The organism is Pseudomonas sp. WP18 (assembly GCF_036689585.1).
GTDB lineage: Bacteria > Pseudomonadota > Gammaproteobacteria > Pseudomonadales > Pseudomonadaceae > Aquipseudomonas > Aquipseudomonas chlororaphis_E.
Map to the genome: position 1 here is coordinate 790,001 of NZ_CP144758.1, position 230,686 is coordinate 1,020,686.

The 230,686-nt window shown below is 60.9% G+C and carries 184 protein-coding genes, 3 tRNA genes, 2 rRNA genes, 1 other RNA gene and 3 pseudogenes (1 of these 193 only partly in view); 115 read left to right on the forward strand and 78 right to left on the reverse strand.

The annotated features are described in order from the left end of the window. Positions 1-220 precede the first annotated feature (220 nt). The 8 genes from V5F23_RS03390 to V5F23_RS03425 all read left to right on the forward strand — a co-directional run bounded on the left by V5F23_RS03390 (position 221) and on the right by V5F23_RS03425 (position 15,237). Positions 221-3,112: ribosomal RNA gene (locus V5F23_RS03390) — 23S ribosomal RNA — on the forward strand. 137 nt (positions 3,113-3,249) lie between these two features. Beyond that, positions 3,250-3,365: ribosomal RNA gene (gene rrf, locus V5F23_RS03395) — 5S ribosomal RNA — on the forward strand. A gap of 154 nt (positions 3,366-3,519) precedes the next feature. Then, complete coding sequence (gene recC / locus V5F23_RS03400) at positions 3,520-6,972, forward strand: exodeoxyribonuclease V subunit gamma (RefSeq protein WP_338497562.1); 3,453 nt, start codon at positions 3,520-3,522, stop codon at positions 6,970-6,972. Then, complete coding sequence (gene recB, locus V5F23_RS03405) at positions 6,969-10,658, forward strand: exodeoxyribonuclease V subunit beta (protein WP_338497564.1); 3,690 nt, start codon at positions 6,969-6,971, stop codon at positions 10,656-10,658. Before recC ends, recB begins: the two co-directional genes overlap by 4 nt. Continuing rightward, a complete protein-coding gene (recD, locus tag V5F23_RS03410) occupies positions 10,655-12,754 on the forward strand; it encodes an exodeoxyribonuclease V subunit alpha (protein WP_338497566.1) in 2,100 nt (699 codons plus the stop codon). The genes recB and recD overlap by 4 nt, the downstream gene beginning before the upstream one ends. A 135-nt stretch (positions 12,755-12,889) precedes the next feature. Then, positions 12,890-13,465, forward strand: coding sequence for a YfiR family protein (locus tag V5F23_RS03415; RefSeq protein WP_042732471.1), 576 nt, complete (start codon positions 12,890-12,892; stop codon positions 13,463-13,465). Beyond that, the gene (locus V5F23_RS03420; protein ID WP_338497568.1) at positions 13,462-14,730 is read left to right on the forward strand and encodes a diguanylate cyclase; all 1,269 of its coding nucleotides are present in this window, start codon (positions 13,462-13,464) and stop codon (positions 14,728-14,730) included. The genes V5F23_RS03415 and V5F23_RS03420 overlap by 4 nt, the downstream gene beginning before the upstream one ends. Before the next feature lie 3 nt (positions 14,731-14,733). Next, entirely contained in the window at positions 14,734-15,237 is a 504-nt protein-coding gene (locus tag V5F23_RS03425) for an OmpA family protein (RefSeq protein WP_042732469.1), read from the forward strand. On the opposite strand, the gene V5F23_RS03430 is transcribed toward V5F23_RS03425, so the two are convergent. Further along, a complete protein-coding gene (locus V5F23_RS03430) occupies positions 15,234-16,181 on the reverse strand; it encodes a LysR family transcriptional regulator (RefSeq protein WP_042732468.1) in 948 nt (315 codons plus the stop codon). The genes V5F23_RS03425 and V5F23_RS03430 overlap by 4 nt on opposite strands. Before the next feature lie 138 nt (positions 16,182-16,319). Here V5F23_RS03430 and V5F23_RS03435 point away from each other — a divergent pair, with 138 nt between their 5' ends. Together V5F23_RS03435 and mmsB are read left to right on the forward strand one after the other, a co-directional pair. Continuing rightward, positions 16,320-17,846, forward strand: a complete 1,527-nt coding sequence (locus V5F23_RS03435; protein ID WP_338497573.1) for a CoA-acylating methylmalonate-semialdehyde dehydrogenase — start codon at positions 16,320-16,322, stop codon at positions 17,844-17,846. A 10-nt stretch (positions 17,847-17,856) separates the two neighbouring features. Beyond that, positions 17,857-18,744 (forward strand): 3-hydroxyisobutyrate dehydrogenase, encoded by an 888-nt coding sequence (mmsB, locus tag V5F23_RS03440; protein ID WP_338497575.1) that lies wholly within the window; start codon positions 17,857-17,859, stop codon positions 18,742-18,744. Positions 18,745-18,959: 215 nt separating this feature from the next. Here mmsB and V5F23_RS03445 read toward each other — a convergent pair whose 3' ends face one another. Then, entirely contained in the window at positions 18,960-19,304 is a 345-nt protein-coding gene (locus V5F23_RS03445) for a cupin domain-containing protein (protein ID WP_338497577.1), read from the reverse strand. 98 nt (positions 19,305-19,402) lie between these two features. Next, the gene (locus V5F23_RS03450) at positions 19,403-20,284 is read right to left on the reverse strand and encodes a LysR substrate-binding domain-containing protein (protein WP_338497579.1); all 882 of its coding nucleotides are present in this window, start codon (positions 20,282-20,284) and stop codon (positions 19,403-19,405) included. 214 nt (positions 20,285-20,498) lie between these two features. Between V5F23_RS03450 and V5F23_RS03455 the strand changes: the two genes are divergently transcribed. Then, positions 20,499-21,263 (forward strand): sulfite exporter TauE/SafE family protein, encoded by a 765-nt coding sequence (locus V5F23_RS03455; protein ID WP_042732450.1) that lies wholly within the window; start codon positions 20,499-20,501, stop codon positions 21,261-21,263. On the opposite strand, the gene V5F23_RS03460 is transcribed toward V5F23_RS03455, so the two are convergent. Next, a complete protein-coding gene (locus tag V5F23_RS03460; RefSeq protein WP_042732451.1) occupies positions 21,253-21,567 on the reverse strand; it encodes a putative quinol monooxygenase in 315 nt (104 codons plus the stop codon). The genes V5F23_RS03455 and V5F23_RS03460 overlap by 11 nt on opposite strands. 199 nt (positions 21,568-21,766) lie before the next feature. Between V5F23_RS03460 and V5F23_RS03465 the strand changes: the two genes are divergently transcribed. The 3 genes from V5F23_RS03465 to V5F23_RS03475 all read left to right on the forward strand — a co-directional run bounded on the left by V5F23_RS03465 (position 21,767) and on the right by V5F23_RS03475 (position 24,386). Further along, on the forward strand, positions 21,767-22,357 hold the full coding sequence (locus V5F23_RS03465) for an NAD(P)H-dependent oxidoreductase (protein ID WP_042732452.1): 591 nt from the start codon (positions 21,767-21,769) through the stop codon (positions 22,355-22,357). Positions 22,358-22,478: 121 nt separating this feature from the next. Continuing rightward, positions 22,479-23,396, forward strand: coding sequence for a LysR family transcriptional regulator (locus tag V5F23_RS03470; RefSeq protein WP_042732453.1), 918 nt, complete (start codon positions 22,479-22,481; stop codon positions 23,394-23,396). Positions 23,397-23,492: 96 nt separating this feature from the next. Then, entirely contained in the window at positions 23,493-24,386 is an 894-nt protein-coding gene (locus tag V5F23_RS03475) for an NAD-dependent epimerase/dehydratase family protein (RefSeq protein ID WP_338497581.1), read from the forward strand. Between the two features lie 125 nt (positions 24,387-24,511). Here the strand turns inward: V5F23_RS03475 and V5F23_RS03480 are convergent, their stop codons facing one another. Next, positions 24,512-25,957 carry a SulP family inorganic anion transporter gene (locus tag V5F23_RS03480; protein ID WP_123578287.1) on the reverse strand — a complete coding sequence of 482 codons (1,446 nt, stop codon included), beginning with the start codon at positions 25,955-25,957 and terminating at the stop codon, positions 24,512-24,514. Positions 25,958-26,249: 292 nt separating this feature from the next. Here V5F23_RS03480 and V5F23_RS03485 point away from each other — a divergent pair, with 292 nt between their 5' ends. From V5F23_RS03485 to V5F23_RS03500, 4 genes are all read left to right on the forward strand, one after another. Continuing rightward, positions 26,250-27,599: a gluconate:H+ symporter gene (locus tag V5F23_RS03485; RefSeq protein WP_338497584.1), complete on the forward strand. Its 1,350-nt coding sequence runs from the start codon at positions 26,250-26,252 to the stop codon at positions 27,597-27,599. Between the two features lie 27 nt (positions 27,600-27,626). After that, complete coding sequence (locus tag V5F23_RS03490) at positions 27,627-28,487, forward strand: MurR/RpiR family transcriptional regulator (protein ID WP_123578286.1); 861 nt, start codon at positions 27,627-27,629, stop codon at positions 28,485-28,487. 1 nt (position 28,488) lies between these two features. Continuing rightward, positions 28,489-29,934 carry a D-aminoacylase gene (locus tag V5F23_RS03495; protein WP_042730891.1) on the forward strand — a complete coding sequence of 482 codons (1,446 nt, stop codon included), beginning with the start codon at positions 28,489-28,491 and terminating at the stop codon, positions 29,932-29,934. 250 nt (positions 29,935-30,184) lie between these two features. Next, complete coding sequence (locus V5F23_RS03500) at positions 30,185-30,553, forward strand: glyoxalase superfamily protein (RefSeq protein WP_042730888.1); 369 nt, start codon at positions 30,185-30,187, stop codon at positions 30,551-30,553. Between the two features lie 19 nt (positions 30,554-30,572). On the opposite strand, the gene V5F23_RS03505 is transcribed toward V5F23_RS03500, so the two are convergent. Genes V5F23_RS03505 through V5F23_RS03520 form a run of 4 tightly spaced genes read right to left on the reverse strand, consistent with a single transcriptional unit; the run spans position 30,573 to position 44,982 of the window. After that, on the reverse strand, positions 30,573-33,353 hold the full coding sequence (locus V5F23_RS03505) for an RHS repeat-associated core domain-containing protein (protein WP_338497586.1): 2,781 nt from the start codon (positions 33,351-33,353) through the stop codon (positions 30,573-30,575). After that, positions 33,350-37,822: a SpvB/TcaC N-terminal domain-containing protein gene (locus tag V5F23_RS03510; protein WP_338497587.1), complete on the reverse strand. Its 4,473-nt coding sequence runs from the start codon at positions 37,820-37,822 to the stop codon at positions 33,350-33,352. Before V5F23_RS03510 ends, V5F23_RS03505 begins: the two co-directional genes overlap by 4 nt. After that, positions 37,819-42,390, reverse strand: coding sequence for a neuraminidase-like domain-containing protein (locus V5F23_RS03515; protein WP_338497590.1), 4,572 nt, complete (start codon positions 42,388-42,390; stop codon positions 37,819-37,821). The genes V5F23_RS03510 and V5F23_RS03515 overlap by 4 nt, the downstream gene beginning before the upstream one ends. Positions 42,391-42,423: 33 nt before the next feature. Then, entirely contained in the window at positions 42,424-44,982 is a 2,559-nt protein-coding gene (locus V5F23_RS03520) for a Tc toxin subunit A (RefSeq protein WP_338497591.1), read from the reverse strand. 235 nt (positions 44,983-45,217) lie between these two features. Between V5F23_RS03520 and V5F23_RS03525 the strand changes: the two genes are divergently transcribed. Further along, positions 45,218-45,463: a plasmid stabilization protein gene (locus V5F23_RS03525; RefSeq protein WP_042728168.1), complete on the forward strand. Its 246-nt coding sequence runs from the start codon at positions 45,218-45,220 to the stop codon at positions 45,461-45,463. Beyond that, positions 45,460-45,879, forward strand: coding sequence for a type II toxin-antitoxin system VapC family toxin (locus V5F23_RS03530; RefSeq protein WP_338497593.1), 420 nt, complete (start codon positions 45,460-45,462; stop codon positions 45,877-45,879). Before V5F23_RS03525 ends, V5F23_RS03530 begins: the two co-directional genes overlap by 4 nt. Before the next feature lie 53 nt (positions 45,880-45,932). On the opposite strand, the gene V5F23_RS03535 is transcribed toward V5F23_RS03530, so the two are convergent. Next, a complete protein-coding gene (locus V5F23_RS03535; protein WP_338497594.1) occupies positions 45,933-47,852 on the reverse strand; it encodes a methyl-accepting chemotaxis protein in 1,920 nt (639 codons plus the stop codon). Between the two features lie 265 nt (positions 47,853-48,117). Between V5F23_RS03535 and V5F23_RS03540 the strand changes: the two genes are divergently transcribed. From V5F23_RS03540 to V5F23_RS03550, 3 genes are all read left to right on the forward strand, one after another. Continuing rightward, positions 48,118-48,789, forward strand: coding sequence for a histidine phosphatase family protein (locus tag V5F23_RS03540; protein WP_212803376.1), 672 nt, complete (start codon positions 48,118-48,120; stop codon positions 48,787-48,789). A gap of 24 nt (positions 48,790-48,813) precedes the next feature. Beyond that, the gene (locus V5F23_RS03545; protein WP_212803377.1) at positions 48,814-49,662 is read left to right on the forward strand and encodes a phosphatase PAP2 family protein; all 849 of its coding nucleotides are present in this window, start codon (positions 48,814-48,816) and stop codon (positions 49,660-49,662) included. A gap of 704 nt (positions 49,663-50,366) precedes the next feature. Beyond that, entirely contained in the window at positions 50,367-50,741 is a 375-nt protein-coding gene (locus tag V5F23_RS03550) for a DUF6124 family protein (RefSeq protein WP_212803378.1), read from the forward strand. A gap of 57 nt (positions 50,742-50,798) precedes the next feature. Here the strand turns inward: V5F23_RS03550 and V5F23_RS03555 are convergent. After that, a pseudogene (locus V5F23_RS03555) lies at positions 50,799-50,921 on the reverse strand (RNA--NAD 2'-phosphotransferase); the annotation flags it as partial. A gap of 189 nt (positions 50,922-51,110) precedes the next feature. Between V5F23_RS03555 and V5F23_RS03560 the strand changes: the two are divergent. Together V5F23_RS03560 and V5F23_RS03565 are read left to right on the forward strand one after the other, a co-directional pair. Next, entirely contained in the window at positions 51,111-52,883 is a 1,773-nt protein-coding gene (locus tag V5F23_RS03560) for an S-type pyocin domain-containing protein (RefSeq protein WP_338497598.1), read from the forward strand. Continuing rightward, entirely contained in the window at positions 52,883-53,155 is a 273-nt protein-coding gene (locus V5F23_RS03565; protein WP_042728199.1) for a hypothetical protein, read from the forward strand. The genes V5F23_RS03560 and V5F23_RS03565 overlap by 1 nt, the downstream gene beginning before the upstream one ends. Positions 53,156-53,290: 135 nt before the next feature. Here the strand turns inward: V5F23_RS03565 and V5F23_RS03570 are convergent. After that, positions 53,291-53,410, reverse strand: a pseudogene (locus tag V5F23_RS03570) (RNA 2'-phosphotransferase); the annotation flags it as partial. Between the two features lie 572 nt (positions 53,411-53,982). Here V5F23_RS03570 and V5F23_RS03575 point away from each other — a divergent pair. Continuing rightward, positions 53,983-54,324 carry a DUF6124 family protein gene (locus V5F23_RS03575; RefSeq protein ID WP_042728175.1) on the forward strand — a complete coding sequence of 114 codons (342 nt, stop codon included), beginning with the start codon at positions 53,983-53,985 and terminating at the stop codon, positions 54,322-54,324. Between the two features lie 57 nt (positions 54,325-54,381). Here the strand turns inward: V5F23_RS03575 and V5F23_RS03580 are convergent, their stop codons facing one another. Further along, complete coding sequence (locus V5F23_RS03580) at positions 54,382-54,927, reverse strand: RNA 2'-phosphotransferase (protein WP_212803379.1); 546 nt, start codon at positions 54,925-54,927, stop codon at positions 54,382-54,384. 220 nt (positions 54,928-55,147) lie between these two features. Between V5F23_RS03580 and V5F23_RS03585 the strand changes: the two genes are divergently transcribed. Further along, positions 55,148-56,629 carry a leucine-rich repeat domain-containing protein gene (locus V5F23_RS03585; protein WP_338497600.1) on the forward strand — a complete coding sequence of 494 codons (1,482 nt, stop codon included), beginning with the start codon at positions 55,148-55,150 and terminating at the stop codon, positions 56,627-56,629. 19 nt (positions 56,630-56,648) lie between these two features. Here the strand turns inward: V5F23_RS03585 and V5F23_RS03590 are convergent, their stop codons facing one another. The 6 genes from V5F23_RS03590 to V5F23_RS03615 form a co-directional block, all read right to left on the reverse strand. Further along, positions 56,649-56,954, reverse strand: coding sequence for a HigA family addiction module antitoxin (locus tag V5F23_RS03590; protein WP_042728178.1), 306 nt, complete (start codon positions 56,952-56,954; stop codon positions 56,649-56,651). Positions 56,955-56,962: 8 nt separating this feature from the next. Then, entirely contained in the window at positions 56,963-57,241 is a 279-nt protein-coding gene (locus tag V5F23_RS03595) for a type II toxin-antitoxin system RelE/ParE family toxin (protein ID WP_042728179.1), read from the reverse strand. Between the two features lie 173 nt (positions 57,242-57,414). Further along, on the reverse strand, positions 57,415-59,787 hold the full coding sequence (locus tag V5F23_RS03600) for a TonB-dependent siderophore receptor (RefSeq protein WP_042728180.1): 2,373 nt from the start codon (positions 59,785-59,787) through the stop codon (positions 57,415-57,417). A gap of 122 nt (positions 59,788-59,909) precedes the next feature. Continuing rightward, positions 59,910-60,890 (reverse strand): DUF4880 domain-containing protein, encoded by a 981-nt coding sequence (locus V5F23_RS03605; RefSeq protein WP_338497603.1) that lies wholly within the window; start codon positions 60,888-60,890, stop codon positions 59,910-59,912. Beyond that, positions 60,877-61,392, reverse strand: coding sequence for a sigma-70 family RNA polymerase sigma factor (locus V5F23_RS03610; RefSeq protein ID WP_042728200.1), 516 nt, complete (start codon positions 61,390-61,392; stop codon positions 60,877-60,879). The genes V5F23_RS03605 and V5F23_RS03610 overlap by 14 nt, the downstream gene beginning before the upstream one ends. Positions 61,393-61,518: 126 nt before the next feature. Then, positions 61,519-62,442 (reverse strand): LysR family transcriptional regulator, encoded by a 924-nt coding sequence (locus tag V5F23_RS03615; protein WP_047738397.1) that lies wholly within the window; start codon positions 62,440-62,442, stop codon positions 61,519-61,521. A 144-nt stretch (positions 62,443-62,586) separates the two neighbouring features. Here V5F23_RS03615 and V5F23_RS03620 point away from each other — a divergent pair, with 144 nt between their 5' ends. The 11 genes from V5F23_RS03620 (at position 62,587) to V5F23_RS03670 (ending at position 72,890) form a co-directional block, all read left to right on the forward strand. Beyond that, the gene (locus tag V5F23_RS03620; protein WP_042728183.1) at positions 62,587-64,140 is read left to right on the forward strand and encodes an MFS transporter; all 1,554 of its coding nucleotides are present in this window, start codon (positions 62,587-62,589) and stop codon (positions 64,138-64,140) included. Positions 64,141-64,163: 23 nt separating this feature from the next. Continuing rightward, positions 64,164-65,357, forward strand: coding sequence for an MFS transporter (locus tag V5F23_RS03625; RefSeq protein WP_042728184.1), 1,194 nt, complete (start codon positions 64,164-64,166; stop codon positions 65,355-65,357). Between the two features lie 371 nt (positions 65,358-65,728). Continuing rightward, on the forward strand, positions 65,729-66,484 hold the full coding sequence (locus V5F23_RS03630) for an alpha/beta fold hydrolase (protein ID WP_042728185.1): 756 nt from the start codon (positions 65,729-65,731) through the stop codon (positions 66,482-66,484). An 11-nt stretch (positions 66,485-66,495) separates the two neighbouring features. Further along, the gene (locus tag V5F23_RS03635) at positions 66,496-67,296 is read left to right on the forward strand and encodes an AfsA-related hotdog domain-containing protein (protein WP_080922005.1); all 801 of its coding nucleotides are present in this window, start codon (positions 66,496-66,498) and stop codon (positions 67,294-67,296) included. Positions 67,297-67,317: 21 nt separating this feature from the next. Further along, a complete protein-coding gene (locus tag V5F23_RS03640; RefSeq protein ID WP_042728187.1) occupies positions 67,318-67,623 on the forward strand; it encodes a hypothetical protein in 306 nt (101 codons plus the stop codon). Continuing rightward, positions 67,613-68,317 carry an SDR family oxidoreductase gene (locus V5F23_RS03645; RefSeq protein ID WP_042728188.1) on the forward strand — a complete coding sequence of 235 codons (705 nt, stop codon included), beginning with the start codon at positions 67,613-67,615 and terminating at the stop codon, positions 68,315-68,317. The genes V5F23_RS03640 and V5F23_RS03645 overlap by 11 nt, the downstream gene beginning before the upstream one ends. A 28-nt stretch (positions 68,318-68,345) precedes the next feature. Continuing rightward, the gene (locus V5F23_RS03650) at positions 68,346-68,600 is read left to right on the forward strand and encodes an acyl carrier protein (protein WP_042728189.1); all 255 of its coding nucleotides are present in this window, start codon (positions 68,346-68,348) and stop codon (positions 68,598-68,600) included. After that, complete coding sequence (locus V5F23_RS03655) at positions 68,597-69,616, forward strand: ketoacyl-ACP synthase III (RefSeq protein WP_047738392.1); 1,020 nt, start codon at positions 68,597-68,599, stop codon at positions 69,614-69,616. The genes V5F23_RS03650 and V5F23_RS03655 overlap by 4 nt, the downstream gene beginning before the upstream one ends. A gap of 23 nt (positions 69,617-69,639) precedes the next feature. After that, the gene (locus V5F23_RS03660; RefSeq protein WP_042728191.1) at positions 69,640-70,314 is read left to right on the forward strand and encodes an HAD family phosphatase; all 675 of its coding nucleotides are present in this window, start codon (positions 69,640-69,642) and stop codon (positions 70,312-70,314) included. After that, entirely contained in the window at positions 70,311-71,507 is a 1,197-nt protein-coding gene (locus V5F23_RS03665) for a cytochrome P450 (RefSeq protein ID WP_042728192.1), read from the forward strand. The genes V5F23_RS03660 and V5F23_RS03665 overlap by 4 nt, the downstream gene beginning before the upstream one ends. 27 nt (positions 71,508-71,534) lie before the next feature. Then, a complete protein-coding gene (locus V5F23_RS03670) occupies positions 71,535-72,890 on the forward strand; it encodes a fatty acid--CoA ligase family protein (RefSeq protein ID WP_123578274.1) in 1,356 nt (451 codons plus the stop codon). A gap of 24 nt (positions 72,891-72,914) precedes the next feature. Here V5F23_RS03670 and V5F23_RS03675 read toward each other — a convergent pair whose 3' ends face one another. Next, the gene (locus V5F23_RS03675; RefSeq protein ID WP_338497614.1) at positions 72,915-73,799 is read right to left on the reverse strand and encodes a LysR family transcriptional regulator; all 885 of its coding nucleotides are present in this window, start codon (positions 73,797-73,799) and stop codon (positions 72,915-72,917) included. A gap of 466 nt (positions 73,800-74,265) precedes the next feature. On the opposite strand from V5F23_RS03675, the gene V5F23_RS03680 reads away from it, so the two are divergent. The 4 genes from V5F23_RS03680 to V5F23_RS03695 all read left to right on the forward strand — a co-directional run bounded on the left by V5F23_RS03680 (position 74,266) and on the right by V5F23_RS03695 (position 78,175). Continuing rightward, positions 74,266-75,099, forward strand: coding sequence for an oxidoreductase (locus V5F23_RS03680; protein ID WP_338497616.1), 834 nt, complete (start codon positions 74,266-74,268; stop codon positions 75,097-75,099). A gap of 23 nt (positions 75,100-75,122) precedes the next feature. Then, on the forward strand, positions 75,123-76,061 hold the full coding sequence (locus V5F23_RS03685) for an AraC family transcriptional regulator (protein WP_123578273.1): 939 nt from the start codon (positions 75,123-75,125) through the stop codon (positions 76,059-76,061). 668 nt (positions 76,062-76,729) lie between these two features. Beyond that, positions 76,730-77,092, forward strand: coding sequence for a hypothetical protein (locus V5F23_RS03690; protein ID WP_053007398.1), 363 nt, complete (start codon positions 76,730-76,732; stop codon positions 77,090-77,092). Between the two features lie 255 nt (positions 77,093-77,347). Further along, positions 77,348-78,175, forward strand: coding sequence for a M24 family metallopeptidase (locus tag V5F23_RS03695; RefSeq protein ID WP_212803858.1), 828 nt, complete (start codon positions 77,348-77,350; stop codon positions 78,173-78,175). 527 nt (positions 78,176-78,702) lie between these two features. Here V5F23_RS03695 and V5F23_RS03700 read toward each other — a convergent pair. The 14 genes from V5F23_RS03700 to V5F23_RS03765 all read right to left on the reverse strand — a co-directional run bounded on the left by V5F23_RS03700 (position 78,703) and on the right by V5F23_RS03765 (position 97,698). After that, positions 78,703-81,432: a DEAD/DEAH box helicase family protein gene (locus tag V5F23_RS03700; RefSeq protein WP_338497621.1), complete on the reverse strand. Its 2,730-nt coding sequence runs from the start codon at positions 81,430-81,432 to the stop codon at positions 78,703-78,705. Between the two features lie 25 nt (positions 81,433-81,457). Next, entirely contained in the window at positions 81,458-83,236 is a 1,779-nt protein-coding gene (locus V5F23_RS03705) for a site-specific DNA-methyltransferase (protein WP_338497623.1), read from the reverse strand. Positions 83,237-83,796: 560 nt separating this feature from the next. Continuing rightward, positions 83,797-84,093, reverse strand: a complete 297-nt coding sequence (locus V5F23_RS03710; RefSeq protein WP_338497624.1) for a hypothetical protein — start codon at positions 84,091-84,093, stop codon at positions 83,797-83,799. Beyond that, complete coding sequence (locus V5F23_RS03715; protein ID WP_338497625.1) at positions 84,090-85,070, reverse strand: integrase domain-containing protein; 981 nt, start codon at positions 85,068-85,070, stop codon at positions 84,090-84,092. The genes V5F23_RS03710 and V5F23_RS03715 overlap by 4 nt, the downstream gene beginning before the upstream one ends. Next, positions 85,048-85,407 (reverse strand): hypothetical protein, encoded by a 360-nt coding sequence (locus V5F23_RS03720; RefSeq protein ID WP_338497629.1) that lies wholly within the window; start codon positions 85,405-85,407, stop codon positions 85,048-85,050. Before V5F23_RS03720 ends, V5F23_RS03715 begins: the two co-directional genes overlap by 23 nt. Next, positions 85,391-86,788 (reverse strand): YfjI family protein, encoded by a 1,398-nt coding sequence (locus V5F23_RS03725; protein ID WP_338497631.1) that lies wholly within the window; start codon positions 86,786-86,788, stop codon positions 85,391-85,393. The genes V5F23_RS03720 and V5F23_RS03725 overlap by 17 nt, the downstream gene beginning before the upstream one ends. A 964-nt stretch (positions 86,789-87,752) precedes the next feature. Next, a complete protein-coding gene (locus tag V5F23_RS03730) occupies positions 87,753-89,009 on the reverse strand; it encodes an integrase domain-containing protein (RefSeq protein WP_338497634.1) in 1,257 nt (418 codons plus the stop codon). A 187-nt stretch (positions 89,010-89,196) separates the two neighbouring features. Further along, positions 89,197-89,593: a transfer-messenger RNA gene (gene ssrA / locus V5F23_RS03735) on the reverse strand. Positions 89,594-89,690: 97 nt separating this feature from the next. Then, on the reverse strand, positions 89,691-89,972 hold the full coding sequence (locus tag V5F23_RS03740; protein ID WP_338497635.1) for a hypothetical protein: 282 nt from the start codon (positions 89,970-89,972) through the stop codon (positions 89,691-89,693). Positions 89,973-90,099: 127 nt separating this feature from the next. Then, positions 90,100-92,910, reverse strand: coding sequence for an FAD-binding and (Fe-S)-binding domain-containing protein (locus V5F23_RS03745; RefSeq protein ID WP_338497637.1), 2,811 nt, complete (start codon positions 92,908-92,910; stop codon positions 90,100-90,102). Then, positions 92,907-93,578, reverse strand: a complete 672-nt coding sequence (locus tag V5F23_RS03750; RefSeq protein WP_053145635.1) for a lactate utilization protein C — start codon at positions 93,576-93,578, stop codon at positions 92,907-92,909. Before V5F23_RS03750 ends, V5F23_RS03745 begins: the two co-directional genes overlap by 4 nt. Next, the gene (locus V5F23_RS03755; protein WP_042730884.1) at positions 93,575-95,032 is read right to left on the reverse strand and encodes a LutB/LldF family L-lactate oxidation iron-sulfur protein; all 1,458 of its coding nucleotides are present in this window, start codon (positions 95,030-95,032) and stop codon (positions 93,575-93,577) included. The genes V5F23_RS03750 and V5F23_RS03755 overlap by 4 nt, the downstream gene beginning before the upstream one ends. Then, positions 95,029-95,853: a (Fe-S)-binding protein gene (locus V5F23_RS03760; RefSeq protein WP_053145633.1), complete on the reverse strand. Its 825-nt coding sequence runs from the start codon at positions 95,851-95,853 to the stop codon at positions 95,029-95,031. Before V5F23_RS03760 ends, V5F23_RS03755 begins: the two co-directional genes overlap by 4 nt. Positions 95,854-96,003: 150 nt before the next feature. Continuing rightward, a complete protein-coding gene (locus V5F23_RS03765) occupies positions 96,004-97,698 on the reverse strand; it encodes a lactate permease LctP family transporter (RefSeq protein ID WP_047738373.1) in 1,695 nt (564 codons plus the stop codon). A gap of 263 nt (positions 97,699-97,961) precedes the next feature. Between V5F23_RS03765 and V5F23_RS03770 the strand changes: the two genes are divergently transcribed. Continuing rightward, positions 97,962-98,729 carry an FCD domain-containing protein gene (locus V5F23_RS03770; protein WP_042730881.1) on the forward strand — a complete coding sequence of 256 codons (768 nt, stop codon included), beginning with the start codon at positions 97,962-97,964 and terminating at the stop codon, positions 98,727-98,729. Positions 98,730-98,840: 111 nt separating this feature from the next. Here the strand turns inward: V5F23_RS03770 and smpB are convergent, their stop codons facing one another. Next, the gene (gene smpB / locus V5F23_RS03775) at positions 98,841-99,323 is read right to left on the reverse strand and encodes an SsrA-binding protein SmpB (RefSeq protein WP_042730880.1); all 483 of its coding nucleotides are present in this window, start codon (positions 99,321-99,323) and stop codon (positions 98,841-98,843) included. A gap of 118 nt (positions 99,324-99,441) precedes the next feature. Here smpB and V5F23_RS03780 point away from each other — a divergent pair, with 118 nt between their 5' ends. The 3 genes from V5F23_RS03780 to V5F23_RS03790 are packed head-to-tail and all read left to right on the forward strand — an operon-like array spanning position 99,442 to position 101,595. Beyond that, entirely contained in the window at positions 99,442-100,845 is a 1,404-nt protein-coding gene (locus V5F23_RS03780) for a sodium-dependent transporter (protein WP_042730887.1), read from the forward strand. Positions 100,846-100,852: 7 nt separating this feature from the next. Further along, entirely contained in the window at positions 100,853-101,296 is a 444-nt protein-coding gene (locus V5F23_RS03785; RefSeq protein WP_042730879.1) for a type II toxin-antitoxin system RatA family toxin, read from the forward strand. Next, a complete protein-coding gene (locus V5F23_RS03790; RefSeq protein ID WP_053145631.1) occupies positions 101,293-101,595 on the forward strand; it encodes an RnfH family protein in 303 nt (100 codons plus the stop codon). The genes V5F23_RS03785 and V5F23_RS03790 overlap by 4 nt, the downstream gene beginning before the upstream one ends. A gap of 56 nt (positions 101,596-101,651) precedes the next feature. On the opposite strand, the gene V5F23_RS03795 is transcribed toward V5F23_RS03790, so the two are convergent. Further along, positions 101,652-102,179, reverse strand: a complete 528-nt coding sequence (locus V5F23_RS03795; RefSeq protein ID WP_042730877.1) for an outer membrane protein assembly factor BamE — start codon at positions 102,177-102,179, stop codon at positions 101,652-101,654. A gap of 97 nt (positions 102,180-102,276) precedes the next feature. Between V5F23_RS03795 and fur the strand changes: the two genes are divergently transcribed. Beyond that, complete coding sequence (fur, locus tag V5F23_RS03800; protein WP_042730876.1) at positions 102,277-102,681, forward strand: ferric iron uptake transcriptional regulator; 405 nt, start codon at positions 102,277-102,279, stop codon at positions 102,679-102,681. An 86-nt stretch (positions 102,682-102,767) separates the two neighbouring features. Here fur and recN read toward each other — a convergent pair whose 3' ends face one another. After that, on the reverse strand, positions 102,768-104,441 hold the full coding sequence (gene recN, locus V5F23_RS03805) for a DNA repair protein RecN (RefSeq protein ID WP_042730875.1): 1,674 nt from the start codon (positions 104,439-104,441) through the stop codon (positions 102,768-102,770). 241 nt (positions 104,442-104,682) lie between these two features. Between recN and grpE the strand changes: the two genes are divergently transcribed. The 8 genes from grpE to V5F23_RS03845 all read left to right on the forward strand — a co-directional run bounded on the left by grpE (position 104,683) and on the right by V5F23_RS03845 (position 115,207). Next, on the forward strand, positions 104,683-105,249 hold the full coding sequence (gene grpE, locus V5F23_RS03810) for a nucleotide exchange factor GrpE (RefSeq protein ID WP_042730874.1): 567 nt from the start codon (positions 104,683-104,685) through the stop codon (positions 105,247-105,249). 101 nt (positions 105,250-105,350) lie between these two features. Further along, positions 105,351-107,267, forward strand: coding sequence for a molecular chaperone DnaK (gene dnaK, locus V5F23_RS03815; protein ID WP_047738367.1), 1,917 nt, complete (start codon positions 105,351-105,353; stop codon positions 107,265-107,267). A 368-nt stretch (positions 107,268-107,635) separates the two neighbouring features. Then, on the forward strand, positions 107,636-108,760 hold the full coding sequence (gene dnaJ / locus V5F23_RS03820) for a molecular chaperone DnaJ (protein ID WP_042728695.1): 1,125 nt from the start codon (positions 107,636-107,638) through the stop codon (positions 108,758-108,760). Between the two features lie 9 nt (positions 108,761-108,769). Further along, positions 108,770-109,576 carry a 4-hydroxy-tetrahydrodipicolinate reductase gene (dapB, locus tag V5F23_RS03825; protein ID WP_042728696.1) on the forward strand — a complete coding sequence of 269 codons (807 nt, stop codon included), beginning with the start codon at positions 108,770-108,772 and terminating at the stop codon, positions 109,574-109,576. A 255-nt stretch (positions 109,577-109,831) separates the two neighbouring features. After that, positions 109,832-110,968, forward strand: coding sequence for a glutamine-hydrolyzing carbamoyl-phosphate synthase small subunit (gene carA, locus V5F23_RS03830; protein WP_042728697.1), 1,137 nt, complete (start codon positions 109,832-109,834; stop codon positions 110,966-110,968). Between the two features lie 105 nt (positions 110,969-111,073). Further along, positions 111,074-114,295, forward strand: a complete 3,222-nt coding sequence (gene carB, locus V5F23_RS03835) for a carbamoyl-phosphate synthase large subunit (protein WP_042728698.1) — start codon at positions 111,074-111,076, stop codon at positions 114,293-114,295. A 2-nt stretch (positions 114,296-114,297) separates the two neighbouring features. After that, complete coding sequence (gene greA, locus V5F23_RS03840; protein ID WP_042728715.1) at positions 114,298-114,774, forward strand: transcription elongation factor GreA; 477 nt, start codon at positions 114,298-114,300, stop codon at positions 114,772-114,774. Between the two features lie 28 nt (positions 114,775-114,802). Then, entirely contained in the window at positions 114,803-115,207 is a 405-nt protein-coding gene (locus V5F23_RS03845) for a hypothetical protein (RefSeq protein WP_042728699.1), read from the forward strand. Between the two features lie 9 nt (positions 115,208-115,216). Here the strand turns inward: V5F23_RS03845 and V5F23_RS03850 are convergent, their stop codons facing one another. Continuing rightward, entirely contained in the window at positions 115,217-115,525 is a 309-nt protein-coding gene (locus V5F23_RS03850; protein ID WP_003177852.1) for a YhbY family RNA-binding protein, read from the reverse strand. A 107-nt stretch (positions 115,526-115,632) separates the two neighbouring features. Between V5F23_RS03850 and rlmE the strand changes: the two genes are divergently transcribed. The 16 genes from rlmE to V5F23_RS03930 all read left to right on the forward strand — a co-directional run bounded on the left by rlmE (position 115,633) and on the right by V5F23_RS03930 (position 131,151). Continuing rightward, the gene (rlmE, locus tag V5F23_RS03855) at positions 115,633-116,283 is read left to right on the forward strand and encodes a 23S rRNA (uridine(2552)-2'-O)-methyltransferase RlmE (RefSeq protein ID WP_039592319.1); all 651 of its coding nucleotides are present in this window, start codon (positions 115,633-115,635) and stop codon (positions 116,281-116,283) included. Between the two features lie 191 nt (positions 116,284-116,474). Further along, positions 116,475-118,385: an ATP-dependent zinc metalloprotease FtsH gene (ftsH, locus tag V5F23_RS03860; RefSeq protein ID WP_047738366.1), complete on the forward strand. Its 1,911-nt coding sequence runs from the start codon at positions 116,475-116,477 to the stop codon at positions 118,383-118,385. Positions 118,386-118,393: 8 nt separating this feature from the next. Then, complete coding sequence (folP, locus tag V5F23_RS03865; RefSeq protein WP_338497646.1) at positions 118,394-119,245, forward strand: dihydropteroate synthase; 852 nt, start codon at positions 118,394-118,396, stop codon at positions 119,243-119,245. 16 nt (positions 119,246-119,261) lie between these two features. Continuing rightward, positions 119,262-120,599, forward strand: coding sequence for a phosphoglucosamine mutase (glmM, locus tag V5F23_RS03870; protein ID WP_338497648.1), 1,338 nt, complete (start codon positions 119,262-119,264; stop codon positions 120,597-120,599). A 66-nt stretch (positions 120,600-120,665) separates the two neighbouring features. Beyond that, on the forward strand, positions 120,666-121,421 hold the full coding sequence (gene tpiA, locus V5F23_RS03875) for a triose-phosphate isomerase (RefSeq protein ID WP_042728703.1): 756 nt from the start codon (positions 120,666-120,668) through the stop codon (positions 121,419-121,421). A gap of 4 nt (positions 121,422-121,425) precedes the next feature. Next, complete coding sequence (gene secG / locus V5F23_RS03880) at positions 121,426-121,809, forward strand: preprotein translocase subunit SecG (protein ID WP_080964337.1); 384 nt, start codon at positions 121,426-121,428, stop codon at positions 121,807-121,809. Positions 121,810-121,830: 21 nt separating this feature from the next. Further along, positions 121,831-121,916: transfer RNA gene (locus V5F23_RS03885), tRNA-Leu, on the forward strand. Positions 121,917-122,013: 97 nt separating this feature from the next. Then, positions 122,014-122,090, forward strand: a tRNA-Met gene (locus tag V5F23_RS03890). A 140-nt stretch (positions 122,091-122,230) separates the two neighbouring features. Beyond that, positions 122,231-122,689 (forward strand): ribosome maturation factor RimP, encoded by a 459-nt coding sequence (rimP, locus tag V5F23_RS03895; RefSeq protein ID WP_042728716.1) that lies wholly within the window; start codon positions 122,231-122,233, stop codon positions 122,687-122,689. Positions 122,690-122,748: 59 nt separating this feature from the next. Beyond that, positions 122,749-124,230: a transcription termination factor NusA gene (gene nusA / locus V5F23_RS03900; protein ID WP_042728705.1), complete on the forward strand. Its 1,482-nt coding sequence runs from the start codon at positions 122,749-122,751 to the stop codon at positions 124,228-124,230. 26 nt (positions 124,231-124,256) lie between these two features. After that, a complete protein-coding gene (gene infB, locus V5F23_RS03905; protein ID WP_042728706.1) occupies positions 124,257-126,785 on the forward strand; it encodes a translation initiation factor IF-2 in 2,529 nt (842 codons plus the stop codon). Positions 126,786-126,943: 158 nt separating this feature from the next. Beyond that, the gene (gene rbfA / locus V5F23_RS03910; RefSeq protein ID WP_042728707.1) at positions 126,944-127,339 is read left to right on the forward strand and encodes a 30S ribosome-binding factor RbfA; all 396 of its coding nucleotides are present in this window, start codon (positions 126,944-126,946) and stop codon (positions 127,337-127,339) included. Positions 127,340-127,342: 3 nt separating this feature from the next. After that, on the forward strand, positions 127,343-128,260 hold the full coding sequence (gene truB / locus V5F23_RS03915; RefSeq protein WP_024779941.1) for a tRNA pseudouridine(55) synthase TruB: 918 nt from the start codon (positions 127,343-127,345) through the stop codon (positions 128,258-128,260). 142 nt (positions 128,261-128,402) lie between these two features. Then, the gene (rpsO, locus tag V5F23_RS03920) at positions 128,403-128,672 is read left to right on the forward strand and encodes a 30S ribosomal protein S15 (protein WP_039592311.1); all 270 of its coding nucleotides are present in this window, start codon (positions 128,403-128,405) and stop codon (positions 128,670-128,672) included. Between the two features lie 175 nt (positions 128,673-128,847). After that, a complete protein-coding gene (gene pnp, locus V5F23_RS03925; protein ID WP_042728708.1) occupies positions 128,848-130,953 on the forward strand; it encodes a polyribonucleotide nucleotidyltransferase in 2,106 nt (701 codons plus the stop codon). A gap of 125 nt (positions 130,954-131,078) precedes the next feature. Continuing rightward, positions 131,079-131,151 (forward strand) — tRNA-Thr (locus V5F23_RS03930). 12 nt (positions 131,152-131,163) lie between these two features. On the opposite strand, the gene V5F23_RS03935 is transcribed toward V5F23_RS03930, so the two are convergent. After that, positions 131,164-131,709: a hypothetical protein gene (locus tag V5F23_RS03935; protein WP_212803403.1), complete on the reverse strand. Its 546-nt coding sequence runs from the start codon at positions 131,707-131,709 to the stop codon at positions 131,164-131,166. A 299-nt stretch (positions 131,710-132,008) separates the two neighbouring features. Between V5F23_RS03935 and V5F23_RS03940 the strand changes: the two genes are divergently transcribed. Further along, the gene (locus tag V5F23_RS03940; protein ID WP_042728710.1) at positions 132,009-132,314 is read left to right on the forward strand and encodes a DUF6388 family protein; all 306 of its coding nucleotides are present in this window, start codon (positions 132,009-132,011) and stop codon (positions 132,312-132,314) included. Positions 132,315-132,382: 68 nt separating this feature from the next. Here V5F23_RS03940 and nadC read toward each other — a convergent pair whose 3' ends face one another. Continuing rightward, entirely contained in the window at positions 132,383-133,231 is an 849-nt protein-coding gene (gene nadC / locus V5F23_RS03945; protein WP_047738356.1) for a carboxylating nicotinate-nucleotide diphosphorylase, read from the reverse strand. A 269-nt stretch (positions 133,232-133,500) separates the two neighbouring features. On the opposite strand from nadC, the gene V5F23_RS03950 reads away from it, so the two are divergent. From V5F23_RS03950 to V5F23_RS03965, 4 genes are all read left to right on the forward strand, one after another. Next, on the forward strand, positions 133,501-135,708 hold the full coding sequence (locus V5F23_RS03950) for a DUF1631 domain-containing protein (RefSeq protein ID WP_338497651.1): 2,208 nt from the start codon (positions 133,501-133,503) through the stop codon (positions 135,706-135,708). Between the two features lie 64 nt (positions 135,709-135,772). Continuing rightward, positions 135,773-136,333 (forward strand): 1,6-anhydro-N-acetylmuramyl-L-alanine amidase AmpD, encoded by a 561-nt coding sequence (gene ampD / locus V5F23_RS03955; protein WP_212803405.1) that lies wholly within the window; start codon positions 135,773-135,775, stop codon positions 136,331-136,333. Then, positions 136,330-137,166, forward strand: coding sequence for a regulatory signaling modulator protein AmpE (ampE, locus tag V5F23_RS03960; RefSeq protein ID WP_047738352.1), 837 nt, complete (start codon positions 136,330-136,332; stop codon positions 137,164-137,166). The genes ampD and ampE overlap by 4 nt, the downstream gene beginning before the upstream one ends. A 274-nt stretch (positions 137,167-137,440) precedes the next feature. Next, entirely contained in the window at positions 137,441-139,471 is a 2,031-nt protein-coding gene (locus tag V5F23_RS03965; RefSeq protein WP_212803406.1) for a methyl-accepting chemotaxis protein, read from the forward strand. 484 nt (positions 139,472-139,955) lie between these two features. Here V5F23_RS03965 and V5F23_RS03970 read toward each other — a convergent pair whose 3' ends face one another. Both V5F23_RS03970 and cra read right to left on the reverse strand, forming a co-directional pair. Continuing rightward, positions 139,956-140,732 carry a TatD family hydrolase gene (locus V5F23_RS03970; protein WP_338497655.1) on the reverse strand — a complete coding sequence of 259 codons (777 nt, stop codon included), beginning with the start codon at positions 140,730-140,732 and terminating at the stop codon, positions 139,956-139,958. 3 nt (positions 140,733-140,735) lie between these two features. Further along, positions 140,736-141,731, reverse strand: a complete 996-nt coding sequence (cra, locus tag V5F23_RS03975) for a catabolite repressor/activator (RefSeq protein ID WP_042729974.1) — start codon at positions 141,729-141,731, stop codon at positions 140,736-140,738. A 288-nt stretch (positions 141,732-142,019) separates the two neighbouring features. On the opposite strand from cra, the gene ptsP reads away from it, so the two are divergent. Genes ptsP through V5F23_RS03990 form a run of 3 tightly spaced genes read left to right on the forward strand, consistent with a single transcriptional unit; the run spans position 142,020 to position 147,581 of the window. Then, positions 142,020-144,884 carry a phosphoenolpyruvate--protein phosphotransferase gene (gene ptsP / locus V5F23_RS03980; protein WP_338497656.1) on the forward strand — a complete coding sequence of 955 codons (2,865 nt, stop codon included), beginning with the start codon at positions 142,020-142,022 and terminating at the stop codon, positions 144,882-144,884. Then, a complete protein-coding gene (gene pfkB / locus V5F23_RS03985) occupies positions 144,884-145,825 on the forward strand; it encodes a 1-phosphofructokinase (RefSeq protein ID WP_123578248.1) in 942 nt (313 codons plus the stop codon). Before ptsP ends, pfkB begins: the two co-directional genes overlap by 1 nt. A 13-nt stretch (positions 145,826-145,838) precedes the next feature. Further along, positions 145,839-147,581 (forward strand): PTS fructose-like transporter subunit IIB, encoded by a 1,743-nt coding sequence (locus V5F23_RS03990; RefSeq protein ID WP_042729971.1) that lies wholly within the window; start codon positions 145,839-145,841, stop codon positions 147,579-147,581. A 26-nt stretch (positions 147,582-147,607) separates the two neighbouring features. On the opposite strand, the pseudogene V5F23_RS03995 reads toward V5F23_RS03990, so the two are convergent. After that, a pseudogene (locus V5F23_RS03995) lies at positions 147,608-147,697 on the reverse strand (metal ABC transporter ATP-binding protein); the annotation flags it as partial. Between the two features lie 84 nt (positions 147,698-147,781). Between V5F23_RS03995 and V5F23_RS04000 the strand changes: the two are divergent. Next, positions 147,782-149,323 carry an alkaline phosphatase D family protein gene (locus V5F23_RS04000; protein WP_123578247.1) on the forward strand — a complete coding sequence of 514 codons (1,542 nt, stop codon included), beginning with the start codon at positions 147,782-147,784 and terminating at the stop codon, positions 149,321-149,323. 134 nt (positions 149,324-149,457) lie between these two features. Here the strand turns inward: V5F23_RS04000 and V5F23_RS04005 are convergent, their stop codons facing one another. Next, positions 149,458-151,983 (reverse strand): sulfite reductase flavoprotein subunit alpha, encoded by a 2,526-nt coding sequence (locus V5F23_RS04005; protein ID WP_338498853.1) that lies wholly within the window; start codon positions 151,981-151,983, stop codon positions 149,458-149,460. Between the two features lie 269 nt (positions 151,984-152,252). Continuing rightward, complete coding sequence (locus V5F23_RS04010) at positions 152,253-154,571, reverse strand: TonB-dependent siderophore receptor (protein WP_212803409.1); 2,319 nt, start codon at positions 154,569-154,571, stop codon at positions 152,253-152,255. Between the two features lie 211 nt (positions 154,572-154,782). Between V5F23_RS04010 and V5F23_RS04015 the strand changes: the two genes are divergently transcribed. The 4 genes from V5F23_RS04015 (at position 154,783) to V5F23_RS04030 (ending at position 159,651) form a co-directional block, all read left to right on the forward strand. Beyond that, on the forward strand, positions 154,783-155,463 hold the full coding sequence (locus V5F23_RS04015) for a Fe2+-dependent dioxygenase (protein ID WP_042729968.1): 681 nt from the start codon (positions 154,783-154,785) through the stop codon (positions 155,461-155,463). A 57-nt stretch (positions 155,464-155,520) separates the two neighbouring features. Further along, entirely contained in the window at positions 155,521-156,231 is a 711-nt protein-coding gene (locus V5F23_RS04020) for a tetratricopeptide repeat protein (RefSeq protein ID WP_042729977.1), read from the forward strand. A gap of 216 nt (positions 156,232-156,447) precedes the next feature. Beyond that, on the forward strand, positions 156,448-158,718 hold the full coding sequence (locus V5F23_RS04025; RefSeq protein WP_212803410.1) for an alpha-xenorhabdolysin family binary toxin subunit A: 2,271 nt from the start codon (positions 156,448-156,450) through the stop codon (positions 158,716-158,718). Positions 158,719-158,739: 21 nt separating this feature from the next. Next, a complete protein-coding gene (locus tag V5F23_RS04030; protein ID WP_212803411.1) occupies positions 158,740-159,651 on the forward strand; it encodes a hypothetical protein in 912 nt (303 codons plus the stop codon). Between the two features lie 48 nt (positions 159,652-159,699). Here V5F23_RS04030 and V5F23_RS04035 read toward each other — a convergent pair whose 3' ends face one another. Continuing rightward, positions 159,700-160,863, reverse strand: coding sequence for a type III PLP-dependent enzyme (locus V5F23_RS04035; RefSeq protein ID WP_042732281.1), 1,164 nt, complete (start codon positions 160,861-160,863; stop codon positions 159,700-159,702). A 727-nt stretch (positions 160,864-161,590) separates the two neighbouring features. Here V5F23_RS04035 and V5F23_RS04040 point away from each other — a divergent pair. Both V5F23_RS04040 and V5F23_RS04045 read left to right on the forward strand, forming a co-directional pair. Continuing rightward, positions 161,591-163,030: a DUF2599 domain-containing protein gene (locus V5F23_RS04040; RefSeq protein WP_042732282.1), complete on the forward strand. Its 1,440-nt coding sequence runs from the start codon at positions 161,591-161,593 to the stop codon at positions 163,028-163,030. 138 nt (positions 163,031-163,168) lie between these two features. Further along, a complete protein-coding gene (locus V5F23_RS04045; RefSeq protein ID WP_212803413.1) occupies positions 163,169-164,686 on the forward strand; it encodes a hypothetical protein in 1,518 nt (505 codons plus the stop codon). A 3-nt stretch (positions 164,687-164,689) separates the two neighbouring features. On the opposite strand, the gene V5F23_RS04050 is transcribed toward V5F23_RS04045, so the two are convergent. From V5F23_RS04050 to V5F23_RS04065, 4 genes are read right to left on the reverse strand one after another with little or no spacing between them, the layout of a single operon-like run. Then, entirely contained in the window at positions 164,690-165,847 is a 1,158-nt protein-coding gene (locus tag V5F23_RS04050) for an ABC transporter ATP-binding protein (protein WP_042731842.1), read from the reverse strand. After that, on the reverse strand, positions 165,844-166,497 hold the full coding sequence (locus V5F23_RS04055) for an ABC transporter permease (protein ID WP_042731843.1): 654 nt from the start codon (positions 166,495-166,497) through the stop codon (positions 165,844-165,846). Before V5F23_RS04055 ends, V5F23_RS04050 begins: the two co-directional genes overlap by 4 nt. Before the next feature lie 12 nt (positions 166,498-166,509). Then, positions 166,510-167,403, reverse strand: coding sequence for a glycine betaine ABC transporter substrate-binding protein (locus tag V5F23_RS04060; protein WP_047738336.1), 894 nt, complete (start codon positions 167,401-167,403; stop codon positions 166,510-166,512). A 23-nt stretch (positions 167,404-167,426) separates the two neighbouring features. Continuing rightward, positions 167,427-168,116: an ABC transporter permease gene (locus V5F23_RS04065; RefSeq protein ID WP_185057636.1), complete on the reverse strand. Its 690-nt coding sequence runs from the start codon at positions 168,114-168,116 to the stop codon at positions 167,427-167,429. Positions 168,117-168,472: 356 nt separating this feature from the next. Between V5F23_RS04065 and V5F23_RS04070 the strand changes: the two genes are divergently transcribed. From V5F23_RS04070 to V5F23_RS04080, 3 genes are all read left to right on the forward strand, one after another. Continuing rightward, on the forward strand, positions 168,473-170,056 hold the full coding sequence (locus V5F23_RS04070; protein WP_042731846.1) for a peptide chain release factor 3: 1,584 nt from the start codon (positions 168,473-168,475) through the stop codon (positions 170,054-170,056). Between the two features lie 260 nt (positions 170,057-170,316). Continuing rightward, on the forward strand, positions 170,317-171,402 hold the full coding sequence (locus tag V5F23_RS04075; protein WP_237614181.1) for an RHS repeat-associated core domain-containing protein: 1,086 nt from the start codon (positions 170,317-170,319) through the stop codon (positions 171,400-171,402). Between the two features lie 406 nt (positions 171,403-171,808). Further along, positions 171,809-172,054, forward strand: coding sequence for a hypothetical protein (locus V5F23_RS04080; RefSeq protein ID WP_042731847.1), 246 nt, complete (start codon positions 171,809-171,811; stop codon positions 172,052-172,054). A 132-nt stretch (positions 172,055-172,186) separates the two neighbouring features. On the opposite strand, the gene V5F23_RS04085 is transcribed toward V5F23_RS04080, so the two are convergent. The 9 genes from V5F23_RS04085 to V5F23_RS04125 all read right to left on the reverse strand — a co-directional run bounded on the left by V5F23_RS04085 (position 172,187) and on the right by V5F23_RS04125 (position 184,873). After that, complete coding sequence (locus tag V5F23_RS04085; RefSeq protein WP_212803415.1) at positions 172,187-173,167, reverse strand: peptide ABC transporter ATP-binding protein; 981 nt, start codon at positions 173,165-173,167, stop codon at positions 172,187-172,189. Beyond that, entirely contained in the window at positions 173,167-174,135 is a 969-nt protein-coding gene (locus V5F23_RS04090) for an ABC transporter ATP-binding protein (RefSeq protein ID WP_042732219.1), read from the reverse strand. The genes V5F23_RS04085 and V5F23_RS04090 overlap by 1 nt, the downstream gene beginning before the upstream one ends. 10 nt (positions 174,136-174,145) lie before the next feature. Then, positions 174,146-175,057 (reverse strand): ABC transporter permease subunit, encoded by a 912-nt coding sequence (locus tag V5F23_RS04095; RefSeq protein ID WP_042732218.1) that lies wholly within the window; start codon positions 175,055-175,057, stop codon positions 174,146-174,148. A 10-nt stretch (positions 175,058-175,067) separates the two neighbouring features. Beyond that, on the reverse strand, positions 175,068-176,078 hold the full coding sequence (locus tag V5F23_RS04100; RefSeq protein ID WP_030139822.1) for an ABC transporter permease subunit: 1,011 nt from the start codon (positions 176,076-176,078) through the stop codon (positions 175,068-175,070). A 73-nt stretch (positions 176,079-176,151) separates the two neighbouring features. Beyond that, complete coding sequence (locus V5F23_RS04105; RefSeq protein ID WP_042732217.1) at positions 176,152-177,747, reverse strand: ABC transporter substrate-binding protein; 1,596 nt, start codon at positions 177,745-177,747, stop codon at positions 176,152-176,154. A 73-nt stretch (positions 177,748-177,820) separates the two neighbouring features. After that, positions 177,821-179,236 (reverse strand): OprD family porin, encoded by a 1,416-nt coding sequence (locus V5F23_RS04110; protein ID WP_047738316.1) that lies wholly within the window; start codon positions 179,234-179,236, stop codon positions 177,821-177,823. A 173-nt stretch (positions 179,237-179,409) separates the two neighbouring features. Beyond that, positions 179,410-180,996, reverse strand: a complete 1,587-nt coding sequence (locus tag V5F23_RS04115; RefSeq protein WP_053145583.1) for an ABC transporter substrate-binding protein — start codon at positions 180,994-180,996, stop codon at positions 179,410-179,412. Positions 180,997-181,390: 394 nt separating this feature from the next. Continuing rightward, positions 181,391-183,016: an ABC transporter substrate-binding protein gene (locus V5F23_RS04120; RefSeq protein ID WP_042732602.1), complete on the reverse strand. Its 1,626-nt coding sequence runs from the start codon at positions 183,014-183,016 to the stop codon at positions 181,391-181,393. A 255-nt stretch (positions 183,017-183,271) separates the two neighbouring features. Continuing rightward, complete coding sequence (locus tag V5F23_RS04125) at positions 183,272-184,873, reverse strand: ABC transporter substrate-binding protein (protein WP_123578236.1); 1,602 nt, start codon at positions 184,871-184,873, stop codon at positions 183,272-183,274. A 643-nt stretch (positions 184,874-185,516) separates the two neighbouring features. On the opposite strand from V5F23_RS04125, the gene V5F23_RS04130 reads away from it, so the two are divergent. After that, positions 185,517-185,906, forward strand: coding sequence for a DUF6124 family protein (locus V5F23_RS04130; RefSeq protein WP_047738311.1), 390 nt, complete (start codon positions 185,517-185,519; stop codon positions 185,904-185,906). 208 nt (positions 185,907-186,114) lie between these two features. Here the strand turns inward: V5F23_RS04130 and V5F23_RS04135 are convergent, their stop codons facing one another. Beyond that, entirely contained in the window at positions 186,115-186,831 is a 717-nt protein-coding gene (locus tag V5F23_RS04135; protein WP_042732382.1) for an SIMPL domain-containing protein, read from the reverse strand. Between the two features lie 349 nt (positions 186,832-187,180). On the opposite strand from V5F23_RS04135, the gene V5F23_RS04140 reads away from it, so the two are divergent. From V5F23_RS04140 to V5F23_RS04155, 4 genes are all read left to right on the forward strand, one after another. After that, positions 187,181-188,440, forward strand: coding sequence for an ATP-binding protein (locus tag V5F23_RS04140; protein ID WP_042732381.1), 1,260 nt, complete (start codon positions 187,181-187,183; stop codon positions 188,438-188,440). Then, positions 188,437-188,997, forward strand: coding sequence for a response regulator transcription factor (locus tag V5F23_RS04145; RefSeq protein WP_042732380.1), 561 nt, complete (start codon positions 188,437-188,439; stop codon positions 188,995-188,997). The genes V5F23_RS04140 and V5F23_RS04145 overlap by 4 nt, the downstream gene beginning before the upstream one ends. Before the next feature lie 98 nt (positions 188,998-189,095). Next, a complete protein-coding gene (locus tag V5F23_RS04150; protein WP_042732379.1) occupies positions 189,096-190,823 on the forward strand; it encodes an ABC transporter ATP-binding protein/permease in 1,728 nt (575 codons plus the stop codon). A 251-nt stretch (positions 190,824-191,074) separates the two neighbouring features. Continuing rightward, on the forward strand, positions 191,075-191,821 hold the full coding sequence (locus V5F23_RS04155; RefSeq protein ID WP_172679703.1) for a FadR/GntR family transcriptional regulator: 747 nt from the start codon (positions 191,075-191,077) through the stop codon (positions 191,819-191,821). Positions 191,822-191,996: 175 nt separating this feature from the next. On the opposite strand, the gene V5F23_RS04160 is transcribed toward V5F23_RS04155, so the two are convergent. After that, positions 191,997-192,395: a hypothetical protein gene (locus V5F23_RS04160; RefSeq protein WP_212803416.1), complete on the reverse strand. Its 399-nt coding sequence runs from the start codon at positions 192,393-192,395 to the stop codon at positions 191,997-191,999. A gap of 361 nt (positions 192,396-192,756) precedes the next feature. On the opposite strand from V5F23_RS04160, the gene kdgD reads away from it, so the two are divergent. From kdgD to V5F23_RS04185, 5 genes are all read left to right on the forward strand, one after another. Beyond that, positions 192,757-193,668, forward strand: a complete 912-nt coding sequence (kdgD, locus tag V5F23_RS04165; RefSeq protein WP_042731719.1) for a 5-dehydro-4-deoxyglucarate dehydratase — start codon at positions 192,757-192,759, stop codon at positions 193,666-193,668. A gap of 67 nt (positions 193,669-193,735) precedes the next feature. Continuing rightward, a complete protein-coding gene (locus V5F23_RS04170; protein WP_042731718.1) occupies positions 193,736-195,181 on the forward strand; it encodes an aldehyde dehydrogenase family protein in 1,446 nt (481 codons plus the stop codon). Between the two features lie 84 nt (positions 195,182-195,265). Beyond that, positions 195,266-196,630: an MFS transporter gene (locus tag V5F23_RS04175; RefSeq protein ID WP_042731717.1), complete on the forward strand. Its 1,365-nt coding sequence runs from the start codon at positions 195,266-195,268 to the stop codon at positions 196,628-196,630. A 13-nt stretch (positions 196,631-196,643) separates the two neighbouring features. Next, complete coding sequence (garD, locus tag V5F23_RS04180) at positions 196,644-198,197, forward strand: galactarate dehydratase (protein ID WP_042731716.1); 1,554 nt, start codon at positions 196,644-196,646, stop codon at positions 198,195-198,197. 314 nt (positions 198,198-198,511) lie between these two features. Further along, positions 198,512-199,453 (forward strand): AEC family transporter, encoded by a 942-nt coding sequence (locus tag V5F23_RS04185; protein WP_042731715.1) that lies wholly within the window; start codon positions 198,512-198,514, stop codon positions 199,451-199,453. Between the two features lie 144 nt (positions 199,454-199,597). On the opposite strand, the gene V5F23_RS04190 is transcribed toward V5F23_RS04185, so the two are convergent. The 6 genes from V5F23_RS04190 to gatC form a co-directional block, all read right to left on the reverse strand. Continuing rightward, on the reverse strand, positions 199,598-199,978 hold the full coding sequence (locus V5F23_RS04190; RefSeq protein ID WP_042731714.1) for a carboxymuconolactone decarboxylase family protein: 381 nt from the start codon (positions 199,976-199,978) through the stop codon (positions 199,598-199,600). Beyond that, positions 199,975-201,036, reverse strand: a complete 1,062-nt coding sequence (locus tag V5F23_RS04195; RefSeq protein ID WP_042731713.1) for a calcium/sodium antiporter — start codon at positions 201,034-201,036, stop codon at positions 199,975-199,977. The genes V5F23_RS04190 and V5F23_RS04195 overlap by 4 nt, the downstream gene beginning before the upstream one ends. Positions 201,037-201,085: 49 nt before the next feature. Beyond that, a complete protein-coding gene (locus V5F23_RS04200; RefSeq protein ID WP_042731712.1) occupies positions 201,086-201,463 on the reverse strand; it encodes a septal ring lytic transglycosylase RlpA family protein in 378 nt (125 codons plus the stop codon). 184 nt (positions 201,464-201,647) lie between these two features. Then, the gene (gatB, locus tag V5F23_RS04205; protein ID WP_042730614.1) at positions 201,648-203,093 is read right to left on the reverse strand and encodes an Asp-tRNA(Asn)/Glu-tRNA(Gln) amidotransferase subunit GatB; all 1,446 of its coding nucleotides are present in this window, start codon (positions 203,091-203,093) and stop codon (positions 201,648-201,650) included. 149 nt (positions 203,094-203,242) lie between these two features. Continuing rightward, complete coding sequence (gene gatA, locus V5F23_RS04210; RefSeq protein ID WP_042730613.1) at positions 203,243-204,694, reverse strand: Asp-tRNA(Asn)/Glu-tRNA(Gln) amidotransferase subunit GatA; 1,452 nt, start codon at positions 204,692-204,694, stop codon at positions 203,243-203,245. Between the two features lie 16 nt (positions 204,695-204,710). After that, positions 204,711-204,998, reverse strand: a complete 288-nt coding sequence (gene gatC / locus V5F23_RS04215) for an Asp-tRNA(Asn)/Glu-tRNA(Gln) amidotransferase subunit GatC (RefSeq protein WP_042730612.1) — start codon at positions 204,996-204,998, stop codon at positions 204,711-204,713. Positions 204,999-205,235: 237 nt separating this feature from the next. On the opposite strand from gatC, the gene mreB reads away from it, so the two are divergent. From mreB to tldD, 8 genes are all read left to right on the forward strand, one after another. Further along, positions 205,236-206,273, forward strand: coding sequence for a rod shape-determining protein MreB (gene mreB, locus V5F23_RS04220; protein WP_002555108.1), 1,038 nt, complete (start codon positions 205,236-205,238; stop codon positions 206,271-206,273). A gap of 169 nt (positions 206,274-206,442) precedes the next feature. Then, entirely contained in the window at positions 206,443-207,558 is a 1,116-nt protein-coding gene (gene mreC / locus V5F23_RS04225) for a rod shape-determining protein MreC (RefSeq protein ID WP_237614162.1), read from the forward strand. Then, on the forward strand, positions 207,555-208,040 hold the full coding sequence (mreD, locus tag V5F23_RS04230) for a rod shape-determining protein MreD (RefSeq protein WP_042730611.1): 486 nt from the start codon (positions 207,555-207,557) through the stop codon (positions 208,038-208,040). Before mreC ends, mreD begins: the two co-directional genes overlap by 4 nt. Before the next feature lie 120 nt (positions 208,041-208,160). Further along, on the forward strand, positions 208,161-208,760 hold the full coding sequence (locus V5F23_RS04235) for a Maf family protein (protein ID WP_042730610.1): 600 nt from the start codon (positions 208,161-208,163) through the stop codon (positions 208,758-208,760). Between the two features lie 45 nt (positions 208,761-208,805). After that, positions 208,806-210,263: a ribonuclease G gene (gene rng / locus V5F23_RS04240; protein WP_042730609.1), complete on the forward strand. Its 1,458-nt coding sequence runs from the start codon at positions 208,806-208,808 to the stop codon at positions 210,261-210,263. Between the two features lie 60 nt (positions 210,264-210,323). Next, positions 210,324-214,127, forward strand: coding sequence for a YhdP family protein (locus V5F23_RS04245; protein ID WP_042730608.1), 3,804 nt, complete (start codon positions 210,324-210,326; stop codon positions 214,125-214,127). Between the two features lie 140 nt (positions 214,128-214,267). Next, positions 214,268-215,131, forward strand: a complete 864-nt coding sequence (locus V5F23_RS04250) for a carbon-nitrogen hydrolase family protein (protein WP_042730607.1) — start codon at positions 214,268-214,270, stop codon at positions 215,129-215,131. A 5-nt stretch (positions 215,132-215,136) separates the two neighbouring features. Beyond that, the gene (gene tldD / locus V5F23_RS04255; protein ID WP_042730606.1) at positions 215,137-216,579 is read left to right on the forward strand and encodes a metalloprotease TldD; all 1,443 of its coding nucleotides are present in this window, start codon (positions 215,137-215,139) and stop codon (positions 216,577-216,579) included. A 167-nt stretch (positions 216,580-216,746) separates the two neighbouring features. Here tldD and yjgA read toward each other — a convergent pair whose 3' ends face one another. Continuing rightward, complete coding sequence (gene yjgA / locus V5F23_RS04260) at positions 216,747-217,271, reverse strand: ribosome biogenesis factor YjgA (RefSeq protein ID WP_042729892.1); 525 nt, start codon at positions 217,269-217,271, stop codon at positions 216,747-216,749. A gap of 107 nt (positions 217,272-217,378) precedes the next feature. Here yjgA and pmbA point away from each other — a divergent pair, with 107 nt between their 5' ends. The 5 genes from pmbA (at position 217,379) to V5F23_RS04285 (ending at position 221,722) form a co-directional block, all read left to right on the forward strand. Further along, the gene (gene pmbA, locus V5F23_RS04265; RefSeq protein ID WP_042729891.1) at positions 217,379-218,725 is read left to right on the forward strand and encodes a metalloprotease PmbA; all 1,347 of its coding nucleotides are present in this window, start codon (positions 217,379-217,381) and stop codon (positions 218,723-218,725) included. A gap of 130 nt (positions 218,726-218,855) precedes the next feature. Further along, positions 218,856-219,251 carry a hypothetical protein gene (locus V5F23_RS04270; protein WP_042729890.1) on the forward strand — a complete coding sequence of 132 codons (396 nt, stop codon included), beginning with the start codon at positions 218,856-218,858 and terminating at the stop codon, positions 219,249-219,251. Then, positions 219,244-220,620 (forward strand): class II fumarate hydratase, encoded by a 1,377-nt coding sequence (locus V5F23_RS04275; RefSeq protein ID WP_042729889.1) that lies wholly within the window; start codon positions 219,244-219,246, stop codon positions 220,618-220,620. Before V5F23_RS04270 ends, V5F23_RS04275 begins: the two co-directional genes overlap by 8 nt. Before the next feature lie 26 nt (positions 220,621-220,646). Then, on the forward strand, positions 220,647-221,087 hold the full coding sequence (locus V5F23_RS04280) for a tetratricopeptide repeat protein (protein WP_042729888.1): 441 nt from the start codon (positions 220,647-220,649) through the stop codon (positions 221,085-221,087). Positions 221,088-221,089: 2 nt separating this feature from the next. Further along, complete coding sequence (locus tag V5F23_RS04285; RefSeq protein ID WP_042729887.1) at positions 221,090-221,722, forward strand: superoxide dismutase; 633 nt, start codon at positions 221,090-221,092, stop codon at positions 221,720-221,722. On the opposite strand, the gene V5F23_RS04290 is transcribed toward V5F23_RS04285, so the two are convergent. From V5F23_RS04290 to V5F23_RS04335, 10 genes are all read right to left on the reverse strand, one after another. Continuing rightward, positions 221,701-221,976: an HPr family phosphocarrier protein gene (locus V5F23_RS04290; RefSeq protein ID WP_042729886.1), complete on the reverse strand. Its 276-nt coding sequence runs from the start codon at positions 221,974-221,976 to the stop codon at positions 221,701-221,703. The genes V5F23_RS04285 and V5F23_RS04290 overlap by 22 nt on opposite strands. A gap of 15 nt (positions 221,977-221,991) precedes the next feature. Continuing rightward, positions 221,992-222,849, reverse strand: coding sequence for an RNase adapter RapZ (gene rapZ, locus V5F23_RS04295; protein WP_042729885.1), 858 nt, complete (start codon positions 222,847-222,849; stop codon positions 221,992-221,994). A gap of 2 nt (positions 222,850-222,851) precedes the next feature. Next, positions 222,852-223,316 (reverse strand): PTS IIA-like nitrogen regulatory protein PtsN, encoded by a 465-nt coding sequence (ptsN, locus tag V5F23_RS04300; protein WP_042729884.1) that lies wholly within the window; start codon positions 223,314-223,316, stop codon positions 222,852-222,854. 12 nt (positions 223,317-223,328) lie between these two features. After that, positions 223,329-223,637 (reverse strand): ribosome-associated translation inhibitor RaiA, encoded by a 309-nt coding sequence (gene raiA / locus V5F23_RS04305; protein WP_003178005.1) that lies wholly within the window; start codon positions 223,635-223,637, stop codon positions 223,329-223,331. A 76-nt stretch (positions 223,638-223,713) separates the two neighbouring features. Further along, the gene (locus V5F23_RS04310) at positions 223,714-225,207 is read right to left on the reverse strand and encodes an RNA polymerase factor sigma-54 (protein ID WP_042729883.1); all 1,494 of its coding nucleotides are present in this window, start codon (positions 225,205-225,207) and stop codon (positions 223,714-223,716) included. 164 nt (positions 225,208-225,371) lie between these two features. Next, positions 225,372-226,097 (reverse strand): LPS export ABC transporter ATP-binding protein, encoded by a 726-nt coding sequence (gene lptB, locus V5F23_RS04315; RefSeq protein ID WP_018614004.1) that lies wholly within the window; start codon positions 226,095-226,097, stop codon positions 225,372-225,374. Beyond that, positions 226,097-226,642: a lipopolysaccharide transport periplasmic protein LptA gene (lptA, locus tag V5F23_RS04320; protein ID WP_042729882.1), complete on the reverse strand. Its 546-nt coding sequence runs from the start codon at positions 226,640-226,642 to the stop codon at positions 226,097-226,099. Before lptA ends, lptB begins: the two co-directional genes overlap by 1 nt. Then, a complete protein-coding gene (gene lptC, locus V5F23_RS04325) occupies positions 226,629-227,198 on the reverse strand; it encodes an LPS export ABC transporter periplasmic protein LptC (protein ID WP_042729881.1) in 570 nt (189 codons plus the stop codon). Before lptC ends, lptA begins: the two co-directional genes overlap by 14 nt. A 7-nt stretch (positions 227,199-227,205) precedes the next feature. After that, positions 227,206-227,730, reverse strand: coding sequence for an HAD family hydrolase (locus V5F23_RS04330; RefSeq protein WP_042729880.1), 525 nt, complete (start codon positions 227,728-227,730; stop codon positions 227,206-227,208). Beyond that, entirely contained in the window at positions 227,731-228,705 is a 975-nt protein-coding gene (locus tag V5F23_RS04335; RefSeq protein ID WP_042729879.1) for a KpsF/GutQ family sugar-phosphate isomerase, read from the reverse strand. A 277-nt stretch (positions 228,706-228,982) separates the two neighbouring features. On the opposite strand from V5F23_RS04335, the gene V5F23_RS04340 reads away from it, so the two are divergent. The 3 genes in view from V5F23_RS04340 to mlaD are tightly spaced (each overlapping or abutting the next) and all read left to right on the forward strand, a layout consistent with a single transcriptional unit that may run on beyond the window. Next, entirely contained in the window at positions 228,983-229,792 is an 810-nt protein-coding gene (locus V5F23_RS04340; RefSeq protein WP_042729878.1) for an ATP-binding cassette domain-containing protein, read from the forward strand. Next, positions 229,792-230,589 carry a lipid asymmetry maintenance ABC transporter permease subunit MlaE gene (gene mlaE, locus V5F23_RS04345; protein WP_042729877.1) on the forward strand — a complete coding sequence of 266 codons (798 nt, stop codon included), beginning with the start codon at positions 229,792-229,794 and terminating at the stop codon, positions 230,587-230,589. The genes V5F23_RS04340 and mlaE overlap by 1 nt, the downstream gene beginning before the upstream one ends. Beyond that, on the forward strand, positions 230,589-230,686 hold the 5' end (the start) of the coding sequence (mlaD, locus tag V5F23_RS04350) for an outer membrane lipid asymmetry maintenance protein MlaD (RefSeq protein WP_042729876.1). Its footprint extends 370 nt past the window's final position; 98 of the gene's 468 nt are visible here — the first part of the coding sequence; it begins with the start codon at positions 230,589-230,591; its stop codon lies beyond the right edge, outside the window. The genes mlaE and mlaD overlap by 1 nt, the downstream gene beginning before the upstream one ends.

The following is a 230,686-nucleotide window of genomic DNA, read 5'->3' on the forward strand; positions in this document are numbered from 1 at the left end:
GAAATGAGCATTCCATCGACGTGATGGTGAATGTTGATTTCTGGTCTTTTGACTGGATCGTTCTTTAAAAATTTGGGTATGTGATAGAAAGATAGACTGAACGTTACTTTCACTGGTAACGGATCAGGCTAAGGTAAAATTTGTGAGCGTTCTTAATTGAGCATGCAAATTTTCGGCGAATGTCGTCTTCACAGTATAACCAGATTGCTTGGGGTTATATGGTCAAGTGAAGAAGCGCATACGGTGGATGCCTTGGCAGTCAGAGGCGATGAAAGACGTGGTAGCCTGCGAAAAGCTTCGGGGAGTCGGCAAACAGACTGTGATCCGGAGATGTCTGAATGGGGGAACCCAGCCATCATAAGATGGTTATCTTGCACTGAATACATAGGTGCAAGAGGCGAACCAGGGGAACTGAAACATCTAAGTACCCTGAGGAAAAGAAATCAACCGAGATTCCCTTAGTAGTGGCGAGCGAACGGGGACTAGCCCTTAAGCTTCTTTGATTTTAGCGGAACGCTCTGGAAAGTGCGGCCATAGTGGGTGATAGCCCTGTACGCGAAAGGATCTTAGAAGTGAAATCGAGTAGGACGGAGCACGAGAAACTTTGTCTGAATATGGGGGGACCATCCTCCAAGGCTAAATACTACTGACTGACCGATAGTGAACTAGTACCGTGAGGGAAAGGCGAAAAGAACCCCGGAGAGGGGAGTGAAATAGATCCTGAAACCGTATGCGTACAAGCAGTGGGAGCAGACTTTGTTCTGTGACTGCGTACCTTTTGTATAATGGGTCAGCGACTTATTTTCAGTGGCGAGCTTAACCGAATAGGGGAGGCGTAGCGAAAGCGAGTCTTAATAGGGCGTCTAGTCGCTGGGAATAGACCCGAAACCGGGCGATCTATCCATGGGCAGGTTGAAGGTTAGGTAACACTGACTGGAGGACCGAACCGACTACCGTTGAAAAGTTAGCGGATGACCTGTGGATCGGAGTGAAAGGCTAATCAAGCTCGGAGATAGCTGGTTCTCCTCGAAAGCTATTTAGGTAGCGCCTCATGTATCACTGTAGGGGGTAGAGCACTGTTTCGGCTAGGGGGTCATCCCGACTTACCAAACCGATGCAAACTCCGAATACCTACAAGTGCCGAGCATGGGAGACACACGGCGGGTGCTAACGTCCGTCGTGAAAAGGGAAACAACCCAGACCGTCAGCTAAGGTCCCAAAGTTATGGTTAAGTGGGAAACGATGTGGGAAGGCTTAGACAGCTAGGAGGTTGGCTTAGAAGCAGCCACCCTTTAAAGAAAGCGTAATAGCTCACTAGTCGAGTCGGCCTGCGCGGAAGATGTAACGGGGCTCAAACCATACACCGAAGCTACGGGTATCACGTAAGTGATGCGGTAGAGGAGCGTTCTGTAAGCCTGTGAAGGTGAGTTGAGAAGCTTGCTGGAGGTATCAGAAGTGCGAATGCTGACATGAGTAACGACAATGGGTGTGAAAAACACCCACGCCGAAAGACCAAGGTTTCCTGCGCAACGTTAATCGACGCAGGGTTAGTCGGTCCCTAAGGCGAGGCTGAAAAGCGTAGTCGATGGAAAACAGGTTAATATTCCTGTACTTCTGGTTATTGCGATGGAGGGACGGAGAAGGCTAGGCCAGCTTGGCGTTGGTTGTCCAAGTTTAAGGTGGTAGGCTGAAATCTTAGGTAAATCCGGGGTTTCAAGGCCGAGAGCTGATGACGAGTTACCCTTTGGGTGACGAAGTGGTTGATGCCATGCTTCCAAGAAAAGCTTCTAAGCTTCAGGTAACCAGGAACCGTACCCCAAACCGACACAGGTGGTTGGGTAGAGAATACCAAGGCGCTTGAGAGAACTCGGGTGAAGGAACTAGGCAAAATGGCACCGTAACTTCGGGAGAAGGTGCGCCGGTGAGGGTGAAGCACTTGCTGCGTAAGCCCACGCCGGTCGAAGATACCAGGCCGCTGCGACTGTTTATTAAAAACACAGCACTCTGCAAACACGAAAGTGGACGTATAGGGTGTGACGCCTGCCCGGTGCCGGAAGGTTAATTGATGGGGTTAGCTAACGCGAAGCTCTTGATCGAAGCCCCGGTAAACGGCGGCCGTAACTATAACGGTCCTAAGGTAGCGAAATTCCTTGTCGGGTAAGTTCCGACCTGCACGAATGGCGTAACGATGGCGGCGCTGTCTCCACCCGAGACTCAGTGAAATTGAAATCGCTGTGAAGATGCAGTGTATCCGCGGCTAGACGGAAAGACCCCGTGAACCTTTACTATAGCTTTGCACTGGACTTTGAATTTGCTTGTGTAGGATAGGTGGGAGGCTTTGAAGCGTGGACGCCAGTCTGCGTGGAGCCATCCTTGAAATACCACCCTGGCAACTTTGAGGTTCTAACTCAGGTCCGTTATCCGGATCGAGGACAGTGTATGGTGGGTAGTTTGACTGGGGCGGTCTCCTCCTAAAGAGTAACGGAGGAGTACGAAGGTGCGCTCAGACCGGTCGGAAATCGGTCGTAGAGTATAAAGGCAAAAGCGCGCTTGACTGCGAGACAGACACGTCGAGCAGGTACGAAAGTAGGTCTTAGTGATCCGGTGGTTCTGTATGGAAGGGCCATCGCTCAACGGATAAAAGGTACTCCGGGGATAACAGGCTGATACCGCCCAAGAGTTCATATCGACGGCGGTGTTTGGCACCTCGATGTCGGCTCATCACATCCTGGGGCTGAAGCCGGTCCCAAGGGTATGGCTGTTCGCCATTTAAAGTGGTACGCGAGCTGGGTTTAGAACGTCGTGAGACAGTTCGGTCCCTATCTGCCGTGGACGTTTGAGATTTGAGAGGGGCTGCTCCTAGTACGAGAGGACCGGAGTGGACGAACCTCTGGTGTTCCGGTTGTCACGCCAGTGGCATTGCCGGGTAGCTATGTTCGGAAAAGATAACCGCTGAAAGCATCTAAGCGGGAAACTTGCCTCAAGATGAGATCTCACTGGAGCCTTGAGCTCCCTGAAGGGCCGTCGAAGACTACGACGTTGATAGGCAGGGTGTGTAAGCGCTGTGAGGCGTTGAGCTAACCTGTACTAATTGCCCGTGAGGCTTGACCATATAACACCCAAGCAATTTGCGCTTAGAAAGCCAGATTGCGGTGTGGTGAAGACGAAACAAACCGAAAGTTTGCGGCTCACACCCGATCACATACCCGATTTGCTGGAACGCTGAAAAGCGCGCTGGCTCAAGAATTTCTTGACGACCATAGAGCATTGGAACCACCTGATCCCATCCCGAACTCAGAAGTGAAACGATGCATCGCCGATGGTAGTGTGGGGTTTCCCCATGTGAGAGTAGGTCATCGTCAAGATTAAATTCCGAAACCCCAATTGCGAAAGCAGTTGGGGTTTTGTTTTGCCCGCAGGAAAACTCTGACAACAAGCTCGGAAAGCGGGCGGCTGTCACAGCCCCCCGACAGTGCTAAGGTTCTGCCCTAGCTTTTTGCATTTTCAAGGATGCCTTTCATGCCGGACGCAACGTCCCTCAGCCCAGCGTTCATGGTGGTTCACGGGAATCGCCTGGATGAATTGCGCAGCCTGGTGATCAGCCTGATGCGGCGTTATCCGTTGGCTCCTCTTGAAAATGAAATAGCCCTGGTACAGAGCAACGGCATTGCCCAATGGCTCAAGCTGGCCCTGGCTGAGGACCCGGAGGATGACGATACGGGTGGTTGCGGTATCGCCGCTGCCATTGATGTGCAACTGCCCGGCAGCTTCATGTGGCAGCTCTACCGAACCGTCCTGGGGCGTGACGAGATTCCGGCCAAATCCCTGCTCGACAAGTCACCGTTAACCTGGCGCCTGATGCGCTTGCTGCCGCAACTGATCGAGCAACCCCATTTCGAACCGTTGCGTCGTTTCCTTACCCACGACACCGATCTGCGTAAGCGCTATCAATTGTCCGAACGCCTTGCCGACCTGTTCGACCAATACCAGGTATACCGCGCCGACTGGCTGGAAGACTGGGCTGACGGTCGACACCAAACGCGAAACGTGCGAGGGGAAATCAAACCCCTTGCACCGGAAAATTGCTGGCAGGCCGAACTGTGGCGAGCCTTGTTGGTAGACGTGGGGGAGGCCGGTATGGCGCAGAGCCGGGCCGGCGTTCACCAGCGCTACATTGAACGCATCAACAGCCTGGAGACGGCGCCCCACGGTCTGCCGGCGCGGGTCATCGTCTTCGGCATTTCGTCGTTGCCCGCCCAGGCGCTCGAGGCGCTCGCCGGGCTTTCCCGGTTCAGTCAGGTCTTGCTGTGCGTCCACAACCCGTGCCGCCACCACTGGGCGGACATCGTGGCCGACAAGGACCTGTTGCGGCATCAATACAAGCGCCAGGCCCGCAAGAGCGGCATGCCCGTCGCCCTCGATCCGCAAACCCTGCATCAGCACGCCCACCCGCTCCTGGCTGCCTGGGGCAAGCAGGGGCGTGACTATATCAACCTGCTCGACAGCTACGATGATCCCAACAGCTATCGCTCGGTATTTCGCGACGGGCGTATCGACCTGTTCAGTGAAGCGAATCCCACGACGCTGCTTGGCCAGTTGCAGGATGACATCCTCGAACTGCGCCCCCTCAACGAAACCCGCGAACATTGGCCGGCTGTCGATACGGCGCAAGATGGTTCGATCCGCTTCCATGTTGCCCACAGTGCCCAGCGCGAAGTCGAGATTCTCCATGACCAGTTGCTGGCTCATTTCAGCGCGGATCCGACCCTGCGTCCCCGGGACATCATCGTCATGGTTCCTGACATCGACACCTACGCGCCGCACATTCGCGCGGTGTTCGGCCAACTGGATCGAACCGACCCTCGCTTCATTCCCTTTACGTTGACGGATCAGGGTCAGCGCGGACGCGATCCGCTGCTGATCGCCGTGGAACATTTGCTCAAGCTGCCTGACAGTCGTTTCCCCGTCAGCGAAATCCTCGATTTGCTCGACGTCCCGGCGTTGCGTGAACGGTTCGGTATCGATGAGGCCGACCTGCCGACGTTGCACCTTTGGATCGAAGGGGCTGGTATCCGCTGGGGCATGAACGCCGAGCATCGCGCCGGGTTGGGTTTACCGGCGGAGCTTGAGCAGAATAGCTGGCGATTCGGGCTGCGCCGGATGTTGCTGGGGTACGCTGTCGGTCGCTCGGATGCTTACGAAGGCATCGAGCCCTACGATGAGATTGGCGGCCTGGACGCAGCCTTGATCGGTCCGCTTGTGGCTTTACTGGACGCACTGGAGGTCGCTCATCAGGCACTCACCCAGCCGGCCTCTCCACAGGAATGGGGAGCGCGCCTGCACGACCTCCTACAGCTGTTTTTCCAAGCGAGCAACGAACACGACGACTACCTGCTGGCCCAACTCGAAGACCTGCGTGAGACCTGGCTGGAAACCTGTGAGTCGGTTGGCCTGCTGGACGAAATGCCGCTGACGGTCGTACGTGAAGCCTGGCTGGCCGGGCTGGATCAAGGCCGACTGTCCCAACGCTTTCTGGCCGGCGCGGTCAATTTCTGTACCTTGATGCCGATGCGGGCGATTCCCTTCAAGCTGGTGTGCCTGTTGGGCATGAACGATGGTGACTACCCGCGCGCCCAGCCACCCCTGGATTTCGACCTCATGGGCAGCGACTATCGTCCCGGTGATCGCTCCCGACGTGAGGATGATCGTTACCTGCTGCTGGAGGCGCTGCTTTCGGCTCGGGAAAAACTGTACATCAGTTGGGTGGGCCGCAGCATCCGTGACAACAGCGAGCGCCCCGCTTCGGTATTGATCGGCCAGTTGCGTGATCATCTGGCCAGCGGGTGGCGGTTGGTCGACGACCGCGAAACGCTGCTCGACGCACTGACCCAGGAACATCCGCTGCAACCATTCAGTGCGCGTTATTTTCATCGCGGTGATGCGCTGTTCAGCTATGCCAGCGAATGGCGAATGCTTCACGATGCCCCGGACCACACCGGCAAGCCCCAGGTGTTGGAGCCCTACATCCAGGACGAGCCCTTGGGCCTCGGCCAACTGCAGGATTTCCTGCGCAATCCGGTCCGGCATTTCTTCAGCCAGCGGCTGAAAGTATTCTTCGAGGCCATCGAAGCCCCCCTGGCCGACGACGAACCCTTCGTGCTCGACGCCCTGCAACGCTACAGCCTGAGCGACAGTTTGCTGGAGGCCGCGCTGATGCGCCTGGACCAACCGGATCTTGCCCTGAGCGCTCACGCCAGACGGCTTCAGAACAGCGGCCTGTTGCCGATGGCTGGCTTCGGTGAGTGCATGCAGCGCGAGTTGATCGAGCCCTTGCCGGACCTGCTCCAGCGTTACCAACAACTCCTGGCGCTATGGCCCACGCCGCTGACCAGCGCCGTGCAGGTCAGTGTGCAGTCGCAAGGTGTGAGCGTCGAAGGGTGGCTCAGCGGCCTGCATCAGCGAGGCGACGGCGCGGTCCTCGCGATCACGGCGATACCCAATGGCATTGGCGCCTCCAAGACGCGTAAATGGCATCGCCTGATACGTCCGTGGGTCAACCATCTTGTGGCCTGTGCCAATGGCCTGTCGCTGACGACAGCGTTGGTGGCCAGTGATGACAGCTTGTTGCTGGATCCTTTCGAGGCGCCTGTGGCGCAACGGCTGTTGGGCGACCTGTTGCAAGCCTGGCAGGCCGGTATGCGCCAGCCGCTGCCCATTGCAGTGAAGACGGCCTTTGCCTGGCTTGGCCAGAGCGAGGTGCCCAAGGCTGAAGCGGCTGCGCGAAAAGCCTATGAAGGCGACGGGCAGACCTCTGAAGGCGAGCGACGGGAAAGCCCAGCCCTGGCTCGCCAGTTCCCGGACTTCGATGCGCTGATGGCCGACGAAACCTTTCCCGATTGGTGCGACGCGCTTTACCGGCCATTGCTCCAGGCGCCATGGGTTTCATCGGCCGGCGAGCAGGTGCGTCCATGAGTCGGCAAACACCGCTGGCCCTGGTGTTTCCGCTACGTGGCAGCCAACTGATCGAAGCCAGCGCCGGTACCGGCAAGACCTTTACCATCTCGGCGCTGTACCTGCGCCTGGTGCTCGGGCACGGTGGCCCTGCCAGCGGGTTTGGCCGTGAATTGCTTCCACCGCAAATCCTGGTGGTGACCTTTACCGACGCCGCCACCAAGGAGTTGCGCGAACGGATCCGTACCCGTCTTGCCGAAGCGGCGCGTTTCTTTCGTGACGAAATTCCCGCCCCGGATGCATTGATCGCCGAACTGCGTGATGAGTTCGACACCGCGCAATGGCCGGCCTGCGCAAACCGTTTGGACATTGCCGCGCAGTGGATGGATGAAGCGGCCGTCTCCACCATCCATAGCTGGTGCCAGCGGATGTTGCGAGAGCATGCGTTCGACAGTGGCAGTCTATTTACCCAGACCCTGGAAACCGATCACAGCGAATTGCTCGGCGAGGTGCTGCGCGATTATTGGCGGTTGTTCTGCTACTCGATGCAGGGCGATGCATTGAATTGGGTGCGTAGCCACTGGGGAAGCCCGGCTGCGCTGCTGCCACGTGTGCGAGGGTTGTTTTCCAGCGAACGGGATAACGGTGACGGGACCGAACCGGCCGAACTCATCGCCGCGTCCTTGCAGGAGCGCAGTGCCGCCTTGCTTGATCTCAAGGCGCCCTGGCGTCAATGGGCCGTGGAGTTGCTACAGATCTGCCAGCAGGGCGTCGCCAGCAAGAGCGTCGATGGGCGCAAGATGCAGACGCGTTATTTCGAACCGTGGTTTCAGAAGATCACGGCCTGGGTCGAGGACGAAAGCCTCGAGCTGTTGGACATTGGCAGTGGCTTCACCCGGCTGACGCCCGAGGGGATGGCTGAAGCCTGGAAGGGCGAAGTGCCCAGCCACCCCGGACTGGATGCCATGACCGGCCTCAAAGCCAGCCTGGACGCATTGCCCACACCCGATGCTGCCGTGCTGCAACATGCCGCGCAATGGGTCGGTGCGCGCTTCGAGTCCGAGAAGCGTCGTCGGGCGGAGATGGGCTTCGACGACATGCTGCTGCGTCTCGATGCAGCGTTGCAGGCCGACGGCGGTGAGCGCCTGGCGAGTCTGATTCGCGAGCAGTTTCCGGTGGCGCTGATCGACGAATTCCAGGACACGGATCCGGTTCAGTACCGGATCTTCGAGAGTATCTATCGCATCGAAGAGAACAATCCTGAAACCGGGCTGTTCCTGATCGGCGATCCGAAACAGGCGATCTATGCCTTTCGCGGGGCCGACATCTACACCTACCTGCGTGCTCGCGAGGCCACCGCTGGCCGATTGCACACGTTGGGCACGAACTTCCGCTCGAGTCATGCCATGGTGGGCGCGGTCAACCACATTTTCCTGAATGCCGAAGCTCGGCGGGAGGGCCGCGGGGCTTTTCTGTTTCGTGAGCGCTCGGGCGAGAACCCGGTGCCATTCCTGGCCGTCGAGTCCCAGGGCCGCAAGGAATCCTTGCAGATCGCCGGGCACACTGTCGCCGCCCTGAACGTCTGGCAGTTGCCTTCGGATCAACCGGTTTCCGGTGCGGTGTACCGGCAGCACATGGCGGCTGCCTGCGCCAGCCAGATCACCGCGTTGCTCAACGGCGGCCAGGCGGGGCGCGACGGCTTCAGGGGCGATGACGAGACCCTCCGCGGATTGCGCCCGGCGGACATCGCCATCCTGGTGCGCGACGGCAAGGAAGCACAGGCCGTGCGAGATCAGTTGTCCGCCCGGGGTGTGCGCAGTGTCTATCTGTCGGACAAGGACTCGGTCTTCGCTTCGCAGGAAGCACGGGACCTGCTGACCTGGCTCAAGGCCTGCGCCGAGCCGGATGTGGAACGACCGTTGCGGGCAGCGCTGGCCAGCATCACGTTGAACCTGCCGTTGACCGAACTGGAGCGCCTCAACCAGGACGAGTTGGCCTGGGAAGCCCGGGTCATGCAATTCCGTGGCTATCGCACCGTCTGGCGTACCCAGGGCGTGCTGCCGATGTTGCGGCGCCTGCTGCATGATTTTGAGTTGCCCCAGGCACTGATGGCGCGCAGCGATGGGGAGCGGGTGCTGACGAACCTGTTGCATCTGAGCGAGCTGTTGCAGCAGGCGGCTGGCGAACTGGATGGCGAACAGGCCCTGATCCGGCATTTATCCGAACACCTGGCGTTGTCCGGGCAGGCCGGGGAAGAACAGATCCTGCGGCTGGAAAGCGATGAGCAACTGGTCAAGGTGGTCACGATCCACAAGTCCAAGGGCCTCGAATATCCGTTGGTCTTCCTGCCTTTCATCTGCTCGACGAAACCGGTGGATGGCAGTCGATTGCCGTTGCATTACCACGATGAAGCCGGCAGGGCGCAGATCAGTCTCCAGCCTACGACCGAGTTGATTGCCAAGGCCGATGACGAGCGGTTGGCCGAGGATCTGCGGCTTCTCTACGTGGCGCTCACGCGAGCGCAACATGCCTGCTGGCTGGGCGTCGCCGATCTCAAGCGGGGCAGCAATAGCCGCTCGATCCTGCACCTCTCTGCGCTGGGCTATCTGTTGGGCGGTGGCAGCCCGCTGGCCGAATCGGTCGGGTTGAGGCGCTGGCTGGAGGACCTGCAACAAGGCAGCGATGCAGTCAGTTGCCAGGAAATGCCCCAGGCCACCGACGAGCGCTATCACCCTCCCCGCAACGAGGCGGTGTTGCTCGAACCCCTGGTGCCCGTGCGCAAAGCCAGCGAGCATTGGTGGATCGCCTCCTACAGCGCGTTGCGCATTGGCGAAGTGATGAGCGAAGGCAGCGATGCCGCGCCAGAAAATCCGCAGGCCCAGAAACTGTTCGACGATGAGCGTCTGGACCCGCAAGCCCCCAGAGAGACCAACGCCGTGGGCGGCGATATTCACCGCTTTCCTCGGGGTCCCAACCCGGGCACTTTCCTTCACGGCCTGCTGGAGTGGGTGGCCGGAGAGGGCTTTTCTCCTGCGCCTAAGGTTATCGAGGATGCGGTGGCCCGACGCTGCAATCGTCGAGGCTGGAAGGGCTGGATCGCCACGCTGAGCGATTGGCTGCAGCACGTGGTCAAGACGCCTTTGCCTGTCGGCGATGGCCAGGCGCCGGTGGTGCTCGAACACCTGGCCCAGTTCCAGGTGGAGATGGAGTTCTGGTTCGCCAGTCACAAGGTCGATGTGCAAAAGCTCGACCAGTTGGTCTGCCGATTCACCCATGGCGGCGTCGCTCGTGTCGCGGCGGAGCCGGTGTTGCTCAACGGCATGTTCAAGGGCTTCATCGATTTGACGTTCGAGCACGGTGGTCGGTATTACGTGGCCGACTACAAGTCCAACTGGCTGGGTGTCGATGACACGGCCTACACCGCACAGGCCATGGAGCAATCGATCCTGGATAACCGCTATGACCTGCAATACGTGCTGTACCTGTTGGCCCTGCACCGACAGCTCAAGGCGCGGTTGCCCGACTATGACTATGACCGGCACGTCGGTGGCGCGCTGTACCTGTTCCTACGCGGGACCCGCTCGGCCAGCCGTGGCGTGTATTTCACCAGGCCGCCACGGGCCTTGATCGAACAGCTCGACCGCCTGTTCCAGGGCGCGCCCGAACCCAAGGCCGAGCCCGCGTGGGTACAGGGAGAATTGCTATGAGCCGTTCCTTTGCCGACCTGCTACCCACGCCGGCCGACGACGAGCGCCTGGTCGACCTGGCCCCTTTGAGCCGGGCAGATGACCTGCTTTTATTGTTGACGCGCTGGGTCGAGCGAGGTTGGTTGCGTGCCCTGGACAAGGCCTTCGTCGCGTTCCTCCATGAATTGGCGCCGGATGACGATCCGCTGGTCCTGCTCGCCGCGGCCCTCACCAGTCACCAATTGGGCCACGGGCACGTTTGCCTGGACCTGTTTGAAACCCTCAAGGAACCGGACTTCGCACTGTCGCTGCCTCCCGAGGGCGATGCGCAGGCCGGGGCCATGCTGCTGCCCTCGCAGATACTGCGCACACTGGACGGCGCCCATTGGTGCAAGGTGCTGGCGGCCAGCCGACTGGTGGCGCTGGCGGTCGATGAGCATGAAGAAGCCCGGCAACGGCCGTTGGTGTTGTCCGGCAAACGGCTTTACCTGCGCCGCTACTGGGGCTACGAGCGCCGTATCGACGAGGCATTGCGGCAACGGCTCGCTGAGCAGGAAGCCGCGCCCGAGGACCTGCGCGAGCGTCTGGACGGGCTGTTTGGGCCGGCCCATGCGGCGGGCCCGATCGATTGGCAGAAACTGGCCTGCGCCCTGGCGACCCGCGGCGCCTTCAGCATCGTGACGGGAGGGCCCGGCACGGGCAAGACCACCACTGTCGTGCGCTTGCTGGCCTTGTTGCAGGCACCGGCCGTCGAGGCGGGGAAGCCGCTGCGGATCCGCCTGGCCGCCCCGACCGGCAAGGCCGCGGCGCGCCTGACCGAGTCCATCAGCCAGCAGGTCCGCACCCTGGACGTGGCTGACGCGGTACGCGAGCGCATTCCCTGTGATGTGACCACGGTCCACCGTTTGCTGGGCAGCCGTCCCGGCACCCGGCATTTCCGTCACCATGGCGGTAACCGGCTGCCGCTGGACCTGCTGGTGGTCGATGAAGCGTCCATGATCGACCTGGAGATGATGGCCAACTTGCTGGATGCGCTGCCGCCCCATGCGCGATTGGTGTTGCTGGGGGACAAGGATCAGTTGGCCTCGGTTGAAGCAGGGGCCGTGCTGGGGGATTTGTGCCGGGACGCCGAGGACGGCTGGTACAGCCCCCGGACCCGCGCCTGGCTTGAGTCGGTCAGCGGCGAAAACCTTGCGGCCAGCGACTTGCAGCAGGACCTGGACGGTTCTCATCCCCTGGCGCAGCAAGTGGTCATGCTCAGGCATTCACGGCGTTTCGGCGAAGGCAGCGGGATCGGCCAGATGGCTCGCCAGGTCAATCAGCAGCAGCCTGAAAAAGCTCGTCAGTCATTGGTGGGCGGCCAGTATGCCGACCTGTTTTCCCTGGCGTTGACGGGGGAGCACGATGGCAAGCTCGAGCGTCTGGCGCTCGAAGGCCATGCCGGCGGGCCACAGGGCTACCGGCACTACCTGAACGTGTTGCGCGAGCGTCGCCCGGCCCCGGATCGCCCGCTGGCGGACAGTTGCTGGGCCGATTGGGCCCGGGACGTCCTGTCGGCGTTCGACGCCTTCCAGTTGCTCTGCGCCGTGCGCAAGGGCCCCTGGGGCGTCGACGGCTTGAACCAGCGGGTCACCACCGCGTTGCTCAAGGCTCGCCTGATCGAGAGCGATCACCAGTGGTATGAAGGACGCCCGGTGTTGATGACCCGCAATGACTATGGCTTGGGGTTGATGAACGGTGATATCGGAATCGCCCTCAAATTGCCCGAGCGTGCCGGGCCCGATGCCGGCAAGCAGGTCTTGCGGGTGGCCTTCCTGCGCAACGACGGCGAGGGGGGCGTGCGCTTCGTGTTGCCCAGTCGCCTGAACGATGTGGAAACCGTCTACGCCATGACCGTACACAAGTCACAGGGCTCGGAGTTCACCCACACCGCGCTGATCCTCCCGGATGCGCTGAACCCGGTATTGACCAAGGAACTGGTGTACACCGCCATTACCCGGGCCAAGCAGTGGTTCAGCCTGATCGAACCGCGTGCGGGGATATTCGAGGAGGCGGTGCGACGCAAGGTCAAGCGCTTGAGCGGTTTGATGCTGGAACTGGAGCGGGAGACGGACTGATCTGCTGTTAGTGCGAAAGGGGGCTGACGTTGTTTTGACGCTTTTCTGTCGCAAGTCACTGTAGAACGGCTTCTCGCTGGCTTTTTGGCACTGTGCTATCGTTCCGACATTTACTGTAACGGATAGAGACTCGCCATGGTTTTGGCTGTTCGGGAGGCAATGCGCTACGGAAGCTGGAGGCATTACGTGCTCGCCAGTCTCCTGTGCCTGTTGCCGCCTGTCGTGATGGCCGAGGAACAAGTGTCGCCGAGCAAGGCCGAGCTGCGGGCCGAATCCGTGACGCAGGTGGTCCTGGGCATCCTCAGCTACGCCCGTTGGCCTGTGGAGCCTACGCAATTGGCGTTGTGCATCGTCGGGCCGACCCAGTACACCGACGACCTGATCAACGGCACTACCCAGGCCACCGGCCGGCCAGTGATCGTGCAGCGCTTGCTGGCCGACAGCCCTCGCATCGCCACCGATTGCAACGCCCTCTACATTGGTCGGCTGACCGACGATGAGCGCTCGCGGCTGTTCGCCTCGTTGATCGATAAACCCGTGCTGAGCATCAGCGAAGGCGGTGACCAGTGCACGGTTGGTAGCCTGTTCTGCCTGAGGGTCGGCGATGATCAGGTCTCGTTCGAGGTCAACCTCGACTCGGTGGCGCGCAGCGGCGTGCGCATCCATCCGAGTGTCCTGCAGTTGTCCCGCCGCCGGCCGGCAAGCCCATGAGCCCGGCCCCGACACGGATCCGCCCGACCCTGGGCTCGGTCATCGGTCGAGGTCATTTGATCGTCGCGCTGGTGGCCGTGGCCATGGCCAGCGTCTCCTTGACCCTGCTTGGGGTGCTTGCGCTGCGGGTCTACGCCGATCACAACCTGCACCTGATCGCCCGCTCGATCAACTACACCGTGGAGGCGGCGGTGGTGTTCGATGACTCGGCCGCGGCCACCGAGGCGCTGGCGCTGATTGCGACCACCGAAGAAGTGGCCGAAGCCCAGGTCTTCAATGAGCACGGTCGCCTGCTGGCGCGCTGGCAACGACCGGACACCGGATTGTTGTCTGAACTGGAAATGCACATCGCCAAGGCGTTTCTTGAAAAACCCATCAGCCTGCCGATCGTCCACCAGGGGCAGAACATTGGCAGGATCCAATTGGCGGGGCACGGTGGCAGCCTGTTGCGTTTTTTGCTCAGCGGCCTGGCGGGAATTATCGTCTGTACAGCGGTGAGTGCCGGGGTGGCGCTGTACCTGGCGCGGCGCCAGTTGCGAGCGATCACCGGGCCCCTGCGCAGCCTCGCCGACGTGGCGCACGCGGCGCGTAGCGAGCGAGCCATGGACCGACGTGTGCCACTGGCCGCCATCGCCGAGCTGGACAACCTGGGCAACGACTTCAATGCGCTGCTCGACGAGCTTGAGTCCTGGCAGACCCATCTGCAAAGCGAGAACGAAACCCTGGCTCACCAGGCCAGCCACGACAGCCTGACCGGGTTGCCCAACCGGGCGTTCTTCGAAGGGCGGCTGATCCGCGCCTTGCGCAACGCCAGCAAACTCGACGAGCAGTTGGCGGTGCTGTACCTGGACAGCGACCGGTTCAAGGGCATCAATGACAATTTCGGCCACGCCGCCGGTGACGCGGTGCTGACGGCGGTGGCGACCCGCGTTCGGGCGCAGTTGCGTGAGGATGACCTGGTGGCGCGCCTGGGTGGCGACGAATTCGCCGTGTTGCTGGCTCCCCTGCACGATGCCGAGGACGCCGAGCGAATTGCCGAAAAGATCATCGCCTGCATGGAACTGCCGATTCAATTACCCGGAGATGCGTCGGTCCTGACCTCCCTCAGTGTCGGCATTGCCGTTTACCCCGATCATGGCGCCACCCCCGGCGCACTGCTTCATGCCGCCGATGCGGCGATGTACCAGGCCAAACGCCTCGCCCGAGGTGGGCAACACATGGCGGGGGCGGAGCACCCTGTCACTGACTTTCAAACCAGGAGCTGATTCGTGCGTGTACTTTTTCAACTTCCCTTGCGGCGGTTCGCCGCGTTCGTGTTGATCGCTGTCCTGGCCCTGACCGGCTGCCAGACCGCACCGCAGAAAGGCTTGAGCGCGGCCCAGGTTGCCGTCCTCCAGCAACAGGGGTTCGAACTGACTGACGAAGGCTGGGCCTTTGGCCTGTCGGGCAAGGTGCTGTTCGGCAGCGACGTGGAAAAGCTCAACCCGGCCAGCACCGAAATCGTCGAGCGCATCGGCAAGGCACTGTTGGGCGCCGGTATTGCGCGGGTACGGGTGGATGGCCATACCGATGCATCGGGCTCGCAAGCCTACAACGAACAACTGTCGAAACGTCGGGCCAGCAGCGTCGGCACGGTGCTGGCAAGTGTCGGCATGCGCGAGGAAAACATCCAACTGCGCGGCCTCGGCAGCAGCAAGCCGGTCGCCTCCAACGACACGGCCAGCGGGCGCACCGAGAATCGTCGCGTCGCCATCGTGGTCATCGCCGATTAATCGGCGAACACCATCTCCCGGTTCTCGCCCATCAACAACGCCTGATTGCGCTCCGTCACCTCGCGGATGTAATCCCACAACAACGTGATCCGCTTGAGCTTGCGCAGGTCCTCGCGGCAGTACATCCAGAACTGCCGCGTGACGGTGATCTCGTCCGGCAGCACCGGCAAAAGGCGCGGGTCCTGGGCGGCGAGGAAGCACGGCAGGATCGCCAGCGACCGGCCTTGTTGCGCGGCCACGAACTGGGCGATCACGCTGGTGCTGCGCAGGTGGGCGTTGGCGCCGGGGAGTACGTTGGCCAGGTAGAGCAGTTCGGAGCTGAAGGCCAGGTCATCCACGTAGCTGATGAACGAATGCCTGCTCAAGTCGGCCGGGCGCTGGATGGGCGGGTGGTTGTCGAGGTAGGGCTGGGTGGCATAGAGCTGGAGCCGGTAGTCGCAGAGTTTGCAGCACACATACGGGCCGTGTTCCGGGCGTTCGAGGGCGATGACGATGTCGGCTTCGCGCTTGGAGAGGCTGATGAAGTGCGGCAGCGGCAGGATGTCCACCGAGATGGCCGGGTAGGCGTCGACAAAATGGCTCAGTTGCGGGGTGATGAAGAAACTGCCGAAACCTTCGGTGCAGCCCATGCGCACGTGGCCGGACAGCGCGACGCCAGAGCCGGACACCTGCTCGCACGCCATGTGCAGGGTGCTTTCGATCGATTCGGCGTAACCCAGCAGGCGCTGGCCTTCGGCGGTCAGGACAAAACCGTTGGTCCGGGATTTCTCGAACAGCAGCGTGCCTAAAGATGCCTCCAGCGAACTGATGCGTCGCGACACCGTGGTGTAGTCGACGGCCAGGCGCTTGGCCGCGGTGCTGGCCTTGCGGGTGCGGGCCACTTCGAGGAAAAACTTGAGGTCGTCCCAGTTCAGCGAGCCCAGGGAGGTGAGGTTTTTTTGCATGATGGACCGGTTTTTATGTGCGTTCTTATTAGAAGTTTGCACATCTATACTCCAAAAACCGTCTTATCACCAAGGTGTCTGTACGCCCTGGTTCCTGCTGAAGCAGCGCTCTCTATAAGAACAATCCCGGAGGCCAGCATGAATGTTTCCCTTACCCCCAGCGATACCACCCTGCAAACCGTCAAACTGCTGATCGATGGCGAGTGGGTTGAATCCCAGTCCAGCGAATGGCACGACATCGTCAACCCGGCCACCCAGCAGGTGCTGGCGAAAGTCCCCTTTGCCACGGCGGCGGAAGTCGATGCCGCCATCGCCGCTGCCCAGCACGCGTTCCAGACCTGGAAGCTGACGCCCATCGGGGCGCGGATGCGCATCATGCTCAAGCTCCAGGCGTTGATCCGCGAACACTCCAAGCGTATCGCCGCCGTGCTCAGCGCCGAGCAGGGCAAGACCATCGCTGACGCCGAGGGTGACATTTTCCGTGGCCTGGAAGTGGTCGAACACGCCTGCTCCATCGGCACCCTGCAAATGGGCGAGTTCGCCGAGAACGTCGCCGGTGGCGTCGACACCTACACCCTGCGCCAACCGATCGGGGTGTGCGCGGGCATTACGCCGTTCAACTTCCCGGCGATGATCCCGCTGTGGATGTTTCCGATGGCCATCGCCTGCGGCAACACCTTCGTGCTCAAGCCCTCGGAACAGGATCCGCTGTCGACCATGCTGTTGGTGGAGCTGGCGATCGAGGCCGGTGTGCCGGCGGGCGTGCTCAATGTGGTGCACGGCGGCAAGGACGTGGTGGATGCGCTCTGCACCCACCGGGACATCAAGGCGGTGTCCTTCGTCGGCTCGACTGCGGTCGGCACCCATGTGTATGACCTGGCGGGCCGCCATGGCAAGCGCGTGCAATCGATGATGGGCGCCAAGAACCACGCGGTGGTGCTGCCGGATGCCAACCGCGAGCAAACCCTCAATGCCCTGGTCGGCGCCGGTTTCGGCGCGGCGGGCCAGCGCTGCATGGCCACCTCGGTGGTGGTGATGGTGGGCGCGGCCAGGCAGTGGTTGCCGGAGTTGAAGGCACTGGCGCAAAAACTCAAGGTCAACGCCGGCAGTGAGCCGGGCACGGACGTGGGGCCGGTGATTTCCAAGCGGGCCAAGGCACGGATCCTCGAGTTGATCGAGAGCGGCGTGCAGCAAGGGGCGAAGCTGGAACTCGACGGCCGTGACATTCGCGTGCCGGGGTTCGAGCAGGGCAATTTCGTCGGGCCGACCCTGTTTTCCGGGGTGACCACCGACATGCGCATCTACACCGAGGAAATCTTCGGGCCGGTGCTGGTGGTGCTGGAAGTCGACACCCTCGACCAGGCGATTGCCCTGGTCAACGCCAACCCGTTTGGCAACGGCACGGGCCTGTTCACCCAGAGCGGCGCGGCGGCCCGCAGGTTTCAGAGTGAGATCGACGTCGGCCAGGTGGGGATCAACATCCCGATCCCAGTGCCGGTGCCGTTCTTCAGCTTCACCGGTTCGCGGGGTTCGAAACTCGGCGACCTCGGCCCGTACGGCAAACAAGTGGTGCAGTTCTACACTCAGACCAAGACCGTTACCGCGCGCTGGTTCGATGATGACAGCGTCAATGACGGCGTGAACACCACCATCAACCTGCGTTAAGGAGCCGGACATGAACATCGCATTTATCGGCCTTGGCAACATGGGCGCCCCGATGGCGCGCAACCTGCTCAAGGCCGGCCATTCGTTGAACCTGTTCGACCTGAACCAGACGGTATTGGCCGAGCTGGCGGCGTTGGGCGGCACGATCAGCGCCTCGCCGCGCGATGCGGCCCAAGGGGCTGGACTGGTGATCACCATGTTGCCGGCCGCGGCTCATGTGCGCAGTGTCTGGCTGGGTGAAGACGGCGTACTGGCCGGGATCGCCGCCGGCACGCCCGCGGTGGATTGCAGCACCATCGATCCGCAGACCGCCCGCGAGGTCGCCGCCGCTGCCGCCAAGCAGGGCGTGGCGATGGCCGACGCACCGGTCTCGGGTGGCACCGGTGGCGCGGCGGCCGGCACGCTGACGTTCATGGTGGGCGCGAGCGCCGAACTGTTCGCGACCCTGCAACCGGTGCTGGCGCAGATGGGCCGCAACATCGTGCATTGCGGCGACGTCGGCACGGGACAGATCGCCAAGATCTGCAACAACCTGCTGCTGGGGATTTCCATGGTCGGCGTCAGCGAGGCCATGGCCTTGGGCGACGCCTTGGGCATCGACACCCAGGTGCTGGCCGGCATCATCAACAGTTCGACGGGCCGTTGCTGGAGCTCGGACACTTACAACCCATGGCCGGGCGTGATCGAAACCGCGCCGGCGTCCCGGGGTTACACCGGTGGCTTTGGCGCCGACCTGATGCTCAAGGACCTGGGCCTGGCCACCGAGGCCGCGCGACAAGCCCATCAGCCGGTGGTGCTGGGGGCGGTGGCGCAGCAGTTGTACCAGGCGATGAGCCAGCGCGGCGAAGGCGGCAAGGATTTTTCAGCGATCGTTAACAGCTATCGCAAGCCGCAGTAAACCTGCGGGGACAGGTTGCAGAAGGGCTTTTGTGGCGAGGGGATTTATCCCCGTTGGGTTGCACAGCAACCCCCCAAGCAACCCTGTTCAAGCTGACACACCGCACGCGGAGTTTGGGTTGCTTCGCAACCCAACGGGGATAAATCCCCTCGCCAAGGCCAATGCTGACTTCGTTTTGCGAGGGACCACGTCGGGTGGTCCCGCGCTTTTTTGCTTCAGGCAAAGACGAAGTATTTGCGCACGGTCTCGACCACTTCCCAGGTGCCTTTCATGCCGGGCTCGACCACAAAGATGTCGCCGGCACGCAGGTGGATCGGCGCCATGCCGTCAGGGGTGATGACGCAGTAGCCTTCCTGGAAATGGCAGTACTCCCACTTCACATAATCCACCCGCCATTTGCCGGGGGTGCAGATCCAGGTGCCCATGATCTTGCTGCCGTCTTCGCTGGTGTAGGCGTTGAGGTTGATGGTGTGCGGGTCGCCTTCGAGTTTTTCCCATTTGCAGGCGTCGAGTACGGGCAGCGGGTGGGTGTCGCGCAGGACGGTGATGGGTGCGGTCATGTGAGCTCCGAAAAGGGGCGGAAGAGAACCGGCACCCTAACGCGCGGGATGAATGCAAAGATGCCTGTGTTCGACACCGGGTTGTCCAGAACCGCGCTTCAACCGGCCAGATGCCGCGCCAGGGCCCTGGCATAGGCGGGCAAAGCGTCGAAGTCGCGGGCACACAGCAACAGCGCCCGGTGTGCCCAGGGCTCTTGCAGCGGGAGGCATTGATACGAAGGCTCGGGTGGGCGCCGGTCGATGGCCGCCTTCGGCACGATGGCAATGCCTGCACCGTGGGCCACCATACGAATCATCCCGTCGAAACCATCGACGCGAATGCGCACTTGCATGCGTGAGCCGATGTGCAGGGCCTGCTCTTCCAGGTGGATCGCCAGGGCGCTGGATGCGTTCAGGCCGACATAATCGTGGCTGAGTGTCTCGCTGAAACGTACGGCGCGACCGTCAGCCAGGGGGTGTCCGGTCGGTAGGATCAATACCAGCGGATCGTCCCGAAAAGGCCAGGTCTGAAGGCCATCGGTGTCCACTGCGTCGGAAACGATCCCGAGGTCTGCCGCGCCTTGGCGCAGCGCATGGGTGATCCGTGAGCTGGGCAATTCCTGCAGGTCAATGTCGAGGTTGAGATGGGCCTGGAGAAAATCGGCCAACAGCTCGGGCAGGTATTCGGTCATGGCGCTGGTGTTGCACAGCAACCGCACCCGGCCTTTGACGCCCTTGGCGTATTCGGCCAGGTCCTGTTGCAGGCGTTCAGCCTGTTGCAGCAAGCCTCGGGCATGCTGGGCCAGGGCTTTGCCTGCGGGAGTCGGCGTCACGCCGCGCCGGCCGCGTTCGAGCAGGTCGATGCCTAGGGACGCCTCCATGGCCCGGACGCGAGCACTGGCCGCCGCCAGCGACAAATGGCTACGAGCCGCACCGGCGGTGATGTTGCCGGTGTCGAGGGTGTTCAGGTAGAGGCGCAGGTCGGTGAGGTCGAAGTGCATGGAAGGGGTCCTGTCTCGAATTCTGCGGTGTTGGGTATGCCGCCTTCGCGGGCAAGCCCGCTCTCACCGTTTGAAATACGATCCACGGTGGGAGCGGGCTTGCCCGCGAAGGCGCCAGTGGCACCCCACAAGGTTTTCAGCCTCTTGCGGGAAGAGAGGCTGCCTCAGTATATGGCAGATTTAAAACCTGTCCTCCAGGGCTCACCATGGCCCCATGAACACACTCATCGCTTTCTATCAGAACCTTGGTCCGGCCCTTTCTTTATTGGTCATGGTCACCTTCTTGCTGGCTGGCACCCTCAAGGGCGTCATCGGCCTCGGCTTGCCGACCCTTTCCATGGGCTTGCTCGGGCTGGCTATGGCGCCGACGCAGGCTGCGGCGCTGCTGGTCATTCCGGCGACCCTGACCAACGTCTGGCAACTGGCGTTTGGTGGGCACCTGCGAGCGTTGATCCGGCGATTGTGGCCGTTGCTCCTGGCGATAGGCCTGGGCACCGGGCTCGGTACGCTGTGGATCGGCATGACGGGCGGGGCGTGGGTCGTGCGTGCCTTGGGCGGAGCCTTGTTGCTGTATGCACTGGCCGGGCTGTTGCTGCCGACGCTGCGGGTGGGGGCTGGTGTCGAGCCGTGGCTCGGCCCGCTGTGCGGAATGATCACCGGCGTCATCACCAGCGCCACCGGGGTGTTCGTGATTCCGGCGGTGCCTTATCTGCAAGCCTTGGGCTTGGACAAGGATGAGCTGGTGCAGGCCCTGGGCCTGTCGTTCACGGTCTCGACCCTGGCCCTGGCCGCCGGCCTGTTCTGGCGCGACGCCCTGGGCGTGGGTGAGATGAGCGCTTCATTGCTGGCGTTGTTGCCGGCGCTGCTGGGCATGTGGCTGGGGCAATGGTTGCGCCAGCGGATCAACGCCGTGTTGTTCAAGCGTGTGTTCTTCGTGGGCCTCGGGGTGCTCGGCGGCCATCTGCTGATCAGCGGCTAGCCGAGGATGGGCTGAGCATGTCGATGCGACGGATCTCGAAGTCGCGCTCCAGGTAATCCATGCGCTGCGCGAAGAATTGCTGCATGTGCGGCAGGTTCGAGTGCACGTCCAGGTGTGCCTGGGAGGCCCACACCTCGTAGAAGATAAACAGTGTGGGATCCTGCTGGTCCCGCAGCATGTGGTATTCGATGCAGCCGGGTTCGGCGCGGCTCGGTTCGACATAGGCGCGAAACAGTGCTTCGAAGGCGTCGGCTTTTTCCGGGCGGGTCTTGGCGTGAAGGATGAAAGCGTGTTGCTCGCTCATCGCGTGGCTCCTGGAATGAATTTCGGTGCAGGAGTCTAAGGCAACAATCTGTGGTTGATTCGTGCGTTTGCGTCAAATCAGTTTTGCCGGTGCGGGGCTTATTCCGCGCGAGGTGCCTCGGTAGTCTGCCGCCATCATTTTCAACCTTCTCCTTCGGCAGCCTTCGAGGCGGTGCCGTGGAACCCGAATGAGGCGCTCCATGAAAAAAGTCCTGTTGCTCAACGGCGGCAAACAATTCGCCCACTCCGATGGTCGCTACAACGCCACCCTTCACGACACGGCGCTCAGCGTGCTGGACCGTGGCGGCCTGGATGTGAAGACCACGTTCATCGACGGCGGCTACGACATCCAGGAAGAGGTGGCCAAGTTCCTCTGGGCCGACGTGATCATCTACCAGATGCCCGGCTGGTGGATGGGCGCGCCGTGGACCGTGAAAAAATACATCGACGAAGTCTTCACCGAGGGCCATGGCAGCCTTTATGCCAGCGACGGTCGAACCCGCTCCGACGCCTCTCAGAAGTACGGCAGCGGTGGCCTGATACAAGGCAAACAATACCTGTTGTCCCTGACCTGGAACGCCCCGCAACAGGCCTTCGACGACCCCACCGACTTCTTCGAGGCCAAAGGTGTGGACGCGGTGTATTTCCCCTTCCACAAGGCCAATCAGTTCCTCGGCATGACCGCGCTGCCGACGTTCCTGTGCGTGGACGTGATGAAGCGCCCGAACATCGAGGCGGATGTGGCGCGGTATGAGCAGCATCTGGTTGAGGTGTTCGGTCTGAAGGCTTGACCTTCCTTTCCCTACGCATCCCGTTACTATCCTGTGGCAATGGATTTGCCTGTGGCGAGGGGATAAATCCCCTCGCCACAGATAGATCCTTGCCACAACAGCTCAGTCGACAGGGGGATACGTGAAAGCCAGATCCGACGAACTGCAGATCTTCGTCTGCGTCATCGAGTGCGGGTCGATTTCCGCCGCCGCCGAGCAGGTCGGGCAAACGCCGTCGGCGGTCAGCCGCACGTTGTCGCGCCTGGAAGCCAAGCTGGAGACCACGCTGATCAACCGCACCACGCGGCGCATGGATCTGACGGAGGAGGGCAAGTATTTCTTCGAGCAGGCCAAGGGCATTCTCGACCAGATGGACGAACTGGAAGAGCGTCTGTCGTCGCGCCAGAAAAACCCCGCCGGGCGCTTGCGGATCAACGCCGCGTCGCCGTTCATGCTCCACGCCATCGTCCCTCACATCGAAGAGTTCCGCAGCCTTTACCCGGACATCCAGCTTGAACTCAACAGCAATGACTTGATCATCGATTTGCTGGAGCAAAGCACCGACGTCGCCATTCGCATCGGCACCCTCACCGATTCGACGCTGCACGCCCGCTCGCTGGGTTGCAGCCCGCTGCACATCCTGGCGAGCCCGGCTTACCTGAAGCGACACGGCACCCCTGCCAGCGTCGCCGAACTGGCGGAGCATGCGTTGCTGGGGTTTGCCCAGAACGAAGGGCTCAACCAGTGGCCGTTGCGCCATGTGCACGGCGACCGCTGGCCGATCCAGCCGCTCATCAGCGCTTCCAGTGGCGAGACGGTGCGGCACCTGGCGCTGGAAGGCCAGGGCATTGCCTGCCTGTCGGACTTCATGACCCGTGACGACATCCGTACCGGCCGGTTGAAGGTGCTGCTGGCGGAGGCCAACAGCGGCTACCGCCAGCCGATTCATGCGGTGTACTACCGCAACTCCCAACTGGCGTTGCGGATCCAGTGCTTTCTCGATTTCATCCAAGGCAAGCTTGCCGACTACGCCTCGCGGGAATTCAAGGGCGATTCGTGACTCCAGGACAAGAGTGATTTGGGCAAGGCGGTCTGTTTCCCCCGGCAGCCGTCCTCGATACTCGTCCCATCACTTATCTGGCCAAGGAGTTTGACCATGAACGTATTCATCACCGGCGCCGCCGGTTTCATCGGCGGTTCCATCGCCACCGGTTTGGTTCGCGCCGGGCATCGAGTCACCGGGTTGGTGCGTAACGCCGAGCAGGCGAGCGAACTGACTGCGCTGGGCATCGAGCCGGTGATCGGCACCCTTGACGACAGCGCGCTGCTGGCCGAGCAGGCCCGTGCCGCCGACGCGGTGATCAACGCCGCCAGCAGTGACCACCGCGGGGCGGTCGAAGCCTTGATCGACGGGCTCAAGGGCTCGAACAAGGTGCTGCTGCACACCAGCGGTTCGAGCATTGTCGGCGACGCTTCGGGCGGGCATCACAGCGATGAGATCTACCAGGAAAACCACTTGCCGCAGCCCACTGCCGACAAGGCCGCGCGTGTCGCGATCGATACGCTGGTGCTGGACGCCGCCAGGCAGGGCGTGAATTCGGCGGTGATCTGCAACACCCTGATCTACGGCCACAGCCTGGGCGTCAAGCGCGACAGCGTGCAATTGCCACGCTTGCTCAAGCAAGCGCGCAAGAGCGGGGTGGTGCGGCATGTCGGGCCGGGGCAGAACATCTGGTCCAACGTGCACATCGAAGACGTGGTCCAGTTGTACACACTGGCCCTGAGCCGCAATGTGCCGGGCACGTTTTACTTCGTCGAAAGCGGCGAGGCCTCGTTCATCGACATGACCACCGCCATGGCCCAGGCCCTTGGCCTCGGGCAGCCACAGGACTGGCCATTGGCCGAGGCCGAGGCCGAATGGGGCTACGAAATGGCCAACTACGGCCTGGGCTCCAACAGCCGCGTGCGTGGCCGCAATGCTCGTGAACTGCTGGGCTGGGTTCCGAAGCGGACGTCGGTGGTGGAGTGGATATGCAACGAGATGGTGTGAACGATCCCCTGCTTGTGGGAGCGAGCTTGCTCGCGAAGCGGTGTGCCGGTCGACATCGAGGTTGGCTGGGGCGGCGGCTTCGCGAGCAAGCTCGCTCCCACAAGGGGTTGTGGGAGGCTGGACGCTCAGTCGTGATGCGCATCCGCGCGCTTGAGCATCTGCTTGCATCGCTCGGAGAGGTGGAACACCCGCAGGTGCTTGCCGGCCTTGCTGTAGCGCTCGCGCAGGGTCATGAGCGCGGCGATGGCCGAGTAGTCGACGAAGCGCAGGTGGCGGCAGTCCAGGGTGACCTGGGCCGGGTCGTTGGCCGGGTCGAACTGGTTGAGGAACGGTGTGGTCGAGGCGAAGAACAAGGTGCCGTGCAGGCGGTAGAGCTTGCTGCCGTCGGCTTCCAGGTGCGTGTCGGCGTACAACTCCCGCGCCTGCTGCCAGGCAAAGTTCAGCGCGGCGATGATGATGCCGCAGAGCACGGCGACGGCCAGGTCGGTGAACACGGTGATGAGGGTCACCGCGACGATCACCAGCACATCGTTGACCGGCACCTTGTTGAGCACCCGCAGCGAGGCCCAGGCAAATGTCTGCTGCGACACCACGAACATCACGCCCACCAGCGCGGCGAGCGGGATGCGCTCGATCAGCGGTGACAGGAACAACACGAACAGCAACACCATCACCCCGGCCACCACGCCCGACAGCCGCCCGCGTCCGCCGGAGCTGAGGTTGATCACCGTCTGGCCGATCATCGCGCAACCGCCCATGCCGCCGAACAGGCCCGAGACGATGTTCGAGGCGCCCAGGGCCACGCATTCACGGTCCGGGTAACCGCGGCTCTCGGTGATTTCGTCGGTCAGGTTCAGCGTCAGCAGGGTTTCCAGCAGGCCCACCATGGCCATGATCACGGCGTAGGGGGCGATGATCTGTAGGGTTTGAAGGTTCCAGGGAATGTCCGGCCAGGCGAGGCTTGGCAAGCCGCCGGCGATGTGGGCCATGTCGCCCAGGGTGCGGGTGGGCAGGCCGAGCAGGTAGACCGCCAGGCCGACACCCAGGATCGCCACCAGGGCCGGTGGTACGCTGCGGGTCAGGCGCGGCAACAGGTAGACGATGGCCATGGTCAGTGCCACCAGGCCCGCCATCAGGTACAGCGCTGTGCCGCTCAGCCAGGTGCCGCCGCTCTTGAAATGTTCCAGCTGGGCCAGTGCGATCACGATCGCCAGGCCGTTGACGAAACCGAGCATCACCGGGTGCGGCACCATGCGCACCAGCTTGCCCAGCCGCAACAGCCCGAACGCCATCATGATCACCCCGCCCAATAGCACGGTGGCCAGCAGGTACTGCACGCCGTGCTGCACCACCAGCGCGACAATCACCACCGCCATCGACCCCGCCGCGCCGGACACCATGCCCGGACGCCCGCCGAACAGGGCGGTGAGGGTGCAGAGGATGAACGCGCCGTAGAGCCCCATCAATGGATTGAGGTGAGCAACCAGGGCGAAGGCGATGCATTCGGGAAGCAAGGCGAAAGACGTGGTGAGGCCGGCGAGGACGTCGGCGCGAAGGCGTGCTGGTTTCATGATTTACCTGACAGGGCACCGATTGAGGCTCGGCGGCCGGGGGACGTGGTGCAAAAACAGGGGCGGATGGTACGCAATTGCCGGGCGCAAGAACAGTGAACCTGAGGGCGCCGGCGCTGCTTGCACAGGAATGAAAGTTTCACAGCGGATTTTCATCAGGCCTGCCGGGCGATGTCCCTGGGCGACACTTCTTGTCTGTGCACGAAAATGACTTTCAGAATGTTTGAAGAATGCTCCTTGAAATGATTTATGAGTTTCACAACTCGACGTGACCCTGTTCAAGGAGTACCGCATGGCCCCTGCTTTCGGATACTGGCTGCTGGTCTACGCGGCCATCGCCATCATTGCGCTGATCGTGCTGATCGCCCGTTACCGGCTCAATCCGTTCATCGTGATCACGCTGGTGTCCATCGGCCTGGCGTTGATGGCGGGGATGCCGCCGTCGGGCGTGGTGGGGGCCTATGAGGCCGGAGTCGGCAAGACGCTGGGGCACATTGCGCTGGTGGTGGCCCTGGGCACGATGCTCGGCAAAATGATGGCCGAGTCCGGCGGGGCGGAGCGGCTGGCGCAGACGCTGATCGAACGCTTCGGCGAGCGCAACGCCCATGGGGCGATGGTGTGCATCGCCTTCCTGGTGGGGCTGCCGTTGTTCTTCGAAGTCGGTTTCGTGCTGCTGGTGCCCATTGCCTTCACCATCGCCCGGCGCGTGGGGGTGTCGATCCTGATGGTGGGGTTGCCGATGGTCGCCGGGCTCTCGGTGGTCCATGCCCTGGTGCCGCCGCATCCGGCGGCGATGCTGGCGGTGCAGGCGTTCCAGGCCTCCGTGGGACAGACCCTGTTGTATGCGATCCTGATTGGCATCCCCACCGCGATCATCGCCGGGCCGCTTTATGCGAAATTCATCGTGCCGCGGATCCCGCTGCCGGCGGAAAATCCGCTGGAACGGCAGTTTCTCGACCGCGAACCCCGCGCCCGGTTGCCGGGGTTCGGCATCACCCTGGGGACGATCCTGCTGCCGGTGTTCCTGATGCTGATCGGCGGTTGGGCCAACCTGATTTCCACGCCGGGCAGCGGTTTCAACCAGTTCCTGCTGTTCATTGGCAACTCGGTGATTGCCTTGCTGCTGGCGACCCTCCTCAGTTTCTGGACCCTCGGCCTGGCCCAGGGCTTCAACCGCGAATCGATCCTCAAGTTCACCAACGAATGCCTGGCACCGACGGCGAGCATCACCTTGCTGGTGGGCGCCGGCGGCGGCTTGAACCGGATTCTGGTGGACGCCGGGGTCACCCAGCAGATCGTCGGCCTGGCCCAGGCATTCCAGTTGTCGCCACTGGTCATGGGCTGGCTGTTCGCGGCCTTGATGCGCGTCGCCACGGGGTCGGCCACGGTGGCGATGACCACGGCTTCGGGTATCGTCGCGCCCGTGGCGATCAGCCTCGGATACCCGCACCCCGAGCTGCTGGTGCTGGCCACCGGGGCCGGGTCGGTTATCTTTTCCCACGTGAATGACGGCGGCTTCTGGCTGATCAAGGAATACTTCAATATGACCGTTGCCCAGACCTTCAAGACCTGGACGGTGCTCGAAACCCTGATTTCCCTGGTCGCCTTCGGCCTGACCCTCGGGCTTGCGCGTTTGCTCTGAGCGTTACGCACCCACACAGGAGCCCCCATGGACATCCTCTACCAGATCCGCGCTCGCCAGGATTCCTTCAGTGCCGGCGAAGGCCGAATCGCCCGGCTGATGCTCGACGACGTCGGCTTTGCCGCCTCCGCCAGCCTGGACGAACTGGCCCAGCGCGCCGACGTCAGCAGCGCCACGCTGTCACGGTTTGCCCGTAGCGTCGGTTGTCGCGACCTGCGGGACCTGCGCCTGCAACTGGCCCAGGCCAGCGGTGTCGGCAGTCGGTTTCTCGACCCGACGGGCGCGCCCGAGCAATCGGCGTTTTATGGACAGATTGTCGGTGACATCGAGTCCACGTTGCGCCAGCACCTGTCGGCATTCGAAGAAACACGATTCGCTGATGCCGTGCGGATGCTGGGCAAGGCGCGGATGATCCATGCGTTCGGGCTCGGCGGCTGGTCGGCGCTGTGTTGCGAAGAGTTGCAGGTGCGCCTGGTGCGTTTCGGCTACCCGATTGCCGCGTGCCGCGATCCGGTGATGATGCGCATCACCGCCACCTCGCTCAGCGAAGCCCATCTGGTCATCGCCTGTTCGCTCACCGGCATCACCCCGGAGCTGCTCGATGCCGTTGAACTGGCCCGCGGCTATGGCGCGCCGATCCTGGCCATTACCCGAGCCGACTCGCCGCTGGCCCAACTGGCCGATGGGGTGCTGCCCCTGCAAGGCGCCGAAACCTCGTTCATCTACAAACCCACGGCAGCGCGCTACGGCATGCTGCTGGCCATCGACGTGCTCGCCACCGAGCTTGCCCTGGCCCACCCCGAAGACAATCAAGAGCGCCTGCGGCGGGTCAAACTCGCGCTGGACGACTACCGTGGCGGCGACGACGACCTGCCGCTGGGAGACTGACATGCTGTACGACACGCTTATCCGCAACGCGCACGTCATCGATGGCCGCGACACCCCCGGCTACGACGCCGATGTTGCGATTCGAGCCGGGCGCATCGAGCGCATCGGTGACGTGGGCGCGGCGCGGGCGGTGGTCGACATCGACGCCGCTGGCCGCGTGCTGGCGCCGGGGTTCATCGACGTGCACACCCATGACGACACGGTGGTGATCCGCCAACCGCAGATGCTGCCCAAGCTCAGCCAGGGCGTGACCACGGTGATCGTCGGCAACTGCGGCATCAGCGCCTCGCCGGTGAGCCTGCGGGGCGATCCGCCCGACCCGATGAACCTGCTCGGCCCGGCCTCGGCGTTTACCTACCCGCGCTTCAGCGATTATCGCGACGCCGTGGAAGCGGCTGCACCGGCGGTCAACGTTGCCGCGTTGGTGGGCCACACGGCGTTGCGCAACAATCACATGGACGATCTGCTGCGCACCGCCAGCGCGCCGCAAATCGCCGCCATGCGCCGGCAACTGCGCGAAAGCCTGGAGAACGGCGCGCTGGGGTTGTCCACCGGACTGGCCTACGCCAACGCGTTTTGCGCGTCCACCGACGAAGTCATGCAACTGACCGAAGAGCTGCAGGCCTTCGGTGCGGTCTACACCACTCACCTGCGCAGCGAATTCGAGCCCGTGCTCGAGGCCATGGCCGAAGCGTTCCAGATCGGTCGTCATGCGCAGAGTCCAGTGATCATTTCCCACCTCAAATGCGCTGGCGCCGGTAATTGGGGGCGCAGTCCACAGGTGCTCGCGGCGCTGGAAAATGCCGCGCGACACCATCCCGTCGGCTGTGACTGCTACCCCTATGCGGCGAGTTCTTCAACGCTGGATCTCAAGCAAGTGACTGACGCCCATCGCATCACCATCACCTGGTCGACGCCGCATCCGTCGATGGGCGGCCGCGACCTGACCGATATTGCCGGCGAGTGGGGCGTGTCGCTGCTGGACGCGGCGCAACGCCTGCAACCGGCGGGTGCGGTGTACTACGGCATGGATGAAGGTGATGTAAGACGAATCCTCGCCCACCCGCTGTCCATGGTCGGTTCCGACGGATTGCCCGAAGACCCGTTTCCCCACCCGCGCCTGTGGGGCGCTTTCCCACGGGTGCTGGGACATTTCAGTCGTGACGTCGGGCTTTTTCCGCTGCATACCGCCGTGCATAAAATGACCGGCCTTTCTGCGGCGCGCTTCGGCTTGGAAGGGCGCGGGGACATCCGTGAAGGGCATTGGGCTGATCTGGTGCTGTTCAATCCACAGACCATTCGTGATGTCGCCGATTTCATCGAACCGCAACGGGCTGCCGAAGGCATTGATGGCGTGTGGGTCAATGGCGTCCTGAGTTATGACGAAGGCCAGGCGAATGGGCGCCGGGGAGGACGGTTCCTGGCGCGGGGAAGTCTCGCGGAGTGATGAGTCAGTGTGGCGAGGGCGCTTGCTCCCGCTGGGGTGCGAAGCAGCCCCTGTGTTGACATCATCACACGGCAGGGGACGCTGGCGCGTCCAGAGGGAGTAAGCTCCCTCGCCACGGGTTCGTTGGAGCCTTCGAATGTGCAGTGTTATCCAGGGGGGTGGCACTTCGACATTAAAGAACCCCGCGCCAAGGCCGAAGCACTGGGTTCAACCCAGCTAGACTGGGTCCTTTCAGCCAGGGAGCAAACCCATGAGCTTCGGTAAAACCACTCCGATCCTGCGGATCTTCGATGAAGCCAAGGCGATGGAGTTCTACGTCGACTTCCTGGGCTTTACCGTCGACTGGCAACACCGCTTTGGCGACAACTTCCCGCTCTACCTGCAAGTGTCCCGTGGCGAGTGCGTGTTGCACCTGTCCGAGCACCATGGCGATTGCACGCCGGGCTCGGCGCTGCGCATCGAGACGGATGAACTGCAAGCGTTCCAGCAGCAATTGCGGGCCACGCAGTACCGTTACGCTCACCCGGAGATCCAGGCGATGCCTTGGGGGACCCAGGAACTGACCGTCACCGACCCGTTCGGGAACCGGTTGGTGTTTACCGACGCGATCAGTGCCTGAGTCCTGAACTGCCAAGGCGCTAAGGTCGTGTGATTGCCTGGACGTGATCGTTGTACATCTCATAGCTCCTGGGGTGGCGCTGCGTGGGAATATGGACGTTTTCGGGAATGATCCCGCTGCAGTTGAAGCAGGCAATGAACGGTTCCGGTTGGGCCACGCCGGTGATTTTTTCGGTGAACAGGTACGTGTCCGAAAGCACTCGCTCGGCCTGGCCCGGATAGAGCGCAACGACATCGTTCAGTACCCGGACTTCCCCATGCGCCCCCGGCCCCCCGGCGCGCACGGGGAGGATGCCGTTGCAGCGCTCGATAAGCGTGGCGATGAGGTTCTGGGTGTTGGGCTGGAGCTCCGACAGGGCATCGACCGTCCTGCTCAGCGTGGGCTCGCGCTTGAGTAACTCGGGATCCACTTCGAGTCTGTGGATCGGGTCGTTCTTGGTGGCGCGGTAGCGTTCGGCCAGGTCGCTCAGGTACTCGCTGGTATTGCCGATCCTGTAGCTGCCGAAGTTCAGGTAGAAACTGTCGCTTTTAGCGCTGCCTTCGTAGTGGGCGTCCACGCCGCGATAACCCGTCGGGCCGGATTTGGGACCGGAGAGGTTGTGGTACTCGTAGAGCGCCACCGGCTTACTGTCCAGGGTATCGCCGGTCACGCCAAACGAGTGGACCACCAGGTCCTTGCGCTTTGTCTTGCTCAAGCCTGGGGTCGGACGCAGGGCCAGGTTGAGCGCGGCGTTTTCTCGGTCGTCACCGGCCGTTCGCCTGGGCGGCAGGGCCGAGGGAGGCTGCATCATCGCCAGGGACCGGGCGTGCCCATCAGCCTCCACCCCTTTGACGACGTCATCCTTCAGCCATCCCTGATGGTCGACGAACCTGAGCGGATTGTTGGCCACCATGGCGTACAGGTTCAATCCGTCGACCGCCCCCGCCGGGTCGGGGCTGATCCAGCGTTGCAACCAGGGCGCGTAGTAGCGTTGGCCGTAGTAATACAGGCCGCTGGCGTCGCGCTCCTTGCCGCAATAGCGAAGGGTGCGATAGCTGACTTCCAGCGCCGAGCGCGAGGCCAACCAGGCGGTCCCTCCGTAGGGCAGGTAGCCTTCCTGGCTGATCAACCCGCCTTGGGCGTCGAGCTCCAGTGAGCAGGAGCTCAGGTGGTCGCCAAGGCCGTAGCGCATTGGGTTGGCGGCGATGCCGGAGGGTCGGCCTGCGGTCCAGTGCAGGTAACGCACGCTGAAGCGGCCGGCTTGCAGGCTGATCATTTCCAGCCGTTCATTGGGACGGGTGTGGATTTCCAGGCCCGGCAGGTAGCGCACCTCCCGGGTATGGATGATGGCCTCGGTGTGGACCGTGCGGACCTTGCGCACCCGTTGGCCGCCGTTGTCGTAGAGATAGCGCTCAACGTCGTCGGGCGCGTCTGCACGCTGGACCAGCACCACGCTGTCGAGTTGATTGCGGTTGTTCCAGGCCAGCGCCTGCCCGGGCAGCAGCGCCTGCTGGTTGCCGTTGGCATCGAAGGCCATCGTGACGTCGGGCGCCGACTGGCCGGTGTTCCAGCTCAGCAGGCGGTTGCTGGTGGGGCTGACGTTGAACGTCCGGGTGTAGTGGTTGCGCTCGCGGACATGGCGCAGCTCGGTCAGGTTGCCGCCGATGTCGTAGGTGTAGTGCTCGGTGTAATTGAACAACTGACCGGCATCGATCGGAATGTTGAGGAGGGTCGGGGCCAGGCCTGCGGTTTCACGCCCTGTCGCACGGATCAATTGATACAGGCTGTCGTAGGTGAAGGTGCGCGTGGCTTCGACCCGCTGGTTACTGCCGTACTGCACCGGCTGGGCCTTGTCTTCGATGCGCAGCACGTTCCCCACCGGGTCGTAGGTGTAATGCAGGTCCTGCAAGGTTCGGGTGGACAGCGATGCGCTGAGAGCGGTCAGTCGCCCGGTGGCCGGGTCGAACACGGCGCGGCTGATGACACCGTTGCCGGCGGCCTGGGATTCGAGCTGGCCGGAGGCGTTGTAGGTGAGTTGGCTTGCGACGGTTGTTTCGACGGTGGCGTCCCGGGGCTTCAGGCTCACGGTACTGAGCTGGCCCGCGCGATCGAACGTGTACCGCTGTTGGTGCCGGGCCGCATCGGTTTGTTCGATGACCTGCCCGAGTGCGTCGTAGCGCCAATGTGTGGTGTGGCCGTCGCCCTGTTCCAGCAGCAGGTCTCGGTCTTTTTCGTTCCCTGGCCAGTCGCCGGGCGCGGTGTCGGCTGACAGGTGCCGGGTCTGACTCAGCGGGTTGGCGCAAAGCGCGTAGGCATGGGTGAGCAGGGTGCCGGCGCTGTCATCCTGACGGACCAGGGCACCACACAGGTTACGGGCGGCAGACGCTGGCGAACTGTCGCCGTAGCGCAGGCATTCGACTGTGCGTGGCGCCTGCCCTGGCGTTTGCTCGCGACGTATGACCGGCCGCCGTTGATCGTCGAAGGTGGTTTGCTCCTGATTTCCCCGTTGGTCCCAACGGCGCAGCACCTGCCCGGCGTCGCCCGGCAGGCTCAGGCGCCACCCGGCGTCGACACTGCTCACCCGCAGTGACTTGCCCGACAAGCTGTAGACGGTTTGCAGGTTGGCCTCGGGGGCGTTGGCGAACAGCCGGGCGTCCCACTGCGCCACCTGCCGCCCCGCCGCGTCGTAGTGATGCCGGATGATGCGCGCCTGGCTTGGCTCGTCTGCCTCGCGTCGGTGGTAAGCCACCTGCCGCACGGGCAGGCCACGGTTGTCGATGACGTTGATCGTGGGCGTCTTGTGGTGAAGGCGAGCGCTCATGCAGCACCCCCGCGGGTCGACATGACCTCCTGCAAGGTGTCGTTTTCGTCTTCGTCCACGCTGTACCAGGGGTGGCGCGTGTGGCGGCGCAAATAGCAAAGGTCATCCTGCCGGGCGAGCCACGTGTGGGTCAGGCGTCCGAGGGGGTCGTGGACATGCTGGTCGAAATGACCGCACTGGCGCAGGGACGCATCGTTGATGTGGCGATGATGATCGGCAAAGTAAGGCCGATAGACCCGCACCACCCACCCCTTGCCGTTGTATTCCACCCGTTCGCTGACACGCCAGCGCACCGCGGCGATCTGCGCCTTGGGCTTTCCATCTGCCAGGGTCAGTTCGCCTTTGGCGTCGACGACACAGGCCATGCCCGACTCGACCCGTTGTTTGTTTTGCAACGTTCGACCGAAGCCATCGAAATGGGTGATGGCAATGCGGATCTGTTGCTGCGGGTCATCGGGGTAGCGGTCGGCGACCAGGGTCGCGACATGCACGGGCTCTCGGCTCGAGGCCTCGAGTTCGTCTTTGAGCTTCAGGTCGTCGCCGGACAATGCTCGGCCAGACGACAACCGGGTTCGGGCTGACGCGCAGAGATGCCCGTCGGCAAGCAGGTCCCCTCTTGCTACGCAACGCGCCAGCCAGTCGGTGTCGGCCAATGCGGCCGTCGATACCCGCCCCATCCAGCTGAAGGGCGCGTAATAGTGGGCCGTGGCGGCGCCCTGCACGGCTTCCCTTTCCCGGCGGACGGCCTGCGCCGCAGGCTCGAACGAAGGGCGCTTGAACTGGGCAAGGGGCTTGAAGCCCGCGGGCGTGCCGTCTTCATCGCCATGAAAAGAGCTGGCCAGGACCTGCCCGAACCCATCGAACAAGCCTTCCTGGACGTTGCCGTTGGGGTCGGTGATGCGCACCGGTTGCAGCGAGCGGTAGTCGTGGACAGCCTGGGTGGTGCAGCCATCGGGCAGCGTGAAGGCGATGACCCGGCAGGCATACGGGTCGTAGCTGATCTGGGTCACGCCCTGGCTTTGGCTCGGCTGTACAGCGTTGACCTTGTAGAAACCTTCCAGCGGCGCGTAGCTCGCGAAATCGCTCTTGACTGACCATAGCCTTGCGGGCGCCGACGCGGGCAGGAAGTCGGTCATGTGGTGATAGCCGATTTGCTCCAGCAGTTTTCCTTGAGGGCGGGCGTCTTGTGACAGCGACTGGAAGGCTTCCAGGGCCTTTTCATCCAGCTCGGCGTGCTCCAGGTGATCGACCAGGGCCTGCAGGTCGGCGACGCCGTCGGGCCAGATGGCTCCGTTCGACGCCTGTTTATAGCGCTGCACGGACAGGCCGGTGAGCACGCCTTGGGTGTTCCAAGTGGTGGCTGTCACACGGTCATCGAGTGTTTCGAACGTGATGTCCCGTGGGGCCAGCCCTTCGTCTACAGGGGCCTTGGGGCGCTGCAACGTCTGGGTACGCTGGCGATAAGGCAGGCCGAGTCGCCATTGCTGGGCTGTTTGCAGGTGGATGAACTCGGCGCGGGTTTCGTTCAGGTGGTAGCGCTGCTGCGCCGGGTCGTGAGCGTCGCGCCACCACTGCTGTTGGTCGGCGTCGTTGAATGGCGGGGTGTCGCTGGCGGTTGTTCGTCGGGCGTAATGGACATCCACGCTGCGGGTCTGCGCACCGTACAGGTCGTGTTGCAGATTCAGGGTGTGCCGGCATTGCGGGTCATCGACAAAGCCGTCGTATTGATACGTGATCGACTCCAGCAGCAGCGGCAGCATCCGGGCCTGGCGGCGATGGTTGTCGGGGGCTTGTAGCAGGCGCAGCCCGTAACGGTGCTCCTGGACCGTATAGAGGCGGGTGGCGTTGCGGCGTTCATCGACGCCGAAGACCTCGCTGCGCAGCAAGCGGCCACACAAGGCGCGGGCCATTTCCAGGTCGGTGGTCGCGTCTGGCGAGGCGATGATCCGGTCGCGCTGCGTCTCGGGTTGGTATTGGCAAAGCAATGTCTTGCCCAGCGCCATGGCGTGCTTGTCTGCGCGGCTGTAGCCGTTTCGCGGAATATCTACCCTGCGCCCGGTGTGAAACCAGGTTTTCTTAAGGCACGTGGCGCTGAAGTCCTGGGGGGCGCCATCGCCGGGGCTGGCTTGGGTATCGGTTTGCAGCAGCAGGCCGAAACCGCGAAATTCCCGCTCGCTGCCGTCGTAGTAACCTTGGCGATAGGCGAACGCCTGGGTCAGCTGGTTGCCGATGGTTTCGTCCAGGCGGGTCTGACTGCTCACCAGATGCAGGGCCAAGGGCAGGCGGCAAGTGAGTGGCTTGCCGGCGGCGATTCTCTCCTGTTTCTCATCCAGCCATTCCTGCGCCGAGCTGCGGTAGTCGATGCGGTCGTCGGCGCCCATGTTGTTGTTGGTGCCGGTGAGCAGATACGGTTTGGCGCTGACGAAGTCGTAGTGCCAATGTTGCGAGTTCATGTGCGGTGAGCTCAGGATCAGGCTTGAACAGCCGAGCCCTTGCAGGTCGGCGACGCTCACTTGGCACAACGGATCGTAGCGCAGCTCTTCGGGCCAGGGCAGCGCCACTGCGGGGGCGAAGCCCTGGCCGCAGCGGTTCATGAAAATCAGTGCCTGATCCGCTTGCAGGTAGATCAGGTCGACGGCGCCGGAGCCATCCAGGTCCGCCAGGCGAATACGCGAGGCGTCGAAGCTTTCGTGGGCCAACCCGGGGAAATCCAGCACCCGGCCTTGGCCGAAGCGTCCGCGACCGAGGTTGGGCCAACACCTCACTTCGTTATGACGAATGCGCACCAGGTGCTGCTGGCCGCTGCCCAGTACGTCGCTGAAAGCCACCAGTTCGCCGGCAGAGCCGGTGAACACGGGCAGGGCGTCTTCATGCGCTTCTCGGGGGACCTCGAATGGCGGTGAAAAACCGTATTTTCGTTGGTTGGCGTACAGGCGAACGCTACGCGGGCCGATCAATGCCAGATCGCCGAGCCCGTCCCCCATCAGATCGGCCAACTGCCCTTGAGGACTGAAGAACTCTGGGGCAAATGCCTCGAACGTGGCGAAGTCCGACCAGCTTCGATCGGCTTCGAGGGAGAAGAAACCGCTCACTTGCGGCCGGGCGATGAGCCAGTCCAAACGACCGTCCCCCGTGAGATCGCTCAAGGCCTGGTGCACCGATGTTGCCGTGTCGGCTACCGGGAGGTTGGGGAGCGTTCGCCACGGCGCGTAGGCCACTTCGTTGCCGTTGGCCTTCTCGCGCATGGGTTCACGGTAATGCCAGCCTTTTTCGTTTCGATGGAGCACGCCCGGCAGGCCTTCGCCGTACAGGTCCACTAACTGATAGCTGTGGCCGTCGTTGAGCCCCGGCATGTCCGCAAAACGCTGCCAGGCGAGGGGGTCGAGCGTGAGCTTGAATGCGCTGTAGCTGAACTCGACGGGAGGGCGTCGCTCGACGGTTTCGTCTTCGGCGAACGCCTGTTCGTGGGCGGCGCTCAAGTGCTGGTAACCCAAGGGCGTCTGTCGATAGTCAAGCAGCAGGCGCCGCACCAGGATGGGGGCCGCGCCCAGCTCATCGGGAAAACGGTGAAACATCAGGACCTGGCGGCACAGGCGTTCGGTGCGTAATTCAAAACCGTAGGCGAAGCTGGAAAATGGATCGCTGCGGGTCGGCCACTGCCGGCCCTCATACGGCGGCTTTTCTGTATAGGCAGTGGTTCGTTCACCGTAGTCGAACACCAGTTCGAAGTGCCATTGCACGGCCGTGAGCCGCTGCGCAGTCCATGAATAGAGCTGCGTGTCGGCCTTGAAATTGCCATAGCTGACCTGACTCAAATAGCGTTGGGCCGTGGCGTCTGTCTGGTATTGGTAGAGGATGTGTTCGCCGTGGGCGTTCAGGCTTTCCTCCAGCAACCATTCGCCGACTCGACGCGTATCCTCGGGATCGACGCGCCGCGAGGCCAGGCTCTTTCCGAACACGTGGAGGCTGCCGTCGGCACCGTGCACCAGCCAGAAGCCCGGCTTATCGCCTGGCGAAGCCCAATGCTCGATCCGGTCGAAACGGCTTTCGGTCCTGGGAAAGTGTCGGGTGACGGTGTAGGTCGTTCCCAGTGCCAGCTCGTTGTAGTGGTCGACGCGGGTCGAGGCGACAGCCTCTTGCGCATCACGCTCGGGCAGCCACACCACCCCGGTGGGGCCGATGATTTCGTCGTCTTGCCCGTAGGCCGGCACACCCTGGCTGGTGCGTCGTGCCACGCTGGGCAATGACAGCCCCCAGCCGATGCCGAACACACCGTTGCCGAGCGTACTGGCGTAGTTCAAGGACAGGGGCGGCGCAAAGCCGCGCCCCGACGAAATGGGCAAGGCCATCTCATAGACAGCCGTACCGTGGGCGCCCACGGGGCTCCATCCTTTGCCAATGCTTTGAATGGCACCACCGCCCTTGGGCAGGGAGGGTGCGGTGACCGGCAACGCGGATGGCTCGTTCATTGCGCACCTCCGCCGACCCTGGCCGTGTAGCTCACGTGCACGATGATGTCGGTCAGCGATTCCAGCAGGTCTTTTTGCGCCTCGGGGTTCGGGAAGGTCAGCTGCCATTGGGAAATGGCGCCGGTGTACTCGAACGGCAGGTAACGTTCGTCGTTGAAGCTCAGGGTAAACAGACCGTTGTCGTCGACCCCTGTCGACAGGGCGATCTGCTGATTGGCGCGGCGGCTCTCCATGGCACGGCCTCGGTCACCTGGCGACAAGAACACCGTGCTGGCGGTCTGGGTCAGCGTGGCCCGAATGTTTTCGTAAGGACCAACGACGGCCGGCAAGGTCACGCTGATGGTCTTGAGGCGTCGCAGGTAATGTTGCTGCCCTTGGTAATCGTCTTCGAACAACTGATGAGGCAGTTCGAACTCACACGTGCCTTTCTTCAGGTTGTCCAGCATCTGCGGCCATGGTTTGTTCAGGTGGCTGGCCGGGGTCTTGTCCTTCAGGTGTCGCAGCGACACCGTCTTGCGGATCTCCAGCTCGCGCTCATGGCGTTGCAGGTAGCCGGCGTGCATGTTCATCAGGTTCAGCTTCAGCGACTCGCCGGCACCAAGCCCTCGATAGGTCGTGTGCCACGCCCCGGGTTGAATGAAGCGACTGTCGAAGTCGGCGGTCTCATATTGCCAACAGGCTTCGGCGGCCAGGCACAGGCTCAGGGTTGCGTCGTAGGCTTGGCGATAGACCACGGCCAACTGGCTGTTGAGCCATTGGTACAGTTGCGTCCTGGAGAAGCGCTTGCTCAGGAAATCGTAGTTGGCCTTGGCCTGGCCGAGGGTCGCTTCGACCAGGCGCAATTGCAGGCGGGTGGCGGTTTCCTGTTCGGCGAAGTGCGCCAGTTGGGCGTCGAGCTGGGCCAGTTCGAGTTGTGACTGATCGTAGGCGTGATGCCATTCATCCCGACGGCGATCGAATATGGCCTGACGGTCGAGTTGGGCCGCAATCGTACGGCTGATAATCGCGGCGCTATGGGCGGCGGCAGAGGATGCGAGCGCCGGCCCCTCCCAACGGCTGCCGCCAATGCAGACACCCGCAATGTTCGGCGCCATCATCAGCCCCGCCGCCACGATTTGGCAGGCCATTGCGCCGGCTTCCAAGGTGCCGCTGGTCACGTAGAAGTAACTGGCCTTTGTTTCGGTGTCACTCAGGTCATCGTCCAGCAGTTTTTTGTAATGGGTACTGCGGTTTTGCACAATAGCCTGGCTGGCCAGCAACGCCTGGCGGTTCTGACGGTCGATATTCAAGGCCTGGCGTTGCAAGTCCAGAGAGATTTTTGCCAGATCCCAGGCTTGCTGTTGTTGCAACTCCTGCAACTGGGCTTCTTCCTTGCGCTCGATCAGCGACAGCAGCAGGGAGCCGAACTGGCTGAGGCTGTCCACTGCGTTCTGGGCGTGGTTGTGCATGACGGTGAAGCGATAATGGGGAATGGCGATGCTCGGCAGGCTTGTCGACGCGCTGTCCGAGAGGCTAAGGGCATTGGTGCTGAGGAGGGCGCGAGGGTCCATCGGCGCCGCGATGACCGGCAGGTGCAGCGGCTTGCCGGCGATGTCGAGGTTGTGCCGCAGGTTGTGCAGCCGGCTCTCGGCCGTGTCCCAGCCTCTGAGCAACTGCGGGTTGAACGGCAGATGCAGATACGGGCTATCGATGGCCGGCAGGGTCGAGCGTGCGCTGCCTTCGCGAAGGACCAACGCGCGGTGGTCGTTCAGGCGGGTCAGCGAGTACTCGAAGGTGCGCAGGTCGTCGTCGGGTGTTTCGACCAACGTTTGCAGGCTGAGGGCCGTCCAGGGCGCCACTGTCCGAACGACCGGGCGCGGGCCCAGCAGGTCGAGCACACGCACGTACCACAGCTTCGCTTCGCTGAGGCCGTCTGGCGTCATGGCGCGGTATGCGGCATCGCCCCGGTTGATCAGGATGTCCAGGTACAGGAAGTACAGCGCCTTGCACAAGTGCACGGGATGACTGAGGGCGATCTGGTGCGGATCATGGGGCGCCTGATCGGCGTACGACGGCACGCCGCGATCGACCAGCGGCACGCTGCGCCAGCATTCATCCTTGTTGCGACCCGGATCAAAGGCGTAGCGCAGCCAGCGCTCGGCTTCCTCATACCGCTGCTCGGCGTTCAAGCGATGGGCGACCAGCCATGGCACATGGAGGAACAGCTCGGTGAAGTAACGGCCGTAGGCGCCATGAAAATCCATCGCGATGTTCGGGTCGTCGGGTATCGCGGGTTCCTGCAGGTGTTGGGTCGTCCAGTCGAACAGTTCATCCAGGCCGTCCTCGGTACGCCGGATCAGTTCGGCGGCGAACACGGTGTTCAAACGGATCGGCGAGCGCCGTCGACTGGAGGCGTCACTGGTTTTGATCGTGGACTTGGCGAAATCGATGAACTGGGTGGACCCCAAGCCGGGCGCCGAGACCTGGGTAATGTCGGGCGGTTGCTGGCGCTTCAAGGGGCGTTTGAGCGTGACAGCCCGGAGGACGGAGTAGAGCTTTCTTGTCGGATCGAGAGGGTGGACGAACGCCACCCCGAGAAGCAGGATGGTGCCGTCGCCGCCGGGATCGGTGCCGGGCCACTCGAAGTCAAAGGACGGCGGCAGATGCTCGGCCGGAACGGACTCGGCCACGACGCTCAGGTCTGCGTAGGTCAGCGGTCGGTCTAATGAGGCCGCGGGTTGCCGGAAGACGACGTATTGCTTGTCCAGCGGTTCATCGCAGAGCACGGCGACGTGTTCCACGTCAAAAGTTTTGGCATGCTCGGTCTGCAGGGTCATGGTTTGCGAACCGCTGGTGGAGGAGCTTCTGTTCTTACGCCGGCTGGCCTTGATCAGGTGTCTGACGGCATCCGTGGAGATGAATTTTCCCTCAAGGCTGGTCTGGCTGGAGAGCGTAATGTTGGGCGTGTGTTCGCTGTCTCTCAGAACGTCAGCCGTGTGCGAAAAGGACACCGTGAAGCTTCGATCGAGGGCGACGGGGAGCTTGCTGAGATTAAGGCTCGAACCGCCATGAAGCCGCATGTAGGGCGCCTGCGGCAGGCGTTGGGCAGGGAACAGCAGGTTCATTTGCAGGCGAGGCTCAAGACTGAAGGCGTTCTCCACCCTCAAGCGCATCACGTTGCGCGGCAGGTACCCCATGTTCCCTGCGCTGGTCATGTCGATGTTGGCCGCCATTTGCAACGTGAGCCTGGAGTCGTGCCGGGTGTAGGTGAGCGTGATGCGATCGCGGTAGGCGCTTTCGAAATCCGACAGGGTGGGGGGCAGGTTGCCGGGCAGGGCAACTTCTGTGATTTCGAGGTTGGTGGACGTTGTGGCTTGGATACGCTGTGCGGCGGCGCTCAGGAGTTGCTGTTCGTTGTCCGCGTCCGTTGAGCGACCCGGTTCATGATTGAGGTGCCTGTCGATGCAGACTGTCTGTCTGAAGGCGAGCTCCTTGCCGCTGGCCAGGCCTGACGCTGCCGGTGATCCATACCCCTGCAAGGCGAGAAACAGCGAGTCGCGCGAGCCTTGGCGATAATGCACGGCGACCGTGGCGAGCAACGTCTTGATCGCCGCAAGGCCTTTGTTGCCCAGGGAACTGTCTTCCCAATGGCCTTGCAGGGCCACGCGCGGCGTACTCCAGGTTCCATCGTGTTTTTTGAAGCAATAGCTCAGGCGCAACAGCGGATGGTGCTTGCTCCCTGCCGTTGTATCGTCCTGCGAAGAGGCGCTGGAGGCTGAAGGCTCCTGGTGAATGCATTCGGCCCAGATAACGAACAGCCGATTGTTGAACCAGACCGGTCGCACCGAATGCTCGGGCGCGTTCTCGGGGATGGGGACGTCGGCTTTTTCCCAGTCCGACCAGGCGTACGGGGCCGGCGGGTCCAGCTTGGGCGTGATGCCCGGTGGTTGTGTCGGCACACCCGCGAGGGGCCGCTGCGCCATGTTCAGTGAACGCCAGAAGTAGCTGTTTTCGCTGCGGGACTTGGCGATGAAGTAGTAGGTGCTGTTGGCGTAGTCCTCGCCATCGATGTAGCCGTTGAGGATGTTCAGGTTGGCCACTTCTTCGAATCGGGTCAGGTACGCCATGACCGCCGATTGAACGGCGTCGGGTTGGATCTGGTTCTGGTTGAGGGCGCTTTCCAGTTGTTCGAAGTTGGCGCTTTTGTCGGCTCTCAGGTTCGGGTCGAGGTACATCGCAGGGAAGTAAAGCAACTGCTGGTGGGCGGCCCACGTCGGGTACTGGTGCATTTCGTCGCGCCAGGTTTGCCGCAGATCGGTGGTGATGTCGGCGGGCTCATAGCCGGGCTCCAGGTTCATCAGGATGCGGTTGATGTATTGCTGCAAACTGGCAATGGCGCAGGCCACGGAGGTGGTGGGCACGTCCTGGCTGACCAGTACGTCCAGCAGCCAGAATTCGTAGAGCTCCCGGGCGGTCTTGATCTTGTAGGGTTTCATCCTGTCCCGATCGGGCGCGACCTTGTTCAGGTAAAGCGCCAACAGCGCATCGCGCAGGCTTTCATCGAGCTGCTTCTTAATGGCAACGGTCATATTCAATCCTTGAATGTTGAAGCGGGGCGCCGGTCAATGGCAGGCCGCGATGAGTGCTGCGCCGACGGTTTTCCAGTCCGATGCAGGACTTTGGGTTTTCAGTGCGGTTGCCTGGAGCAACAGGTCTGCCGACAGTCCTGTGCTGACGCAGCACGCCTGGCAGCGCATGATCCAGTCCACCGCTTCCATTGAGGTGGCCTGTCCTGGCTCCAACTGCGCCGTCAGACGACTCACTTGCTCAGTGTTCCAGTTCAAAAGGTTGGCCAGCAGGTTGTTGGTCTCTTTTTCCGAGGAGTGCCCATCCTGATTGGCCACTTGCAGGTAGTGCAGCAGGTTCTCTTGCGACTGCGCCTGATGGCGGGCGCAATGGCTGAAGCGTTCGAGCAGATACAGCGTGTGGGGTGTGAGGGTTACGGAGGTCTTCGAGGCCAGCCATGTCGGATTATCCATCAGGGTTTTCAGCGTGCTGCTGTCCAGGTGCAGACGCTGGCAAGCCTCGGCGATGCGAAGGACTGTTGCCAGCACAGGCGGCATCATGCCCGGGGTCGTGTTGATGGCCGTGACGATCGCCTTTGCGTCGGTGCCGGCCATTTGCGTCACGCAAGGGACGTATTCGGCCGGAAGGTCCGCAATGTCATGCAGCAGTGTTTCAATCAGACGCTGAGGATCCTGGTTGGCGTTGTTGTCCGCTCGCAGTCTCGCCAGTCGTTCCTCCAACTTCTGATTCAGCGGCAAGCTCGTTCCTGGTTCATCGAACAGACGACACCACTGCAGCACATCAAGCTCGTTTTGCCTGAGCCAGTCCACGGCCCATTCCAGTGCCATCAACACGTCGAGAATGTCCGCCTCTGTGGATTGCGAGGTGTGCAATCGCCCGGTCACCAGTGCCTTGCAGAAGTCGTCTCCTCCCAACAACCGGGCCAGCTCGGTGCATTCGAGAGGGGACAGGCCCAGCATCCTGGCGATACGGGCCTGGCGGTAGAGTGAGGAGACCGTCGGCAAGTCGTGTTTTGGCGAGCCCAGGTACTTCTCGCTCTGGCGCACAAGCAGTAGCAGCGAATCCTGGGTCATGGGGAGTCCGAGACCTGCGCTCAGATAGCTGAGGGTTTGCCGGCCGGCGGTCAGAGGGCTCTGGGGGAGTTCCCACACGGGGCTTTCAAGCAGTCGGGTGCGATTGAACACTTGATCGAACAATGGCATGCGGTCGCCGCAAGCATCCACCGGCATGTCGTGCAGCAAAGAGGCAAACTCTTCAGGGGCAATGCCATGGAGTTGATTCAGGTAGCGGTAGACGCCCAGTGTGCGCAACGTGTTGATGTTGAGTGTGTCAGTCCCTTCAGAGCGCTGGGCATTGACGATCAGCGTATCCAGTTCGGCAACGGGGATGCCGGTCCAGCGATGCAGGCGGATCATTCGCTGCGCACGGTCGAAACGCTCATGGGAGTGATGGGTGAAAACCTGCGTCTCCCCTTGGGTGGCAATACTCAGGACGGAAGTCTGTTCCGGCCCGTTGATGTAGCTGGCGCCATAGCCGCTCTGTCTGGCGTCTGGGCTATTGATTAAGGACCGAGGGGTGTAGCTGCCTTGCGCCAACAGTTGCTCCACCTGCTCCGTCGTCAGCCCGGTGCGCTCCTTGAAAAACTCCAGCTGACCCAGGTTCGTTATGTTTCGGGTTCCGTAGTTCTTCTTCAGTGGATCTGGCTTGGAGATCGACACAATGGGCGCGAGCAGCAGGTTCTGTTGTTCCGGACTGAGACCGGACAGCAGTATTTGCGCGTCGAGAGGGGACGTCGTTACGCTGCCGTAGGTTGAGTTGCCTGGTGAAAACGGCAACTGCAGGCTGGCCCGATAGTTCAGTTCGCCCAGTGCGGGCTTGCCTGCCCCCAGCCCGAGCAGACACTGATGATGGTACAGGTTGTAGGGCAGCGAAAAGGGATAGCGCTCGCTGGCCAGCGCCTGGGGCACTGTCCTGCCCTTGCCTTCAACTTCCAGGTAAGCCTCGATGTTGCTGCGCAGGGTGTCATTGATGAGGTCAAGCATCGGACGCGTGGCGAAGGCGCTCTGTCGATCGAGTGTCAGGTGCTTGAGGTCCGGGCGGCGTTCTTCCAGGGTGATCCTGGCGGATGAGGCGGACGCCGGGAGCTGCTCCAGTTGCCTGGCAAACAGATACAGGGCACGTAGATACGCCACGGGCGAGTCGATTGCCGCGATATCGCCTTCGTTGCAGAACTGATCCCAGTTTTCCTCGAAGAGGGCCTGGTAGCCGGCGGACGCGGGCGTCGAGTCCGATCCCAGGCTGCGCCGCACGCGCCCCGGGGCATCCTTCCCGGCCGACACACGATGCGCCTGGTACCGGCGAGCGATTTGCCCGGCGTAATTCGCTGCACGGTCATAGGCCAGCCCGGCATCCGCGTCGCTGTACTTGGCCAGCTCAAGGGCGAACGGTGCCTTGCCCATGCGCACGATATCGAAAACCGACGCCAGCCCCATCCGCTGCAGGGCGGTTGCAAAACGAGCCTTTGCGGTGTTGCTGTCGTTGTCGTCGGCAAAGGCGACGAGCCTGTGCAGCAGCGAGTCATTGCTTGCGTCCATGTAGGGTTCATCTCCTGTTCGCACAAAGGTGCTTGTCCAGGGGAAACCGTACAGCAGCGGTAAAAAAAAGGCGGTAGGACGAGAGTGGGGGATTTGTACGAAAGGGCGATGCGTGGGGAGGGTTTTGGTTAACCGGGAATCCAGGAGAGGGGCTGGTGAATGGAGGGTGGCTGGACAAATTGGCTATTCTTAAACTAGGCTGAAATCAATGATTTCATTGATTGCATGGAGCGCTATGGCCAGCATCACTATTCGAAACCTGGACGATCAGATAAAGGAACAATTGCGTATCGCGGCAGCCCATAACGGCCATTCCATGGAAGAGGAGGCTCGGCTGATTTTAGGGCGTGCACTGGCAAAAGTGAGTCCGGAAGGTGGATTGGGAAGTCGTATCCGAAAACGATTCAGTACTCTGGGCGATGTTGATCTGGATCTACCCTCGCGCGACGAAAAGGCCACTGCGGCGGATCTTTTCGAATGATAGTGCTCGATACCAATGTTATTTCAGAGTTTATGCGTGCAGAGCCAAACCCCAGTGTCTTGGCCTGGATTGATTCGCAGCCGGCAATGGATCTGGTCATTTGCGCTATTACCGTGGCGGAAATTCTTCATGGTGTCGCCCGGCTACCCTTTGGTAAGCGCAAGCAAAAGCTTGAAGCCCATGCAATGGCAATGTTCGAAGAGGATTTTGCCGGCAGGATCCTGCCTTTTGATGCCCATGCTGCCGTTGAGTATGCGACCCTCGTTGCGTCATGCGAGGCCAAGGGGAGGGCGCCAAGCTTGGCTGATGCTCAAATCGCCGCTATTTGCCGGACTCACGGTGCGTGGATTGCAACCCGCAATATCAGAGACTTTGAGTTCCCAGGCGTTGAGGTGATCAACCCCTGGAACGCCTGAAGGATGCTTGGCACAAACGCCCGTGTCCCACCGGACCCGGGCGTTGTGTCTGATCAAACGCGGAAGTGGCTCACCATCATCTGCAACTGATTGCCCAGCCGCGCCAGCTCGACACTGGAGGCGGCGGTTTCTTCGCTGGCGGCGGCGGTCTGTTCGGAGACGTCGCGCACGTTGATGATGCTGCGGCTGATCTCTTCGGCCACGGCGCTTTGTTGCTCGGCCGCGGCGGCAATCTGCTGGTTCATCGACTGGATGTTCGACACCGTGCGGGTGATGTTTTCCAGTGAGGCGCCGGCCTTGCGGGTCAGGGCCACGCTGCTGTCGGTGAGGCTGCGGCTGTTGTTCATCACCGCGGCCACTTGTTGCGTGCCGTTCTGCAGGCCGGCCACCAGGCCTTCGATTTCCTCGGTGGATTTCTGCGTGCGCTGGGCCAGGCCACGGACTTCGTCGGCCACCACGGCAAAGCCGCGACCGGCTTCACCAGCACGTGCCGCTTCGATCGCGGCGTTGAGGGCCAGCAGGTTAGTCTGCTCGGCCACGGCCTTGATCACGTCCATGACGCTGCCGATCTTGTCGCTTTCCTGTTGCAGCACGGTCATGGCGTCGGTGGAGCGCACCACTTCGCTGGCCAGGCGCTCGATCTGGGCGATGGCTTCGCTGACCACCTGGTCGCCGGCACGGGCTTCGCCGTCGGCTGCGGCGGCGGCTTGAGACGCTTCCTCGGCGTTACGCGCAACTTCCTGCACGGTGGCGGTCATCTCGTGCATGGCGGTCGCCACCTGGTCGGTCTCGACTTTCTGGCTGTTGACGCCGGCACTGGTCTGCTCGGTGACGGCGGACAGCTCTTCGGCGGCGCTGGCGATCTGGGTCACGCCATCGCGGATGCCGCTGATCAGGTCGCGCAGGGTCACGCCCATGCGAGCGATGCCTTGTTGCAGCACGCCGAGTTCGTCGCGGCGGGTGACGGTGACCGTGTGGGACAAATCGCCACTGGCGATGCGTTCGACCACGGCCAGGGTTTCGCGCAACGGCCCGGTGATCTGGCGCGTGATGACCACGGCGGCAATGATGCCCACCAGCAACGCCAGCAATGTGCTGACCAATTGCAGGGTACGCGCCTGGGCGCTTTCGGCGTCGCGACGGTCAAGCTGGATCTGGTACAGCTGCTCGCTCAGGTTCACGATGGCCGTGCCCTGGTCGGTCATTTCCTTGCGTGCCTGCACTGTATCGGCGGTGGCGACCTTGAAGGCCTGCAACGCGCTGCGGTACTGGACCAGGGCGTTCTCCAACTGGCGCATTTCGGCTTGGCGGGTGCTGGCGAAATGTTCATCCAGCGGCTTGAGCGAAGCGATGGCGGCGTCCAGTTGAGCGACGGCCTTGCGTTCGGTATCGGCGTTGCTGTTGGCGGTATAGCCGCGCACTTCATAGCGGGCCAGCATGAATTCCTGCTTGGCGCGGGTGATCGCCTGGAACTGCTCGAAGCGCTGGTCGCTCAGGGCCATTTGCTGCACGTCGGTGTTGATCGCCTCGATCAGCTTGTAGGCGGTCTCGGCGTTTGCGCCCATGGCATCGCGGGCGGTGTTGCCCGTGCGATAGGCACTGCGCATTTTGTTCAGGGAAACCTGGTAGGCGCTGATGGTCGCGCTCTGCTCCTTGAGCAGCCTGACGTTTTCAGGGCTCTTGAAGCTATTGAGCAGCGCGTTCTGTTGCGCCACGAAACCATCGAGGGTGGTCTGCACATTTTGTGCGGCGGTTTCGTCGCCGTTGGTCAACATGTATTGCAGGCGCGCGACCCGCAACTTGGTCAGGCCGGCATTGAGCTGGGTGATGTCGCTCATCCAGTTGCTGCGATCGATCAGCCCGCCCAGGCTGGTCCAGCCGGTCAGGGCCAGGATGCAAGTCAGGACCAGGACCAGGCCGAAGCCCAGGCCCAGCTTCATGTTGACGCTAATGTTGCCAAACCAGCTGTTCATCCAATTCCTCCAGGAAACGTTGTGCTGCTTGTCGTCGGTTGGCTGGAAGAGTTGTTGTTGTTAAGCACCAGCAGAAATGTGTAGCAGGCTTGTATCGGCCGCCGCCTCTGGATCTGAAAGATTTTTTTCCGGGGCTTCGGCTTTCGTTGAAAGATCGGGATCTACGCCAAGCTTTTTTTCACATCGGTTTCACCGCTTGCCTACGTGAGCCGCTCTACTGTCGCGCCATCGAATGTTTGGGTGGATGCCGTCGGGGCGGCTTGATGTGGAACTGAGACTGAGTCTTTTCGGCCAGACACGCTCGATTGACACGAGCCGGTTTGCCCGTTACCGAAACACCGCGGTCGTCCTGGCTTCGGCGCTGCTGGTGAGTGCGCTGAGCCTCTGGCTGCTGGGCCCGGCGACGCTGCCGGACCTGGCCCATGGCAACATCGCCGGTGCGCGGGCGCTGGCTGACGGCTGGGCGAAGGGGGAAATGATCGTGCTGGTACGCCACGTGGAGCGCTGCGACCACTCCAAGGCGGCGTGCCTGAACGATCGCGAAGGCATCACTGATCGCGCCCGTGCCGTGGCGGTGGGCCTGGGAGCGCAGTTCGAGCAATTGGGCCTGGACCACACCGACCTCTACAACAGCCCGTTGACCCGCACCGCCCAGACGGCGGGGTACATGTTCAACAAGGTCAGCGCCGGCGACGATTGGCTGGTCAATTGCCGGCACGACCTGCTGCGCAACGCCCTGGCCCACAAGGTGCCCGGGCGCAACCTGATCCTGGTGACCCACAGCGAATGCATGCAGGCCATGGAAACCGCGCTCAAGCAACCGACCTCGACGTTTGGCTATGGCGCGTCGCTGTTCGTTTCCACCGCCCAACCCCAAGCGCCCCGGCTGCTCGGCTTTATCGAAGCGTCTGACTGGCGCTCGGTGACCTTTCAGTAACCTTTCCCACGATCAGGACTGCCCATGCTGACGTCTGCTCGCTCCCGTTTCTACGGGCTCAATCTTGGAATTCCCCTGGTTTGCGCCGTTGTGGTGTTCCTGCTGTTCGACATGACCCGCATCGACATCGCCATCAGCGATTTTTTCTACGACCCGGTGCACCAGGTGTTCCCTTTGGAACATGTACGGCTGTTCGAGCAGATCACCCACAAGTGGGCCAGGATCATCCCGAACTGGACCGGCGAGGCGGCGATCATCGGTGCGCTGCTGTCGTTCATCTGGCCGCTGCTCAAGCCGCAGAATCGCCCTGGGTTGCTGCGCGTGCTGGACAAGGCCAGGCTGAGCAAGCCACTGCGTTTTGCCTACAGGCACCGTCGTGATTTCCTGTATGTGGTCTTCGCTTTCTCCCTCAGCACGGGGGTCATTCATTACCTCAAGGGACACACCAGCGTGTACTGCCCGGTGGAAACCACCCAGTACGCCGGCAAAATCGAGCACAAGGAGTGGTATCAGAATTTCGACCTGCTGAAGGTCGCCGGTGACGGCCGCTGCTGGCCCGGCGGCCATGCCTCCGGCGGCTTTACCATGCTCGCGCTGTACTTTGTCGCCCGTCGTTATCGCTGGCGTCATTCCAAAGCGTTGATGTACGGCGCACTGACCCTGGGGTTCGTCTACGGCACCACACGCGTCCTGCAGGGCTGGCACTACATGTCGCACACCTTCTGGGCGGGGATTTTCGTCTGGTTGAGCTGCTGGCTGATGGCGCTGGTGTTCTACGGCCGCCGGGTCCTGGAGCAACCTGTGCTGAACAAACCCCAGCCGATGGCGACCCGTGTCTTGCCGAACCTGGACGGGGCTCATCCTTCGGCCTGAAGGGCAGGCAAAAAAAAGCCCGCGGCAGAGCGGGCTAAAACCTTAGTTTCTTGAATGAGCGAGGGGACTGTACCGAATCAGGCAGGCGCATGGGGTGAAGAAAAGTTTATACGGGTAAAGGGGATTTCCTGATCCGCTTGCCGAACAATCGCTTTTTTGTGGGAGCGGGCTTGCTCGCGAAGACGGTGGGTCAGTCGATATCGATGCCGGATGCTAGAGCGCTTTCGCGGGCAAGCCCGCTCCCACAGGTGACTTGGGGTGCTCACAAAGGCTGTATTCACCCTAAAGCCCATGTGGGAGCGGGCTTGCTCGCGAAGACGGCGGCACAGTCAACACCACCACAAACTGACCCACCGCTTTCGCGAGCCTGCTCCCACCAGTGTGGGTGCAGGCTCGTGCTCTAAATTTTGAAATGCCTTGTGTAGGCACCTTTCCCATTGACTTGCAGGACATTTCCTAGAAAATTCCAACCCCTTGCGCCTGCGGATTTCGGTGCCTAGTCTCTGTTCGCCGCTGCCCATTCAGCGGTCGGGTTTAGCAGCTCGGAAATCACGTTAGGCGCATGGCAATCACCATGAACGCGGGCATCTTGATCGTCCGAACTTATGGCGGCTGTGCGCAGGGCATCTTCGGGTGCGCCGGTTTCCTAACGTGCCGGTCTGCTAACCTGCGCATGGCTGCCACCCAATCGTTTAGCAGCGAACGTGGCGGCTCCGACATACGTTAGGAGTACCCATGGAAAAAAACTCATCCCAGACCCGCCCGTCCCACCGCTGCACCTGGACATCGCCGCCGATCCCAACGCCGAACGTGTCATCGATTCCTACCTGAACGCCAACGCCGCCCAGCCCGCAGAGAACCCCTCGCCGGACCTGCTCTTCACCATCGTCGATGGCGTCGATGCGGAGAGTCTGTTGGCCAACCTCAGCGAAACCTTGGCCTCTGCCAACGTCATGGCCGGTGACCTGGCATTCGAACTGGAGGGCTCGCGACGGCACTTTGCGTTGGGGCTGCAACAGCTGATCGAACTGGGCCAGCTCTTGGCAAACCGGGCGTTGGATACGGTGGACCCGAGGTAGAAACTGAAAAAGGGTTTGATCGATGATCAAACCCTTTTTTGTGCCTCTTTGCTTGACTCACATTGACAGAAAGTTGGCCGGCACATGGTCCGTCAACCAGACCCCGTTATCGGCTTGAAAAAAACTGAAGCCCTGCTGATGCATTCGCAGCGCTTCAACTTCAAGCACTACAGGCTTGCCTGATGCGATCAGAACTCCGGTCAGAGATGGGATTTATTGTTGTAGGGTATTTCATAAGTATTAGCTTGAACCAAGCTTAACCACTCTCAAGTGATATATATCGTAAAAAATTAACGATTGATAACAACGCACTGCTGCGACATAACTGGGGGGGCACTCAAAACAATCGCATTGGTGCAAGGATGCCGCATGCAAGAATCGACCGCTCTTCTTCCCCCTTTGAAAACATCGAACACCATGAGCAATGCTCACGGAAAAAATGTCGGATTTCCGTCAAATTTTAAAGATGCCCTAAGCTGGAATGGCGTTCTTCCGTCAGTGACGCTGCCTTACAACCTTGAGACCATCATCAAAGAACGCGATGCATTTTCAAAGTTGATGGCCATAGCCCATTCGGTACAAGCCCAGATAGAAAGCCTTTTTCCAGATAACACAGAGGGAGTGCGCAATGAAATTGAGAATATTATCAGCTCAGACTTGGGTATCGACACCCTCAGTGCATTGGAAGGTAACTTAAAAAAGAAAGCGATCGCTGTCGAGCTTCTACAACGAATCGGAATGAGCACATGCTGGTATGAAGCTGATAGAGTCTTTGGCGTAGATGCATTGTCATTGGACAGCACGGAAAGCGCAGGGCTATTCGCGACATATGTGGAAACAGCCGAAAACAATCAGGAGCGCTTGTACTATTACGAAGGTTTTTTAAGTTCCCTAACAGCATCTCATTTCAAAAAAATCCTTATCAACGGGATTTCGATATTAGAGGGCCTAACTCTGGCTGTGGATGCTGCGATCCATTCCGCCTTAACAAGAGGTGAAACTGCCTACCGCTTCAATTTACCCCTCAGTCAATCTGCACATCTGGTAACCGTGGCGGGAACTGCCACTCTCCGAAGCGGAGACGGCTGGAATTTCGAGGCGGCGCTTCGCAAAAGCATTCTGTTATTAACAGGGCTGGGAGAAGTACTTCTCAGTCGTGCTACGGCGATTGGTATTGGTGCGTTATTCTATTCACCTGCTCTTGGTAACGGCGAGCGTTTCCCTCAAACGGTTCTTAAATTATCGGGTAGCACAGTCTTGCCAGACGCCCCGGCCAACCTGAATGAAATTGCCGCAGCAGCAGGAACCATTGATCTTCCCTATCGGATTTATGGTGACGTCAACCAATACACACTCGTTGCAACACCGACGGGCGGGAGCATTTCGTCAGCGGTGCCAGTTCGGGCGCTGGAGTTTGACCAAAAGACCAATAGCTACAGTTTCACCTCCTTCGACACACCGCCCATTACCCTCAGCTTTCCCATTATTCACTGGGAAAACGGTTCGACTACCTCACCTGCCAGACCAGTGGACGTACCGAGATACACTGGGGTTGAGCTGTTGCCGCTACATGTGCAACCCGTACCATTACCAGCTATCGGGCCACCCGACTTCAGGGACTGTATTTACTGCTTTCCAATCGACAGCGGCCTGCCGCCGATTTACATGGTTTTCAACAGTCCTTATGAAGGTGCCACCACAAGAGGAAAATACAGCGGTCGACTTTTCAACCCAGCGAAGGCTGGAGGTCCGATTCTTGATCTAGACTGGAAAAATGCTACGGTGACCCAATCGGGTATTGATCTGGTCAAATCACATCTGGGGCGCCTCGACCCTTCAGATGCCAATAACATCATGGTTGGCCGATTGGAAAAAATTTTGCTAGGTGAATTGATCATTACGTCTATCGACAAACGCTTCTACACTCATGAACTGAGAGAGCTTGAACGTTTTAGGGCATTGGGGGTCGCCGACGGAGTCAGCCCACAAGATGATGGCGCTATTTGGAATAATACTCACGCAGCATCACTGGAAGACTATAAGCTAAAAGACAACCCCGAATTACTCTACACCCCTGAAGCCCTAGAGGCAGATCAAGAACAAAGCAATAGAGAGTATAGGAAGTTAGGAGGAGCAAAATGATGAGCGTCATCGAAATCATTGTCTTGAATGAAAAGCCTGAAGAGGTAATCCTGTTCCTCACCAAGAATGAATCAGGAATTTCCTTTCCTCGACTTGATCGCCTTTATAATCGCGCCAATTGGGCGCACGTTTCGGACAACATGGGGCTATTGAATCTAGTTAAAAAAATGCGTGATGCAGATTTCATTGAATACGGTGGTCCCGGAATTATCCGAGGAAAGAACTGGAGAGAACCTGCATTCATGCTAGAGGGGAAATATAATTTTGATTGATCCCCTCAAACTCTTTCATTTTTTGGGGCTATAACCAATTTCTACTTATCAAGATGCATAAAATCCGATGCCTGTACAGGCTTCGGATTTTCATTTGTTGTGGCCAAAGAAAGCTCAACTGTTCGGCATTAGCCCTGGTGGCTCTTTATCTATGTATTGAATGCGGACGCTGGCGTTGGAGTGCCTCTGTACGGCGCGAATACGCAAGCCATCTTCGGAGAGGTTGAAGCGTTTTTTATCGCTGCTGTCGACGACGGCTGGATAAAGGGGACAAATTTATTTTTAAGGTTGCAGAGAAGGGCGGTTTTTTGATTCGTTTAGTTCCCCGGATAGAGGGGATTTCCTGATCCGCTCGCCGAGCAATCGTTTTTTGTGGGAGCGGGCTTGCTCGCGAAGACGGCGGCACAGTCAACGTCACATCAACCCCACCACAAACTGACCCACCGCTTTCCCGAGCCTGCTCCCACCATTGTGGTAGCAGACTCGTGCTCTAGATTTTTAAATGTCTTGTGTAGGCACCTTTCCCATTGACTTGCAGGACATTTCCTAGAAAATTCCAACCCCTTGCGCCTGCGGATTTCGGTGCCTAGTCTCTGTTCACCGCTGCCCATTCAGCGGTCGGGTTTAGTCGCTCGGTATGTCGTTAGGCGCAAGGTCTCCTTGAAGTCAGGCTACAGTGTTGTCGCTGATTTTTATGGTGGCTGTGCGCAGGGCACCTTCGGGTGCGCCGGTTTCCTAACGTCCCGGTCGACTAACCTGCGTACAGCCGCCACCCCACCTCGTTTAGTCGCGAACGGTGACAGCCTCAACTGACGTTAGGAGTACCCATGGAAAAACTCATCCCAGACCCACCCGTCCCACCGCTGCACCTGGACATCGCCGCCGATCCCGATGCCGAACGTGTTATCGATTCCTACCTGAACGCCAACGCCGCCCAGCCCGCAGAGAACCCCTCGCCGGACCTGCTCTTCACCATCGTCGATGGCGTCGATGCGGAGAGTCTGTTGGCCAACCTCAGCGAAACCCTGGCCTCTGCCAACGTCATGGCCGGTGACCTGGCATTCGAACTGGAGGGCTCGCGACGGCACTTCGCGTTGGGGCTGCAACAGCTGATCGAACTGGGCCAGCTCTTAGCAAACCGGGCGTTGGATACGGTGGACCCGAGGTAGAAACTGAAAAAGGGTTTGATCGATGATCAAACCCTTTTTTGTGCCTCTTTGCTTGACTCACATTGACAGAAAGTTGGCCGGCACATGGTCCGTCAACCAGACCCCGTTATCGGCTTGAAAAAAACTGAAGCCCTGCTGATGCATTCGCAGCGCTTCAACTTCAAGCACTACGGGCTTGCCGTAACGCTGTCCAACCGCGATCGCTGTTGGCATGTCCTGTGACAGGTGCACATGATGACGCGAGCCAGCGATCAGGCCTTTTTCTCTGATTGAGTCCAGAAAGCGTGTTGCAGTGCCGTGATAAAGAAGCGCTGGTGGCTCTTTCTCTATGTATTGAATGCGGACGCTGGCGTTGGAGTGCCCCTGTACGGCGCGAATACGCAAGCCATCTTCGGAGAGACTGAAGCGTTTTTTATCGCTGCTGTCGACGACGGCTTGGATCAGGGCGATATCCAGGGATCGGCCGTCACACGCAGCGCCGGCTATTAACGATCCAATGTCTGCCCAGCCTTCGCCGTCCAGTTGTAAACCGATCGCTTGTGGTTCATGCCTGAGAACATAGCTCAGGAACTTGCTGGTTTCGTTGAGTCGCTTGGTGTCCATACGGCTTGAGCCTCAATGTCATGCTTTGATTGGCCAGTCGCTGCCCGTGCCTGATTTTGTCGTCGCAAGCTTACAGCAGGGCCTTGATACGGTGCTGGTTTCCCAGCGTTGAGCGCTCACTGACGAAATCATTTCGGTGCAGGATTGCGCCGATAAAGGATTGCGCCTCTGCTAACCTGCGTGGGCTGCCACCTTAATACTCACTTCGGACCTCCAGCCCGTGCCAACCCCCAACCGCGACGCCCTGACCGCCCACCTCGCCCGCGCACCCGATGACGTGGCGGCGCGTGCCTCCCTTTATCGTGATCTGCTCGATGGCGCCGAGGTTTCCCTGGCGGGCGTGCGGGTGGCGGCCGGGTTGTGTGACCCGGCTGCGATGGCGGTGATTGCCGCGTTGAACGTCACGCCCCATTGCAATCGCCCCGGCCCTTTATTGCCGCAGTTGCGTGGCCTGCCGGTGGACCAGGTGGTGCTGGAGGAGGCCGAGTCGCAGTGGCTCGATGCCCTGGCTGGGTTGCCGTTGCGGACACTGGTGCTTAACGGCCCGAGGTTTTGTTGCGGGCCGGACATCTGGGGGCGTTTGCCGGGTGTCGCCCTCGAAAGCCTGGCCATCAGCGGCTTTGCCCGCAGCGATGACGCCACCAGCCTCCCGTCGCTCGAACGTCTGCGGCACTTGAAGCTGGACACCTACGGTGAGGACTTCGACGACGGTTTTCTTCGGCGATTGGCCGGCAGCCCGTTGCAGACGTTGTCGTTGAACCGCTGCGATGACATCACCGATGACGGCCTTCGCGCGTTGTCGTCTTTCTCGTTGCGCTCGCTCACCTTGGGCTGTGCAGGGGCGCTGACTTCTGCCGGTATGCGGCACCTGTGCGCGCAGCCACTGGAACAACTGAGCGTCGGCTCCAGCAGCGCCATCCTGCAAGATCCTGCGTGGCTCAGCGCGCTAACGGCGTTGCGGTCATTGAGCCTGAACGATTGCTACGCGAGCGATGCCGCGCTCCAAGCCATTCGCGATCTGCCCCTCGAGCGACTGTCACTTCACGCGGCGTATGTTTGCGAGGACGATTTCGAAGGGCTCGAAGGCATGCCGCTCGCCGACCTGGACCTCAAGGGCTCACGGCAAATGATCGAGCGACTCGATGTGCTGCACGGCTTTCCACTCAAGCGGCTTGGGCTCTGCGATGTGCAGGGGATCAGCGCGCAGACGTTGCGCGATCTTGAAGGGTTGGGGCTGGAGTCGCTCGACCTGTCTTTGAACGAGGTCACCTGGAAGGAACTGAAGCAACTGGCCGGCCTGCCGCTGAAGCGCTTGAGTCTGAGTTTCTGTCAGGGTGTGGATGGCAAGGTGTTGCGCAAGCTCACCGAATTGGGGTTGCCGTTGGAGCAACTGGAAATCAGCGGCCTGGACCTGCACGACAGCGACCTGGCGTGCTTGCGTAACCTGCCGTTGCAACGCCTGGGCTTGTACGAAAGCCCGTGGCTGACCGATGCCGGCGTCGCCCATCTGGCCGGGCTGCCGTTGCGGGACCTGACGCTCGAGGCGGGGCCGGGGGAGTCGCAGCTTACGTCGGCCATGGTGTCGGTGCTGGAAGGGTTGCCGCTGGAAAGGTTGTCGTTGCGCAATGGCTCGCAGATCAGCGCAGACGGGTGGGATCGCCTGGCCAGGCTGCCGGCCCGCGTCAGCGGCCCGGGTATTTGATGCGCCGCGGTACTTTTAGTTATGCGCAGTGAGGAACCTTCTCCACTTCCCGGTAGATCTGCTCACCTTTAGCAATCTCGGCTGTACGTAAATCATAGGCAATCTGCAGGTTCAGCCAAAATTGCGCTGACGTATCCAACGCGGCTGCCAAGCGCAAGGCAACATCTGCGCTGATGCTGCGACGCTTCAACACAATGTCATTTATCGTGGGGGCCGAAACGTGCAAAGCCCTTGCAAGCGCGGCTGCCGAAAGGCCAAGTGGTTCCAGGTATTCTTCTTTGAGAATTTCCCCGGGATGTACAGGCCTCATGCCGTTCTTAAACATGGCTCACCTCAGTGATAATCGACGATTTCTACCTGTTCGGGGCCATTGATGCCCCAGACAAAACAGATTCGGTACTGACCATTGATCCGAATGCTGTGCTGACCCTGTCTGTCGCCCTGCAGCGGCTCCAGCCTGTTTCCCGGTGGGGAGCGGAGGTCATTGAGTTCGACCGCTGCGTTGAGCATCCCCAGCTTTCGTTCCGCAACTGAAAGGATAGCGGCCCAGCGCCGGGCCTTGCCGGTTTCAAAAAGGGCTTGGGTGTCGGCGCATTTGAAGCTTCGGATCATAGCTTAATGCTTAACGTTATTCGTTAAGGCGAGTCTACATCGTTTGCAGGGATACTCAACGGGTTGCCGCATACCGGTTGTCGTGAGGCAGCAAGCCTTGATGCTGGTCGGGCCCATAGAACCCTGTTCGATAACTGACCGCATCAAGTCGAGCACCGCCATAAACAGCAGACTTACCAGTTGTAACTCAGCTTCGCGGTGATTTCGCGGCCGGGGTTGTAGTAGTTCGCGGTCCCTGAGCCGACCACGTGTTGCTCATCCAGCAGGTTGCTGACGTTGATCGCCAGGTCGGTGCCTTTGAAGAGTTTGTAGTTGAACGCCGCGTCGAACAGTGTCGTGCCATCGCTGGTGTCGGTGTTGGCCGCATCGAAGTAGTAAGCGCCCACATAGCGTGCACCCAGGCCAACGCTGACATCGGTGTCGGGTACGTTGTAGTAGGTCCACAGCGATGCGGAGTGTTTTGGTGCCGTGGCGAATTCATTGCCCTTGAGTGAGCTGCCGTCATACAACGTGCCGCGCAACACTTCGGACTCCATGTAGGAATAACCACCCACCAGGCTCAGGTTGGGGGTCAGCTCGGCCTTGGCTTCCAGGTCCAGCCCGCGGACCCGTGATTCACCAACGGTTTGTTGTTCGATGACACCGCTGGGCAATACGACGGCGATGCTGACATTTTCCTGGGTCAGGTCGTAGACGGCCGCCGAGAACAACGCGTCCATGCCGATGGGCGCATATTTCACCCCCACTTCGTATTGTTTGCCGGTTTTCGGAATGACCCCCACCGTTGGCGGCGAGACCGACTCGACCATGCTGATGTAGGTGGAAACTTCATCGTTGACGATGTAGGTCAGCGCGCCGCGATAGGACGTCTCGGAGAAGTTGTCCGACTCTTTTACGTGGTTGATGTCGGTGCTGGACAGGTCCATCGAGTCGTTGCGCACACCGGCGGTGACGATAAATCGCTCGTAGAAGGACAGGTTCTGTTGCAGGAAAACAGCCTTGGTCTTGGTATCGAGCTTGTCATTGCTATAGGGCGCTACGCCGCGTGGAACGCCGGTGAACACCGGGTTGGCCAGGTCGATGGAGCCGGTTGGGGCATAGACGGATCGTTCCTCGGTCGAGGAATCGCCATACTCCACGCCCACCAAGGTGCTGCTGTCGATGTTTTCGAAGCGGGCATCGTATTGCAGCATCAAGTTGCCGTTCAGTTGCTCGGCTTCGCTGTCCGTGCCAAAGATGTAGCGTGGCACGGTGGTTCCGGTGCGCGTGGTGGAGTCGCTGAGGAACACATAGCCGAAATCATCGGTCAGCTCGCTGTAGCGCAGGTTGCTGCGCAAGACGAAACCATTATCGAAGTCATGGCTGAAGGTGCCGCTGAGGTTGGTGCGTTCGACATCGTGGAAGTTGTAGCTGGGTTCGCCATAGAACTTCTTGCGGTCGTATTCCTTGTCCAGCGGGTAACCGCCACTGTTGGGCGAGCTTTGGGTTTTCAGGTAGTCCACGATCACCGAGGCCGAGGTGAAGTCGGTGGGTGACCAGGTCAGGCCGCCCATCACGAACTTGTTGTCGTCCTGGGAGTGGTCGTACTCGCGCTCACTGTCTTGCATTTTTGCCGTGAAGCGACCGGCCACGGTCTTGTCTTCATTCAGCGAGTCGCCGACGTCGATGCCGGTTTCGGCGTGGTCGAAAGAGCCGTAGGTGACATAGCCCTGGCCGAATTTTTCGAAGCGCGGCTTCTTGCTGACGAAGTTCACCGAGCCGCCCGGGTCGGCGGGGCCGAACAACGTGGAGTTGGCCCCGCGTATCACTTCAACGCGTTCATAGGCGAACGGTTCCTCGCGCACACCGCGCATCGAGCCCAGGGTCAGGCCATCCCGATAGGTGGTGGCCTGGAAGCCGCGGATCTGGAAGTAATCGTTGCGGTCGTCGGTGCCGTAATAGTCGGTGATCACCCCCGGCGTGTACTGCAGCAATTCTTCCGTGGTGCTGGCGCTGCGTTGCTGCATTTCCTTGTCGGTTACCACGGAAACCGAGGCGGGCGTGTTGAGAATGCTGGTGGCCACCTTGCCACCGACCCAGAGTTCCTGGGCGACCACCGACTGGGTGTCCTCGCTGCCATCGACCCGGGCCTTGGCGTTGACGAGGATGGGGGCGAGGCGATAGTCGTCCAGTTCGCCGTCCACCTTGGCTTGCGGCGTCAGCAGGTAAGCGTTCGGGCCTTGCTTTTGAATCTCCATGTCGCTTCCCTGTAACAGCGCCGACAGGGCTTGAGGGGTATCGAGTGCGCCGCTCACACCCGAGGTCGTGCGGTTCGCGACGCTTGGCGCATCGAAGGAAAGACTGATGCCGGCTTCACGCGCAAAGCGATCCAGCGCCGGTGCCAGTGGACCGGCAGGGATGTTCCAGTGGTGAACGGCGTGGGGCTGCTCGACGCTTGAGGTTTGCGCCAGGGACGGTAGCGCGTAGCTGCTGACGATGACGCCAAAGACCGCGCCGTGCAGGGCGCGATTCAGTCGAAGGCGCTGTGGAACCGGGGACGAACTCATTTACTCGCTCCGTGAAAGGGGATCGGCAGATCGGCCTGTATGTCGGCCTTTCTTACATGCCGAACGAGAATGAGAAATCACCTCATTTTTATTTGATAAGACTGTGCAACGAGAACATCACCTCAGCTGGCGGCGCTCAAGGTCACCCAATAGTGGGTTCGATAATCGATGCGCAACTGTAATGACTGCGCAACCAAGGCCAGTACCTGATCGGTATCGGCAAGTTGGAAGGTGCCGGAAACGCGCAGCCCCGAGACTTCTTTGGCGCAGCGCAACACGCCGGGGCGATAGCGCGACAAGGCCTCGATAAAATCATCGAGGCGCATGTGGCGGGCGCTGATCACGCCGTCGCTCCAACTCCATAGGTCCAGGCCGTTGTCCTGGAACTCAGCCACGCCCTTGGCAGTGAACAACCGTTGGTTGGCGGCTTGGACGGTGTCGCTGGCCAGGCTTCGACTGGACCCGGGAAACACCGTGACGGCGCCAGACTGCACCGCGAGGAGGGTGCCGTCGTCACGTTCGTGCGCCAGGAAGCGGGCATTGAGGGTGCGTATGAACCCGTCGCGGGTCTGCAGCCAGAACGGACGCGGTTGCGCCGCGCCGGCATCCGCACCGGTGTTCACGATGATTTCGCCGCGCCGCAGAATGACCAGGCGCCGCTCTGCGGTGAAGTCGCTGTCGACGGCACTGTCGCTGTTGAGCTGGATAAGACTGCCATCGTCGAGTTGGACGCGTTTGCGCTCGCCGGTTTTGCTGTGCTGTTGGGCGAGCAGGGCCGGCAGCGGCGTGTAGTCCCGGCCGAGCCAGGCCGCGCCCCCCACAGTTGCCAACATGCCCAGCAGCTTCAGGCTCTGGCGCCGATGCAGGCCTGAGCGCGTGCCCTTGAGGGTGTGCCGGGCCAGATCAGGCGGGATACCGGCGAAGTCATCGCCAAGCGCTTCGACACGTTGCCACGCCAACCGATGCTCCGGCCGCTGGGCCAGCCAGTGCTCGAAGGTGCGTTGGGTTTGCTCATCGGCCGGGTTGAAGCGCAGGCGCACCAGCCAGTGGATCGCCTGGTCGACCACGGCCGGGTCCAGCCCCCGGGCTTCACTGGTCGGCATAGCGCAAGCGATAGCAGTGTTGCAGGGCCTTGGCCAGGTCGCGTTCCACCGTAGAACGGGAAACACCCAATTTTTCGGCGATTTGCAGGCAGGTCAAACCGTCGAGCTGGGCGAGCAGAAACGCCTCGCGCACTCTCGGCTTGAGCAGGTCAAGCAGGCGGTCGATCCGTTCGAGGCTGTCGAGAATCAGCAGCCGTTCTTCTTCAGAGGGAGCCTCTTGGGCAGGCAGCAGCGCGAGGCTTTCAAAGTAGGCACGTTCGAGCTCGCGACGGCGGTACCGATCGATCATCAGCCCGCGGGCGATGCTGCTCAGATACGCGCGCGGTTCGCGCAAAGGGCTGGATTGACGGGACTTGAGCAGACGCACGAACGTGTCCTGCGCCAGGTCTGCTGCGCTTTCGCGACAACCGATGCGCCGGCTCAGCCAGCCATGCAACCACGAATGGTGGCTGCGGTAGAGCAGCGCGAGATCGGCATCACCCAGTGTGTCGTTGCTGCGCATCAGCATCCCGGAAACTACATAATTGATAATGAATCGCATTATATTCAGGCGGCAGACGCCAGAGCAAATTTGCCGGCTTTTGGCGTTCGCCACGGTGTTCTCGGGCTGCTAGGAGCAGGCAAGGCTTCACGAGCGAGCTGTGCCCGGGCCCTCCAGCGGTGGATTGGCAAACAGGTGCTCGGCGGCGAAGTCTACGAATACGCGGATTTTTGGCGAAAGATGACGACTGGACGGCCACAGTGCCCAGAATTGCCCCTGGTCTTCGCTGTGACCATCGAGCAGCGTTTCCAGGCGACCTTGGGCGATGGCTTCGCGCGCCAGGAAGTCCGGGACAAAGGCGATTCCGTGCCCATCCACCACGGCCATCAACATGGCCTCCATGTTGTTCAGCGTCAGGGCGGTGGGCAGGCGCAACTGCACGAACTCCGGGGCGGCAGACATGCTCCAGTCCATTATTTTGCCCGTCGTGACAAATCGATAACGCAAGCACTCGTGGTGTTCGAGGTCGCTGATCGCGGTGGGCCGTCCCTTGCGTTGCAAGTAATCGGGTGACGCGCACAGGACAAACTTGAAAGGCCCCAGCTTTCGCGCCATCAACTTCGAGTCGGCCTGGCCGCCGCTGCGAATCACCACGTCAAAGCCCTCATCGATCACATCCACCAATTGATCGTTGAAGTCCAGCTCCAGCTCGATGTCCGGATAGGTCTTGCGGAACCGCGTCATGTGCGGCAACAGAAAGCGATAGCCAATGGTGGGCAGGCTCACGCGCAGCTTTCCGCGGGGCTCCTGCGTGGCGTGGGACAGCATCGCCTGGGCGTCTTCAAGGTCGTCGAGGATCTTTCGGCAGCGTTCATAGAACAGCTGTCCTTCGGCTGTCAGGCTGACTTTGCGCGTGCTGCGGTGCAGCAGCCGCACATTCAACGAGGCCTCCAGTTTGGCCACGTTCTTGCCCACGGCGGAGGCGGAAATCCCCAACGCCCTGGCGGCACTGATAAAACTCAGCGCCTCGGCGGTTTTTACGAAAGAGGTCACGCCACTGAGACTGTCCACGAATCGATTACATCCTTTTAGTTCATTATAAGTGGAATAAAAGCCCGTTTATCTTCAATTGTATCCTAACTAGAGTGTACGAAACGATCGCGCGCCTTAGCCTGGACAGCACGGATACTTCAAAGACATGCAGGGAATGACGTCATGAACTCAGCTACCGAACCGCTGCCGACCCGGGGCCGGTATTCCATCCTGGCTGCCATTTGCCTGGCAGCCCTGGTATTGCCCATGAGCTTTACCGGCGGGGCAGTGGCCACGCCGTTCATTGGTCAGACCTTCGATGCCCATCCCACCGAACTGGCCTGGATCACCAACGCCTTCATGCTCAGTTTTGGCAGCCTGTTGATGGCGGCCGGCACGCTCGCCGACCTCTATGGGCGTAAGCTGGTGTTCATGTGCGGTATCGCGCTGTTTGCGTTGGTGTCGATCCTGTTGGCGGTGGTGCCCGACATGATCTGGCTGGACCTCTTGCGTGGCGTACAAGGCATCGCCGCGGCGGCTGCGTTGGCCAGCGGTTCGGCGGCCCTGGCCCAAGAGTTCGACGGACATGCCAGGACACGTGCGTTCAGCCTGCTGGGCACCACGTTTGGCGTTGGCCTGGCCTTCGGCCCGTTGGTATCGGGTTTGCTGATCGAATCCATGGGCTGGCGCAGCATTTTTCTTTGCACCGCCTTGCTCGCCATTCTTTCCTTGATCTTTGCCTTGCCCAAAATGCGCGAAAGCCGCGACCCACAGGCTCAGCGCTTGGATACGCCCGGCGTGCTGACGTTTTCCGGCCTGTTGGTGGCCTTCACCACGGCAGTGATCCTGGCGCCGGAGCAGGGCTGGGGTTCGCCGGTCATCCAGGCCCTGTTTGGCGCGGCGGCGGTCTTTTTGCTGCTGTTCATCATTGTTGAAAATCGGGCGAAGCATCCGATGCTGGAACTGGGCTTGTTCCTGTTTCCGCGTTTTGTCGGCGTACAGATCCTGCCGATCGGCACCTGCTATTGCTACATCGTCTTGATCGTACTGCTGCCGTTTCGGTTTATCGGTGTGGAGGGGGCCAGTGCCTTTGAAGCGGGGTTAATGATGTTGGCCCTGTCCGCCCCGATGCTGGTGATCCCCATGATCGCCGCGTCGCTGACCCGCTGGTTGTCCGCGGGCGTGCTGTGCGCCATTGGTTTCGTGATCGCCGCGGTGGGGCTCTACTGGCTCAGCGTGATCCCGGCCGGCGAACACGGGCAGATCCTCGCGGCCATGTTGCTGACCGGGATCGGCACAGGACTGCCCTGGGGCCTGATGGATGGCTTGTCGGTCAGCGTGATCCCCAAGGAACGAGCCGGGATGGCCGCCGGTATCTTCAACACGACACGAGTGGCCAGCGAAGGCGTCGCCCTGGCAATCACTGTCGCCGTGCTGACGGCGCTGGTCGCGCACCACCTGAGCCTCAATGCCTCGGTCAAGCTGCCTGTTGCTGATTATTCAACGATCGCGCAACGGCTGGTCATGGGCGATCTCCAGCACGCCAGCACTAGCGCCAGCCAGATCCCCTTGACGATGCTGCGCTCGGCCTACACCGCAGGCTTCAAGACCTTGCTGCAACTGCTGGCGATCTTCACCTTGCTCACTGCCACTGTGGTCTTTCTGTTTTTGGGACGCCAAAGCGAAGTCGGTACCGAGTCCACGACCGATGCCGTGCGATTTTCATCGGATAGCTGAAAACTGCTTTGGAGTTATGGGTAATGTCGTCCAACACACACTTTACGCCGCTGATTTTGGCGGGCATTGCCGCATTGTGCGGCTTGTCGGTGGCCAACGTTTACTTTAACCAAGCACTGCTGCCGGTGTTTGCCGGTGCGATGAGCATTGACGCGGGGCAGACCAGTTGGATCGCCACGGCATCGCAGATGGGCTATGCGCTGGGGATATTGCTGATCGTCCCGTTGGGCGACAGGGTGGCGCCCTTGCGACTGTGCCGCGTGCTGCTCGCGTGGACCGCGGCCATGCTATTGCTGGCCAGCCAAGCCACCCAACTTTCGTTCCTGGCGGGCGTCAGCTTCCTGATCTGCATGGGTACCTGCATTCCGCAGGTACTGCTCCCTTATCTGGCAGGTCTGGCCACTGCCGGCGAACGCAGTCGCGTCATTGCCTGGATACAAACGGGTTTGGTCATCGGAATCCTGCTGTCCAGGGCCATTGCTGGATGGTTGGCCGATCACCTTGGCTGGCACTCGGTGTATTGGGTGGCGGCTTGCGTCATGGCCCTGTGCGCGCTGGTTCTGCCGAGGATTTTGCCTCAGCGTCATGCGCCCGGAATACCGGTTGCCTATGGCCGACTCCTGAGTTCGATGCTGCACCTTTTCTGGCATGAACCGTTGCTGCGCCTGTCTTGCGCCTTGGGCGCCGCCGTGTTTGCCGCCTTCAGTGCGTTCTGGTCGGTCATCGCTTTCAAGCTAATGGGGCCACCCCACAACATGAATGCCACGGAGGTCGGCCTGTTCAGTCTGTGGGGCGCCCTCGCCACGTTGCTGACGCCGGCGGCTGGCAAACTGTGTGAACGGTTTGGCACGGTCGCTATCAGCCTCGCTTCTATTGCGCTGTGTTGCCTGAGCTTCGTCTTATCGATGGCCTGGGCCAATCTGTTCATTGTGCTGCTGGCGTGCGCCAACCTGCTCAGCTTTGCCTTGCAGCTGGGGCAGGTGGCCAACCAGACACGGATTTTTTCTCTGAGCCCGGAAAGCCGAAGCCGCTTGAACACCGTGTACATGGTCTGCAATTTTTGTGGTGGGGCATTTGGCAGTGCCTTGGGTGGGTATCTTTGGCTGCGATTCGGATGGACCGGATGCGCCACTCTGGGATTATTGTGCGCCGTATTGGCAATGGTCGCCTTGCTGGCGATCCTAAGGCCGCGCTCCAAACAACTTTCGGTCGTATAGCCATTGAGTGACCGGTCGTCCACGTTCGTAACTTGTTATTCCTTCCTTGTACTGATTAGTTGTATGGGTGCTCGCATCAATACAGCTATCTGCTGTTCTTCGTGATACCTCCCTCCCCTTAAAATTCCTGTCATGTTTTTACCCGTCCGTTCGCCATCTCCTGTAATGGCTTTTTAATATGCGCGGATATTGAACTTATAGTTCAGACAGTTGAGCCGAAAACGCTCAACCGCTTTGAAATACTCTGAAATACAATTGCTCGCAGTAAACGGTTTTTTCGGAAAACCAGGCAGACTCCAACTTGGCAGAACAGTCGGGGACGAACATTAGTTTCCTGAGCTTTTTTTGATCTCTCAAACAAGGAGTCTTCGATGATGCTCATCGACTCTGAAAAAGTGTGTGTGTTCATACCGTTCGCCGGGGGCAGCGGCTTGTCGTTTGAAGCGTTGCGACGTGCCGTGGGTACTGACATGCCGGTGACGGGTGTCACTTATAAACGTCGCTATCAAAAAGATGTCACGCAGGCACCCGGTACTGTCGAGGCCATGGCAAATGAAGTCATTGCGTTGATCGACAACCTGGCGGCGCGCGAGGTCATTGTTTTTGGTTACAGCCTGGGGGCCATTGTTGCGTATGAGGTTGCTCGTCGCCAGCATGAATTTGGCCCGCATTTGATCAAGTTAGTGGTAGCTGCCTGCCGTGCGCCGCACCTCTTTAACTGCGCACAGGTAACACTAGACGATTCAGAAGAGGTATTCCTTAAAACGGTTGCCAAGTTTGGAATTATTCCGGATTTCATGTTCAAGGATTCGGCAGCCAAGCACCGCATGCTGCCTTCCTTGATCAAGGATTTCCAGGCGGCAGCCTCATACCGGCACCTTCCGGGCGAGCCGTTGAGCCTTCCCATGACGGTTCTAGGCGGTAGCCAGGATCCCTTTGCACCGGTTCAGGATGTGATGGCCTGGAAGGAGCATAGTCAAGATTCTATTCGGCTGGAGTTCTTTGAGGGGAACCATTTTTTCCTCACCCAACATGTGCCTGCCATCACCCGAGTGATTACCGAGCCTGTCAGTCCGGTGACACGTCAGCCTGTTTCATCCCAATACCTGGATTCTGTAAGCCTATAAAGGTGAAAAAAATGGAAGAGCTCAGTGTCTCAAGCAGCGTTTCTTCGTGCCCGTTTTCTGGATTTTCCCCGCTTAGTTCACATCAGCAGGAACCGCCCAGGCATTACGTCGTAGTGGGAGATAGGATAAAAAGTCAGTGCAGCGACAATCTATTTATATCGGTGACAGCGGCCGAAGAAATGGTTGCTCAACTCGCTGAAAGCGAAAAGTTGACCTTACATGTTGGTCAGGGTGTTACCGATGAGCAACTAAACACGCTGTACGGATTCAAGGAGGCGTTGGCGCCGACATTGAATATCCTTCCGGTGGAGCATCCCCCGCGCGCCTCTTCAAGTGCTACGCACAAATTGAAGAGTCATAACATTGCCATCTCCGCGCCTTGGGAAAATGGTAATGGCACTTATTCTGCTTCGTTAATGATCGATGATGCCAATGCTGAACTAAGCGATCATCTGACCGGCCAGCATGTTTCTGGAATGATGGTCATCGAGGCTGCACGCCAAATGACCATCGCCGTTGCAGAGGCCTATTACGTAACCCCGGCGGCCAAAGGCAAAGTCAACTTTGTGACCAACAAAATGGACGTTACGTATCGGGACTTTCTGCTGCCGATACACACCGAAATCCTGTGTATTCCGGTGGAGCTGCGCCGCTCGGGCGCCTCGAATTTTCGTTTTGGCTGCCGCCTTGAGTTCAAACAACAAAACCAGTGCCTGGTGGTGCTTGGCTTTGAATTATCGGTGATCGACTCGCGCTACTTTCAACTCAAGGAAGCGCAACTTCTTCATCAATTCGTCAAGCGTCTCGCCTGATCCACTTTTGAGAGAGTCCCTATGAAAGAGCAAGTTCTCAGCATTATTTATAATGCGATTGAAAATGAAAACCACAGTCTCGCCCAGCCCATCAGCCTGGAACAAGGCGAAGACACCGCCCTCTACGGTGCCGGCGGTGTCCTCGATTCGATGAGCCTGGTGTCCATTGTGATTGACGTCGAGCAGATGCTTGAGGAACAGCTGGGGGTCAAGATGACGCTGGTCAACGACAGCGCCATGTCCCCCAAGCGCAGTCCGTTCCAGTCGGTAAGCACCTTCGCCAATTACATTCTTGAACTGAATGCTCAGGTGCCCCATGGACGATAAAAAGCCTGTCACGCTTATCACGGGGACACGCAAGGGGATCGGCAGGCATCTGGCCGAGTATTACCTTGCTCAGGGGCATCGCGTAATCGGCTGCAGCCGTTCATCCAGCGATCTTACCCATTCAAGCTACGACCACTTTATTGCGGACGTGGCCGATGAGCAGGCCATCGGCGAGCTGATGAAACACGTGCGTGGCACCTGCGGCCGGCTTGATCACCTGATCAACAATGCCGGCATCGCCAGCATGAATCACTCGCTGCTGACGCCCTACAAAACCGCGCAAAACATCATGCAAACCAATGTGCTGGGCACATTCCTGCTCAGCCGGGAAGCGGCAAAGCTCATGCGCGCCGGGCGTCAGGGACGCATTGTGAATTTTTCCACGGTGGCCAAGCCGCTGAAGCTGGAAGGAGAGGCGCTGTACGCCGCTTCCAAAGCCGCTGTGGAGACCCTGACCTGCGTAATGGCCAAGGAGCTGGCCAGTTTTGGCATCACCGTTAATGCGCTGGGCCCCACGCCGATCGATACCGATCTGACGCGGGTCATCCCCGCACAAAAAATGAAGGACCTGCTGGCGCAGCAGTCGCTGAAGCGCTTCGGCACGTTCGACGACGTGACCAATGTGACGGACTTTTTCCTGTCTTCGCGCAGCCATTTCATTACCGGCCAAGTCGTGTATCTCGGCGGCCTCTAACTCAGCTCTCCTGCAAAAGGACTTCACCATGAACCTGGACGCCATCAAGAAAGAACTCGCAGAACTCCTGGAACTGCGCGAATCGGAACTTCAAGCCGATGTATTGCTGCATCCCCTGAGCAATTGGGACTCGTTGACCAAGGTCACGCTGCTGGGGGTGTTGAATGACCAGTTTGGTTTTGCCTTGAGTCCGGCCCTGCTCGATGAGGTGGAAACCATTGGAGAGCTGTTCGACGCCATCCAGGCCGATGCGGCGCACGTTCGTGTCGGTGAGCCTTCGTGAACGCGGCCATCGATGGAGTGTCCATCCGCGCGCTATCGGCTGCCATCCCTGAAGACGTCATGACCCTGGACGATTTCGCCACGTTGTTTGGTGAAAAAGAGGTGCAGCGAATCGCCAAGAGCACCGGCATCCATCAAGTGAGGGTGGCTAACCGCTTGTCGACGGTGGACCTCTGCGCTGCGGCTGCCCAGGCGTTGTTCAATGCCGCGGACATCGACCCCGCCAGCATCGATGGCCTGGTGCTCGTCACGCAGACGCCCGATAGCCTGATGCCGGCCAGCAGTGCCTTGCTGGCGGATCGCTTGGGGTTGGGAAACGCGCTCGCGGCTTTCGACCTCAACTTCGGTTGTTCCGGCTACATCTATGGCCTCTTTCAGGCGGCCATGCTGATCAAGGCCGGCGGTTGCCGCAGGGTGCTGGTGTGTACCGGCGATGTGATCAGCAAACTGCTCAACCCTGAAGACCGGCACGTGCGGCTTGTCTTCGGCGATGCAGCGACGTGCACGCTGCTGGAGGACGGCGATCAGACGCTCGGATTTGCATTCACGACCGATGGCGCTGGCGCGCAATACCTCAACACGACTCTGGACTACACGCCCAGCGCCACCAGCCGGGTACAGGCCGCAGGGCTGCACATGGACGGTGGCCAAGTGATGAACTTTGCCCTGGAGAAAGTGCCGTCGGCGATCAACGCCTTCATTCGCGACCAAGGTATCGACCCTGAACGTGTGCCGTTCTTCCTGCTGCATCAGGCGAACAAGTTCATGCTCGATTATTTGGCCAAAAAACTGGGTGTCGCGTCCTCCAAGGTCCCCATCGAAGTGGCCGACGTGGGCAATACCGGTCCTTCGTCGATCCCGCTGATGATCTGCAAGCGGCACGGCCGCGAGGATTTACGGCAGGACAACCTGATTGCCTGTGGCTTTGGCGTCGGGTTGTCCATCGGAACGGCCCGTTTATCCCTGCGCGATGCCCACATTATCGCGCCCGTAACAGTACCCGCCTTCCCTAACTGAGCTGACAATCAAGGAAAGATCCCATGACTATCCAAGCAATCTGGTTCGACTTCGGTGGTGTGTTGTCGCCTTCCATCGACGAGTTGTACCGCGTCTATCAGCAAAATACCGGCATCAGCCGCATTCAGATGGAGGCCGCCATGCACGCCGTGGCCAAGCCGCTGAATGTGCAGTTCCAGGCGCCCATCGAGCTGGCCATGATGACCCAGGTCGAATGGGGGCAGGGCATGAGCAAGGCATTGTCCGAGCTGTATCCGGGAATCGATTTGAGCCGTTGCGATTTCGATAACCATGGCGAGCAGTGGTTTTCCCCGCACAGCGTCAACGAGCACATGTTTGAGCTTTTCCATGAAGTGAAAGCCGCTGGCCTCAAGGCGTGCATCCTTACCAACAACGTCGTGGAGTGGGAGACACCTTGGCGGCGCATGGTGGGCCTGGATGATGTCGCGGACAGCATCGTCGATTCCTGCAAGGTCAAACTGCGCAAGCCTGACCCGAAGATTTTTGCCCTGGCCGCCGATCGGATCGGTGTACCGGCCGCCGGCTGCGTGCTGATCGACGATGTCGAGGAAAACTGCGAAGCCGCGCGAGCCGCCGGCTGGCACGCCATTCTGTTTGTCGACAGCCACCAGACCCAGCAAGCCGTGCGTGCGCTCATCGACGAGGCACAACCCCGTGCACAGGCAGGTGCCCGATGAACATGCGCGTCCATCCCAGCGTGCTGGATATCCCCAACCTCGATGCCGCACCCTATTACCAGGCCGTGGGCTGGCAGGATCAATTGCCGCAGATCAAGTTGCCCAGCGGGCACGTCGCCATTCATCTGACCGGATACGCCGACTGCAAGGCATTTCTGGCTGACCCGAGCATCAGTCGAACCCTGTGCAACATCGAAGACGGCCCGACTTTTCTCCCTGGCCCAACTCAACCGGAACTGTTGCTCAACCTGGACAACCCGGCCCACATGCGTTCGCGCGCGACCGTCACGCGGGCTTTCAGCAAACGTGGCCTGGAGAGTGTGCGCCAGCATGTGACCACGGTAACCGTCGAGAGCATCGAGCAGATGCGCCAAGGGGGGACGCCGCCGGACCTTTTTGCTTCGGTGCTGGAGCGGCTGACGTCATCGACGGTGTGTCACATCCTGGGCATTCCCGAAGAAGACCGGCTGCTGTTCCGGCCTTGGAGCCAGATGATTCAATCGGCACCGCCGGACGATATCGTGGGCATCGAGGTGGCGGTCAAAGCCAGTTTCGATTACATGCTGGACTTTGTGCAGGGCCGCCGGGAGGCACATCCGGACGGATTTATACGCCAATATGTCGACCAGCGCCACACCTTGGAAGACCCGCTGAGCGATCGGGAATTTGTCGGGGTGCTGCTGGGGATTCTGTTGGGGGGCGACCATAACGCCTTGAGCGTCATGACTAAAAGTCTCTACACCTTGTTGTGCGCGCCGTCGCTTTGGCGGTACCTGCGCGAAAACCCCGATCGCGCACCGCAGTTGATCGAAGAGCTCATTCGATTGATTCCCATTGGCAAGCTATCGGCGTTCCCGCGGATGACCACCCAGGCTCTGCAAACCAGCCGCGGTGTGATTGCCGCGAATACGACGGTGTATGCCAACGTGTTCCTCGCCAACCGCGACCCCAGTGTGTTCAACGCTCCTTTGCTGATCAATCCCGAGCGTCAGGACAAGGCTGCGCATATGCAATTTGGCCATGGCATCCACAGCTGCATGGGGCCGGCCCTGGCACGCCTGGAAATAGCCACGGTGCTGTCGACCCTTGTACAGGCGTTACCCGACCTGGAACTGGCCTGTGACCCGACGTCGATCCGCTGGATCAACGGTACGGTGCTGCGCCGCCCCGACGAACTGCCCGTGCGTTTCTGATGCCATTTCAATCAAGGGAAAAAAGCCATGATCTTTAAACCGCTGATAAACGGATTTGCGCAGTTTTCGAATCAGATCTTTCTGAATGACCCTGAACAGTCCTACACATATGCCCAGTTGAACGACGAAATCGGTGTCCAATTGGAGTGGCTCGCCGGTCATGGCGTGGCCAGGCAAGCGGTGGTTTTCATGAATGGGGACTTTTCGTTCACAGGCATCGCGCTGTTCCTGGCGCTGTACCAGAACGGCAACATTATTGCCCTGAACACCGCTGAAAACCCGGCGGAAATTCAAAACAAGCAGGCGGCGGCAAACCCCGAGTTCGTGATTGATATCGAAGCCCGCCAGATCCGGGCTTGTACCGTTGCCCAAGCTCCGCAAAACCCCATGATCGGTGAGCTTAAAAAACAGGCGCATGCGGGCCTGATTCTGTTCAGCAGCGGCACCACTGGCAAACCCAAGGCGATGTTGCACGACCTCGACCGATTAGTGGGTGAGTTTGCCGATAAGCGATCGCGTCGTCTCGATATCTTTCTGTTCCTTTTGTTCGATCATATTGGTGGCATCAATACGCTGTTGAACATTCTTTCCATTGGCGGAACGGCCACGATCGCCGCCAGCAAAACGCCGGACACCGTTGCCAGCCTGATTGAAAAGCACCGCATTACCGTGCTGCCGACTTCACCCACTTTCTTGAACCTGATGCTGATCAACCAAGTGCTCGATACCTACAACCTCAGCAGTTTGCGCATGATCACCTATGGCACGGAGCCGATGCCGGAGAGCTTGTTGCTCAAACTGCGTGAGCGCCTGCCCAAGGTGAAGTTCTTGCAGACATTCGGTACCAGCGAAACAGGTATCATCAACACCAGTTCGTTGTCGTCCGATAGTCTGTACATGCGCTTTCAAGAAGGATCAAGTGAGCACAAGATCGTCGACGGCGAGCTCTGGCTGCGCAGTGCGACGCAAGTCATGGGCTATCTGAACCACTCGATGGACAGCTTCACCGAAGACGGCTGGTTCAAAACCGGCGACCTGGTGGAAGTCAATGCCGACGGTTACCTGAAAATCCTCGGTCGCAGTAAGGAAATCATTAACGTCGGAGGCGAGAAGGTCTATCCGGCGGAAGTCGAATCCGTGCTCCTTCGTCATCCACAGGTACGTGATTGCAAGGCGTACGGTGAGGCCAACGGCTTGACCGGCCAGTTCGTCGCCGCGCACATCGTCCTCGACAGCGACTACGGAGACTCGACGGCAACGGTGCTGCGCGATATCCGGCACTTTGCCCGGCGGCTGATGGACGCCTACAAGGTACCGGTACGCTTGAAGTCGGTGGACGCCATCCAATATTCGACGCGTTTCAAAAAGCTGCTGATCGATTGAGTGCGGCGTGCCCTGAAGGAGCGATCAGCCACCTTCAGGGCTGCTTATCAGCTGTGTTTCACCGAGAAAATCAATGAACGCGCGGGTCTTGGGGGACAGCAGGCGGCTTGGCGACCAGACGATCCAGAAGTCCCCCTCCAGGCTCAATTCGGGCAATACCCTGATCAGTTCATGGCTGGCCAGGTACTCCTGGATGACGAAGTCAGGCAGATAGGCCAGGCCCAAGCCATTACGGCAGGCTGCCAGGACCGCTTCCACACTGTTCATGACCACGGTGGTTTCCAGGCTGATCTTGATGGTGTCGCCATTGACCTTCAGCCACCACGGCTGAAGCTTGCCGTTGGAGGGGAATTTGTAGGCGATCCCCTTGTAATGCTGGAGATCCTCGACGTTCTTTGCCGTGCTGTAGCGTTGTAGGTAGTCGGGCGCTGCACACAAAACAAACCGGAAGGTGCAGATTCTTTTCGCCGCGAGGCTGGAATCGGGCAACTCGCCGCTTCGGATCACCGCATCAAAGGCTTCATCGACCACATCGACCAGTCGATCGCTGAAGTCCAGGTCCAGTTCGATTTCGGGATAGCGCTGGTAAAACTCGCGCAACATTCCTGAGATCAGCCGATAGCCCACGGCGGGCAAACTGATCCGCAGACGCCCCCTGGGACGGGTCTTGGAATGGGAAAGCGCAGCCTCGGCATCCTGCAATTGCTGAAGCAAGGTCCGGCAGCGACCAAAAAAGTCCAAGCCTTCGCTGGTCAGACTGATCTGTCGGGTACTGCGATGGAACAAGCGCACGCCAATCCGCTCTTCAAGACGGCTGACACTTTTGCCCACGGCAGAAGACGAGATGCCCAGTGCCCTGCCCGCCAGGGTAAAACTTTGATTTTCCGCTGCCCGCACAAAGGCAATCAACCCGCTCAGATTATCCATATTCCGTGTCCGCCCACTTTTTTTGGGGAGGGGTCGATCGCTACAGATCTATTGAGGCTTCAGATCCAACGGGTCAAAAAGGGGAAGCATCGGCGCTTTTCCCAGGAGTTAAACAGTATTTCTTCACCTGTTTATCGATTTGAAGTCTGCCGTGACGTCACTAAGAGAGCAACCATTTTGTCGGGAAGCGTGGATGTGGAGGTGGGTTGGGTGGCGGGGAGGGCTTCACCCCGTGTGTCGTTGCTGCGCATCAGCATCCGGAAACTACATAGTTGATATTGAATCGCATTGTTTTCGGGCATCAGACACCAAGGCAAATTTGCCGGCCATGGCATTCGCCACGGTGTTCTTTGCCTGATAGGAATAGGCAATGCTGCAAGGCAAATCGGCATAGGTGAGGCGCCTGCCGATGGCTACCATGGCGCACACCAACCGATGGGAGTTCGTCATGAATGGTATAAAAACCCTGTTCATCACCGGCGTCAGTAGCGGCTTCGGCAACGCCTTGGCCCAGGAAGCCCTGGCGGCCGGGCACCGGGTCATCGGCACCGTGCGCAGCGAGGCGGCCTTGCAGGCTTTCGAGCAACTGTCTGCCGAGCGGGCCCACGGCGTTCTTTTGGATGTCACCGACTTCGCCCGGATCGACAGCGTGGTCGCCGCCACAGAAGCCGCTCACGGCCCGGTCGATGTGCTGGTCAACAATGCCGGCTACGGCCACGAGGGTATTTTCGAAGAGTCGCCGCTGGAAGAGATGCGGCGTCAATTCGACGTCAATGTGTTCGGTGCCGTGGCGGTGACCAAGGCGTTCCTGCCCTATTTCCGCCAGCGCCGCGCCGGGCATATCCTCAACATCACGTCGATGGGGGGCACCATCACCATGCCAGGCATCGCCTACTACTGCGGGAGTAAGTTCGCCCTGGAGGGGATCTCCGATACCCTGAGCAAGGAGTTGCAACCGTTCAACATCTTCGTGACGGCCGTCGCGCCCGGTTCGTTTCGAACGGACTGGGCCGGTCGTTCGATGCAGCGCACCCCGCGCAGCATTGCCGACTACGATGCCAGTTTTGACCCGGTTCGCCAGGCGCGTCAGGAGAAGAGCGGCAGGCAACTCGGCGACCCGCACAAAGCGGCGCGGGCGATGTTGCAGGTGATCGCCAGCCCGACCCCGCCTGCCCACTTGCTGCTGGGCAGCGACGCCTTGAACCTGGTGCGCGACAAGCTCAGTCGTGCGGCCAGGGAGATTGATCAGTGGGAGGCGCTGACCCGTTCGACCGACGGCTGAGCGACCCGCGCAAGGAGAAGTGGATGACCGAGGCTGATCCGCGCACCGCGCGCATGGTGACGTTGATGGAGCGGCTGGCGCCGGTGGAAGGCTACAACCTCAGCGCCCTGGAGGACGTGCGTTTCCTGCGTTCGAACCGGCCATTGAGCCGCACGCCGGTCTTGTATGACCCCGGTATCGTGATCCTGTGCCAGGGCCGCAAGCGCGGTTACCTGGGGGATGACGTCTATGTCTACGATGCCCGGCATTATCTGGTGGTGTCCGTTCCCGTGCCGTTCACCATGGAGACCGACGCCAGCGAGGCGCAGCCCATGCTGGCGGTGTATATGCGCCTGGACCTGCAGCTGGCGAGCGAGTTGATGTTGCAGGTCGACGAAGCCCTCGGCCCGAGCGATGCCCCGCCCAAGGGCATGTACGCCTCGCCCATGGACGAGGGCTTGTGCGCCTCGACGCTGCGCTTTCTTGAAGCCATGAGCACACCGGGTGACGCGCACATTCTCGGCCCAGCGCTGGTGCGGGAAATCTACTACCGCATCCTCACCGGCGAGCAGGGCGGCTCGATGCGTGCGGCGCTGAGTCGCCAGGGCCACTTCGGCCAGATCACCCGCGCGATCCGCAAGATCCACAGCAGCTACCCAGAGCGCCTGGATGTGGAGACTCTCGCCCGCGAAGCCAACATGAGCGTGCCCAACTTCCACCTGCACTTTCGCAGCGTGACAGACGCCTCGCCCATGCAATACCTCAAGTCGACACGCCTGCACCAGGCGCGCCTGCTGATGCTGCGCAACGCCATGAACGCCAGGGCGGCGGCGTTCAGCGTGGGCTACGAAAGCGCCTCGCAATTCAGCCGTGAGTTCAAGCGCCTGTTTGGGCGAACGCCTCAGGCCGAGGTGCAGTGGATGAAGGCGACGTATGCGTTGCCGGCGCCGGTGGGGGCGTCGGTTTATGTGGCGTCGCATTAGGCATCGGGTGAGTTGGCCAGGGCTGTCGTCGCACGTCGACGAGGCGCGGTAGATTGCTTTGTTCAACACGGTTACCAGCTTGCAAGTGGCTGCTGGTGTGCAGGGATAAAGGACGCTAGTGCCGTATCAGGTACCTCACAAGTATTCCGTTTCGTTAGGTCGCAGTGATTTGTGCTCTCTCATGCCCGAGCTCACGGCTGATAATTTGTCGAGCAATACGGTCTTCAGAACGCTGCACTGGGGTCAATTCTCTGGAAGAGATTCCTCCTGCCGCCGGTGCCTACCACCCTGTCAAAGCTAAGTAACGGCTCTGTGCAAAATGATGACGTAGCCCATGCATAGGGCTTTGGCCTGCTTGCACTGATCATCGTAAATGTTTCTTTGCTGGATATACGTTTTCTGAGCTGGGATTAATGAGCCGGCTCCCGCTAGCTGATGTGCCGCCTTCGGCACCTCGCACTGTAGTGAAGTAGCGATGGGCAAAGCGCGATACGCGCACCGTCGTCCGTGAACCCTTGAGGAAAATTTGATCTCCTTGATCCGACTACAGAAGCTGGCTATCCACCTCGCTATAGGACATTAGGATTTCCTTCGGTAGAGCAGTTTAATCGCCTCACTGCCTTGTGATCGCTGCTCAACTAATCTGACGCACTACGATGGAGGTATGAATGCCCGACACTTACAGCGCGCATGATCATGCGAACCGCAATCAGGCAGAAATCCTCATTAGCAACGATTGCGCTTGCTTTGGTTGCTATGCGGTATTTCCTGCTTCTGATGTGACACGGTTTACTGAGACCACGGAATGGTGTCCAAAATGCGAGGCTTTCAGCACGGTCGTTGGCGATGCCTCCGAGCTGCCTTTGGATCGAGAGTTTCTGGAGGCAGTTCACGATCATTGGATCGGGCCTCAAGATTGGTTAGATGAGATGGCGGCGCAGACTCATGCGATCGCAACTGCTGTTTACAGGCAGGCAAGCACAACGATGGATGAGGAACGAGCTCGTCCTTGGTGGAAGTTTTGGCGATGAGTACAAGGTGATGACGGCGAGTTTTACTCTTCAGGACACTGAGAGCGACAGATCGCCAAAAAATCCAATCATAGTCCCGTGCAGGACCGTCCTGAAGGGCTGCTTTAGGTTACGGATTCAACCGGTCGACGCCACACAACGGTATTGCAGAGCGGGCGAGCCCTTACAATTGTCTCGGAAAATACATTTTTCAGAGCCGTCTAGCCAAGGAGCTAAGTGTTGAGAAGTATTGGGATACTGCTGTTGCTCTATTGCATGAATGTTTTCGCCATAGAGTCGTCGCTTGAGCACTACACCAACGCTAATAGCGCCCGTGCGATTGGCATCACTCAATTGGATAGCGCGACAATTCTTGCTGAGGAGGCGCGGCTCGCACCTTTGGCCAGTGACTTGTTACTCCAGGTCAAACCCATGATCCGAGAAGGCGGCAGCGGTGCGGCGATTCAAGATTATGTGTTGAAGCAATTCGAACGTTACGGTTGGCTGCCAATGCTGGTGGGCTACAAAGGCTATACGGCGGCGGTGCCGGTTTCGGTGAATAACCAAGTGGGTAACGCACTGCCTACTGATACGCCGTTCCCGACCGCAGCCTTAGTAAAAGTTGAGTTGATTGCCGCATCGGCCCAGGCCCATGTCGCCCAGGTATGGACATTCGCCACCCCCAACGCGACCGAACAGCAGCGTCAGTTATTGGCAACAGCCCGTAGCGCATTGCGCAGTGGCGTTGATCAGGTTCGTGCTGGCGAGCGGCTGTTCAATGTGGGCCAGGCCATTCAACAGGTGCTTGATGCCAACCAGGCGGTCGCGATTCATGAATTGGCGGGCTACGCCATGGGGCAGGCGCGGGTTCAGAAGCCTCAGGTGCTGGGTTACAAGGGCAACGTTAACGATGACACCCTCATGCAACCCGGGCAGGTGCTGAATGTTTATGTGATCGCGAAGGCTGGCGCCTTCGGGGTGCGGTACCAGCCGCCTGATTTTTGGACCGTCCTCACCCAAGACGGCGCGGACAGCGTCATGCTGTCGGCGATGGTGGAGGTGACGGTTGACGGGCACCGGCTGCTGAGTAGATTGGTCGACTAATCGCCGTTCGCCAAGTAGTAGAGGAGGTATCCGAAGTACGCCAACGAACCGGTCGAAATTCTATCTTGAGTACACTCTCATCCGAGGAGCCTGCCTGAGCAGCTTGATGACGTGAGGCGCATTGATTTCTGAGCCGGGGGAGTTTGAATCGAATAAGTAACTTATTGAATTACAGGATTAATTGTAACGAAGCGTATCTATTGGGATACCACATGGAATACCGTTCCCTTGCTTGTCGTCCACGTCGCGATTGGTCCGCACTCTTCGTAACCATGATTGCAGGCCAACGGTGGTGCCAGGTAGAGATCGGCACATGGCTGCATAACGCACTGGATAAATACGACCCTCGTAGGACAGCCTTAATCTGCTCTCAGCGACTCTTTGGCGATACCTTTGACTACTACTTAGCCAAAACGGGCCTGGTGGAAATTTATTGAATTTATCAGTATTGGAGTCAGGCCGTCGATCGGTATTGTTCTATAAGATCAACCATATCTCAACGGCATGATTCCACCTGGTTCAGGCACTTAAAGTCTGGCTATTAGTTTTAGCGCGTCGCCAGTTAAAAAAGCCTTATCTATCGGATTCTTTTCAAATAGCATCATGTAGTGATAGCGATATCCGGTCTCATGGGAGATCTGGTTTGCTTGAGCTTCCCATATTTTCCCAAGAGTCAACTTTTCTTTAGAGTCAGAGTTGTCTCGGTCGTCCCCCTTTGTTTCGATGACAATAATATTGTTATTGGCAGTGAGTACAATGAAGTCGGGGTAGTGATTCAGGAATCCATTCAAAACAAATCCCTTGCCACGTTCTAGGTTGCGGTGCCACCAAATTACATTTTCCAACTCGGCAACACTTTGAATTATTTTGGATTCCAGTGAGTTCATGCTTGCCTCGGTCACATAAAGGCTCTTGCTTATTGCGTGTGCATTATCACTTGGAACGATAGTTTTTGGCAGCGAGAAACTCGGCTGTAATCTTAGTTTCTGTGTGGTAAGCCACTTTTCGAATTCTTTAGCGGCAAATTCGTTTGCAAGCCCTTGGATTTTAGTCTTAATAGCTTTTATGTAAGCATAGTCTCGCTCGAGGCAGTCAGCGCGTTGATCAGCACTCATTGCTTCCACAATACGAGTAAGGTATCGCTTGATGTCAGTGTCTTCTATAGGGTAGAAGCTGTTTTTGCCGATAAGGCTGAATAAACGTCCGACAATCGACTTAATCTGTCCGGAGGACGATTGATTCTTGATTATCTGGTTAAGTTTCTCTTTCTCTGTCTTTTTTACCGCTTTGAAAGCCGGCGCGCTTTCGCCATTGCCGATTTCTTCCGCATCTACAGAGTAAATGTCCGACTCCACTGCAGCAAAGTTTACGTTCGAATCTAAGTTGGAAAGCAAGAAGTCAGAAAGTAAATTCTCTTTAGCTAATTTGTGCCATTCGTCACTAGTCTCAAAAAATCCTCCTTCTGATGCAAGTTTCAGAAAGAATTGAGGTAATTTGATGGCTTGCGCGGACGCCTCAAATATTGGCTTCATCTTATGTTCGTTCATATGCGACAACAGCTCATCTGGACATTGCTCTCCATCTGCTTTTTTTACCTGTTCCTCGAATTCTTGAGCTTGGCGCATAGCCTCTGATTTGATATGTTCTACAATATCAGTCTGAGCCGAGACAGAGGTTGAGTAACTTCCATCTTCGTTTAGCTTTTGGGCGTTAGTATCTGCGTTCTGAACTGCTTGGTCTTCCCAAGCGGGGTCCAGTTTCGTCCCGTCCAATCCGAAATCACTAGGAGCCTGATCTTTATAGGCTTCATTTGTGGAAATGGAATTAAATAAATCGTTAGGCTCTCCTAGTTGAGTGGGAGGAGACCCGCCGCTAATAAGAGGTAAGTTAGAAAGATCAGCCTCGCGATAGTCTCTTTTTGAGAAGCCGGCCTTGTTCAAGCCTAAAACTACTTGGTTCAAAGTGCTTTGAAAGTTGCTTGATGCTGTAAATACATAGCTTAAGTTAAGAAGTTCAATGCTATGTTTGCGAGTGTGCGGTAAGCGGAGGACACGCCCTAAGATTTGGGTTACATCAATGACAGATGATTTATTCGCAAGTGTGGCGAGGATATAGGCGAACGGACAATCCCAGCCCTCCTTCAAAGCATTTACCGTTATGATATATCTAACTGGGCAGTGACGGTCTAGTAAATCAATATTTTTCAGTTCGTTGATATTAGCAGTCTTGATCGCAATTTGCTCAGCTGGAATGCTCAGGTCAAGCAGAACCTGCTTGACCTTCTCAAAGGTCGTGGTGTCATCTTTGTTTTTGGGTTCCGCTTGGAATAGAACTATAGGTCGTATGTATTGGCCGCCACTGGCCTCGTTTTTTTTTGCAAATTGCTCTAGTTGTCTACGCATATTCAACGCAGCCATAATCACATCTTCTTGGCTGTGCTGATTTGCCACGATTACCGGCAATTTAACCATGTTTTGTTTTTTTAGACGTAGCGCATCCACGTAGCTTATGATATTGCTATTGTCTCGAGGTGTGGCTGTCAGATCGAAGATAAAGCATGGATTTAGGTCCCGAAGCATCTCGACAGATAAGTCGCTTTCTGCGTTATGACTTTCGTCAACTACTACGACCGGGTTGAGGTTGCGTATTACGTTAATCAAGGCTGATGGATCGGTTCCCTTTAACGGTTCTACCTGATGTTCGTCATGGCTGAGAAATGAAGCTAAATACCCATTTTCTTTAAAGACTTTACGGTTTTCTTTATTCGTTGCTTTTAGCGAGTCAAAAGACATGACTACTATCGATAATTGCTCTCGGACAGTATCCGAATTGAAATCGGCGCCTTGGAGGACCTCGGACTTTTCGTAGATCTGCACGCGCCCATTGAAGAGATCGTTTAGCCGATGTCGATAGGGGTGGTCAATATTGGTAAGGTTTTTTACTGTCTGCTCAAGTATGGATAGAGTGGGTACCAGCCAAACTACTAATTTCACTCTAGTAGGGTTATATTCCGAAAAGGCCGTAAATATTCGCTCAACAGCATTGACCGCAATAAAGGTTTTGCCCCCCGCTGTTGGGACTTTTACACAAACATGTGGTACTTCCTGGACGTTATTTTTATATGCTTGATTAAGTATTCCTCGATTTTTCCAATAGTTATGAAATGCGTTGCCCAGGTGGCCTTTATAGTCGAGTAGTGTTTGCAAATAGGTGCTTAAGTCGCTGAGCACATCGGCCTGATAGTCTTTTAGTTCCATTGTTTATTGTCTCGTGCCGATGTGGTCAGAAGCGCGTAATGTCACGCGGTATACGTTTAAATGTGATGCTGTGTTTGTGCAGGAAGTCTTTATCTAGCGCGCATTTGTCAGCGTAAATAATGAAGTGCTCTGGTCGTTTTGGAAGCGATCTTATATTAAGGGTGGTTAGAAAGTCCAAGTCAAGAGTTGTTACTTTTTGGCGCTCGTAAAAAAATAGCCAAAGTGCTGTGTCGCTAGCGCCTAGAGCATACTTGCTAACCGGATTGTCAATTCCGTGCCTGGCGTCGGATGGAATGCTTTCAGCATAAGAAACATAGTCGCGAATATGTTCCTCTCCTACCTCTTCGTTTAGTGTATTATCTTCTTTGAACAGGGGGAGCCCTAAAGTGTAATAGCTAAACCCGCCGCCGACGCCCTTAATTATTTTGGCATGCTTTTTAGTGGTATAGCCGTTGGCCGCGGTTTGGATTCGTTTTGACGTAATGTTTTCGGCGTAATCCAACATTTCTATACATATAAAACTTCTAAGTCCTCTGTCTTTTTGATTTAATCTTAGCACTGCCTCTCCAGTCGTGCCGCTTCCTGCAAATGAATCTAGAACTATGGAGTCTTCAGGTTCCGCACCGACCTCCAGAAGATACTGAATCAGTTCTACAGGTTTAGGGTAGTTGAAACTGATGGCAGCGTTTTTCAACACTGTTCGGGTTTTTTCCGTCGTCCCAAAACCCCTCAGTACAGAAAGAATATTACTTGGCTTGTTGTTTTCTTTTCTGTAGCGGACTGCACAATTTTTGTTTAAATAAAACTCTAGTTTTCCCCCGTCCTCATCAAGGACCGGATTTAAATTATTTTGGATAAAGGCGCGTAATTTTTTCTCGTTAGCAAAGCCGCCGTAAATTCTACATGGCTGGGTGAGTTTTCCATCTTTGACAACCATGTCGTCGAGTTTTACAGGCATTCCCGAAAGTGGCTCGATGTTGTATTGTAATTTAATTTCGTCAGATACAAATCCGTCAAGTTTTGTTTTTTCTAAGAAAAGTGAGTCAATAGCTTTGGCTGGATAAAAAAGTTCGTCTTCAATACATGGGAATCCGACCGGTAGCGTAAGCTGTGACGGCGGGTTTGACGGGTTATTTTTATTTATATTGTTATCAGCGATGCCTTGCCATAGATTGCTATCTTCTCTAGTGTTGGGGTCGATTGTTTTTCCTATTGCTTTCGACTTGTTTTGCATTTTTTTTAGAAAACACAAAATGTACTCGTGATTAACTTTCACTTCCAGCTGGTTGTCAGTATTTCCTTCGGAGTTCCAGATGAATTTTGTTAAAAAGTTTTGTGGCCCAAAAATCTCATCACATATAAGCTTCAGTGACGATTCTTCAATGTCATTGATGGAGATGAATATAACCCCGTCATCTGAGAGAAGGCGATGGAGTAACTTTAGGCGAGGATACATCATGCAAAGCCACTTATCATGACGGCTTAAGTCGTCGCCCTCCTTGCCTACAAGTTTTCCAAGCCAGTTTCTTATTTTTGGGTCGTTTACATTGTCATTGTATATCCAGCTTTCGTTGCCAGTATTATAAGGTGGGTCAATATAAATACACTTGACTTTTCCTTCCAGTTCTGGCAGGAGGCTTTTCAAGGCCTCAAGGTTATCGCCATGAATAATTCTGTTGTTAGTAGAGTTACTAGGATTACCTTCATTTGCGCTGAAGCTATATTTTTTTTCCAGTAGCCGGAAGGGGACTTCGTGGTGATGGTTTACTACTTTTTTCTTTCCAACCCAATTCAATACTGGCATAGCAAATTAGCTCTTTTCTGTTTAACTCGATTTAGTGTCTTCCACCCTCATTTTCGAGGCGTTAATGACTTCTTCTCGAGTGTCCGGTGCTTGTGAACATTTTCCGGAATGGAGGTGCGGGCTACTTGAGCCGCTGGTAGACCTTGATGGCGGCATGCGTTCATGGACCCTCCTCGCAGCTCTGGCACGGCGTGTATCCTCATCACAATGGCTTTCATAGAGATCCGTGGATACACAATGTGCCTCCATCCTAGCATAGGGCTCGTGCACCTATGGGCGGACCTTTGGGTGATTTCGGATCGAGAACCCTCTACGGTAGCGGTCAAGGCTGAGGATTCTGTAACGTTGGATGGTCTCCCACCTTGCCATCCTGATCACAATTTCACCGAGTAACCCAGCAGCCAGTTTGTGGGAGGCGGATGGGCATGAAGGCAGATCTCCATGGAATCTACTTCTCCATTTCAGCTATAGGAAGTATCCAGCCGTTGACGCGTGTACTTAGATGAGGTTGGTCAGCAAGGGGGTTAGCGCTGAGATAGATGAAGGCTGGCATGTGAGTCTCAATATTCGCGATTTGAGCGATCCATCAGGAGTTTTCCATCGTTACCTAAACGCTTCCAGACCAATAGAGCGGTGAGTCGATAGTAATACCGGGTGGCAGCGGAATGGTCTTTCAGGTACTGATACAGAAACCACCGCACATGCTTGTGTTGCCAGGTCCACGGATTGTCTCGCTGCCATCGCTGCTGAATGGCAGCTTGCATGATTCTGGCTTGGCGTAAGTGACGTTGCTGCGTGACCTTCGAGCCGGTCAGAACGCCGCTCAGGAACAGCGTCATATCGAAGGGTTTGCTCATGTTCTCCCGCCAATGTAGGCCGACACCACATCGATCCGGTTATGCCCGAGCTCGAGGCTAATTTGTTGGCGCGCCTCTTGATCAAGGTCACGGTCAATGCGATAGCAGTGGCCGCCATTGACCGGTGCGGCGTGGCCCGTGAGCTGCTCGTAACGTTCGCAGGCGTAGGCTGCGCGCAGTTCATGAAAACCCTTCAGCCCGTGTGCATGCAGCGTTTCGCGGGCGGGAAGCACGGTTTGGTGCAGAAATATGGCGTAGTTTTCGTCTTGGGCTATCAAGTTGCGGCTGCCGGTCGGCGATGCCTGACGAACCAACTGCAGGGCCGCTCTCACCGCTTCATTGGCCACGACCCATCGCGGCGCTGATGAGCCTGAACGGCCGCCTTTGGTGCCGTCCTGAATGTTGATGCGGCCTAAGCGTTCGGCTTCGCGGTGTAAGCGTGGTAGGTCAGCCAGGATCGCTTCACGCAGGCGCATGCCGGTTGCTCGAGCTAAAAGGACTATGGCGGCCACCCGATCGTGTTGCTGTTCGCCAAGCACCTCAGCCAGTCGCCGCACCTGTTGGTGATCTTGGCCATCCGGCGCGTGAGTGCGTACGCTCGAGCGCTGCTGTCCCAACGCCCGGCTCGGGCTGGCGATCCTCACATCCTGATCACCGCGCAGCGCAGCAAGGGTGCGGTTGACGCTGCTCAGGCGGTTCTGCGCGGTGGCGATGCAGAGTGCACCTTGCTGGATCTGATGGCGCAGATACTCGGTGTAGTCTTGTAGCGTCTGTCTATCGATCTGGCGCGCATCGTTGTAGCCGGGGCCGTTCTCTGAGCGGCACCAGCGCACGAAGGCTTGCCAGCGATCGCTGTGTGCTTTGACCGTGGCGAAGTGGCCGCCGGCAAACAGATCTGCCAATGCCTGCCGACCGGCATAGCTCAGTTGGCGGCCGTAGCCAAAGTTGCGACCGTCACGCCGACCGACCAGCGCCATTGTCTTCACCTTGACCGTTGGTTTGTAGGTGCAGCAGCAGGGCTTTCCAGTGGGCGCTGACGCTGTCCAACTGTCCCCAGTGTGCTGGGCGGATGAAAATGGCATTTTCGGTGTGTTGCAGCAGAGCCCCTTCTTCTTGCAACTGCTCGATGAGCTGAGCGAGGTCGATGAGCTCAGATGTTGTAGTGGCGACAGCGGCGACAGTGGCGACGACCCCCGTTGCATGTCGCTTGGCACGTGGCGACAAAGTGGTAACGGTGGCGGCGACAAGCCGCAATTCGGTCGACGAGCGATGTTGCGCCTGGTAGCGACGCACGGCGTCATTGAGACGGAACATGGCGCACCTCGAATATGTCTCCAACATTATTCAGCCAGTTATGGGCAACCAGTTGCAGCAATAACTCGAAGGTGTGCCGCGTGCTTTTACGGGCAAAGCGAGGTCCGTTGCGCGTGAGATCACGGAGGCGAAACGGTGGCCAGTTCTTCTTTATCAACCAGCGCAGCAGGCAATCGGCCTCTGCGCGAAGCTTATTCAGGGGCTCCTGTTCGGTCAGTCGTTGGTTCTCGGCCAGGTAGTAATCCATCAGCGTGGAGGCGCGCTGAATGTGCATTTCTTCTAAGACAGTCGATTCTTCAACCACCGCCATCACACCAGCCATGCGTAGAACGTTCGCGGCGGCTTTGCTCGCAGCAGCTTGCACGTTAACCAGCTCGCCGAATTCCCCTGATTCGCATTCAATGGTGTCGTGAATGGCTACCCAGGCCTCCCGGGCGCGGGGGCTTAACTCTAGGGTTACAGGGTTGAGGCCGCCATCTTTATGGCGTGACCAAGGCTTCTGCATCAGCGCGGCAATGCGCTGCTGGTACAGGTGCACGTTTGGATCTCGGGTCAGGTCGATGGCTTTGTACAGCCGTTGTCCAACCAGGCGCTCTGGCCAACTGATCAAGCAGCGTCCCAGGATGCCCTGGTCTTTGATATCAGCGTCCTGCAGCAAGCGGTCTGCCAGGCGGGGTTGAAGCATCAAGTGCATGCTGAGGCGGCGATCATAGGCACGCAGACTTTCTCCAGTCATCGCGCGCGACCGATCAATCGGGCTGCCGTCCCACAGCGTCGACAAGTGAGTGATCGCCTTGATCATGTTGTCCTTGCTCATGGTGCTGCCGCCCAAAAACTGCCCGCCCTCATCGCTGAATAGCCCCATGCTCGGCAAGCCATGGCACAGGCTTTTCACCAGGCCTTCAATGGTTGGCTCAGCAGTTAGCATTCTTGGTTGGACAGGCTCAGGTTGGGCGTCCAGCGCTGCCTGAGCTGACCTCTTCGAGGCCGGTGACGTCGTGGTTTGACTCATTGCAGCGCGGTGCGCCTTGAGCTGTTCGCCAAAGGCGATCCACTGCTGTCTCTCCCAGTCGCGGACGGCCTGCAGCGCAACATGGTCCACTGCGCTTTTGCGATCTCCCGAGCAAGCCACTGTCAGCAAGTACAGCGACAACGGATAGATTCGGCCGTCTAGGTGAACATTGGCGTGCGCCTGGCTCGCCAAAGCTGCCGTGGCTAGAATAGATTGCGCGGCCATGGCGCAAGGTACGCCAATCACATCGGCCATGCGTTCCACGGCAGGCCCCAATAGATCGCCCAGCGCGGCGACCGGGTAGGGTAGGGGCGTAATCTGCTGTTCCAACAAGGGGCGTGGTGGCCCTTGTACTTCGCGCAGTTGCATAGCCGTCCTCCATAAATTACCGATCTCTCCCTCACGTCATCCCGCCAAGAATGCTGAGTGTTATCAGGGATCAAGGCCCCTGCGACCTGTGAGGGTGCCCACTGACGCGGGACTGGCGGCTCCTTACGACCAGGAGCAAGGGCATCTCATGATCTGACCTCCTGAGCACCGTTACCGGTGGGCGGGCGGAGGCTGCATTGGCTGACGAGACCAGTGCCGCGAGATCCTGAGCCAGGCGCAAGCAGCATTGCGATGACCGGGGCATGCCTGATTGTCAGTCAGGTGCAGTCCATTCCCTGGTCTGCGGCACCATCATCTACAAGGCTGTTGCTGGTGACATCGGTGTTTGTCACGCCGATTGTCACGAGGGGAATTGCCGCAAAGCCATGTGCGATGAGGGCTGTAGCAGTAGTAGGAGCGCCCGTCTCTTTTCTGGAAAAAGAGACGGGCGAACGGTTGGCGCAAAACGTTGGCCGAGCAGGTTCGTTGCTGCAGGGCTAAAGGATTAGCGGGCAGCCGCACTAGGCGGATTGTTTAGAGGGCGTCCATCATTCTGGCGAATGACCGTGCGAGCCTCCGGGCGCGAATCGCACTTTAGGATGAGCCACCGGGTTAGCGGCATGACCTTGAAGGCTCTGGTCAACTGGGGTGCTGCCTAAGGCAGCGCTTTGAACCTTCGTTCTATCGGTCACCGCGGCTCGGGTCAATTGGTGAAGGGCACATGGAAATGCGCCAGATTCCACCTCCGGCGTGCTTTGGAAGTCGGTGGGTGTCAGTGGCAAAGTGGCCGTTTGTCGCTTTTCTAGTGTTAGCCCGTGAGCATGGGGATGCGAAGCCTCCCCATGCTCACGGGCTTAGCCGGAGAAGCCAAAGTCGAGGCGAGTTGGCGACTGTCGCCATCCGCTCAGACGGCAAGGATGTAGATGGCACGCGGTCTGTCGCCAGTGTCGCCGTTGCCGCCGCCCTATCGGATGGGTACTACGTTTCGATCCCTAGCCACATTCATCGCGCTGGCCGAGAGATTGCCCGTCGACGCCTTCAGAATGTACTCGCTCCACCAAGCCATCATCGGCCGCCGTCGCTCGATGTAGTCGGCTCGGTTGTAGGCACTGCGCACCTCATCCTTGTCGACGTGCGCCAACGCCACTTCGATGAGCTCCGGGTCCCACCCATGTTCGTTCAAGATGGTGCTGGCCATCGAGCGCATGCCATGGCTGACCAAGCGGTCCTGGAAGCCCATGCGTTTCAATGCCATGTTGGCGGTCTGGCTATTGGCATGAGTACGAGGGTTTCGGTCTGCCGGGAAGACGTATTCCCGATGACCACTGTGGGACTTCAGTATCTCTAGCAATGACATGGCTTGATCGCTCAACGGTATGCTGTGCGGGCGGCGCTTCTTCATCCGCTCCGGTGGGATGGTCCAGACACGCCGCTCAAAGTCGATGTCTGCCCAGCGAGTAGTTGCCGCCTCGGCGGGGCGAGTCATCGTGTGCAACTGCCACTCGATCAGGCAGCGGGTAGTGCGTTTGATGCTGGCGTTGGCGATCTCCAGCATGAGCTCGGGGAGCTCTTCTGGTGGAAGCGCCGCCATGTTTTCTTTTTTCGGTTTCTTGAACACCGCACGAATTCCGTTCAGCGGATTAGCGTGTATCAGGCCGGAGTTCACCCCATAGGTCATGATTTCGTTGAGCCGTTGGCTCAATCGCTTCACCGTTTCGAGGCTGCCTTTCGCCTCGATTGGGCGGAGGATTTTAATGACCATTGGAGCGGTGATATCCGAGAGTGGCGTTGTTTTCATGCTCGGGAAAACGTGCAAGGAGAGCGAGCGCCAAATGTCCTCGGCGTAGGCCGGGGTGACCGAGTCTTTCTTCAGCTCGAACCAGGCGGTGGCCACCTTTTCGAAGGTGTGTTCAGTCTCAGCAAGCTTGGCTTGCCTGACCTCATCACGTTGGACTTTGGGATCAATGCCTAGTGCGAGCTGCTCGCGCGCCTCGACGGCTTTTTTTCGAGCGTTGGCTAGCGAGAGGTCGGGGTATGGACCGAGGGCCATGTTGATACGGCTTCGGGTCAATGGTTCGCGGTAGTTGAAATTCCACATCATTGAGCCGCTGGCTCTGACGCGAAGCTGAAGGCCGTCACCGTCGCTGAGGACGAAATCCTTCCCGGTTGGCTTGACCGCTTTGAGCTGGCGGTCGGAGAGGCGGGTTGCTTGAGTAGGCATGAGAGCTACCTCCGGCACCGTTTTGGTATCCTAAAAATAGCACCCGGTGGCCTGGGATACCACCTGGGATACCAAACCGTCTGGAACTCAAAAAACCTCTATGGCCCTCAAAGGCGCTGTAAGTTATTGATTTTAGATAGTTACAGGCACAAAAAAAGACGTCCGTGGACGTCTTTGATTGATCATTTGGTGGAGCCGGGGGGATTTGAACCCCCGTCCGCCAGTACTCCGCTGTCGGTACTACATGCGTAGCCGGGTCTATTAAGTTAACCCTCAGCGACCCGACGGGCAGGGTGCTTTGGGCGAGTTGTGTAAGTTTTAGCCGCTTCGTCCACAACGTACTGCACGGCGATTCTGTTCTATATGACAATCACTTTGGGTTTACAGACATCCCCTAATGATTGCTGGACCCGAAGGTACCAGAAGCTCAGGATCTAAGGCTGCTTACGCAGCGATAGCGAATTCCTGGCCGTAGTTTTCGTCATTGGCAACTATAGAAGTTGCAACAGTGGATTTACGAGTTCTGTTACCAACTCGGCATGCACCTAAAGTTTCGCAACCGGCGTCGAATCCTAAACGGCCCCGAACCTGTCGCTTCGTGAAACTGCTGAAGCGACAGGCGTTTGCAGTGTACGCCAATCTGGGGCTGAGGCCAACCCGGAGGTTGGCCTTGCCCGCCGATCACTTGTTGGTGCCATCGGAGGCCTGTCTGATTTCCAGGATGGTTTGCTGGGTTTCAGCAACGCATTCGTCAATTTTGCCTTGCGCTTTGAGCTCTTGTGCCCTTGTTACGCTGCGTGTCACACGGTCATTGAGATCGGCCGAGGATTGGTACTGTGTCTTGGCATTGTTGATGGTTTGGATATTGGCTTCGCACAGGCTGTCCGGCTTTTCGGCGGCGAACGAAGCGGAGGCCATCATCGAGGCAGTAATGAATAGACCTAACAGCGCAGAACGTTTCATATGTATCTCCTTGAACTGAGGATCCAGACTTCGCTGGCCGTCAGACGGACAACCGAATGTAGGAAAAGCCCCAACGTTTGGGGCTTGTTCTGTGGACTACCGTCGCGCTGAAGGGTTCTATTTTTCTTCAGGTAGCCCTGGCTTGAGTCACCCGATCCACCAGGTAGACCAGTCCGTGGTAGTCGATGGTGCCGTGTTGTGTCAGGCCGATCTCGCAGGTGCGGCTGGTGGAGATGCCTTCGCTGCAATGCTGGACGGCGTCCTTGAGTGTGCGCAGTGAGTGGGCGTTGAGTTCCGGTGTGGTGAAGCCTTTGTCGCCGGCAAAGCCGCAACAATGAATGCCTTCGGGAACGACCACGTGTTTGCTGCATTTGCGCGCCAGGTCGATCAGTGCCTGGCTTTCGCCCAGGTGCTGGGTGCTGCAGGTAACGTGTACCGCGATGGGGGCTTCTTGTGGGGTGAAGTCCAGGCGATCCATCAAGTGCGTGCGGATGAAGCGCACCGGGTCGTACAGGTCCAGGCGTGTTTCGCCAAGGTCCTGGACCAATCGCAAGGTGCAGGGGCTGGTGTCGCAGTAGATGGGATCGAGCCCGCCGCGGCTGGCGTGCAGCAGGGCGGCGATCAGTTCCTGGCGCTTGTGGTCGGCTTGTTCGGCGTAGCCTTTGGAGGCAAAGGGTTGGCCGCAGCACAGGTTGTCCTGATTGTCGGGAATGACGACTTGATAGCCGGCTTTTTCCAGCAGGCTGCGGGTCTTGTCGTACAGCGAGGCCTGTTCTTTGTCCCCTGCCGCCGGGCCCATGACGCGTGACACGCAGGCCGCCAGGTAGACCACGCGCGGGCGTTCGTCCGCCACGGCAGGGCTGAAGCGGATGGCTTTTTCCGGCTGGGGCATGGCGTTGGTCCACTGCGGCACCTGGCCCTTGGACAGCCGTGACACCGTTGCCGAGAGTTTCGCCAGGCGCGGCGCCCCCAGCAGCATGCGTGCGCCGTTGGCGACGTGCAGGGTGAAGCGCAGGCCTTGCAGTGTGGTGGCGAAGTTTCCTTCGATCCAGTTGGCGGTTTTCGTGCGCGTGGCTTCTCGGCTGCGCAGCTTTTTCACCAGCTCACCGGTGTTGATGCCTACGGGGCAGCGTTGAGCACACAAGCCGGTGGCCGCGCAGGTGTCGATGCCCTGGTATTGATAGGCCTGTTCCAGCTCGGAGGTGTCGTTGCCGGCCCGTTGTTTGGCCTGGATGTCGCGCCAGATCACGATGCGTTGGCGCGGGCTCAAGGTCAGGTCTTTGGAGGGGCAGACCGGTTCGCAGAAGCCGCACTCGATGCACTTGTCCACGATCTCGTCGGCGGCGGGCAGCGGTTTGAGGTGCTTGAGATGGATCTGTGGGTCTTCGCTGAGCACCACGTCCGGGTTGAGAATCCCCTGGGGGTCGAGCAGGCGCTTGAGCTGCCACATCAGTTGATAGGCATCGCTGCCCCATTCCAGCTCGACGAAGGGCGCCATGTTGCGGCCGGTGCCGTGTTCGGCTTTCAGCGAACCGCCGAACTCCACGGCCACCAGTTGCGCGACGTCGTCCATGAACGCCTGGTAGCGTGCGATTTCGTCGGCGCTGTTGAAGCCTTGGGTGAAGACGAAGTGCAGATTGCCTTCCAGTGCATGTCCGAAAAGGATCGCTTCGTCGTAGTGATGTTTGTCGAACAGTTCGATCAGGCGGTTCACACCGATGGCGAGTTGCTCCACCGGGAAGGTCACGTCTTCGATGATCACCGTGGTGCCGGTCTTGCGGACTGCGCCCACCGCCGGGAAGGTGTCTTTGCGGATGGCCCAGAGCCGGGCGTTTTCCCGTGGGTCTCCGGTAAAGTCGACCTGTTTTTCCACCGGGAAGCCAGCCAACGAGGCCATGATCCGGGCGAGTTGCTCTTGCAGCAGGGATGAAGACGCCGCGCGGGATTCGATCAACAGGGCGCAGGCATTCGTCGACAGATACTGTACGAAATCCGGCATGCCCGGCTTGTCCTGCACCGAGCGCAAGCTGCGGCGGTCGAGCAGTTCCACGGCCGACACCGGCTGGCTTTTCAGCACGGTGACGGCGTTGCAGCAGGTTTCCACATCGGGGAACACAATCAGTGCCGACGCTTTGTACGGATGGTCGATCACGGTGTTGTAGGTCACCGCGCTGATGAAACCCAGGGTGCCTTCTGAGCCCACCAGCAGGTGGCTCAAGATATCCACAGGCTCGTCAAAATCCACCAGCGCGTTGAGCGACAGCCCAGTGGTATTTTTCAGACGGTACTTGTGGCGAATTCGGGCAGCCAATTCGGTGTTGTCGCGGGTCTCGCGGCCCAAGGTCGCCAGGCGCTCCAACAGGTCTGCGTGGCTGTTGCGAAACGCCGCGACGCTGGCGGCGTCCTCGGTGTCGAGGCGGGTGCCATCGGCCAGCACCAGGCGAATGCCGGCCAGGGTGTGATAGGTGTTTTGCGCCGTGCCGCAGCACATGCCGCTGGCGTTGTTGGCGACGATGCCGCCAATCTTGCAGGCGTTGATCGAGGCCGGATCGGGGCCGATCTTGCGCCCGAACGGTGCCAGCCAGGCGTTGGCCTGGGCGCCAATCACGCCCGGTTGCAAGCGGATCTGCGTGCCTTGCCCGCGAATCTCCCGGGCGTTCCAGTTATCCCCCAGCACGATCAGCACCGAGTCGCTGATGGCCTGGCCGGACAAGCTGGTGCCAGCCGCGCGGAAGGTGACCGGAACCTGGTCGCGCTGGGCCAGTTGCAGCAGGGCGACCACCTCATCTTCGGTTTCGACCCGCACCACCAGTTTCGGAATCAGCCGGTAGAAACTGGCGTCGGTGCCGAAGGCCAGGGTCGACAGCGGGTCGTCGAATCGGCGCTTGGCTGGGATCAGTTGGTGGACGTCGTGTAGGAAAGCAGCCGGAAGCGTCATTGGTCCTCCAGGATCAAGACCACCAGGTCCTTCGGACCGTGGGCGCCGTAGGCCAGCACCTGTTCGATGTCGGCGGTTTTCGATGGGCCCGACACCAGCAGGGCATTGGTGGGCATGCCTTGGGCCCATTCGAATGCCTGCTGCACTTCATAGAAGTTGTTGTGGATCTCGCTGGCCTTGAGCAAGGCGAAATGCACCGGTGGCACCAGGCTCATCAGGCGTGGCTCTTCCCGTGTTGGCCAAAGGATCAGGCTGCCGGTGGCGGCGATGGCGCCGAGGGTTCCGGTCAGGCTGGCGGGCGTCTCGTTGAACAGCTCGGCTTTCCATTCTTCTATCGGCCGGTCGTAGGCCTTGAGCGTCGGCAGGTCCGGATGATTCGCCCAGTACTGCGTGATTTTTTTCCCGTGGGGTGTCGTCGGGGCAATCAGCAGGCTTGGCAGTTGGCGGTCGCGCAGCAGTTGGGCGAGCAACGCCGGCCAGTCCTCGGCACGGGTCAGGTGGATTTCGGTGTGCACCGCTTCCATCAACTTGCGCAACTGCGGGATGCGTTCTTCGGACGCATAGCGGTAGGTCTGCGTCACCAGGTCGACATCGAAGTTGTCGGCCACGGACGTGGTGCCGGTCAGGCTTTTACGCAACTTGGCGAGGATGTTTTCCTTGGCGCTCATCGACGGTCTCCCGGGCGGTTCAGGTGTTCGCGGGCCAGGTCATGCAATGAGCGGGCGGCGGGTTGGGGGGCGCTGTGGTTTTGCGTCCAGGGGCCGACGTTGCGCGGCGTGAGGGCGCGCAGGCGCGTGGCGAGGAAACCGAACAGCCGATACAGGCGCGGCGAGCTGTTGAGCCACGCCCAGGCATTCCAGATGAAGCGTTCCTTGGGCGAGTATTTGCTGCCCTGGCCACGCATCACTTGATGCGGGCTGTCCGGTGCCTTGACGTTTTCTTCGCGCAGGCGCCGCAGCAGGGCCGGGATCGGAATCTTCACCGGGCACACTTCTCCACAGGCACCGCAGAGTGATGAGGCGCTGGGGTGATCGGGCACCTTGGCCAGGCCGACCATGTGTGGCGTGATGATTTTTCCGATAGGCCCCGGGTAAACCTCCCCATAGGCGTGGCCGCCGATTCGGGTGTACACCGGGCAATGATTCATACAGGCGCCGCAGCGGATGCAGTTCAGGGTCTGGCGCAATTCACTGTCGGCAAAGGCCTGGCTGCGACCGTTGTCCAGCAGCACCAGGTGAACTTCCTGGGGGCCGTCCAGTTCCTCGGCCTTGCGTGGGCCGGAGATCATGTTGACGTAGGTGGTGATCGGTTGGCCGAGGGCCGAGCGAGTCAGCAGCGAGAGCAATGGCACGACATCGCGCAGGTTCTCCACCACTTTTTCGATGCCGGTCACGGCGATGTGCACCGGTGGCACGGTGGTGGACATCCGTCCGTTTCCTTCGTTTTCCACCAGCAGCAGCGTGCCGGTTTCGGCGACGGCGAAGTTGACGCCCGACACGCCGATATCGGCTTCGAAGAATTTCTGCCGCAACACCTTGCGACCGATCTGAATGAGTTGGTCGACGTCCTTGGTGTACTCCACGCCGAGTTTGTCGTGGAACAAGGACGCGACCTGACCGGCATTCTTGTGGATCGCCGGCATAATGATGTGTGAAGGCTTCTCGTGATCGAGCTGGACGATGAACTCGCCCATGTCCGATTCCAGGCATTCAATGCCTTGAGCCGCGAGGACATGGTTCATTTCCATCTCTTCGCTGACCATCGATTTGCCCTTGATCACTTGCCGCGCCTCGTGAGCGCGGATGATCGAGAGGACGATGCCGTTGGCTTCGTCCACCGTTTCCGCCCAGTGCACGTTCACACCGTTGCGGGTCAGGTTGGTTTCAAGTTGTTCGAGCAGGTCGGGCAACTTGGATAACGCACGGGCGCGGACGGCATTGCCCAGCACCCGCAGGTGTTCTCTTTCGTGGGCATCGCTGAAGGACGTTGCCCGCTTGGTCATCAGTGAATCCATCGCGCTGCGAAAGTTGTTTCGCAGTTGCGTGTCGCCCAGCGCCTTGTGGGCTCGGGCGCGAAAATCTTCCTGCACCTCTACAGTGGGGATCAGCGTCGGCGTGCTCATGCGGCACCTCCGGTTCGCTGCCAGAGGAAACTCGCCAGATGCTGCCCGCGTAGCGCCTCCTGCTGCTTTTCCAACGCACCGTTGATGTTCATCAAGCAGCCGCAATCGGCACTGACGACCTTATGTGCGCCGGATTCCTTCAGCGCCCGGGTCTTGTCGGCCACCATCGCGCCGGAAATATCCGGCAGGCGCACGCTGAATGTCCCACCGAACCCGCAGCATTCACTTTCGTGACTGTGTTCCACGCGTTCCACGTTGTGCAGCTGCGCCAACAGGGCGCGGCCGTGCAGGTGGGTGTTCATTTCCCGCCGCGCCGAGCACGAAGTGTGCAGCGCCACCTTCACCGGCTCGCCGCCATCCTTCAACTGCACCTGACAGACGAACAACAGGAACTCGGCCAACTCGTAGGTCCGGGCGGCCAAGGCCCGGACTTGTTCAAGCGTGTCGGGTTCGTCCTTGAACAGGTCGCTGTAGTGCTCGCGCAACATGCCCGCGCAGGAGCCCGACGGCACGACCACCGGATAATCTTCGGCAAACAGCGCCAGTTGTGCCCGCGCCACGGTGCGTGCCTGCTCGGTGTAACCCGAGGTGTAGGCCGGTTGCCCGCAGCAACTCTGTCCTTGCGGGTATTCCACCCGGATCCCTTCGCGTTCCAGCAGGTGGATCGCATCCATCCCGGCTTCGGGGTAGAACAGGTCCACCACGCAGGTGCCGAACAGGTAGACCCGTTGCGGTTTCACGCTGGGGTATTGCCGCGGTTCAGGCAGTGGCGGGGCGACACGGGTCGCGTTCGGCACAGCGTTGTAAAAAAGCTCGCTCATCAGGCGTGTCTCCGGGTGGTCCCGGTTATCCGTCCGCTGAGGCTGCTGAATATAGAGAGCAAATCTTTCAGCAGCCTTGCAGACCCGGTGATCAATAGCGAACGCCGGCGGCTATTCCGGCGTCGGTTTTTTCTCTGCGGCGTGTGGTACTCAGTGCACCAGCATGCCGGTAAACCAATAGGCCTGGGCCAAGGTGATCAGGCCGACGATCGTTGCAAAGAATAGGCTGTGTTTGAGGGTGAACCGGAACAGATCCGATTCCTTGCCCACCAGCCCGGTCGCGGCACAGGCCACGGCGATCGATTGCGGCGAGATCATCTTGCCGGTCACGCCGCCGCTGGTGTTGGCGGCCACCAGCAAGGTGTCGTTGACGCCGAGTTGGTGCGCGGTGGTGGCTTGCAGAGAGCTGAACAGCGCGTTGGACGAGGTGTCGGAGCCGGTCAGGAACACCCCCAGCCATCCGAGGAACGGCGAGAAGAACGGGAACGCCGCGCCTGTGCCGGCCAGTACCAGGGCCATGGTCGACGACATGCCCGAATAGTTGGTGACGAAGGCAAACGCCAGGACCATACCGATGGACAGGATCGGCCAGCGCAGCTCGAAAAGGGTCTCTTTAAAAGTGGTAAGACCAGTTTTGAGGTTGATTTTCAACACCAGCATCGAGATCAGCGCGGAGAAGAAAATCGCCGTGCCGGTGGCGGAAATCGGGTCGAGTTTGAACACGGCCGGAATGGCGGTGGGGTTGATCACGATCGGCGCGACCTTGATCACCATCTGGTCCAGGTGCGGGATGGCAAAGTTGAACACCCAGCCGTACATCGAGCCGCCCGCGGCGAACATCGCCTTGAACGGTTTCAGGGTCCAGATCGTGACCAGCACGGTGAGGATCAGGAAGGGCGACCAGGCCTTGATGATTTCCCCCAGGCTGTAGGGCGAAGCCACGGTGCTGCGCGGTTGGCCGAAACCACCCACGCTGGCGGTGACCGTTGCGCCAGACGTGGCGCCGGCAATCTGGGCGCCCGCGGTGCGCTTGGGCTGCCAGACCTTCAGGAACAGGGTCAGGGCGATCAGGCTGGCGAGGGCCGAAGTGATGTCCGGCAGTTCCGGGCCAATGAAGTTGGAGGTGAAGTACTGGGTGACGGCAAAGCTCAGGCCGGCCACCAGTGCGGCTGGCCAGGTTTCCCGCACGCCGCGCAGGCCGTCCATCATGAACACCAGCCAGAACGGCACGAACAGCGACAACAACGGCAGTTGGCGACCGGTCATGGCGCCGATCTTGAAGGCGTCGATCCCGGTGACCTGGCCGGCCACGATGATCGGAATACCCAGCGCGCCAAACGCGACCGGGGCGGTGTTGGCGATCAAGCACAGGCCGGCGGCGTACAGCGGATTGAACCCCAGGCCGACCAGCAGCGCGGCGGTAATCGCGACGGGTGCGCCGAAACCGGCGGCGCCTTCCAGGAAGGCTCCGAAGCAGAAACCGATCAGCAGCACTTGCAGGCGTTGGTCGTCGGTAATCGACAGCACCGAGCTGCGGATGACCTCGAACTGACCGCTCTTGACCGTCAATTTGTACAGGAACACGGCGGCCACGATGATCCAGGCGATGGGCCACAGGCCGTAGGCAAAGCCATATCCGGCGGCGGCGAAGGCCATGTCGGCGGGCATGTTGAAGGCAAATATCGCCACGGCAATCGCCAGGGCCAGGGTGATGCTGCCGGCCACGTGCCCCTTGAGGCGAAACACCGCCAGGGCCAGGAAGAAAAACACGATGGGAATGACGGCCGCGAGTGCGGACAAGCCGAGGCTGCCGAGCGGGCTGTAGAGCTGTTGCCAGGTTTGCATAGTGGGTGGGCCCCTAATTGTTGTTGGTCAGGCACTGATCAGCGAAAGTGGATAATTGGTAATACCAATTTACAAGCGCTGTCGGCTAGGGTAAAAGCCTTGGTTGTCGTGTGTCAATTTGCCGCTTGGAAACTTTCGTCGAATAAGCAGTGCAGATCGCATCTGATCTGCGTGTGCAAATGGCGTCTGGTGGGTGTGGCCGTGGCCCGGATGGGCCAGAATAGAGAGCCCGGCGAGCGGTCGGGATCGTGGAGAGTGGAGTTATGGGGTTTGATCAGATTCGTCAGCGCCGTTTGTCTGACGATATTGTCGAGCGGCTTGAAGGCATGATCCTTGAGGGCACGTTGAAGTCTGGCGAGCGGCTGCCGGCCGAGCGGACCCTGGCCGAACAGTTCGGTGTGTCACGGCCTTCGTTGCGCGAGGCGATCCAGAAGCTGGCGGCCAAGGGCTTGCTGGTCAGTCGCCAGGGGGGCGGTAACTACGTCGTGGAGTCACTGGGCTCGACGTTCAGTGACCCGTTGTTGCAATTGTTGGAAAGCAACCCCGATGCGCAGCGGGACCTGCTGGAATTTCGTCACACCCTGGAAGCGTCCTGTGCCTATTACGCCGCACAGCGGGCCACGGATGTCGATCGCGAACGCCTGACGGCAGCCTTCGAAGAATTGCAGGATTGTTATTCGCGGCACGAAGAGGTGAGTCGGGCGGAGGAGGGGGCGGCGGATGCGCGCTTCCACCTGGCGATCGCCGAAGCCAGCCATAACGCGGTCTTGCTGCACACCATCCGTGGCTTGTTCGACCTGCTCAAGCGCAATGTGGTGACCAACATCGGCGGCATGTACAAGCAGCGCAGCGAAACCCGCGACATGCTGATCAGCCAGCACCGCGAGCTGTACCAGGCAATCATGGACGGGCACGCCGAGCAGGCGCGGGAAGTGTCCAGCCGGCATATTCTGTACGTGCAGGAAGTCTTGGAAGAGGTGCGCCAGGAAGTGCAGCGAGTGGCGCGGGCAGAGCGGCGCAAGGGGATTTAGATTCGATCCTGTGGGAGCGAGCTTGCTCGCGATGGCGTACTTTCAATCAACATCGATGTTGACTGACCCGCCGTTATCGCGAGCAAGCTCCCACATTCGATTTTCCGAGGGCTAGTCTTCCTTGCCCTTGTTGCGCACCGCACGCTGCAGTTCACGACCGGCGTCGCGCTCGCGTTCGGTATCGCGCTTGTCGTATTCCTTCTTGCCCTTGCCCAGCGCAATCTCGCACTTGATCAGGTGCTTGCTCCAGTACAGCGACGTACAGACGCAGGTGTAGCCTTTCTGCTGCACGGAGGCGAAGAGCTTTTCCAGCTCGCGCTTGTTGAGCAGCAGCTTGCGCGAGCGTACCGGGTCGGCGATCACGTGGGTGCTGGCCGTGGTCAGCGGGGTGATGTGACTGCCCAGCAGCCAGGCTTCGCCGTCCTTGAGCAGCACGTAGCTGTCCACCAACTGCGCCTTGCCGGCGCGCAGGCTCTTTACTTCCCAGCCGGCCAGGACCATGCCAGCCTCGAAACGTTGTTCGATGAAGTAGTCGTGTCGCGCCTTTTTATTTTGCGCGATGGTCCCTGTGGGGTGTTTCTTCTGTTTAGCCATAGGGGCGGCATTATAGGCAGTTGCGTGCGTGTCGGCTACGGTGAACCTGCATGCTTGAGCACCTTGAGTGAATCCCGGACAATGCGGCCTCTTTTTTGAACGCTTGGGCGTGATCACGATGTCGACAGACAAGGTTTCTGTCCACGGCAGTTGGGCTAGCCGCTGGGTCTTCATACTCGCTGCGACCGGTTCTGCGGTGGGGCTGGGTAGTATCTGGAAGTTTCCGTACATGGTCGGGGTCTACGGTGGCGGCGCCTTCGTATTGATGTTCCTGGCGTGCATCGCACTCATCGGCGCGCCGGTCATGCTCGCCGAGACCCTGATCGGTCGCCGCGCCCGGCAAAGTCCGGCCAATGCCTTGAAGGTGCTCGCGGTGGAAGCCGGGCACTCGACCAAGTGGTCGTGGGGCGCCTTCGCCGGAATGATCACGGCCTTGTTGATCCTGTCTTTCTATAGCGTGGTCGGCGGCTGGTCGCTGGACTACATCATCGACATGGGCCGCGGCGATTTCCAGGGCGTCGCGCCTGACCAGGTCGGAGCGTATTTCGGCAAGGTCATCGATGATCCCTGGCGGTTGACCCTCTGGCATACGATCTTCATGGTGCTGTCGGCGGTGGTGATCGCCAAAGGCGTGGTGGCCGGGCTTGAGCGCAGCTTGCGAATCATGATGCCGCTGCTGTTCGTGATGATCCTAGTGCTGCTGGGTTACAGCATGACCACCGGGCACTTCATGGAGGGCCTGCACTTCATGTTCGATTTCAAGCCGGAGAAAGTCCTGGATGGCTTGCTGCCGGCCATGGGGCACGCGTTCTTCTCGCTGAGCGTGGGGGTCGGCTCGATCATGATCTACGGCGCCTACATGCCCAAGAACGCTTCGCTTACCCGCACCGTCGTCGGTGTCGCGCTGCTGGACACCTTCGTGTCGCTGATGGCGGGTGTGGCTTTGTTTCCGATTGTGTTCGCCGCCGGGCTCAACCCCAGCGAAGGACCGGGGTTGATGTTCGTCAGCCTGCCCTTTGCCTTCGGTAGCATGGCGTTCGGCCAAGTCATGGGCGTGGTGTTTTTCGTGCTGGTGGCTATTGCGGCCTGGAGTTCGGCGATTTCCCTGCTGGAACCCATGGTGGCTTACCTCGTGGAACGGACCCGGATCGGTCGCGCCTGGGTCACGTTCTGGCTGGCTTTCACCTGCTGGTTCGTAGGCCTGGGCACGGTGTTTTCCTTCAATATATGGAAGCAGGCGAAGTTTTTCGTGAACGAAGACGGCTTGTTCCACCTCTACCAGTGGGGAGCAACCGGAGGCCTGGATTTCTTCGGCGTGATTGATTTCTTCACATCACGGATCATGCTGCCATTGGGCGGGTTGTGTTTCGTGGTGTTTGCAGGATGGGTCATGGGGCGTGAGGCGGTGCGTGATGAATTGTCGCTGCGCAGCCCTGTATTGTTTGCCTTGAGCCTGTTCTTGATGCGCTACGTGGCGCCCATCGGCATTCTCGTAGTGTTTGCCGCCCAGCTGTGGAAGTGACGCTTACATGACGACACATATTCAACGCTCGGCCTTGCTGCCTTACCCGGCGCAGGCGCTGTACGACCTGGTCAACGATGTGGCCAGTTATCCACAGTTCCTGCCGTGGTGCTCGTCCGCCGAGGTACTGGAAAGCTCCGACACCCACATGCGCGCCAGTCTCGATATTGCCAAGGGTGGGTTGAGCCAGCGCTTCGTTACGCGCAATACCCTGGTGCCGGGGCAGTCCATCGAGATGAACCTGGAGGAGGGGCCGTTCAACCAGCTCCACGGTGTCTGGGTGTTCAAGCCTCTGGGCGACAAGGCCTGCAAGATCAGCCTGGACTTGTCCTTCGATTACGCCGGTCCATTGGTGCGGGCGACGCTGGGGCCGCTGTTCAACCAGGCGGCCAACACCCTGGTCGATGCGTTCTGCCAGCGTGCCAAGCAGAACGCAGAGCTCAAGCGTTGATTGAAATCGAAGTGGTGTACGCGTGCGTGGAGCGCCAGTTCTTGCGCGCATTCGCGGTGCCGGAAGGGACGAGCGTGCGCGCGGCGTTGACGGCCTCCGGGGTTGCCGAAGCCTTCCCTGAACTCGATCTGGCGACCTGCCCGGTCGGGATCTTTGGCAAGGTGGTTGTCGATCCCGAGAACCAGCAGGTGCAAGCCGCCGATCGCCTGGAAATCTACCGGCCGCTGCTGGCGGATCCGAAGGAGATTCGTCGCCTGCGTGCCCTCAAGGCAGCGCAAGCGCGCCAGTCCGAGCAGTAGTCCGTCGAATCGAGGCAATAAAAAACCCGGCATGCCGGGTTTTTTCATGTCGCCGATTATTGCGGCGAGGTGTCCAGCGGTTCTGGCGTCGGGACGGGTACGGTCTCGACGTTGTCCACATCCTTCTGGATCTGGTCCAGCAGCGATCCTGGCTTGGCCGGTTTTTCCGGTTTCGGCTTTTCGGCGTTCTGGGTCGGATCGGTAACGGTCGTACCGCTGTCCTTGCCCATGATGGCCTCGTCGCGGCTCACACCGGGCATGAAGTCGCCCGACAGGCTGACGAGCTGGTCATTGCCATTGAAGATAACGCTGATGCGTTCCTGTTGGCGCTCACCGCCACCTGGCTGCAAGCTGTACAGATAATCCCAGCGATCGGCATGGAACGTGTCGGCGAGCAGGGGGTTGCCCATGATAAACCGTACTTGCCGGCGGGTCATTCCCGGGCGTAACTGGTCTATCATGTCCTGCGTGACGACATTGCCCTGCTGGATGTCGATTTTGTAAACCCCGGGGAATGAACAACCGGCGAGTGCGAGCAGTCCCACGAAGGTGAAACTGGTTAGCAAGAGCTTGGTGTTTTGCATCGGTGGGCGACTTCCACTATCTTGGCTGGGACAACGTAAACGCCGATCATACCCGCATTAAGAGAAGCTGCGAAGCAGCATCGCGAGAAAGCTGACCATGGTTGAAAATAGCGAACTACGCAAAGCCGGCCTCAAAGTGACCCTGCCACGGGTCAAGATTCTACAAATGCTCGATTCTGCCGAGCAACGCCACATGAGTGCCGAAGACGTCTACAAGGCGCTTATGGAAGCTGGCGAGGACGTTGGTCTGGCCACGGTTTACCGTGTCCTGACTCAATTCGAGGCAGCGGGTCTTGTGGCTCGTCACAATTTCGATGGCGGTCATGCGGTCTTCGAATTGGCTGACGGGGAGCATCACGATCACATGGTGAACGTGGAAACCCGTGAGGTCATCGAATTCGTCAGCCCGGAAATCGAAAAGCTGCAAAAGGCAATTGCTGAGGAGTATGGCTTCGAGTTGATCGACCACCATCTCGTCCTGCACGTGCGCAAAAAGAAGTAAGCACGTTGCGTGAGCCACGGCTCCCAAAACGATAGAAGGCGACCCCAGGGTCGCCTTCTTGCTTTGTGGCTTTTATCGGTCGTATGTCAGGTTTTTGCGGCGATGACCATTTTTTTCGCGTGGGCCAGGGATTCCTTGGTGAGGTCGATCCCTCCCAGCATTCGAGCCACTTCCTCCACGCGCTCGCTCTTGTTGAGCTTGGACACGGCCGTTCGGGTGGCATCCTCGCCGCGCACCTTATGCACAAATAGATGCTGGTGCCCTTGGGCGGCCACTTGGGGCAAGTGAGTGACGGTCAGCACCTGACCGCGCTCCCCCAGTCGGCGCAGCAACTGGCCGACAATCTCCGCCGTCGGGCCGCCGATGCCCACGTCCACTTCGTCGAAGACCAGTGTCGGCACGCGCGAGGTCTGCGCCGTGATGACCTGGATGGCCAGGCTGATCCGTGACAACTCACCGCCCGAGGCGACTTTTGCCAGGGCCTTGAGCGGTTGCCCGGGGTTGGCGCTGACCAGCAATTCCACTTGCTCCAATCCGTTGGGCTGGAGTTCATCGCTGGCGTTGGGTTTCAGCTCGATGGTGAAGCGGCCCCCGGGCATGCCCAGGCGCTGGATTTCCTGTTCCACGGCGCTGGCCAGCCCGGTGGCGGCCTGCTGCCGAAGTGCGCTCAGCTCCTTGGCCTTTTCCTGGTAATGACGGGCGTAGGATGCCAGTTCCTCCCCCAGGCGCTCGATGGACTCATCGTTGGCGTTCAGGGTTTCCAGTTCCTCCAGCAGGCGTTGCTGAAGTTCGACGACGTCGGTCGGCTGGACGCGATGCTTGCGTGCCAGGGTATAGATGGTATCCAGCCGCTCTTCCAGGTATTGCAGGCGTGCTGGGTCGGCATCGAAGTGGTCGAGGAAGCGGTTCAGTTCCCCGACGGCTTCCTCGACCTGGATTTGTGCACTCGTCAGCAGGTTGGTCGCTTCGTTCAGGGCTCCGACCGAGTTGTTCACGCTGGTGAGTCGATTCAGGCTGGCGGTCAGCGCATTGAGCACGTTTCCCGAATCGCTTTCGCTGCACTGCTCCACGACCTGGCGGCAGATGCCCAGCAGGGCTTCGGCGTTGGTCAGGTTCTTGTGTTCCTGCTCCAGCTCTTCCAGTTCATTTTCGCCCAGGGCCAGGTTTTCCAGCTCCTCGAGCTGATAGCTCAGCAGTTGGTGGCGCGCCCGTTGTTCGTCGCCGGAGTTGGACAGTCGGTCCAGTTCCTGGCGCGTTTGTCGCCAGCGCTGGGCCGCCAGTTGAACCTGGCGCGCCAGGTCGGTGGCACCGGCGTACTCGTCGAGCAGGCGTCGATGGGTGTCGGTCTTGAGCAGGGATTGGTGTTCGTGCTGGCTATGGATGTCGATCAGCAGTTCGCCCAGGGCCTTGAGGTCGCCCAGTGGGCAGGGCGTGCCGTTGATGTAGCCTCGCGAGCGGCCTTCCGCCGTGATGACCCGGCGCAAGATGCACAGGCCGTCGGTGTCCAGGTCGCGCTCGGCCAGCCAGGCACTGGCTTCGGGGATGTCTACCAGGTCGAAGGTCGCCAGGATGTCGGCCTTGTCCGCGCCGGGACGCACCACGCCGTTGTCGGCGCGATCGCCCAGTGTCAGGCCCAGGGCGTCGAGCATGATCGATTTGCCGGCACCGGTTTCACCGGTGATCACGCTCATGCCTCGATCGAGTTCGAGGTCGAGGTGTTCGACGATGGCGTAGTTGTGTACGGACAGGTGCACCAGCATAAGGCCGCTCCCAGGCTTTAGGTCTGGTTATTTATACAGTGTTTTGTTTTGGCCTGACAATGCCTTCGCTTAGCTCGATTTGCTTGAGCGGAAGCATTTCTTAGCGCTGGCTGGAATGGATATGCAGCTGTTTTTTGTAAGGTTAATTCGTCGGCAAGCCCTTGAAGCTGAAAAACCTGGCCCCATATACCGGGGCAGAAGCGCGAGTCGAGCTCGCGGACGAAATTGAAAGGAGAAATCTATGGCTGACGAACAGACGCAGGATACGCAAAATCTAGACGCCAATCAGGCTCCCCAGGATTCGGGTGATGATCTGGCAGCACGTGTACAAGTGCTCGAAGAGCAACTGGCCGGCGCGCAGGATCAGGCGTTGCGTGTGGCAGCCGACCTGCAGAATGTCCGCCGTCGCGCCGAGCAGGATGTGGAAAAAGCCCACAAATTCGCCCTGGAGCGTTTCGCCGGCGACCTGCTGCCGATCATCGACAGCCTGGAGCGCGGCCTGGAGCTGTCCAGCCCGGACGACGAAAACATCCGTCCGATGCGCGAAGGCATCGAGCTGACCCTGAAAATGTTCCAGGACACCCTCAAGCGTTATCAGCTGGAAGCCATCGACCCGCACGGCGAACCCTTCAACGCCGAGCATCACCAGGCCATGGCGATGCAGGAAAGTGCCGACGTCGAGCCAAACAGTGTCCTGAAGGTGTTCCAGAAGGGCTATCTGCTCAACGGTCGCCTGCTGCGCCCGGCCATGGTCGTGGTCAGCAAGGCGCCAGCTCCGGTTTCGCCTTCTATTGATGAGCAGGCTTGAAAACGGTCGTAACGGCCCCATCTATAAGTCAAGCGTTTAAGTGCTACCGCAGTTAGCCACCACTGCTGCGGCAACCAAATCCAAGTTCCGGGAGAGTTAACATGGGCAAGATTATCGGTATCGACCTGGGGACCACCAACTCGTGCGTCTCCGTGCTGGAAAACGGCAAGGCCAAGGTGATTGAGAACGCCGAAGGCGCGCGTACCACGCCGTCGATCATCGCGTACGCCAACGATGGCGAAATTCTGGTTGGCCAGTCGGCCAAGCGTCAGGCCGTGACCAATCCGCATAACACCCTGTACGCGGTGAAGCGTCTGATCGGTCGCAAGTTCGACGAAGAAGTTGTTCAGAAAGACATCAAGATGGTGCCTTACAAAATCGCCAAGGCTGACAATGGCGACGCCTGGGTCGAAGTGAACGGCCAGAAAATGGCACCGCCACAGATTTCGGCTGAAATCCTGAAGAAGATGAAGAAAACCGCCGAAGACTACCTCGGCGAAGCGGTGACCGAAGCCGTTATTACCGTGCCTGCCTACTTCAACGACAGCCAGCGTCAGGCCACCAAGGACGCCGGCCGCATCGCGGGCCTGGATGTAAAACGTATCATCAACGAACCGACCGCTGCGGCGCTGGCCTACGGCATGGACAAGGCCAAGGGCGACCACACCGTGATCGTCTATGACCTGGGTGGTGGTACTTTCGACGTTTCCGTGATCGAAATCGCCGAAGTCGATGGCGAGCACCAGTTCGAAGTACTGGCAACCAACGGTGACACGTTCCTGGGTGGTGAAGACTTCGACATCCGCCTGATCGACTACCTCGTCGACGAGTTCAAGAAAGAAAGCGGCATGAACCTCAAGGGTGACCCGCTGGCGATGCAGCGTCTGAAAGAAGCCGCTGAAAAAGCCAAGATCGAACTGTCCTCGAGCCAGTCGACCGACGTGAACCTGCCGTACATCACCGCAGATGCCACCGGTCCTAAGCACTTGAACGTGAAGATCTCCCGCGCCAAGCTCGAAGCGCTGGTGGAAGACCTGGTTCAACGCACCATCGAACCTTGCCGCATCGCCATGAAAGATGCCGGTATCGACGTCGGCTCGATCAACGACGTGATCCTGGTGGGCGGTCAGACCCGTATGCCACTGGTCCAGAAGCTGGTGACCGATTTCTTCGGCAAGGAAGCACGTAAAGACGTGAACCCGGACGAAGCCGTTGCCATGGGTGCTGCGATCCAGGGCGCCGTTCTGGCCGGTGACGTGAAGGACGTCCTGCTGCTCGACGTCAGCCCGCTGACCCTGGGTATCGAAACCATGGGTGGCGTGATGACTGCGCTGATCGAGAAGAACACCACGATTCCTACCAAGAAATCCCAGGTGTTCTCGACGGCCGACGACAACCAGAGCGCCGTGACCATTCACGTGCTGCAAGGTGAGCGCAAGCAAGCCGCCCAGAACAAGTCCCTGGGCAAGTTCGACCTGGCCGAGATTCCACCAGCACCACGTGGCGTGCCACAAATCGAAGTGACCTTCGACATCGACGCCAACGGCATCCTGCACGTCGGCGCGAAAGACAAGGCCACCGGCAAGACCCAGTCGATCGTGATCAAGGCCAACTCCGGCCTGTCCGAGGAAGAAATTCAGCAGATGGTTCGCGATGCTGAAGTCAACGCCGAGGAAGACCGCAAGTTCGAAGAGCTGGCCAGCGCCCGTAACCAGGGTGATGCCCTGGTGCACTCGACTCGCAAGATGATCGCTGACGCCGGTGACAAAGTGACTGCGGAAGAGAAGACTGCGATCGAAGCCGCCGTGGTTGCCCTGGAAGCCGCTGTGAAAGGCGACGACAAGGCGGCCATCGAAGCGAAGATCGAAGAGCTGTCCAAGGTCTCCGCGCCAGTGGCCCAGAAGATGTACGCCGAGCAGGCTCAACCTGCCGAAGGCGCGGCGGCACAGGGCGAATCGGCCGAAAAAGCCGACGACGTCGTGGACGCCGAGTTCGAAGAAGTGAAAGACCACAAGTAATCGCTTGTTGGTCGGCCGGTTGACTGCATTTGTGCGGTGGCTGGTAGGATGTCGCCGCGCGGGGGCTTGCTCCCGCGTTGGCGTGTCTGGAGCCAATGAATTTTTACAGCGTGCGACAGTGCTCGGACGCTGGCGGTGTGAACGGGAATGCTCCTGCTTTCCGGGCAAGTGACACCGCGTTTTGGCCGGTTCCCTGGCTGAAAGATGTGGGTTTGCATGAAGGGTTGCGCAGGCGCTTTTCATGCAGAGCCTGAGACCAGGATCGTTGAATCGACGTGGTTGGGCCTGGGCCTTTGCGGGGAGGGCTCAACGAGTTTGGCAAGGTTCAGGAGAGGTTTGCCGAACGTCCTATAAGAGTGCAAAGACTAATGGCAAAGCGTGACTATTACGAAGTATTGGGTGTTGAGCGGGGGGCCAGCGAGGCAGAGCTGAAAAAGGCCTATCGTCGTCTGGCGATGAAGCACCACCCGGATCGTAATCCCGATGACAAGGCGTCCGAGGAACTGTTCAAGGAAGCCAACGAGGCTTACGAAGTCCTGTCCGACTCCAGCAAGCGCGCGGCCTACGACCAGTATGGTCATGCTGGTGTCGACCCGAGCATGGGGGGTGGCGGTGCCGGGTTTGGCGGCCAGAACTTCTCCGACATTTTCGGTGACGTGTTCAGTGACTTCTTTGGTGGCGGTCGCGGCGGTGCCCGTGGCGGCGCCCAGCGTGGCAGCGATCTGCGCTACACCCTGGAGCTGAACCTGGAAGAAGCGGTGCGCGGTACCACCGTCAACATCCGCGTGCCGACGCTGGTCAATTGCAAGCCGTGCGACGGCTCGGGTGCCAAGAAGGGTTCCTCGCCCGTCACGTGCCCGACCTGCGGTGGCATCGGCCAGGTTCGCATGCAACAGGGCTTCTTCTCGGTGCAGCAGACCTGCCCGCGCTGCCATGGCCAGGGCAAGATCATTTCCGATCCGTGCGACTCCTGCCACGGCGAAGGGCGTGTCGAAGAGTACAAGACGCTGTCGGTCAAGGTGCCGGCCGGTGTCGATACCGGTGACCGCATTCGTCTGTCCGGCGAAGGCGAGGCGGGTGCCCAGGGCGGCCCGACCGGCGACCTGTACGTGGTGATCAATGTGCGCGAGCACGCGATCTTCCAGCGCGACGGCAAGCATCTGTTCTGCGAAGTGCCTATCAGCTTCGTCGATGCAGCCTTGGGTGGCGAGCTCGAGATCCCGACCCTCGACGGTCGCGTCAAGTTGAAGATTCCCGAGGGTACGCAAACCGGCAAGCAATTCCGGATCCGCGGCAAAGGTGTTGCGCCCGTGCGCGGCGGTGGCGCTGGCGACCTGATGTGCCGCGTCGCGGTGGAGACGCCGGTCAACCTGAGTCGGCGCCAGCGTGAGTTGCTGGAGGAGTTCCGCAGTTCGCTGGAGGGTGACAACAGCCACTCCCCGAAAACCACCGGTTGGTTCGAAGGCGTGAAGCGCTTCTTCGGCGATCTGTAAGGAGGTCGCATGCGACGTATAGCTGTGATGGGCGCTGCGGGGCGCATGGGCAAGGCGTTGGTCGAAGCGGTGCAGCAGCGCTCGCCGCTCTCCGGCCTGACGGCGGCCATCGTGCGGCCCGACAGCACGCTGGTGGGCGCGGACGCGGGTGAGTTGGCTTCGCTTGGGCGCATTGGCGTGCCGATGTCTGGCGGCCTGGAAAAGGTGCTCGACGAGTTCGATGTGCTGATCGACTTCACGCTGCCAGACGTGATGCTGAAGAACCTGGCCATCTGCCGTAAGCACGGCAAGGCCATGGTGATCGGCACCACCGGGCTGGACGCTGCGCAAAAGCAGTTGCTGGCCGAGGCGGGCAAGGACATTGCGATCGTGTTCGCGGCGAACTTCAGCGTGGGCGTGAACCTGTCGCTCAAGCTGCTGGACATGGCAGCCCGGGTCCTGGGTGACGATGCGGATATCGAAATCATCGAGGCGCATCACCGGCACAAGATCGACGCGCCTTCGGGAACGGCCTTGCGCATGGGTGAGGTGATTGCTGATGCGCTGGGGCGCGACCTGCAACAGGTGGCCGTGTACGGACGCGAGGGGCATACCGGCGCTCGCCAGCGCGACACCATCGGTTTTGCCACGGTGCGCGGTGGCGATGTGGTGGGTGATCACACGGTGCTGTTCGCCACCGAGGGCGAGCGCCTGGAAATCACCCACAAGGCTTCGAGCCGGATGACCTTTGCCAAGGGCGCCGTACGTGCCGCACTGTGGCTGGATGGCCGCGAGCCTGGTTTGTACGATATGCAGGACGTTCTCGACCTGCGTTGATGCCAAAGAAAGCGGGGTTCACGTTATACTGAGCCCCGTTTTGCACCGCTTCGCGACGGCCTGTCGCATTCCCCTGCCTTTAAGGCTCATTAGCGGTGGACCAAAAAAGCCTTTTTCTGTAAGCTACAGCTTTAGTGTGTCCACTAAAAGCGCGCAGAATAATTCAGTGAAGAAGCGGGGTGACGTGTCCATACGTCACTCCGCTTTTTTACAACCTGCGATCGCCCTTTCAGGCTTTATTTACGGGAGGTCTTCTTGACTAAGCCAGCCATACTCGCCCTTGCTGATGGCAGCATTTTTCGCGGCGAAGCCATTGGAGCCGACGGTCAGACCGTTGGTGAGGTGGTGTTTAACACCGCAATGACCGGCTATCAGGAAATTCTTACCGATCCTTCCTACGCCCAGCAAATCGTTACCCTGACTTACCCGCACATCGGCAACACCGGTACCACGCCGGAAGATGCCGAGTCCGATCGTGTCTGGTCCGCCGGCCTGGTCATCCGTGACCTGCCGCTGGTAGCGAGCAACTGGCGTAACACGATGTCCCTGTCCGATTACCTGAAAGCCAACAACGTCGTGGCGATCGCCGGTATCGACACTCGCCGTCTGACCCGTATCCTGCGGGAGAAGGGCGCGCAAAACGGCTGCATCATGGCCGGCGACAATATCTCCGAAGAAGCCGCCATCGCTGCCGCCCAAGGGTTCCCGGGCCTCAAGGGCATGGACCTGGCGAAAGTCGTCAGCACCAAGACGCAGTACGAGTGGCGTTCCTCGGTCTGGAGCCTGAAGACCGACAGCCACCCAACGATCGAAGCGTCCGAGCTGCCGTATCACGTGGTGGCCTACGACTACGGCGTCAAGCTGAACATCCTGCGCATGCTGGTCGAGCGCGGTTGCCGCGTGACCGTGGTGCCGGCACAAACCCCGGCCGCCGACGTCCTGGCCCTCAAGCCCGACGGCGTGTTCCTGTCCAACGGCCCGGGCGACCCCGAGCCTTGCGACTACGCGATCCAGGCGATCCGGCAAGTGCTGGAAACCGAAATCCCGGTATTCGGCATCTGCCTGGGCCATCAACTGCTGGCCCTCGCCTCGGGCGCCAAGACCGTGAAGATGGGTCATGGCCACCACGGTGCCAACCACCCGGTGCAGGACCTGGATACCGGTGTCGTCATGATCACCAGCCAGAACCACGGTTTCGCCGTGGACGAAGCGACCCTGCCGGCCAACGTGCGGGCGATTCACAAGTCGCTGTTCGACGGCACGCTGCAAGGTATCGAGCGTACCGACAAGAGCGCGTTCAGCTTCCAGGGCCACCCTGAAGCGAGCCCGGGCCCGAACGACGTGGCTCCGCTGTTCGATCGCTTCATCAACGAGATGGCCAAGCGACGCTGACCGCGCGAAGCCTGAGGGCGGCCCCGAGCGCGGCGGCCCCCTTGGGCGCTTCAAAGATTGTTCGACGGCCTAGCCGACTGACCTGCGGATTTGAGTGACAAACCCATGCCAAAACGTACAGACATAAAAAGCATCCTGATTCTCGGCGCTGGCCCGATCGTGATCGGCCAGGCCTGCGAGTTCGACTACTCCGGCGCCCAGGCCTGCAAGGCCCTGCGCGAAGAGGGCTACCGCGTCATCCTGGTGAACTCCAACCCGGCCACCATCATGACCGACCCGGCCATGGCCGACGCCACCTACATCGAGCCGATCAAATGGCAGACCGTTGCCAAGATCATCGAGAAAGAGCGTCCTGACGCCTTGTTGCCGACCATGGGTGGCCAGACCGCGCTGAACTGCGCCCTGGACCTGGAGCGCGAAGGCGTCCTGGAAAAATTCGGTGTGGAAATGATCGGTGCCAACGCCGACACCATCGACAAGGCCGAGGACCGTTCGCGCTTCGACAAGGCAATGAAGGCCATCGGCCTGGAATGCCCGCGTTCGGGCATCGCCCACAGCATGGAAGAGGCCAACGCGGTCCTCGAGAAGCTCGGCTTCCCTTGCATCATCCGTCCGTCCTTCACCATGGGCGGCACCGGTGGCGGTATCGCCTACAACCGCGAAGAGTTCGAAGAAATCTGCGCCCGTGGCCTGGACTTGTCGCCGACCAAGGAACTGCTGATCGACGAATCGCTGATCGGCTGGAAAGAGTACGAGATGGAAGTGGTCCGCGACAAAAAGGACAACTGCATCATCGTCTGCTCCATCGAGAACTTCGACCCGATGGGCGTGCACACCGGTGACTCGATCACCGTCGCGCCGGCCCAGACCCTGACGGACAAGGAATACCAGATCCTGCGTAACGCCTCCCTGGCGGTGCTGCGTGAGATCGGCGTGGAAACCGGCGGCTCCAACGTCCAGTTCGGTATCTGCCCGGACACCGGTCGCATGGTGGTCATCGAAATGAACCCGCGGGTATCCCGCTCGTCGGCCCTGGCCTCGAAAGCCACGGGTTTCCCGATCGCCAAGGTCGCGGCCAAGCTGGCCGTGGGCTACACCCTCGACGAACTGTCGAACGACATCACCGGCGGCAAGACCCCGGCGTCCTTCGAGCCGTCCATCGACTACGTCGTCACCAAGCTGCCGCGCTTTGCCTTCGAGAAGTTCGCCAAGGCCGATGCCCGCCTGACCACCCAGATGAAGTCGGTCGGTGAAGTCATGGCGATTGGCCGGACCTTCCAGGAGTCCCTGCAGAAAGCCCTTCGCGGCCTGGAAGTCGGTGTCTGCGGCCTCGATCCGAAGCTGGACCTGAGCCATCCGGACAGCATGAGCGAGCTCAAGCGCGAGCTGACCGTGCCAGGCGCCGAGCGCATCTGGTACGTGGCCGATGCCTTCCGTGCCGGCATGACCGTCGAGCAGATCTTCGGCATGAACATGATCGACCCTTGGTTCCTGGTGCAGATCGAAGACCTGATCAAGGACGAAGAAAAGGTCAAGACCCTGGGCATGTCCAGCATCGACCGCGACATGATGTTCCGCCTCAAGCGCAAGGGCTTCTCGGACCAGCGCCTGGCCAAGCTGCTCGGCGTGACCGAGAAGAGCCTGCGCGCCCATCGCCACAAGCTGGAAGTTTTCCCGGTCTACAAGCGCGTCGACACCTGCGCGGCCGAGTTCGCCACCGATACCGCGTACCTGTACTCCACGTACGAAGAAGAGTGCGAAGCCGCGCCTTCGACCCGCGACAAGATCATGATCCTGGGCGGTGGCCCTAACCGGATCGGCCAGGGCATCGAGTTCGACTACTGCTGCGTGCACGCTGCACTGGCCCTGCGCGATGACGGGTACGAGACCATCATGGTCAACTGCAACCCGGAAACCGTCTCCACCGACTACGACACCTCCGACCGCCTGTACTTCGAGCCAGTGACCCTGGAAGACGTGCTGGAAATCGTCCGCGTCGAGAAGCCCAAGGGCGTCATCGTCCAGTACGGCGGCCAGACCCCGCTGAAACTGGCGCGTGCCCTGGAAGCCGCCGGCGTACCGATCATCGGCACCAGCCCGGACGCGATCGACCGCGCCGAAGACCGTGAGCGCTTCCAGCAGATGGTCGAGCGCCTGAACCTGCGCCAGCCGCCAAACGCCACCGTGCGCAGCGAAGACGAAGCGATTCGTGCCGCCGCCAAGATCGGCTACCCGCTGGTGGTGCGTCCGTCCTACGTATTGGGCGGCCGTGCGATGGAAATCGTCTACCAGGAAGAAGAACTCAAGCGCTACCTGCGCGAAGCGGTCCAGGTGTCCAACGATAGCCCGGTGCTGCTGGACCACTTCCTCAACTGCGCCATCGAAATGGACGTGGATGCGGTCTGCGACGGCAAGGACGTGGTGATTGGCGCGATCATGCAGCACATCGAGCAGGCCGGTGTTCACTCCGGTGACTCCGCGTGCTCGCTGCCGCCTTACTCGCTGCCGGCCCACATCCAGGACGAGATGCGCGAGCAGGTCAAGAAAATGGCCCTGGAACTGGGTGTTGTCGGCTTGATGAACGTGCAGTTGGCGCTTCAGGGCGAAGACATCTACGTCATCGAGGTCAACCCGCGCGCTTCGCGTACCGTGCCGTTCGTCTCCAAGTGCATCGGTGTTTCCCTGGCCATGATCGCCGCGCGCGTCATGGCTGGCAAAACCCTGAAGGAACTGGGCTTCACCAAGGAAATCATCCCGAATTTCTACAGCGTGAAAGAGGCGGTGTTCCCGTTCGCCAAGTTCCCAGGTGTCGACCCGATCCTCGGCCCGGAAATGAAATCCACCGGTGAAGTGATGGGCGTCGGTGACACCTTCGGCGAAGCCTTCGCCAAGGCCCAGATGGGCGCCAGCGAAGTGCTGCCGACCGGTGGTACGGCGTTCATCAGCGTGCGTGATGACGACAAGCCACTGGTTGCAGGCGTGGCCCGTGATCTGATCAACTTGGGCTTCGAAGTGGTCGCCACTGCCGGTACTGCCAAGCTGATCGAGGCGGCAGGCCTGAAAGTGCGCCGCGTGAACAAGGTGACCGAGGGCCGTCCGCACGTGGTCGACATGATCAAGAATGACGAAGTCACGCTGATCATCAACACCACCGAGGGTCGCCAGTCGATCGCCGATTCCTACTCCATTCGTCGCAACGCCCTGCAGCACAAGATCTACTGCACCACGACCATTGCTGCGGGCGAAGCGATCTGCGAAGCGCTCAAGTTCGGTCCCGAGAAGACCGTGCGCCGCTTGCAGGATCTACATGCAGGATTGAAGGCATGAGCATAACCAAGTACCCGATGACCGTTCAGGGCGCCAAGGCCCTGGAAGAAGAACACGCTCACCTGACCAAGGTCGAGCGCCCGCGCTTGAGTCAGGCCATTGGTGAAGCGCGTGAGCTGGGGGATCTGAAGGAAAACGCCGAGTACCATGCCGCCCGTGAAGAGCAGGGCATGGTCGAGGCGCGGGTTCGCGATATCGAGGGTCGCCTGCAAAATGCGGTGATCATCGACGTCACGACCATTCCTCACACCGGCAAGGTGATCTTCGGCACCACCGTGGAAATCGCCAACGTCGAGACGGATGAAAGCGTTACCTACCAGATCGTGGGTGAGGATGAGGCTGACATCAAACTCGGCAAGATCTCTGTCGGTTCGCCTATTGCCCGCGCCTTGATTGCCAAGGAAGAGGGCGATGTGGTGGCGGTGAAGACACCTGGCGGTGTCATCGAGTATGAGATTGTCGAAGTCCGTCACGTCTGAGCGAAGGCGCCCGCTACGTGCCGGCGCCATGATCTGGCAGCTTGCCCAGATGTTGTGGGTGGGCGGCGTGTGGTTGTTGCACATCGGTTTGCTGCCGGTGCTGGGCCGAATCGGCCTGGCACCGCTGCTCATCGATGAAATCGCGAGTATGCTGACGGCACTGCTGGTGGGTTTTTGTGCAGTGTGCGTGACGGTTCAGGCTTTGGTGCTGGTTCAGGCCGAGGGCCTTGCCAGCCTATGGCGCGACATTCGTGGGCAATTGCTGCTCATGGCCTTGTACGCGTGCGGGATGTTCTTTGCCGTGCGGCTTGGCTGGCCGGATGCAAGCCAGTGGCAGGTCTTCAGTTACCTGGTGCTGGGGTTTTCCGGTTTGGTGCTGGTGCTGCAACCGGTTCCCGGGTGGAGCGGCAGGGTGCGCGAAGCACACCCTTGAGCCTTGGCATCACTTGAAGCGGTGAACGTTCGACAGTTGCTTGTTGACGCTGAAGTTCTTGCGATAAATCAGTGCCATCTTGCCGATGACCTGCACCAGGTCGGCCTTGCCGGTCTTGCACAGTTCAGCAACGGCAGCCAGGCGGGCTTCGCGGTCGAGGATATTGAGCTTGATCTTGATCAGCTCATGATCACCCAGTGCGCGTTCCAGCTCGGCGAGTACACCTTCAGTCAAACCGTTGTCAGCCACAGTCAAAACCGGTTTCAGATGGTGGCCAATGGATTTGTATTGTTTCTTCTGCTCTTGAGTGAGCGGCATAATCTGACCCCTGCGTCTGATCTTGTAAAAAAGCGGCGGCCAGTTTACCCGAGCGAGTCCGGGACCGCCCACTTAATCACGACCCGTTTTATTTTTAGAGGTGGCCCGTGGCCCGTTCCAAGACTAGCCAGAACTGGCTCAAAGAGCATTTCAACGATCCGTACGTCAAAATGGCGCAAAAGGACGGCTATCGCTCTCGTGCCAGCTATAAATTGCTGGAGATCCAGGAAAAGGATCGCCTGATCCGTCCCGGCATGACCGTGATCGACCTCGGCGCGGCGCCGGGCGGCTGGTCCCAGGTGACCAGTCGTCTGATTGGTGGCCAGGGGCGGTTGATCGCCTCCGACATCCTGGAAATGGACGGCATCCCTGACGTGACCTTCATTCAGGGCGATTTTACCGAAGACGCCGTATTGGCAAAAATCCTGGAGGCCGTCGGAAATACCGAGGTTGACCTTGTGATTTCCGATATGGCCCCCAATATGAGTGGATTGGCGGCTGTCGACATGCCTCGTGCAATGTTCCTCAGCGAGCTGGCCCTGGATCTTGCCGGGCGGGTTCTGCGTCCGGGTGGTGATTTTTTGATCAAGGTCTTCCAGGGTGAAGGCTTCGATGAATACCACAAGGGCATACGCAAGTTGTTCGACAAGGTGCAAATGCGCAAACCATTGTCGTCCCGTGACCGTTCGCGCGAGCAGTACCTGCTGGCGCGGGGGTTTCGCGGTATCGAAGGCGCTGCCAGCGATGAGCGTCTCTGACTGGGGCGATAGATTTTTTTGTCTCGCGTTGAAAACGCCGCGTAACGAAAATGATGCGGTCAAAGTTTCACAAAGGGTTACAGACGGCGCCTGCCAGAGTCGTAGGTAATGTAGTAAGTTAGGCCGGTGAATATCATGCGAAGCGCGCGCCAGTAGCGGAGCTTGCTTCAGAGGGTAGTTAATTGAACGATATGGCAAAGAATCTGATCCTGTGGTTGATCATCGCCGCTGTCCTTGTGACCGTGATGAACAACTTCTCCAGCCCTAACGAGCCGCAGACCCTCAACTATTCCGACTTCATCCAGCAGGTCAAGGATGGCAAGGTCGAGCGCGTAGCCGTTGATGGCTATGTGATTACCGGCAAGCGCACCGACGGCGACAGCTTCAAGACCATTCGTCCGGCGATCCAGGACAATGGCCTGATCGGCGACCTGGTGGACAACCATGTCGTGGTCGAAGGCAAGCAGCCTGAACAGCAAAGCATCTGGACCCAGCTGCTGGTCGCCAGCTTCCCGATCCTGGTGATCATCGCCGTGTTCATGTTCTTCATGCGCCAGATGCAGGGTGGTGGCGGTGGCAAGGGCGGGCCGATGAGCTTCGGCAAGAGCAAGGCCCGGCTGCTGTCCGAAGACCAGGTGAAAACCACCCTGGCCGACGTCGCCGGTTGCGATGAAGCCAAGGAAGAGGTTGGCGAGCTGGTCGAATTCCTGCGCGACCCGGGCAAGTTCCAACGCCTGGGCGGCCGTATCCCGCGTGGCGTGCTGATGGTGGGCCCGCCAGGTACCGGTAAGACCCTGCTCGCCAAGGCGATTGCCGGCGAGGCCAAGGTGCCGTTCTTCACGATTTCCGGTTCCGACTTCGTGGAAATGTTCGTGGGTGTCGGTGCAAGCCGTGTCCGTGACATGTTCGAGCAGGCCAAGAAGCATGCGCCGTGCATCATCTTCATCGACGAAATCGACGCGGTCGGTCGCCATCGTGGCGCCGGCATGGGCGGCGGTCACGACGAGCGCGAACAGACCCTCAACCAGTTGCTGGTGGAGATGGACGGTTTCGAAATGAACGATGGCATCATCGTGATTGCCGCCACCAACCGTCCCGACGTGCTGGACCCTGCGCTGTTGCGTCCAGGTCGCTTCGACCGTCAGGTCGTGGTGGGGTTGCCGGACATTCGTGGTCGTGAGCAGATTCTCAAGGTCCATATGCGCAAGGTGCCGATGGGTGACGATGTCGCTCCGGCCGTCATCGCCCGTGGTACGCCTGGCTTCTCCGGTGCCGACCTGGCCAACCTGGTCAACGAGGCCTCGCTGTTTGCCGCTCGTTCCGGCAAGCGCCTGGTGGAAATGAAGGAATTCGAACTGGCCAAGGACAAGATCATGATGGGCGCAGAGCGCAAATCCATGGTCATGTCCGAGAAGGAAAAGCAGAACACGGCCTACCACGAGGCGGGTCACGCCATCGTCGGTCGTGTGGTGCCCGAGCATGACCCGGTCTATAAGGTCTCGATCATTCCCCGTGGTCGTGCCCTGGGCGTGACCATGTTCCTGCCGGAAGAAGATCGTTACAGCCTGTCCAAGCGGGCGCTGATCAGCCAGATCTGTTCGCTGTACGGCGGTCGTATCGCCGAAGAGATGACATTGGGTTTTGACGGTGTGACCACTGGCGCCTCCAACGACATCATGCGTGCCAGCCAGATTGCCCGGAACATGGTGACCAAGTGGGGGCTTTCCGAGAAGCTGGGGCCGCTGATGTACGCTGAAGAAGAGGGCGAAGTGTTCCTCGGCCGTGGTGGCAGTGGCCAGCATGCAAGCTTTTCCGGCGAGACGGCCAAGCTGATCGACTCCGAAGTGCGCAGCATCATCGATCAGTGCTACGGCACCGCCAAGCAGATTCTCACGGACAACCGTGACAAGCTCGACGCCATGGCCGATGCACTGATGAAGTACGAAACCATCGATGCCGAGCAGATCGATGACATCATGGCGGGGCGCGTGCCTCGTGAGCCACGAGACTGGTCGGGAGGCACCGGTACTTCCGGTACGCCGCCGGCGGTCCAGGGCGAGCGTCCGGAAACACCGATTGGCGGTCCGGCTGCTGATGTATAAGGCGTGAAATGACTTCTGTTCAGTCCTCGACCCGGTTGCCTTGCGGCAACCGGGTTCTTGATTTGGCCCAGGCGCATGTCATGGGCATCCTCAATGTCACCCCTGATTCCTTTTCCGATGGTGGGCGATTCAGCCAGCTCGATGCTGCGTTGCGCCATGCCGAGGCAATGGTGCTTGCGGGCGCCACGCTGATCGATGTGGGCGGCGAATCGACCCGGCCGGGTGCGCGGGCTGTCTCGCCTACCGAGGAGCTGGAGCGAGTGGCGCCGATTGTCGAGCGCATCCACCGTGAGCTCGATGTCATTATCTCGGTCGATACGTCCACGCCGGCGGTCATGCGTGAGACGGCGCGGTTGGGCGCTGGCCTGATCAACGATGTGCGGTCGCTGCAGCGCGATGGCGCCCTGGATGCGGCGGCGGCCACCGGCCTGCCGGTTTGCCTGATGCATATGCTCGGCGAGCCCGGCACCATGCAGAACGACCCGCATTATGATGATGTGGCCCGCGAGGTGAGTGAGTTCCTGGCCCAGCGCATGAGCCAATGCGCCGCCGTGGGCATCCCTGCCGAGAAAATCATCCTTGATCCCGGGTTTGGCTTTGCCAAGACACTGGATCACAATCTGAGCCTGTTCAAGCATATGCAGGCATTGCACGCGCTCGGGCGGCCCCTGTTGGTTGGGGTTTCGCGAAAGAGCATGATAGGCAATGCATTGGGGCGTCCGGTGGGAGAGCGCCTGTATGGCGGTCTTGCACTGGCTGCCTTGGCCCTGACCAAGGGCGCGCGCATATTGCGCGTCCATGACGTGGCCGAAACGATGGATGTTGTACGGATGATCGCAGCTGTGGATTCAGCCGAATAAGAATGACGGAGCACTTATGAGCAAAAAATATTTTGGCACCGACGGTATTCGTGGTCGGGTCGGCGAATATCCGATTACTCCGGATTTCATGCTCAAGCTCGGCTGGGCTGCCGGCATGGCGTTCCGCAAGATGGGCGCCTGCAAGGTGTTGGTTGGCAAGGACACGCGTATTTCCGGCTACATGTTCGAATCGGCGCTCGAAGCTGGCCTGACCTCGGCGGGTGCCGATGTGATGCTGCTGGGGCCGATGCCGACGCCAGCCATCGCCTACCTGACGCGTACGTTCCAGGCGCAGGCCGGGATCGTGATCAGTGCTTCGCACAACCCGCATGACGATAACGGCATCAAGTTCTTCTCCGGCCAGGGCACCAAGTTGCCGGATGACATCGAGCTGATGATCGAAGAACTGTTGGACACACCGATGACGGTGGTTGAGTCGAGCAAGATCGGTAAGGTGTCGCGGATTAACGACGCATCGGGTCGCTACATCGAATTCTGTAAAGGCAGTGTGCCGACCGGCACCAGTTTTGCCGGCCTGAAAATCGTCGTCGACTGCGCTCACGGGGCCACCTATAAAGTCGCGCCGAGTGTATTCCGAGAGTTGGGTGCTGAAGTGGTGGTGCTTTCCGCCCAGCCCAATGGGCTGAACATCAACCGCAACTGTGGTTCCACCCATACCGAGGCGTTGCAGGCTGCGGTGCTGGCCGAGCAGGCTGATCTCGGTATCGCCTTCGACGGCGATGGTGACCGGGTACTGATGGTCGATCACACCGGTACGGTGGTCGATGGTGACGAGTTGTTGTTCATCATCGCCCGCGACCTGCACGGGCGCGGCAAGCTGCAGGGCGGCGTCGTCGGTACATTAATGAGCAATCTCGGCCTCGAACTGGCGCTGGCGGACCTGGATATCCCGTTCGTGCGGGCCAACGTGGGCGATCGTTATGTGATCTCGGAGCTGCTGGAACGCAACTGGGTGATCGGTGGCGAGAATTCCGGGCACATCGTGTGCTTCGACCACACCACCACCGGTGATGCGATCATCGCGGCCTTGCAGGTGCTGATGGCACTCAAGGCGCGGGATGAAGGGCTCGCACAGTCGCGCCAGGCGTTGCGCAAGTGTCCGCAGGTGCTGATCAACGTGCGTTTCGGTGGCGGCGCCAATCCGATCGAGCACGCGACGGTCAAGCAGGCCAGCGAGCGCGTGACACAGGCGATGGCGGGGCGTGGGCGGGTGTTGCTGCGCAAGTCCGGTACAGAGCCTTTGGTGCGTGTGATGGTCGAGGGCGAGGACGAAGCACAGGTTCGAGGCTATGCCGAAGAGCTGGCAAAACTGGTTACTGAAGTTTCTGCCTGAATTCGGCTTGCCAGCCATGAATCGGTTGGGTAACATCTGCGCCCACTTTGACCGACGAGGTACAGCATGCGTCGCCCTATGGTAGCTGGTAACTGGAAGATGCACGGTACCCGCGCCAGCGTCGCTGAGCTGATCAATGGCCTTCGTCATCTGGCCTTGCCAAGCGGTGTTGACGTCGCGGTATTCCCGCCTTGCTTGTATATCAATCAAGTGATTGATGGCTTGAAAGGCAAGTCGATTTCGGTCGGCGCGCAGAACTCTGCGGTGGAATCCATGCAAGGTGCGTTGACCGGTGAGGTTGCGCCGAGTCAGCTGGTGGATGCAGGTTGTACCCTGGTCCTGGTCGGACACTCCGAGCGTCGCCTGATCATGGGCGAGCAGGACAAGACCCTGATTCGCAAGTTTGCAGCGGCCCAGGCGTGTGGTCTGACTCCGGTGTTGTGTGTAGGGGAAACCCTCGAGCAGCGTGAAGCCGGCAAGACCCTTGAAGTTGTCGGGCGTCAGCTGGGCAGCATCATCGAAGACCTGGGTGTCGGCGCTTTTGCAAAGGCAGTCATCGCTTACGAGCCGGTCTGGGCCATTGGCACCGGACTGACGGCTTCGCCGCAACAGGCGCAGGATGTGCACGCAGCCATCCGCGCGCAGTTGGCGGCAGAGAATTCTGAAGTGGCGCGAGGTGCGCGACTTCTATACGGCGGCAGCGTGAAGGCGGCCAATGCGGTCGAACTGTTCGGCATGCCGGATATCGATGGGGGGCTCATTGGTGGAGCGTCCCTGAATGCAGATGAGTTCGGTGCGATCTGTCGCGCCGCGGGAAACTGAAAAAATGCTGGAAACAGTCGTAGTCGTTTTTCATCTGCTGGGTGCACTGGGTGTAGTAGCCCTCGTATTGCTGCAGCAGGGTAAAGGTGCGGATGCTGGCGCGTCTTTCGGTGCAGGTGCTTCAAATACTGTGTTCGGAAGCCAAGGTTCCTCTACCTTTCTTAGTAAGTTTACTGCTATACTTGCCGCCGGTTTCTTCATGACCAGCTTGGGGTTAGGTTACTTTGCTAAAGAGAAAGCTCATGAGCTGACTCAAGTAGGTTTGCCAAACCCAGCGGTACTGGAGACACCTAAGCAACAACCGGCTTCTGATGATGTCCCGGTGCTTCAAGAGCAAAAGTCGGCCAATCCGGCGACTGACGTGCCTCCAGCTCAAGAGCAGAAGTAAGAAGGTTTCAAACGCTGTATTGCCGAGGTGGTGGAATTGGTAGACACGCAACCTTGAGGTGGTTGTGCCCATAGGGTGTAGGGGTTCGAGTCCCCTTCTCGGTACCAATTATCAGGAGAGCCCGCAATTGCGGGCTTTCTTGTAGGTGGAAGGGTTACATTGACCCTGTAATGGATCGGTCGTATACTTCCGCCCCAGCTTTGTCGCGGGATGGAGCAGTCTGGTAGCTCGTCGGGCTCATAACCCGAAGGTCGTCGGTTCAAATCCGGCTCCCGCAACCAGTTTCAGAGGCCCCTTCCAAGGGGCTTTTTGTTAGCTGGACACTTTATAGCGCCGTTGCTTGACGGCGTTTCAGGGATGGGCGATTCGCCCATTTTTTTTTATTTGCACAGCATGCACAAACATGCACGAGGGGGTTCAGGTGTCGAGCAAGCTAGAACAGTTGCAGGCCTTGTTGGCCCCGGTGGTCGTGGCCCTTGGCTATGAATGCTGGGGTATTGAGTTTTCGGCTCAAGGTCGCCACTCACTGTTGCGCGTTTATATCGATAAGGAAGGCGGCGTGTTGGTGGACGATTGCGCCATCGTCAGCCGTCAGATCAGCGGTGTACTGGATGTTGAAGATCCAATCGCCTCCGAATATACCCTTGAAGTTTCCTCGCCTGGCATGGAACGCCCGCTGTTCACCCTTGAACAGTTTGCTTCGTTTGCCGGTGAACAAGTGAAGATCAGGCTGCGTTCGCCTTTCGAAGGTCGACGCAACTTCCAAGGCCTTCTGCGCGGTATAGAAGAACAGGATGTCGTGGTGCAGGTAGATGACCATGAGTTCCTGTTGCCGATCGATATGATCGACAAGGCCAACATTATTCCCAGTTTTGACTGATACGTGCCAGATACTGCGGATCCCGCGGATCCAATGGCTTGCGAAAGGCGAGGCGTACGATGAGCAAAGAAGTACTGCTGGTTGTTGAGTCGGTATCCAATGAAAAGGGCGTACCGGCTAACGTGATTTTTGAAGCGCTGGAGCTGGCCCTGGCCACTGCTACCAAGAAGCGGTTTGAAGACGAAGTTGATTTGCGTGTGGAGATCAATCGCCACACGGGTGCCTACGAGACATTCCGTCGCTGGACGGTCGTCGAGGAAGCCGACCTGGACGATCCCGCTATCGAAACCTGGCCGAGCAAGGTTGCGCAAACGCATCCGGGTGCCAAGGTCGGTGATGTCGTCGAAGAGAAGATCGAGTCCATCGAGTTCGGCCGCATTGCTGCACAGACCGCCAAGCAGGTCATCGTGCAAAAGGTTCGCGAGGCCGAGCGTGCACAGGTGGTCGACGCTTACCGCGAGCGCCTCGGGGAAATCATCTCCGGCACCGTGAAAAAAGTTACCCGCGACAACGTGATCGTCGACCTGGGCAACAACGCCGAAGCGTTGCTGGCCCGTGAAGACATTATTTCCCGCGAAACTTTCCGTGTCGGCGTGCGCCTGCGTGCGCTGCTCAAGGAAATCCGCACCGAGAACCGCGGCCCGCAGTTGATCCTGTCGCGTACAGCGCCGGAAATGCTGATCGAGTTGTTCCGCATCGAAGTGCCGGAAATTGCCGAAGGCCTGATCGAAGTCATGGCCGCCTCCCGTGATCCGGGTTCGCGCGCCAAGATCGCGGTCCGCTCCAAGGACAAGCGCATCGACCCGCAAGGCGCCTGCATCGGCATGCGCGGTTCGCGTGTCCAGGCCGTATCCGGCGAGTTGGGCGGCGAGCGTGTGGACATCGTCCTGTGGGACGATAACCCGGCTCAGTTCGTGATCAATGCCATGTCGCCTGCTGAAGTGGCGGCAATTATCGTCGACGAAGATGCCCATGCCATGGACATCGCCGTTGGCGCAGACAATCTGGCTCAGGCCATTGGTCGCGGCGGTCAGAACGTGCGTCTGGCGAGCCAGTTGACTGGCTGGACCCTGAACGTGATGACCGAATCGGACATCCAGGCTAAGCAGCAAGCTGAAACCGGCGACATCCTGCGCAACTTCATCGAAGAGCTTGAAGTCGATGAAGAGCTGGCACAGGTGCTGGTGGATGAAGGCTTTACCAGCCTGGAAGAGATTGCCTACGTACCGGTGGAGGAGATGCTCAACATCGACGGCTTTGACGAGGAAATCGTCAACGAGCTTCGCGCTCGGGCCAAGGATCGCTTGTTGACCAAAGCCATCGCTACTGAGGAAAAGCTGGCAGACGCCCATCCGGCCGAAGACCTGCTCTCGCTTGAGGGCATGGACAAGGATTTGGCGATGGAACTGGCGGTGCGCGGCGTAATTACCCGCGAAGACCTGGCCGAGCAGTCTATTGACGACCTGCTCGACATCGACGGCATTGACGATGATCGTGCCGGCAAGTTGATCATGGCCGCCCGAGCCCACTGGTTCGAGTAATAGGCGCGGCCTGAGGAGAGAAGTGCATGACGCAAGTCACGGTGAAACAACTGGCCGATGAGGTCAAAACACCGGTAGAGCGCCTGTTGCAGCAGATGCGTGAGGCAGGTCTGCCGCACACCGCCGCCGAGGAACATGTGACCGACAGTGAGAAGCAATCCCTGCTGACTCACTTGAAGAGCAGTCACAAGGCTAAAGTGGAAGAACCACGCAAGATCACTCTGCAGCGTAAGACCACCAGCACCCTGCGTGTTGCCGGTAGCAAAAGCATCAGTGTCGAAGTACGCAAGAAGAAAGTCTTCGTACAGCGTAGCCCGGAAGAAATCGAAGCCGAGCGCAAGCGCGAGCTGGAAGAACGTCGCGCAGTAGAAAATGCTGCCCGCCAGAAGGCTGAAGAAGAAGCCAAGCGTCGCGCCGAAGAAGAAGCGCGTCGCCAGCCTGCTGCTGCGCAACCGGAGCCGGTCGAAGCCGTTGCGGCACCTGCCCCGGCGGCCGAACCTGTGCGTGAAAGCGCGCCGGTCGTTGCGCCTGCTCCAGCACCTGCGGCCGATACCCGCAAGCGCGACGAACAGCGTCGTCCCGACAAACCACGTGCCGACGACAACCGTCGTGGCGGTGGCGGTGGTGATGGCGAGCGCAAGAACGCGCCTCACCGTGCCTCGGTCAAGGAAAAGGCGCCGGCACCTCGTGTTGCGCCACGTACCACCGACGAAGAAAGCGATGGCTTCCGTCGCGGCGGTCGCGGCAAGGCCAAGCTGAAGAAACGCAACGCCCACGGTTTCCAGAGCCCGACCGGCCCTGTCGTGCGTGAAGTGAAGATCGGCGAGACCATCACCGTGGGCGACCTGGCCCAGCAGATGTCGGTCAAGGCTGCTGAAATCATCAAGTTCATGTTCAAGCTGGGTACCCCGGCCACCATCAACCAGGTACTGGACCAGGAAACTGCCCAGCTGGTTGCTGAAGAACTGGGCCACAAAGTGACCCTGGTCAGCGACACCGCCCTGGAAGATTCCCTGGCCGAGTCCCTGAAGTTCGAAGGTGAAGCGGTTCCACGTGCGCCGGTCGTGACTGTCATGGGTCACGTTGACCACGGTAAGACCTCGCTGCTCGACTACATCCGTCGTGCCAAGGTAGCTGCGGGCGAAGCCGGCGGCATCACCCAGCACATCGGTGCGTACCACGTTGAAACCGAACGCGGCATGGTCACCTTCCTCGACACCCCGGGTCACGCCGCGTTTACCGCAATGCGTGCCCGTGGTGCCAAGGCGACCGACATCGTGATCCTGGTGGTCGCGGCGGACGACGGCGTGATGCCGCAAACCATCGAAGCCGTTCAGCATGCCCAGGCTGCTGGCGTACCGCTGGTGGTTGCGGTGAACAAGATCGACAAGCCGGGTGCTGACCTGGATCGCATCCGTAGCGAATTGTCGGCTCACGGCGTGACCTCCGAAGAGTGGGGCGGCGACACCCCGTTCGTACCGGTTTCGGCGAAGATGGGTACCGGCGTCGACGAATTGCTCGAAGCGGTATTGCTGCAGGCCGAAGTGCTCGAACTGACCGCCACTCCATCGGCCCCTGGCCGTGGTGTGGTAGTTGAATCGCGCCTGGACAAGGGCCGCGGTCCGGTGGCGACGGTCCTGGTTCAGGACGGTACGCTGCGTCAGGGCGACATGGTGCTGGTTGGTTCGAACTATGGCCGCGTGCGCGCCATGCTCGACGAGAACGGCAAGCCCATCAAGGAAGCCGGTCCGGCTATCCCGGTCGAGATCCTCGGCCTGGACGGCACCCCGGACGCTGGCGACGAGATGAGCGTTGTGGCTGACGAGAAGAAGGCCCGTGAAGTCGCGCTGTTCCGTCAAGGCAAGTTCCGCGAAGTCAAACTGGCTCGCGCACATGCCGGCAAGCTGGAAAACATCTTCGAGAACATGGGCCAGGAAGAGAAGAAGACGCTCAACATCGTCCTCAAATCCGACGTCCGTGGTTCCCTGGAAGCCTTGCAAGGCGCTCTCAACGGCCTGGGCAACGACGAAGTGCAAGTGCGCGTGGTCGGCGGCGGTGTCGGTGGTATCACCGAGTCCGATGCCAACCTGGCCCTGGCTTCCAACGCGGTACTGTTCGGCTTCAACGTGCGTGCCGATGCCGGCGCGCGCAAGATCGTCGAGCAGGAAGGTCTGGATATGCGTTACTACAACGTGATCTACGACATCATCGAAGACGTCAAGAAAGCCCTGACCGGTATGCTGGGCAGCGACGTGCGGGAGAACATCCTGGGCGTGGCCGAAGTTCGCGACGTGTTCCGTTCGCCGAAGTTTGGTGCCATCGCCGGTTGCATGGTGATCGAGGGTGTCGTTCACCGTAACCGTCCGATCCGTGTACTGCGTGAAGACATCGTGATCTTCGAAGGCGAGCTGGAATCGCTGCGTCGCTTCAAGGATGACGCTTCCGAAGTCCGTGCCGGCATGGAGTGCGGTATTGGCGTCAAGAGCTACAACGACGTCAAGGTCGGCGACAAGATCGAAGTCTTCGAGAAGGTCCAGGTTGCTCGCAGCCTCTGACTCGCGTACTTCAAGAGCCGCAACGGGCAGCCGCATGAACATGCGCTGCCGCGCTGGCGGACTCTAAACGCAACGCCCGGTCTGGCTTTCGCCAGGCCGGGCGTTTGCCGCTTTCAGACCTTGCGGGTTTCCCGTAGGGCAGTAACAGGTAACAAGACATGGCAAAAGAATACAGCCGTACCCAACGAATCGGCGATCAGATGCAGCGCGAGCTGGCCCAGTTGATCCGCCGCGAAGTCAAGGACCCGCGTGTCGGCCTGGTCACCATTACCGCAGTGGAAGTCAGCCGTGACGTCGGTCATGCGAAGATTTTCATTACCGTGATGGGCCAGGACGGTGCCGAGGAAATCGCCCAGAGCATCAAGGTGCTCAACTCCGCCGCTGGTTTCCTGCGCATGCAGTTGGCCCGTGAAATGAAGCTGCGCAGCGTTCCACAGTTGCACTTCCACTACGACGAAAGCGTCGTGCGGGGCGCGCACCTGTCGGCGCTGATCGAACGCGCGGTGGCTGAAGACAGCCAGCACGCGGCTGAACCCGAAGACTCCAAGGAGTAATCGGTGGCCCAGGTCAAACGTATCCGCCGCAACGTCAGCGGCATCATCCTGCTCGACAAGCCGCTGGGGTTTACCTCCAATGCGGCACTGCAGAAGGTTCGCTGGTTGCTCAACGCCGAGAAGGCCGGGCACACCGGCAGCCTCGACCCACTGGCCACCGGCGTGCTGCCGCTGTGCTTTGGCGAGGCGACCAAGTTCTCCCAGTACCTGCTCGATTCCGACAAGGGTTATGAAACTCTGGCGCAATTGGGCAAGACCACCACCACCGCGGATGCCGAAGGTGAGGTTCTGCGCGAGCGTCCGGTGACCGTTGGTCAGGCTGATATCGAAGCTGTGCTGCCAGGTTTTCGTGGGCAAATCAGTCAGATACCGCCGATGTACTCCGCCTTGAAGCGTGATGGGCAACCGTTGTACAAACTGGCCCGTGCAGGCGAAGTAGTGGAGCGCGAACCGCGTTCTGTTACTATTGCGCGCTTGGAATTGCTGGCCTTCGACGGTAATACTGCGCGGCTGGCCGTGGATTGCAGCAAAGGCACCTATATCCGCACGCTGGTCGAGGATATTGGCGAGCAATTGGGCTGTGGTGCGTACGTGGCAGAGCTTCGGCGGACCCAGGCCGGTCCTTTCACGCTGGCCCAGACGGTCACGCTGGAAGAGCTCGAGGCCGTGCATGCCGAAGGCGGCAACGAAGCGGTCGACCGCTTCCTGATGCCATCGGACAGCGGTCTGCTGGATTGGCCGCTGCTGCAGTTCTCGGAACACAGTGCGTTCTACTGGCTCAACGGCCAGCCAGTACGTGCCCCGGATGCGCCGAAGTTCGGCATGGTCCGGGTACAGGATCACAACGGTCGCTTCATCGGTATCGGTGAAGTGAGCGAAGACGGGCGCATTGCGCCGCGTCGATTGATTCGGTCGGAATGACCGGAACCCGCCTGGGTAACAGCAGGCGGGCGAGTGTGGCTGTTAACAGGCACGGTCACGACTCATTTATAGATACAGGGATTTGTCCCTGGCCTGTTGGTACGGTTTCCCTGGAAACGGTACCTCACAAGAGGAAAGCCACATGGCACTCAGCGTTGAAGAAAAAGCTCAGATCGTGACCGACTACCAGCAGGCTGTTGGTGATACTGGTTCGCCAGAAGTGCAAGTTGCACTGCTGACCGCCAACATCAACAAACTGCAAGGTCACTTCAAGGCCAACGGTAAAGACCACCACTCCCGTCGTGGTCTGATCCGCATGGTAAACCAGCGTCGTAAGCTGCTGGACTACCTCAAGGGCAAAGACGTTAATCGTTACAGCACCTTGATCGGCCGCCTGGGCCTGCGTCGCTAATCAGCGATTGCGCTATGAGGTTGGTTGTCTGTCGGTTGCCCGCGCCTTGCGTCGGCAATGGGCAGGCTTCCAGCCTCAAGTTTTATCTGGACAGTGGTTGGGCCGATTCCCCGCGCTGCCCAAGAATTTCGCAAGAAGACAAGTTCCCCAAGAGCCACAAAGAAGGTAGGACACCGTGAACCCGGTAATCAAGAAATTCCAGTTCGGTCAGTCGACCGTTACCCTCGAGACTGGCCGTATCGCCCGTCAGGCCTCCGGCGCAGTGCTGGTCACCGTTGACGACGACGTCAGCGTATTGGTGACCGTTGTCGGTGCCAAGCAAGCCGATCCAGGCAAGGGCTTCTTCCCTCTGTCTGTCCACTACCAGGAAAAGACTTACGCTGCCGGTAAGATCCCTGGCGGTTTCTTCAAGCGCGAAGGCCGTCCTTCCGAGAAAGAAACCCTGACTTCCCGACTGATCGACCGCCCGATCCGTCCGCTGTTCCCAGAAGGCTTCATGAACGAAGTGCAGGTTGTCTGCACCGTCGTGTCCACCAGCAAGAAGACCGATCCGGATATCGCTGCGATGATCGGTACCTCGGCTGCCCTGGCCATCTCCGGCATTCCTTTCGATGGCCCGATCGGCGCTGCCCGCGTGGCGTTCCACGAAAGCACCGGCTATCTGCTGAACCCAACCTACGAGCAACTGCAGGCTTCGAGCCTGGACATGGTCGTTGCCGGTACTTCCGAAGCCGTGCTGATGGTTGAATCCGAAGCCAAGGAACTGACCGAAGACCAGATGCTGGGCGCTGTCCTGTTCGCCCACGACGAGTTCCAGGTGGTGATCAACGCCGTCAAGGAACTGGCCGCCGAAGCCGCCAAGCCAACCTGGAGCTGGGCTCCGCAAGCCGAAGCCACCGAGCTGCTGGGCGCGATCCGTGCCGAATTCGGCGATGCGATCTCCCAGGCCTACACCATCACCGTCAAGGCTGACCGCTACGCGCGCCTGGGCGAGCTGAAGGACCAGGTCGTCGCCAAGCTGTCCGGTGAAGAAGGCCAGCCGTCCGCCGCTGAAGTCAAAGCCGCTTTCGGTGAGATCGAATACCGCACCGTTCGCGAAAACATCGTCAACGGCAAGCCGCGTATCGACGGTCGCGACACCCGCACCGTACGTCCGCTGAACATCGAAGTCGGCGTGCTGCCAAAGACCCACGGTTCGGCGCTGTTCACCCGTGGCGAAACCCAGGCCCTGGTCGTTGCAACACTGGGTACCGCCCGTGACGCGCAACTGCTGGACACCCTGGAAGGCGAAAAGAAAGACCCGTTCATGCTGCACTACAACTTCCCACCGTTCTCGGTCGGCGAGTGTGGTCGCATGGGTGGCGCCGGTCGCCGCGAAATCGGTCACGGTCGCCTGGCGCGTCGTTCGGTCCAGGCCATGCTGCCGGCTGCCGACGTGTTCCCGTACACCATTCGCGTGGTATCGGAAATCACCGAGTCCAACGGTTCGAGCTCGATGGCTTCGGTCTGCGGCGCTTCCCTGGCCCTGATGGACGCCGGTGTGCCGATGAAGGCACCGGTTGCCGGTATCGCCATGGGTCTGGTTAAAGAAGGCGAGAAGTTTGCCGTCCTGACCGACATCCTGGGTGACGAAGACCACCTGGGCGACATGGACTTCAAAGTGGCCGGTACCGCCAAAGGCGTCACCGCACTGCAGATGGACATCAAGATCAAGGGCATCACCGAAGAAATCATGGAGATCGCCCTGGGCCAGGCCCTGGAAGCTCGCCTGAACATCCTCGGTCAGATGAACCAGATCATCGGTCAGTCCCGTACCGAGCTGTCGGAAAACGCTCCGACCATGATCGCGATGAAGATCGACACCGACAAAATCCGTGATGTTATCGGTAAAGGCGGCGCGACCATTCGTGCGATCTGCGAAGAAACCAAGGCTTCGATCGACATCGAAGACGACGGTTCGATCAAGATCTTCGGCGAAACCAAGGAAGCGGCAGAAGCAGCTCGCCAGCGCGTCCTGGGCATTACCGCAGAAGCCGAGATCGGCAAGATCTACGTCGGCAAGGTCGAGCGCATCGTCGACTTCGGCGCCTTCGTCAACATCCTGCCGGGCAAGGACGGTCTGGTTCACATCTCCATGCTGAGCGATGCTCGCGTCGAGAAAGTGACCGACATCCTCAAGGAAGGCCAGGAAGTGGAAGTGCTGGTGCTGGACGTGGACAACCGCGGCCGTATCAAGCTGTCCATCAAGGACGTCGCAGCAGCCAAGGCATCGGGCGTTTAATCACCCCCACGCCTGACCGCTGAACAAGCAAACGCCCCGACTGGTTCGGGGCGTTTTGCTGTGGGTCGAAAAATCTTCCGGCGCCGGTTGCCTGGCTACAGGGGACGATGCTAGGTTTAGCCACCGCCCGTGTAGCTCAGTCGGTAGAGCAGCGCACTCGTAACGCGAAGGTCGCAGGTTCGATTCCTGTCTCGGGCACGATTACCCTCGCTACTTCACCTTCCTGCTCAGATCCTCGACCGTGCGTTTGAGCTGGTCCATTTCCCGATCCTGATCACTCAACTCCCGTTTAAGCGTCGAGATTTCACTGCTGTTCGAGTTCGAACTGGAACCGCTGTTGCGCTTGAGGTCTTCCACCTGCTTGCCAAGGTCGCGCAGGTCTTGCTCCTGTTCCTTGACGGTACGCTTGAGTTCTTCGATTTCCTTGTTGCTCGAACTGGAGCTCGAGCCACCGCTGCGCTTGAGTTCTTCAATCTGGCGGGCTTGCTCGGTGAGGGTGCGTTTCTGCTCCTCCAGTTCAGTGGTGTTGGCCTTTACATTTTTTGGCAGTTCTTCCAGAACGCCGACGCTGATATTGGTCTTGAAGAGCAAGTCCTTGTTGAATGAGCTGCGCAGGGCTGGAATGGTATCGGAGGGCAATGTGTAACCAGAGTCGGTTTCGACAGCTGCTTGGGCTGTGCCTGCCAGGATCATATTGCCGAGCAACAGGGTGGCAACGCCGACGTGAAATGAAGGCAAAATGCAAAAGCTGCGCATCACTGGGTTCCTTGTGAGGTGCCGACATGGCACATCGCTATGACTGGAAATTCTGATGGTTGTTCCCAGCTTATCTCCGCGTTTATGGCCTATGTTTTGTAGGGCAGATGTAAAGAGCCGTGTAAATCGTCGGCAAAACGTCCTATATTCGTCCCGGCACGAAGATCGCCCAGCAGTTTTCAGATGATCCCCGAATGGTTCTGAAGGCCAGGTAAACCGGGCTTCTAACGGTTTTCTGCGGCAGAGAGATCCTTGATGATCCAGATCCATCCTCCATTCCTCCGATCAACGAGAACGACATGACCGCTAAAGAACTGACGCAAGAAGCCAGACACGAAGAAGCACTGCGCAAATACGCCCTGGACACGCCTCAGTTACTGGAAGAAATCAAGAACCTGAGCGCTGACGAGCAGAAAGACCAGCTCCAATGGGCGTTCGAGGACGAGGCCGAAGCCCAGGGGCTGCAACCTTGGGAGTTGACGCTCAAGTACACCAGCACACCTGAAGAATTCGAGGCGCAGCGCCTTGCATTGCACAAGGAGGCGGCCGAGGTGTTGGGAGTGGAGTGGGATGAGTACTGCGAGATGAATAATCTAGTCGTTTAGCAACAAGCTACAAGCTACAAGCCAAGCACGGAACAGCTTGCAGCTTGTAGCTTGCGGCTTGAAGCTGCTCAGAGACTGAGCCGCATCGACAGGTCCACAGCCTTCACATCCTTGGTCATCGCTCCGATCGAGATGTAGTCCACCCCGGTCTCGGCAATCGGGCGCAATGTGCTTTCGTTGATCCCGCCGCTGGCCTCCAGCTTCGCCTTGCCGCCGTTCAGGCGCACGGCTTCACGCATGTCGTCCAGGCTCAGTTCGTCGAGCATAATGATGTCGGCATTGGCCGCCAGCGCTTCCTTCAATTCCGCCAGGCTTTCCACTTCGACCTCCACCGGTTTGCCCGGGGCGATCTTGTGGGCGGCCGCAATGGCCTGTGCGATCCCGCCGCAGGCGGCGATGTGGTTTTCCTTGATCAGGAAGGCGTCGTACAAGCCGATGCGGTGGTTGTGGCAGCCGCCGCAGGTGACTGCGTACTTCTGCGCCAGGCGCAGCCCGGGCAGGGTTTTGCGGGTGTCCAGCAGCTTGACCTGGGTGTCGGCGACAAAATCGGCCAGGTAGCGGGCCCGCGTGGCGACGCCCGAGAGCATCTGCAGGAAGTTCAGCGCGCTGCGCTCGCCGGTCAGCAGCGAGCGCGCCGGGCCTTCGAGGTGGAACAGCGCCTGGTCGGGGCTCACCCGGTCGCCGTCGCGCACCTGCCAATGCACCGCGACGCGCGGGTCCAGTTGCCGGAACACGGCATCGACCCAGGCCGTGCCGCTGATGACGGCGGCGTCGCGGGTGATGATGGTGGCCTTGGCCAGGCGTTCGGCGGGGATCAGTTGCGCGGTGATGTCGCCGCTGCCGATGTCTTCGAGCAACGCACGGCGCACATTGGCTTCGATTTCAACGGTCAGATCGGCGAGACGTAGATTCGGCATAACAGGCTCCACAAACAAAGTGGTCCGATTATAGGGCCAGGCCATGAACGAACCCAAGGCGCTGGCAGGCGACTGCGCCTAATCAAACCTGCATTTGGTCGCGTCTTCGCAACGTTTACGCATTTCTCGGGTCACTTGATGCGCGGTATTTCGAGCGGGATCACAGCACCCTCTGGTGCGACACCGTTCTTTTGGTCGATAATCCGCCTTTCGATTGACGTCATGTCTTTGACGTCGCCAGCCGAAGACCACCGTTCCAGGAGGCCAGGATGCACAATGACGGGAATGTAGTGCCTTTACACAAGGTATCTGCCGATCAGGCGAATCGTTCGCCGCTCCCGCGCCTGCCGGTGATTCTGCTTCAGGTTCGCGACAAGGCCGCGCAGCAGTTGCGCGTGGGCCTGCAAGGGCTGTTCGATAACGCCGACGACACCCTGTTTGAAATGGCCGACCGGGCACGCGACGACATCGAGCAGAACCTGTTCTTCGAAGCCATGCGCGACCTGCGCCTGAAGCGCAAAAGCATCGAACGTGAATTCATCGAGCAGTTCTTCGAGGCCTTCGTCAGCCTTGCCCAATACGACGTCACCCAGGCCACCCTCGCGCCCATCCAGGCTTGCAGCGCCTCGCCCCAGCTTTCTCAAGACGAATTGGAGCGACACCTGGCCGTCGAGGCCATGGTCACCCGGGTGCTCAAGCGTGATGGCCTGGCGCTCGAACAATTGACCGCCCGGCTCAGTGCGTTGCTGGCCCGGCCGCTGGGCAACCCGCAAAACCCCCTGAGCCCCGCGCTGCTGTGTGAGAACTTCCTGCAAGCCGGGCGCAACCTGGGCGTGGGGATCAAGGTCAAGCTGATCCTGCTCAAGCTTTTCGAACGCTATGTGCTCAGCGAGTGCGACCCGCTCTACGCCGAAGCCAACCAGTTGCTGGCGGCCACCGGTATCCTGCCGGAGCTCAAGGCCGCGCCGTCACGGCGCGCGTCGGATCGTCTCGACGAGCCCCCACGGCCCAAGGCCGATGCGATGGCCAAGCCCAGGTCGGCCGAGGTCGATGACAGTGTGCAGGAGGTGTTCGCGGCGTTGCAGAAGCTGTTGATGCAGGTGCGCGGCAGCGTGGCGCCGACCCTGGAAGCCAGCGCGCCGGCCCAGCCGATCTCCACTCGCGACCTGCTGCGACTGCTGTCCCATTTGCAGCAGTACGCGCCCACCGTCCAGGACGAATTCGACCTGCGCAGCCAGCTGGAGCAGTTGCTGACGCGGGTCAGTGTCCGCAGCGGCAAGTCCCGGGTGGTCGAAGAAGCGGATGAAGACGTCATCAACCTGATCTCGATGATGTTCGAGTTCATCCTCGACGACCACAACCTGCCGGATTCCTTCAAGGCCCTGATCGGCCGCCTGCAGATCCCGATGCTCAAGGTCGCGGTGCAGGACAAGAGCTTCTTCAGCCGCGGTAACCATCCCGCCCGGCGGTTGCTCAACGAAATTGCCGCCGCCGCCATGGGTTGGGGCGATTGCGACGACCATCAGCGCGACGCGCTCTACCTGCGTATTGAGCAGGTGGTGCAACGCCTGTTGAATGATTACGTCGACGACCCGGCGATCTTTTCCGAACTGCTCGCCGATTTCCTCGCCTTCACCAGCGACGAGCGTCGCCGCAGCGAGCTGCTCGAACAGCGCATCCGCGATGCCGAGGAAGGGCGTGCCAAGGCCGAGTTGGCGCGCTTGCGGGTCGAGGGCGCGTTGAACCAGGTGATGCTGGGCAAAGTCTTGCCCCAGGCCGTGGTGGAGTTCGTCCTGCAGGCCTGGAGCCAGGTGCTCCTGCTGACTTGTTTCAAGCATGGCAAGTATTCGGCCGAGTGGCAGGCCGACGTCCTGACCCTGGAGCGGTTGATCTGGAGTGTCCAACCCCACGACGAGCCCGATGCCGGCCTGCGTCTGCTGGCGATGGTACCGGAGTTGCTCAAGGCCTTGCGCGAGGGGCTGAGCCGCTCGGCGTTCGACCCGTTTGCCACCAGCGAGTTTTTCAGCGAACTGGAGGTCTTGCACGTCCAGGCCCTTGAGCGCATGGGGCAAGCGCAGACGCAGGCTTCGTCGGCGGATTCGCCGGTCATGGTCGAGGTGGCGGAGAAAATTGTCTTGCACACCGCCCATAAAGGCACGGGGGACAGCGCGGCGGTGCGCTTGCCAGCCGATGACGTGGGGCTGATCCAGGTCGATCAACTGCGCCTGGGCAGCTGGGTCGAGTTCCAGGAAGAGGATGACAACACCCTGCGCTGCAAGCTGGCGGCGATCATCGAGGCCACCGGCCAGTACATCTTCGTCAACCGCACCGGCCTCAAGGTGCTGGAGCACAGCCGCACCAGCCTGGCCCTGGAGTTTCGTCGGGGGGCGGCGCGCCTGTTGGACGACACGTTATTGTTCGACCGGGCGTTGGAATCGGTGCTGGGCAACCTGCGCCAGCTCAATCGCGGCAAGTGATCGCGCAGCGCGGGCCGATCACGGCATACTGACGGCATCCACCGTCGTCTTCGAAGGAACCTGTATGCAGTTGGACTCCGCGAGCGGTTGGTGCAAGGGCGTGCGTCATTGCCCTTCGCCCAACTTCAATGCGCGCCCCGAGGGCGAGATCTCCCTGTTGGTGATCCACAACATCAGCTTGCCACCGGCCCAATTCGCGACGGGCAAGGTGCAGCAATTCTTCCAGAATCGCCTGGATGTCACGGAGCACCCTTACTTTGCCGGTATCGCCGACCTGCGGGTTTCTGCACATTTTTTGATCGAACGTGACGGCGCCGTCACCCAGTTTGTCTCTTGCCTGGACCGGGCGTGGCATGCGGGCGTCTCGTGCTTCGAGGGGCGAGAGACCTGTAATGATTTTTCCCTGGGCATCGAGTTGGAGGGCACCGATGATCTGCCCTTTACCGACGCGCAGTACGCGGCCCTGGTGGCGTTGACCCGGCAGTTGCAAGCGGCTTTCAGTGCGATCACGGTGCAACGCATCTGCGGACATAGCGACATTGCCCCGGGACGCAAGACCGATCCGGGACCGGCATTTGACTGGGCGCGCTATCGTGCGGCCCTGACAGAAGGGGAAGGACAATGAGTTTTCTGGTGTTGCTGCTGGCGGTGTGGATCGAGAAGTTCTCGGCCCTGCGTCAGCGGGTCCAGCGCGATGGCGGTTGGCTGCAAGAGCTGAACAAGCTTGAGGCAAGGCCGCGCTGGGTCAATCGGCCGTGGTTGGTGTTGGTCGTGATGGTGCTGCTGCCGGTGGCGTTGCTGGCATTGCTGCTGTGGGTGCTGGAGCCGGTGGCCTATGGCTTGCTGGCGCTGCCGGTGCACTTGCTGGTGGTGATCTACAGCCTGGGGCGCGGCGATCTGCTGGCCGACCTCGGGCCGTTTCGCGATGCCTGGCGTCGCGAGGATCTGCAAGCGGCCACCCATGTGGCCAAGCGAGACCTGGACATTGAAGCCGACGACGGTGACCAACTGCTGGAGCGGGTCCAGGGGCATCTGCTGTGGCAGGCCTACCAGAGCTTTTTTGCGGTGATCTTCTGGTACTTCTTGCTGGGCCCGGTCGCGGCGCTCAGCTACCGCCTGCTGGCACTGGCCGCCGAACACAGTCACAACGCCGGCGTCGCCGAGCGTGCCGGGCAACTGCGCCACGCCTTCGATTGGGTGCCGGTGCGCCTGCTCGCGGCGAGCTTCGCCCTGGTGGGCAACTTCGTCGCGGTCAGCCGGGTGATGTTGCACGAACTGTTGAACTGGAACATCAGCGCCGCGGACCTGATCGACAAGGTCGGCCTGGTGGCCGGCGAGATCCCTAAGCCCATGGCCGGGCCGGACGGCATCAACAGCCTGGATCGGCTCTGGGAATTGCTGCTGCGCGCGGCAGTGCTCTGGTATGCCGGGTTCGCGTTGTGGACGGTGCTGGCCTGACCTGTGTAAATGATGTGGGGTGCATGATTTTCGCGGCGAGGAAGCTTGCTCCCGCTGAGGTGCGAAGCACCTCCCCAAAGACGGCGTCCGCCTGGCGCCCGAGCGGGAACAAGCGTCCTAGTCACAGTGCTCAGCGTCCCCTGTGACTCGTTAACCTTAAGTTACAAATCTCCCCGCCGATTTAGGCTATATAGGGACAGCGCCCCGAATGGTGGCTTTCTGCTGTCTCTGTGCGCCAGCCATAACAATAAGAACATTCCCGGGAGGCTTCCTTGTGAAGAGTTTGCTCTGGCCCGCTGTCGCGCTGATGAACCGCCTGAGCTTCGGCATGAAGTTCAGCCTGATCAGTGTGTTGTTCCTGGTGCCGATGCTGGTGACCAACTTTTTTCTGGTACGCGATTCCTATCGGGAGTTCCAGGGCACCCAGGTGGAGCTGCAAAGCCTCGACCTGTTGGCCAGCAGCCTGGCCCTGCGCCGAGACCTGGAAACCCTGAACAACCTGGTGCAGATCAACGCCAGCCTCGGGCAGTCCGGCAAGGCCGGCGACGTGGAGGCGAAGATCGGCACCCTCGAACAACAGGTCCTCGCGCGGCTGCAAGGCATGACCGCGATGGCGGTCGAGCCCGAGCAGGTCAACGCCTTCGATGCTAAGCGCGACGAAATGATTGCCGCATTCAAGGCCCAGCAGGCGGAAAGCTCCTTGCAGAGCAAGAGTGCGCTGATCGGCAAGCTGCTCAACAGTGCGCAGACGTTCAGCCAGATCATTGCCAGCCAGGCGGGGTTGAGCCGCGACAACCAGAGCGACATTCGCCAGCTCAGCGAATTGATCGTCGGCATGACCCCGAAAGTCACCCAGCTCCTCGGCGAAGGCCGGGCGCTGGGGGCTTCGTCGCTGGGATTGGGGTTTCTCAATTCGGCCTCCAGTACCCGCTTCGATGAATTGCTGGCGCAGATCGAAAAGCTCCAGGGCGAATACGAGGTGAAACTGCAGGACACCCTGGGCGCCAGCCAGGCGGCCGGGCAAGCTCTGGCCGAACAGGCCAACGGCAGCAAGGCCAGCCTCAAGAAGGCCAGTGAGCTGATCGAAGAACAGGTGGTCATGGCCGATACCCTCGATGCGCCGTGGCCGGCGTTCTACGAGCAGATCAGCGGCCTGATGGCGCAGACGTACCGGCTGAATGAGGCGACCCAGGACTTTCTCGGGGTCCAGTTGCAGCATCGCCTGGAGCAGAACCGCAGCCACATGGTGTTGCAAGCCGTGGCATTGGCCGCGGTGTTCCTGCTGATCTTCTACCTGTACGCCGGTTTCTACGCCTCGACCCGCACCACCCTTCAACACTTGGGCCTGATGATGGACAAGGTGGCTGCCGGGGACATGACGGTCAATTTCGTCGCCCGCAGCAAGGACGAGCTGGGCGAGTTGGGCGAGGTGTTCAACGGCACCGTGGCGAAAATCCATGACTTGATCGAACAGGTCGGGCGTACCGTCGCCGAAGTCGAGCGCCAGGCCGGGCAGGTGGAAACGGTGTCGGCCCAGAGCAACCAGGCTGTTGCCGGACAACGCAGCCAGATCGAACTGGTCGCGACGGCGATGAACCAGATGTCGGCCACGGCCCAGGAAGTGGCCCGCAGTGCCGCGGCGGCGGTCAGCAGCGCCCACAGCGTCAACGATGAAACCCTGAGCGGCCGCGGCCTGGTGGAGTCCCAGCAGGGCAGCATTGCCCGGTTGGCCAGCGAGATCGATCAGTCGGTGCAGGTGATCAATCAACTGGCGACCGACAGCCAGGCCATCAGCCGGGTGTTGGATGTCATCAAGAGCATTGCCGAGCAGACCAACCTGCTGGCGCTCAACGCCGCCATCGAGGCGGCCCGGGCCGGTGAACAGGGCCGGGGTTTTGCGGTGGTGGCCGATGAAGTGCGGACGCTGGCCAAGCGGACCCAGCAATCGACCGAGGAAATCGAAGCGATGATCACCCGCCTGCACGGTGGCGTGGGGGCGGCGGTGAAGGCGATGGGCACCAGCCATGAGATGGCCAACGGCACGGTCGGTCAGTCGGAAAAGGTCCAGCAGGCCTTGGAGAATATCCTCGGAGCGGTTGGCATGATCGTCGACCAGAACCAACAGATCGCCGCGGCCGTGGAGCAGCAGACGGCGGTGGCCCATGACATTGACCAGAACATTGTCGAGATCAACCGCGCGGGTGAGCGTACCGCTGAAGGGGCGCACCAGACGGAAGATGCCAGTCGTGAGTTGTCTGCGCAGGTGGTGCAGCTCAAGCAGTTGATTAATGCGTTTCGGGTGTAGGTGGTTGTGGGGGTGAGCCTGCTCGCGATGACGGTCTTGTGATTTGGGTTTTGTTGATTGAGTGCATATCCGTTGCTGCGGTAACGGCGGCTTAGGGTTCCGCCCTTACGGCGGCTTACTTTTTTTCAGACGCCAAAAAAAGTAAGCAAAAAAGGCTTGGCCCCAACACTGGGCACCTCGCCTAGGCTCGGTGTGCCCGAACGCAGGCATTGCTCCGTGGGCCCGCCGCGAAGGGCCCTCCATGGCCCAGCGCGGCTATCCCGGCCTCCATGCCGGGATGCCCACTACGCAATGCCTGCGTTCGGCCCTTGTGGTTAATGGGGCCCAAGATCAAAAGCAGGATCAAAAGCTGCGCGAGGCGGCCTAACTCTCGCGGCTATACCTCAATCCCCTGTGGGAGCGGGCTTGCCCGCGAAAGCGGCTTGGCAACCGACCAATCTCTCCCAGCAGCATCCAATTCCCCTATGGCAACGAGCCGCTCAGTTCACCAGCCGAACAATTGGCGGGCGTTGGCCGTGCTGGCCTCGGCCAGTTGTTCGGGGGGCACTGCCATGATTTCGGCCAGGGCTTGGCAGATGGCCGGCAGGTGTGCCGGGGTGTTGCGTTGGCCGGGGTACATGGCCGGCGGCATGTCGGGGGAGTCGGTTTCCAGTACGACCGCTTCCAGCGGCAGTTGGGCCAGTACCCGATGCATGCGCAGGGCCTGGGGCCAGGTTGCGGCGCCGCCCAGGCCGAGCTTGAAGCCGAGCTTGATGTATTCGCGGGCCTCTTCGAGGCTGCCGGCGAAGGCGTGGATGATCCCCGCCCGTGGGTTGGCCAGGCGCTTGAGCGTGGCGATCACGGCGGCGTGGCTGCGCCGTACGTGGATCAGCGCCGGCAGTTCGAAGGTTGCCGCCAGGTTCAGTTGCGCTTCGAACAGCGCCTGCTGGCGCTCGCGGTCCAGGTCCTGAAGGTAGTAGTCCAGGCCGATTTCGCCCACCGCACACAATTGTCGATGCCCGGCGAGGCGGGCCAGCCAATCGCGCAAGCGCAGGACATCCTCAGCCCCGTGCTGTTCGAGGTACACCGGGTGCAGGCCCAGTGCGGCGTGCAGGTCGGGGTCGCTCTGCACCAGGTCCCAGACCCGCTGCCAGTTGTCCCGATACACCCCCAGCACCACCATTTGCCGCACGCCCAGGGCGCGGCTTTCGGCGAGCAGTGCCGGGCGGTCGGCGTCGAAGTCGGGGAAGTCGAGGTGGGTGTGGGTGTCGATCAGCTGCATGCCTCAGCCCTGATGAATGCGCTGCTTGAACGTCCGTGCAATGGCCTGCACGCCAGGTTGGTAGTCGTTGTTCTCGATGGCCGCCAGTGCCAACTCCAGGGCTTTTTCGGCGATCAACTGGTGCTGCTGGGACATGGCGTTGACCGGCAGCGGCAGGAAGTCCAGCAACTGCGTATCGCCGAACGTGCCCAGGCGCAGCGGACGCGACTTCAACGGGAAATCATGCAGGGCGTCGAACACCCCTTGCAGCAGCACGTAGGACGTGGTGATCAGCGCGTCGGGCAAGTGGCCCAGGCGGGCGAGCATTTCATCCATCAACTGGCGCCCGCATTCACGGCTGAAAGACTCGCCATGTTCGATCAGCACCTGGCCCTCGAAGCCGGCCAGTGCATCGCGAAAACCCGCGGTCCGTTCCTGGCTGATGCTCAGTTCGGGGCGAGCGCTGATCAGGGCGATCTGCCGAGGGTTCGTTTCCAGCAAACTGCGGGTCAGGTGCAGGCTGGCCTGGCGGTCGTCGCTGATGACCGAGCAGAACTGCGTCGGCTCCATCACCCGGTCGATGGCGATGATCGGGATGCCCTTGGCCTGCAACTGCTGGTAGCTGTCGTCGCCGGCCGGCAGGCAGCTGGCGACGATCAGCGCATCGCAGCGCCGGGCGCGGAACAGCTGCAACAATTGCCGTTCACTGTCGGGTGCGTCGTCGGAACTGGCGATCAGCAACTGGTAGCCCCGTGCCCGGGCGCCTTGTTCCAGCAACTTGGCGATGCGTGCGTAACTGGGGTTTTCCAGATCGGGCAGGATGAAGCCCAGCGTGCGGGTATGCCGGCTGCGCAGCCCGGCGGCCTGGGGGTTTGGCGTGAAGCCGTGTTCTTCGACCACCGCACGCACCCGCTCGACGGTCGCGTTGCTGATGCGTTGCTGCTCGGCCTTGCCGTTGATGACATAGCTGGCGGTGGTCACGGACACACCGGCCAACTGGGCGATATCACTGAGTTTCAACCGGTTTTTCCTTGTTTTTCCGGGTTTGACCCGACAATGAGGGCCATCCTACCCGATTCGTGCCGAAGGTCACTGCCGATGGCTGACGACAAGTTGCACTTCAAGGATGAGAGATTATCGAGTAACGTGCCAATCTTTCTAGATTAAACGTTTCAGCAGGCGTATTTTCAAGGCTAGCAGGATTTTTTGGCCGCACTGCCGCGATACCGCCAAAAGCTGTCCTGCAACGCTAAGCTGATTCTTTCAAAACAATACCTGGCGCCGACCGGACGCCAAAAAGGAGAAGGCATGCTCGAGCTCACTCTAGGGCAGATATCCATGGCGCAGACAGCCGTGGATAAAGACGCTGCGTTGCAATTGCTCGCTGACAAACTGGTGGCCGATGGCCTGGTGGCTGACGGCTACCTCGCCGGCTTGCAGGCTCGCGAAGCCCAGGGCTCGACCTTTCTTGGCCAAGGTATCGCCATTCCCCACGGCACTCCGCAAACCCGCGACCTGGTCTACTCCACCGGCGTGCGCCTGCTGCAATTTCCCGAAGGCGTGGACTGGGGCGACGGGCAGATTGTCTACCTGGCCATCGGCATCGCGGCCAAGTCCGACGAGCACCTGCGCCTCCTGCAATTGCTGACCCGCGCCCTTGGCGAGACGGACCTGGGCCAGGCCTTGCGCCGGGCCGGGTCTGCCGAAGCGTTGCTGAAGCTGCTGCAAGGCGCGCCGCAGGAACTGGCCCTGGACGCGCAGATGATCGGCCTGGGCGTGTCGGCCGACGATTTCGAAGAGCTGGTGTGGCGCGGCGCTCGTCTGTTGCGCCAGGCCGATTGCGTGAGCAATGGCTTCGCCGGTGTGCTGCAACAGGTCGAGGCGCTGCCCCTGGGCGATGGCCTGTGGTGGTTGCACAGCGAGCAGACGGTCAAGCGTCCGGGCCTGGCCTTCGTGACTCCGGACAAGCCCATCCGTTACCTGGGCCAGCCGTTGAGCGGCCTGTTCTGCCTCGCCAGTCTCGGCGAGGCCCATCAGAGCTTGCTGGAGCGGCTCTGCGCGCTGCTGATCGAAGGTCGTGGTCACGAATTGGGTCGCGCCACCAGCAGCCGCAAGGTGCTGGAAGTGCTCGGCGGTGAACTGCCTGCCGACTGGCCCAGCGCACGCATCGGCCTGGCCAATGCCCACGGCTTGCACGCGCGCCCGGCGAAGATCCTCGCCCAGTTGGCGAAAAGTTTCGACGGCGAAATCCGCGTGCGCATCGCCGACGGCCAGGACAGCGCCGTGTCGGTCAAGAGCCTGAGCAAGTTGTTGAGCCTAGGGGCCAGGCGCGGCCAGGTCCTGGAGTTCGTGGCCGAGCCAAGCATTGCCGCCGATGCGTTGCCGGCCTTGCTGGCGGCCGTCGAGGAAGGCCTGGGCGAGGAGGTCGAGCCGCTGCCGCCAGCAACGACGCCCGAGCAAAGCCCGATGGCCGACGTCGCGACCGTGGTGCTGGCGCCCGAAGCCGGCAGCCTGATCCAGGCCGTGCCGGCGGCGCCGGGTATTGCCATCGGCCCGGCCCACATCCAGGTGCTGCAAGCCATCGATTATCCGCTGCGCGGTGAATCGGCGGCCATCGAGCGTGAGCGCCTGCAAAACGCACTGGGCCAGGTGCGCCGCGACATCGAGGGGTTGATCGAGCGCGCCAAGGCCAAGGCCATTCGCGAGATCTTCATCACCCACCAGGAAATGCTCGACGACCCGGAGCTGACGGACGAAGTCGACACCCGCTTGAAGTTGGGCGAGAGTGCGCAAGCCGCCTGGATGGGCGTGATCGAAGCCGCCGCGAAAGAACAGGAAGCCTTGCAGGACGCCTTGCTCGCCGAGCGCGCCGCCGACCTGCGCGACGTGGGCCGCCGTGTGTTGGCGCAGTTGTGTGGCGTCGAAACCCCGAGCGAACCCGAGCAACCCTACATCCTGGTGATGGACGAAGTCGGCCCATCCGACGTGGCGCGCCTGGACCCGAGCCGGGTGGCGGGGATCCTGACCGCCCGCGGCGGCGCCACGGCCCACAGCGCCATCGTCGCCCGCGCCTTGGGCATTCCCGCGTTGGTGGGGGCCGGTGAGGCGGTGTTGTTGCTGGCGCCGGGCACCTCGTTGTTGCTCGACGGCCAGCGCGGTCGCCTGCACGTGGAGCCCGACGCCGCCACCCTGCAACGGGCCAAGGAAGAACGCGACACCCGCGAGCAGCGCCTCAAGCTGGCCGCCGAGCAGCGTCACCAGCCGGCGTTGACCCGCGATGGCCACGCCGTGGAAGTGTTCGCCAACATTGGTGAAAGCGCCGGTGTCGGCAGCGCGGTGGAGCAGGGCGCCGAAGGCATCGGGCTGTTGCGCACCGAACTGATCTTCATGGCCCACACCCAGGCGCCGGACGAAGCGACCCAGGAAGCCGAGTACCGCAAGGTCCTCGATGGCCTGGCCGGCCGGCCGCTGGTGGTGCGTACCCTCGATGTCGGCGGCGACAAACCACTGTCGTACTGGCCGATCGCGAAAGAAGAAAACCCGTTCCTCGGCGTGCGCGGCATTCGCCTGACCTTACAGCGCCCGCAGGTCATGGAAGGGCAACTGCGGGCCTTGCTGCGCTCGGCCGACAATCGTCCGTTGCGGATCATGTTCCCGATGGTGGGCAGCGTCGACGAATGGCGCCAGGCCCGGGCCATGACCGAACGCCTGCGCCAGGAAATCCCGGTGGCGGACTTGCAACTGGGGATCATGATCGAAGTCCCGTCCGCCGCATTGCTGGCGCCGGTGCTCGCCAAGGAGGTCGACTTCTTCAGCGTCGGCACCAACGACCTGACCCAATACACCCTGGCCATCGACCGTGGTCACCCGACCTTGTCGGCCCAGGCCGATGGCCTGCACCCGGCGGTGCTGCAACTGATCGACATCACCGTGCGCGCGGCCCATGCCCAGGGCAAGTGGGTCGGCGTGTGCGGCGAGCTGGCGGCTGATCCGCTGGCGGTGCCGGTGCTGGTGGGCCTGGGCGTGGACGAGTTGAGCGTTTCGGCCCGCAGCATCGCCGAGGTCAAGGCACGTGTGCGCGAGCTGAGCCTTGCGCACGTTCAAACCCTGGCCCAGGAGGCATTGGCCGTGGGCAGCGCCGATGATGTGCGCGCATTAGTGGAGGCGCTGTAATGGCGAAGATTCTTACCCTGACCCTCAACCCGGCGCTCGACCTCACGGTGGAACTGGCGCGCCTGGAACCGGGCCAGGTCAACCGCAGCGACGGCATGCACACCCATGCCGCCGGCAAGGGCGTGAACGTGGCCCAGGTGCTGGCCGATCTCGGCCACACGCTGACGGTCAGCGGCTTTCTCGGCCAGGACAATGCCCAGGCGTTCGAGACGCTGTTCACCCAGCGCGGTTTTGCCGACGCCTTTATTCGCGTGCCGGGTGAAACCCGCAGCAACATCAAGTTGGCCGAACAGGACGGACGCATCACCGACCTGAACGGTCCCGGCCCTGTGGTCGACGTCGCCGCGCAGCAAGCGTTGCTCGATCGGCTGGAACACATCGCCCCCGGCCATGACGCGGTGGTGGTGGCGGGCAGCTTGCCCCGCGGTGTCAGCCCGCAGTGGTTGCAGGCCTTGATCACACGTTTGAAGGAACTCGGCCTGAACGTCGCACTCGACACCAGTGGCGAGGCCTTGCGCGTTGCGCTGGCGGCGGGGCCGTGGCTGATCAAACCGAACACCGAGGAACTGGCCGATGCGCTGGGGTGCGAGGTGGTGAGTGAGCGGGCCCAGGCGCAAGCGGCGCAGCGCCTGCATGCCCAGGGCATCGACCATGTGGTGATTTCCCACGGTGCCGATGGCGTGAACTGGTTCAGCGTCGGCTCGGCCCTGCATGCCACGCCGCCCAAGGTCAGCGTCGCCAGCACGGTGGGCGCCGGGGACTCGCTGCTGGCCGGCATGTTGCACGGCCTGCTGGCTGCGCAAGCCCCGGAGCAGACCCTGCGCACCGCCACCGCCATCGCGGCCATGGCGGTCACGCAGATCGGTTTCGGCATTCGCGACACCGCGTTGCTGGCGTCGCTTGAACAGGGTGTGCGCGTGCGCCCCCTGACAGAACAATAAGAGGGTTCGCGAGATGAAATTAGCCATTGTGACGGCCTGCCCGAATGGCATGGTCACCAGTGTGTTATGTGCCCGTCTGCTGGATGCGGCGGCGCAGCGCCAGGGTTGGAGCACCAGCGTCGAGGTGCATGACGCGGCTCATCCGGAGCGCCAATTGTCGGCGGCAACCCTCGAAGCGGCCGAATGGGTCTTGCTGGTGGCCACCGGACCGGTGGACCTGTCGCGGTTCGTCGGCAAGCGCCTGTTCCGCAGCACTCCGGCCCAGGCCCTGCAAGACGTCGATTCGCTATTACGGCGCGGCGCCGAAGAAGCCCAGGTGCTGGTCGAGTCGCAGGTGGCGGAAGAGGCGCCGGGCGCTTCGGCCGAACGGGCGCCGCGCCTGGTCGCCATCACCGCGTGCCCGACGGGCGTTGCCCACACCTTCATGGCCGCCGAGGCGTTGCAGCAGGCCGCGAAGAAGCTCGGTTATGACCTGCAAGTGGAAACCCAGGGCTCGGTGGGCGCGCGCAATCCGTTGAGCGCCGAAGCCATTGCCGAGGCCGATGTGGTGCTGCTGGCCACTGACATCGAAGTCGCCACCGAGCGTTTCGCCGGCAAGAAAATCTACCGTTGCGGCACTGGCATTGCCCTGAAACAGGCTGAAGCCACGCTGAACAAGGCCTTGGTCGAAGGCCGCCAGGAAAGCGTTTCGAGCAGCGCCGCCGGCCCGGCCAAGTCGGAGAAGACCGGGGTCTACAAACATTTGCTGACCGGCGTGTCGTTCATGCTGCCGATGGTGGTGGCGGGTGGTTTGTTGATTGCGTTGTCGTTCGTGTTCGGCATCACGGCCTTCAAGGAACCCGGCACGCTGGCCGCCGCCCTGATGCAGATTGGTGGCGACACCGCCTTTAAGTTGATGGTGCCGTTACTGGCCGGCTACATCGCCTATTCCATCGCCGACCGTCCGGGCCTTGCGCCCGGGATGATCGGCGGGATGCTGGCGAGTACCCTGGGCGCAGGCTTCATTGGCGGGATCATCGCCGGTTTCCTGGCCGGTTACGCGGCCCAGGCGATCAACCGCTACGCACGCTTGCCCCAGAGCCTGGAAGCGCTCAAGCCGATCCTGATCATTCCGCTGCTGGCGAGCCTGTTCACCGGCCTGGTGATGATTTACGTGGTCGGCAAGCCGGTGGCGGGCATGCTCGAAGGCTTGACCCATTTCCTCGACAGCATGGGCACCACCAACGCCATTCTGTTGGGCGTGCTGCTGGGCGCGATGATGTGCATCGATCTCGGCGGGCCGATCAACAAGGCCGCCTATGCGTTCTCGGTGGGCCTGCTGGCATCGCAAAGCTATGCGCCGATGGCCGCGACCATGGCCGCCGGGATGGTGCCGCCGATTGGCCTGGGCATCGCCACCTTCATCGCCCGCCGCAAGTTCGCCCAGACCGAGCGCGAGGCCGGCAAGGCGGCGCTGGTATTGGGGCTGTGCTTCATCTCCGAAGGTGCGATCCCGTTCGCCGCCAAGGACCCGCTGCGGGTGATCCCGGCCAGCATCGCCGGTGGTGCGTTGACCGGTGCGCTGTCGATGTACTTCGGTTGCAAGCTCATGGCACCCCACGGAGGGCTGTTCGTGATGCTGATCCCCAACGCGATCAACCATGCGCTGTTGTATTTGCTGGCGATCGTGGCGGGGAGCCTGGTGACCGGGGTGGCGTATGCGCTGCTCAAGCGGCCGGAGGCGGTGGAGATGGCGTTGGAGCCGGCCAAGGCCTGATTACGTTCCAGAAGACTGAACCCCCCCTGTGGGAGCGAGCTTGCTCGCGATAGCGGTGTGTCAGTTGACGATGATGTCATCTGACACTCTGCCATCGCGAGCAAGCTCGCTCCCACAGGGGGTTATGGCGTGTTTATAAAACCTGTCACACCCGATTAACACACCCATGCTTAAGTCTCCCTAATTCAAGGGAGAACACCATGAGCGAATTCGACCGGGACCGGCGTCGTGTGATACAGGCCGTGGGCGCAGGATTATTGTTGCCGGGGTTGGCGCCGGTGGTGATGGCTTCGGTCAAGGATCGCCCGGTGCTGACCGACGGTGTGCAGTCCGGCGATTTGCAGGGCGATCGGGCGATGATCTGGAGCCGCAGCGACCGCCCGGCGCGGATGGTGGTGGAGTGGGACACCCGCAGCCAATTTCGTAATCCGCGGCGGGTGGTTTCGCCATTGGCCGACCGCCGCAGCGACTTCACCGCTCGGGTCGAGCTCACCGGCTTGCCGCCCGACCAGGCGATTTTCTACCGGGTGCGCTTTGAAGATGCCCAGAGCGGCGTCGCCAGCGAGCCCTGGTTCGGCCATCTGCGCAGCGCGCCGCAGTTCAAACGCAACATTCGCTTTGTCTGGAGCGGCGACACCGTCGGCCAGGGCTTTGGCATCAACCCCGACATCGGCGGCATGCGCATCTACGAAGCCATGCGCCTGCGCCTGCCGGACTTCTTCATCCACAGCGGCGACACCATCTACGCCGACGGTCCGGTGCCGGCGCAAATCACCACCGAAGGTGGCCGCGTCTGGCGCAATCTCACCACCGAAGCCAAGAGCAAGGTCGCCGAGACCCTGGATGAATATCGCGGCAACTACCGCTACAACCTGATGGATGAAAACGTGCGGCGCTTCAACGCCGAGGTGCCGCAGATCTGGCAGTGGGACGACCACGAAGTGGTCAACAACTGGTCGCCCGGCAAGCAACTGGACGAGCGCTACCAGACCAAGGATATCCACAGCCTGGTGGGGCGTGCGCGGCAGGCCTGGCTGGAGTACGCGCCGATGCGCCTGCAGAAGGCCGATAACGGTGGGCGGATCTATCGCAAGCTCGGCTACGGGCCGATGCTGGATGTGTTCGTGCTCGACATGCGCAGCTACCGCGAAGCCAACGACGCCAACCTCGGCGCGGCCAAGCCGTTCCTCGGGCGCGAGCAGTTGAATTGGCTCAAGCGCGAATTGAAGCAATCCAGGGCCCAATGGAAGGTCATCGCCGCCGACATGCCCATCGGCCTCGGCGTGCCCGATGGCGAGGTCAGCCCCGGCGTGCCGCGCTGGGAAGCGGTGGCCAACGGTGACCCGGGGCAGGCCCAGGGCCGGGAAGTGGAAATCGCCGAACTGCTCGGCTACCTGCGCAAGCATCAGGTGCGCAACTACGTCTGGCTCACCGCCGATGTCCATTATTGCGCGGCCCATCACTATCACCCGGAACAGGCGGCGTTCCAGGATTTCGAGCCGTTCTGGGAATTCGTCGCCGGGCCGTTGAACGCCGGCAGCTTCGGCCCCAACGCCCTGGACAAGACCTTCGGCCCCGAAGTGGTGTTCCAGAAGGCGCCGCCTGCCCAAAACGCCTCGCCGTTTGCCGGCTACCAGTTCTTTGGCGAGGTGAACATCGACGGACAGAGCGGGGCGATGAGCGTGGTGTTGCGGGATCTTGAAGGGGTGGCGGTGTTCGAGAAGAAGTTGGAGCCGGTTTGACCCAAGGCTGACCGGGATTCCCCTGTGGGAGCGGGCTTGCTCGCGAAAGCGGTGTGTCAGTTGATAGATGCATGACTGACACGACGCATTCGCGAGCAAGCCCGCTCCCACAGGGGATCGTGTTGCCTGGGCGGTCAGTAGACGTCCCGCCGATAGCGTCCCTGTTCGATCAGTTGCTCCACGGCCTCACGTCCCAGCGCCTCGTTGAGCACCTGGTCCACGCCCGATGCCATGCCTTGCAAGCTGCCGCAGACGTAGATCACCGCGCCGTCGGCCAGCCATTGCTTGAGCCGTGCGGTGGATTCGCGCAACCGGTCCTGGACGTAGATTTTCTCGGCCTGGTCCCGGGAGAACGCCAGGTCCAGGTGTTCCAGGTCGCCTGAGGTGACCCATTCCTGCAACTCATCGCGGCAGTGGAAATCATGTTCGCGCTGGCGCTCGCCAAACAGCAGCCAGTTGCGCTGCATGCCTTCGGCGACGCGGGCCTTGAGCAGGCTGCGCAGGCCGGACAGGCCGGTGCCGTTGCCGAGCAGGATCATCGGCACGCCCTGGGGCGGCAGGTGGAAGCTGCTGTTGCGGTGTACCCGCAGGCTGATGGCGCTGCCCAGCGGCGCATGTTCAGTGAGCCAGCCGGAACCGATGCCCAGGCTGCCGTCGGCGTGACGCTCCTGGCGCACGATCAGCTCCAGCACGCCGTCGGCCGGGATCGAGGCGATGGAGTACTCACGCATCGCCAGCGGTGCCAGGGCATCCACCAGTGCCTGGGCGTGCAGGCCCACCAGGTGGGCGCGGTTTTCCGGCAGTTGGCGGGTGGCCAGGGCCTGTTCGAGCGTCTGGGTCAAACCATCGAGCTGGACGCGGGCGTGGCCGGCGATGCCGAGGCCGTCGAGGAAGTGCTCGATGGCCCACGGGTCATTGCGCGGCAGCACGTGCACCAGGTCACCGGCCAGCCAACTGCTCGGGCCGGGCGCCGTGAGGCCCAGCAGGTACACGCCTGCGCCGCTGCTGTCGGGGTTGAGCAGGGTGCGTTGGCTCAGCGTCCATGGCTCGAAGGCGGGCGCTTGCCAGGTGTCGGCGGGCGCCTGGCCGGTCAAGTCGGCCAACTGTTGCTGCCAGTGGCGCAGGGCGTACGGGTCGCCGCTGTCGACTTCCACCGGGGCGAACAGCGTCCTTCCGCCATGGGCCGACAGCCAGGTGTGCAGGCGCCGGGCGAACCCGCAGAAGTGTTCATACTGGCGATCGCCCAGGCCCAGCACCGAGTACTGCAGGCGTTCCAGGCTCAGGGCGCGGCCCAGTACCTTGCGTTCGAAACCGCGGGCACTGTCCGGCCCTTCGCCGTCGCCGAACGTGCTGACGACGAACAGCGCGTGGGTGGCGTTGCTCAGGTCCTGCTCGCTGACCCCGGCCAGAGCCTGGACCTTGACCGGTAACCCGGCGGCCTGGAGCTGGCCGGCGGTCTGCCAGGCCAACTGCTCGGCGAAGCCGCTCTGGCTGGCGAAGCCGATCAGCCAGGCCGGCCCGGCGCCCGGCTGGGTAACCAGTTCCTGGCGAGCCTGCCGGACCTGGCGCTGCTTGCGGCGCCGGTCCAGGTACAACAACCAGCCAGTGATGAAGAACAGCGGCATGGCCAGGGCGGCGACCGTCACCAGAATCCGCCCGACCAGGCCGAAATAGCTGCCGACATGCAACGCATAGACGCTGGTGAGCAATTGCGCCTTGAAGCTCTTGTCGCTGTAGCGGCTGTGCCGGCTGATGGCGCCGGTGGCCGGGTCGAGCATGAGCTGGTTCAGGGCCCGGTCGTGGGGCGAGTTCTTCAGCAGGTAGAACACCGTGGCCGGTTGCCCGGCCACGGGCGGCATGCGCACGTTGTAGGCGGACAAGTCCGGGCCGGCCGCGCTGTAGATGCTGCTCCAAATGGCGCGGTAGTCGGCCACCGGCGGCGGGCCCTCAGGCGCCGGGCCGCGATTGCGCGCGCGTTCTTCCTGGGGGGCATCGGAGAGCAGGCGGGTCACGCCTTTGTTGTACCAGTCGTAGGACCAGGTCAGCCCGGTCAGGGCCGCCAGCAGATAGAACAGCAGACACCAGGTACCGGCCACCGAGTGCAGGTCCCAATTGAAGCTGCGACCCTTCTTGGCCCAGTCGAGGGTCAGCCAGGCGCGCCAGTTGCGCCATTGGCGTGGCCAGCGCAGGTACAAGCCCGACAGGCAGAAGAACACCAGGATCAACGTGCAGGCGCCGGTGATTTGCCGGCCCACTTCGTCGAGGGTCAACACGCGGTGCAACTTGAGCATCAGGCCGAAAAAATCCTGGCCTACCACGTCACCCATGAACTGGGCGGTGTAGGGGTTGAAATAGCGCATGGCTCCGCGCTTTTCCCCGGGCGGCGCGGTGAAGATCACCCGCGCGGCGCTGCCGTTGTCGGTCTCGACCCAGAGCATGGCGACGGTCTTGCCGGACGCGGCTTCGATCTGTTCCACCAACTCGGCGGGGGGCAGCACGCCAGCCGGTTGTTTCTCGACCGTCAGCACCTGGGGGTTCAACGCCCGCAGGATCTCGTCCTGGAACGACACCATCGCCCCGGTGATGCCCATCAACGCCAGGACCAGCCCGGCACTGATGCCGAAAAACCAGTGCAACTGGAACAGGGTTTTCTTCAACACGTCGCCGCCTCGTTCATTCATTACTGTTCATCACGGCGCGCATTATGCCGTGTGTTATCGAGAACCATTCATAAACACGCATAAAAGCCCCACTCATGCGGATGAGTGGGGCTTTTATGCGTGGAGCGAATGGTCATCTTGTGGGAGCGGGCTTGCTCGCGAAGGCGCAGTGTCAGGCAACCTGTTCGTCGACTGACCCGCCGTCTTCGCGAGCAAGCCCGCTCCCACAGCTCCTCAGGCTGACCATTGAGCCGGGCTCCTGGCTCCAATCAGAAGTGGAAGTTGGTACTCAGCAACGCGGTGCGCCCGGCCGCCTGGTTGGCGAAGTGGGTCGAGAACGCCTTGTCGTAGTAGGTTTCGTCGGTCAGGTTCTGCACGTTGAGCTGCAGGTCCAGGTGCTTGTTGACCTTGTAGTTGGCCATCGCGTCGTAGCGCACGTAGGCGTCGACCTGGGTAGTATTCGCCACGCTGCCGAACACGTCGTCGACATAGAACGCGCCGCCGCCAATGGTCAGCTTCGAGGTGAGCGCGTAGGTGGTCCAGATGCTGGCGCTGTTCTTCGGCGTGTTCGGCAGTTCGTTGCCGTCGGTGGTGCTCATCGGCCCGCCATCGACTTGCTTGCTGTCCAGGTAGCTGTAGCCGGCGAAGACCTGCCACTTATCGGTGATCTTGCCGCTGGCCGACAGTTCGAGGCCGTCGACGCGGGTCTTGCCGGCGTTCTCGTACGTGGTGGTGTCGACCTGGACCCGGGCGTTGTCTTTCTCCGTGCGGAAGATCGCCGCGGTCAGCGAGAGGCGGGCGTCGAGCAGGTCCCACTTGGTGCCGATCTCGTAGTTCTTGGTGGTTTCCGGTTCCATGTCGCTGGCCAGCAGGTTGCCGCTGCGGTCCGGCGTGCCGCCCAACGGGTTGCCTTCGGTGCCTTCGCCGACCATGTTGCCTGGCGGTGTGGCCGATGTGGCGTACGAGGCGTAGAGACTGCCGTTGTCCGCCGGTTTCCAGACCAGGCCGAACTGGCCGGTGATGAACTCGCTGGTGTCATCGCCCTTGGACGTGGTGGTGCCAGCGGCGTTGTAGGTCTTGTACTTCGTGTCGAAATGGTCGTAGCGCAAGCCCATGTTCACCAGCCATTGCGGCGACAGCTCCAGGGTATCGAACACATAGAGCGCGCGGGTGACGCTGGTGGTGTCGGTGCCGGCGTAGTTGCGTGCAATCGTGCCGTTCCACGGGTCATTGGGATTCGGGTTGGAGAGCGAAGTGCAGTTGTAGCCGCTCGACGCGCCGACCATCGACGGCGTGCAGTTGGTGTTCGCTGCCGTGGTCCCCGGCACCGTGTCGGTGTTGACGGTGTAGGAAGACTTTTCACCTTTCTCGCGGCTCAGTTCGATGCCGGTGGAGAAACTGTTCTTGAAGCCGGCGACGTAGACGTCACCGAACAGGTCGGTCTGGTTGGTGGTGGTGTCGACGTTGCTCACGCGGCTATTGGCCCGGCGCCAGACCGTGCCGTTGTTGACGTTGCCCTTGCTGTCGTCAGGCTGGGTCAGGATGTAGTCCTGCATGCTCGAACCGTGGCGCAGGGTGTTCTTGAGCGTCAGCGCGTCGCTCAAATCGTGCTCGATGGCGAAGGTGGCCGTGTCGGTGCGGGTCTTGCGAAAGTCCCGGTCGGTGAGGCCGTAGAAGTTGCTGCTGTCGCCGCCGTCGTTGGGCTTGTCCGGGTTGGCCTTGGTGCGGTCGGCCGTGCGGCCCGAGGCCGGTACGGTGTAGGGGATGCCCGAGTCTGGCAGGTCATTGCTTTCCAGGTGGTAGTAATCGAGGTTGACCCGGGTATCGGTGCCCAGGCCGAACGCCAGCGATGGCGCGATGCCCCAGCGGTCGTAGTCGACCTTGTCGCGGCCGGCGACATTGCTTTCATGGCTCATCAGGTTGAGACGGCCGGCGGCGGTGTCGCTGAACTGATAGTTGCCGTCCAGGGTGTAGCGCTGGGTCTGGTCCGAGCCCCAGGTGAAGCCGCCGTCGAGGCTGTCGCCCAGGTGCGCTTTCTTGCTGACCAGATTGATTGTTCCGCCTGCGGCACCGCGCCCGCCGACGGCGGAGTTCGGGCCCTTGCTCACTTCAATCGATTCCACGGCGAAGATCTCGCGGCTCTGCGAACCGGTGTCGCGCACGCCGTCGAGGTAGGTGTCGCCCTGGGCATCGAAACCGCGGATGAACGGACGGTCGCCCTGAGGGTTGCCCCCTTCACCGGCACCGAAGGTGATGCCGGGCACGGTGCGCAACGCGTCCTGCATGTTCAGTGCCCCCGTGTCCTTGAGCACCTGCTGCGGGATGACGGTGACCGAGCGTGGCGTGTCCACCAGCGGCGCGGTGTATTTCGGGGAAGAGGCTTTTTCGACCTGATAGGACGTCGCGTCCAGGCCCTGGCCGGTGATGCGGGTGGCGTCCAGGGCGATGGCGTTGCGCGGAGCGTTCTCATCGGTGTCCTGCGAGGCCTGGGCCACGTGCGTCGCGGACGTTGCACTGAGGGCGACGCCGATGGCCGACGCCAACAGGCGAGGTGAGTTGACCGGTGATGGTGTGGGTTGACGCGACATGAAAAATTCCTTCCCCCAAGGATTCGAGGCCGCGGAATATAGGGTAAACAGGGTTTTGTATCAATTGCGAAATATTGCTATTTGAGAGGAATTTACATTCTTTACAATTTGCCTTTACGGGTGCTCCCAGGTGCGACATCGACGGGGGTTGTGCACAGCCAATAAGAATCACTACCATTGGCGCCCCATTTTATCCACAGGTCCAAATGCCATGTTGCTGCACATTCCCGGCGTGTTTTCTCCTGAAGAAGTGCAGCGCATCCGCGAGGCGCTGGAGCAGGCCGAGTGGGCGGACGGCAAGGTCACGGCGGGTTTCCAGTCGGCCAAGGCCAAGCACAACCTGCAGTTGCCCGAGGGCCATCCGCTGGCCAAGGAGATCGGTGCCGCGATGCTGGACCGGCTGTGGAAAAACCCGTTGTTCATGTCGGCCGCGCTGCCGCACAAGGTGTTCCCGCCCCTGGTGAACTGCTACACGGCGGGCGGCAATTTCGATTTTCATATCGACAACGCGGTGCGCCAGCCCAAGGGCAGTGCCGAGCGGGTGCGCACCGACCTGTCGGCCACGTTGTTCTTCAGCGATCCGCAGGACTATGACGGCGGCGAACTGGAAATCCAGGACACCTATGGCACCCAGCGGGTCAAGTTGCCGGCCGGGGACATGGTGCTGTACCCGGGCACCAGCCTGCACAAGGTCACCCCGGTCACTCGCGGCGCACGTTATGCCTCGTTCTTCTGGACCCAAAGCCTGGTGCGCGAAGACAGCCAGCGGGCGCTGCTGTTTGAAATGGACGGCGCGATCCAGCAACTGACCCAGGACATGCCCGATCACCCCTCGTTGATTCGCCTGACCGGCACTTATCACAACCTGCTGCGCCGCTGGGTCGAGGTGTAAGTGACGGACTTTCGTCTGCGCCGCCAGGAAGTGCTCGACACTGATGCGCTCACGACCATGCTCGACGAAAGCCCGGCGCGGGCCGCCCAGGCGATCCTGGTCGCCGCCCGTGAGGGGGTGCTCGAAGCCCAGGCCCTGCTCGGGCAGATCCTGCTCGACGGCCAGGGCATCAGCCGCGATGGGCCGCTGGCCCTGCGCTGGTTCAGTATTGCCGCCGGGCGCGGGCACCTGATGGCGCGCAACATGCTCGGGCGCTGTCATGAACACGGCTGGGGCTGCACCGCCGATGCGTCGATCGCCGCCAGGCATTATCGCCAGGCCGCCGAGGCAGGCCTGGACTGGGCGATGTACAACTACGCCAACCTGTTGGCGACCGGGCGTGGTGTACCTGAGGACCAAGGCCAGGCGCTGCGTCTGTACCGTCGTGCCGCCGAACAGGGGCACGCGAAGTCGATGAACCTGCTGGGCCGTTACCTGGAAGAGGGGCGTGCCTGTCCAGCGGACCCGGTTGCCGCGGCCCAGTGGTATCGACGTTCAGCCGAAGGCGGTGATTTTCGCGGGCAGTTCAGCCATGGCTGCGTGTTGCTGGCCGGCCACCGGGTCGACGAAGGACTGGCCTGGCTGCGGCGCGCCCTGGAGGGCGGCAATCTCAATTTCCTGCGGGTGGCGGTGCACACCTTGGCCCGGGCACAGATGCCGGTGTTGCAGCCTTTGGTCGAGGCCTATCAGGCGCGTATCGCGGTATTGGATCAAGGTGCCGTTGCGTAATAGCCGAACGGGTTATTTATCTATTCATACTTGAATGTCGTCGCTTGCTATAAGCGGTTGGCGGGTTTGTAGTATCCGCTAATGTTTGCATTGTTTTCGCGCTTTGACTTCATTTGCTTCGATCGACTAGTGTCCGAGCGGCTGTATGTAACTTGTACTTCGTTCGGCAGCGTTTAGTTAATGGTTGTCGGTCAATCGATAATTAAAGGATTAATTATGAATACCCATGCTGTGTGGAGCGAGGCACTTGAAGATGCTTCGTCCGAAGAGATCACCCTGTTTGCGCAATTGGCGCCGAAGACGCTGTCCAACGCCTCGGCACCGACCCAGGAAGGCGAGTCCCGTGGCAAGGGCCTGTTGCTGACCAAGAAACAGATCATCGACCTGAGAAAGTATGAGTCGGCTGCCCTGGCGCTGCCCTATCACGTGGCCGATGTGAAGGATTACCTGAACTTCGGTGATCCTGCCGGGGGCGGGGCGGGGCTGCGCGTCGACGACTTCGTCAAGACCTTCCGCGCCACCCGTACCCACGCCCGCCGCTGGTCGCCCCTGCGTGAATCGATCATGCTGACCGGCAGCCAACTGAAGTTGTTTGCCGCCAGCATGGCCATTTACGAAAGGTCCATGGAGGAAGTCTATGACGATGTCCGGGCCGCCCGGTTACTGGATAAAAATAATATTGAAACCCTGGAACAGCTAAAACAACTGGAGTTGGAGCTGGGGGGTAAGTTTCCCGGTATTGACTTGCCGCCGGGTACGGTGGAAGACATCGGTTACTACCTGGATCAGATCTACAAGAAAGTGGGGGATAATCTCAAGGTCGTTAAAAGCATCAAGTTGGCACTGGATTACTTTGGCTATGACTTGCGCCAGCACATCCTGCCGGAGATCAAACTACGCCTCAGCTTGATCGGCAGTACGTTGTTGCCGGCCGAAGTCGAGATGCTCAAGCGACAGGTCGATGACCGGGCCTTGCGCATCGAAGAGAAAAATACCGAATACGCCAATGCCGTGGAGCGGTCCCTCGGTGCGGCCACGGGCATGAACCTGATCGGCCTGGCGCTGGCCATTTACCTGGGGGTGGAGGCCGAAAACATCCGCGCCGAACGAAACCGCCTGTACCAGGAGCAGGAAGCGGCCATTGAAGAGCTGCGGGGCAAACACCAGACCCTGGGTTCCCTGAGCCGGGTCAAACATGACCTGCAAGGCCTTGAACTGGTGGCGATCGACGCCGACATCGCCACGCAGAACCTGATGCACGTCTGGAATGTCATGCACCTTTACATCCAGTCCTCCCAGGATGCGGTGGCCAAGATCACTGATGCCCTCAGGCTGCGCCTGTTCATGCAGGCCTTCCGGGCAGTGGCCTCGCCGTGGAAGCAGATCGAGCACGATGCGGATGCCCTGATCGCGGTGTTCAAGGAAGCCGACGAGGAATACGAGCGTGTCTATGGCATCAGGACACGCGCCGCGTTTGCCATGCTGCCGAGCACCGATTACCCGACGGTCGATACCGGCATCCTGGCCGACAGCAACCGGCTCATGAGGGACGGCGCCATTCAATCCCGCGTGCTGTTCATTCGCTGGAATTACCTGCCGCAACTGCACCAGCGGTTCGATGCCCTGGTGCTCGGCGTGGACAACAGCAGCGATGTGCTCAAAGAGGTGGCGCTGAGCACCCGGATGGCCCTCGAAGGCCGGGTGCGTCGCTTGCAGGCGCTGGACAAGGAGCTGGCAAGCGCCTTGGACGAGCAGGATGTCCAGGACATCGAGGCGGACCGCGCCGGGGAGCTGGCGCAGATGAGTCGCTGCGTGACGCAGTCCACCCGGCAGCTCAGCGATCAGTTGTCGACCATCCGCGACGTGTTCGACCGACGCCTGAGCTTGGGCTTCGTCGAAGACATGGAACGCGAACAACACCGCGTCGAGGCTGGCCTCAAACGTCTGGAAGACGAGCGGGCCGAGCGTCAAAAGGCCCGTGGCCTGGCCAGCGACGCCATCGGCCTGCTCAAGACGGGTGGTATCGAAGCGATTGGCAACGACCTGGTGCTGACCCTGGAGCACATGACGAAACTCGGTATCGCGCCACCGGAAGTGCAGTTGGTCATGCAGGCGATCGAGCAGCTCAAGAAGACCCTGGTGCAGGTCGGCGAAGGGGTTCGCTTCCTCGACCTGGTGCGCGCACGCGACCAGTTGGCCGGGAAAATCCAGGCGCTGGACGCCGATATCGACAAGCTCCACAGCCAGCTCAACGCCCTGAAGGGCAAGGTCCAGTTCATCCGGGTCATTCATGGCATCGACGATCAGCGCCAGCGTTATGTGGGCCAATACCAGGGCGTGGTCGCGGCTTACCGCTCGTTCGCCCGGTTGATCGAGGCCAATGCCTACCTGGCGCAAGAGCAGCGCAGCCTCGACCTGATCCACCAGGCGCAGCGGTTCATGGCATTCCTGGCGCCGCTGGCCTTGCCCTTGGCGCTGCATGGATGACGCCCACGGCGGGGAGGGATCATGGTCGATTTTCTGTTGGACGAGAAACACTTCTCGGCGTTGGGCGAATACATCGGTTTCCTGAGCGACCTGCCGTGCAGCCTGGCGGAAATCGAGCAGTTATCCGATCTGTATCGTCGCTCGGGGCATGTGTTGCTGACGCCCCCCGATGCGCAGGCACTGACCCGCGCCGCGACGGACAATGAAAACCGTTGGAACGCGATTGTCTGTGTGGTCCCGTCGTTGGGTTTCATGGTGCATCGGCTGGTCGAGAAAACCGCCACCTTCGTGGCAGAGTTCGAGCAGGTGGCCCGGGATGCCATGCTGGTGACCGATCCCCCGTTGCTCGGCGACCTCGACCCGTCGCGCTTCTCGCCGGTCAACGTCGGTGCACAGGGGAGCAATCGCACCGCCAGCGTCATGCAGCTGATCGACAACCTCTGTCGGCGGCTGGATGAATGTGCGGCCGCGGGTGCTCGCCTCAAGGCGTTGATTGTGAGCGTCTCACAGACCATCCACAGTCTGTTCGTGCGTTTCATCGATTCGTTGACGCTCAGGCTCTGTGCCTGTCATGGGCCGGTGCCCAAGATCGAGGTCTACTACGCCTTGGGGCGGATCAGCCTGCCCGGCATGCAGTACGATGCGGGTGCGCAGCATTCCCAGGCGCAGCGCAAGGCATTGGCGCAAGCACACCTGAGGGCCTTGAACGGGCTCTATGTGCGTTCGACGTCGGCGGCGAACAACATTGCCGACCTGTGCCATCGCCTGGGGTATTTCCTGACCCAGGTGAAGCTCGAACTGCAAACCCATGATCGACAGCAGAGTCTGCGCCGGGCAAGGGCTTCGTTCGCTCAGTTGGCCTATCCGCTGGCGCAATTGAGGGCGATGGCCCACGCCTTGCGAGCGATGCCGTTGCGAGTGGAGGCGGGGTGATTGACCGTTCCCACGCAGGTGCGTGGGAACGTTCTGACGGGCGTCGATTTATACGTAGAAGGATTTCAGCGGCGGGAAGCCATTGAATTCCACCGCGCTGTAGCTGGTGGTGTAGGCACCGGTCGACAGCCAGTACAGGCGATCACCGATGGCCAGGTTCAGCGGCAAGCCATACTTGTAGTTCTCGTACATGATGTCGGCGCTGTCGCAGGTCGGGCCAGCGATGACCACTTCTTCCATTTCGCCTTTCTTCTCGGTCCAGATCGGGAACTTGATGGCTTCGTCCATGGTTTCGATCAGGCCGGAGAACTTGCCCACGTCGGTGTACACCCAACGCTCGACGGCGGTGCGCGATTTACGCGCCACCAGCACCACTTCGCTGACCAGGATGCCGGCGTTGGCAATCAACGAACGGCCCGGTTCCAGGATGATTTCCGGCAGGTCGTCGCCGAAGTCTTCCTTGAGGAAGCGAATGATTTCTTCGGCGTAGGTTTCCAGGCTGTTGGTGCGGGTGATGTAGTTGGCCGGGAAGCCACCGCCCATGTTGATCAGCTTGAGCACGATGCCGTCTTCTTCCTTGAGACGCTCGAAGATGACCTTGACCTTGGCGATCGCGGCGTCCCAGACGCTGATGTCGCGCTGTTGCGAGCCGACGTGGAACGAAATGCCGTAGGGCACCAGGCCCAGGTCGCGGGCCAGGATCAGCAGGTCCATGGCCATGTCGGTCTGGCAGCCGAATTTGCGCGACAGCGGCCAATCAGCCGTGGTCGAGCCTTCGGTGAGGATGCGCACATAGACTTTCGAGCCCGGCGCGGCCTTGGCGATGTTGCGCAGGTCGGCTTCGGAGTCGGTGGCATACAGGCGCACGCCCTTCTCGTAGAAGTAGCGGATGTCCTTGGATTTCTTGATGGTGTTGCCGTAGCTGATCTGGTCTGGCGTGACGCCGCGGCTCAGGACCTTGTCCAGCTCATAGATCGAGGCGATGTCGAAGTTCGAGCCTTTTTCCTTGAGCAGGTCGATGATTTCCACCGCCGGGTTGGCCTTCACGGCGTAGTAGACCTTGGCGAACTCGAAACCGGCGCGCAAGTCGTCGTAGGCCTGGGCAATCATCGCGGTGTCGATCACCACGAACGGGGTTTCCTGCTTGTCGGCGAACGCTTTCATCTTCTGGAAAGTTTCGCGCGCGAAATAATCTTCGACCTGGATCGACATACTTGGGACTCCTACTGGCAAACATCAGGATCAATGGGTGTGAAGGCCGGGTAGCCTTCGTGAACGTCCTCCGTATCCCCACTTTGGTTCGCCTACTTCCCAAGGCATTGCCGCCGAAAGCAAAAAGGCCATGGGCTGCGGGATGCCCTTGGCCTTGCTGTCTCGTCGTCAGTACTTGAGCCGGATGGATCGTTTCCAGCATGGACGTTCGGCGCGAACTTTAGGGCGTGAGGGGCCTGAGATCAACTAAAAATGTCGCGTTTTTGCACACATCCGTCGTGCGGGCGGCGACAGCTCCTGATGTAACCGACCTGCATGACAGATTGATGTTCCCCTGGATCGGTCAATGACGGCGCTCGCTGCGATACAGGTTCGAGGTTTGGGGTCTGTGTGGGGCGAGCGCGCTTACTCGCGCTGAGGTGCATAGCGGCCCCAAAAGGTGGTCATTACGCAACCGAGCGGGAGCAGGCTCCTGGCTACAGGGACAGGCGTAGCTCATTTGTTGATCAATGACCCGCCTGTTATGAGGAAAACGTTTAATTAACCTCGATTGACTGTCACTTCTGACAGTAGGCGCTCGCCCAAGATTACCGAATACTCAAATCCAGACAGTCGTTCTTCATGATTTTAATGCTGCGGATACCGGCTTATATCCGGCGCGCGGCGTATTGAATTGTGCCTTGAATCACTGCGGATTTTGCGATGTAGAGAACTCCAGGAGAGGGACATGCGCAAGTATCGGGTCATCTTGAACGCTTCTTTAATGATCGGACTCTTCACCAGTTGCGGCTTGTCACAGGCCGACCCGGGAACGGACACGGCGAAGTTGATGGAGTACTGGTATCGCTTGACTGCTCGCGATTGTGGCAGCGGCAGGTTGGCGTCCGATTGTTCAGGTCTGATACTTCGCGGGATCGCCAGTAAACAAAGTTACTTGCCCTGGGATGCCAGTCCGTTTTCACACAGTGTTGAAGCCGGCGGAAGCGGTCTTTCGGCCGGTGGCACATCGGTTTCCTACTTGAGGAAGGACGTTGAGTTCAACGGGCTGGGAATGCTCCGCTACAACGGCTTTGCGCTGACGCCCAATGATTTCGTGGACGACAAGACCCAGTTCAAGATCAAGGTGCTCTGCGCGTTTGTCATCGACTCCTGGACCAATTATCGGAACAACAACGGTTGCGGTGATTACCAGGAGAATGGCAATACCCTGGGCGTCGTCGAGGACTACTGCCAGAAGCTGAGCATCAGCAACCCCAAGGCCTGGATGGAACACTACGATCGCCAGACCCAGGACCCCGAGGTGACGAAAGCCCACCGCTTCCAATGCGGTTTCGATACGACCCGGGATTACTTCGGCAGCTATAACAAGGCCGACGCATTCAACACCTTTGTCGAGGCTCGCAAGGTGCTGGCCAAGGACCCGGAGGAGCAGGGCGATGCGATAAACACCCAGTCCGAGTTGCGGATCGAAACCTGGCCGGATAACAAGTACTGGAACAGGGACTGGAGCAGCCAGGACCGCAAGAAGTTCGACGCGCCTGTCGCCAGTGACAGCGATTCAGCAAAAGCCACGCGCCTGGAACTTCCCATCGCCGCGTTCATTTATGAAAGTGGCGTGGATTACATCGACAGAACGACCCGGGCGTTCACCGCCCGCGACTTCGCCCGTGATGACCAACGCCGTTGGGTGGAGCAGGGTAATGCCTGGAAGCCGATCATCAAGGTTCAATTTCCTCGTTCTATCGGCGAAGACGCGAAGTTTGCCTACTATCCGGTCGATCAACAGATACCCGCCCCCGCGGACAGCCGTTCTTGTGATAACTACATCGAAAAACTCGAGTGGGATAACAACTATGTAGAACCGGTGCTGGGAACGATCTCCTCGCTTAAGATCACGCCCACGGCGTGTGGCAGAAAAGCCGGTGTCGGGAAAACCAATGTGGTGTTGGCCGAGTTGGCGATCAAGGCCGCAGCGCTCGATCCGAATCGCAAGGATTGGAATTTCGACAACATGGGCAGCAGCATGCGCCGCCAACTGGCCTGCCACCTCGACTCTCCGGACATCGCCGAGAACAAGCCCACCTGGAGCCTTGAGCCCGCCCGTCCCTACGTGCCCCATGACGTGATCATGAAGTTGCCGGGTGACAACAGATGTAATCCGCATTGAACGCAGGGGCCAGGCTGTCTGACCCGCCTCTGTGAGGGGCAGACGGCCCGGCCTGGGTGATGACCGGCCTTCCAGGTGACGAGCATGGCGAATCTCAGCCGCAAAAAATCGGTAAAGCTGTTCGTTTTGACGGGTTGCATGATTATCTCATTGCAGTCCCTTGCTGAAACGCTCACGGGCGCGGCCCTGCAATCGGGCGAAGAGACGGCCGCCGACTTGACCCGCCGTTACTACGATACGGCGCTCAACTGCGGTTCGCCGACGGCACCGGCCTTTCTATGCTCGGGGGTGGTGGCACGCACGACCTACGCGGGCAACTTCGACCCTTGGGACCATAGCGAGTTTTCCAGGACGACCGGGGCCGTTTCGTTTTCCTACCTGCGCGCCGATGCCCGGTTCGGCGCAGCGCCCTGGGGCACTAACGACGCCAAGCATGGCTATATCTTTTACCCCATCCTCCAGACGCCGCCGGGTAAGGCCAAGCCTTCGGTCATCTGTTATTTCCCTTACGACGGCGCCACCCTCTACCGCAGCAAGCCAGGGGCCTACGGTTGCCGGGACAGCATCACGCAGTTCGTCTACCCACAGAGCAAGCCCTGCAATGAACAGAATATTTTCACCGCCAAAGCCTGGTTGGCGCATTTTCGCAAGGTGGCCTACGGTAACCCCGCCAGTTGTGCGTGGATGGTCAACGATGGGTTGAATGAGCAAGCCACCGCCAACTTCAATGCCGGCTTGCAAGTGCGAAAGGACGTTGAACTCGAGGCCGGTGGCGCCGATTTCAACTTCAAGAACCACAACGAACTTCGAATCGAGGCGTGGCCGGAAAAAAATCCGACCCCGTTGCCCATCCAGGCGTTTTTCTGGATCTCGGGCTCCAACGATCTGGAGGCCGCCAGGACCGACCAGAAGAAATACTTCGAACGGACCCAGGGGCTGGTCGTCCCCATTGTCCGGGTGACACTGCCGCCCGGTCCGAAGGAGCATTTCAGCTTTCAATACGTCAGTGCCGACCAGGCGATCAACCCGGTGGTGCCGGCCACCGCGTGGGGCGCGCCCGGCGTGCCCAAGGCCTACAGTTCAGCCACGGGCGAGCGCTTGAGTATCAAGAATATCTACCGGGACGATTACCTCGCCGTGCAATTGCCGCTCAGTGGCCTGGGGGCTGCCGATACGGTAAGCGTGCAGTGGCGAGGGCGGGTGCCGTACAGCAGCCCGCCGGTGCGTTATGGTGACCTGCCTGCCGACAAGCAGGTGTTGATTCCCCGTCCCGAAGTGGTCGACAGCGTCGGGCTGACGGTGCCGGTGAGCTACACCGTCAAGAAAGGTGGCGTCGGCGAAACCCAGACGTCCGCCGTGTTGTACCTGGCCGTTGATCCCCAGGCCCTGGACCTTCCAGCGCCCGGTTACTCGGCCGGCACGGTGATCATCTATTCACCCGCCCCAGTGGGCTCGACGCTACGCGTACGGGCCATGGGACAGACCATCCTCGATACGGGCAGCCAACTCGTCACCGCCGGCCAGGCCAATCGCTTCGTGCTCGACCCGGCCTGGGTGGCGCAAAACCGAGGAAGAACGGTGTTGATCAACTACTCGGTCTTCACCAACCTGAGCCCGCAGTGGCTGTTTTCCCGGGTCCTCAGGGTTTCGCTGTAACGCTCAGCCGGCTGCCACTTCGGCCGGCGACACGATGCTGGTCTTGCCGCCCCGCGAGCGTCCGGAGCTCAGGTATTCGGCGATGGATTCCTGGGTCACCTCGCCGAGGAAGACCCGTTCGGCGTCCATCACCGGCAGCCACGAGCGGTTGAACTCGTACATACGCGACAGCAGGATCCGCAAGTGTTCGTCGTAGGCCGCCGTGGCGTTGAACTCGCGCAGGAACTGTGCGCAAGTACCGGTCTGGCGGTGCAGGTCACGGCGGCGCACATAGCCCAGCGCCTTGTTCTGGGCGCAGGTCACCACCACGTGGCGCCGGTCATGTTCGTCCATCAATTCCAGCGCCTCGGCCACCGGGGTTTCCGGGCTCACCGACGGGGCGTTGTCGGCCGCGTCCTCGGCCTTGACCAGCAGCAGTCGCTTGAGGGTGCTGTCCTGGCCAACGAAGTTGCTGACAAAGTCATCGGCCGGGTGCGCCAGCAGCGTGTCAGGGTGATCGCACTGGATCAGCTTGCCGGCGCGGAAAATCGCGATCTTGTCGCCCAGCTTGATGGCTTCGTCGATGTCGTGGCTGACCATGATCACGGTCTTGTTCAGCGCCCGTTGCATCTCGAAGAACTCGTTCTGGATCATCTCGCGGTTGATCGGGTCCACCGCGCCGAAGGGCTCGTCCATCAGCAGCAACGGCGCATCGGCCGCCAGGGCGCGGATCACGCCGATCCGCTGTTGCTGGCCGCCCGACAGTTCCCGTGGGTAGCGGTGCAGGTACTGCTTGGGTTCGAGCTTGATCATGCTCATCAGCTCGCGGGCACGGTCGTGGCATTTCTGCTTGTCCCAGCCGAGCAGCTTGGGCACCACCACGATGTTTTCCTCGATGGTCATGTTCGGGAACAGGCCGATCTGCTGGATCACATAGCCGATGTTGCGGCGCAGGGTCACCTCGTCGAGCCCGGTGGTGTCTTCGCCGTTGATCAGCACCTTGCCCGAGGTGGGCGGGATCAGGCGGTTGATCATCTTCAGCGTGGTGCTCTTGCCACACCCCGATGGCCCGAGGAACACGCAGATCTCGCCTTCATTGACGGTCAGGTTCACCGAGTCCACGGCCTTCACATCCTTGCCGTTGCTCTTGAAGGTTTTGCTGAGGTTTTGAAGTTCGATCATTTGAGGAGTCCTTTTGGAGTCAGCGAGCGTTGCAGCCATTGCAGGAGCAGGTCGGCGAAGATGGCCAGGAGGCTGACCAGCACGGCGCCGACGATCAGCATCGACATGTCGCTGCGGCTGATGGAAGCGAGGATGAGCACGCCCAGGCCACCGGCACCGATGGTGGCGGCGATGGTCATGACGCCGATGTTCATGACCACGGCGGTGCGCACGCCAGCCAGGATCACCGGCACGGCGATGGGTAACTCGACCATGCGCAGGCGCTGGCCGAAGGTCATGCCGATGCCGCGGGCGGCTTCACGGATGCCCGGTTCGACACCCGTGAGGGCCAGGTAGGTGTTGCGCATGATCGGCAACAGGGAATACAGGAAGACGGCGGTGATCGCCGGCATCGGCCCCAGGCCCTGGCCGAACTTGGAGTAAAACGGCAACAACAGGCCGAACAGTGCAATCGACGGGATCGTCAGCAGCACCGTCGCGCTGGCTTGCAACGGACCGGCCAGCGCCGGGAAGCGGGTCATGAAAATGCCCAGGGGCACACCGATGAAAATCGCCAGGCTCACGGCGATGCCCACCAGCGTGACGTGCTGCCAGGTCAGGTGCATCACTTGCTGCCAATCGAGATGGGAAAAGGCGTTCAACAGTTCCATGGCTTTTCCTCCTCAGGGGATGGGGTGCTGGCGCAGGAAATCGGCGGCAACGGTGGAAGGGCTTTGGTGGTCGACGTCGACCCGGGCGTTGAGCTGGCGCATGGTTTCGTCGTCGAACAGCGCCGCCAGGGGCTTGAGTTGCTCGGCCAGTTGCGGGTGGGCGTCGAGGAATGCCTGGCGCACCACCGGCGCGGCGGTGTAGTCGGGGAAGTAGTGCTTGTCGTCTTCGAGCAACTTCAGCTTGAACGCGTTCAGCCGTCCGTCAGTGGTGTACACCAGGCCGGCGAACACCTGGCCATTGCGCAGGGCGGTGTAGACCAGCCCGGCGTCCATCTGGCGGATGTTCTTGCGGGTCAGGTTCATGCCGTACTGCTCGACCATGCCTGCCAGGCCATCGGAGCGGTTGGCGAACTCGGTGTCCAGCGCCACCAGGTGGTTCTCCTGCGATTCGGCCTGCAACACCGTGTTCAACTGGCTGATGTTGTTGATCTGCGGGTACTGGCGAGCGATTTTTTCCGGCAGGGCCAGGGCGTAGGTGTTGCTGAACTTCGACGGTGCCAGCCAGGCCAGGCCTTTTTTCGCGTCGAGTTCTTTTACCCGGGCGTAGGACTGGGCGCTGTCGAGTTTTTCCGTGACGTGGTTGTAGGCCACCAGCGACACGCCGGTGTACTCCCAGAGCAGGTCCAGTTGTCCGGTTTCATGGGCGCTGCGGGCCAGGTTGCTGCCCAGGCCGCCGGTGATCTGCGCGTCGTAGCCTTTGCTGCGCAGGTATTGCGCGGTGATTTCCGCCAGCAGCGTCTGTTCGGTGAACACGCGTGCGCCAAGGCGGATCACCGGTTTTTCCGCCGCTTGGGCGAACCCGGCCAGCAGCAGGGCGCAGCCCAGTATCAAGCTCAACTTCTTCATGATGATTCCTTTATCCAGCGGCTTCAGGACGCACGCAAACCGCGCTCCAGCCAGAGTCGGCTGGCCAGTGTCACCAGGCCGTCGAGCAGCAGCGCCAGCAGGGCGGTGCAGGCCGCGCCGAGCAACAACTGCGGCTGGTTGTTCAAGGCGATGCCGGGGAAGATCAGGCTGCCGAGGCTGTTGGCACCGATCAGGAACGCCAATGGGGCGGTCCCGACGTTGATCGCCAGGGCCACGCGCACGCCGCCGACGATGATGGGCACGGCATTGGGCAACTCGACCTTCCACAGCACCTGGCGTGGGGTCATGCCGATGCCGACAGCGGCTTCCTTGAGGGAGCCCTGGACGTTCTTCAGGCCTTCATAGGTGTTGCGCACGATGGGCAGCAGCGAGGCGAGGAACAGGGCGAAGATCGCCGGCCCGCTGCCGATGCCGAGGATGCCCAGGGCGATGGCCAGCACGGCCAGGGGCGGAACGGTGTTGCCGATGTTGAACACTTGCATGAAGCGTTCGGCGCGCCCGACCATGCCAGGGCGGCTGAGGGCGATGCCGGCGGGGATGCCCACGATCAAAGCCGCGAACATGGAAGCAAGTACCAGCATCAGGTGGGCTTGCAGGTAGAACAGCAAATCGTCGCGGTAGTGCTGGATCGTATCGATGCCGATCCAGTGGACCAACAGGGCCAGGAGGGCGACGACGACCGCACCTCCCATCAGCCCTTTGCCATAGCGGATAGCCACAGGCGGACTCCTTTGTCTTTCAGTCGGCGCACGTGTTCCCGGGCGGCGTACCTTCATTGGCGGCCGGGAAAGCGTTCGCGGGAAGCAGCTCTTGTCGATGCCGGCCAGCGGCATGTCACGGGAGCCATGGGCGCAGCTTCGTCAGGCTAACTTGCTGATTTTCCAGGCCCTGACGAAAAGCTGTCGCAGGGGGGTGGACGTCTGCGCCGGGCAAAAGGTTCCCAGGTCGGGAAAGATCGGGCCCACAGGGATGCGCTCAACGGTTCGGTTCCTGGCACAAGTTGAGCTATAATCGCCGCCCTTTTTTGTCACCAGCCAGGCGATTTCCCATGACCAAACAGGCCGCCGAAGTCGCGAAACGCCGCACTTTCGCCATTATTTCCCACCCCGATGCCGGTAAGACCACCATCACCGAAAAGCTTTTGCTGATGGGCAAGGCGATTGCGGTCGCCGGCACGGTGAAGTCGCGCAAGTCCGACCGCCATGCCACCTCCGACTGGATGGAAATGGAAAAACAACGGGGTATCTCCATTACCACGTCGGTCATGCAGTTCCCGTATCGCGATCACATGATCAACCTGCTCGACACCCCGGGCCACGAAGACTTCTCCGAAGACACCTATCGCACCCTGACGGCCGTGGACTCGGCGCTGATGGTCCTCGACGGCGGTAAGGGCGTCGAGCCACGGACCATCGCGCTGATGGACGTCTGCCGCCTGCGGGACACGCCGATCGTCAGCTTCATCAACAAACTCGATCGTGACATCCGCGACCCGATCGAACTGCTCGACGAGATCGAAGCGGTTCTCAAGATCAAGGCCGCGCCCATCACCTGGCCGATCGGCTGCTACCGCGATTTCAAGGGCGTGTACCACCTGGCGGGCGACTACATCATCGTCTACACCGCCGGCCACGGGCATGAGCGCACCGAAACCCGGATCATCGAGAAGCTCGACTCCGACGAGGCCCGCGCCCACCTGGGCGACGAGTACGAGCGCTTCATCGAGCAACTGGAGCTGGTGCAGGGCGCCTGCCACGAGTTCGACCAGCAGGCATTCATCGACGGCCAGATGACGCCGGTGTTCTTCGGCACCGCCCTGGGCAACTTCGGGGTCGACCATGTCCTCGACGCCGTGGTCGACTGGGCCCCGCGCCCGCTGGCACGGGTCGCCAACGAGCGCACCGTCGAGCCGGTGGAAGAGAAGTTCACAGGCTTCGTGTTCAAGATCCAGGCGAACATGGACCCCAAGCACCGCGACCGCATCGCGTTCATGCGCATTTGCTCCGGCAAGTACGAAAAAGGCATGAAGATGCGCCACGTGCGCACCGGCAAGGACGTGCGCATCGGCGACGCCCTGACCTTCTTCTCCTCGGAGCGCGAGCAACTGGAAGAGGCCTTCGCCGGTGACATCATCGGCTTGCACAACCACGGCACCATTCAGATCGGCGACACCTTCACCGAAGGCGAAGCCCTGGGCTTCACCGGGATCCCGCACTTCGCCCCGGAACTGTTCCGCCGCGTACGCCTGAAAGACCCGCTCAAGTCCAAGCAACTGCGCCAGGGGCTTCAGCAACTGGCCGAAGAAGGCGCCACCCAGGTGTTCTTCCCGGAGCGCAGCAACGACATCATCCTCGGCGCGGTCGGCGTGCTGCAGTTCGACGTCGTCGCCAGCCGCCTGAAGGAGGAATACAAGGTCGAGTGCTCCTACGAGCCGATCACCGTCTATTCCGCCCGCTGGGTGGATTGCAGCGATAAGAAAAAGCTCGAGGAGTTCTCCAACAAGGCTGTGGAAAACCTCGCGCTGGACGGCGGTGGCCACCTGACCTACCTGGCGCCGACCCGGGTCAACCTGGCGTTGATGGAAGAGCGCTGGCCGGATGTGAAATTCCGAGCGACGCGCGAGCACCACTAAGCGTCAAGTGTCAGACCGAAAACCCGCCGCGAAAGCCGCGGGTTTTTTGTGGGGCTAAAAAGTTGTTTTAACCCTCAGTCATCCGGCAACAAGAAGCGTGCTGACTTTTCGCTGTTGGACACCTCTGGCATGGGTGGCGATGCATTTTTTGGTGTCAGAATTTCAGTGAGTTTCGTACAGAACCTAACAGTTCTGCTAGTGGCTGAAGGCAGGGAACTAAGCTATATATCCCGACAAGACTCATTGTGGCGGTGATTGCCATGTCTGCAAAAGAAGAAAGTGTTCAGGTTATCTATAGCTATGACCCGCTTGACCGGCACACACACACCAAAAACTCGGTCGATACGCGTGTCCAGATATTTTACCGCGGCGACCGTGTCGCTACTGAACTAGCGGGCGATACCGTACGTACGGTATTTGAAGCCGAAAGCGCTGTCCTCGCCCAACAGACCACGAAGGAGGGCGCTCAGGAAACTATGTTGATCGCCCATGATGACAAACGCTCGCCCCTTCTCAACCTAAGGGCGAACGAGGCAGTGCCAGAAACGACGGCATACACCGCGTTTGGCCACAGCCCTGTCGAAAAATCCACGCAGCGGGTATTGGGTTTTAATGGAGAGCGTCCCGATAAAAGTAGCGGTTTCTATTTGTTGGGTAATGGTTACCGTGCTTTTAATACGGTGCTGATGCGCTTTAATAGCCCGGACAATCGAAGCCCGTTTGGCGAAGGAGGTATCAATGCCTATGCGTATTGTGCGGGCGATCCTGTTAATAGGACGGATCCGTCTGGGCATTCCTGGATGTCGCTCTTCAAGGGTATAGCTAATCTTGCTGGACGGCAGAGTCCGACGATGCAGAACGTTGGTAGGTATGCCCGAGTGAAGACCTCCGGGACCCAGTTCAAAATTTATGCAAGGTCATCTGTCAGCGCTCCCTTTGAGCGTATAGGCCGTTTCCCTAGAAGAGCCGGGTTTACGCAAGAAAATATCATTGAACTGGCCAACACTCATAACGCAAAAATGATCGCCAGGGACCAAAAAGTTTTGGCAAAACAGGCGGCCAATCAACGAAGGTCAGCCGCCGCTGCTGCAAGAAGAACAGAAGTAAGCAACAGGATGAAGTCTGATCCGGAAGTTGAGAGGCTTCAGTGGGAATTAGCAGTAGCTGAGGGGGATATTGCCCGCGCCGAAAGTGCGTTTAGATCACGTGGAGGTAGGCTTAATCACGACAATTATTTTACTCCCGAAGAAAATGCCGCGTTTGCTAGACATACACGTGTAACCGATCAGCTAAGCCGTATAAGAGAAATGCATGAGCGCAACGTGCGGCTTTTAGGGGATCTCTGAAATTGACTTCCTGAGTTTGCAAATTCTCCGGGACACCAGGAAGCGGGTTTTTTGTTGTCACTCGATGCACCAGCCGCGTAAGTCTCTGTGGGAGCAAGCCGCCTCCTACTTGATCCCGTGTGCCAGGCTGGGGCCCCTGTGGGAGCGAGCTTGCTCGCGAAGGCGGTGTGTCATTCAAGAGGGATGTTGGCGGATAGACCGCTTTCGCGAGCAAGCCCGCTCTCACAAGGGGCCACAAGGGGCAGGGGTCATAACTGGACGAGATAAGTGTTATTCGAAACCAATCTGCCCATCGACGGCATTTCTGGCCATCTCTGAGCGTCCTAATGGGTGAACCGGTCTGTTCAGCATTGGATTTTCTTGAGCCGTCAGGCCCTGGCTCCATCCGCGAAAGAAGGAATCGGCTATGAACACACTGCTGCGCATGATGTTTTTGTTGAAGGTGTTGGTGATGTTGTCCCTCGGTTCGTCGGCGGCTTGGGCGGAGTGCGACCAGCACGAACAACACGCCTGGAACGGGCAGGTTGGCCAGGGCGACATGATGCTGGCCGCGACCCAGGAGCCCGGCGATCAGGACGATGACGATTCGACCATCGACCAGCCGGACACTGACGACGGTGATGAAGGCGACGAGGGTGACAGCCAGACGTAGCTTTCACCGTTCAGAAAAATTGTGGCGAGGGGATTTACCCCCGCTGGACTGCGCAGCAGTCCCAAAAAAACAGGACTGCTTCGCAGCCCAGCGGGGATAAATCCCCTCGCCACAGCAGACGCGAGCTGATCGTTACGCCGCGCCGTAGAGGAACTGCTCGGCGTAGTGACACGCCACCAGCCGGTTATCGAGCGGACGCAGGGCCGGTTCTTCGGTCTTGCAGCGCTCGGTGGCATACGGGCAGCGTTTGTGGAACGCGCAGCCGGGCGGTGGGTTGAGCGGGTTGGGCAGTTCGCCGACGATCTTGATCTTGGGCTTGTTCGGGTCCGGGTGGATGGTCGGGGTGGCCGACAGCAGCGCCTGGGTGTACGGGTGCAGCGGGCGGCTGTAAATGTTTTCGTTGGGCCCCATTTCCACCGGACGACCGAGGTACATCACCATCACGTCATCGGCCACGTGCTGGACCACCGCCAGGTTGTGGGAGATGAACACGTAGGCGGTGTTGAATTCCTGCTGCAGGTCCATGAACAGGTTCAGCACCTGGGCCTGGATCGAGACGTCCAGCGCCGAGGTCGGTTCGTCCGCCACCAGCACCTTGGGTTGCAGCATCATGGCGCGGGCCAGGGCGATACGCTGGCGCTGGCCGCCGGAGAACATGTGCGGGTAGCGCTGGTAGTGCTCGGGGCGCAGACCCACCTGCTTCATCATGGCCTGGACTTTTTCCCGACGCTCGATGGCCGACAAGCTGGTGTTGATGAGCAGCGGCTCGGCCAGTTGGTCGCCGACTTTCTGCCGAGGGTTGAGCGACGCGTACGGGCTCTGGAACACCATCTGCACGTCTTTGCGCAACTGCTTGCGCTCGGCCTTGTTGGCGCCGGCCACTTCCTGGCCAGCGATCTTCAGGGAGCCAGAGGACGGCTCTTCGATCAACGTCAGGGCCCGGGCGAGGGTGGATTTGCCGCAACCGGATTCGCCCACCACGGCCAGGGTCTTGCCGGCCTCGAGTTCGAACGACACACCGTTGAGGGCGCGCACGGTCGCATGGCCCTTGAACATGCCACGGGACACTTCGTAATGACGGGTCAGGTCACGGGCGGTAAGTACGACGGCCATCACGCCACCTCCTGGTTCAACGGGTAGAAGCAGCGGGCGAGGCTGGCGGTTTTCGGGTCAAGGGCCGGGCGTTGTTGGCGGCAGTTTTCCTGCACGTAGGGGCAGCGCGGCGACAGCAGGCAGCCTTGCGGGCGGTCGTAGCGGCCGGGAACGATGCCTGGCAATGTCGCCAGCCGCTCGGCGCCCATGCTGTGCTCGGGAATCGCCGCCAGCAATGCTTCGCTGTAGGGGTGTGCCGGGATGTCGAACAGCTCCGGCACCTTGCCCACTTCCACGGCCTGGCCGGCGTACATCACGCACACGCGCTGGGCGGTCTCGGCCACCACGGCGAGGTCGTGGGTGATCAGCACCAGGCCCATGTCCTGCTCTTTTTGCAGGGCCAGCAGCAGGTCCATGATCTGCGCCTGGATGGTCACGTCCAGGGCGGTGGTCGGTTCGTCGGCGATCAGCAGCTTTGGCTCGCCGGCAATGGCCATGGCGATTGCCACGCGTTGGCTCATGCCACCGGACAACTGATGAGGGTAGGCGTCCATGCGGCTGGCGGCGCCGGGGATCTCGACTTTTTCCAGCAACTCGATGGCACGCTTGCGGGCAGCCTTGCCGGACATTTTCAGGTGCAGGCGCAGCACTTCTTCGATCTGGAAGCCCACGGTGTAGCTGGGGTTGAGCGCGGTCATCGGGTCCTGGAAGACCATTGCCAGGTCCTTGCCGACGATCTGCCGACGCTGGCGAGCGCTCAGCTTGAGCATGTTCTTGCCGTCGAAGTTCAGCGCGTCGGCGGTGACGATGCCGGGGTGCTCGATCAGGCCCATCAGCGCCATCATGGTCACGGATTTACCCGAGCCCGACTCGCCGACGATAGCCAGCACTTCGCCTTTTTCCACGCTCAGGTCCAGGCCGTCGACCACCGGCACGGCCGTGGCGTCGCCGAAGCGGACGTTGAGATTCTTGATTTCTAACAGTGACATGGGAATCTCCTCAGGCGGCATTCTTGAGTTTCGGGTCCAGCGCATCGCGCAGCCCGTCGCCCATCAGGTTGATTGCCAGCACGCTGAGCAAAATGGTCAGGCCAGGCAGGCTCACCACCCACCAGGCGCGTTCGATGTAGTCGCGGGCCGAGGCCAGCATGGTGCCCCACTCCGGAGTCGGCGGCTGGACGCCGAGGCCGAGGAAGCCCAGGGCGGCGGCGTCGAGGATCGCCGAGGAAAAGCTCAAGGTCGCCTGCACGATCAGCGGCGCCATGCAGTTGGGCAGCACGGTGATGAACATCAGGCGCGGCAGGCCGGCACCGGCCAGGCGGGCAGCGGTCACGTAGTCGCGGTTCAGTTCACCCATCACCGCTGCGCGGGTCAGGCGCACGTAGGACGGCAGCGATACGATGGCGATGGCGATCACGGTGTTGATCAGGCCTGGGCCGAGGATGGCGACGATCGCCACGGCCAGCAGCAGCGAAGGCAGGGCCAGCATGATGTCCATCAGGCGCATGATGGTCGGGCCGAGGATGCGCGGGAAGAACCCGGCGAACAGCCCCAGCAGGATGCCCGGGATCAGCGACATCACCACCGACGACAAGCCGATCAGCAGCGACAGGCGCGAGCCCTGGATCAGGCGCGAGAGCAGGTCGCGGCCCAGTTCGTCGGTGCCGAGCAGGAACTGCATCTGGCCGCCTTCGAGCCAGGCCGGCGGCGTCAGCAGGAAGTCGCGGTACTGCTCGCTCGGGTCATGGGGTGCGACCCAGGGCGCGAAGATCGCACAGAACACGATCAGGATCATGAACAGCAGCCCGGCCACGGCGCCCTTGTTACGGGAAAACGCCTGCCAGAATTCTTTGTACGGGGACGGGTACAGCAGGCTTTGATCGACTGCTACCGAAGGAGTTGGAGTACTCATGGATTTGATCTCAGCGCTGGTGACGGATGCGTGGGTTGGCAAAGCCGTAGAGGATGTCCACGACGAAGTTGACCAGAATCACCAGGCAGGCGATTAACAGGATGCCGTTCTGCACCACGGGATAATCCCGGGCGCCGATGGCTTCGATCAGCCACTTGCCGATACCCGGCCAGGAGAAGATCGTTTCGGTCAGCACCGCACCGGCCAGCAGGGTGCCGACTTGCAGGCCGACCACGGTCAGCACCGGGATCAGTGCGTTGCGCAGGCCATGCACGAACACCACCCGCGACGGCGACAGGCCTTTGGCCTTGGCGGTGCGGATGTAGTCCTCGCGCAGCACTTCAAGCATCGAAGAGCGAGTCATGCGGGCGATCACCGCCAGCGGGATGGTGCCCAGCACGATGGCCGGCAGGATCAGGTGGTGCAGGGCATCGAGGAAGGCGCCCGGCTCATCGGCGAGCAGAGTGTCGATCAGCATGAAGCCGGTTTTGGGTTCGATGTCGTAGAGCAGGTCGATCCGGCCCGACACCGGGGTCCAGCCCAGGCTCACCGAGAAGAACATGATCAAGATCAGGCCCCACCAGAAGATCGGCATCGAATAACCCGCCAGGGAGATGCCCATCACCCCGTGGTCGAACAGGGACCCTCGCTTGAGTGCCGCGATCACCCCGGCCAGCAGGCCCAGGATACCGGCGAACAACAGGGCGGCCATGGACAGTTCCAGGGTCGCGGGAAACAGGGAGCTGAACTCGGTCCATACGCTTTCACGGGTGCGCAGCGATTCGCCGAGGTCGCCGTGGGCCAATTTGCCGATGTAGTCCAGGTACTGGGCATACAGCGGCTTGTTGAGGCCAAGGCGTTCCATTGCCTGAGCATGCATTTCGGGATCGACCCGACGTTCGCCCATCATCACTTCCACGGGGTCGCCGGGGATCATGCGAATCAACGCGAAGGTCAGCAGGGTGATGCCGAAGAACGTGGGGATCAGTAATCCCAGTCGGCGGGCAATAAAACTAAACATCTTAAGGTGTACCTCATCAGCCGGTTAGGCGTGCCCGGCGCCGCTTGGTAAGCGATGCCGGGCGTTTTCTTATCTACTTCACCTGGGTGGTGGCGAAGTTGTTGGTGGTGAGCGGGCTAATCACATAGCCCTCTACGTTGTTGCGCATTGCCGTGAACATCCGGGTGTGGGCCATGCTGATCCATGGCAGGTCCTGGTTGAAAATCACCTGGGCCTGTTCATAGAGCTTGATGCGCTCCTCAGGGTTCACCGAGGCGCGGGCCTGATCGATCAGTGCCTGGAATTTCTCGTTGCACCAGCGTGCATAGTTTTCGCCGTTCTTGGCCGCCTCGCAACTGAGCATAGGCGTCAGGAAGTTATCCGGGTCGCCGTTGTCGCCCGCCCATCCGGCGGACACCATGTCGTGCTCGCCATTTTTGGCGCGCTTGAGCATTTCGCCCCATTCCATCACGCGAATGTCGACCTTGATCCCGACCTTCGCCAGGTCCGCCTGCATCATCTGCGCGCCGAGCATCGGGTTGGGGTTGGTCGGGCCGCCACCGTTGCGGGTGAACAGGGTGAACACGGTGCCTTCCGGTACGCCGGCGTCCTTGAGCAACTGGCGGGCCTTGTCCAGGTCCCGTGGCGGGTTCTTCAGGTCGTGGTTGAAGCCCAGCAGCGTCGGCGGGTACGGGTTGACCGCCACGGTGGCGTTGCCCTTGCCGAACAGCGCATTGACGTAGGCTTCCTTGTCGAAGGCCAGGTCGATGGCCTGGCGCACCCGCACGTCGCTCATGTACTTGTGGCTGGTGTTCATGGCGACGTAGGACACGGTCATCGCGTCCAGCTCGGTGACCTTCAGGTTCGGGTCTTTCTTGATGTTCGGGATGTCATCGGGTTTGGGGTACAGCGCGACCTGGCACTCATTGGTCTTGAGCTTTTGCATGCGCACGTTGTTGTCGGTGGCGATGGCCAGCACCAGGGCATCGGCCGGCGGCTTGCCGCGGAAGTAGTCCGGGTTGGCCTTGAAGCGCACCTGGGCGTCCTTGTTGTAGCGCTGGAAGACGAACGGCCCGGTGCCAATCGGCTTGCTGTTGAGGTCGCCGGCCTTGCCGGCCTTGAGCAACTGGTCGGCGTATTCGGCCGGGTAGATCGAGGAGAAGGCCATGGCGATGTCGGCCAGGAACGGCGCTTCGCGGCGGGTCAGGGTGAACTTGACCGTGTGTTCGTCGACTTTCTCGACGCTTTTGAGCAGCTCTTTGAAGCCCATGCTTTCAAAGTAGGGGAAGCCCACGCTCGACAGTTTGTGCCATGGGTGATTCGGGTCCAGCTGGCGCTGGAAGCTCCAGACCACGTCGTCGGCGTTCATGTCGCGGGTCGGCTTGAAGTATTCGGTGGTGTGGAACTTGACGCCTTTGCGCAGATGGAACGTGTACGTCAGGCCATCGTCACTGATGTCCCAGGATTCGGCCAGGGCCGGAATCACTTCGGTGGTGCCGGGCTTGAAGTCGGCCAGGCGGTTGAAAATGGTTTCTGCCACGGCATCGGCAGTGACTGCAGTCGTGTACTGGACCATGTCGAAGCCTTCCGGGCTGGCTTCTGTGCACACCACCAGGGGCTTGGCCGTGGCGCCAACGGCGACGCTCAGCAGCGCAGCGGCGATGGCTGCACGTAGGGGAATCATGTTCATCGTCAATCCTCTGCAATCGGTTAATGGCAAAAGCCGGGCGGCCGACCTCGTGAGTCGACCGCCCGGTGGAGCGTTAGAGAATGTTGAACGGGATGGTGGTCACCAGGCGGAACTCGTTGAGGCTGCCGTCGGCCTGGTTTTCGCTGGCCCGGTGTGCAGTGTAGGTCGCCCGGATCGCGGTGGCCTTGAGCGGGCCACTCTGTACGGCGTAGGAAGCACCGACGCCGTATTCGTAGTGGTGCTCGCCGTCCATCGCTTTCACATCGCTGTAGCCGGTGCTGTTGTAGTGGGTGCCGTCGATGCCCCAGCCGCGGGCCTGGTAGATGTTGAACTTCAGGCCTGGCACGCCGTATTCAGCCATGTTCAGGCCATAGGCGATCTGGAAGGACTTCTCGTTCGGGCCGTTGAAGTCCGACAGCAGGGAGTTGGCCAGGTAGATGCCGTTGGTTTCATGCAGGTAGTCGAAGTACTCGTTGCCGTTCACTTCCTGGTACGAGAACGTCAGGCTGTGGGCCTGGTGGGTCAGGCCGAACGACAGGGAGTAGGTGTCGTTGTCGATATCGCCCAGTTTGCTTTTGCCCGAGTCCACGGTCTTGTAGTAGTTCAGGCCGGTGGTCAGGCTCAGCACCGAGCTGTCGCCCAGTTCATGGGTGGCGCCGAAGTAGTACTGGTTCCACATGTCTTCGGCCTGGGTCGCCCAGAGGCTGGTCTTCAGGCTGGCCAGAGGCTGGTAGGTGATACCGGCGGTGTTGACGTGATCGGTTTCAACGCTGCTGTCGCCGTATTCGGAGCGGAACTTGCGCAGGCTCTCTTCGGTACGTGGCGAGTTGCGGTCGAAGGTGGCGATGTCGAAGCCGAGGTTCTCGAACTCCTCGCTGTGCAGGCTCACGCCCTGGAAGCTGGAGGGCAGGGCACGGTTGCCGATCACGTCGACCATCGGGCTGCTGAAGTTCTGGCGGCCGGCGGTCAGGGTGGTGTTCGACACGCGGGCCTTGACGTTGGCCAGGCCCAGTTTGCTCCACTGGCCGACGGCGTCGCCGCCTTCGCGGGTCAGGGTACGGTTGTTGCCAGCGCCCGGACGGGTGGTCGGTGCGCCGCCATTGTTGGAGGCCAGGTCCTTGCGATCCTGGTCCAGGGCGATGGCGTTGTAGGCGGCCAGTTCGGTGCTGAAACCGACGGTGCCTTCGGTGAAGCCCGAGTTGTACTTGATGATGGTGCCTTGCAACCAGTTGATACGGCGGTCGGTTTCACGGGCTTCGCCGTTCTTGCGATAGGTGAGTTTCGCGCCCCGCTTGAATTGCTCGTTGGCGTACCAGTTACGGGTCGACCCGGTCACTGATTGCCCATCGATGAACCCCTTGGCTTCGCTTTGTTCACTGCTGGTCTTGAGGGTCACCGGGGTGACCGCCTGGCTTTGCGACTCGGCATACGCCGTCGCGGTCACGCTGCTGATGGCCAGGGCCAGTAACGCGGTGCTGCTCAATTTCATGGGTGAAGCTCCTTTTTTTCTTTCTTTATTTATGCCGGTCTTTTTTGGTGATACGGCTTGGGTTTACAGCTCATTCATGCCTAGCAAACGTTTGCATGACGCCAAATCGACGAATTCAGGCAAGACGCCTGCGCGAGAGCCCCCATGGGGGCCCTCGTGGCATGGCTAATCGGTTATGGGTTCAGGCTGACGCCCGAGAACACGTTGCGACCGAAGGGGCTGACCTTGAACCCTTCGACTTTGGCACTCAGCGGCTGGTTGACCGTCGAGTGGGCAACAGGGGTGATCGGCACTTGCTGCTTGAGCAACTGCTGGGCCTGTTTGTAGAGCACGGTGCGCTGGTCACGGTCGGTGACGACCTTGGCCTGCTTGATCAACTTGTCGTAATCCTGGTCACACCACATGGAGTAGTTGTTGCCGCCAATGGCGTCGCAGCTGTACAGCGTGCCCAGCCAGTTGTCCGGGTCACCGTTGTCGCCGGTCCAGCCGATCAGGCTGACGTCGTGCTCGCCGTTCTTGGTGCGCTTGATGTACTCGCCCCATTCGTAGCTGACGATCTTCACCTTCAGGCCGATCTTCGCCCAGTCGGCCTGGAGCATCTCGGCCATCAGCTTGGCGTTGGGGTTGTAGGGGCGTTGCACGGGCATGGCCCAGAGGGTGATCTCGGTGCCTTCCTTGACCCCGGCGGCCTTGAGCAACTCCTTGGCTTTTTCCGGGTCGTAGGCGGCGTCCTTGATGGTGTCGTCGTAGGACCATTGGGTCGGCGGCATGGCGTTGACCGCCAGTTGCCCCGCACCCTGGTACACGGCATTGAGGATGCCTTGCTTGTTCACCGCCATATCCAGTGCCCGCCGCACTTCGACCTGGTCGAACGGTTTGTGGCGGGTGTTGTAGGCGATATAGCCGAGGTTGAAGCCGGGCTTCTCGATCAGTTGCAGCTTGGGGTCGTTCTTCAGCGCCGGTACATCGGCCGGGCGCGGATGCAGGGTGACCTGGCACTCGTTGGCCTTGAGCTTCTGCACCCGCACCGAAGGGTCGGTGTTGATGGAGAAGATCAGGTTCTTCAACTTGACCCGCTCCGGCGCCCAGTATTGCGTGTTGGCGACGTAGCGGATGTTGGAATCTTTCTGGTAGCTCTTGAACTCGAACGGCCCGGTGCCGATCGGTTTCTGATTGATGTCGCTCGGCTTGCCGCTCTTGAGCAACTGGTCGGCGTACTCGGCCGACAGGATCGCGGCAAAACTCATGGCGATGTTCTGGATGAACGCGGCGTCCACGCTGTTGAGCGTCATGACCACGGTCAACGGCCCGGTTTTCTCGACCTTGGCGATGTTCTTGTTCAGGCTCATGCCGTTGAAGTACGGGAACTCGGTGGGGTAGGCCTTGCGGAACGGGTGCTGCGGGTCGAGCATGCGGTTGAAGGTGAACAACACGTCGTCGGCGTTGAAGTCCCGGGTCGGGGTGAAGTAGTCGGTGGTATGGAACTTCACGCCTTCGCGCAGGTGGAAGGTGTACGTCAGGCCGTCTTCGGAAATATCCCATCGGGTCGCAAGGCCCGGTACGACGTTGGTCGCGCCTTTTTCAAACTCGGCCAGGCGGTTGTACAACGGTTCGGCGGCATCGTTATCGGTGGCGGTGGTGTACTGGGCGGTGTCGAAACCGGCAGGGCTGCCTTCGGAACAGAACACCAGGCTGCCTTCGGCGGCCTGCGCCGCGGATGTCGCGGCCAGCAATGCGGATAAAACCAAGGTATGGCGCATGACGCTCCCTCTCTCGTTCGGGGTGTTTATCAGTGGACCGGTGTCCTTCCAGGGACGTAGCCGGAGCACTGAGCTCATTCCATTGCGATGCAATGCCGCAGGATCCGCAAGCCGACCAGCCCCGACGGTAGGAGTCGTGGACGTGCTGGTAAATGCGTAATGCCTGAAAGACTTGTGGGAAAAGGCGACACGTCCTGAACCATCTGCTGTGGTACGCAGTGCTTTTGGATGTAGGCGATTTCCCGGGTCTCGGCATAAAGCGGTGTGGCGTGGGCGCTGGCTCCGCTCGCAATGACGTTGCGGGTGCACCGCCATTGCGCTTTTAAAAAGGGGCCGTTACGCCCGAAGCGTCGGGCCGGCCCAGCGGGAGCAAGCTCCCTCGCCACAGATCGCTTTATTTGCTGACGCTGACGCCGTAGAAGGAATTCAAGCCAAAGGGGCTGATCTTGAAGTCCTGCACGTTGGCGCGCATGGGTTGATACACCGTCGAGTGAGCGATAGGTGTCATCGGCACGGCATCCTTGAGGACGTGTTGTGCCTGTTTGTACAGTTCGGTGCGCTTGGCCTGGTCGGTGGTGCGCTTGGCTTCCTTGACCAGACCGTCGAATTTCTTGTCGCACCATTTGGAGAAGTTGTTGCCGGCCAGCGAGTCGCAGCCGAACAGCACGTTGAGCCAGTTGTCCGGGTCACCGTTGTCACCGCTCCAGCCGATGATCATCGCCTGGTTCTCGCCGCCCTTGGAACGCTTGATGTACTCGCCCCATTCGTAGCTGACGATGTTGACGTTCAGGCCGATCTTCTTCCAGTCGGACTGCAGCATCTCGGCCATCAGCTTGGCGTTCGGGTTGTACGGACGCTGGACCGGCATCGCCCACAGGGTGATGTTGGTGCCTTCCTTGACGCCGGCTTCCTTGAGCAGCGCCTTGGCTTTCTCAGGGTCGTACTTGGCGTCCTTGATAGTGGTGTCGTAGGACCACTGGGTCGGTGGCATGGCGTTGACCGCCAGCTGGCCGGCGCCCTGGTAGACCGAGTCGATGATCTGTGGCTTGTTGACCGCCATGTCCAGTGCCTGGCGGACCTTCAGGTCAGCGAGCACGTTCGGCTCGTTGCTGCCCTTGATCTTGTCCATCACGTTATAGGCGATGTAGCCAAGGTTGAAGCCGGCCTGGTCGGGCATCTTCAGGGCCTTGTCGTCTTTCAGGGCCTTGAGGTCGGCAGGGCGTGGGAAGAGGGTGACCTGGCACTCGTTCTTCTTCAGCTTCTGGATACGCACCGATGGGTCGGTGGTGATGGCGAAGATCAGGTTGTCGATCTTCACATCTTCAGGCTTCCAGTAGTCCTTGTTGCCGGTGTAGCGGATGTTGGAGTCTTTCTGGTAGCTCTTGAACACGAACGGACCAGTGCCGACCGGTTTCTGGTTGATGTCGCTGGCCTTGCCTTCCTTGAGCAGCTGCGCGGCGTACTCGGCGGACTGGATCGAGGCGAAGCTCATGGCCATGTTCTGGATGAACGCGGCGTCGACATCCTTGAGGGTGAACTTGACGGTGTGGTCGTCGACTTTATCGATCTGGGTGATGTTGGTGTCCATCCCCATGTCGGTGAAGTACGGGAATTCGGTCGGGTACGCCTTACGGAACGGGTCGTCCTTGTTGATCATCCGGTTGAAGGTGAACAACACGTCGTCGGCGTTGAATTCGCGAGTCGGCTTGAAGTACGGGGTGGTATGGAACTTGACGCCTTCACGCAGGTGGAAGGTGTAGGTCAGGCCGTCTTCGGAAATATCCCACTTGGTCGCCAGGCCAGGAATCACGGCGGTGCCGCCGCGCTCGAACTGGGTCAGGCGGTTGAACATGGTTTCAGCAGAGGCGTCGAAGTCGGTTCCGGTGGTGTACTGACCAGGGTCAAAACCGGCTGGGCTCCCTTCGGAGCAGAACACCAGGTTAGTCGCGGCTTGGGCGAAGGGTGCGCTGGCTAATAGGCTTGCGCCGACTAAAAACGGAATGACCGCGTGTTTAAGCATGTTGGCCTCATGATTTGTTGTCATTTTTGGATTAGAGGGCGACCTCGTGAGTCGTCCTGCGGATACTTATGCAGGCCCCATACCCAATGCAAGATCCAGAGCGGTCGCAAGTCTGAAACAGTGGCACGAACGTACCTTAATGTCGCATTCGTGTAACTTCTGACGCAGTTGACCGTTTGCGGGCGTTTTTTTGGCGTCAAACGCGCCCCTCGCCGGTGCGTCGCGACGCCGTTTCGCACCGGTTTGGGGCGGGTATCACTTCGTCAAACCCACGCCGTAGAAGGGTGTAAGCCCAAATGGACTGAGTTTGAAATCCACCACTTTCCTGTTTATTGGCTGGAAGACCGTGGAGTTGGCGATGGGTGTGATCGGCACCTGTTGCTTGAGGATCTTCTGCGCCTGGCGGTACAGGTCGATGCGTTGCTGGCGGTCGGTGGAGACCTTGGCCTGCTGGATCAACCGGTCATAAGTGGGGTCGCACCACTTGGCGTAGTTGCTGCCCTTGACCGCCGCGCAGCTGTAGAGCACGCCCAGCCAGTTGTCCGGGTCGCCGTTGTCGCCGGTCCAGCCGTAGATCATTGCGTCATGTTCGCCATTTTTTGCACGCTTGATGTACTCGCCCCATTCGTAGCTGACGATGTTCGCCTTGATCCCGATCTTGGCCCAATCCTGCTGGATCATCTGTGCCGACATCCGTGCATTGGGGTTGGACGCGCGCTGCACCGTCATCGCCCACAAATTGATGGTAGTACCCGGCGCAACCCCGGCTTCCTTAAGGAGCGCCCGGGCTTTAGTCACGTCGTGGGGCGCATCCTGGATGCTCGGGTCGAACGACCATTGCGCCGGCGGCAGGGCGTTCTGCGCCAGTTGGCCGGCGCTCTGGTACACGGCCTTGATGATCGCCGGCTTGTCGATGGCCATGTCCAGGGCCTGGCGGACCTTGAGCTGGTCCAGGGGCGGGTGGGTCACGTTGTAGGCCAGGAAACCGAGGTTGAAACCCGGTTGCTTGAGCACCTGCAGGTTCGGGTCCTGCTCCATCACCTCGATGTCGGCCGGGCGTGGATAGCCGCTGACCTGGCACTCGTTCTTCTTGAGCTTCTGCAGGCGCACGGCGGCGTCGGGGGTGATCGAGAAGATCAGGTTGTCGAGCTTCACGTCCTCGGGCTTCCAGTACGCTGTATTGGCGGCGTAGCGGATCTGCGAATCCTTCTGGTAGCGCTTGAACACGAACGGGCCGGTGCCGACGGGCTTCTGGTTGAGGTCGCCGGCCTTGCCTTCCTTGAGCAACTGCGCGGCGTATTCGGCGGACTGCACGGAGGCGAAGCTCATCGCCAGGTTCTGTACGAAGGCGGCATCGACGTTGTTCAGGTTGAAGCGCACGGTGTGTTCGTCGACTTTCTCGACGCTTTTGATCGTGGTGTTCAGGCCCATGTCGGTGAAGTACGGCGACTCGGTGGGGTAGGCCTGGCGGAACGGGTGCTGGGGGTCGAGCAGGCGTTGGAAGGTGAACAGCACGTCGTCGGCGTTGAAGTCGCGGGTGGGGGTGAAATAGTCGGTGGTGTGGAATTTCACGCCGTTACGCAGGTGAAAGGTGTAGGCCAGGCCGTCGGTGGAGACGTCCCAGCTTGTCGCCAGCCCTGGCTCGACTTCGGTGCCGCCGCGCTTGAATTGGGTGAGGCGGTTGAAGACGGTTTCGGCCGAGGCATCGAAGTCGGTGCCGCTGGTGTATTGGCTGGGATCGAACCCGGCGGGACTGGCTTCGGAGCAGTAGACCAGGGTGGTGGCGGCCTGGGCCATGGGCGCGCCGCTGATCAGGGCGAGGGTGAGTAGAAGTGGTTTGAAGGTAGTCCGGTCCATGAAATCCCTTGGCGGTGATGACGATTTTCCGAAGGGTAGCGGTTGGGGCGGGGTGGGGGAAATAGCCAAAAGTGTGGGGGACTGGTGGGTTTGGGTATAGGCCCGGGATTTGGGCGGTGCTCCGCTTCTATTGTGGGAGCGAGCTTGCTCGCGATGGCGGTCTGATTGAGTGCATGGGGATTTTTTAGCGGGCCGGATCCTAAAGGCCTTCTCCGCGAAGTGTCCGGTTCGGGTCTGCTTCGCAGCCTAGCGGGAGCAAGCTCCCTCGCCACGGGTTGAGGTGTGTCTGGGCGAGTAGGGATCACTCTGGGATGTCGGACGGATCGCCTGTCCTACAACGAAACGTCCCACGAGTTTTTAAGGTTGTCCGTCGGAAGTGGGGTCTCTAACCTTTTGCTTGTCGCTGCCTAATCAGCGACCGGGCGTGAGAAACCCGACTAATAGGCATACAGCGTTCAGACCTGCATATAATTGCCGCCAGCTTATCCGCTGCCGGTAGATGCGTTATGGCGGCTGTGTGCGGGCAGACCTCGGTCTGGCCGAGTACCTATTCTCGGATTTCTCACCCTGCACATAGCTGCCACCACTTTGCCGAGTGAGAAACGGCGAGTGATGGCCCTCATCACTAAATAGGTACGAGCACATGGATAAGTCAGTTCCCGACCCACCCCTCAATAAAACCACACCCCTTTGCGGCTTCGACGCCCTCGAAGACCTCCTCAAAGACCGCGCCGCCGCCGAGCGTGCACTGAACCATTACCTCAATCCAGAACCCTCAGGGGACGCCCCCTCCGACTCGCGCATCGACAGCCTGTTCTCGGTCACCGCCAAGGCCGACACCGATACGCTGCTGGCCAGCACCAGCGAAACGTTGGCCTCGGTCAAGGCCATGGCCGAGGACCTGGCCTTCGAAGTGGACGGCACGCGGCGCAGTGTGGCGTTGGGGATTCAGCAGTTGGTGGAGTTGTGCCAGTTGCTGGTGGACAAGGCGCTGGACCAGCTTGAGGCGCCGGCCCGGCCGGTCGAGGCGTAGCAAGGAAGTGTCACCTGATAAAGTGCGGGCACTATCCTGTGGCGAGGGGATTTATCCCCGCTGGGCTGCGCAGCAGCCCCCAACCTGATACCTCGGTGTGTCAGATTAATTGAGGTCGCTGCCTTTGGGTCTGCTACACAGCCCAGCGGGGATAAATCCCCTCGCCACAAAGTGTGTCACTGGGCTGGATATCTCTGTCAGTCCTGCATCACTGCATCAAAACCTCAATCGCCCCATCCGCCGTCATGCTCACCTGGCTGGTGCCCGCTTCCACCTCAGGCGTCACGGATTCCGCGTCCATGGAGGCGCCTTTCATCATCATCGGCGCGCGCAGGTAGGGTTGTGGATAACCGTTGCTGTTGAGGTTCAGGCTGACGATTTTGTAGCCCTTGCCGCCCAGGGCCTCGGTGGCCAGTTGGGCGCGGGCCTTGAAGGCGTTGACGGCGTCCTTGAGCAGGGCGTCTTCGCTGCTTTGGCGGGTGGCGGTGGAGATGGCGAAGTCCATGCCGCCCATCTTCATGTCGGTGAGCAACTCGCCGGTGAGTTTGGACAGGGCGGCGAAGTCGGCGCTTTCCAGGCGCAGTTCGGCGCGCTCACGCCAGCCGGTGATCTTCCCGCCCTTGTTGTCGTAGATCGGGTAGCTGTTGCGGCTGCCCTGGCGCAGGGTGATGTCCTTGACCTGTTTGGCCTGGCCGATGGCTTTGTTCAGCGTGGTGCTGACGGCGGCGGCGAGCTTGGCCGGGTCGGTGTTCTGTTCCTCGGTGTAGAGGGTGACGATCATCAGGTCGCGGGCCACTTCCTGGCTGGCTTCGGCGCGCAGCGAGATCTGGTTGTAGTGCAGCTCATCGGCGGCCAGGGCCGGCAGGCTGGCGACCGTGCCGAGGCTGAGGGCGAGCAGGGCGACGTGGCGACTGAACGTGTGCATGAAAGCTCCTTGGGATGATGCGCAGGGATGAGGTCCGGGCCTGCGTGAACGATAAGACTCTAGCTGCTGCGATCCGGTTCGCACAGTTACAACTTCTATACAGATGCATGAGGCCAATGAAGCACCCTTGTGGCGAGGGGATTTATCCCCGTTGGGTTGCGCAGCAACCCCAAGACCAGCAACTCGGTCCATCTGACATAGCGCAGGGGCCTGTTTTAGGTCTGCTTCGCAGCCCAGCGGGGATGCGTAGCACTCAGAGGCTGTGGCGCTTTGCCGCACACTTGTCTGCGCAACCCGTGCGTTGGTTATACTCCGTGCGATTCACCTGGAGCACTCATCAGGAGAGCTCATGCTCGCCCCTTTGCAACTGACTTCTGCCTCTCGCCAGAATCTCTGGCGCCTGACGTTCATCCGTATTCTGGTCCTGGCTGCCCAGGCCGGTTCGGTGGGGCTCGCCTACTGGTTCGACCTGCTGCCGTTGCCCTGGCTGCAACTGGCGATCACGCTGGTCTGCTCCTCGGTGCTGTGTGCGCTGACGGCGGTTCGCTTGCGTGCCTCGTGGCCGGTGACCGAGCTGGAATACGCCGTGCAACTGGCCGGCGACCTGTTCATCCACAGCGCGCTGTTGTACTTCTCCGGCGGCTCCACCAACCCTTTCGTGTCTTATTACCTGGTGCCGTTGACCATCGCCGCCGTGACGCTGCCATGGCGATTTTCGCTGATTCTTTCCGGCATCGCCCTGGCGTTGTACACCTTGCTGCTGGTGCGCTTCTATCCCCTGGAAACCTTCCCCATCGCCCGGGAAAACCTGCAGATCTATGGCATGTGGCTGAGCTTTGCCCTGGCCGCGGCGGTCATCACGTTTTTTGCCGCGCGCATGGCCGAGGAGTTGCGGCGCCAGGAAGAACTGCGGGCCATTCGTCGTGAAGAGGGCCTGCGGGACGAGCAGTTGCTGGCCGTGGCGACTCAGGCCGCTGGTGCCGCCCACGAGTTGGGCACGCCGTTGGCGACCATGAGCGTGCTGCTCAAGGAAATGCAGCAGGATCACCCTGATCCCGCACTGCAGGACGACCTCAGCGTCCTGCAGGACCAGGTCAAGCTCTGCAAGGAAACCCTGCAATACCTGGTGCGGGCCGCTGAGGCCAATCGTCGGTTGGCCATCGACATGCAGGATGTCACCGATTGGCTCGACGAAGCCTTGAACCGCTGGCACCTGATGCGCCCCGAAGCCAGTTATCGCTTCCAACGTCTGGGCCAGGGGCCAGTGCCGCGCATGGCGCCACCGCCGGATCTGACCCAGGCACTGCTGAACCTGTTGAACAACGCCGCCGATGCCTGCCCCGAAGGCATGGAAGTGACCCTGGACTGGAATGCCTTCGATTTGACCATCAGCATTCGAGACCACGGCGCGGGCGTGCCGCTGGCCATCGCCGAGCAGATCGGCAAACCGTTCTACACCACCAAGGGCAAAGGCCTGGGCCTGGGCCTGTTTTTGAGCAAAGCCAGCGTGACACGCGCCGGCGGCTCGGTGAAACTCTACCCCCATGAGAGCGGCGGCACGCTCACCGAGCTGCGCCTGCCCCATGCCGACCGAGGAGACGAAACATGAGTGACGAGATCCAAGTCGACGGCGAAGAGCTGCCGCACCTGTTGCTGGTCGATGACGACGCCACCTTCACCCGCGTCATGGCACGGGCCATGTCCCGCCGCGGCTTTCGCGTGAGCACGGCCGGTTCCGCCGAAGAAGGCCTGGCCCTCGCCCAGGCCGACTTGCCGGACTACGCCGCCCTCGACCTGAAGATGGACGGCGATTCGGGCCTGGTGCTGCTACCCAAGTTGCTGGAGCTGGACCCGGAGATGCGCGTGGTGATCCTCACCGGCTATTCGAGCATCGCCACCGCGGTCGAGGCCATCAAGCGCGGCGCCTGCAATTACCTGTGCAAGCCGGCGGACGCTGACGATGTGTTGGCGGCGCTGCTGTCCGAACATGCCGACCTCGACACCCTGGTACCGGAAAACCCCATGTCGGTCGATCGCCTGCAATGGGAGCACATCCAGCGGGTGCTGACCGAGCACGAAGGCAATATTTCCGCCACCGCCCGCGCCCTGGGCATGCACCGGCGGACCTTGCAGCGCAAATTGCAGAAGCGCCCCGTGCGTCGCTGAACCTGCGCTGAACAGATGGTGTCCACACCCTCGCGGTCAATCGGGCCGTTGCACTATGATCGGCCCGAGTCTGTTCTTTTTTCTATCGAGCCTTAACCATGAATCAGAACGCTGAATATTCCGCGGTCAATGACGCGGTGCGCGGGCAGTTTTTCCGCCGTGTCTGGCAAATGACCACGCCGTACTGGCGCAGTGAGGAGAAGGGCAAGGCCTGGACGTTATTGATTGCCGTCATCGCGCTGTCGCTGTTCAGCGTGGCGATTTCGGTGTGGATCAACAGTTGGTACAAGGATTTCTACAACGCCCTGCAAGAGAAGAACAGTGCGGCGTTCTGGCAATTGATCCTGTACTTCTGCGGCATCGCGGCGGTGGCGATCCTCGGGGCGGTGTACCGCTTGTACCTCACGCAGATGCTCACCATCCGCTGGCGGGCCTGGCTCACCGAGCAGCATTTCGCCCGCTGGCTCAGCCACAAGAATTACTACCGCCTGGAGCAGGGCGGCTATACCGACAACCCCGACCAGCGGATTTCCGAAGACCTCAACAGCTTCACCACCAATACCCTGGGCCTGGGGTTGGGGCTGCTGCGTACCGTGGTCAGCCTGGTGTCGTTCTCGATCATCCTGTGGGGCGTGTCGGGCAGCATCGAAGTGTTCGGCTACACCATCCCCGGCTATATGTTCTGGGCCGCGCTGATCTATGCCGCGGTGGGCAGTTGGCTGACGCACCTGATCGGTCGCCGGCTGATCGGCCTGAACAACAACCAGCAACGCTTCGAAGCCGACCTGCGTTTTTCCATGGTGCGGGTGCGCGAGAACGCCGAGAGCATTGCGTTGTACAACGGCGAGCCGAATGAGAATCGTCGCTTGAGCGGACGTTTCGGGCTGGTCTGGCACAACTTCTGGGACATCATGCGGGTGTCCAAGCGCTTGACCTTCTTCACCTCCGGCTACGGCCAGATCGCGATCATCTTCCCGTTCATCGTCGCGGCACCGCGCTATTTCGCCGGCAAGATCCAGCTGGGCGAGCTCATGCAGATCAACTCGGCCTTCGGCAGCGTGCAGGAGAATTTCAGCTGGTTCATCAGTGCCTACGCCGACCTCGCCGCGTGGCGCGCCACCTGCGATCGTCTGCTGAGTTTCCGCCAGGCCATGAGCGACAACGAGGAACGCGTACCGGCTATCGATGTGCAGAGCCAGGGCAACGTGCTGAAAGTGCACAACCTGGGACTGGACCTGGCTGACGGTCGGCATCTGCTCAGCAACGCCGACATGACGGTGGCGCCGGGTGAGCGGGTGATGCTCAGCGGTCGTTCGGGCAGTGGCAAATCCACCTTGTTCCGCGCGATGGGGCATCTGTGGCCGGCCGGGCATGGCAACATTCTGCTGCCTTCGGCGCGCTACCTGTTCCTGCCGCAAAAGCCTTACCTGCCCATTGGCAGCCTGCGTGAGGTCTTGAGTTATCCACAGGCCGGCGACGTCTACCCCGACGAACGTTATGCACAGGTGCTGGAAACCTGCCGTTTGCCGCACCTGATCGCGCGCCTGGACGAAAGCGATCACTGGCAACGCATGCTGTCCCCGGGCGAGCAGCAACGCCTGGCCTTCGCCCGTGCATTGCTGTACGCACCGCAATGGCTGTACATGGACGAAGCGACGTCGGCGATGGATGAAGAGGACGAGGCAACGCTGTACCAGGCGTTGATCGACCAGTTACCAGGGCTGAGCATCGTCAGCGTCGGGCATCGAAGCAGTTTGAAACGTTTCCATCCGCGACATGTGCGTATTGAAAATGGCCAACTGATGGAGCGCACTGTCGTCACTTGATGTCAGTGCCGAACACTGTTGTGGCGAGGGGATTTATCCCCGTTGGGCTGCGCAGCAGACCTGTAGCCTGCCACCGCGGTGTGTCAGACAATTGGAACGGGGGGCGCTTCGCGCCCCAGCGGGGATAAATCCCCTCGCCACAACGGTGCATGGCGGCATTCTTTGAGGAGGCTGCCAGGGAACACGGTGATCGTACAACCACGTTGCGCTATCATGATGCGCATTCAGCCGCTTGCCGAGACATGAGCCCCATGGAAAACCCGATCGACATACCCCGCCTTCCCCGCAAGCGCCGCAGCCTGGCGCAGGAGCTGGTGACGGTGCTGACCGAGCAGATTCGCGACGGTCTGCTCAAGCGTGGCGATAAATTGCCCACCGAGTCGGCGATCATGGAAGCCCATGGTGTCAGCCGCACCGTGGTGCGCGAGGCGATTTCCCGGTTGCAGGCCGCCGGCCAGGTGGAAACCCGCCATGGCATCGGCACCTTCGTGCTGGATACGCCGAGCCCGAGCGGCTTTCGTATCGACCCGGCCACGGTGGTCACCTTGCGTGACGTGCTGGCGGTCCTGGAATTGCGCATCAGCCTGGAGGTGGAATCCGCCGGCCTGGCCGCGCAACGCCGCAGCGCCGAGCAACTGGCGACCATGCGCGCCGCCCTCGACGCGTTGAAGGAAAGCGCGGCTCATGCCAGCGACGCGGTGGCCTCGGACTTCGCCTTCCACCTGGAAATCGCCCTGTCCACCGGCAACCGCTACTTCACCGACATCATGACCCACCTGGGCACCAGCATCATCCCGCGCACCCGGCTGAACTCGGCGCGCCTGGCCCACGACGACCAGCAACACTACATGGACCGCCTGAGCCGCGAGCACGAGGAAATCTACGAAGCCATCGCCCGCCAGGACTCCGACGCCGCCCGCGCCGCCATGCGCCTGCACCTGACCAACAGCCGTGAGCGCCTGCGCCAAGCCCATGAAGAGGCGCAAGCCCAGGGCTAGAAGGGCAGGGCTCCCCCGGGGCCGAAAGTATCCCCATCCCCCAGACAACCCAAATTCCCGTGGCGAGGGAGCTTGCTCCCGCTTGGGGCGCAGCCCCACCGAGCGGGTCTGCTGCGCAGTCCAGCGGGAGCGAGCTCCCTCGCCACAGGGGACGGTGGTGATTTGGATGTTGGTTTTATGCCTTGAATCGCACGTTCAGTGGCTTGGACGTATCGGCCCCGCCACTCTCGTAGGTAAACGTGTAGTGCAGTTCAACCAATCGGCCGCTGAATGCCTTCAGTGTGTCGCCGGGCACCGTCAGGGTTACGCCCTTGCGCAGTTCCGCCACCTCGAAGTCATCCGGGTGCGTTTCGGGCGTCTTGTTGACCATCATGGGTTCGAGATTGCCCGTCCATTCCGGCGGCTTGGAGGCCGCACCCAGGGTCAGGTGTACGGACGAGTAGGGTGAGATATCCGAGTCCGGGATCTGCACGGTCAGTGCCTTGCCCGCCTTCGACAGGCTCACCGTCGCCTCCCCACTGGCCGGGGCGGCTGGAAAATCCTTGAGCGTGGGTTTCTCGAATGTCGTCGTCATGGTGTCGCTCCCGGTGAGGTCGGCCGTGACCATCGCGCACGGGCGGCTCACGGCAATAAAGCCATTGTGAAACCTACAGGAAGGAGCCAGGACTGCGGGTTGCGAATGGCCGTTCGGCAGGGTCCTTCGAGATGTCAGGGCGTTCGTGGGTATGGCACGGCCACCTGCCGGTTATGCCTGCTTCCCAAAAGGCCGCCTACTGGCAGAGTCGACAGTGCTGACGAACGGTCCATCAGGCCTTTTTTACCCTTCGATGACGAAATGCAGTTGACGCAAGTTATTTAAGTTGTACGATGACCTACAACTTCTGGCCGAAGCTTAACTCTCTCATACATACATTGCGTCCCAGGGTGTTCGAATAATGAATCCACAAGAACTGAAGTCCATCCTCTCGTCTGGCCTGCTGTCTTTCCCGGTCACCGATTTCACTGCCCAAGGCGATTTCAATCGCGACAGCTACATCAAGCGCCTCGAGTGGCTGGCCCCGTACGGCGCCTCTGCCTTGTTCGCAGCCGGTGGCACCGGTGAATTCTTCTCCCTGGCCGCCAGCGAGTATTCGCAAGTCATCAAGACCGCCGTCGATACCTGCGCGACCAGCGTGCCAATCCTGGCCGGTGTCGGCGGTGCCACCCGCCAGGCCATCGAATACGCTCAAGAAGCCGAGCGTCTGGGTGCCAAGGGCCTGTTGCTGCTGCCGCACTACCTGACCGAAGCCAGCCAGGACGGCGTTGCCGCCCACGTTGAAGCCGTGTGCAAATCGGTGAAGATCGGCGTGGTGGTCTACAACCGTAACGTCTGCCGCTTGAACGCCAACCAGCTGGAACAACTGGCCGAGCGTTGCCCGAACCTGATCGGCTACAAGGACGGCCTGGGCGACATCGAACTGATGGTGTCGATCCGTCGTCGCCTCGGCGATCGCTTCAGCTACCTGGGCGGCCTGCCGACCGCAGAAGTCTACGCCGCGGCCTACAAGGCCCTGGGCGTGCCGGTCTACTCCTCGGCGGTGTTCAACTTCATCCCGAAAACCGCGATGGACTTCTACCACGCCATTGCCCGCGACGATCACGACACCGTTGGCAAGATCATCGATGACTTCTTCCTGCCATACCTGGACATCCGCAACCGCAAGGCCGGTTATGCCGTGAGCATCGTCAAGGCCGGCGCGAAGATCGTTGGCTATGACGCCGGTCCTGTGCGCACGCCGCTGACCGACCTGCTGCCGGAAGAATACGAAGCCCTGGCCGCGCTGATCGACAAGCAAGGCAAGCAGTAACAGACCCGACAAAGCCGCTGAGCAATCAGCGGCTTTTTGCGTAAGGCTTTTTGTGAGGAGAGCATCCGTGACTGATGCAAAGCGTTTCGATAACTACATCAACGGTCAGTGGGTAGCCGGTGCCGACTATTGCACCAACATCAACCCGTCCGATTTGTCCGATGTCATCGGTGAATACGCCAAGGCTGACGCAGCGCAAGTCAACGCCGCCATCGAAGCGGCCCGCGCCGCCTTTCCGACCTGGTCGACCTCGGGCATTCAGGCGCGTCACGATGCGCTGGACAAAGTCGGCAGCGAGATCCTCGCCCGCCGCGAAGAGCTCGGCCAACTGCTGGCTCGCGAAGAGGGCAAGACCCTGCCCGAAGCCATCGGCGAAGTGACCCGCGCCGGCAACATTTTCAAATTCTTCGCCGGTGAATGCCTGCGCCTGTCCGGCGACTACGTGCCGTCGGTGCGCCCGGGCGTCAACGTCGAAGTGACCCGCGAAGCCCTGGGTGTGGTCGGCCTGATCACCCCGTGGAACTTCCCGATCGCCATCCCGGCGTGGAAAATCGCCCCGGCCCTGGCCTACGGCAACTGCGTGGTGATCAAGCCCGCCGAACTGGTACCGGGTTGCGCCTGGGCCCTGGCGGAAATCATTTCCCGCGCCGGTTTCCCGGCCGGCGTGTTCAACCTGGTGATGGGCAGCGGCCGCGTCGTCGGTGAAGTGCTGGTCAACAGCCCGAAAGTCGATGGCATCAGCTTCACCGGCTCCGTGGGCGTGGGGCGGCAGATCGCCGTCAACTGCGTGTCGCGCCAGGCCAAGGTGCAGTTGGAAATGGGCGGCAAGAACCCGCAGATCATCCTCGACGACGCCGACCTCAAGCAGGCCGTCGAGCTGGCGGTGCAGAGCGCGTTCTACTCCACCGGCCAGCGTTGCACGGCTTCCAGCCGCCTGATCGTCACCGCCGGTATCCACGACAAGTTCGTCGCGGCGATGGCCGAGCGCATGCAGTCGATCAAGGTCGGCCATGCGTTGAAGGCCGGCACCGACATCGGCCCGGTGGTTTCCCAAGCTCAACTCGACCAGGACTTGAAGTACATCGACATCGGCCAGAGCGAAGGTGCGCGGCTGGTCAGCGGTGGCGGCCTGGTGACGTGCGACACCGAAGGCTACTTCCTGGCGCCGACCTTGTTCAGCGACAGCGAGGCGTCGATGCGCATTAGCCGCGAAGAGATCTTCGGCCCGGTGGCCAACGTCGTGCGCGTGGCGGACTACGAGGCGGCGCTGGCGATGGCCAACGACACCGAGTTCGGCCTGTCGGCCGGTATCGCCACCACGTCGCTGAAGTATGCCAACCACTTCAAGCGCCATTCCCAGGCGGGCATGGTGATGGTCAACCTGCCGACCGCCGGCGTGGATTACCACGTGCCGTTCGGCGGGCGTAAGGGTTCGTCCTATGGTTCGCGTGAGCAAGGTCGCTACGCGCAAGAGTTCTACACAGTGGTGAAGACCTCTTACATCGGATCGTAACTGCAACACCGGCCGGGCTGGTGATCCAGCCTGGCCGTACAATCTGCTGACCCGCATAAAAATAAATAGTGGGAGTACTTTTTCATGCAAGCGACCAAGCCGACACACGTCCGCTATTTGATCCTGCTCATGCTGTTTGTGGTGACAACGATCAACTACGCCGACCGTGCCACCATCGCCATCGCAGGCTCCAGCCTGCAAAAAGACCTCGGCATCGATGCCGTCACCCTCGGTTACATCTTCTCCGCCTTCGGCTGGGCCTACGTGGCCGGGCAGATTCCCGGCGGCTGGCTGCTCGACCGGTTCGGGTCGAAAAAAATCTACGCCCTGAGTATTTTCACCTGGTCGTTGTTCACCGTGCTGCAAGGCTATGTGGGTGAATTCGGCATGTCCACGGCCGTGGTTGCCCTGTTCATGCTGCGCTTTCTGGTGGGGCTGGCCGAAGCGCCGTCCTTCCCGGGCAACGCCCGCATCGTCGCCGCCTGGTTCCCCACCGCAGAACGCGGCACCGCCTCGGCGATCTTCAACTCGGCGCAGTACTTCGCCACCGTGTTGTTCGCTCCGCTGATGGGTTGGATCGTCTACCGCTTCGGCTGGCAGCACGTGTTCATCGTGATGGGCATCATCGGCATCGTGTTCTCGCTGATCTGGCTGAAGGTGATCTACAGCCCGCGCCAGCACCCGATGATCAACGAAGCCGAGTTCAATCACATCGCCGCCAACGGCGCGATGGTCGACATGGACCAGGACAAGGGCAAGAAAGCCAAGGGTGACGGTCCGAAGTGGGACTACATCCGCCAACTGCTCACCAACCGCATGATGCTCGGCGTGTACCTGGGCCAATACTGCATCAACGGCATCACCTACTTCTTCCTGACCTGGTTCCCGGTGTACCTGGTGCAGGAACGTGGCATGACCATCCTCAAGGCCGGTTTCATCGCGTCCTTGCCGGCAATCTGTGGTTTCATCGGCGGCGTGCTGGGCGGGGTGATCTCCGACTACCTGCTGCGCAAGGGCCACTCGCTGACCTTCGCCCGCAAGGCGCCGATCATCGCCGGCCTGCTGGTGTCCAGCAGCATCGTGGCCTGTAACTACGTCGAGATCGAATGGATGGTGGTGGGCTTCATGGCCCTGGCATTCTTCGGTAAAGGCGTGGGCGCACTGGGCTGGGCCGTGGTGTCCGACACCTCGCCGAAACAGATCGCCGGCCTCAGTGGTGGCTTGTTCAACACCTTCGGCAACCTGGCTTCGATCACCACGCCAATCGTCATCGGCTACATCATCAGTGCCACCGGTTCGTTCAAGTGGGCGCTGGTATTCGTCGGTTGCAATGCCCTGGTGGCGGTGTTCAGCTACCTGGTCATCGTCGGGCCGATCAAGCGCGTCGTACTCAAGGAACCTACGGCCAAGGATGCCGACGTCTCCAGTCTGTCCGAAGCTAAATCCTGAAGGAGCGGCGTCAATGCAATTGATTGAACATGCCGATTCGCCACGTTACATCCGCCTGCATGAGCGGGACAACGTCGTGATCGTCGTCAATGACCAGGGCGTACCGGCCGGGACCGAATTCCCGGACGGCCTGGTCACCGTGGACTTCGTGCCGCAGAGCCACAAGGTCACCCTGCAGGACATCCCTGAGGGTGGCGAGGTGATTCGCTACGGCCAGGTCATCGGCTACGCGCTGCAACCGATCCCCCGTGGCAGCTGGGTCAAGGAAGACCAGCTGCGCATGCCCACCGCGCCGCCGCTGGACAGCCTGCCGCTGTCCACCGACGTGCCGGCGGCCGATGCACCGCTCGAGGGCTATACCTTCGAAGGCTATCGCAACGCCGACGGTACCGTGGGCACGCGCAACATCCTGGGCATCACCACCACGGTGCAGTGCGTGACCGGGGTGCTGGACCACGCGGTCAAGCGCATCAAGGACGAGTTGCTGCCCAAGTACCCGAACGTCGACGACGTGGTGGCGCTGACCCACAGCTACGGCTGCGGCGTGGCAATCACCGCCACCGACGCGTACATCCCGATCCGCACCGTGCGTAACCTGGCGCGCAACCCGAACCTGGGGGGCGAGGCGTTGGTCATCAGCCTGGGCTGCGAGAAATTGCAGGCCGGGCAGGTGATGCACGACAACGACAGCTCGGTGGACCTCAGCGAGCCGTGGTTGTATCGCTTGCAGGACGCCAGCCACGGCTTCACGGAAATGATCGAGCAGATCATGGACCTGGCCGAAACCCGCCTGAAGAAGCTCGACCAGCGCCGTCGCGAAACCGTGCCGGCGTCGGAGTTGATCCTGGGCATGCAGTGCGGTGGCAGCGATGCGTTTTCCGGCATCACCGCCAACCCGGCCCTGGGCTATGCCTCGGACCTGTTGCTGCGCGCCGGGGCGACGGTGATGTTTTCCGAAGTCACCGAAGTGCGCGATGCGATCTACCTGCTGACCTCCCGGGCGCAAACCCGGGAAGTCGCCCAGGAACTGGTGCGGGAAATGGACTGGTACGACCGTTACCTGGCCAAGGGCGAGGCGGACCGCAGCGCCAACACCACGCCGGGCAACAAGAAGGGCGGGTTGTCGAACATTGTCGAAAAATCCCTGGGCTCGATCGTCAAGTCCGGCAGCAGCGCGATCAACGGCGTGCTCGGCCCGGGCGAGCGGTTCAAGCAAAAAGGCCTGATCTTCTGCGCCACACCGGCCAGTGACTTTGTCTGCGGTACGCTGCAACTGGCGGCGGGGATGAACCTGCACGTGTTCACCACCGGCCGTGGCACCCCGTACGGCCTGGCAATGGCGCCGGTGGTGAAGGTCTCGACCCGCACCGAGCTGGCCCAGCGCTGGCCGGACCTGATCGACATCGACGCCGGGCGCATCGCCACCGGTCGTGCCTCGATCGAGGAGCTGGGTTGGGAGCTGTTCCACTACTACCTGGACGTGGCCAGCGGCAAGAAAAAGACCTGGGCAGAACAGCACAAACTGTTCAACGACATCACCCTGTTCAACCCTGCGCCGATTACCTGAGCCGGCGTTCATCATGTAGGGGCGGGCTTGCCCGCGAAGACGGCAGTACATGCGACATGGTGTCGACTGAACTAACGCTTTCGCGAGCAAGCTCGCTCCCACAGGGTTTTGGTGGCGGACACAAACGCTGTGACCATCCACGATCGAGTGTGGGAGCGAGCTTGCTCGCGAAGGCGGTGGTTAAGCTTGCATCGATGTTGGATGTGCCGGCGTCTTCGCGAGCAAGCCCGCTCCCACAGGAATCTCCAGACGCCAGTGCCGCGAGTGGCTTATCATTAGCCACCTAACGACACCCCCCTCGAAAGGTCCCCGGCATGCTGGCAATTTTCCTCGAAACCCTGAACATCACCGCGCCGGTGTTTGCCATGCTGTTTCTGGGGGTGGTGCTCAAGCGCATCGACTGGATCAACGACAACTTCATCCACATCGCCTCGTCCCTGGTGTTCAACGTCACCATGCCGGCGCTGTTGTTCCTTGGCATCCTCCATGCCGACCTGCACGCCGCGTTGCAACCTGATCTGCTGATCTACTTTTCCGTCGCCACCCTGGTGAGTTTCGCCATGGCCTGGGGTTGGGCGATCTGGCGGTGCCCGCGGGAAGACCGCGGCATCTACACCCAGGGCGCGTTTCGCGGCAACAACGGGGTGATCGGCCTGGCGCTGGCAGCAAGCATGTATGGCGACTACGGGATTTCCCTGGGGGCGATTCTCGCCGCGCTGGTGATCCTGTTCTACAACACCCTATCGACCATCGTGCTGGCGGTCTACAGCCCGGTGATCAAGTCGGACCCGTGGAGTATCTGCAAAAGCGTGTTCAGCAACCCGCTGATCATCAGCGTGATCGTCGCCGCGCCGTTCGCCTATTGGCAGATCGGCCTGCCGAACTGGCTCGAGACATCAGGCAAATACCTGGCGCAGATGACCTTGCCCCTGGCGCTGATCTGCATCGGTGGCACGCTGTCGCTGGCAGCACTGCGCAAGAGCGGCAAGATGGCCATGAGTTCGAGCCTGGTGAAGATGGTTGGCCTGCCGCTGCTGACCACCCTGGGCGCCTGGGTCTGGGGCTTTCGCGGCGCGGAGCTGGGGATCCTGTTCCTCTACTTCGGCAGCCCCACCGCCGCCGCGAGCTTCGTCATGGCCCGTGCCGCCGATGGCAACCATGAACTGGCGGCGGCGATCATCGTCATCACCACCTTGATGGCGGCGATCACCACCAACATCGGGATTTTTGTGTTGCAGTGGGGTGGGTGGATCTAGGCTTGGGCTTCTGGTGTTCTCTGGAGCCTCTTCGCGGGCAAGCCCGCTCCCACAGTGATCGGGCTTCTTCAGAAGGAATGCGGTCGAATGTGGGAGCGGGCTTGCCCGCGAAGAGGCCGGTCCATTCACGGAAAATCCCGCGCTTTACTCCGGCTTCTGATACGCCTCGATCACTTCCTGCGCTGCCCGAAACGCATCGATCGCCGCCGGCACGCCGGCATACACCGCGCAATGCAGCAGTGCCTCGCGGATCTCTTCCACCGTGCAGCCATTGTTCAGCGCGCCGCGCACGTGGCCTTTCAATTCCTGTGGGCACTTGAGGGCGGTGAGGGCGGCGAGTGTGATCAGGCTGCGGGTTTTCAGCGGCAGGCCTTCGCGACGCCAGACGCTGCCCCAGGCGTGTTCGTTGACGAAGTCCTGCAACGGCTGGGTGAAGTCGGTGGCGTTGCCCAAGGCGCGGTCGACGAACGCGTCGCCCATGACCTGGCGACGCATGTCGAGGCCGGTCTTCGGAGTGTCGGTCATGGCAAATCCCTCTTGTGGTGTTGGCGGCGCCAGGCGCGCACGAAAGTGAACAGCAAGAACGCGAGCAAGGTGGGCAGCACATAGAACAGCATCAGCCGTTCCAGTCGGCCGGCCAGGGGCATGCCGGTGGTGAATGACACCACGTGCAGCCCATAGACCAGGTACAGGCCCAGCAGCAGCAGGCCTTCGGCGCGGGTGACCCGGTACCCGGAATAGAACACCGGCAGGCACAGCACCGCCACGCCCAGCATCACCGGCAGGTCGAAGTCCAGGGCGTTCGGCGAAACCGAAAGCGGCGTGGGCGCGACGAGGGCGGTCACCCCCAGCACCCCCAGCAGGTTGAACAGGTTGCTGCCGATCACGTTGCCCACCGCAATGTCGCGCTGGCCGCGCAGGGCCGCGATCAGCGAGGTGGCGAGTTCCGGCAGCGAGGTGCCGACGGCGACGATGGTCAGGCCGATGATGCGTTCCGACAAGCCCAGGTCCGTCGCCACCGTCACTGCCGCGCCCAGCAGCAGGTGCCCGGCGTAGATCAGCATCGCCAAGCCGAGCACGATCATCGTCAGGCTCCTGGGCCAGGACACCTGCGCCGCGTCGACGCTCGCCGCGTGGGGGCGCATGGAGTGCCGTGACTGGCGCAGCAGTAGGCCGAGGTACACCGCCAGGGCCGCCAGCAACAATGTCCCGTCCAGGCGGGTCAGTTCTTCGTTCAAGGCCAGCACGAACACCAGCAGGCTGGCGCCGATCATCAACGGGATGTCCAGGCGCACCAGTTGGCGCGAGACGCGCAACGGCATGATCAGCGCCGACAGCCCCAGGGTGACGAGGATGTTGAAGATGCTGCTGCCGATCACGCTGCCCACGGCGATGTCGGCGTTTTGCGCCAAGGTCGCTTGCAGGCTCACGGCCATCTGTGGCGCGCTGCTGCCCAGGGCAACAACGGTCAGGCCGATGATCAGCGGGCGCACCTGCAAGCGTGCCGCCACGCCGACGGCGGCGCGCACCAGCAACTCGGCGCCGACAATCAGCAACAGCAGGCCGCCGAACAGTTCGATCAGGCTGAGCAGCGATAAAGCGGCGAGTAGGGAAATGGCCGGGCTCCGTCTATCAGTCGTCGAGGGCTTGCACGCGTACCCGCGCGGTGCCGGTGCGTAACATGCCCAGTTGCTCGGCTGCTTCGCGAGACACGTCGATCAAGCGCCCCCGAGTATACGGGCCACGGTCGTTGATGCGGACCACGACGCTGTCATTGTTGCCCAGGTTGGTGATTTTCACCCGTGTGCCGAACGGCAACTGGCGATGGGCGGCGGTCAGGCCGTGCTGGTCGAAACGCTCGCCGCTGGCGGTGCGTTTGCCGTGGTGCCTGGCACCGTAATAAGAAGCGACGCCAGTCTGGTCGTAGCCGTGTGGATCAACTGTCCCGCTCTGGCTGGCGCAACCGGCCAGCAGGGACAGCAGGGCGCAGGCGCCGAGGAGACGCTTCATCGAAAGGTTTTCCACATCAGTGTGGTTGTAAATTTATTGTGGCGAGGGAGCTTGCTCCCGCTGGGCTGCGCAGCAGCCCCCCGACTCTGGCAACAGAAAGCCGGGGGGCGCTGCGCGCCCCAGCGGGAGCAAGCTCCCTCGCCACAGGGGAATGAGCCAGACTTGCGGACTGGCTCCATCGCACTCAGCCCTCGAGCTTGCTTTTGAGCAATTCGTTGACCTGTTGCGGGTTGGCCTTGCCCTTGGAGGCTTTCATGGCCTGGCCGACGAAGAAGCCGAACATCTTGCCGCGCTTGGCTTCGTCTGCCGCGCGGTACTGTTCGACCTGCTCGGCGTTGGCTGCGAGCATTTCATCGAGCACGGCGCTGATCGCCCCGGTGTCGGTGACCTGTTTCAAGCCGCGCTTGTCGATGATCTCGTCGGCGCTGCCCTCACCATTGGCCATGGCCTCGAACACCATCTTGGCGATCTTGCCGGAAATGGTGTTGTCCTTGATCCGCAACAGCATGCCGCCCAGTTGCTCGGCCGACACCGGCGACTCGTCGATCTCCAGGCCCTGCTTGTTCAGCAGGCTGCCCAGCTCGACCATCACCCAGTTGGCCGCCAGTTTGGCGTCGCCGCCGATACTCACGACTTTCTCGAAGTAGTCGGCCTGTTCGCGGCTGGTGGCCAGGACGTTGGCGTCGTAGCTCGACAGCCCGAACTGCGCCTGGAAACGCTCGCGTTTTTGCGGTGGCAGTTCCGGCAGGGTGGCGCGCACGTCATTGAGGAAGGTGTCCTCGATGACCACCGGCAGCAGGTCCGGGTCGGGGAAGTAACGGTAGTCGTTGGCTTCTTCCTTGCTGCGCATCGGACGGGTTTCGTCCTTGTTCGGGTCGTACAGGCGGGTCTGCTGGATGACCTTGCCGCCGTCCTCGATCAGTTCGATCTGGCGCTGGATCTCGCTGTTGATCGCCTTCTCGATGAAGCGGAACGAGTTGACGTTCTTGATCTCGCAGCGGGTGCCGAACTCGGCCTGGCCCTTGGGACGGATCGACACGTTGCAGTCGCAGCGCAGCGAACCTTCGGCCATGTTGCCGTCGCAGATGCCCAGGTAACGTACCAGCGCGTGGATCGCCTTGACGTAGGCCACGGCTTCCTTGGCGCTGCGCATGTCCGGTTCGGAAACGATCTCCAGAAGCGGCGTGCCGGCGCGGTTCAGGTCGATGCCGGTGGCGCCGTTGAATTCTTCGTGCAGGCTCTTGCCGGCGTCTTCTTCCAGGTGCGCCCGGGTGATGCCGACGCGCTTGACCGTGCCGTCTTCCAGGGCGATGTCCAGGTGGCCCTTGCCCACGATCGGCAGTTCCATCTGGCTGATCTGGTAGCCCTTGGGCAGGTCCGGATAGAAGTAGTTCTTGCGGGCGAACACGTTGTGCTGGCCGATCTCGGCGTCAATCGCCAGGCCGAACATTACCGCCATGCGCACCGCTTCGGCGTTGAGCACCGGCAGCACGCCGGGCATGCCCAGGTCCACCAGGCTGGCCTGGGTGTTGGGCTCGGAACCGAAAGTGGTAGCGCTGCCGGAAAAGATTTTCGACCGGGTGGTGAGCTGGGTATGAATCTCCAGCCCGATCACGACTTCCCATTGCATGTGTTTCTCCTCAGAAGTCTTATCAGGGGATTTTGAAACGTCGCGAGCGAAGGTAAGGCAAGGCGAAAACTGGTGAGAAAGCGGAGTTGACAGTAGTCAATGAGCATTTCGAACCAGTTTTCAACGCAGCATTACCGAGCGCAGCAGTTTCAAAACCCCTGAGGGGTGCGGGTGTGCCAGTCAGTGTGTAACTGATACTGGTGGGCAACGTTCAACAGGCGGCCTTCCTGGAAATACGGCGCGAGCAACTGTACGCCCACCGGCAGGCCATCGACGAAGCCGGCCGGCATGGACAGGCCCGGCAAACCGGCGAGGTTGGCGGTGATGGTGTAGACGTCTTCCAGGTAGGCGGCCACCGGGTCGCTGTCTTTGGCGCCGAGTTTCCAGGCCGGGTTCGGCGTGGTTGGGCCGAGGATGACGTCGACCTCGTTGAAGGCGGCCATGAAGTCGTTCTTCACCAGCCGACGGATCTTCTGCGCCTTGAGGTAGTAGGCATCGTAGTAGCCGGCAGACAGGGCGTAGGCCCCGACCATGATCCGACGCTGCACCTCGACACCGAAGCCTTCGCCCCGGGAGCGCTTGTACAGGTCCATCAGGTTTTCCGGGTTCTCGCAGCGATGGCCGAAGCGCACGCCGTCGAAACGCGACAGGTTCGACGAGGCTTCCGCTGGCGCGATCACGTAGTAGGCAGGAATCGCATGCTGCATGTTCGGCAGGCTGATCTGCTTGACGACCGCGCCGAGTTTTTCCAGCGTCTTGACGCTGTCGTGGACCCGCTCGGCAATGCGTGGGTCGAGGCCGGCGCTGAAGTACTCCTTCGGCACGCCGATGCGCAGGCCTTGCAGGGAGCCGTTGAGGTTGGCGCTGTAGTCCGGCACCGGTTCATCGATGCTGGTGGAGTCGTTCGGGTCGAAGCCGGCCATGCCTTGCAGCAGGATCGCGCAGTCTTCGGCGGTGCGGGCCAGCGGGCCACCCTGGTCGAGGCTCGACGCGTAGGCAATCATGCCCCAGCGCGACACCCGGCCATAGGTCGGCTTCAGGCCGGTGAGGTTGGTGAAGGCCGCGGGCTGGCGAATCGAACCACCGGTGTCGGTGGCCGTGGCGGCCGGCAGCAGGCGCGCGGCCACGGCGGCAGCGGAGCCGCCGGACGAACCGCCCGGCACGTGTGCCAGGTTCCACGGGTTTTTCACCGCGCCGTAGTAGCTCGACTCGTTGGCCGAGCCCATGGCGAACTCGTCCATGTTGGTCTTGCCCAGGGTCACGGCGCCGGCGGCGGCCAGCTTGGCGACCACGGTGGCATCGTACGGGGCCTTGAAGTTGTCGAGCATCTTCGAGCCGCAACTGGTGCGGATGCCTTGGGTGCAGAACAGGTCCTTGTGGGCGATCGGTGCGCCCAGCAGCGCGCCGCTCTCGCCTTTGGCGCGCCGGGCGTCGGCGGCGGCGGCCTGGTTCAGGGCCAGTTCTTCGGTGAGGCTGATGAAACTGTTGAGCTGCGGGTCGAGTTGGGCGATGCGCGCCAGCAGGACTTTGGTCAGCTCTTCGGAGGAAAACTGCTTGTCGGCGAGTCCGCGGGCGATCTCGGCCAGGGTCATGTGATGCATGAGAGGCTCTTTCCCTTTAGTCGATGACTTTCGGAACCAGGTACAGGCCGTTTTCGACCGCTGGTGCGATGGACTGGTAGGCCTCGCGATGATCGGATTCGGTCACGACGTCGGCGCGCAGGCGCTGGCTGGCTTCCAGTGGGTGGGCCAGCGGCTCGATACCGTCGGTATTGACCGCCTGCATCTCGTCGACCAACCCCAGAATGCTGTTCAGGGCAGAAGTGATGTGTGGAAGATCGGCTTCATTGAGGCCCAGGCAGGCCAGATGAGCGATTTTTTCCACGTCGGAGCGTTCAAGCGCCATGGGATTCTCCAGTGGAAAACAGAACGGACGCAGTCGGTCCGTGTGTTAGATTGTCGGAACACTACCGCATTTCTACGGTCCAGTGCCCTGTATCACAACAGGGCATTGGCCGCGATTGTAGGGTTTGGTGCACAGAAAAGCGGCCAATTTAACATATTGGCGCCTTGCCCAAAATCCCTGTCGTTGTTAGAGTTTGCCGCACTTTTTTACCCACGCGTTGCCTAGGGTCCCTTTCCCATGTTCAAGAAACTGCGTGGCATGTTTTCCAGCGATCTTTCCATTGACCTGGGCACTGCCAACACCCTTATTTACGTGCGCGAGCGCGGTATCGTCCTGAATGAACCCTCGGTCGTGGCCATCCGTACCCACGGCAACCAGAAAAGTGTCGTGGCTGTCGGTACGGAAGCCAAGCGCATGCTGGGCCGTACACCGGGCAACATAGCTGCCATTCGCCCGATGAAGGACGGCGTGATCGCCGACTTCAGCGTCTGCGAAAAGATGCTGCAATATTTCATCAACAAAGTTCACGAAAACAGTTTCCTGCAGCCCAGCCCTCGCGTGCTGATCTGCGTGCCGTGCAAGTCCACCCAGGTGGAGCGTCGGGCCATCCGTGAATCGGCCCTGGGTGCCGGTGCCCGCGAAGTGTTCCTGATCGAAGAGCCGATGGCCGCTGCCATCGGTGCCGGCCTGCCGGTGGAAGAAGCCCGCGGTTCGATGGTCGTCGACATCGGTGGCGGTACCACCGAGATCGCGCTGATCTCCCTCAATGGCGTGGTCTACGCCGAGTCCGTGCGTGTGGGCGGCGACCGTTTCGACGAAGCGATCATCACCTACGTACGTCGCAACTACGGCAGCCTGATCGGCGAATCCACCGCTGAGCGCATCAAGCAGGAAATCGGTACGGCCTACCCGGGCGGCGAAGTGCGTGAAGTCGACGTTCGCGGCCGTAACCTGGCCGAAGGCGTGCCACGTGCCTTCACCTTGAATTCCAACGAAGTCCTGGAAGCGCTGCAAGAGTCCCTGGCGACGATCGTCCAGGCGGTGAAAAGCGCCCTGGAGCAGTCGCCGCCGGAGTTGGCATCGGACATCGCCGAGCGCGGCCTGGTGCTGACCGGTGGTGGCGCGCTGTTGCGTGACCTCGACAAACTGCTGGCCCAGGAAACCGGCTTGCCGGTAATCGTTGCCGAAGACCCGCTGACCTGCGTGGCTCGCGGCGGTGGCCGTGCTTTGGAAATGATGGACAAGCACACCATGGACCTGCTCTCCAGCGAATAAGCCTGGCGGTGGTGCATGTTGTTCGCGCCCGGGCAGCACTTTGCAGTGCTGCCCGTTGGCGTTTATCTTCTGCCATTCGTATCCAGGCCGGTCTGATGCCGTATGAATAAAGAAAACATTTGCCTGGGAGGAGCGGCCTATTAAACCGCTTTTCGCCAAAGGCCCCTCATTGGGCGTACGCCTGCTGGTGCTGGCCGTGCTGTCGGTCGCGCTGATGGTGGTCGATGCCCGCTTCACGCTGCTCAAGCCTGTGCGCAGCCAGATGTCGCTGGTGTTGATGGAGTCCTACTGGATCACCGACCTGCCACAGCGCTTGTGGCAGGGTGTGGCCAGCCAGTTTGGCAGCCGCACCGAACTGGTCGCCGAAAACGAAAAACTCAAGACCGAGAACCTGCTGTTGCAGGGGCGCATGCAGAAGCTTGCGGCCCTCACCGAGCAGAACGTGCGGCTGCGCGAGTTGCTCAACTCCTCTGCGCTGGTGAACGAGAAGGTCGAAGTGGCCGAGCTGATCGGCATGGACCCCAACCCCTTTACCCACCGTATCCTCATCAACAAGGGCGAACGCGACGGTGTGTTCCTCGGCCAGCCGGTGCTCGACGCCCGCGGCCTGATGGGCCAGGTGGTGGAACTGATGCCTTATACGGCCCGGGTGCTGTTGCTCACTGACACCACCCACAGCATTCCGGTACAGGTCAACCGCAACGGTCTGCGCGCGATTGCCAGTGGCACCGGCAACCCGGAACGCTTGGAACTGCGGCACGTGGCTGATACCGCCGACATCAAGGAAGGCGACCTGCTGGTCAGCTCCGGTCTCGGCCAGCGTTTCCCAGCCGGTTATCCGGTGGCGACCGTCAAGGAAGTCATCCACGATTCCGGCCAGCCGTTCGCCATCGTCCGCGCGGTGCCGACTGCCGCGCTGAACCGCAGCCGCTACCTGCTGCTGGTGTTCAGCGACAATCGCACCCCGGAAGAGCGCGCCAACGATGCCGCGGTGGCCCAGGAAGCCCAGGACCGGCAGGGCGGGGACTCGGCCACGCCAGGCACCCAGGCGCCGGCGGCTGTCCCGGCTACCGTGCCCAAGCCAGCGACCGCCCCGACCACCCCGGCGGCCCCTGCGCCGGCCACGACGCCGGTGACCCCAGCGGCCCCGGCCACGGCGCCTGCCGCTAACGGCAGCCGTTCGACCAGCCATGCGCCGGCGACGCAGCACGCCCGGCCCGCGCCCAAGCCTGCCACCTCCACGCCGGCCACTGCGCCCGCCACCAGGGGAGCACGAGAAGAATGAGCAGTAAATCCGGTAACGGCTGGATGGTCTGGCTGACCTTTGCCATCGGCCTGTTGCTCAGCGTTTCGCCACTGCCGCAGTTCATGGAAATCCTGCGACCGCTGTGGCTGGCCCTGCTACTGGCCTTCTGGGCGCTGGCCTTGCCGCACAAGGTCGGCATGGTCACTGCCTGGTGCCTGGGCCTGGCCGAAGATGTGCTTTACGGCACCCTGCTGGGGCAGAACGCGTTGATCCTGACCTTGATCACCTTTCTGGTCCTGTCCCTGCAACAGCGCCTGCGGATGTTTCCCATGTGGCAGCAGTGCCTGGTGATCCTGGTGATCTTCGGCCTGGCGCAGTTGGTCCAGCTATGGCTCAGCGCCTTGACCGGCAATCGTCAGCCGACCCTGGCGCTGGTGTTGCCAGCCCTGGTCAGCGCGCTGCTCTGGCCGTGGGTCAGCTTCGGTTTGCGTGGCCTGCGCCTGCGTTTCAAGATCAACTGATTCGGTCAGATATCTACACTTTTTCTGATGAGTTACATCCCTGTCGCGAGGGAGCAAGCGCCCTCGCCACAAAAAGCTGTTTGTGTTCGGATGGCCGTGCTTTGAGAGGGAGATGTCTTGATGAAACCGCTTTACCTCGCCTCAGGCTCGCCACGTCGGCGTGAATTGCTCACACAGATCGGCGTGCCCTTTACCGCCATCAGCGCGGACATCGATGAAACGCCCCTGGATCACGAAACCCCGGCCGCCTATGTCGAGCGCCTGGCGCGCGGCAAGGCCGAAGCCGGACGGCGCAGCGGCGCGGACGGCTGCGTGTTGGGCGCCGACACGGCGGTGGTGCTGGACGGACAGATTCTCGGCAAGCCGCGGGATCAAGCCGATGCCCAGGCGATGCTCATGAGCCTGTCCGGACGCGATCATGAAGTGCTGACCGCCATTGCCGTGCTCGACGACCAGCGATGCGAGTCCCGGGTGGTCCGCAGTCGGGTGCGGTTTCGTCCCATCACAGAACCGGAAGCGGCGGCCTACTGGGCCAGCGGTGAGCCCCGGGACAAGGCGGGCGGCTACGGCATCCAGGGCTTGGGGGCGGTGTTCGTCGCCGGGCTGGAGGGCAGCTATTCTGCGGTGGTTGGCTTGCCGCTGTGCGAAACCGCGCAACTGCTGGGTGATTTCGGCATACCCTGTTGGCAAACCCTGGAGCGCCCCTTGGGCGTCGTCTGACTTGATGCGGCCATAAACGTGAACATGCCTGAACGAGACCCTGCCATGAGTGAAGAGATCCTGATCAACATCACGCCGATGGAATCGCGCGTGGCGGTGGTTGAAAACGGTGTGTTGCAAGAGGTTCACGTCGAACGCACGCAAAAGCGCGGCATCGTTGGCAATATCTACAAAGGCAAGGTGGTAAGGGTGTTGCCGGGCATGCAGGCGGCATTCGTCGACATCGGCCTGGACCGCGCGGCATTCATCCACGCATCGGAAATTTCCATGCGCGAGGGGCCGGCCGTGGAGACCATCAGCGCATTGGTCCACGAAGGCCAGAGCCTGGTGGTGCAGGTCACCAAGGACCCCATCGGTTCCAAGGGCGCACGCCTGACCACGCAGTTGTCGATTCCGTCGCGCTACCTGGTGTACATGCCACGCACGGCCCACGTCGGCATTTCCCTGAAGATCGAAGACGAAGCCGAGCGCGAACGCCTCAAGCAGGTGGTCAGCGACTGCGTGGAAAAGGAAGGCATCAAGGAGGCCGGTGGCTTCATCCTGCGCACCGCCGCCGAGGGGGCCGGTGCCGATGAGATCCTCATGGACATCCGCTACCTGCGCAGGCTCTGGGACCAGATCGCCGCGCAGATCAAGACCATCGCCACCCCCAGCGTGATCTACGAGGATTTGGGCCTGGCGCTGCGTACCCTGCGCGACCTGGTCAGCCCGAAGATCGAGAAAATCCGCATCGACTCCCGGGAAACCTTCCAGAAAACCACGCAGTTCGTCGCCGAGCTGATGCCGGAAATTGCCGACCGCCTCGAACATTACCCCGGCGAGCGGCCAATCTTCGACCTGTACGGCGTCGAGGATGAAATCCAGAAGGCCCTGGAGCGCAAGGTCCCGCTCAAGTCCGGCGGTTACCTGGTGGTGGACCCGGCCGAGGCCATGAGCACCATCGACGTCAACACCGGAGCGTTCGTCGGCCATCGCAATCTCGAAGAGACCATCTTCAAGACCAACCTGGAGGCCGCCACCGCCATCGCCCGACAACTGCGCCTGCGCAACCTGGGCGGGATCATCATCATCGACTTCATCGACATGGAAGATGAAGAGCATCAGCGCCAGGTGCTGCGGACCCTGGAAAAACAACTTGAGCGCGATCACGCCAAGACCAACATCATCGGCATCACCGAGTTGGGCCTGGTGCAGATGACGCGCAAGCGCACCCGTGAAAGCCTTGAGCAGGTGCTGTGCGAGCCGTGCAGCAGTTGCCAGGGCCGGGGCAAGCTGAAGACCCCGGAAACCGTGTGTTACGAAATCTTCCGGGAAATCCTCCGGGAGGCGCGCGCCTACCAGGCCACCGGCTATAGAGTGTTGGCGAACCAGAAAGTGGTGGATCGCCTGCTCGATGAAGAATCGGGCAATGTCGCCGAGTTGGAGGCTTTTATCGGACGCACGATACGTTTTCAGGTCGAAACCATGTATTCCCAGGAACAATACGACGTGGTGCTGCTCTGAAGGGCTCGGGAAGCGGAGAGTCCGCCGTTTTGATCATTTTTTGCCGGGGAGGCCACTGACATGGAGCGTCTGATACGCTTTTTGGCTGCGCTGACCCGCTGGGGGCTGGGCCTGTGTGCATTGCTGCTGGTGCTGGTGGCGTTGTACGTCAGCCTGGGGCGCGAGCTGGTGCCGCTGGTGGCCGAGTACCGTGCCGAGGTCGAGGACCGGGCCGGCCAGGCCCTGGGCCTGCCCGTGCACATCGGCAGCCTCGACGGTAGCTGGAGCGCACTGGCGCCGATCCTGGCCGCGCGCGATGTGGTGGTCGGCGAGGGGCCCAATGCCCTGCACCTGGATCAAGTGCGTGCGGTGCCAGACCTGTGGGCGAGCCTGATGGCGCGCCAGGTGCGTCTTGCTCACCTGGAGCTCAGCGGCCTGAAGATCAGCCTCAAGGAAGGCGCCGACGGCAAATGGGCCCTGGAAGGCCTGCCGGTGCAGGACGACCAGCCTCTCGACCCGCAGCAATTGCTGGAGCGCATGCAGGTGGTGGCCAAGCTGTCGCTGCTCGACAGCCAGGTCACCCTGCAACCCCTCGAACAATCCCCCCTGACCTTGACCTACGTCGGCCTGAGCCTGCGCACGGGCGCGACGCGCCAGCGGCTCGACGCACGCCTGACCCTGCCCGACGGCCAACCCGTGGCAATCAACCTGCGCACCCGGATCCGCGCCAGCGATTGGAAGAATGGCGCGGCCGACGCCTACCTGAGCCTGCCGCAGAGTGACTGGTCCAAGTGGTTGCCCAAGCGCCTGACCGGGCAATGGAATGTCGCCCGGCTCCAGGCCGGCGGCGAATTCTGGCTCAGTTGGGGCGCCGGCACCGTGCAGAGCGCGGCCATGCGCCTGAACGCGCCGCAACTGCAGGGCGGCTATGCCGAGCGCAAGCCGGTGCAGATCCACAACCTGGCCCTCAACGGGTATTTCCAGCGCGGCGACCAAGGGTTCACCGCGACGTTCGATTCCCTGGCGATGAACCTGGGCGAGACCCGTTGGGAGTCGCGCCTGCAATTGCAGCAGAGCAACGCCACCGGACAGGCTGAAGAGCGCTGGCATGTGCAGGCCGATCGCCTCGACCTGACCCCGCTGACCCCGTTGCTCAATGCCCTGGCGCCATTGCCCGAAGGCGTCGCCACGGTCATCGACCGGCTCAAGGTGACCGGCAGCCTGCGTAACGTGCTGCTGGACTACCGGCCGCAGAACACCGGCGACCAGAAGATCAGCTTTGCCACCAACCTCGACACCGTCGGCTTTGATGCCTACCACGGTGCTCCGGCCGCGCGAAACGTCTCGGGCAGCCTCAGCGGCGACCTGGGCGGCGGCGAGCTGCGCATGGACAGCAAGGATTTTTCCCTGCACCTGGACCCGATCTTCGCCAAGCCCTGGCAATACCTGCAAGCCAATGCCCGGTTGACCTGGAAGCTGGACAAGCAAGGCTTCACCCTGATCGCGCCGTACCTGAAGGTACTGGGCGAGGAGGGCCGGATTGCCGGCGATTTCCTGATCCGCCTGCACTTCGACCACAGCCAGGAAGACTACATGGACCTGCGGGTCGGCCTGGTGGACGGTGACGGCCGCTACACCGGCAAGTACTTGCCTGCCGTCCTCAGCCCGGCACTGGATGAATGGCTGCGTACCGCCATCGTCAAGGGCGCGGTGGACCAGGGGTTCTTCCAGTACCAAGGCTCGCTGAACCACGGTGCCGAGGACGCGGCGCGCAGCATCAGCCTGTTCTTCAAGGTGCATGATGCCGAGCTGGCATTCCAGCCGGGCTGGCCGTCGGTCAGCAAGGTCAGCGGTGATGTCTTCGTCGAGGACAGCGGCGTACGCGTCTATGCCAGCCAGGGGCAATTGCTCGACACCCAGGTCAAGGATGTCTCGGTGAACATTCCCCACGTTCCCAGTGGGCAGAGCTCCCACCTGTTGCTGGACGGCGGGTTCACTGGCGGGTTGGGGGACGGACTGAAGATTCTCCAGACGGCGCCAATCGGCACGGCCGAGACGTTCGCCGGGTGGGAAGGCGAGGGCGATCTGCAAGGCAGCGTGAAACTCGACATCCCGCTGGTCAAGGGCGAACAGCCGAAGATCCTGGTGGACTTCGCCACCGACAAGGCCCGGCTCAAGCTCAGCGAGCCGGCGCTGGAGCTGACCCAGCTCAAGGGTGATTTCCGCTTCGACAGCAACAAGGGCCTGAGTGGCAAGGGCATCAGTGCCCGGGCGTTCGACCGGCCCGTGACGGCACAGATCTTTGCCGAGGGCCGTGCCGGCGAACTCAATACCCGGGTCACGGCGTCTGGCCAGGTGGAGGTCAAGAAGCTTGCCAGTTGGCTGGATGTCACCCAACCGTTGCCGGTATCCGGCGTGGTGCCTTACCAGTTGCAGGTGGTCCTCGACGGCGCCGACAGCCAGTTGTCGGTCAATTCCAACCTCAAGGGCGTGGCGGTGGACCTGCCGGCACCTTTCGGCATGGCGGCCGATGTCGGGCGCGATACGTCGTTTCGCATGACCCTGCAAGGGCCGGAGCGGCGTTATTGGGCAACCTATGGCGACCTGGCCCGTTTCGCTTACGCCGCGCCAAGCGGGAAACTGGCCGACGGTCGCGGTGAATTGCTGCTGGGCACGGGCGACGCGGTGTTGCCGGGCGCCAAGGGCCTGCGCCTGCGCGGGACGCTGTCGGAGCTGGATGTCAGTCCCTGGCAGGAGCTGGTGACCCGATACGCTGGACAAGACCCGGGCGGCAGCGCCAAGCAACTGCTCAACAGCGTCGACCTGAACGTCGGCAAGCTGACGGCGATGGGCACCACCCTGGACCAGGCCTCGGTGCAACTCGACCGCAAGCCGGACGCCTGGGGCTTGCGCCTCGCCAGCCAACAGGCCAAGGGCAATGTCACGCTCCCGGATGCCAAGGGGGCGCCGATTGGCATCGCGATGGATTATGTTCGCTTGCCGCCGGTGGACCCGACGGTCCAGGCGGATGAGAACGCCCCGGATCCGCTGGCCTCGGTCGATCCGACCAAGGTCCCGGCCATGGATATCGCCATCGACCAGCTGTTCCAGGGCCCTGACCTCATCGGCGCCTGGTCGCTGAAAGTGCGCCCGACCGCCAAGGGCATTTCCCTGAACAACCTGGACATGGGCCTGCGGGGCATGGTCTTGAATGGCAGCGGCGGCTGGGAAGGCGTGCCCGGTGCCACCAACAGTTGGTACAAGGGGCGCATCAGCGGCAAGAACCTGGCCGATGTGCTCAAGGGTTGGGGCTTTGCGCCGAGCGTGACCAGCCAGGAGTTCCACCTGGATGTGGATGGCCGCTGGCCCGGTTCGCCGGCGTGGGTCGCCACCAAGCGCTTTTCCGGTAGCCTCGATGCGTCACTGAGCAAAGGGCAGTTCGTCGAAGTCGAAGGCAGTGCCCAGGCGTTGCGGGTTTTTGGCCTGTTGAACTTCAACTCCATCGGTCGACGCCTGCGCCTGGACTTCTCCGACCTGTTCGGCAAGGGCCTGAGCTACGATCGGGTCAAGGGCCTGCTGGTGGCGAGCGATGGCGTCTACGTGACCCGCGAGCCGATTACCCTGACAGGACCGTCAAGCAACCTGGAGCTCAACGGCACGTTGGACATGGTGGCTGACCGGGTCGATGCCAAGCTGCTGGTGACCCTGCCGGTGACCAACAACCTGCCGATCGCCGCGCTGATCGTGGGCGCACCGGCGGTGGGTGGGGCGCTGTTCCTGATCGACAAGTTGATCGGTGACCGCGTGGCCCGTTTCGCCAGCGTAAGATACGACGTCAAGGGGCCGTGGAAAGAGCCGAAGATCACGTTCGACAAGCCGTTCTGACAGACGATGCGATAACCCCTGTGGGAGCGGGCTCGCTCGCGAAAGCGCCGGCACAATCAACATTGATGTGACAGGCACACCGCTTTCGCGAGCAAGCCCGCTCCCACAGGGGGAAGGATGCAGACAATGAGGAAAGCACCATGCCAATCGCCGTGATTCAAATGGTCAGCCAGAGCGACGTGCTCGCCAATCTGGCGCGGGCCCATGTGCTGTTGGAGCAGGCAGCTGCCAGTGGCGCAAGGCTGGCGGTGCTGCCCGAGAATTTCGCGGCCATGGGGCGGCGGGACGTGGCCGACATCGGCCGTGCCGAGGCCATTGGTCAGGGGCCGATCCTGCCCTGGTTGAAACAGGTCGCCCGCGACCTCAGGTTATGGATTGTCGCAGGCACGTTGCCGTTGCCGCCGGCGGGCCGGCCCGAGGCCAAGGCCCACGCCTGTTCGTTGCTGGTCGACGATCAGGGTGAGATCGTGGCGCGCTATGACAAGCTGCACCTGTTCGATGTGGACGTGGCGGACAATCGCGGTCGCTACCGTGAGTCTGACGACTATGCTTATGGCGGCCAGGTGGTGGTCGCCGATACCCCGGTGGGCCGGGTGGGATTGACGGTCTGCTACGACTTGCGCTTCCCGGAGCTTTACAGCGAGCTGCGGGCGGCCGGGGCCGAGCTGATCACGGCGCCCTCGGCGTTTACCGCGGTGACGGGCGAGGCCCATTGGGAGGTGCTGATTCGCGCCCGGGCCATCGAGACCCAGTGCTATGTGCTGGCGGCCGCCCAGGGCGGCGTGCACCCTGGGCCCCGGGAAACCTTTGGCCATGCCGCGATTGTCGACCCGTGGGGGCGCGTGCTGGCGCAACAGGATCAAGGCGAGGCCGTGCTGGTGGCCGAGCGCGACAGCAGCGAACAGGCGTCCATCCGGGCGCGCATGCCGGTGGCCAGCCATCGGCGCTTTTTCTCGCAGGGCGCTCGACAGCGGCCTGTCCAAGACGACGAATTCAAGGCGTAGAACATATGAGCGGGTTGTTGTCCTCAGTCAGTGAACACCTTCTAGCCCCCGGTGGCGTGACCCTCGAAAGCCTGCAAGGCGTGCTGGGCGATCTGGCCGGCCCGGGCATCGATGCGGCCGACCTGTATTTCCAGGGCCAGATTTCCGAGTCCTGGTCGCTGGAAGACGGCATCGTCAAGGAAGGCAGCTTCAACCTTGACCAGGGCGTGGGCGTGCGTGCCCAGTCCGGGGAAAAGACCGGTTTTGCCTACAGCAATGCCATCACCCTCGAGGCCTTGGGCGCTGCGGCCCGTGCCGCCCGGTCGATTTCCCGGGCAGGGCAGAACGGCACGGTCCAGGCCTTCAGCAGCCAGGACGTGGCGCAGCTGTACGCACCGGACAACCCGCTGGAAGTCATGACGCGCGCCGAAAAGGTCGAGTTGCTCAAGCGCATCGACGTTGCCACCCGCGCCCTCGATCCACGCATCCAACAGGTGTCGGTGAGCATGGCCGGGGTTTGGGAGCGGATCCTGGTGGCCTCCACCGACGGCGGCCTGGCGGCGGACGTGCGGCCGCTGGTGCGTTTCAACGTCAGCGTGATCGTCGAGCAGAACGGCCGCCGCGAGCGGGGCGGCCATGGCGGTGGCGGGCGCACCGACTATCGTTACTTCCTCAACGAGGACCGCGCCATGGGCTATGCCCGCGAGGCGCTGCGCCAGGCACTGGTCAACCTGGAGGCCATTGCGGCCCCGGCGGGAACCCTGCCGGTGGTGCTGGGCTCCGGTTGGTCCGGCGTGCTGCTGCACGAAGCGGTGGGCCACGGCCTGGAAGGCGACTTCAACCGCAAAGGCAGTTCGGCCTACAGCGGTCGCATGGGCGAAAAGGTCGCCTCGACACTCTGCACCATTGTCGATGACGGCACCCTTGCCGGACGTCGCGGGTCCCTGAGCGTCGACGACGAAGGCACCCCGACCGAGTGCACCACGCTGATCGAAAACGGCGTGCTCAAGGGGTACATGCAAGACAAGCTCAATGCCCGCCTGATGGGCGTCGCCCGTACCGGCAACGGTCGCCGCGAGTCCTACGCGCACCTGCCGATGCCGCGCATGACCAACACCTACATGCTGGGCGGCCAGAGCGATCCGGCGGAAATCATCGCTTCGGTGAAAAAAGGCATCTACTGCGCCAACCTCGGCGGTGGCCAGGTGGACATCACCAGCGGCAAGTTCGTGTTCTCCACCAGCGAGGCGTACCTGATCGAAGACGGCAAGATCACCGCGCCGGTCAAGGGCGCGACCCTGATCGGCAACGGGCCGGAGGCGATGAGCAAGGTGTCGATGGTCGGTAACGACCTGTCGCTGGACAGCGGCGTGGGGACGTGCGGCAAGGATGGGCAATCGGTGCCGGTGGGCGTTGGCCAGCCGACGCTGAAGATCGATGCGATCACCGTGGGTGGCACCGGTGCGTGAAATGCGCCAAGGCTCGTGTAACTCATTGTGGCGAGGGAGCTTGCTCCCGTTGGGCTACGCAGTAGCCCCAATGCGGTCGCTACGCCCGAGGCGTCGTACCGACCGAGCGGGAGCAAGCTCCCTCGCCACAACAAAGGCAACTCCCAAAGGGGAGTGGGCGTGAGCGATCAGCGCAAACCGCGTTGGGTCTCGTCCAGCTCACGGATGTACTTGAAGATTTTACGGCTCGAGGCCGGCGGCTTGTTCTGCGCCACCTCGTGCTGGGCCTGACGGATCAGGGAGCGCAGTTGCTGGCGATCGGCCTCCGGGTAGTCGATGACGAATTTTTCCAGGGTGCCGTCGTCGCCTGCGATCAAGCGATCGCGCCAGCGCTCCAGGTTGTGGAAACGTTCGTTGTATTGCCGGGTGGAAGCATCGAGTTGATCGAGCAGCACCAGGATGGCGTCAGTGTCCTGGTCGCGCATCAGTTTGCCGATGAATTGCAGGTGCCGTTTACGCGCGATGTTCGCGGTGTGCTTGGGCGCATCGGCCAGGGCCCGGCGCAAGGCGTCGGTCAGGGGCAGTTTGGCCAGCAAGTCAGGCTTGAGTGTTGTCAGGCGCTCGCCGAGGTCAACCAGAGCATGCAGCTCGCGTTTGACCTGGGATTTGCTTTTTTCGCCCCCGTAGAGGGCGTCGTCGTAAGAATCAACCATGGTGGCAGTCCGCAAAGAAACGCCGCCATGATAACCAGTCGGGGGCCGCTTGTCCGGCCCGGTCGCTCGAAGGCCTAACCGAAAGCCGAATTTGATGGAGAAAACCAATGAGTGCAGTTCAGAGCGTCGGCCCGCAAGCATTGCCGGCACTGCAGGAGCAGGTCGAGCAGATCCTCGCCGAGGCCAAGCGCCAGGGTGCCAGCGCGTGTGAAGTGGCGGTGTCGCTGGAGCAGGGCTTGTCGACGTCGGTACGCCAGCGCGAGGTAGAAACCGTCGAGTTCAATCGCGACCAGGGTTTTGGCATCACGTTGTACGTCGGCCAGCGCAAGGGTTCGGCCAGCACCTCGGCCAGCGGCCCGGACGCCATTCGCGAAACCGTCGCCGCTGCACTGGCGATTGCCAAGCACACGTCCGAAGACGAAGCCTCGGGGCTGGCCGACGCCGCGCTGATGTGCAAGGAGGCGCGCGACTTTGACCTGTTCCACGCCTGGGACATCACGCCCGAACAAGCCATCGAGCAGGCGCTGCGCTGCGAAGCGGCGGCGTTCGATGCCGACGCGCGAATCAAGAATGCCGACGGCACGACGCTCAATACCCACCAGGGGTGCCGGGTCTATGGCAACAGCCACGGCTTCATCGGCGGCTATGCTTCGACGCGCCACAGCCTCAGTTGCGTCATGATCGCCGAGGCGAACGGCCAGATGCAGCGCGATTACTGGTACGACGTGAACCGCCAAGGCACATTGCTGGCGGACCCGCTGAGCATCGGCCAGAAAGCCGCGCAGCGGGCGGCCAGCCGTCTCGGCGCACGGCCGGTCCCCACCTGCGAAGTGCCGGTGCTGTTTTCCGCCGAGCTGGCCGGTGGGCTGTTCGGCAGCTTCCTGTCGGCGGTGTCCGGCGGCAACCTGTACCGCAAGTCGTCGTTCCTCGAGGGCGCCCTGGGCCAGAAACTGTTCCCGGAATGGATGACCATCGATGAACGCCCACACCTGATGCAGGCCATGGGCAGTTCCGCGTTCGACGGCGATGGCCTGGCGACCTATGCCAAGCCGTTCGTGGAGAACGGTGAACTGGTGTCCTACATCCTCGGCACCTATTCGGGCCGCAAGCTCGGCATGCCAAGCACCGCCAACGCGGGTGGCGTGCACAACCTGTTCGTGACCCATGGCGAGGAAGACCAGGCGGCGTTGCTGCGGCGGATGGGCCGCGGCTTGCTGGTGACCGAACTGATGGGCCATGGCCTGAACATGGTGACCGGTGATTACTCGCGCGGCGCGGCGGGTTTCTGGGTCGAGAACGGCGAGATCCAGTTCCCGGTCCAGGAGGTGACCATTGCCGGCAACCTGCGTGACATGTTCAAGCAGATTGTCGCCGTGGGTAATGATTTGGAGCTGCGCAGTAATATCCGCACCGGTTCGGTGCTGATCGAACGAATGATGGTGGCGGGCAGCTGATCGCCAACGCAATGAAAAGGCGCGTTCTCCCTGACGGGGGGGACGCGCTTTTTTTATGTCCGTGGACTTCTCTTGTGTTGAGTTTGATTATCATTTAATAATGAATCTCATTTTCCGAATGAGCCCGGTCATGAGTTCTGCACTGCACGAGCCACCCTACCTCGAAAGCTGGCGCTGGATGAGTCGCCAGATCCGTTGCGCAATGGACCCGGACGAGCCGCGGCTCATCGAGCACTACCTGGCCGAAGGTCGTTACCTGGCCTGCTGCACCGTCACTTCGCCGTGGATGATTGGCGAAACCGCATTCCGCCTGCTGCTCGACACCGCTTCGGATGTCGCGTTGCCCTGGCACTGGCGAACCCTCTGCCTCGACCAGGCGTGGCGCCCCCTGCGTGACCTCGAACGACAATCCCTGTGCGGCTGCCGCCTGAAGCGTTGGCAGGCGCATGCCTGGGCGCTGGCGACCTGCGCCCTGGAGCCGTCGATCCCTCTTATTGAACTGGTGCAAGGATCTTCCGATGAGTAATACCCGTATCGAACGCGACAGCATGGGCGAGCTTCAGGTCCCGGAGGCGGCCCTCTACGGTGCGCAAACCCAGCGTGCGGTGGATAACTTCCCCATCAGCGGCCAGCGTATGCCCGCGCAATTCATTCGCGCGCTGATCCTGGCCAAGGCCGCCGCCGCCCGGGCCAATGTCGAGCTGGGGCAGATCAGCGCGGCCCAGGGCAAGGCGATCGTGGAGGCCGCCCAGGGTTTGCTCGAAGACGACTTTATGGCGCATTTCCCGGTGGACATCTTCCAGACCGGCTCCGGCACCAGCTCCAACATGAACGCCAACGAAGTGCTCGCTACCCTCGCCAGCCGGTTGCTGGGCGAGCCGATCAACCCCAACGACCACGTCAATTGCGGCCAGAGCAGCAACGACATCATTCCCACCAGCATTCATGTCAGCGCCGCGCTGGCCCTGCACGAACAATTGCTGCCGGCGTTGCTGCACCTGGTGCAGGTGATCGAGCACAAGGCCGTGCAGGTCCACCCGTTCATCAAGACCGGCCGTACCCACCTGATGGATGCCATGCCGGTGCGCTTGAGCCAGGTGCTCGAGGGTTGGGCGCAGCAACTCAAGGCCAACATCGGTCACCTGCAGGACTTGCTGCCGAGCCTGCAAGCGCTGGCCCAGGGCGGTACGGCGGTGGGCACCGGGGTCAATGCCCATCCGCGTTTCGCCGAGCTGTTCAGCCAGCAACTGACGCAATTGACCGGGGTGCAATTCACTCCAGGCAAGCACCTGTTCGCGCTGATCGGTTCCCAGGACACTGCCGTGGCAGTGTCCGGCCAGCTCAAGACCACTGCGGTGTCGCTGATGAAAATCGCCAACGACCTGCGCTGGATGAATTCCGGGCCGTTGGCTGGCCTGGGCGAGATCGAGCTCGAAGGCCTGCAGCCGGGCTCGTCGATCATGCCCGGCAAGGTCAACCCGGTGATCCCCGAAGCCACGGCGATGGTGGCAGCCCAGGTCATCGGCAACGACACGGTGATCACCGTCGCCGGTCAGTCCGGTAATTTCGAACTGAACGTGATGTTGCCGATCATCGCCCAGAACCTGTTGAGCAGCATTGCCCTGATGTCCACCGCCAGCCGTTTGCTGGCGGACAAGGCCATCGCCACGTTCAAGGTCAACGAAGCCCGGCTCAAGGATGCGTTGTCGCGCAATCCGATCCTGGTTACCGCCTTGAACCCGATCATCGGTTACCAGAAGGCCGCTGAAATCGCCAAGACGGCCTACCGGCAAGGCCGCCCGGTCATCGATGTCGCCCTGGAATACACCCATCTGAGCCGTAGCGAACTCGAGGTTCTGCTGGACCCCGAGAAGCTCACCGCTGGCGGCGTTTAACCCGACACACCTGTGGAGGATTGATCATGGAACACTGGAAACGAACGATCGAACGCGCCAATCGCTGGTTCAGGCTGGGCGAGTGGGTGGATGCCCGGGAAGCCTATCTGCAGGCACTGGCCTTGGCCCAGGTGTTGTTCGAGCGCTGGCCGGACGCCGATGAAGCCGTGGCTGCCTGTGTCGTTTCCCATCACAACCTGGCGGACCTGCACTTGTGCCTGAACCAGCCGGAGGAGAGCGTCGAGTACCTGTGCGCCATTCACCAACGCCTGTTGCAAACCATGCAGGACGAACGCCTGGCACCGGCCCTGCGTGCAGCGGCGCTGCGCCAGAGCCACAAGACCTACGTCGAACTGCTGAATTTCATCAGCGAGCACGGCGAATACCCTCGCACCCAACGCCTGCTGCACTGCGATGCCGCCTCATCGCGGCCGTGCAATGCCCCGGTTCATTACGGAGTTCATTGAAAATGGCTTTTACCTTGCCTGCATTGCCCTACGCCTACGACGCCCTGGAGCCGCACATCGATGCGCAGACCATGGAAATCCACTACACCAAGCATCACCAGACCTACATCAACAACCTCAACGCTGCGGTAGAGGGCACCGAATACGCCAGCTGGCCCGTCGAGAAACTGGTTTCCAGTGTGGCGCAATTGCCCCAGGACCTGAAAGCCGCTGTGATCAACCAGGGCGGTGGCCATGCCAACCATTCGTTGTTCTGGGAGGTGATGAGTTCCCAGGGGGGAGGGCGGCCGGAAGGCGCCTTGGCCGAAGCGATCGAAACGCAACTGGGTGGCCTGGAGCGTTTCAAGGAAGCCTTCACCAAGGCCGCGCTCACCCGCTTCGGCAGTGGCTGGGCCTGGCTGAGCGTGACACTGCAAAATACCCTGGTGGTGGAAAGCAGCGGCAACCAGGACAGCCCGCTGATGAATGGCAATACGCCGATCCTGGGGCTGGACGTGTGGGAGCACGCCTACTACCTGCGCTACCAGAACCGTCGGCCCGAATACATCAGCGCGTTCTACAACGTGATCAACTGGCCAGAAGTGGCGCGGCGCTACGAGGCCGCGCTAGGCGCTTATTCGCCTTCGTCGAAATAGTTGTTGATCAAGGCCACCAGGGCATCCATCGCTTCCTGCGCCTCTTCGCCTTCGGTGGCCAGGTGGATCTTGGTGCCCTTGCCGGCAGCGAGCATCATCATGGCCATGATGCTCTTGCCGTCGATCATGGTTTCAGGCGTCCGACCGACGCGGATAGTCGTGTCCTTGAACCGGCCTGCCACGCCAACGAATTTGGCTGAAGCCCGGGCGTGCAGCCCCAGCTTGTTGATGATTTCTATTTCCTGAGCAGGCATCGCGATGTGAATCCTTTAACTGAGGTCGCGGTGGCGAACCTGGACATTCTTCAGGGATTGTTGCAGGAGCTGACCCAGGCGTTCGGTCAGGTAGACGGAGCGGTGATGGCCGCCCGTGCAGCCAATGGCAATCGTGACGTAGGCACGGTTGCTGGCGGCAAAGCGGGGCAGCCACTTGAGCAGGTAGCTGGAAATATCCTGGTACATCTCTTCGACATCCGGCTGTGCGGCCAGGTAGTCGATTACCGGTTGGTCGAGCCCGGACTGCTCGCGCAACTCCGGTTTCCAATAAGGGTTGGGCAGGCAGCGCACGTCGAACACCAGGTCGGCGTCCACGGGCATGCCACGTTTGAACCCGAACGACTCCACCAGGAACGCCGTACCTGGCTCCGGCTGGTTCAGCAGGCGCAACTTGATGGTGTCGCGCAGCTGATACAGGTTCAGGTTCGTGGTATTGACCTTCAGGTCCGCCAGGTCGGCAATCGGCCCCAGCAGTTGGCTCTCATCCTCGATGGCTTCGGCCAGGGAGCGATTGGCGTTGCTCAGCGGGTGGCGCCGGCGGGTTTCGGAAAACCGCTTGAGCAGTGTTTCTTCATCAGCATCCAGGTACAAGACATCGCACTGGATGTGCCGGCTGCGCACTTCCTCGAGCAGGGCCGGGAAACGCGACAGGTGGCTAGGCAGGTTGCGCGCGTCGATGGACACCGCCACCAAAGGCTGCGCCAGCTCGGTATGGATCATCGCGCGCTCGGCCAGCTCCGGCAGCAAGCCGGCGGGCAGGTTGTCTATGCAGTAGTAGCCGCTGTCCTCAAGCACATTGAGGGCCGTGCTTTTACCGGAGCCGGAGCGACCACTGACGATGATCATGCGCATGTTTAATGACCGTTCTGCTCGTCCAGGACAACCTGATACAAGGCTTGGTTAGTCGGTGCGCTGCGCAATTTTTCGCGCACTTCCTTGCGGTCCAGCATGCTGGCGATCTGGCGCAGCAGCTCAAGATGCGCATCGGTCGCCGCTTCCGGGACCAGCAGTACGAACAGCAGGTCGACCGGTGCGCCGTCAATGGCGTCGAAATCGATGGCGGCTTCAAGGTGCAGCAACGCGCTGATGGGCGAGGTGCATCCCTTGAGGCGGCAGTGAGGAATGGCGATGCCGTTGCCAAAACCGGTGGAGCCGAGTTTTTCACGGGCAACGAGGGCCTCGAAGACGTCCTGCATTTCCAGATCCGGCACTTCGCGGTGGATCAGGTTGGCGATTTGTTCGAGGGCTTTCTTTTTACTGCCGCCCGGCGCGTTCACCAGGGAACGGCCGGGGGTCAGGATGGTTTCTAGTCGGATCATGGATTGGGGGGGTTAACGACCGGTAGCGCCCTGGAGGAGGCTCTGGGTCTTTTCCTTATGCTTTTTGAGTTGGCGATCCAGCTTGTCGGTCAGCAGGTCAATCGCGGCATACATGTCTGTGTGCTCCGCATTGGCAACCACCTCTCCGCCGGGAATATGCAACGTGGCTTCGATTTTCTGCAGCAGCTTCTCGACGTTCATCGTGACTTGCACATTGGTGATCTTGTCGAAATGCCTTTCCAATCGGTCGAGTTTTTCGCCGATATAGGTGCGCAGGGGTTCGGTCACTTCCAGTTGGTGTCCACTGATGTTGACTTGCATACAGCTTCTCCTTCGTTGCCAGTGCATAAAGCGGCAGGCAGAAATGCCTGCCACTGGAACGCTGTGGCGTGGCCTGTTACATCAACCGCTTGCGTTCGCTCGAAGGTGCGATCCCGAGGGATTCGCGGTACTTGGCGACGGTACGGCGGGCCACCTGAATGCCTTGTGCCTCCAGTAAACCAGCGATCTTGCTGTCACTCAACGGCTTTTTCTGATTTTCCGCAGCCACCAGTTTCTTGATGATTGCGCGGATGGCCGTGGACGAGCATTCGCCGCCTTCGGAGGTGCTGACATGGCTGGAGAAAAAGTATTTCAATTCATAGATGCCCCGTGGGGTATGCATGAATTTCTGGGTGGTTACCCGGGAAATCGTCGACTCGTGCATGCCCACTGCCTCGGCAATGTCATGCAGGACCAACGGTTTCATCGCTTCGTCGCCGTACTCCAGGAAGCCGCGCTGATGCTCGACGATCTGGGTGGCCACTTTCATCAGGGTTTCGTTGCGACTCTGCAGGCTCTTGATGAACCAGCGCGCTTCCTGCAACTGGTTGCGCATGAAGGTGTTGTCGGCGCTGGTGTCGGCGCGCCTGACGAAGCCGGCGTACTGGGCGTTGACCCGCAGCTTGGGCACCGACTCCTGGTTCAGCTCGACCAGCCAGCGATCGTTGTGCTTGCGCACGATGACGTCGGGCACCACGTATTCGGGTTCGGTGGATTCGATCTGCGAGCCGGGGCGCGGGTTGAGGCTCTGCACCAGTTCGATGACCTGGCGCAGTTCGTCTTCCTTGAGCTTCATGCGGCGCATCAACTGGCTGTAGTCGCGGCCGCCCAGCAGGTCGATGTAGTCGGTGACCAGTCGCTTGGCTTCGGTCAGCCAGGGTGTCTTGGCCGGCAACTGGCGCAGTTGCAGCAGCAGGCATTCGCCCAGGTTGCGGGCGCCGATGCCGGCCGGCTCGAACTGTTGGATCCGGTGGAGAACGGCCTCGATCTCGTCCAGCTCGATGTCGAGCTCGGGGTCGAAGGCTTCCAGGATTTCTTCCAGGGTCTCGTCCAGGTAGCCCTGGTTGTTGATGCAGTCGATCAGGGTGACGGCGATCAGGCGATCGGTGTCGGACATCGGCGCCAGGTTCAACTGCCACAGCAAGTGGCTTTGCAGGCTTTCGCCGGCGGAGGTGCGGGTGGTGAAGTCCCACTCGTCGTCATCGCTGCTCGGCAGGCTGCTGGCGCTGGTCTGGTAGACGTCTTCCCAGGCCGTGTCCACGGGCAGGTCGTTGGGAATGCGTTCGTTCCATTCGCCGTCCTCGAGGTTGTCCACCGTCGGGGCGGCTTCCTGGTAGGACGGTTCGGGGATCTCGGTGTTGGTCTTCTGCTCGACGTTGTCGGCCAGCGGGTCGGTGTTGTCGAAGTCGTCGCCTTCTTCCTGGCGTTCGAGCATCGGATTGGACTCCAGAGCCTCTTGGATTTCCTGTTGCAGGTCCAGGGTCGACAATTGGAGCAGGCGGATGGCCTGTTGCAGCTGCGGCGTCATCGTCAGCTGCTGGCCCATTCTCAAGACTAGCGATGGTTTCATGGCAGGGGCTTAACACCTTATTCGCCGGCGCACATGCGCCATCCACTACAGGGCGCCGAAGCGCCAAACTTAAGCAAATTATATGCCTGAAACTGAAGTGTTTGCCTAGGGCATCACCATAATAAAATCAGCAATGCCCGCGGCGATTCGCCAGACACTCGTGCTTACAGGCGGAACTCATGGCCCAGGTACACTTCCTTGACCAGGTCGTTGGCCAGGATGGCGGCGGAGTCGCCTTCGGCGATCAACTGGCCGTCATTGACGATATAGGCGGTCTCGCAGATATCCAGGGTCTCGCGCACGTTGTGGTCGGTGATGAGCACGCCGATGCCCTTGGCCTTGAGGTGGTGGATGATCTGCTTGATGTCGCCCACCGAGATCGGGTCCACGCCGGCGAAGGGTTCGTCGAGCAGGATGAACTTCGGTGCGGTGGCCAGGGCCCGGGCGATTTCCACCCGGCGCCGTTCACCACCGGACAGGCTCATGCCCAGGTTGTCGCGAATGTGGCTGATATGGAATTCCTGCAGCAGGCTTTCCAGTTCCTGGCGACGACCGGCCTTGTCGAGTTCCTTGCGGGTCTCGAGGATCGCCATGATGTTGTCGGCGACCGACAGCTTGCGGAAGATCGACGCTTCTTGCGGCAAGTAGCCGATACCGGCCTTGGCCCGGCCGTGCATCGGCTGGTGGCTGACATCCAGGTCGTCGATCAGTACGCGACCCTGGTCGGCCTGGACCAGGCCGACGATCATGTAGAAGCAGGTGGTCTTGCCCGCGCCGTTGGGGCCGAGCAGGCCGACGATCTGGCCGCTGTCGATGGACAGGCTGACATCACGCACGACTTGACGGCTCTTGTAGCTCTTGGCCAAGTGCTGAGCTTTCAGAGTTGCCATTACTGGGCCTTCTGGTCGGTTTTCTTTTTAGGCTGGATCACCATGTCGATCCGTGGGCGCTGCTCGGTCACCTTGCTGCCGGTGGCGCGACCGGCGCTGGCCAGTTTCTTGTTGGTGTCGTAGACGATCTTCTCACCCTGGGTGACGTTGTTGTCCTTGTCGACGACCTTGGCGCGGTCGATCAGAACGACGCGGTCCTGGGAGGCGTGGTACTGGATGGTCACGCCATAGCCCTGCACAGGCTTGGTGTCGCCGGCGGTCTGCAACTGCTCGAAGTAGGCCAGGTTGCCGACCGAGGTCACCACGTCGATGTCGCCGGACTGGGTGCGCGTGATGGTCACGGTGTTGCCGGTCACTTTCATCGAGCCCTGGGTGATGATCACATCGCCCTTGTAGGTGGCTACGCCGTTCTTGTCGTCCAATTGGGCGTCGTCGGCCTGGATGCGGATAGGCTGGTCGCGGTCGTTGGGAAGAGCCCAGGCGCTCGCGCTTCCCAGTGCTGCGCCCAGACTGAGCAAAATAGGGAGGGTTTTAGCGAGCTTCATACTGTCCTCTTACGTTCGATAGCAGGTGTATCCTGCTTTCCTTCAAATACGCCTTCATTCCCGTGCCGGTCGATACACCCCCGGCGCCGTCGATTCTAACGGGTTGCTCGGTCTGCGCATATTGTTGCTGCGGGAACACCGTCATGCGTGTGCTGGTGATGATGGTCGTGCGGTTCTTCTCGTCGGTCCGGGCCACGCGCACCGAGTCGATCAACTCCACTTCGGTGCCGCCGGAATTGACTTCGGCGCGCTTGCTCTGCACGTGCCACGGAAACTCGGTGCCGCGAAACATGTTCAGGTCCGGCGTGGTGACCAGCGTAATGTCGGTTGCCTTGACGTGGTCGACCTTGTCGGCTGTCATTTCGTACTGCACTTTTCCGTCGGGCAGGTATTGCAGGGTGTGGGTGTTGGTCGCATACCAGTCGATCTTTTCCTCGACCACCGGCGCGGGCTGGTCGAGAAACCGTTCCGGGCTGATGTTCCAGTAGCCCACCGCCGCGAAAATCGCCGCGATACAGGCAAACACCACGATGGTGCGAATCTTCTTGCTCAGCATAATTGGCTCACAGGTACGCGGCGTTGGCCGCTTCGAGGCGGCCCTGGGCGCGCAGGATCAGTTCACAGAATTCGCGGGCCGCGCCTTCGCCGCCGCGCGCCGTGGTCACACCGTGGGCGTGCTCGCGTACGAAGCCGGCCGCATTGGCCACGGCCATGCCAAGGCCGACGCGGCGGATCACCGGCAGGTCCGGCAGGTCGTCACCGAGGTAGGCCACCTGTTCATAGCTTAGGTTGAGTTGGCCCAGAAGTTCGTCGAGGACGACGAGTTTGTCCTCGCGCCCCTGGTAAAGGTGCGGGATGCCGAGGTTCTTGGCGCGCCGTTCGACCACCGGGGTCTTGCGGCCGCTGATGATCGCGGTCTGCACGCCGGCGGCCATCAGCATCTTGATGCCCTGGCCGTCGAGGGTGTTGAAGGTCTTGAACTCGCTGCCGTCCTCGAGGAAATACAGGCGACCGTCGGTCAGTACGCCGTCCACATCGAATACCGCCAGCTTGATGGCCTTGCCGCGTTGCAACAGGTCTGTGCTCATTTACATGACTCCCGCACGCAGCAGATCGTGCATGTTCAGGGCGCCCACCGGACGGTCTTCGTCGTCGACGACCACCAGGGCGTTGATCTTGTGGTCTTCCATGATCTTCAGGGCCTCGGCGGCGAGCATCTCGGCGCGGGCGGTCTTGCCGTGGGGCGTCATCACCTGGTCGATGGTGGCGCTGTGGATGTCGATGGTGCGGTCCAGGGTGCGGCGCAGGTCGCCGTCGGTGAAGATCCCGGCCAGCTTGCCGTCGGCTTCCAGGACCACCGTCATGCCCAGGCCCTTGCGGGTCATCTCCATCAGGGCATCCTTGAGCAAGGTGCCGCGCTGCACCTGCGGCAACTCCTGGCCGGCGTGCATCACGTCGTCGACCTTCAGCAGCAGGCGACGGCCGAGGGCGCCGCCGGGGTGGGAGAAGGCGAAGTCTTCGGCGGTGAAACCCCGGGCTTCCAGCAGGGCCACGGCCAGGGCATCGCCCATGACCAGCGCGGCGGTGGTGGATGAGGTCGGTGCCAGGTTCAGCGGGCAGGCTTCGTGCTCGACATGCACGTTAAGGTTCACGTCGGCGGCCTTGGCCAGGGGCGAGTCGGGGTTGCCGGTGAGGCTGATCAACTGGATGCCCAGGCGCTTGATCAACGGCAGCAGCGTGACGATTTCATTGGTGGAGCCGGAGTTGGACAGGGCGAGGATGACGTCATCCCGGGTGATCATGCCCATGTCGCCGTGGCTGGCTTCGGCCGGGTGAACGAAAAATGCCGTGGTGCCGGTGCTGGCCAGCGTGGCGGCAATCTTGTTGCCGATGTGCCCGGACTTGCCCATGCCGACCACGACCACGCGGCCCTTGCTGGCCAGAATCATCTCGCAGGCGCGTACGAAATCAGCGTCGATATGGGGCAGCAAGCCTTGTACGGCTTCGAGCTCGAGGCGGATGGTACGTTGTGCCGATTGAATCAGGTCGCTGGATTGGCTCATGTCAGAAATCGTATAGCCCGATGAAAAGGCGGCGATTATAGCGGCAATGAACAATTCCCTCACGTAAGTTCGTCATGCTTTGTGTGAATGGGTCGCCCGGCCTGACACAAAGTGTGGTCTTTATCCGTGGATCCAGGCCGACTGGCCCCAGGCTTGGGCCTTGGGCGCAAGGGTGTTGCAGTGATATAGTTCGCCGCCGGTTCGGGTGCCCGGCGGTACCGGCGTTTGTCGGCAGGCCGGGGCATTCGAATGTGAGGCTGCATCGCAAGGAGTTTAGATGAGTGCCGACAACGCTTACGCGGTCGAGCTGAAGGGGCTGTCCTTCAAGCGAGGGACGCGCAGCATTTTCAATGACATCGATATTCGCATTCCACGCGGCAAGGTGACCGGCATCATGGGGCCTTCCGGGTGCGGCAAGACCACGTTGCTGCGGCTGATGGGCGCGCAGTTGCGTCCCAGTGCCGGCGAAGTCTGGGTCAATGGCCAGAATCTTCCCCAGTTGTCGCGCAGCGACCTGTTCGATGCGCGCAAGCACATGGGCGTGCTGTTCCAGAGTGGTGCATTGTTTACCGACCTGGACGTTTTCGAGAACGTGGCCTTTCCCCTGCGGGTCCATACCGACCTGCCGGAAGAGATGATCCGCGACATCGTGCTGCTCAAGTTGCAGGCCGTCGGGCTGCGTGGCGCCCTCGACCTGATGCCGGACGAGCTGTCCGGCGGCATGAAGCGCCGGGTCGCCCTGGCGCGGGCGATTGCCCTCGATCCGAAGATCCTCATGTACGACGAACCCTTCGTCGGGCAGGACCCGATCGCCATGGGCGTGCTCGTGCGCCTGATCCGCCTGCTCAACGACGCGCTGGGCATCACCAGTATCGTGGTGTCCCACGACCTGGCCGAAACCGCCAGCATCGCGGACTACATCTACGTGGTGGGCGATGGCCAGGTGCTGGGGCAGGGCACGCCCCAGGAGCTCAAGGACTCGGACAACCCGCGCATTCGCCAATTCATGAAGGGTGATCCGGACGGCCCGGTGGCGTTCCATTTTCCGGCCACGGATTACCGTACCGATCTGCTGGGGAAGCGCTGATGCGCAAGAAATCATTACTGGAAAGAATCCGCCTGTTTGGCCGATCGGGTATCGACGTGGTGGCCGTGCTGGGCCGTTCCTCGTTGTTCCTGATGCACGCCTTGCTGGGCCGCAACTCCACCGGCGGCGGTTTTGGCCTGCTGGTCAAGCAATTGCATGCCGTGGGCGTGATGTCCCTGGTGATCATCGTGGTCTCCGGGATCTTCATCGGCATGGTGCTGGCCCTGCAAGGCTTCAGCATCCTGTCCAGCTACGGCTCGGAGCAGGCCGTCGGGCAGATGGTCGCGCTGACCCTGCTGCGCGAACTCGGCCCGGTGGTGACCGCGCTGCTGTTCGCCGGGCGTGCCGGTTCGGCGTTGACGGCTGAAATCGGTAACATGAAGTCCACCGAGCAACTGTCCAGCCTGGAAATGATCGGCGTGGACCCGCTCAAGTACATCATTGCCCCGCGCCTGTGGGCCGGCTTCATTTCCCTGCCGGTGCTGGCGATGATCTTCAGCGTCGTCGGGATCTGGGGCGGTTCCTGGGTCGCGGTCGACTGGCTGGGGGTCTATGAAGGTTCCTACTGGTCCAACATGCAGAACAGCGTCGACTTCCTCGGCGATGTGCTCAACGGCGTGATCAAAAGTGCCGTATTCGCTTTCGTGGTGACCTGGATCGCCGTGTTTCAAGGCTATGACTGTGAGCCCACGTCAGAGGGGATCAGCCGTGCCACAACCAAGACCGTGGTGTACGCCTCGCTGGCGGTCCTGGGCCTTGACTTTATTCTGACCGCCTTGATGTTTGGAGATTTCTGATGCAAAACCGCACCCTGGAAATCGGTGTCGGCCTTTTCTTGCTGGCTGGCATCCTGGCTTTGCTGCTGCTGGCCCTGCGAGTCAGTGGGCTGGCGCC

Excerpts from the sequence above, each read along its gene's own strand:
- V5F23_RS03685 (WP_123578273.1), top strand. The coding sequence starts at position 75,123 with ATGACCGAGGCTGATCCGCGCACCGCGCGCATGGTGACGTTGATGGAG.
- V5F23_RS04270 (WP_042729890.1), top strand. The coding sequence starts at position 218,856 with ATGAGTTCTGCACTGCACGAGCCACCCTACCTCGAAAGCTGGCGCTGG.
- V5F23_RS03485 (WP_338497584.1), top strand. The coding sequence starts at position 26,250 with ATGGCCCCTGCTTTCGGATACTGGCTGCTGGTCTACGCGGCCATCGCC.
- lptA (WP_042729882.1), bottom strand. The coding sequence starts at position 226,642 with ATGAAGCTCGCTAAAACCCTCCCTATTTTGCTCAGTCTGGGCGCAGCA.
- tpiA (WP_042728703.1), top strand. The coding sequence starts at position 120,666 with ATGCGTCGCCCTATGGTAGCTGGTAACTGGAAGATGCACGGTACCCGC.
- V5F23_RS04140 (WP_042732381.1), top strand. The coding sequence starts at position 187,181 with ATGCTCGCCCCTTTGCAACTGACTTCTGCCTCTCGCCAGAATCTCTGG.
- V5F23_RS03595 (WP_042728179.1), bottom strand. The coding sequence starts at position 57,241 with ATGATCCGAAGCTTCAAATGCGCCGACACCCAAGCCCTTTTTGAAACC.
- V5F23_RS04160 (WP_212803416.1), bottom strand. The coding sequence starts at position 192,395 with ATGACGACGACATTCGAGAAACCCACGCTCAAGGATTTTCCAGCCGCC.
- rpsO (WP_039592311.1), top strand. The coding sequence starts at position 128,403 with ATGGCACTCAGCGTTGAAGAAAAAGCTCAGATCGTGACCGACTACCAG.
- V5F23_RS04175 (WP_042731717.1), top strand. The coding sequence starts at position 195,266 with ATGCAAGCGACCAAGCCGACACACGTCCGCTATTTGATCCTGCTCATG.
- V5F23_RS04280 (WP_042729888.1), top strand. The coding sequence starts at position 220,647 with ATGGAACACTGGAAACGAACGATCGAACGCGCCAATCGCTGGTTCAGG.
- V5F23_RS03580 (WP_212803379.1), bottom strand. The coding sequence starts at position 54,927 with ATGGACACCAAGCGACTCAACGAAACCAGCAAGTTCCTGAGCTATGTT.
- V5F23_RS03620 (WP_042728183.1), top strand. The coding sequence starts at position 62,587 with ATGAACTCAGCTACCGAACCGCTGCCGACCCGGGGCCGGTATTCCATC.
- V5F23_RS03530 (WP_338497593.1), top strand. The coding sequence starts at position 45,460 with ATGATAGTGCTCGATACCAATGTTATTTCAGAGTTTATGCGTGCAGAG.
- V5F23_RS03560 (WP_338497598.1), top strand. The coding sequence starts at position 51,111 with ATGCAAGAATCGACCGCTCTTCTTCCCCCTTTGAAAACATCGAACACC.
- V5F23_RS04030 (WP_212803411.1), top strand. The coding sequence starts at position 158,740 with ATGGTCGATTTTCTGTTGGACGAGAAACACTTCTCGGCGTTGGGCGAA.
- V5F23_RS04090 (WP_042732219.1), bottom strand. The coding sequence starts at position 174,135 with ATGTCACTGTTAGAAATCAAGAATCTCAACGTCCGCTTCGGCGACGCC.
- V5F23_RS04330 (WP_042729880.1), bottom strand. The coding sequence starts at position 227,730 with ATGAGCACAGACCTGTTGCAACGCGGCAAGGCCATCAAGCTGGCGGTA.
- V5F23_RS04235 (WP_042730610.1), top strand. The coding sequence starts at position 208,161 with ATGAAACCGCTTTACCTCGCCTCAGGCTCGCCACGTCGGCGTGAATTG.
- carB (WP_042728698.1), top strand. The coding sequence starts at position 111,074 with ATGCCAAAACGTACAGACATAAAAAGCATCCTGATTCTCGGCGCTGGC.
- V5F23_RS03515 (WP_338497590.1), bottom strand. The coding sequence starts at position 42,390 with ATGACCGTTGCCATTAAGAAGCAGCTCGATGAAAGCCTGCGCGATGCG.
- grpE (WP_042730874.1), top strand. The coding sequence starts at position 104,683 with ATGGCTGACGAACAGACGCAGGATACGCAAAATCTAGACGCCAATCAG.
- V5F23_RS03450 (WP_338497579.1), bottom strand. The coding sequence starts at position 20,284 with ATGCACTTCGACCTCACCGACCTGCGCCTCTACCTGAACACCCTCGAC.
- gatB (WP_042730614.1), bottom strand. The coding sequence starts at position 203,093 with ATGCAATGGGAAGTCGTGATCGGGCTGGAGATTCATACCCAGCTCACC.
- dnaJ (WP_042728695.1), top strand. The coding sequence starts at position 107,636 with ATGGCAAAGCGTGACTATTACGAAGTATTGGGTGTTGAGCGGGGGGCC.
- dapB (WP_042728696.1), top strand. The coding sequence starts at position 108,770 with ATGCGACGTATAGCTGTGATGGGCGCTGCGGGGCGCATGGGCAAGGCG.
- V5F23_RS04095 (WP_042732218.1), bottom strand. The coding sequence starts at position 175,057 with ATGAGTACTCCAACTCCTTCGGTAGCAGTCGATCAAAGCCTGCTGTAC.
- gatA (WP_042730613.1), bottom strand. The coding sequence starts at position 204,694 with ATGCATCACATGACCCTGGCCGAGATCGCCCGCGGACTCGCCGACAAG.
- V5F23_RS03760 (WP_053145633.1), bottom strand. The coding sequence starts at position 95,853 with ATGAGCGAGCTTTTTTACAACGCTGTGCCGAACGCGACCCGTGTCGCC.
- V5F23_RS04035 (WP_042732281.1), bottom strand. The coding sequence starts at position 160,863 with ATGTCGATCCAGGTCGAAGATTATTTCGCGCGCGAAACTTTCCAGAAG.
- mreB (WP_002555108.1), top strand. The coding sequence starts at position 205,236 with ATGTTCAAGAAACTGCGTGGCATGTTTTCCAGCGATCTTTCCATTGAC.
- V5F23_RS04335 (WP_042729879.1), bottom strand. The coding sequence starts at position 228,705 with ATGAGCCAATCCAGCGACCTGATTCAATCGGCACAACGTACCATCCGC.
- V5F23_RS03660 (WP_042728191.1), top strand. The coding sequence starts at position 69,640 with ATGACTATCCAAGCAATCTGGTTCGACTTCGGTGGTGTGTTGTCGCCT.
- V5F23_RS03545 (WP_212803377.1), top strand. The coding sequence starts at position 48,814 with ATGCTGACGTCTGCTCGCTCCCGTTTCTACGGGCTCAATCTTGGAATT.
- nusA (WP_042728705.1), top strand. The coding sequence starts at position 122,749 with ATGAGCAAAGAAGTACTGCTGGTTGTTGAGTCGGTATCCAATGAAAAG.
- fur (WP_042730876.1), top strand. The coding sequence starts at position 102,277 with ATGGTTGAAAATAGCGAACTACGCAAAGCCGGCCTCAAAGTGACCCTG.
- V5F23_RS03670 (WP_123578274.1), top strand. The coding sequence starts at position 71,535 with ATGATCTTTAAACCGCTGATAAACGGATTTGCGCAGTTTTCGAATCAG.
- V5F23_RS04100 (WP_030139822.1), bottom strand. The coding sequence starts at position 176,078 with ATGTTTAGTTTTATTGCCCGCCGACTGGGATTACTGATCCCCACGTTC.
- V5F23_RS03745 (WP_338497637.1), bottom strand. The coding sequence starts at position 92,910 with ATGACGCTTCCGGCTGCTTTCCTACACGACGTCCACCAACTGATCCCA.
- V5F23_RS04050 (WP_042731842.1), bottom strand. The coding sequence starts at position 165,847 with ATGATCGAACTTCAAAACCTCAGCAAAACCTTCAAGAGCAACGGCAAG.
- V5F23_RS04015 (WP_042729968.1), top strand. The coding sequence starts at position 154,783 with ATGTTGCTGCACATTCCCGGCGTGTTTTCTCCTGAAGAAGTGCAGCGC.
- glmM (WP_338497648.1), top strand. The coding sequence starts at position 119,262 with ATGAGCAAAAAATATTTTGGCACCGACGGTATTCGTGGTCGGGTCGGC.
- V5F23_RS03415 (WP_042732471.1), top strand. The coding sequence starts at position 12,890 with ATGGTTTTGGCTGTTCGGGAGGCAATGCGCTACGGAAGCTGGAGGCAT.
- V5F23_RS03665 (WP_042728192.1), top strand. The coding sequence starts at position 70,311 with ATGAACATGCGCGTCCATCCCAGCGTGCTGGATATCCCCAACCTCGAT.
- V5F23_RS04155 (WP_172679703.1), top strand. The coding sequence starts at position 191,075 with ATGGAAAACCCGATCGACATACCCCGCCTTCCCCGCAAGCGCCGCAGC.
- V5F23_RS03445 (WP_338497577.1), bottom strand. The coding sequence starts at position 19,304 with ATGACCGCACCCATCACCGTCCTGCGCGACACCCACCCGCTGCCCGTA.
- V5F23_RS03490 (WP_123578286.1), top strand. The coding sequence starts at position 27,627 with ATGGACATCCTCTACCAGATCCGCGCTCGCCAGGATTCCTTCAGTGCC.
- V5F23_RS03705 (WP_338497623.1), bottom strand. The coding sequence starts at position 83,236 with ATGCCAGTATTGAATTGGGTTGGAAAGAAAAAAGTAGTAAACCATCAC.
- V5F23_RS03780 (WP_042730887.1), top strand. The coding sequence starts at position 99,442 with ATGTCGACAGACAAGGTTTCTGTCCACGGCAGTTGGGCTAGCCGCTGG.
- V5F23_RS04020 (WP_042729977.1), top strand. The coding sequence starts at position 155,521 with ATGCTCGACGAAAGCCCGGCGCGGGCCGCCCAGGCGATCCTGGTCGCC.
- ampD (WP_212803405.1), top strand. The coding sequence starts at position 135,773 with ATGCAGTTGGACTCCGCGAGCGGTTGGTGCAAGGGCGTGCGTCATTGC.
- V5F23_RS03750 (WP_053145635.1), bottom strand. The coding sequence starts at position 93,578 with ATGAGCGCCAAGGAAAACATCCTCGCCAAGTTGCGTAAAAGCCTGACC.
- V5F23_RS04115 (WP_053145583.1), bottom strand. The coding sequence starts at position 180,996 with ATGCGCCATACCTTGGTTTTATCCGCATTGCTGGCCGCGACATCCGCG.
- V5F23_RS03795 (WP_042730877.1), bottom strand. The coding sequence starts at position 102,179 with ATGCAAAACACCAAGCTCTTGCTAACCAGTTTCACCTTCGTGGGACTG.
- yjgA (WP_042729892.1), bottom strand. The coding sequence starts at position 217,271 with ATGGTTGATTCTTACGACGACGCCCTCTACGGGGGCGAAAAAAGCAAA.
- V5F23_RS03715 (WP_338497625.1), bottom strand. The coding sequence starts at position 85,070 with ATGGCGCTGGTCGGTCGGCGTGACGGTCGCAACTTTGGCTACGGCCGC.
- V5F23_RS04010 (WP_212803409.1), bottom strand. The coding sequence starts at position 154,571 with ATGTCGCGTCAACCCACACCATCACCGGTCAACTCACCTCGCCTGTTG.
- V5F23_RS03475 (WP_338497581.1), top strand. The coding sequence starts at position 23,493 with ATGAACGTATTCATCACCGGCGCCGCCGGTTTCATCGGCGGTTCCATC.
- mreD (WP_042730611.1), top strand. The coding sequence starts at position 207,555 with ATGAGCAGTAAATCCGGTAACGGCTGGATGGTCTGGCTGACCTTTGCC.
- V5F23_RS03575 (WP_042728175.1), top strand. The coding sequence starts at position 53,983 with ATGGAAAAACTCATCCCAGACCCACCCGTCCCACCGCTGCACCTGGAC.
- V5F23_RS03625 (WP_042728184.1), top strand. The coding sequence starts at position 64,164 with ATGTCGTCCAACACACACTTTACGCCGCTGATTTTGGCGGGCATTGCC.
- V5F23_RS04045 (WP_212803413.1), top strand. The coding sequence starts at position 163,169 with ATGATTATCTCATTGCAGTCCCTTGCTGAAACGCTCACGGGCGCGGCC.
- V5F23_RS03740 (WP_338497635.1), bottom strand. The coding sequence starts at position 89,972 with ATGAAACGTTCTGCGCTGTTAGGTCTATTCATTACTGCCTCGATGATG.
- recN (WP_042730875.1), bottom strand. The coding sequence starts at position 104,441 with ATGCTGGTGCACCTGTCCGTACACAACTACGCCATCGTCGAACACCTC.
- ftsH (WP_047738366.1), top strand. The coding sequence starts at position 116,475 with ATGGCAAAGAATCTGATCCTGTGGTTGATCATCGCCGCTGTCCTTGTG.
- secG (WP_080964337.1), top strand. The coding sequence starts at position 121,426 with ATGCTGGAAACAGTCGTAGTCGTTTTTCATCTGCTGGGTGCACTGGGT.
- ptsN (WP_042729884.1), bottom strand. The coding sequence starts at position 223,316 with ATGATCCGACTAGAAACCATCCTGACCCCCGGCCGTTCCCTGGTGAAC.
- V5F23_RS03465 (WP_042732452.1), top strand. The coding sequence starts at position 21,767 with ATGAAAAAAGTCCTGTTGCTCAACGGCGGCAAACAATTCGCCCACTCC.
- V5F23_RS03650 (WP_042728189.1), top strand. The coding sequence starts at position 68,346 with ATGAACCTGGACGCCATCAAGAAAGAACTCGCAGAACTCCTGGAACTG.
- V5F23_RS04275 (WP_042729889.1), top strand. The coding sequence starts at position 219,244 with ATGAGTAATACCCGTATCGAACGCGACAGCATGGGCGAGCTTCAGGTC.
- V5F23_RS03950 (WP_338497651.1), top strand. The coding sequence starts at position 133,501 with ATGCACAATGACGGGAATGTAGTGCCTTTACACAAGGTATCTGCCGAT.
- V5F23_RS03525 (WP_042728168.1), top strand. The coding sequence starts at position 45,218 with ATGGCCAGCATCACTATTCGAAACCTGGACGATCAGATAAAGGAACAA.
- V5F23_RS03785 (WP_042730879.1), top strand. The coding sequence starts at position 100,853 with ATGACGACACATATTCAACGCTCGGCCTTGCTGCCTTACCCGGCGCAG.
- V5F23_RS04310 (WP_042729883.1), bottom strand. The coding sequence starts at position 225,207 with ATGAAACCATCGCTAGTCTTGAGAATGGGCCAGCAGCTGACGATGACG.
- V5F23_RS03725 (WP_338497631.1), bottom strand. The coding sequence starts at position 86,788 with ATGCAACTGCGCGAAGTACAAGGGCCACCACGCCCCTTGTTGGAACAG.
- V5F23_RS03710 (WP_338497624.1), bottom strand. The coding sequence starts at position 84,093 with ATGAGCAAACCCTTCGATATGACGCTGTTCCTGAGCGGCGTTCTGACC.
- V5F23_RS03430 (WP_042732468.1), bottom strand. The coding sequence starts at position 16,181 with ATGCAAAAAAACCTCACCTCCCTGGGCTCGCTGAACTGGGACGACCTC.
- V5F23_RS03600 (WP_042728180.1), bottom strand. The coding sequence starts at position 59,787 with ATGAGTTCGTCCCCGGTTCCACAGCGCCTTCGACTGAATCGCGCCCTG.
- V5F23_RS04040 (WP_042732282.1), top strand. The coding sequence starts at position 161,591 with ATGCGCAAGTATCGGGTCATCTTGAACGCTTCTTTAATGATCGGACTC.
- V5F23_RS03850 (WP_003177852.1), bottom strand. The coding sequence starts at position 115,525 with ATGCCGCTCACTCAAGAGCAGAAGAAACAATACAAATCCATTGGCCAC.
- V5F23_RS04285 (WP_042729887.1), top strand. The coding sequence starts at position 221,090 with ATGGCTTTTACCTTGCCTGCATTGCCCTACGCCTACGACGCCCTGGAG.
- V5F23_RS03755 (WP_042730884.1), bottom strand. The coding sequence starts at position 95,032 with ATGAGCACGCCGACGCTGATCCCCACTGTAGAGGTGCAGGAAGATTTT.
- lptB (WP_018614004.1), bottom strand. The coding sequence starts at position 226,097 with ATGGCAACTCTGAAAGCTCAGCACTTGGCCAAGAGCTACAAGAGCCGT.
- V5F23_RS03720 (WP_338497629.1), bottom strand. The coding sequence starts at position 85,407 with ATGTTCCGTCTCAATGACGCCGTGCGTCGCTACCAGGCGCAACATCGC.
- V5F23_RS03935 (WP_212803403.1), bottom strand. The coding sequence starts at position 131,709 with ATGCGCAGCTTTTGCATTTTGCCTTCATTTCACGTCGGCGTTGCCACC.
- recD (WP_338497566.1), top strand. The coding sequence starts at position 10,655 with ATGAGCCGTTCCTTTGCCGACCTGCTACCCACGCCGGCCGACGACGAG.
- V5F23_RS03700 (WP_338497621.1), bottom strand. The coding sequence starts at position 81,432 with ATGGAACTAAAAGACTATCAGGCCGATGTGCTCAGCGACTTAAGCACC.
- recB (WP_338497564.1), top strand. The coding sequence starts at position 6,969 with ATGAGTCGGCAAACACCGCTGGCCCTGGTGTTTCCGCTACGTGGCAGC.
- nadC (WP_047738356.1), bottom strand. The coding sequence starts at position 133,231 with ATGCCGAATCTACGTCTCGCCGATCTGACCGTTGAAATCGAAGCCAAT.
- V5F23_RS03535 (WP_338497594.1), bottom strand. The coding sequence starts at position 47,852 with ATGAACAGCTGGTTTGGCAACATTAGCGTCAACATGAAGCTGGGCCTG.
- V5F23_RS03990 (WP_042729971.1), top strand. The coding sequence starts at position 145,839 with ATGAAATTAGCCATTGTGACGGCCTGCCCGAATGGCATGGTCACCAGT.
- mlaE (WP_042729877.1), top strand. The coding sequence starts at position 229,792 with ATGCGCAAGAAATCATTACTGGAAAGAATCCGCCTGTTTGGCCGATCG.
- tldD (WP_042730606.1), top strand. The coding sequence starts at position 215,137 with ATGAGCGGGTTGTTGTCCTCAGTCAGTGAACACCTTCTAGCCCCCGGT.
- pfkB (WP_123578248.1), top strand. The coding sequence starts at position 144,884 with ATGGCGAAGATTCTTACCCTGACCCTCAACCCGGCGCTCGACCTCACG.
- ptsP (WP_338497656.1), top strand. The coding sequence starts at position 142,020 with ATGCTCGAGCTCACTCTAGGGCAGATATCCATGGCGCAGACAGCCGTG.
- pmbA (WP_042729891.1), top strand. The coding sequence starts at position 217,379 with ATGAGTGCAGTTCAGAGCGTCGGCCCGCAAGCATTGCCGGCACTGCAG.
- V5F23_RS04125 (WP_123578236.1), bottom strand. The coding sequence starts at position 184,873 with ATGGACCGGACTACCTTCAAACCACTTCTACTCACCCTCGCCCTGATC.
- V5F23_RS03630 (WP_042728185.1), top strand. The coding sequence starts at position 65,729 with ATGATGCTCATCGACTCTGAAAAAGTGTGTGTGTTCATACCGTTCGCC.
- V5F23_RS04185 (WP_042731715.1), top strand. The coding sequence starts at position 198,512 with ATGCTGGCAATTTTCCTCGAAACCCTGAACATCACCGCGCCGGTGTTT.
- V5F23_RS04130 (WP_047738311.1), top strand. The coding sequence starts at position 185,517 with ATGGATAAGTCAGTTCCCGACCCACCCCTCAATAAAACCACACCCCTT.
- rbfA (WP_042728707.1), top strand. The coding sequence starts at position 126,944 with ATGGCAAAAGAATACAGCCGTACCCAACGAATCGGCGATCAGATGCAG.
- V5F23_RS04075 (WP_237614181.1), top strand. The coding sequence starts at position 170,317 with ATGTCTGCAAAAGAAGAAAGTGTTCAGGTTATCTATAGCTATGACCCG.
- V5F23_RS03635 (WP_080922005.1), top strand. The coding sequence starts at position 66,496 with ATGGAAGAGCTCAGTGTCTCAAGCAGCGTTTCTTCGTGCCCGTTTTCT.
- V5F23_RS03940 (WP_042728710.1), top strand. The coding sequence starts at position 132,009 with ATGACCGCTAAAGAACTGACGCAAGAAGCCAGACACGAAGAAGCACTG.
- V5F23_RS03505 (WP_338497586.1), bottom strand. The coding sequence starts at position 33,353 with ATGAGCGCTCGCCTTCACCACAAGACGCCCACGATCAACGTCATCGAC.
- V5F23_RS03455 (WP_042732450.1), top strand. The coding sequence starts at position 20,499 with ATGAACACACTCATCGCTTTCTATCAGAACCTTGGTCCGGCCCTTTCT.
- smpB (WP_042730880.1), bottom strand. The coding sequence starts at position 99,323 with ATGGCTAAACAGAAGAAACACCCCACAGGGACCATCGCGCAAAATAAA.
- V5F23_RS04000 (WP_123578247.1), top strand. The coding sequence starts at position 147,782 with ATGAGCGAATTCGACCGGGACCGGCGTCGTGTGATACAGGCCGTGGGC.
- raiA (WP_003178005.1), bottom strand. The coding sequence starts at position 223,637 with ATGCAAGTCAACATCAGTGGACACCAACTGGAAGTGACCGAACCCCTG.
- lptC (WP_042729881.1), bottom strand. The coding sequence starts at position 227,198 with ATGCTGAGCAAGAAGATTCGCACCATCGTGGTGTTTGCCTGTATCGCG.
- kdgD (WP_042731719.1), top strand. The coding sequence starts at position 192,757 with ATGAATCCACAAGAACTGAAGTCCATCCTCTCGTCTGGCCTGCTGTCT.
- ampE (WP_047738352.1), top strand. The coding sequence starts at position 136,330 with ATGAGTTTTCTGGTGTTGCTGCTGGCGGTGTGGATCGAGAAGTTCTCG.
- V5F23_RS03765 (WP_047738373.1), bottom strand. The coding sequence starts at position 97,698 with ATGCAAACCTGGCAACAGCTCTACAGCCCGCTCGGCAGCCTCGGCTTG.
- V5F23_RS03435 (WP_338497573.1), top strand. The coding sequence starts at position 16,320 with ATGAATGTTTCCCTTACCCCCAGCGATACCACCCTGCAAACCGTCAAA.
- V5F23_RS04080 (WP_042731847.1), top strand. The coding sequence starts at position 171,809 with ATGAACACACTGCTGCGCATGATGTTTTTGTTGAAGGTGTTGGTGATG.
- V5F23_RS03520 (WP_338497591.1), bottom strand. The coding sequence starts at position 44,982 with ATGGACGCAAGCAATGACTCGCTGCTGCACAGGCTCGTCGCCTTTGCC.
- rng (WP_042730609.1), top strand. The coding sequence starts at position 208,806 with ATGAGTGAAGAGATCCTGATCAACATCACGCCGATGGAATCGCGCGTG.
- V5F23_RS03605 (WP_338497603.1), bottom strand. The coding sequence starts at position 60,890 with ATGCCGACCAGTGAAGCCCGGGGGCTGGACCCGGCCGTGGTCGACCAG.
- V5F23_RS03680 (WP_338497616.1), top strand. The coding sequence starts at position 74,266 with ATGAATGGTATAAAAACCCTGTTCATCACCGGCGTCAGTAGCGGCTTC.
- V5F23_RS04070 (WP_042731846.1), top strand. The coding sequence starts at position 168,473 with ATGACCAAACAGGCCGCCGAAGTCGCGAAACGCCGCACTTTCGCCATT.
- V5F23_RS03845 (WP_042728699.1), top strand. The coding sequence starts at position 114,803 with ATGATCTGGCAGCTTGCCCAGATGTTGTGGGTGGGCGGCGTGTGGTTG.
- V5F23_RS03590 (WP_042728178.1), bottom strand. The coding sequence starts at position 56,954 with ATGTTTAAGAACGGCATGAGGCCTGTACATCCCGGGGAAATTCTCAAA.
- V5F23_RS04055 (WP_042731843.1), bottom strand. The coding sequence starts at position 166,497 with ATGGAACTGTTGAACGCCTTTTCCCATCTCGATTGGCAGCAAGTGATG.
- infB (WP_042728706.1), top strand. The coding sequence starts at position 124,257 with ATGACGCAAGTCACGGTGAAACAACTGGCCGATGAGGTCAAAACACCG.
- V5F23_RS03565 (WP_042728199.1), top strand. The coding sequence starts at position 52,883 with ATGAGCGTCATCGAAATCATTGTCTTGAATGAAAAGCCTGAAGAGGTA.
- V5F23_RS03640 (WP_042728187.1), top strand. The coding sequence starts at position 67,318 with ATGAAAGAGCAAGTTCTCAGCATTATTTATAATGCGATTGAAAATGAA.
- V5F23_RS04245 (WP_042730608.1), top strand. The coding sequence starts at position 210,324 with ATGGAGCGTCTGATACGCTTTTTGGCTGCGCTGACCCGCTGGGGGCTG.
- V5F23_RS04150 (WP_042732379.1), top strand. The coding sequence starts at position 189,096 with ATGAATCAGAACGCTGAATATTCCGCGGTCAATGACGCGGTGCGCGGG.
- recC (WP_338497562.1), top strand. The coding sequence starts at position 3,520 with ATGCCGGACGCAACGTCCCTCAGCCCAGCGTTCATGGTGGTTCACGGG.
- V5F23_RS04340 (WP_042729878.1), top strand. The coding sequence starts at position 228,983 with ATGAGTGCCGACAACGCTTACGCGGTCGAGCTGAAGGGGCTGTCCTTC.
- V5F23_RS03510 (WP_338497587.1), bottom strand. The coding sequence starts at position 37,822 with ATGAACGAGCCATCCGCGTTGCCGGTCACCGCACCCTCCCTGCCCAAG.
- garD (WP_042731716.1), top strand. The coding sequence starts at position 196,644 with ATGCAATTGATTGAACATGCCGATTCGCCACGTTACATCCGCCTGCAT.
- V5F23_RS03460 (WP_042732451.1), bottom strand. The coding sequence starts at position 21,567 with ATGAGCGAGCAACACGCTTTCATCCTTCACGCCAAGACCCGCCCGGAA.
- V5F23_RS03495 (WP_042730891.1), top strand. The coding sequence starts at position 28,489 with ATGCTGTACGACACGCTTATCCGCAACGCGCACGTCATCGATGGCCGC.
- V5F23_RS04190 (WP_042731714.1), bottom strand. The coding sequence starts at position 199,978 with ATGACCGACACTCCGAAGACCGGCCTCGACATGCGTCGCCAGGTCATG.
- V5F23_RS03645 (WP_042728188.1), top strand. The coding sequence starts at position 67,613 with ATGGACGATAAAAAGCCTGTCACGCTTATCACGGGGACACGCAAGGGG.
- V5F23_RS04120 (WP_042732602.1), bottom strand. The coding sequence starts at position 183,016 with ATGCTTAAACACGCGGTCATTCCGTTTTTAGTCGGCGCAAGCCTATTA.
- V5F23_RS04025 (WP_212803410.1), top strand. The coding sequence starts at position 156,448 with ATGAATACCCATGCTGTGTGGAGCGAGGCACTTGAAGATGCTTCGTCC.
- V5F23_RS04290 (WP_042729886.1), bottom strand. The coding sequence starts at position 221,976 with ATGCCTGCTCAGGAAATAGAAATCATCAACAAGCTGGGGCTGCACGCC.
- V5F23_RS03695 (WP_212803858.1), top strand. The coding sequence starts at position 77,348 with ATGAATGTTTTCGCCATAGAGTCGTCGCTTGAGCACTACACCAACGCT.
- dnaK (WP_047738367.1), top strand. The coding sequence starts at position 105,351 with ATGGGCAAGATTATCGGTATCGACCTGGGGACCACCAACTCGTGCGTC.
- V5F23_RS03480 (WP_123578287.1), bottom strand. The coding sequence starts at position 25,957 with ATGAAACCAGCACGCCTTCGCGCCGACGTCCTCGCCGGCCTCACCACG.
- V5F23_RS04085 (WP_212803415.1), bottom strand. The coding sequence starts at position 173,167 with ATGGCCGTCGTACTTACCGCCCGTGACCTGACCCGTCATTACGAAGTG.
- V5F23_RS04065 (WP_185057636.1), bottom strand. The coding sequence starts at position 168,116 with ATGGGAGGTGCGGTCGTCGTCGCCCTCCTGGCCCTGTTGGTCCACTGG.
- folP (WP_338497646.1), top strand. The coding sequence starts at position 118,394 with ATGACTTCTGTTCAGTCCTCGACCCGGTTGCCTTGCGGCAACCGGGTT.
- V5F23_RS03730 (WP_338497634.1), bottom strand. The coding sequence starts at position 89,009 with ATGCCTACTCAAGCAACCCGCCTCTCCGACCGCCAGCTCAAAGCGGTC.
- V5F23_RS03500 (WP_042730888.1), top strand. The coding sequence starts at position 30,185 with ATGAGCTTCGGTAAAACCACTCCGATCCTGCGGATCTTCGATGAAGCC.
- V5F23_RS04060 (WP_047738336.1), bottom strand. The coding sequence starts at position 167,403 with ATGAAGAAGTTGAGCTTGATACTGGGCTGCGCCCTGCTGCTGGCCGGG.
- V5F23_RS04250 (WP_042730607.1), top strand. The coding sequence starts at position 214,268 with ATGCCAATCGCCGTGATTCAAATGGTCAGCCAGAGCGACGTGCTCGCC.
- V5F23_RS03690 (WP_053007398.1), top strand. The coding sequence starts at position 76,730 with ATGCCCGACACTTACAGCGCGCATGATCATGCGAACCGCAATCAGGCA.
- V5F23_RS03420 (WP_338497568.1), top strand. The coding sequence starts at position 13,462 with ATGAGCCCGGCCCCGACACGGATCCGCCCGACCCTGGGCTCGGTCATC.
- V5F23_RS03610 (WP_042728200.1), bottom strand. The coding sequence starts at position 61,392 with ATGCGCAGCAACGACACACTGGGTGATGCCGATCTCGCGCTGCTCTAC.
- V5F23_RS03970 (WP_338497655.1), bottom strand. The coding sequence starts at position 140,732 with ATGCAGCTGATCGACACCCACACCCACCTCGACTTCCCCGACTTCGAC.
- mmsB (WP_338497575.1), top strand. The coding sequence starts at position 17,857 with ATGAACATCGCATTTATCGGCCTTGGCAACATGGGCGCCCCGATGGCG.
- V5F23_RS04200 (WP_042731712.1), bottom strand. The coding sequence starts at position 201,463 with ATGAAGCGTCTCCTCGGCGCCTGCGCCCTGCTGTCCCTGCTGGCCGGT.
- V5F23_RS04135 (WP_042732382.1), bottom strand. The coding sequence starts at position 186,831 with ATGCACACGTTCAGTCGCCACGTCGCCCTGCTCGCCCTCAGCCTCGGC.
- V5F23_RS04110 (WP_047738316.1), bottom strand. The coding sequence starts at position 179,236 with ATGAAATTGAGCAGCACCGCGTTACTGGCCCTGGCCATCAGCAGCGTG.
- V5F23_RS03770 (WP_042730881.1), top strand. The coding sequence starts at position 97,962 with ATGGGGTTTGATCAGATTCGTCAGCGCCGTTTGTCTGACGATATTGTC.
- V5F23_RS04145 (WP_042732380.1), top strand. The coding sequence starts at position 188,437 with ATGAGTGACGAGATCCAAGTCGACGGCGAAGAGCTGCCGCACCTGTTG.
- gatC (WP_042730612.1), bottom strand. The coding sequence starts at position 204,998 with ATGGCGCTTGAACGCTCCGACGTGGAAAAAATCGCTCATCTGGCCTGC.
- V5F23_RS04105 (WP_042732217.1), bottom strand. The coding sequence starts at position 177,747 with ATGAACATGATTCCCCTACGTGCAGCCATCGCCGCTGCGCTGCTGAGC.
- rapZ (WP_042729885.1), bottom strand. The coding sequence starts at position 222,849 with ATGCGCATGATCATCGTCAGTGGTCGCTCCGGCTCCGGTAAAAGCACG.